This is a genomic window from Bacillus sp. LLTC93 (assembly GCF_002993125.1).
GTDB lineage: Bacteria > Bacillota > Bacilli > Bacillales > Bacillaceae > Bacillus > Bacillus zhangzhouensis.
Window position 1 is genome coordinate 286,891 of the sequence record NZ_PVME01000001.1, and the last position, 230,686, is coordinate 517,576.

Genomic DNA, 230,686 nt, shown 5'->3' on the forward strand with positions numbered 1-230,686 from the left:
ATTGATGAATTGTTCAGAGTAACAGATTGTATGATTACAAAACCAGGCGGTATTACATTAACAGAAGCAACAGCAATCGGTGTCCCAGTCATTCTTTACAAACCTGTCCCTGGACAAGAAAAAGAAAATGCTCTTTTCTTTGAAGATTATGGTGCTGCCATTGTCATCAACAGACATGAAGACATTTTAGAATCTGTGACCAACTTGCTGCAAGATGAAGAAAAATTAGAAGCAATGAAACAAAACATTAAAAAACTACACTTAAAACAATCTTCTCAAACCATTTTGGAAGATATCGTCGAACAATCAGATCTCATCACGAGTAAAAAAACGTATGCTCGTGCATTATCATAAAAAGGTGCCCGTCAATGACGGACACCTTTTTTCTTTTAGCCTTGATTCCCGTTTGTAGTATACACTTCTTCAAACGGCTGAACGACAACAAAGCCGCTTCCGCTAAACTTCATTTGAATGGACTCACCGCTTCCCCTGCCAATAAAGGTTTTGAAGGAAACATCTGTCACAAATTCAGTATTTAAATCCCCTGACCATGCGACCGTCGCATTTGGATCAGTATAAACAGAGTCACCTGGCTGAACGATTAATGTAAGCGGTTCGTAATGACTCGTGATTGCAATAAGACCGGGCCCTTCAAGTTTGACATTAAATAATCCGCCTGCAAGCATGCCGGAAACCTTTTTCATCAATTTGATATCCCAGCGGACTGATGGTTCAAATGCAAGCAGATCATTTCCATTAACGAAAATGGATTCACCTTGCGCCAAACGAAGAATCGAGATCTTTTTGCCTTGGTCTGCAACATATAATTTTCCATCACCTGTTGCTTTCATGAGTGAAGTGCCTTCTCCTGATAACATTTTCTTGAACATCTTTGAGACGCCATGTTCAAAAACACCCTCACGTTCAAACTTGATTTTTCCTCGATATGAGACCATGGAACCTGTTTTTGCCCAAATGGTATCGGTCAAATTAATTTCTAGAAGTCTTGGCGTTTCAAGCTCGAAGACACCTTCTCCTTTATCTTCTTGCTGGGTTTTTTGGACAAATTCTTCAATCGTATAACGATTCATGCTGCGCACCTCTTTCAGTATTTTTTTTATATACGGACAAGATGCACGTTAAGTTTCGGAACCACATCATATTTTATATATAAATAACAATTCACCAAAAAAATCAAACATTCTGCTCAAAATTTGGCTCAGCTCCTTGACGCTTTACTTTTGATGGTGTATAGTGGAACCATCATTTAACAACTTTCAAGGCGTTAGGTGATGAAAAATTTTTTTTAGTATGCCAAAAGGTATGCTACAGTACTAGGAGGAAAAAGCAATATGCAAAACGGTAAAGTAAAATGGTTCAATAATGAAAAAGGTTTCGGCTTCATTGAAGTTGAAGGCGGAGACGATGTATTCGTTCACTTCACAGCTATCGAAGGTGACGGCTACAAGTCTTTAGAAGAAGGACAAGAAGTTTCTTTTGAAATCGTTGAAGGTAATCGTGGACCTCAAGCTGCAAACGTAACAAAAATCTAATCAACTAATTGAATGATCAAACGACAAAATAAAGAGAGGCTTATGCCTCTCTTATTTGATTTTCAGCTGAATTTCAATCGCTAAAATATTTTGCTTCAGTCTTTGTTCAATTTCAGAGATATCTTTTTCGAGAAAAGGTCTTCCCTTCTTTGCTACATCTACTAGTTGCTCTAGATCGCTATACACCTCTTGAAATGTTCGATGTAATACCGTTTCTAAATCCTTATTATTCATACCGGCCTTCCCCTTTTCCTCTAATATCCGTCACTTAGTCAAAAAGTAATTCATCTAAAACTTTCTATAGTTATATCGGCTCATTTTTTGGATTATGTTCTTTTTTTACACATTCTATCCGTTTTTTTTCATGAGCGGATGTGGGATCAGGGAAAATCGGTGCGCCCTCTTACTTTTTGAGCAGTGCATTTCCGTATTCTTTTATTTTTTCACCTACTGTACATTGCTGAATACAAAAGGAATGGGCATATTTTTTGCCAAATTCTTTTCGAAAGTGCTTTTTAATAAAACAATCTGAACAATACGTGTCTTGAAGATCTGTCAATTCTTTTACTGCTATTTTTTTATCCACATTATTCAGCTCCGTCTGCATCTAATTTCAACTTACTTTCGATTGGGACGTCTGCAAGAATCTGCCTTGCAAGGTGATCCGCTTCAGCATTTTGTTTACGATCGATGACTTCATATGTTGGCGTGAGCTTCAGCTCTTTTAAAGCCGCTTCAATCCGGTCAAGCCATTTGTTATGTACATCATCATAACAAGGCCATTCTCCTTTTAACTGATTCATGACAACAAGCGAATCTCCTCTAATCGTGACAGAATTTCTGCTGGCACCCAGGTCTTTTAAAGCTTTTACTGCTTCAAATAAAGCGGCATATTCGGCTTCATTATTGGTGATCCCCTGGAAAGGCTGATTTTTTCTCAGTCGATAAGCGTCTTCTCCGAGGTTGTAATAGACGACAACTCCAAGTCCAGAGTCGCCTGTTTCTTTGCGAAAACTTGCATCAAAATAGACCTGAAGCTGATCAGGTTCTAGCTTTAGTTCTTCATTTAGCTTTTCAAGTTCTTTTATGGACCACACGGCCCCTTTTTCATCTTCAAATGATAGGAGTGACTGTGGTCCTTTTTTGTCGATATGCTTTGCTAAAAGCAAGGCCTCTTTTAGCTCCATCCAATCTTCTTGGAAAAAAGCAATAGACCCAATCGATTTCACTTTCATTGTATAGTGTGCTCTTAATTTCATTGATCACATCGCCTTCCCGTACTTTTAAGGTAAACGCTCGTTATGCTATAATCAAAAAGTTACATTTTACAATGAGAAAGGAAGTTCATGTCACTTGTTTAATGAAGGTATTTGGATCTTATTTGCGATCATTAATTTTATCATTGTTCTTCTATTTTATAAAGGATTTGGCAAGATGGGCCTTTTCGTCTGGATTGGCTTTGCGACAGTTGCCGCAAATTTACAAGTTGTCAAAACCGTTGAATTGTTTGGCTTAACTGCAACACTGGGAAATATTTTATATGGTAGTGTGTTCTTTGCAACGGACGTATTGAATGAAAAATATGGTCAAAATGAGGCCAGAAAAGCTGTCTGGATTGGTTTTGCCACCCTTTTAACATTGACTGTTGTCATGCAGGAGGCTTTGCTTTTCCATCCCGCTCCCTCTGATATCTCACAAACATCGTTAGAAACCATTTTTGGCTTTATGCCGAGGGTTGCACTTGGTAGTCTTGCTGCTTATATCATCAGTCAAATGTTAGATGTTTATGTATATTCGTTTATTCGTCGGATATTTCCTTCAGATCGTGCGCTCTGGGTGCGTAACGCTGGAAGTACGATGATTAGCCAACTACTTGATACACTCATTTTCACGACCATTGCCTTTCTTGGCACCTATCCATTTCATGTATGGATTGAAATCTTCATCACGACATATGTCATTAAATTTATCGTAGCCGCGATTGCGACACCGTACGCGTATGCAGCGAAAAAAATGGTTCCGCTTGATGAAAGGGGGAAATAAATTGCCAGCTGAAATTTACATTGATGGTGCTAGTGCAGGTAATCCAGGTCCCTCTGGCATCGGCATTTTCATTAAATATGATGGAAAGGCTGAATCTTTCTCTATTCCTCTTGGATCAATGAGCAATCACGAAGCAGAATTTTCCGCTCTTATCGAAGGGATGAAAATTTGCGTGGAAAAAGGATTGCGTACCGTTTCGTTTCGAACAGATTCACAGGTGGTTGATCGCGCGGCCAATGCAGGATTTGCTAAAAATCCAGCGTTTCAGCATTTTATGAAAGAGATCATCCAGCTTCAAAGTCAGTTTGATTTATTTTTTATTAAGTGGATTCCAAGCAAGGAAAATCAAGTAGCAGATCAGCTCGCTAGAAAAGCGATTCACCTTTCTAAAGGATGAATCGCTTTTTTTGGGTTATGCTAATGTGTGAGGTGATACTGATTGGATAAAGAAAACAAAGGTCGTGTCACAAACGGGACAACCCCTCAAGGTGATGCGCAAACAAAAGATAAACAGCCTCTATCTCAGCTAGAAAATCGGGCGAAAAAAGGCAACACAAAAAGATAAACCATAGAGATCAGCTTTAGCTGATCTCAGATTGTTGACAAAGGGCTAAAATGATCTTTATTTTAGCCCTTTTTCTTCTTTTCAGCGTGATTGAAAACCTTTGAAGTCTAGGAAGGACGAGCACTGGAGCGGAGCGAATTTGACATTCGTGAGCACCGGCGCGCAGGACTGACACCGAATGCGAGGGTTTGTCTACACGCTGAGATCAGCTTTAGCTGATCTCTATTTCACTTAAACGGTTCACCATTGGTTCAATTCCTTTGATTTGATGTAAACGCAGCATAGCCGCTGCCCGCTCTTGATTGATTTGCATTTTTGTCTCATCAATTGGACAGCTGAGTGGTACATCACATTTGATCTCTGCCAGTATACGTGAAAGCTTCAAATCTTCTAAACCTGCTAGCATTTTCTTTTGCTGCGCAGCCGTTAATTCATGGACATTTTCTAATAGCCGGTCAATCGTTTGATACGTTTGGATAAATTTCAACGCAGTTTTTTCTCCGATTCCTTTTACACCGGGATAATTATCACTTGAATCACCCATCAATGCTTTCATATCAATCAGCGCTTTTGGAGAGATCCCCATTTCCTCTTCAAATAAGGCTTTTGTATATTGCTTATAATTCCCGATTCCTTTTTGCATTAGGGCCACTGTCACTTGTTCATTCAAAATCTGCAGCAAATCTTTGTCTCCAGTTAAGACGGTTACACGCGCCTCTTTTTGATAGAGTGCAGCAAGCGTACCGATACAATCATCTGCTTCAAAGCCTTTTAAACCAACATTCACAATTCCTAGTTCTTCTGTAGCCTCTTTTGCCAAATCGAACTGCGGGATAAGCTCGACAGGCGGCGCTCCTCGATTCGCTTTATAATCTTGAAACAATTCATTTCGGTACGTTTGGCTTCCCATATCCCAGCAGCAAACAATATGAGTTGGCTCAAATGTCTGTACAGCCGTTAATAAATGCTTCAAATAACCATTAACTCCATTTGTCGGGACACCATTATCATTTATCATAAAATTGCGATGAACAGCCGTCGCATAAAACGACCTGAAAAGTAGTGCCATTCCATCTACAAGTAGTACGTGTTTGTTCATTTTTATAAACTCCCTTTTTCAAAACAATACTCCTATTCTATCACAGAACACCAAAATGGACATAAAAAAGGCGCCTTCTTCTTTTTGAAAAGAAGAGGCAACCCATTTACTTTTTACCATATTGCATTTTTTCTGTTTCTGCTTCTGCATAGGACGGCATGTCTTTTTGTTTAGGGATACGCTCTTCCTGCTGCTTTACATTTTGCTTTTTTTTCATGATCATTCCCCTTTCTCGGTTCATTTGTTAAGATGACCAAAAAAAGAGAAAGTTACTCCTTACTTCTGTTTACGTTCAACATACTCCCTTACCATATCATTCGTGACATGCTTACGCAGCGGAACAATTCCGCCTCGTGCAAGCTCATTCATCTTTGAGGTAATGGCATTGATTTCGTCTGTTGTAAATGGCTCGTTTTGCTCACACTTGGCGACAGCAGCCTCTATTGCAAGTTCTCTTTTCTGTTCAAGCTCGAAAAAGGACTGGATATGAGCATGCTGTTTTTGTGAATGTGCAGAAATGTCTTCGTGTACGCTCGTCATTGTGTATCAACTGCTTTCTTTTTTTATCTAGTCTACCATGAATCAAATGGTTTTCAACTGGTTCTTCCATTCATTTGTTTGTTCATATACTTGTTCAATAATGGCCTGCTCTTTGGCATCTGTCGTTAAGCTTGTGATAAATGTTTGTTTTTGTTCGCTCAGCTGCTGGAGCGCTTCTGTTTCATATCTTTCAGTAAAGGTCTTTACCATCTTTTCGTATCTGCTCAATAATTCCTCTTTTTCCTTATCCGCCCATTCAGTGGTTAATTGAAGAAGAATGTCTCGAATCGCTTCAATAAACGCAGACTTCCCATTTTGTTCGAAGAAGGCTTTCGCTGATTTTTGCTTTTTTAGGAGCGGCTCAAATTGGCTCAGTTCTGCTTCGACTTCAATTTGTTTTAGCTCAGCGTTTTTCTCTTCTGGCGGTGACAGTCTGAGAGAAAAGTAAGGATCTTCAGCACATGCAGCCTGCATGCCCTTCTCCCACTCCTCTTGGAAATACTGTTTGATAAACGATTCCATTCGGATATCGAGCGCCTTGAGCTCCTGTACAAATTCAAATTCATAATCCTTCAGCGCCTGTTCAAGCGCCTTTTTCAACTGCTGACCGAAGTTTCCTTGGGATAGTCCAGGATAAAAAGCTGTCTTTAACATATCATTCGCAAATAGTGATAGACGCTGAATAATGTGGTAAAGCTGTTCTTGCAAGTCCTTTTTCACGCTTTCTGTCACTAGCTTAGATCGTTTGACATGGCTCATTTTTTCAAGGATTGTTTCATAGGATGCTTCTATCTTTTTCTTTTCGGCTTGCTTCTCATCCTCTGACTGATGCAAGGTGGCATGCAGCTTGTCGACTGTTTCACATAGTGTAATAGCTTCAAAATGCAAAAGCTCGATGGCGTCTTTCGTTAATTCTTCCTCAATAAAATAGTCGAGTTGTTTTCTAAGCTGTTCATATTGGTTATAAGGTGTTGACCCTTTTCCTTCGATCTCTTGCTTACTGGACACATGATGAAGATTTGGGTTTCGGATGCCTTCTTTTGTGAGCTCTTTTCGCACATAGTCAAAGACGGTTTCAAGCTCTGCTTGATCCTTTGCCAAATCAGCTGCATTGATAATAAAGAACATTTTATCCATGCTAAATGAATCTTTTACAAGCCCGAGCTTACGTAAAAATGACCGATCGGCCTTAGAGAACGAATGCTGATAGTAAGTTAAATAAAGAAGGGCGTCTGCGTCCTTCATATATTGAAAGGCAATCTCTGTGTGACGCTTATTCATACTGCTGGCGCCTGGCGTATCAACAATCGTCAGCCCTTTATCTGTCAAAGGTGTACTTAAATACACCGTCACTTCCTTGACCACACAAGAAACAGCTTCTTCTGCCACATACGGCTTTAGTTCTTGGAGTGTGACATTTAATGGAGTTTGCTTGTCAATGTAATCATGAAACCGGGCATGCGCCTCTAGAAAATGTTCAACAATAACGCGGTGATCCTGTTCAAGCTGTCTTTTTTTCAGTACTCTTTCCAGTTTCGCCCTAAACGTATCTCCCTTTTCTTCTGAGATAGAAAATCCGAGAATCTGATCGAGCTCCTCTAGCATATCCTGCTCCGTTTTGAACACCACTTTCACACTTTCATGCGGGTGATCTTTCGTCGGCCGCGTTAGCTTATTGATCGTGGCAGTTGTTGGTGTAGGGGACGATGGTAACACCTTTCTACCAACAAGGGCATTTGCAAAGGAAGATTTCCCCGAACTAAAAGCCCCGAATAAGGCGAGTGTAAACTCTTTTGCCTGCAGCCGTTCTGTTCGTTTATCAAAGGACTTTCTTTGTGGTTGAAGAACGTCTAATGGCATTAAAATACGAGAAAGCTGTTCAAACTGATCAATCGACTGTGCGGTCGTTAAATGCTGAGACTGACGTATTTGATCACGATCTGTCTGCTCGTTTTTTTGCTCGCTCTCTTCAGCATGAAATGGCGCGTGATGCTGCTTCAGCTGGTCATGCTGCATCCATTGTTTTTTCGCATGAAACCAATCTTCTTGGATCAGCTCATCCGTTCCGTTTTGCCATATATCCCATACATGCTGGATGTCCCGTTCGATTTGTTCATTTTTTTCAATGCACTGCTCAAGCGTTTGAAGCTCTTGTTTCGCCAGTGCCCATTTTTCTTGCTGCTTCCCCTTTTCCTTTGTGAGCTGGTCTTTCAGGGTCTCAGCCATTTGTTCAATCAATGGGATCGCTTTCTGTTTTGCCTGTCTTTTCAGGGCTTCACCTGCATCTTTCGCATATTGAAGAACGTATTCATTAGAAAAAGTCGCACCAGGGTGAATGACTTTTTCCAGTAAAGATTCTTGGACAGGTGTTTCAAATGCCATCACTTGATCTAACAACTCTTCACCAAGCTGGTGCCGCTTGACAACCTTTTTGAAAAGTTCTGCAATATGCCAGTCCACTTCTGCTTTCATTCTCGTCTTTACATCTGCTACGAAATCGTTTGCCCGTCTTTCTTTTTCCTGCTCGGTTTTGTTTTTAGCGAAGAGCAACCCTACTTTAAAGCCAGGTGCTTTCGATTCGATATAGTCACTGGCGAGCTCCCTCATCTTAAATGGGGTTAGGTTCGCATTTTTTAAAATGTTCTCCACTTCAGAAGATACTTCGTCTTCTAACTGTTTTGCCCCATTTTCGGTGAACCGGTTTTTCGCTTCAAGTTCTTTGACTTCATTTCTTTTATCCTGAAGCTGCGTATCAAGATCCTCTTCCTGCAGCTCTTCTTTTAACGATTCGATATGTTCTTTGAGGACATGCTCTATTTTCTGCTCTGTATAGGCTCGGAGTGATGCTTTAGGTAATGTTTGTAATTCTTGTAATTTCTCAATTAAACGAAGCATTTCGTTTCTTGGGTGCGCCTCATCGGTCACAGATGTAAAATACAGATGATCTTCCTCTATGCCCTCTTTCAAGAGCATATCAACCACTTGTTTTTTGTAGTCTTCAAAAGCTGTCTCATGTTCATCATGCCGATCGACTTGATTCACAATGAAATAAAGATTTGGCACTTGGTCTTTAATGGAACGAATGAATCGAATGTTTTCTTCAGAATGAACATGGTTATAGTGAACGACATAAAAAAGAGCATCTGCTTGATGTAGAATAGACGCAGCCGATAAAAAGTGCGCATGATCCGTTGAATCAATTCCTGGCGTATCGATCAGTGCCACTTTTTCTTCAAGTCCACTATAATCACCGCTAATTTCGACCATTTCAATTTGTTCTCCATCCTTACAAAAACGCTGCACCGCTTCTTTATCATAAGAACCGCTCATTTTTGCAAAACGGCCATCAGAGGTGTGAAGCTGTACTTCACTTCTCCCTTTTCTCACAACGACTAAGTTTGCACTTGTTGGGATTGGGCTCGTTGGGAGGATTTGATCATGAAGCAAATGATTCACAAGTGACGACTTACCAGCAGAATAGTGGCCAGTAAATGCGATATACACTTCTTCTTCTGCTTCCTTTTTCATGATCGATGCAAGTTTGGCTGCGCGTTCATGGTCATCCCTTTTGAGAAGGCTTTGATATAAAGCGCCTGTAGTTTGAACGAGCGAATCTCGAGTAGACAAGTCTTTCATGACGATAAACCCCTTTGTTTTTAGAAAAGTCAGTTATGTATGTGATACCATTTTACACAATATAAAGAGATTTTTCTTCTGATCTGAGGAAATAAAAAAAATCTGCTGCCCGATCAGTCGTAATTGACTGCGATCAGGAAGCAGATTTTTTTGAAACACCTTTTAAAACAAAGCCAATTAATAGGCTGTATACACAGACCGTACCGAGTAAGAAAATCATTGTCATGTGATCACCGTCCATCCTTCATGATTGAGAATGCTTATCATTAATGAAAGTGTAGCACAATTGATAATGATTTTCAATATTAATTTAATAAATACTGATTCAGTGCCTTTTCTTCGGTTTGAATTCTCACCATCATCATCCATCCATTTAAACATGTAAACAAAATGGCAGTGATATACGCCTCAAACAATAACGGAATCAAGATAAGCTCAATCGCTACCACCACATAGTTAGGATGCTTTAACCAGCGATACGGTCCCTTTTTTACAATCATCGCATTTGGCACCACTAAAATCTTTGTATTCCAGTACGTCCCAAGGGAACATAATGCCCAGTATCGAACCACCTGTGTAGCCAACAGGAAAACGAGCAGCAAAAGAAAAAAACGGGACGGTTCCCGGTTTAACAGCCATGTCTCTCCAATGAGAAAGAGGAAAAAAGCAGCATGCATTCCGACCATATAAGGATAATGGTTCGCACCAAATTCGATGGCACCTATCGCTTTCACTTTCTTCTCATTTCTTTTGGCCACAAACATTTCAATCAGGCGCTGACAAATGAAGAAACCAATAACAAGCCAAAAGATCATGACGAGATCTCCTCCCATTTCATAAGTAATAATTCAGAGGAAAAACCCGGACCAAGCGCCCCACAAAGCCCCACATCACCCGGATCAGCTGTCTGATGTTCAAGAAAATGCTTGATGACATACAAAACTGTGGCAGAGGACATATTCCCGTGGTGTTTGAGCACTTCTTTTGAAGAAAAAAGCTGATCCTCTTGTAAAGAGAGACTTTCAAGATAAGCATCAATTACTTTTTTGCCTCCAGGGTGGGCAAGAAAAACAGATAGGTCATCTGTTGAAAACCCGAGCTGATGTAAAAATTGGTCCACCTGCTCTTTTAACCAGCCTGAAATAATGGACGGAATGTCACGTGAGAAAATGACCTGAAAGCCGTCACTCGTAAATTCCCAGCCCATCACATCCTCAGAATCTTTCATCGTTACTGACTGTGTACCAAGCACTTTAGGCACTGTTTTTAACTGCGTATAGTCAGATGCAGCTTTTTCTCCAGTTAACAGCACTGCCGCAGTCCCGTCCCCGAACAAAGAGGTGCCGATTAAATTGCTTTTTGATTGATCTTGCGGCTGAAAGGTTAAACTGCAAAGCTCACATGCGACAACAAGAACCTTCGCTTCTGGGTATGCCCTGATATATTCATAAGCTCTAGACAACCCTGCCGCTCCGCCCCCGCACCCTAGCCCCCAAATCGGTACTCGTTTCGTATAAGGCGAAAAAGGCAGAACGTTCATCAGCTTTGCATCAAGACTTGGTGTCGACAATCCAGTGCTTGAGATGAAAAACAAAGCATCAATCTCTTCATACGGAATAGGCTTTGTAAGGAAGGTTGTCTCATGAAGACAGTGAATGATCGCTTCTTTCGCATGTGCCAATGCCTTTTCCAAATAGATATTATTTTTCTCTTCAAAAGAGTGGTGCTTTTGATACCATTCAATAGGCTGCACAAACTGTCTGCTCTGCATTTCTCCATTATGAAAAGCCCTCAGCAACCGGTCAATATCTTTAAACGATCGTTTAAATTGAGACCTTGCAAATTCAGCAGCTGTTTGCTGATCTACATGATTCTTTGGTAGACTTGTTCCAACTGAAAGAATGTACGCCATCTGCTTCACCTCTTTTTTTGGTTAATATCCCCTATCAAAAATAGGATATACATGACAAATCGTCAAAATTCAGTCAAAATATTTTCCTTCGTCTAACTTTTTGTCTTGACGACAATTGATAAATATTGGATAATATAAATGAAAACATGATGTAGTTTTCCTCCTTCACAGGTTCGTTCCAAGCCAAGCGAACCTGCTTTTTTTATGCAAAAAAAAAACACCTCTAAATGAGAGGTGTTTACATAACAGATTGTTTAGGTTCTTCCACATGATCGTGCTCTGCTTCTTTTTTAAATGGAATCATGTGATAAATGATATGAAGTAAAATGGCGGTAAAGCTCCCAGCCACTATTCCGTTACTTGTCAATAATTTGATGGATTCAGGCAGATGATCAAACATTTGTGGCACGACGGTTACACCTAAGCCGATTCCAACTGAGCAAGCGACGATGAGCAAGTTTTCCTGTTTTCCAAAATCAACACGCGTAAGCATTTTAATACCATACGCAATGACCATGCCAAACATCGCGACCATTGCGCCGCCAAGAACCGATTTTGGGATAATCGTTGTAAATGCAGCGATTTTAGGAAAAAGTCCAAATAACATGAGCAATGCACCTGTCACAACAATGACCTGGTTTTTCTTGACACCTGTTAACTGGATCAACCCCACATTTTGCGAGTAGGCTGTGTATGGAAAGGCATTGAAGATACCCCCTAATAACACAGCAATCCCTTCTGCACGGTAGCCCTTTGCTAAATCCTTCTCCTTTAATGAGCGATTCGTTAAATCTCCTAGCGCGAAATAAACACCTGTTGATTCAACTAAAGACACAACGGCAACTAAAGTCATCGTCATGATTGGCGCAAATTCAAAGGTAGGCATGCCAAAATAAAAAGGTTCAATCATGCGGAAAACTTGTGCATTTGCTACTTCGGCCGTTTCCACTTTTCCTAATAGGGCAGCGACTACTGTCCCAAGTAGTATGCCAATTAAAATAGCGATAGCTTTCATAAATCCCTTTGTGAATCGATAGAGCAGAACAATAATAAACAGCACAAGGAAAGCGAGTCCTAAATTTTCAAAAGAACCATAATCTGCACTTCCTTCTCCGCCTGCCATATTGTTCATAGCTACTGGAATGAGGGTAATTCCAATAATCGTGACGACGGAGCCTGTTACAACAGGTGGAAAAAATTTCACAAGCTTCCCAAAGAAAAAGGAAAGAGCAATGACAATACAACCTGAGGCAATAATACTTCCATATATAGACGAAATCCCATATTTAGAGCCAATGGCAATCATGGGAGAAACTGCGGTAAATGTACAGCCTAGTACGACAGGTAAGCCAATACCAAAGAAGCGGTTTTTCCATACTTGGAGCAGTGTGGCAGCACCACACATGAAAATATCCGCCGAGATTAAGTAAGTGAGTTGTGCAGGCGAGAGCCCAAGCGCATCACCAACAATGAGGGGTACAAGAACCGCACCTGCATACATCGCCAGGACATGCTGAATTCCTAGAGAGAGCGTTTTGGCTTTTTTAGCGGCACTCATGATTGTACCTCGCGTACAAACGTGACTTTTCCTTCCTCAAGTGATGCAATACGTGCGAGTGACTCAACACGGTAGCCCATTTGTACAAGCTCTTTTCTTCCTGGCTGGAATGACTTCTCAATGACAATTCCAAATCCAGCTACTTTTGCCTTCGCCTGCTTTGCAATAGCGGCCAGTCCTTTAGCGGCTTCACCGTTCGCTAAAAAGTCATCGATGATGAGCACACAATCATTTTCACTAAGGTGCGTATTCGAGACAGCGATGGTACTTTCTACATTTTTCGTAAAAGAGTACACACTTGCTGTTAAGAGGTTCTCCGTTAATGTGAGTGATTGTCGTTTACGAGCAAAGACGACGGGCACATGAAGGGCAAGTCCAGCCATCACAGCAGGCGCGATGCCAGAAGATTCGATCGTAATGATTTTTGTAATGCCATCATGCTTAAATAATCTAGCAAACTCTTGACCGATCTCATGCATTAATACAGGATCAATTTGATGATTTAAAAAGGCATCTACCTTTAACACTTGATTCGACAGAACGATTCCTTCGTTCTCAATTTTTTGACGTAACAATTCCATCATTCTTCCCCCTAGCATATTGGCAAACATCCTATTTTTTGCATAAAAAAAGCATTGCTGTCCATGAGGAGCAAGCAATGCGAAAACGATCCACGGATCTTCAGCTCAAATAAGAACTGTTTCATTTTGCTCACTCATAGTCGGACGGTATCGGTGTCCGGTAGAAACTTGCGTGCCATCATCACGCGATTATATGAGTGTTATAGTGTTCAAATTATAACAAGATTTCAGACGCTTGGAAAGCACTTTTCTAGAAAAATACCGAACTTAAATAATAGATCAGATCAAAACGTTCGTTTTTAGAATATTCACGCATCAAAAAAGCACCCTTTTGACGAAAGGGTGCCTTTCATTTATGATAAATACAATTTCGTGTACTTATCCGTTAAGTAGTCGATTAAATATTGAACATTTAATTCTTCGCCAGTTGCATCTTGAATGATTTCAGATGGCTTTTTCCGTTTTCCATGTTTATGGACATGTTCAGTTAGCCATTCTTTTATCGGTGCAAAAGACCCATTTTGGATCAGTTCATCAAAATTCGGTAAATCTTTGATCATTTGCTGCTTTAATTGCGCCGCATACATGTAACCAAGGGCATATGAAGGGAAATAACCAAAGCTGCCATCTGACCAGTGGACATCCTGCAAAATACCAAGCGCATCGTTAGGCGGCGTAATGCCAAGATATGCTTTATATTTTTCATTCCAAAGCGCAGGTAGGTCTTCAACGGCGACTTCTTCATTGAAAATAGCTTTCTCAATTTCATACCGGATAATAATGTGAAGCGGATACGTGAGTTCATCTGCTTCAATTCGAATGTAAGTCGGCTTAGACTCATTGACTGCATGCACAAAGTCCTCTAAAGATACATCTTTAAATTGTTCAGGAGAAGCTTCTTGCAGCTTTTGATAATATGTTTTCCAGAAATCTTCATGTCTGCCGATAAAATTCTCAAAGAAGAGAGATTGTGATTCATGGATACCCATTGACGTGCCATCACATAATAGCGTTCCGCTCAGTGCCTCATCAATGTTTTGCTCGTAAATGGCATGACCGCATTCATGAATGGTACCAAAGATCGCCATCCGAAAATCGTGCTCATCATAGCGTGTCGTCACACGAACATCCCCTCTGCTTAATGTCACAGCAAACGGATGAACCGTTGTATCAAGACGCCCTGCATCAAAGTCATATCCTAACTCTTTTAAGAAAAAGAGGCTAAGCTCTTTTTGCTTGTCGATTGGGAAGCTTTTCGATAAAAATGAAGTATCCGGTTTATTTGGGGAGGCTTCAATTTTTTTCACGAGAGGAACGATGGCATCACGAAGCGCGCCAAATTTTTGATCGAGCTGTTCCACGGTCATATCTGGCTCGTAGTTATTGAGCAGCACATCATATGGCGTTTTTTTCACGCCCCAATACTGAATAAAACGCTTGTTAAAATCAATGAGCTGTTTTAAGTAAGGAGCAAAGAGGGAAAAATCTGATTTCTCTCTTGCTTCAACCCAGACATGCTCTGCTTTTGATTGTAGAATGGAGTATTCTTTAAAATCTTCTTTTGGAATTTTGCTGTTTTCATCATACTCTTTTTGTGATAATTCGAGCGCCTTCTGTGTATCTTTTGACAGCTCATCTCGCTTTTTATTTAATGCGTCAAGAAGGTCTCTCATCTCATCAGAAGTCTTCATATTAAAGATATCACTTGATAATTGACCGATGGTTTCAGCTCTGAAATCAGCGCTTTTTTTAGGAGCCTGCGTTCTAGAGTCCCAATAAAGTAAATGGAGCGCCTCTGTATAGTGGGCGATTTTTCCTAGTAATTGATAAAACGCTTTCTCTTTTGATTCAAGACTCATGCGTTCGTTCCCCCAATCAATAAAATATGTATGTACGTTTCAAGGCTACTTCAATGAATGTTCGTTTGTCAATGAAAAAGGAGGATACACCATTGGTATCCTCCTCTTTTCGTCGTTCGTCCCCTATAATGAAGTGATGACTGGCTTCACTGGCAGGACAGATTCAATTTTACTTTGAAGCTCTTTATCTTCCTTGCCATCAAAGTATATATGAATGCTTCCTGCATCTTGGCTTGTCCGAATCAGTCTGCCAATGCCTTGTCGTAATCGAAGCAACATATATGGAAGGTCCACTTCAGCATATGCATCCTTTGATTCATTCCGTTTCGCCTCAAATACTGGATCATGCGGCGGATAAGGAAGTCCCCAAATGACCACATTCGTTAAGGATTGACCTGGAATATCCAGCCCTTCCCACAGATGAACGGAGCATAACACTGATGTCTCATCTGCTTGGAACTTTTGAACAATGGTGCTGATTTCCTCGTCTCCTTCAAAATACACTTGGAAAGGCAGTGATTCATTTGATGCCTCAATCTGCTTTCTAAATAAATGGAGTTCATCAAATGAAGGGAATAGAATCAATGATCTGCCTCCATTGTCTTTCAGCTGAGTGATCACTTGCTGTCCTTTTGCCTCTGGCTCTAGGAGCGCCTGCTGAATTCCGTGGAAATAAATTTGCATTTGCTCATCGTAATCATACGGCGAAGCCACACTCATTGATAAGTAATCTTTTATACCAAGACTTTCAGCTAAATAATCAAATGATTGGTTTTCAGACAATGTCGCTGAAGAGAAAATATATGGTCTTTTTTGCGAGAATACTTTTTCGCCAAGCACCTCTGCGACCGTCTTCGGCATGACGACAAATGTCGTATCTAATTCCTGCTTTTCAAGCCAGCTAATGGCATTTTTTTGATAAAGCGACAGGGAATAGGCCATTTGTTCAATGTACTCTTCCACGACAGACAATTCGTATTGATCAATTGTATACATCTCGGATTCAAACACGAGCGCTTCTCCGATTTTTTCAAGTAAGTCACACAATTCACTTGCTGAACGCTTCACCTCATCCACGCGCCCAATTTCAAGTCGATGCGAGCCTTTGACTTCTTTGGCATTTGTTTTTAAAAGATAGAAGAACTCATCGTTTGTTGCTAGTGCATCTTCAACAAGTTCTGCAAATTCTTCGCGAATGTCGTTTTGCAAAAGACGCTCCAAAAATGTCTCCAGCGTTGATTGCTTCACTCGGTACGTCAAAGCTTTTTGTGCGGCAAACTCAAGAAGATGACCTTCATCAAATACAACTGAGCTATGTTCAGGGAGCAGAGGAAGCTGACCCTCACGTTTGCGGGATTCCTTTGTCCACACATGCTCCATGTAAAAGTCGTGTGAGCAGATGATCAAGTCTGCCGCTTTTCGGTAATGATCTCTTGATAAATTCAAGCCGCAGCGATGACGCATATCACACGTCAAGCAGTCCTGAAACGAATCATAGCCAATTCGTGACCATTCATCATTTGATAGTTCTGGATACTCTTTTCGATCTCCGTACGGATAAAAAGTTTGCATACCATGTGATTCATGAACAAATGAAGGAAGCGATTCATAAATATCGAGCCACTTCTCATCATCTTCACGCTGCATGGTTTTCTCGAGTTTTTTCAAGCATAAATATTGATCATGCGATTTACTTAATCTCGCATCTATTTGTATATCAAGGTGATTGGCAATTTTATAGATATCACCTTCTTGTTTGACCAACTGTTCAATTAACGTTTCGTCTGCACATGCAATAATCGCAGGTTTCCCAGTATATCTTGCATATGTGACGGCAAATAATAGATAGACGATTGTTTTGCCTGTGCCTACCCCAGCTTCGGCAAACATCACACTTTTTTCTTTAAAGGCTCTTTCTAACTGAAAAGCCATAAATATTTGTTCATCTCGAAGATCAAAGCCCTTTTCTGGCAAAATGTCATAAAACACATCACCAATCCAGTTGCCCAGTTCTTCGTAAAAATTGTGTTCTTTTGATAATGAAAAAGGCAAACGAGATGCTGTCACCTGCTTCAACCCCCAACTTTTGAATCATTCAGACATTCAATAGTAACATTTATGCTGGGGAATGACAATCTTTTTTATGAACGCAAGCGATGTTGATAGCTTTCCTTCATTAAAAAAGCATGCTCTGAACGTTCTATGTAGGCCTGAGCAAGGGCTAAATCTTGGATGGCTGCCGCAAGCTGAGCAGATTGTCCCGTTTCATGCCCTTCTATTTCTTGAGCAGTCGAAGCGAGTGCTTTTTGGATTAACTGAAATTGATCATAATGAATCATGGAGACACCTCTTTTTTTAAAATCAAGTTCAGTTTATTCCGTCCCGTGAAGCTTTATACCTTTCCGCAATAAAAAAGTCACACCTTCTTTAGGTGTGACCCAGCGTGAAGACAAACCCTCGCATTCGGTGTCAGTCCTGCGTGCCGGTGCTCATGAATGTCAAATTCACTCCGCTCCGGTACTCGTCCTTCCTAGACTTCAAGGGTTTTCATATCACGCTGAAAAGAAGATAAAGGGCTAAAATAAAGATCATTTTAGCCCTTTTTCAACAATCTGAGTCACACCTTCTTTAGGTGTGACCTTTTTTTATGATTCAGTTGTCTGCTTTCTAGGAGGACGTTTTCCCCAATATTGATAATAGTCTGTTTTAATAAATCCATTAAACAGTTTTCTCTTTTTCGTTGCTTTTCTTCCGAAGCACTCTTCGAACTTTTCATGTGACGTTAAGATATATATTGACCAAGTGTCTAGGCTCTTAAATGCTTCACCCATCCCTTGATACATTTTTTCAACAGCTGGCTTATCACTGAGTCGTTCTCCGTAGGGCGGATTTCCGACAATCACACCATACTCCTCTTTTGTTTGGAAGTCTTTTACTTGCATTTGTTTAAATTGAATCAGTTCACTTAGTCCAGCTTCTTCTGCATTCATTTTTGCAATGTCTATCATGCGATGATCAATATCGCTCGCAATAATGTGAAGCGGCTGATCATAGTTCGCTTTTTCTTCCACTTCAAGACGCGCTTTGTTCCATACGTCCTCACCGATCCATTCCCATGATTCAGACGCAAATTCCCGGTTAAATCCTGGGGCAATGTTTTGTCCTATCATAGCTGCTTCAATAGCAATTGTGCCTGATCCGCAAACAGGATCAGCAAACGGACGATCAGGTGTCCAGTTCGTTAATAACACGAGCGCGGCAGCAAGGGTTTCTTTAATAGGTGCCCCGCCTTGATCCACACGGTACCCCCGTTTATGAAGGCCGACACCAGATGTATCAAGGGTTAGCACTGCTTTATCTTTTAAAAGCGCAACCTCGATTTTATATTCAGGACCCGTCTCTTCAAGCCATTCGGACTGAATGTTGTAAGAAGATCTGAGCTTTTGCGCGATGGCCTTTTTGACGATGCGCTGACAATCCGGCACACTTGCAAGCTGTGATTTGACTGATTTACCGATGACAGGGAACGTACTATTTTTCGGCAAATAAGCGGCCCATTCAATCGCTTTTGTCTGTTCAAAAAGCTCATCAAATGTTTTTGCTGAAAATTCAGCAACTTGTACCTTTATCCGGTCTGCTGTACGCAGCCAAAGGTTTGCACGGCAAATCGCAAGGGCATCCCCTTGAAAAATGACTTTCCCGTTATCTACAGTGCACTCATAGCCAAGGTCTCTTACTTCTTTTGCAACAACCGCTTCAATCCCCATTGGAGCTGTCGCGATGAGTGTATAAGTTTTCATTTGTTTATCACCTGTTTTCTCGTCCTTTTATTTATTCAAGATAAAAGCTCTCCATATGTAGAAATAGGAGAGCTTTGTTTTCATCATGTTTAAAATAACGGATATAACGTTCTGTAAGCCATGTTTTGTTCCATCGTACTGCAAACGGCAAATGCCTCGTACTCAGGTGGTAATCATCTATCTACAGAATTCTCTGTCCTTCTCTCCGTTTGGTTCCTTTGAGAAAGTTCCCCTACCAAGTTTGGGTTTCTCGCTCGAGGGGTTTACCGCGTTCCACTCTCACCATTTCTAGTGAGACTTCGTCACTGTGGCACTTTCAAGGATACTTTGCCATATCCTATAAAAGGACGTAGGCATTTTTCCTGCCGTCAGCCTTTCCCAGGCTGCCCTGGCTTATTTTTTCGCCAGGCACGAACACTACGGGCATCTCAGCACCGTGCGAGCATGGACTTTCCTCTGCAATGCCTAAATGCATTACAGCGATTACCCGAACGTTAATCAACAAGCGTTATTATAAACGACAATGTCATCTGACACAAGCTTTTTCGGCATCACTCAATCATAAAGTTTGCTGCCAAAAACGTGTTTCTCAAGGTTAGATAGTCTTTTTAAAATATCAAAGTTCGTTGTATTGGACTGTGCAGGCTGTCTTTTCCCTTGTTCAACTGCTTCTTCAAGCTGTTTTGACAAGTGGAGGTTTTCTTGTTGAAGCTTTTCGATTTCTTGGTTGAATGTCTCATAGTCTTTAATGACCATATCTAAAAATTTATCGACTTCTTCTTGTTTATACCCTCTGACACCTGTTTTAAATTCTTTTTCTAAAATTTCTTTCGCAGAAAGCTTTACTTTATCAGCAAGCATCTTTTTCACCTCATATCGTGAATTCATAGTATATTTTTTCAGAAATACGTGACGTTGTCAAATTTTCTCTTGTTTTTAGTCAAAAAACGGATCTTCCGCCTCAACCTGTGCTCTTAGATCATCCATTGTGATGTACATAATTGGGTAATCGGTATAGGTTTCAGCTTCTCTGATCATATACTTTGGAGAGCCCTCATGCTCTGGATCATAAAGGGCGAGAAGACCATCTGTTTTTTCAATAAAAAAGCGGTTCTTTTGTTTAAATTGTGCCGGACTTTCATACGGTCTATGCGTGACACTTTCTACAAAATCTGCTTGTGCAAGAATCGCTTCATACAACTCTTTATTTTGTTCATTCCAGCGCTCTTCTTGTTCATAAAATGGCGTAATGACTGCAAGTTTTAAAGCTGGATACTCCTCTTGAAGCTCAAACACCACTTCGGCTGTCCAGATTTCAGCACCTAGCTGACCCGATATGAGAACCCATTCCAGCCCCTCTTCGATAAGAGCTGTCAGCCTTTTTTGAAGCTCCGCTTTTATGTATTGAAGTGCAGGCTCGTCTTGTTTGAATATCCCAAGTTCGAATGGCTTGTACCCTGTGACAGCAATAATTTTCATTTTTTCACCTGCTTTTAAAAAAAGGGACTTATAAAAGTCCCATTTCACGTTATCTGTTACAGCAAGGTCCACCGCAGTTAAAGTGTTGATGTGTTGCCGGGTCCACCTGAGAAAACGTATGCGGGAAGTAGTGAACATGTTGGAAGTTTTGATGGTGGACATTCGTCACATGCTGCGGATGGATGTGCGGCACAATTGTTGTTGACTCGCTGTGTGTACAGCAATGATTCGTCGGATGTACAATTGGCTGTGTAACATTCGGCTTGCAATGATGATGATGGTACATGTAGCATTCCCCTCTCCTTGATTTTCTTACATTAATAATGTATGAATGAAGAGGTGTACATGTACTAATGCATTAACCTATTTTAAAAGTTTGCAAGAAAAACATCTTTATAATTTGAAAACACAAAAGCGATCAAAATGACAACAAGAAAAAACAAGTAAAAAAGACCCTTATACATGCTCTACGCTCCTCATTCAATATCTAACGCTATTTTACAGGATTCGTGACTTTTCTACAATAAAAGTGCTAAACAATTTTTATTTTCGGCCGAGAGCCGAACGTTGTCATTTCTTGCGCTTTCCCGGGCAATAATGTTCATTGGCCAGCTTTTCTTAAGAGTCGCTTTTTTCGCTTTTCAAGTTCTTCCATGTCGCGTTCACTTAAAGACGAGAGAGATAATAATGATTGAGTGATCGAAAGAGCTGACCTCGCATTTTTTTGACGATGCTCTTCATACTTCGCAAGCTCTATGCCCGCTTTTAATGCTAAATGGACATCGTTTGATTCAAATAGATCTTTCCATATACGGACAGCTTCATCCCACTCGTTTAATCGTTTGTATTGTAAGGAGAGATCATAAGCCGCTTGATTCGCATGCTCAAACTCAGCTTCCGTTAATTCTCGCAAATGCTTCGTTGCCTCCTGTACATCACGATAAGCAAGATGCCATTTAGCAAGTGCGTATTTCTCATCGTTTTCCTTCACCGCATCCACAGATAATATTTTTTTGGATAGATGAATGTAGAGGCTGATTAAAGATAAGACGTCTAGCTCATTATGAGTCAAGATTCCTTCAATCAGCTTCGGATTTTGTTCCTTTAGAAAATGAAAATAGATCATCGGAGCCAAGAACCCCGGCGTGTCACCCTCTCGATGGACGTGCAGCTCTTCCTTTTCTACAACAGAAAGAGCCATCCGTTCATATTTGTGCTTCCACAATCGTCTAGATCCGTGCAGAAGATCAAAATGGCCAAATTCCGGAAGTGCAGGTACTTGATCGCGTAATAACGTATGTCTCGTTTTCACTTGCGGCCAATCGAATGATTTCCCATTATATGTAACGAGAGATTCTACGTCCACTTCATTAAGAAAGCTTTTGTACAGCGCTGCTTCATTTCCTGGATTGGTGAGCAGATGCTGTTTCACCACCACTTTGTCTGAAAAAACCCGCGCATGTCCTAGCAAAAAGATCATATTTCCCGTCCCGCCAGATAAGCCTGTTGTTTCTGTATCAAAGAAAAATAGCTCGTGCGGCTTGTAACCTTTTGCAGAAAGAGAATGCTGGATCTCACTTTCGTTCCAAGCATCGACGATCTTTGACAGTTCTGCAAACGAATACAGTCCATGCTGATCATTTAATTGATAAGTGACTTCTCGAATCAGACAGAAAGAGTCCTCAAAGAAGTAAGGAGCTGCACCCAATTGCTCCCACTCTTTTAAAAACGGGATATTTCCTGCTGTCACAGGTTGAGTTTGTCCTTCTTTTGTTCCATGCCGCTTTTCATTTGTCTGATTGTGCGAAAGGTGCTTTTTCATTCTGTTTAATTTCCCTTTTAAAGACATGAGTAGGTGTCTCCCTCCTTTCCTTTAAAATACCGACATCAACTCAACGATGCTGCTTTTTCCGTTGATCTCTTTCATTTCCATCCCAATACAGGATGGACAGCCATTATCACAGCGGCAGCGCTCAATCAGCTGAATGGCCGCACGGGCAATTTCATCGAAACGAGCTTGTACTTCCTTACTTAAGCCGATTCCACCAGGATAATGGTCATATAAAAATACAGTCGGCTTTCCGGTATGAGCTGCTTTAATTTGAGAAACGACATGAATATCTGAGCGGTCACACATCACAAAAGCAGGTACAATATGCTGAAGAACATTTGCGATGCCAAGCAGCAGCTGCTCAAGTGTTTTCTCTTCAAATCGACGTTCTGCTTCATGTAACTCAAACCAAGCGGCACTCGTATGAATTTCTTCTTCAGGTAAGTGAATCGGACCGGATCCTATATTTTCACCAGTCGATAACCGGATTTTTTTGAAAATCGTCGGCATTGCGTTTACGGTCACATCACCGTAGTGAACAGATACCGCTTCCTTTTCCGTTGTCTGATCAATTTCAAGCACCTTCAATTGGACAGCTAAATTAGCATCTGTATAGTATTCTACATCTACCTGTTTCACATAAGCCTTACGATGCTCGTAATCTAGCTTTTCCACTTGATACTGAACGCCTTCATGTAAATAAATCGCTTCATCATGAAGTAACGTCATCGCACTGAATCGATCCATCTCACCAATAATCCGAACATTTGCTACATCTGATTGATCGACAATGACGACATTTTCCTGACTTGCAGACCGCAGACTGATGCCATGCGCTGGGAACGATTGATCTGACCAATAATAGCGGTTCCCACTAAAATGAAGAACCCCTTCTTCATGTAAGTATTGCAAAATTTCTTCTACATCCATGTCACCAAACTGTTCATCCTCTCGAAACGGGAGCTCATAGGAAGCACATTTGAGATGATCGACTAAAATAATCAGGTTTTCAGGATTGATTCTGGCTGCTTCAGGCGGTCTGTTAAAGAAATATTCAGGGTGTCTGACGATATATTGGTCAAGGGGTGATGAGCTTGCCACCATGATAATGAGTGCTTCCTCGTGACGCCTCCCAGCACGTCCTGCCTGCTGCCACGTACTCGCTACACTACCAGGATACCCCGTCATGATACATACCTTTAGCTGGCCAATATCAACCCCTAATTCTAGTGCGTTCGTGCTGACGACGCCTAATATATCTCCTTCTCTTAACCCCTTTTCAATCACGCGCCGCTCTTTTGGCAAATAGCCCCCGCGATAACCACGAATCGATTTCGGCCCAATCTCTTTTTTCACTAGCTCTTGAATATGACTTAATATCACTTCCACTCTCACTCTGCTTCTAGCAAAGACAATCGTTTGGATTTTTTCTTTTAAAAATGTTTTAGCCAATTGATTGACAACAGTGGCCGCACTTTGTCTAATGTTTAATGGTTTATTGACGACTGGCGGGTTGTAAAACACAAAATTCTTTTTACCGCTAGGCGCTCCGTTTCGTTCAATGAGATACACCTTGCTCCCGGTCAGCTGCTCTGCAAGCTCCTTCGGATTCGCAATGGTCGCTGATGTACAAATAAAGATCGGATCACTTCCGTAAAATGCACAAATCCGCTTTAGTCTGCGAATCACATTGGCGACATGACTGCCAAACACACCTCGATATGTATGAAGCTCATCGATCACAATATACTTTAAGTTCTCAAACAAACTGACCCATTTCGTATGGTGAGGCAAAATGGCTGAATGCAACATATCTGGGTTTGTAATGACAATATGCCCTGCCTGTCTGACTCGCTGGCGAATCGCTGGGGAGGTGTCCCCGTCATATGTTTCACTATGAATCGGAATATCCATCTCGTGGATGATTTCGTTCAGCTCACTTTTTTGATCCTGCGCGAGCGCTTTTGTTGGGAATAAATAAAGAGAGCGATTGGTCTGGTCTTCTGCGATCGACTGAAGGACAGGCAGATTGTAGCAAAGCGTTTTACCTGACGCTGTCGGTGTGACAGTGACCACATGCTCACCATCCATCACACGTTCAAAGGCTTCCTTTTGATGAATGTAGAGTTCACTCACGCCTCTTTTCTCAAGCGCTTTTTTCAACCTGTCATTTACTCTTTCAGGAACTGGAGCGGTCTGTGCAGGCTTCGCTTCAATTTCATGCCAATGTTCTACCTGTTCGTCTTTTTTTAAATCTTCTATGAGTTCGTTCATTGTTTTCTTTTTCATATCGCATCACCTCTCATTTAGTGTACCGAATATTTGTTTGCATGACTAGGCGGCAATTTTTTGATGCGCCGCTCGTGAGCAGATATTTTGAAGTGTTGTAACAGTATCTATTACACTTCTATAGTGAAATGATTTTATTAAGGAAGAAGAGGATGAGATTGAAAAACGAATTTAAGCCTTTATTTGAACCATTTACATTCCCAGGAGGTGCCTCTATTGATGGCCGGTTGGTTGTTGCTCCAATGACACACTTCGGTTCTCACGAGGATGGCACCATCTCAAAGGCAGAAATTGATTTCATTACAGCTAGATCAAGTGAAATGGGCATGGTCATCACAGCATGTGCGAACGTTACTCCAGATGGAAAGGCCTTTGAAGGACAGCCTTCTATCGCAAGAGATGAAGATATACCTGGTCTGAAAAAACTAGCTTCTGCGATCCAGGCAAAAGGAACAAAAGCCATCATTCAAATTCATCACGGCGGCTCTCAGGCCCTTCCTCATTTAGTTCCAAACGGTGATGTGGTTGCGCCTAGCGATGTGTTCAAAGATGGAGAACAAATTGCACGTGCTTTAAAAGAAGAGGAAATTACTCATATCATTGACTCCTTTAAAGAAGCGGCAAGACGAGCAATTCAAGCAGGATTTGACGGCGTGGAAATCCACGGAGCAAACGGTTATTTATTACAGCAATTTTACTCTCCGCATAGCAATCAGCGTACAGATCAATGGGGAGGAAGTGAAGAAAAACGTCTAGCATTCCCTATCGCTGTTGTGGATGCAGTCAAAGAGGCGATCAAGGAATATGGAACAAAACCGTTTATCTTTGGATATCGACTATCTCCTGAAGAACCAGAAACACCTGGTTTAACAATGACAGAGACATTTGCGTTAGTTGATGTTCTCAAAACAAAAAACCTCGACTACTTGCATATCTCTTTAATGGAGATTGATTCTAAAGCAAGACGAGGCGCAGATTCTAATAAGACACGTATGGAGCTGCTAAAAGAACGCTGCGGCGATACCCTTCCGCTCATCGGTGTAGGCAGCGTCATTACAGCCGAAGATGCATTGAGTGCTTACAATCAAGGAATTCCGCTGATCGCTGTCGCACGAGAGCTGATCGTCGACCCTAATTGGGCAAAGAAGATTAAAGAAGGCCGAGAAAGAGAGATTGAAACCGTCATTAAACGCAGCCAAAAAGACAAGTACCTGATTCCAGAGGGATTGTGGTCTGTCATGGAAGCGAGTCAAGGCTGGGTTCCAATGGAGGATTAATTTCATCAAAAAAAACTACCCTATCATGTGAGGGTAGTTTTTTTGTGCTGCATGATTATTTCACTTTAACCGTAAAGAGCTTAGAGGTCTGCTTTTCCACAGCTCCATTTGGTTCTTTTTCAAGTTGTTCGATCAGATCACCATTCATGATCACAATGGGTGTCACTGTGCTTGCTGCTTTCTCTTCAATGAGTTCTAAGTCACACGTAATGAGAGGATCACCGATCTTCACTTTATCCCCTTCTTTAATGTGTGCTTCAAACCCTTCGCCATTTAACCCAACTGTTTCTAGTCCAATATGAATCAGGAGCTCAAGCCCTGAGAGTGTTCGAATTCCAATTGCATGTTTTGTATGGAAGAGCTGAATGATTTCACCCTCTACTGGTGACACAATGGTGCCACTTGTTGGTTTTACTGCTACGCCGTCTCCCATCATCTTTTGTGAAAAGACGGGATCTGGTACATCAGTCATATCCATTAACTCTCCATCAGCTGGAGAATAAATGACTTCTTCCTTTACATCATCTTCGTTTTTTCCGAAACCGAATAATTTTTTCAGCAATGTCAATTTGCTCCCTTCAAGCTTTGCTCCTAGATCTATTCAGCGTATGAAGTTTTACACTCATACACCTTGCTTCATTCAACACTATTTAATCATAATTTTTTCCGCTCATCAATTGATAACCGCCTGAGCCCTTTTTGCATAGGCTGTAGATGAGAGGTGATTTAAATGAAACAAGAAGGCGAAAAAAAACATGAATTGCTGGCAAATGAGGATATTCTGTATGAAGCAATTGAACAATTTTTTGCATCCTCCCCGTTTCACGAGATTTTAAATAGTGCGGAGGCACTTATGACCACATCCCATTCACTTGCATCGATTACAACCGATGTGACAGAAGATGATCAATTTGTGTATATTGAGATCCAATTTCCAGACCATTTTGTCGAAGGTGATATTGCACTAGAAGTGAAAGCCCAATATTTACACTTATCGGTACAGGAGAAAATGAAAACAGACACGACTTCCTCCTTTTCTAGCTTTACCAAAACCATTTTAATGCCTGCAAAAATAGATGAAACAAACATGAAGAGTGTGTGGAAAGATCAATCGCTTCACGTGACTGCACCAAAGCAAACAACCCAATAGATGCTTCTATTGGGTTTTGCTATGCTTTAAAAATGCTTGTAAATCCTTTCGCCAATGAGCCCACTTGATTCATTGTACTCATCATTTGCCCAGCTGTATCAAACATTTTGTTAAAGTCGTATTGTCCATTCGTCTTTTTGAACTGTGACAGCACACTTTTAAATTGAGATGATTGCTGTTTTTGCGGTCTTGGCAAAGGATAAGGATTCATAGGCTGCTGCATCTGCGGCTGATTGATTGCTTCTGGTTGCTGAAAAGGCTGGAAATTCTCTTGGTATCCATAAGGCGGTTGATAGGCAGCAGATGGCGCCTGGCTCATTCCAGCTTGATATGGAGGCATGAAATAATCTGGAGGCTGCGGAGGCTGCTGCATGTCTGGATACGGTAAAGGACCTTGCTGGAATTGATTGAATTCATATGGCTGCTGGTTTGAATAAGGGAACATATATCTCGCTCCTCTCGCTCTCAAAACATGTTGATGTCACTCATATATTATGATCAAAAACAGAAGGTGTGCCTAAAGCAGCCATAAGAAAAACGCAGGATATTTCATCAGCTGCGCTTTTTGATTTCTTCTATTAAAAGGTTCATTGTGTAAATCACCGACTCAACTAAATTTTTCACACGGGGTGCATGCTGTTTTCCGAAATAAGATTGCAGGACAACCTCTTTTCCATTTTCTTGTACGGCTTCAAGCTGTTCTTGATGTAAGTATCTAGGTTTGGCCTGATGAATAAATGAGATAGCAGCGGTGAGCCACGCTTCCATTTGCTTGTCAAATTTGACAACGGCCGGCTGAATATCTGTGTAAAAATCATATGTTGGGTATTCCTCTTCAGCCTTTCCCTTTTGGTACTGCTCATATGCTTCTTCGATCCATATTCTCAGCTCTTGTGTATGTTCAAGTAATGTTTGATTATCCAAAGTGTTCACCTCTATGAACCATCCTATCAAACGTTTACTGATTGCTCAAATATGAAAGCTATCCGGCGTGATATGCCGGTCTTACCGATAGTTTATACTCTGCTGCATGAATCTTACATTCACAATCCTTCACTTCTGATTCAAGCCGGTCAATGATTTGTTCTTGCTCCTCTTTAGCTGCGTATTTTGTTTGCTGGACAGCATGAGACAGCTCCGCTTCCACCGCATCAATTTTCCGCTCGATTTCCTCTAACAATTGCATAATGGATTCTTTTGATACAAATTCGCTCATCATCAGATTCCTCCTTTATCGTCTCTCGTTACATTCTCTTTTCTTTCACACCCTCCTTCACACATGACAAAACTAGAAGCAAATCGCCAATCTAAGTGTAGATGAGCGCTATTTCTTCATTTTCGACATGTGCTTGTCCTTCTTTGTATGATTGCGTCCGATTCTGTAAATTCTAAGGACAAAGGAGGTAGATTTCATGAAAAAGCAGCCAGCACCAAAAGAACAAAAGCCAAAAGGGAAAGAAAACAGTACAGATCAGCTTGATAAAAAGCTCGGCGGTCCTAATCGTCCATCCACGTAAAAAAGCAGGTACCCCCTGCTTTTTATTTATGCAGAAAATAGTGCTCTAATGAGAAAAGAAAACGAAGCTGCCTTTTTTTATGGAAATACCAGTCAGTCAGCTCGATTTGTTTTGGTAACGGCTCTGCATCGAATAAGGCTGGATTCAATTTCTTTTGAAACCAATCTTCCCGTTGATCGTCTAATGAATGTGTCATCACCGGATAAACCGTTCGTAGAAAAGGTGTTGACCTTCTAGCGATCCCTAAAAACGATTCAAAATCAAACCGGGATCCCGTATGCGGAACGGTATGCAAAAAATGATAAAAATCCGAAAATAAATCGGCTCGAAATAATAGTTTCGCTAGTTTTTTTCCTAATGTAATGCGCTCCTTTACATGGGAAAACTTTCGTATGGTTAATCCGTACAAATGCCCGTCCACCGTTGGAAAAATGACGGTTTGAAAATGTCCCCACTCGCTGAAAAGATATTGAATCGAGTGAAAAACATTCTTTTTCAGAAGAGGATTTTGTATAATAGGAGATTGTATAGTATATTGTTCATTTATAATGAGTGCATAAAGCAGACGCTCTGTGTCACGCTTTAGCCAAAAGTGTGCCCACTCAGCGCTCATAAAACGAGACACGCAAAAATATGGAAGCAGATGAAATAAAGGTTTGCTGCATCGCTTTGACCATTCATACAAGAGAAGCTGCGGGTAAGCATCTGAAAAGATCAGCCAATTCGCTCTTTCATATGCTGTAAAAAAAAGATGCCCCTGCTGATCAGTTAAACCTGGATGAAAAAGCTCGCCCTTTAAATCTGTCATGGACCATCCAGCATTTCTCGAGACAAAGGAAGCAAGCAGCGACCATTTCATTTCTGGATGGCGGTCATAAAAGCGCTTGTAAGCATTTGTCCTCGTCAGGTTGTCCTTATTTTTCGCTTTCGTTTCTCGTAAAATATGCTGAGTAATGATGTGCTCTTCTTGTGACAACATGGTGATCTCTCCAATACAAAATGCATTAAAAGGAGGCTGAAACTTGATGATTCGGTATCCAAACGGAAAATCGTATCAGCCCATTCAACAAATTGGGACAAAAAAAAGAATCAGCGGCGAATCCTCTTATAGTAACCGCGGGATGACACTTGAAGCTGACTTAAATGAAACCAACCAGTACTATTTGGTCAACGGGATCGCAGTCATTCATAAAAAGCCTACCCCAGTTCAAATTGTGAATGTGGACTATCCGAAAAGAAGCGCTGCTGTCATCAAAGAAGCCTACTTTAAACAATCATCCACAACAGACTATAACGGGGTGTACAAAGGGCGCTATATCGACTTTGAAGCAAAGGAAACCAAAAGCACAACCTCGTTTCCGCTCAAAAATTTCCACGAGCATCAAATCGAGCATATGAAACAGGTTGAAAAGCAAGGCGGTATTTGTTTTGTTATTATATCCGCATTTGGTTCCGTTTATTATTTGTCCGCTTCAGATCTCTTTTTCTTCTGGGAGCGCCAGAAACAAAATGGCCGTAAATCCATTAGCAAAGAGGAATTAATGGAAACTGGCCACTTAATGACACTTGGATATTCGCCAAGAATTGATTATATTAAAGTAGTGGAGACACTTCATTTTTCGGATGAAAGTGAGTAGCAATTCCGTTCGAAAAAGGTTTAACACGAAAGGTTGAGATGTGATGTCTGATCAATTTACAAGTCGTGAACAGCGACGTAAAGCAAGTCAAGAAAACAATAAGAAGCAAAAGAACAAAAAAGGCAAAAAGAAAGCAGGTCTATTTAAAAAAATATTTTTATCTTTACTCGTGATCGGTCTACTTTGCTTAGTTGCCGGAATCACAACTTTTGCCGTTTTTGCATCAAGCGCTCCTTCTATTGATGATAGTAAGCTCAAAACACCGTATTCTTCAAAGCTTTATGATAAAGACAAAAAAGTATTTGCAGAAGTCGGTGCGGAAAAAAGAACGTATGTCTCGATTAAAGATATACCCGATGTGGTAAAAGAAGCGTTTATTGCAACTGAAGATGCACGTTTTTATAAGCACCACGGGATTGATCCAATCCGTATTGGCGGTGCTCTTGTCGCAAACGTCGAAGATGGCTTTGGTGCTGAGGGTGGAAGTACGATTACACAGCAGGTTGTGAAAAACACCCTTCTGAACAATCAAAAGACGTTAAAACGTAAAGTACAGGAAGTATGGCTCTCAATTCAACTTGAGCAAAAATACTCTAAAGATGAAATTTTAGAAATGTATTTAAACCGTATTTTCTTCTCGCCTTATGCTTATGGTGTTGGGAAAGCGGCCGAACAATTTTTTGGTGTCACAGATTTAAATAAACTAACCGTTGCACAGGCTGCCACACTTGCAGGTATGCCGCAGAGTCCTTCTGCCTATAACCCTGTGAAAAATCCCGAGGCAGCGGAAAAACGCCGTAATATTGTTTTAAGCCTCATGAAAAAACAAGGCTATATTTCAGAAAAAGACTATGAAGTTGCAAAAGCAACCCCTGTCAGCAAGACCGTCGTTCCTGCTGATAAATATAAGAGCCAAAACTCTGGTAAGTATTCTGCCTACATTGAAGAAGTCATGGAAGAAGTACAGAAAAAAGCCAAAGTTGATGTATCAACAGATGGCCTAAAAATCTATACATCACTTGATCGAAAAGCACAGGATCACCTAGATGATATTATTAATGGAGATGAAGCCGGATTTACGAAAGGCATGCAGGCGGGAGTCACCCTACTTGATACGAAAAATGGTGAAATTCGCGCCATTGGCGGTGGACGTGATGTACCAGCTGGCGGATTTAACTATGCTACTGATGCAAAACGCCAGCCGGGGTCAACAATCAAACCAATCTTAGATTACGGTCCAGTCATTGAAAACAAAAAATGGTCCACATATCAGCAAATTGATGATGCACCGTATACGTACTCAAACGGTACACCGATTAACAACTTTGACAGAAGACATTTAGGGAAAATGTCGATGAGAAGTGCTTTGGCACAATCACGAAACATCCCTGCCCTAAAAGCATTCCAAGAAGCAGGCACAGATCATGCTGTTCAATTCGCCAATAATTTAGGCATGGACTTACCATCTGACATTCCAGAGTCTTACTCAATCGGTGGATTTGACGAAGGTGTCTCCTCCCTGAAGATGGCTGGTGCCTTTAGTGCATTTGGTAATAATGGATACTATAATGAACCGCATGCTGTCACGTCTGTTGAGTTTAATGACGGAACAAAACTTGACCTTACGCCAGATTCTAAAGCGGCAATGAGTGATTACACAGCATTTATGATCACTGATATGCTGAAAACAGCTGTACAATCTGGAACAGGTACACTTGCACAAGTACCGAATGTTCAAGTAGCTGGTAAAACAGGTACAACCAACTTTACACAAGATGATATTAATAAATACAATATCCCTTCTGGCGGTGCGAAAGATTCGTGGTTTGTCGGTTATACGCCGCAATACACAGCAGCTGTTTGGACCGGAATCGGTAACTCAAAAGATGCGGACGGCAAAATGTGGCTCACAAACTATGAGCAACGTGTTGCAAAAATTGTCTTCCAGCGATTAATTTCTCAAATTGATGATGGAAGCGGCTCATTTGAAAAACCTGACAGCGTCGTTGAAGCGACCATTGAAAAAGGATCAGATCCAGCTAAATTAGCCGGACCAAATACACCAAGTGACAAGAAGACTACAGAATACTTCGTGAAAGGAACTGTTCCAACAAAAGTTTCTGACACATTTGAGAAAAAAGAAGCCGATAAGCCATCTGACTTAAAAGCGGTGTATGATGAAGAGAAAAAATCCATCACACTGACTTGGGGTTATGATGACGACGCAGATGCCACATTCAATGTGAAGCAAGCGGTCGATGACGGCGGCTATAAAGAGATTCAAAACAGTTCTGCTAAAGAAGCCGTCATCTCTGGTGTGAATCCTGGCTCCACATATAAGTTCCAAGTGACAGCGACTGTAGAAGATGTCACAAGTAAAGCGGCTTCTACCTTCCTCACCATTAAGGATGACGAAGATGAGGAAGAAAAAGCGGATGATGAGAACAAAGAAGAAGAAGAGCCGCAGCAGCCTGATGATGAGCAGACAGATCAGACTGACGATAACAAAAATCAAAACCCAGGCACTGATGAGCAGAAGCCAGATGATAAAAAGGATCAAGATCAAGGTGGAAATACGGAAAACGGCAATGACAATTCCGATAATGGCTCAGACAGTACAAATGGGAATAGCAACTCACAGAGTAATACCAATAAAGATAAAAAGAAAGATGACGAGAAAACCAATTCTCAAAGCTCAAACGCCCAGTCAAATTCTACTTCTCGAAAAGAAGACGAATAACGAAAAAGCACTTGCCATATGAGGCAAGTGCTTTTTTTAACGATTTTGTCTTAACTTTTTGAGTGCTTCGTATTTTCCATACTGCTTTTTTAATTCTGTATATAGTTCGTCCAATTGAATAAAGCAGTGATATTGAGTCGGCTTCAGCAAGATGAACTCTAATCGTTCCGTCCAATTAATAGGAGCAACAGGAAATGTTTCTTGTTTAATGTCTTCCCATTCGAGCGTTTGAAGCCTCTCTCCTTTGATCCAGTAAAACATCGCAATCATACTGACGATTCCTTGTAGCATATCATCCTCTTCACAGCGGGATTTTCTTGTATGAAAACGAGGAAGCATTTTTTCTTTTAATTCATTCCACAGTTCGAACATCACAGGAACAAATTCTTCTGTTTTCTGCCACGGAAGCCCGCCTGTTAAAGCCTCTGAAGAGAGATCAAATGCGAGTGGATTGGCTCTGAGTATATCCATTCTTTCGCCTTTTATCTCTATCTTCTTCTCTTTTAACTTTTCGACATATGAGGTAAATACAGCTGAGCCGCTCATGCCAGCTTCACCAGTCCTTTTTTCAGCCTCTTCTGTCCTTCTCTACACATATCAAGAAGCGGACAGGAGTCGCACTGCGGCCGCTGCGCCTTGCAATGATACCTGCCAAAAAAGATCAGACGATGATGCGTCACAGACCAATCTTCTTTTGGTACCTTCTTCATTAACGTTTGCTCTACTTCAAGAACAGAATCCTTCCACCGGCAAATCCCAAGGCGCTTACTCACTCGTTCTACGTGTGTGTCTACAGCAATGGCCGGCACTCCAAAAGCGACAGATACGACGACATTTGCCGTTTTTCGGCCAACACCAGGAAGCTTTACAAGCTCATCTCGGTCCTTTGGCACTTCACCGTCATATTCTTCAATCAGCATTTTGCTCAATTTTTGAATGTTTTTCGCTTTATTCCGATAAAGGCCAATTGAGCGAATATCTTGCTGCAATTCTTCAATCGGAACACTTAAGTAGTCTTCTGGTGTTTTATATTTTTGAAATAAAGTTTTGGTCACTTTGTTCACAAGTACGTCTGTACATTGAGCCGAGAGTGCAACAGCGATCACAAGTTCAAACGGATTTGAATGAACAAGCTCACACTCAGCCTCTGGAAACATATCTCCAATAATATCTAAACACTCATTGATTTGTTTTTTTGATAACATGCCTTCTCCTTTATTGGTTATTGTTCCAGCCAATTATAAAAAGGAACTTGTCGTTTATAAGATGAAGTCTCTTCTTTTGAAGGTGGGGCTTTTTGCTGTGAACGGAAATGCTGGCTATGCTCTTTCGCTTCTTCCGCTGTTTTCAGCCCTTTCTTTTTCCACTCAAATAAGATTCGATCGATATAACGGAAATTTAATTTCCCTGATAAAACCGCTTCTCTTAATGCTAAACGAATCATCGCGGCATCATGATGGTCTTGATCCATCCAGATAGAGAGTGTTTCTCCTTCAAGAGGAGACAGTGGTCTGCCGAATTCATCTTCAAATAGTGCATATAAAGATTTTTCAGCCTGCACATAACTTTTTTGTGCTTCTTTCGCCTGTTTTGCTTCTAAAAAGTCATACAGCACGCCCCATAAAGGCTCTACTGAGTACCGGTCATGCTGAATACCTGACCTGTCTTCAAACGGCTGAATCGAAATAAACCCCTTTTGGATTAAATGCTGCACCATATAAGCACACTCTTCAGCAGAAATGGTCATGCCATGAGAAAGCTCTTCAAATGTTTGAAAGAAAACACCTTGTTCTTCATTCATTTTAATCTTTAGCATCACCATCATTTGTGGTTCATTCAGTCCTAACTGCTCATAATGAGCAATCAGCAAATTAGGCAAACTTGTTGAACCCATTTGCTGCATATTAATAAATTGCTGCCTATTCATCGGATACACCTCTTCACTTTAAGTATATCACGTTTTATTTCACGTGCCCCCCTAAAAAGACGTTTGAAAAAGCCTCCATATGTTGGAGGCTTTACGTCTTAAGGATATAAACGGTTTAATAATCTTGGGAATGGAATAGTTTCACGCACATGCGGCGCTCCGCTAATCCAAGCAACTGTTCGTTCAAGGCCAAGACCAAAACCTGAATGCGGTACAGAACCGTATTGTCTTAATTCTATATACCATTTGTAAGTTTCTTCATCTAACCCGTGTTCTTTTAATCTTGCTTCAAGCAGCTCTAGATCATGAACACGTTCAGAACCGCCGATAATCTCTCCGTAGCCTTCTGGTGCAATTAAGTCTGCACAAAGCACTACGTCATCACGATCTGGTGCTGGCTGCATATAAAACGGTTTTAATGAAGTTGGGTAATGAGTGATAAACACTGGTTTATCATAGCTTTCGGCGATCGCTGTTTCATGAGGCGCCCCGAAGTCATCTCCCCATTCAATATCATCAAATCCTTTATCCTGTAAGAATTTGATCGCTTCATCATACGTGATGCGCGGGAATGGTGCTTTGATATTTTCTAATTTAGCTGTATCACGGCCAAGTGTGTGCAGCTCCACTTTACAGTTTTCGAGTACACTTTGAACAACGTGAGACACATAATTTTCTTGATACTCAAGGTTTTCATTAAATTCAACAAAAGCCATCTCAGGCTCGATCATCCAAAACTCGATTAAATGACGTTTTGTTTTAGATTTTTCAGCTCTAAATGTAGGGCCAAAGGAGAATACTTTTCCGAGTGCCATCGCAGCAGCTTCCATGTAAAGCTGTCCACTTTGAGAAAGGTACGCATCTTCATCAAAATATTTAGTAGCAAACAGCTCAGTTGTTCCTTCAGGAGCACTTCCTGTTAAAATTGGCGGATCCACTTTCACGAAGCCTTCTTGATGGAAAAACTCATATGTAGCACGAATAATTTCGTTACGAATTTTCATAATGGCATGCTGTTTTTTTGAACGAAGCCATAAATGACGGTGATCCATTAAGAATTCTGTCCCATGCTCTTTTGGTGTAATTGGGTAATCAGTTGCTTCGTGAATCACTTCAATGGATTTCACTTGTAATTCAAAACCAAGTGGTGAACGCTCGTCTTTTGTCACTTGTCCTGTCACATATACAGATGTTTCTTGTGTGACTGATTTCGCAAGCTTAAAGACATTCTCTTCCACTTCTGCTTTTACAACGACTCCTTGAATAAAGCCTGTCCCGTCGCGCAGCTGCAAGAATGCAATTTTTCCGCTTGAACGTTTATTGGCAATCCATGCGCCGATTGTTACTTCTTCATCGACGTGTTTGAACACTTGATTAATTGTTGTTTTCAACATATTTCCCTCCAAAGCCAGAAAGAAACTCACCTTTGATAGGTGTGATTCTTTTTTCATACATTTTATTATAACCGTACTAAATCAGCATGGTCAACGTAAGACAGGAGAAACTACGGTGTTAAATTTTTTTCCACTCGTCCTGTCGTAAAATCGACATAGCTGAAGCTATATTGGTTGTTCTCATTTAAGTACGTCACTTCCCAAAGGAGTACGTCACCCTCTCTTGCTAATTTGACGTCCTTTACCTTAGAAACGGTGTTCTCCTTTTGAACGGCTTGTACTGCTTGGTTTGAGGTAATGCCTTCTTTTGCTTTTTTTGCGATCACTTTTTCTTTTTTGCTGGCAGGTACCCACACATAGGTCGTTTCATTTTGTTTGTTTTTTCCTTCAACAATGAATTGTTTTTCTTTTCCAACAAAGGTTTCCACTTGCTCGACCTGTACTATTTTTGCTTGTTCTTTTGCTCGTTCAATCGCTGCCTCATGACCTTGTTCTTTTTGACCCATGGCAATCTGATAAATCCACGAAAAGCTGATGATGCCAATGAGTAAAACGAGTGCCACAACGGACGAAATAATCCAGACTATTTTTTTCATGTCAAGCTTCCCCTATGTGCGATATATTGTAAATATCGCTTGATTTTGATCTTCTTGATCTAATGCTAACCCAAACATCAGATCTTCTCTTTTCAGCGTTCTGTTCAACAAATCAACGATTTTGTAAAGGTCTTCTGAATGCTTAATTTGAACAGTTGAAAGTACCTCTATTTTACTTTCCACTTCTAATTCCTCCTCGGTACGTAAATATTGTTAGTCATACTTTTCTGCGTGGGAACCGATACTATTTCTACAACGGAACACAAAAGCCGTTACGATAAATTAACTCCAAACCCACACCAGCTAAAGGCCGCTTATGATAGCGGCTTTTCGTTGTTTAGCTTCTCTATATACGCAGCAAGTGATTCCTTTGACATCTCATGGACAGGTGCATGAGGAAGTGATTCTAAAAAGAGTCTTCCGTATGAAGCGGTTTTCACTCGGCGGTCTAGAATCAGCAATGTACCTATGTCCTTTTCCGAGCGAAGCAAGCGTCCTGCGCCTTGCTTGAAGGTTAAGACAGCTTCTGGGAGAGCAACGGCTTTAAACGGATTCTTCCCTTGTTTTTTAGCTGCTTCGCATTTTGCTTCAATGAGCGGTGAATCCGGCGGCCGGAAAGGAAGACGTGCCATAATGACAGTCGTCAGCTCAGAGCCTGGAAAATCTACTCCTTCCCAAAAACTACCCGTACCAAGTAAAATGGCTTGCTTGGCTAATTTGAACATTTTCGTCAATTTCACTGGGCTTCCACCTGTCAGACCTTGAGCAAACAGGGCTGATTGCATGCCTCCTGTTTTCAGCTCTTCATACACTGCTTTTAACATTTCATGTGAATTAAATAAAACCAATATCTTCGCTTTATCCTGCTTTTCCATGATCTTAATATATCCTGCTGCTTGCTTCACATAGTCTCGTTCATCACGGTTGGTGATCGGCGGCATGTCGGCCGGCACAACGACCTTGAGCTGCTTTTCAAGTTCAAAAGGTGAATCGATTTGAACAAGGTGCGGGTAAAAATCTTGCAGGCCAAATCGCTCCAAGCAATAATCAAAGCGATGATTGACTGTGAGTGTCCCTGACGTGAGGACGACACTTTTTTTGTTCATAAAAAATCGATCAGCCAAAAGCTCCCCTGTATCTAGCGGCTGTGCATGCATAAAGACAGCATTTTTGGCACCCTTTGCATCAATCTCAATCCAAACCGTTTCATCATTTTTCGGTTCAAAAATAAACCGGTACAGCGTACTGCAAAATGTATGCATAAACGACATGACTTGATCGTATTCCTCTGCTTCAAAGGCAAAGTGTTCTGTCAGTTGATCACTTTTTTGAAGAAGCTCGTTTTTTTGCTGCTCATACAGCTTCTCACAAGCAATTAACAAGGAACAAAGCTTACTCGCAGTCTCTTTAATCCGTTTCCACTGAGCATGCTTTGAATGATGACGGACTCTATAAATGAGACGATTGATGTCTGCTTTTGGTTTTGTCCTTTTGACAAAAGAATGGACTGTGCTAAAAAATGCGTCACTTTCCATTTGAAGCTGATTGAGATACTCATCCATTTCGATAAAGGTATCCGTCGATAAACCTGCACCGTGAAATCTCTTTTTCAGTTTCTTTAACAGTCCGCCTTGTAAGGAGCCAAGCTGCGTTAATTTCGCATGAAGCTGGATATAAGACGCATTGTCCCCTAGTGTTTCATTGGCTGTTTTCTCAAATTGATGGGCTTCGTCAATCACATATACGTCTGCATGCTGAAAGATAGACGATGCTTCCGTTTGTGATAAGAGCAGGCGGTGATTCGTTAAAATTAGATCAGCTGTTTTTGCTCTTCTTTTGGCGCGTTCATAAAAACAATATTCTTTAAAGCGTCGCTTTTTCGATGTAAACGGCATGTGCACACAGGAAATTCGATCTTTTATATTTGCAGCACCTGACGGTAAATTCAGTTCAGATAAATCACCCGTCTCTGTTACTAGGAGCCACATTAATATTTGCGCTTTTGTTAAGACAACATCATAGTTATCATCTTCCTCATGGAGTACATGCTCAAACTTATCTAAACAAATATAATGTGCTCGCCCTTTGAATACGCAGGCAGCTGGCTCAAATGGGAGCAATTGATTTAAGAGCGGCACATCGCGCTGAAGCATTTGCTGCTGCAGTAGAATTGAATATGTACTGATAATGACAGGTTTTCCTGATTTCTTTGCTTCTAAAGCTGCTGGAATGAGGTAAGCCAGTGTTTTCCCTATTCCTGGTGCCGCTTCAATTAAAGCGTAGGCCCTTTCATGAAACACGTCTCTGACTTTATTCATCATCGTGAGCTGGCCTTCTCTTACTTCATAGCCTTCTAACGTTTGCGGAAGCTTTTCTTTTATCTCCTCAAACAGCTTCTCGTCGTCTTCGCCTACTGAATGTGTCGTATCATTTAAGCGATTGGTCACATCTTTTACAGCAAAAGAGCCGACTTCCACCAAAGAATCTTCCTGACTAGAATGACTCGTTTCAAGCTGCTTTATTAAAAGTCCAATATCACTTAAAAGATATGAGGATAATCTACGCAGCTGCTTTAACACATTTGGCGGTGTATGTTTCAATTGATGTAACAAGGTTAAAAATAACATGGCAGTAACTTCCGCATCACTATCCGCTCGGTGCGGGTGGTCATGTGGAAGCATGAGCTCTTCACTTAATTCAGTTAACTTGTAACCTTCAAGCTCAGGATAAAGAATTCTAGAAACCTCAACCGTATCAATCGCTAGCACATCCAGCTCATTTTTCCCGCATGCTTTTAGTTCATCATTTAAAAAGTTCAAGTCAAAATGAACATTGTGCGCAACAAAATAAGCGCCATGTATGAGGTCATACACCTCTTGAGCAATGTCCTCAAAAAACACCGCATCGTCAACCATGTGCTGCTGAATGCCTGTCAGCTGTTCAATAAATCCAGGGATCGTCTTTCCTGGGTTCACATATTTTGAATACCGTTCGACAATTTGTCCATTTTCAATGACCACCGCAGCAATTTGAATGATTTTATCACCCTTTTTTGGTGAATTCCCGGTGGTTTCAATATCAACGACAACAAACCTTTGATCGGTCATAAAATGGACACCTCAATTCCTCGTTCCACTCGAAGTGAAACACGCTCTGGGCATATAACTGAAACAGAACAGCTTCTTTTCATGAAACTGTCCTGTTTCCATGTAGCGTGCGTTATAAAATCGTTCTCGCAGGCTCTTGCCCAATCATTTGTTCAATTTGATTTTGCTTATTTAACACGACCACTTTAGGTGTATGTGTCTTTGCTTCTTCATCTGACAACATCCCATAAGCGATAATAATGACTTCATCCCCTGGCTGAACCAATCTCGCTGCCGCACCATTTAGACAGATGACACCGCTTTTTCTTTCACCAGGAATAATATATGTTTCAAGTCTAGCTCCATTGTGATTATTGACAATTTGCACTTTCTCATTTGCCATCATGCCTGCCGCATCAAGTAAATCTTCATCGATTGTAATACTGCCTACATAATGTAAGTTTGCTTCTGTCACAGTCGCTTTATGGAGTTTAGAGGTCATAAAGGTTCTATACATGTTTTTCACCGCTTTCAGGAACATGGAAAATCACATTATCAATCAGTCTTGCGCGTGAGAATTTCACTGCAATCGCAATAATGACCTTACCTGCTAGTTGTTCAAGTGGTTCGAGTTCGGGATATGAGTAGATCTCAATATAATCAATTTCTCCACTTGTTTGAAGAAGCTCCTCTTCAACCACCTGATACATACGATGTATATCACGTTCACCTTTTTCAACAGCTGCCTGTCCTTTTTTTAATGCTCGGTATAGAGCGGGTGCTTCTTGTCTTTCTGTTTCAGACAAATAGACATTCCTTGAGCTTTTTGCTAAACCGTCTTCTTCTCGAACCGTTGGAACAGACACAAGGTGAAGATCGAAGAAGAAATCCTTGATCATCGCATCTATCACAGCGACTTGCTGTGCATCCTTTAGACCAAAGTAAACATTTGTTGGTGAAACAAGATGAAATAGCTTTGTAAGTACAGTAACAACACCGTCAAAATGCCCTGGACGCTTCTTCCCGCATAAGACATCTGTCCGTTTTTGAACCGTCATCGTAATAGATGGTTCATCTTGATACATTTCATTCACATCAGGTGTAAATAAAATATCGACTCCTGCTTCCTCTGCAAGAAGCTGGTCTCTTTTCATATCCCTCGGATACGAGTCAAAGTCTTCGTTCGGTCCAAATTGCAAAGGATTGACAAAAATGCTCATCACCACGATGTCATTTTGATCTCTTGCCTCTTTCGCCAAAGTCAAATGCCCTTCATGAAGGAAGCCCATCGTTGGAACAAAGCCAATGGAATGCTGCTTTTTTTGATACTGCTTGGTTAGTTCTTTTAGTTCATGAGTATGGGTGACAACTTTCATTTTTTGATTCCCCCATATAAACCATCAAGGACTTCTTCTTTGATATGAAATGTGTGCGTGTCCTCTGGGAATGTACGTGCTTTTACTTCTTTTGTATATTGAATGAGCGCTTCTTCTAGTACAGCATCAATTTGCGCGTATTGTTTCACAAATTTAGGTGTTCTAGACACCCCGTATCCTACCACATCATGGTAAACGAGAACTTGTCCGTCTGCTTCAGCTCCTGCACCAATTCCAATGACAGGGATCTTCAGCATGTCGGTAATACGTTTTGTCAGTTCACCAGGTACACATTCTAGCACAAGTGCAATCGCACCTGCTTCCTCACATTTCAGACTATCTTCAATTAATTTTTTAGCACTCTCATGGTCTTTCCCCTGTACTTTATACCCACCAAGCACACCAACTGATTGAGGTGTGAGGCCTAAATGACTGACAATAGGAATTCCACCTCTTGTTAAAGCCTGAATGGATTCAAACACGCCATCTCCGCCTTCTAGCTTTAAGGCATCAGCACCGCTTTCTTGCATCATCCGTGCTGCATTTTTCATCGTTTCTTCTAATGAATAATGATAAGACATAAATGGCATATCGGTCACAATAAATGTGTCTTTTGCGCCCCTTTTGACTGCTTTTGTGTGATGGATCATATCATCCATCGTCACTTGTACTGTGGAATCAAGTCCAAGTACAACCATCCCAAGTGAATCACCAACTAAGATCATGTCGACTTCCGCTTTTTCCGCTTGCTTAGCAGCTGGATAGTCGTATGCTGTCAGCATCACAATAGGTTCGTTTTGTTCTTTCATTTTGAAAAAATCTAGCTTTGTCTTCATTTGTTCCTCCTCATTCTGGAGAGGAGATGGCTTGCCTCGCATCACATGTTCTTTTCTCTCATGCGCGGCGAATCATCCCTCTGTCCAAGTCCCTTAGGATCTAGGCAGAAATTGATTAAATTTTTCTTCCTAACAGGTACAGTTCTTTTACAGATACTGCCCACACGAAGTATATCAAAAATGGACCGGGTGTTCCACTTAAGTTGACTTGATCTCTATGTCTGCGGAATAGATTTTTTGGATACCGTCCGCCGTTTCCAGTAATAAGACACCTTCATCATTGATTCCAAGCGCCGTTCCATTATATTGCCCATTGACGGTGCGCGCGACAATACGTTTACCGATAGTCATCGTAAACGATTCCCATAATTGTTTGATCGGGGCAAATCCATGCTTCATATAATCCTCATACCTTTTTTCAAAGGTGGACATGATGTTTTGAATCAGTGCAGCTCGATCTACTTTTTCATTCAGTTCTATTCGCAAACTTGTGGCGTTATCCTTTAGTTCATCAGGGAAATCATCCGCCGTTTGGTTCACATTAATGCCTGGACCAATAATCACCGCATGAACCTGGTCAGCTTCTGCTTTTAATTCAGTTAGAATGCCAACAACTTTTTTTCCGTTTAACAGAATATCATTTGGCCATTTAATCGATGGACTGAGTCCTGTTTGAAGCGCGATTGCTTCTGTGATGGCTACAGATGCTAAAAGCGTCATTTGCGGCGCTTTGTAGAGCGGAATTTCAGGCCGGATGATCAGACTCATCCAAATGCCTGTCCCATTTGGTGAATGCCACGTTCTTTGAAGGCGCCCTTTTCCGTTTGTCTGATGATCACTGACAACAAGCGTGCCATGGGGCGCTCCTTCATTTACAAGATCATGGGCAATCAGCTGAGTTGAAGCGACTTCTTCTTGAAAGTAAATGTGCCTGCCAAATCCCTCTGTTTTCAAACCAAAAAGAATTTCGTCCTCGCTAATTTTGTCCGGTTTACGAAGCAGGCGGTATCCTTTTCTCCTAACGGCTTCTACCTCATAGCCTTCTTTTCGCAAATCCTCTATATGCTTCCATACAGCCGTTCGGGAGCAGCCAAGCTCATCACATATTTGCTGGCTCGAGACAAAATCTTGATCAGATGTTGTAAATAGTTCAATTAATCGTTTTCTAATTGCTGATCGCATGCTATGAGCCACTCCTCTATGGCTTCTTTTCGGTTTTCCAAACGGTTTTGCAGAACCGCTTTTTTCACGACATGAAGCTCTTCTGCAATCCATTTACCTGATGCCTTCTGCCGAAAAGCCATTAAATCTTTTCCTGAAACAGCAAGGTCTTGGAGCTTTTTAATAGGGAGCGCATCATATGAGTGCTTTGCCGCCTCCAGCTCATCAAAGAAAATGCGGCGCTCATGTTTTAACTGCGTGATTTTCAAACTAGATAAAAGCACGTGTTCACCAGCTTCAAACATCTTCTCCGCATCCCAGTCACAATCGACGTATTTGCTAATGGCAACCGACTCTTTCAAAAGCTTCGTTGACAGCTTCCATTCTTTTAAGAGGGACACAGCCTCCGTCTCATCTAGACCGAGCAAATGAATGAAAGCGCCCCATACCTCTTCTAGTCCGTCCAGTAAATAATACGGGAATGCTTGAAAGGATTCATTGAGCCTTCCCTCTTGGAGACCTGGCAATTCTTCATACAATTTGGTTGAAATGAGAACCTTTATGGCCTGCTTACAATAGCGTCCTTTTAAAAGTTTCTCCATTTCAATCTTTTTGCGCTCAACAGATATGTTGGCAAGCAGGTGTTTATCTTTTTTCATCGCAGCAGCCGTCTCAGCAGCGAGCTCAAAACCGAGCTGGCTTAAAAAACGGACGGCTCTCATCATGCGAAGCGCATCTTCTTCAAAGCGGCAAGCGGGATCTCCAACAGTTTGAATTCGTTTCCGCTCAATATCCTGTTTGCCCCCTACATGGTCAATGATCTCGCCATTTATATCCATGGCCATCGCATTGATTGTTAAATCTCTTCTTAAAAGATCTTCCTTTAATGATGTGATAAACTCCACTTCTTTAGGTCTGCGAAAATCTTCATATTCTGACTCAGTTCGAAACGTCGTGACCTCATAGCTGACCCCATCATGTAAAACTATAACTGTGCCATGCTCCTTGCCAACATCAACTGTTTTTTCAAATAAAGACTCCACTGTATCAGGCGTTGCATCTGTCGCAATATCGATATCCCCGATTTCTCGATCTAAAAGAACATCTCTCACCGCTCCACCAACAAAGTAAGCCTGATAACCATGTTCGTGCAGTGTATGTAAAATAGGGATCGCATGTGTGAATGGTTCATTCATCTTCATCATCACCTTCGATCAATTCTAGGTAAAGCTCTTCATATTCTCTCACAATTTTTTCAGAAGAGAAATTGGTCTGAACACTAGACTGGGCTGCCATTGACACTTGCTCATGGAGCGCTTTATCTTTAAGTAACGACACCGCATGATTTGCTGCCCCGTCTATATCACCGAGCGGGACAAGAAATCCTGTCTCTCCATGTGCAATGACCTCTGGAATTCCGCCAACATCTGTTGCAATACAAGGGACACCGCAGGCCATTGCTTCAAGAAGTACAAGCCCAAAGCTCTCCTTCTCAGAAAGGAGCAGCTTCAAATCACTAATTGAATAAAGCTCCTCTACCTTCTCTTGCTTTCCTAAAAACAACACACGGTCAGTTAGTTCCAGCTTTTTCACAAGATCGCATACGACCGACTTTTCAGGACCATCACCAATAAGCAGCAGCTTTGCATGCACCTGGTCAGAAATCTTTTTAAAGACATGAATCACATCATGCACCCGCTTTACCTTTCGGAAGTTCGATACATGGATGATGACCTTTTCGTCCTGCATGAGACCATAATGTTTCTTCAGCACTTCGTGATCTTCACGCAAATACACACGCTCATCGACGAAATTATGGATCGTATCGATTTTTTTATCCGGTTTAATCAGATCGTACGTCTGTGCAGCTAATGAATGCGACACAGCTGTTACGCGATCCGATGATTCGATGGCAAACCGAATCACTTCCTTTAATGATGGATCATAGCCTAAAACCGTAATATCCGTCCCGTGAAGCGTGGTAACGACTTTCACTGTGTGTCCCGTCATTTGCTTGGCTAAGAACGCACAGACGGCGTGAGGGACCGCATAATGCGCGTGAATAATATCGAGCTTCTCTCGTTTCGCGACTTCCGCCAATTTACTTGCTAGTGCAAGGTCATAAGGTGGATATTGAAAAACAGCATATTGATTGACATCCACCTCATGAAAATAAATATTCGGATACACTTTATTGAGTCTAAACGGAATGCTTGAGGTAATGAAATGAACATCGTGCCCTTTTTCAGCTAAACGTTTTCCAAGCTCTGTGGCAATAATGCCCGAACCGCCAACACTTGGATAACAAGTGATTCCGATCTTCAGTTTTTTCATAATTACCCCCCAAGTAAGTCATCATCCATCAAAAGTGGTTTCTTTGTCAAAAACCCTTCTGCATAAGCTTTATTGACTTCCCTTCCATACATAGACTCTCTCATTTTGACAAAATCAATATAACCATTCACAAGAGGTGTCTCCACTGAATTCGGCGTTTTGACAAATTGACTTTTATACGCATGTAAGCTATCGATTTTTTGTTGCATCTCACTAGAAATATCGATCACAAAATCTGGACGATGATGGCCGTTAATCATGTAATAATACATCTGGCTTATTTTATGCGCTGGCTGCTTGTATGAATCTTCAAATTTATGTATACCTGCAGAAAAAGCCGCCTCTTCTACAAGTGAACCCGCATGACCATGATCAGGATGTCGATCTTGGTGGTGCGGAGCAAAAATAAGTGTTGGTTTGTATGTGCGAATGACGCCCGCAATTTCCTTCATCGCTTCGTCATTCAAATGCAGCCCTCTATCTGGCAGCGTGAGCTGAATTCGAGTCGTCACACCTAAAATGGCGGCGGCTGCTTTTGCCTCTTCTTTCCGGCTCTCTACCGTTCCATTCGATGATAATTCAGCCTGGGTCAAGTCGCAAATTCCGACACGCGCCCCTTTTTTTACGTATTTTGCAATCGTTCCACCCATTCCGATTTCTACATCATCGCTATGGGCACCGAATGCAAGGATATCAAGTCGTTTCATTTCTTCCTCCGTTTTTTGCTACATCTCGAAATTCAAACGTGCCTTTATTTAAATTCCTGACTAAAATTTCAGCTGTGCCCATATTCGTGGCCAATGGAATGGCATACACATCGCAAAGCCGGATAAGTGCAGATACATCCGGTTCATGTGGCTGCGCGGTTAGCGGGTCTCTAAAAAAGAGCACAAGATCCATTGCATTATCAGCAATCAAGGCACCAATCTGCTGATCTCCTCCAAGTGGTCCTGATTGGAAACGATGAATGGGAAGCCCCGTCGCTTCTTTCACTCTCAAACCTGTTGTCCCTGTTGCATAAAGTGTATGATCTGCCAAAATATCACGGTACGCAATGGCGAACTGAATCATGTCACTTTTTTTCTTATCGTGAGCGATTAAAGCAATGTTCATCAGGAATCCACTCCTTATTAGTCGATAATATTTTCTAAGCCATAGACAAGTTGATCAATATGCATGACCTGTTCTACTGAAAGCTTTACACCAGACATAAATGACGCACGGTTATAAGAATCATGACGAATTGTGAGCGTCTGTCCGTCCATTCCAAACAGCACTTCTTGATGTGCAATCATGCCTGGCAGCCTTACGCTGTGCAGACGGATGCCATCATAATCTGCTCCTCGTGCGCCTTCGATTAATTCTTTTTCTTCAGGGTGTCCCTGCTTTTTGCTTTCTCTTACTTCTGCAATCATTTCAGCCGTTTTTAACCCAGTACCGCTCGGGGCATCTAATTTTTTATCATGATGAAGCTCAATGATTTCAACGTCAGGAAAGTAATTCGCTGCCATTTTAGCAAACTTCATCATTAAAACGGCACCGACAGCAAAGTTAGGTGCAATAATACAGCCTATGCCCTTTTCTTCTGTTAATTGCTGAAGCTCTTTCAAGTCAGCTTCTGAAAAACCAGTTGTGCCTACCACTGGACGCACGCCGTGTTCAAGAGCTTTTTTTGTATGTACTTTCCCAATTTCTGGTGTCGTCAGATCAATTAATACATCAGGTGCTGTCTCTGAAAGACACACATCAATATCTGTATAAATTGGCGCATCAGATGTCGTATGAATCACGTCAGATAATTTTTTTCCTTCGTGCGCGTGATCAAGTGCTGCCACTAGCTCAAAATGGCTTGTTTCTTCTGCTAGCTTGACAGCCTCTATCCCCATTCTTCCTCTTGCTCCAGCGATTACTACTTTGATGGTTTGGTTCGTCATCGTCTCTACTTCCCTTCTTTTTTCGTCCAGCGGTCTTTGTCTCTAGTATTGAATTTATGCATCACACGATCATGAGCTTCTTCAAGTGATATATTGAGTGAATTGGCCAGGCATGTTAAAACGAACAATACATCACCAATTTCTTCTTCCATGCTTTTTTCCGTTTCGGTTGTTTTTTTCGGCTTTTCTCCATAATAATGGTTAACCTCTCTTGCCAGCTCGCCTAATTCTTCAGTCAAACGGGCCATCATGGCAAGTGGGCTAAAATAGCCTTCTTTAAATTGTCCTATGTAATCATCTACTTCTTGCTGCACGTGACGCAGCGTTTTTTCATTCGTCATGAAGCTCATCCTCCTATCCGTCTCTTACATGTTAGCGAAATCATAAATATTTGACAAATGTTTAAAACTCAGTTTGCTTGTTTCTCTCCCATACCATATAATATTATCGCTGTCTAAGCAAAAAAAGGAGTGATCTCTTGCTAAAAGAAATTCGTCTTAAAAATATCGTCTTTATTTTAATAGGATCTGCGATTTTTTCTTTCGGTCTTGTTCATTTTAATATGCAGAACAACTTGGCAGAAGGCGGATTTACAGGTATTACACTGCTTTTATATTTTCTATTTCACATTGATCCATCCATTTCAAACCTTGTCTTAAACATTCCAATCTTTTTTATCGGCTGGAAAATGCTCGGCAGAACGATGTTTACTTATACAATTGTAGGAACCGTCAGTCTTTCTGTCTTCCTTGCCATCTTCCAGCGCTTTCAAATACATATGCCTCTCCAGCACGATTTAGCCTTAGCCGCACTCTTTGCAGGTGTCTTTATCGGAACAGGCCTCGGGATCATCTTTAAATTCGGCGGTACAACAGGCGGCGTGGACATTATCGCAAGACTGATCAACAAGCATTATCATGTGGCAATGGGCAGAACGATGTTTATCTTCGACGCATGCGTCATTACCATCTCTCTCACCTATTTAAATTACAAAGAAGCCATGTATACACTCGTAGCAGTATTTGTTGCTGCGAAAGTTATCGATTTCATGCAAGAAGGCGCTTACGCAGCCAAAGGGGCGATGATTATTTCTGAAAAGGATGACATCATTCAAAAGAAAATCACTGAAGAAATGGAACGCGGTGTGACCATTTTAAAAGGTGTCGGTTCCTATACGAAACAGGAACGCAATGTCCTTTATTGTGTCGTTCCAAAAAATGAGCTTGTCCACCTCAAAAGCGTCGTGACCTCAGTTGATCCTCATGCGTTTGTATCAGTGAGTGACGTGCATGACGTACTCGGTGAAGGCTTCACATTAGATGAACACAAAAAGCCGCTCAATCCCCATTAAAAAAAGAAGCCCAAAAATGGTGCTTCTTTTTTCATGATTTTGGATAATCAGCCTGCCGCTTTTGTTTCTTCTCTTTTTCAGCACGGTATTTCCGAAATCCAACATACGTTAAAGTGAGTAAAATCATACTGCCTGTTGTTAAAATGACCCATAACAGCGATGGATCGGCTTCATCTTGATCGACGTTAGCAAATACACTAGATAAATCCTCTTCCAGCTTTGTGAGACGCTCAAGCTTTGTCCCACTCGAAGCTTTTAAAAATTCACCTTGTTCGATCACTTCCATGTGCTGCTTAATCGTCTGAAGCTTTTCAGGCGAAATATCGATGGTTAAACTCGGATAAATCATATCGTATAAAGAAACGAGCTCATTCCAAGTTTCATAGAACGTTGTGGACTCTGGATCTTTCACTTCCTTTTTCAACGTAGGAAAAGACCCCATTATGGGCTTCTCCAGGGAACCCCAAAGAGGTTCAGAATCCGATTGAATCGCATCGATCAGCATTCTAAACTGAGAAGCATAACGAAGCTTTTCGCGCTCATTCAATTCTTCCTGCGGGAGCCCTTTAATGATATCTTGATAGCCAAGTGTAATTTGCCGAACCTGTGTATTTGTCAGAGTTCCACGCCAATTCTCAGCTTTAAATGTCTTTTCAACATACAATGCGACCTGTAATGCCTCATCATATTTAGCTTGTCTCGTTAATTGAAAGATTGAATCTGATAGTTCCGTTAATTCTTGCAGCGTTTTAGCGGCTGTTTCCTCACCTTTAGCTACAGCTGGATGTAATACGAGAAAAAATAATAGAATCATCGCGATTGGCTTTCGTTTCATGCAAGTCCCTCCTAGCCCTTCTCCATACAGCGTATGAAGAAAAGGACAAGGTTAGACCAACATTGTTAAGGGAGTTCTAGCTTGATCGATTTTTTCGATAGAACGAGATAATACGAAACAAGAAGAACAGCGATACTCAACCAAAACGTGACATAGCCGATCTCATTCGAATATGCAGAAAGCATTGAATACCGGGGCATCATACCAAACACATAATCAATCACATCATTATGTAAAATCCAAATGCCAGCTACAACTAAGTGGCGCATCTGAAAACGATAATACGGCGCATATAATACAGCCTGAACCGCCATCGCAAAGTGAGACCCAATTAGCATGTAGCCTTCCCACGGGAAATCATCAACCGAAACGAGAACAAAAATATTCATTCCGACAGCCCATAACCCATATTTAATCAAGGTCACAAGCGCGAGCGCTTCAAAATAAGGAGCGTGACGCTTCATCAGAAACGCAAGTAATACAAATAAAAAGAAAAAGCTTGCCGTTGGGCTATCTGGAACAAAAGCTAAAAAGATAGCCGGCGTCTCTACGAGCTGCGGAATATACCAATAATAGCCGTACACAGTGCCAAGAAAATTAACAATAAGCACCAGCACAAGCATGTAGCGCGTGGCTAACAAATATTGAATCCATCTCATATGTCTCTTCACTCACGATCTGTTAAAATCAGAAAAAAGCTGACAGCGCCAGCTTTTTTCTCTTTTGAGTATATCCTTGTACTTGCTTTTAAACAACTGAATTATTTAGATTTGACCTCAGATAAATATTTAGAGAGCTTTTCAAGTTCTTCATCGCTGCCTTTAAAGATGCCCTTAGGCATGTTACCTTTTCCTTCTACAGCAATTTTAGCAATTGCTTCAGGCGAAAGACCGTTATCAACAAGTGACGGTCCGGCTGCTCCGCCTTGCATATTATCCCCGTGACAGGATATACATGTCTGCTCTTGATAAATTTTATACTCTTCGGCTGAGGTGTCAATCTCCGCTTCTTTCTTAATTTCACCTTGTTTCGCAGCTGCTTCCCAATCGTGAGTAGCAACAGACTCCCAAGTTAAATAGGTTGCTGCACCAACTGCAAGGATCATCATCCCTACTGCAATCGGTCTTCTATACGGTCTGCGTTCAGGACCAGAATCAAGAAATGGTGCGAGCAAAAGTGCACCAAACGCAATTCCAGGCATAATCATCGCGCCAACTACAGTATAGCTTCCTGCAGCAAATTCATATTTTAATAACTGGTACAAAAATAAGAAATACCAGTCTGGCAGCGGAATATAGCCCGTATCTGTTGGATCAGCCATCCGCTCAAGCGGAGGTGCATGAACAACAGTTAGGACAAGAAATCCAATTAAAAAAACGGCACCTACAAGCCATTCCTTTAAAAGAAAGTTCGGCCAAAAGGCTTCTGTTTTCCCCGGATATTCGGAATAGTCTTTAGGTATGTTAGGTTTTCTTTCTGCCGGAATTCTAGAATCTCCGACAAACTTCATCCCTTTTCCCCTATGCAAAGTCATCCCCTCCTCATTGAACATTCATCAAACGCAAATTTTATAGCGGTCCAGAAATTCCTTGCTTACGAATCATAATAAAGTGGGCAGCCATCAGCCCGAATAATGCCGCTGGCAAGAAAAAGACATGGATCGCGAAAAATCTCGTCAGCGTTTGTGCTCCTACAATGTCAGGATGACCTGCAAGTAGCGTTTTGATCTCTTTTCCAATGAAAGGTGTTGCTTCTGCAATTTGAAGGCCAACCTTCGTCGCAAACAGCGCCTTCATATCCCATGGTAAAAGATAACCGGTAAAACCAAGTCCAAGCATCACAAAGAAAATGAGCACACCAACAATCCAATTTAGTTCTCTAGGCTTTTTATACGCCCCTTGGAAAAAGACCCTTAGCGTATGTAAAAACATCATGACAATCACTAGACTCGCACCCCAGTGGTGCATTCCTCTAACAATCTGACCAAATGCCACTTCATTTTGCAAATAATAGACAGATTCCCATGCATTTTTAATGTCCGGCACATAATACATCGTTAAAAACATGCCCGAAAGGACTTGGATGACTGTCACAAAAAACGTTAGACCGCCAAAACAATACACAAAAGCGGAGAAATGATGCGCTGGATTGACGTGCTCTGGCACTTCATGATCCGCAATATCTCTCCATATCGGTGTAATGTCTAGCCGCTCATCTACCCAATCGTAAATCTTGTTAAGCATCGTTACCCTTCCCCTTTCGGCACAGCTTTTCCAAGATAGAGGTATCCGTCCTTCACTTGCTGCTTATAATGGTCAAGCGGCGCAAGCGGTGGAGTTCCGGGTACGTTTGTACCATCCTTGTCGTACAGCCCATAGTGACACGGGCAGAAAAATTTGTTTGGATTTTTCGGATCACTGTTCCAGTTCACTGTACATCCTAAATGTTTACAGATTGGCGATAAAGCGACAATTTCATCCCCATCTTTGTACACCCATGCTGACCTAGATTCCTTTGACTCATACCACGCATCTACTTGATCAATTTTAAAGTCAAAGCGCTTCGGTTCCTTCGTCAGTTCATCAACACTGACAACTTGAACCATATCCTGATCCTCTGTTCCTTTTAGCACAGGGTCAAGCGCAAAGCGAACCATAGGCATGAGCATTCCAGCGGCCATAAATCCCCCCACGCCGGTCAACGTGTAATTCAAAAATTGACGCCTGGACACTCCATGTCTCTTCTCGCTCATTTTTTTCTCCCCCCCTCAGGTCGTCAGCTACTTTATAACTGAATTAGAAAAAATTTCATAAAACTAGGACACCCTCATAATATATCAATCTATTCACAAGGTCAACAACCTAAAAAGCTATGTACAATGCAAATGTAAGGGTTTTTATGAAGGGTTCCATTTTTGTAACAAAAAGTTCAAAATTTGTTCAACACTGTCTTGAATGAGTTTTTGCTTTAATTCGACCTTTAAGTGCTCTAGCGGAACCGGCTTCAAAAGAAATAGTGATTCACTGATTTCTGAATGCTCTTTCCAGTTGTGATCAGATGTGATGAACACGACATGCTGAAAATGCTCTTGTAAGGACTGTTTGACCGCAAGTATGTCTTCTTGTTTACGATCATTTACTTCTAAATATGTATGTGATGGAAAAAGAAACACACGCCCTTTCAGCTGTCTTTCAAGTTCCTCTGCCACAAGAATTGTAAACTCACCCAAAGACACAGTTTGTTTAATTTGATTCGCGTTAATTCCAACTAATGGAATGATAGCGGTATCAATGTAATCTTTAGATTGCAAAAAGCGATCCGCATCCTCCGCCTGAAACTTCATCTATTTCCCCTCTTTCATGACATAAGCCCTGCCTGTATAGGGCAAGGCTTATTGGTTCAGTTTATGATAATAGGCTTAATTCTTTTGCTAACTTATTAAATGTTTCTTGATCATGACGGTCAAGTGCTTCATCTATTTCTTTCATAAGTCGTTCTTTTTGGAAAGTAGCAATTGAGTGCTCTAGCACTTTCTCAGCTAGATCTTTATCTTTTTCATTTTCATAAAGGTCCTTTGGAATATGTGGGTTTGTTTCAAGAACCGCTGCATACTCCGGCGAACGATAAGCAGAACGGAAATTCAATTGAATAAACAAATCTTGCTGTTTATTCAAACGAATATCATGAAATGACTTTTCAGCATCTGTCGTCATAATGTTTTCTTTATAAAATCTAAAGGGAACTTCATCCACACAATGTGTTGACATTATGATTCCCCTTGGGCAAAATTCTGCTTGCTCTACAAAATGAACCTTTTCCATCAAAGAGTCGTGACTCATTAAATAATTTAATATCCAAACACACTCTCTACGCTTTAACTGATAATGGTTTAAGAACCACCGGATAAATTCCTTCTTTTCATTGACAGAAACAGGGGTCTGCATGTTATTCCCTCCTCTATCGTAAATTAAATTGCTATACATGAATTATTCAACAAACCAGTACTTCATTCCTGCAAACTATAAGGAAATTTCGTCTTCAATTCTTAAAATCGTTTCTTCAATTTCTTCATTCGTGCCATCTTTCTGAAGAACTTTACGTAATAACGGCAAGGCTTCTTTTTGTCTGCCTTCTTCTAAAAGGAACGAAGCATATTCATATAAAAAGTCACGTTCCTCATCAAAATCAGGCAGAGCAAGCTTGAAGTACTCGGCTGCTTCTTTGTATTCCTCTCGTCCGACAGAGGCAGATGCAGCATACCAATTCCATTTTGGATCATCTTCCCCAAAGCTTTTAACTTCTTTAATGACATCAAGGATTTCATCAAAAAGTTCTTCATTTAGATAGATCGCAAGCAATGTTTGAATCGCTTCAATATATCCTGGATCAAGGGCAAGTGCTTCTTGAAGCAACTTTTTCGCATCTTCCGAATCACCATTTTTCAAATCAATCTTTGCACCATATAAATATAATTCTTTGTTATACTCATCAACTTTAATACCCTCTTTTACTACCTCTAAAGCCTCGTGATATAGTCCTTCTTCCTCATAACTTTTCGCTAAAGGCATATAAAGTGATGAATAAGACGGATCGATATCTTTTAGTTCTGAAAGTTGCTGAATGGCTGTTTTCGTTCTGCCAGCTCTCATCGCTGTAAATCCATAGCCAAAGAGTGTATTCGGGTCTGCTTGATCTTTTACTGCCTTTTCGTACCATTCAAGCGCATCCTCAAATTCTCCAGCTGTGCTGAGCGATTCAGCGAGCCGCTGGTATACATTGACGCCGCCAACCTCATTTTGTTGATCTGCAACTTTGTAGAAATAGTCGGCTGCTTTCTTTGAAAGACCTTGAGAAAAATACAATTCACCTAATGCAAAATCAATAATAGCTTCGTTTGGAAGTAGTTCTTTCGCTTTTAAAAGCTTTTGTTCACTGACTTCAAATAGTCCCTGCATTTGATACAAATCTGCCATTAACAATAAACTCTCTGGATACGCATCGTCATCTTCAGGAATCGTTTCTAATACAGAAATCGCCTTCTCTTCTTCATCTGAGTCAATTAATAGCTCTGCATAAAAACACGTTAATCCGGTTTCCTCTGGATATATATCATGTAAATCACTGATGAGATTTCGCGCTTTGTCGATATCTCCCCAGTCATAATATAACTGAGCTGCCTGCGCTTTTTCTTCATCGTGCAAATGCTTTTCTGCTCGAGCAAGTGTTTGAAGTCCTTTTTCAGTCTCACCTGCCTCAACTAATTTTATGGCTTCTTGTAATGAACTATTCAAATCAAACCGTTCCTTTCTGTTTCCAAAAACCTAAACTGTTGTTACTTCATATCATAATCGACAGCTACACATCCAGCAAATATGTTGCTCTTTTAAAATGAACCCATTTTAGTGTTTTAAAGACTCTTTTTCAATTAATCCTTTACGAAACTGACGATTTGTAAACTGCTGGCACTCAAAAATCATTTTTTATCGGGCAAAATGATTTTTTTCAAGGTTTCACCTTGAGACAAGCTATGCTATATTTCTTTCAAATATGCAAAAGGAAAGAAAAAGCCTGAGGACATCCTCAGACTGTTTTCGTTAAGTATTCAATATGTTCAAAGAAATTCGGGTAAGATACACGCACGGCATCTGTATCTTCAATCTCGACTGCTTGTTCTGAGATACATGCGGCAATACCTAACATCATACCGATTCGGTGATCTCCGTAGCTTGAGACGACTGCGCCGCCTTTAAGCGTGGTTTTACCATGAATTTTCATTCCATCATCCGTTGCTTCAATATCGGCACCAAGTTTTTTGAGTTCAGAAACCACTGTATCAATTCGATTGGTTTCTTTTACTTTTAACTCAGCAGCATCTTTAATGATCGTCGTACCTTCCGCTTGGGTAGCAAGAAGCGCAATAATAGGAATTTCATCGATGAGTCTTGAGATCATATCACCAGAAATTTCAATTCCTTTTAATGAAGAGGTAGAAATCGTTAAATCACCATATGGTTCTCCGCCTTTGGCATCCACTTCATTGATCTCAAGATTCGCACCCATTTGTTTCAGCACATCAATAATACCCGTTCTTGTTTTATTTAGGCCGACATTTTTTAATACAATCCGGCTGTTAGGAACGATAGATCCAGCTACAAGGAAGAATGCAGCTGAAGAGATGTCCCCAGGGACAAATATATCTGTTGCTTTTAACGTTTGTCCACCTTCGATTGAAACACTTTGTGCATCTTCATGTAGTGATACACCAAACATTGAGAGCATTCTTTCTGTATGATCTCTTGATTTATGTGGTTCAGTTAACGTCGTCGTTCCCTCTGCTTGAAGTCCAGCTAAAAGGACAGCAGACTTAATTTGTGCACTTGCAACCGGAGACTTATAAGAGATGGCTTTTAAATTACCACCACGAATAGACAGTGGCGTATACTCGCCGTTTGCTCTGCCATCTATTTTGGCACCTAGTTGTTTAAGTGGATCAGTCACCCGTTTCATTGGTCTTTTGGCAATACTTTCGTCACCGATCAATGTACTGTGAAACTCACAACCAGCTAAGATCCCCATCATTAAACGAATGGTTGTACCAGAATTACCAACATCGAGGATGTCAGCCGGCTCCTTAAGCTCTTTCAGTCCCTTGCCATGGATGATAACATCTGTACCTTTTTGTTCGATTTCAACGCCCATCTTTCTAAAGCAATCAATCGTACTTAAACAATCGGCTCCAGGAAGAAAGTTTTTCACCACTGTTGTCCCATCAGCAATTGCACCAAACATCACTGATCTATGAGAAATGGATTTATCGCCTGGAATATGAATTTCTCCGTTCATAGGAGCATTTTTATGAATTTTCATGTTTGTCACCTCAGTCAGCATAAAATGTATCGTAATTCGCTCTATTTTTTATACAGATTTCTGCACGCTTGCGATCATCATCTGTTTGAAAACTAATGCGTAAAATCCCGTTAATGTCTTCTCGCGTTTCAATAATACGGATATTTGTAATACTAATATTCTCACTTGCTAGATGCCCTGTAATCTCCGATATGACCCCAGGGTGATCCGGAACATCCACATAAAGATCATAAAAAGCAGGAATCGCTCCTTTTTTCCTCAGAGGAAGACCATCACGATATTCCTTTGCATCTTGAAAATAAGAGAACAATCCCTCAGCGTCTTCTTGCTGAACAAAGGACTCAATGCGGTCGATCTCTTTTTTCCATTCATGGAACCGGTCTAAAATCTTGTTTTTATTGTGCAGAAGGATATCTCGCCACATTGCAGGATTACTTGAAGCAATTCGCGTAATATCACGAAAACCTCCAGCAGCAAACCGTTTCACAAGAGGAAATTGTTCTTCAAAATGATGCGCTTGATGCACAAGACTAGCTGCAACAATATGAGGAAAATGACTAATAACACTTGTCACAGCGTCATGTTCTTCTGGGGTCATCTCAATGAAATGAGCATTTGTCCCTTTTAGCAAATCCTTCAAACGATCAACAGCCTGACGATTCGTTTCCTTTGCTGGCGTTAAAATGTAGAATGCATTTTCAAATAAAAAGTCTTTCGCTGCAATAACACCTGATTTATGAGAGCCTGCCATTGGATGTCCACCAATAAATTGGTAGTGGCCAGGCAGCGTTTTTTCAGCAAAATTGACAACCTTTTGCTTTGTGCTACCAACATCAGTAATCATGAGCTCTCTTTCAATACCAGATGCTGCAATATCACTTAGCATTTTGACTGTTTGTTGGACTGGCGTTGCCAAAATAATGGTTGCTGATTCATGTAAACCTGCTATGAATGAATCGGCTGTTGCATCAATGATACCTAGCTTTGTTGCAGCAACCATTTGCTCCTCGGAAACATCGTAGCCTACAATTTTTTTATGAGGATACTCTTTTTTAATTGACAGTGCAATGGAACCACCAATTAAACCAAGTCCAGCGATTAATATTGTTTCGTTTGCATCGTTCATGTTCATCACCTGATTTTTCGCGAAAATTAAACAAGCCATTTCAAAAGCTTATATGTATATTGGGTTGGTACAATGAAAGCCATATCCTATAGCAGGATATGACTTCATTGTTATGCTACGCACGAATGCCTTGTAATAAATCGGCAAGTGTACTTAGAATTTCTTCATTTTGCTCCTTTGTTCCCACAGTAATACGTAAAGAAGTTGGGAAACCAAGTGCTTTACCAGAACGAACAATATAGCCTTTTTTCAATAGTGCTTGAAACAGTTCGTCTGCATCTCTTTTAAAATCAATGAGTACAAAGTTTGTTTGAGACGGATAGATAAATAGTCCAAAACGGTCAGCAAATTCTTGATATTGCATAAGACCTGCCTCATTTTTTTGCCTGCACGATTGAATAAAGTCTTGATCTTTTATGGCTGCACGTGCAGCTGCCTGAGCGATACGACTTGTATTAAATGGCTCCCTCGCTGGTTCAATGGCAGTAATCAGTTCTTCTGACGCAATCCCATAGCCTACTCGAAGCGCCGCAAGCCCATAGGCTTTAGAAAACGTACGAAGTACGATGATATTTTGATATGAGTTTAATAAAGATAAACTGTTCGGGAAATCTTCCGCCCGAACGTATTCAAAATACGCTTCATCTAGAACGACAAGCACGTGAGGTGGTACTTGATCTAAAAACGCCACAAGCTCGGCTTCTGATAAATGATTCCCAGTCGGGTTATTTGGATTACACACCCACAAGACCTTCGTTTTTTCATCAATCGAATCCAGCATCCCTTGGAGATCGTGAGCTCCTTCTTCTAAAAGAGGCACTTCTCGAATCTCTGCATGTTCAATCACTGCATTGTGACGGTATTGCGGAAAAGATGGAGACGGGATGACGGTATTTGTATGTTGGTCAAGGAATGCCCTAGCAATAATTTGCACAAGTTCATCTGAGCCATTCCCGAATATTAATTGTTTTTCACTTACTTGAAGAAACTCAGCCAGCTCCGTTCTTAAACTTGCGCTGTATCCATCTGGATAAATCGCTAAATGTTCGAGCTCAGCTTGTATCGCCTCTCTTGCATGTGTGGAACATCCAAAAGGGTTTTCATTTGAAGCCAATTTCACAATTTTGTCTAATTGATATTCTTTTTTGACCTCTTCAATTGGTTTCCCAGGTTGATACGGTTTTAGTTGTTTTAATTGATCTTTGATTTGCAAAATGTTTCACCTCATTTGAATGAATAGAGGGGACTAAATGTTTTTGCATATGTTTCAAATTCTCTTAAAGCATCTTGACGTGTATCACTTGCTAATAATTGTTCTTGAAGCTCTTCAATTTTTTTCACAAGTGCACTGCCTACAACGACACCGTCACTCATTTTATTCATTGAGTCTACCTGCTCTCTTGTTGAAATGCCAAAACCTACCGCAACCGGTATGTGACTCAGCTGTTTCACTTGTTGAATAAAATCAGTAATTGATGCGTCAAAGGATTGCCGGACACCTGTTACACCAAGAGATGAAACACAGTACACAAAACCTTCTGCCTGCTCTACAATTTTTTCTAATCGTTCCTTGCTTGTTGGTGCAACGAGCGAAATATATGAAATGTCATGTGTCTGACAGTTCTCTTGCAGCTCGCTGCTCTCTTCAAACGGCAAGTCGGGTGTTAAGAGTCCCGAAATATGATTTTTGCGCAGTAAAGCGAAAAAGTATTCTGTGTCTAATTGTAACACAGGATTATAATACGTAAATAGAATTACGGGAATTTTTACACCGTTTTTTTTCATCTTCCCTGCTAATTCTATCGCTTTTACGATATTCATGCCATGATTTAGAGCTCTTTTGGAGGCTCTTTGAATGACAGGACCGTCCGCTAGCGGATCGGAATAAGGAACACCTAGTTCAATCGCATGCGCACCAGCTGCTTGAAGAGTGATGGCTAAATCAATAGTGATCTCTTCTGACGGATCTCCTGCCGTAATAAATGGAATGAATAATTTTTCATCTTGCTCTAATTGAAATGTGATCATTTTGTTTTGCCCTCACTTTCAAGCACATTCATTAATGTATGCACATCCTTATCTCCTCTTCCTGATAGGCAGACAAGGACAATTTCGTCTTCACTCATATTCCGGCTCATCTCAAACGCTTTGGCTAAGGCATGTGCTGATTCAATCGCTGGCAGAATTCCTTCTTTTTCTGTCAGCAGCTTTAGCGCATCTAATGCTTCTTGATCTGTGGCACTGACATATTGAACCCGGCCACTTGCATGCAAATATGCGTGCTCTGGTCCGATCCCAGGATAGTCTAATCCAGCGGAAATCGAATACGGCTCAATAATTTGGCCAAATTCGTCTTGGATCAGATATGTCAAAGATCCATGAATCACACCTTTTGTTCCTTTTGTGATGGTCGCTGCATGAAGGGGGGTGTCTATTCCTTTCCCTGCTGCTTCTACACCAATGATATCTACCTCTTCATCTAAGAACGCTCGGTACATTCCAATGGCATTACTCCCGCCGCCAACGCAGGCAATGACTTTATGAGGAAGCTGACCTTCTTTTTCAAGTATTTGCGTCTTTGCCTCATCACCGATCATCCGCTGGAATTCACTGACGATTTGAGGATACGGATGAGGTCCAACGACTGATCCAATCATGTAAAAATGATCGCTGCAGTGCTGGACCCAATAGCGGATGGCTTCGTTGGTTGCATCTTTTAATGTGCCGTTCCCGCTTGTGACAGGTATGACCTCAGCACCGAGCAATTTCATTCGGAATACATTGAGTGATTGTCTCTCCACGTCTTCTTTTCCCATAAATACGATGCAGGATAATCCAAATTTTGCGGCCACCGTTGCAGCAGCTACTCCGTGCTGACCTGCTCCTGTTTCGGCGATAATGTTTGATTTCCCCATTTTTTTCGCTAGCAGCGCCTGGCCAAGTGCATTGTTAATTTTGTGAGCGCCTGTGTGGTTTAAATCTTCTCTTTTTAAATAGATTTTTGCGCCGCCGAGGTATGCTGATAATTGGTCAGCGTATGTGAGCGCAGTCGGTCTGCCTGAATAGTTTCGCAGAAGCGATATATATTCCTTTTGAAAAGCAGGGTCTTCTTTTAATTCACGAAATGCTTTTTCGATTTCTTCTAGTGGCTGCATGAGCGTTTCAGGGACAAATTTCCCTCCGAATTCTCCATATCTGCCAATCTCATTTGGATATGCGTACATCGTTTAACATCCTTTCTTCGAGCGCTTTGATCTTTGCATTGCTTTTCTTCCCGTTTTCTTCTATTCCGCTTGAAAGATCGATAGCTTCTGGACCATAGGCAAGCAGTTCTGTAATCGTTACTGGCGTCACTCCGCCTGCAATGACGCAATTTTTGCTCAGATTTTTTGCATGCTGAACATATGAAGGTACCGCCTCCCATGCAAAAGCTGTTCCAGAACCGCCTCTTATCCCTTTTACTTTCGCATCAATGAGAAAGCCATCGACAAAGGGCGCAAATGCCGTCATTTTTTCGAGCGTTCCGGTTAAATTGGGCTCGTGGTGAAATACTTTCCATACGATAGCCCCTGTTTGCTCTTTTATTTCTTTTGCGTGTTCTCGTGTTTCATCTCCATGAAGCTGGACGATATCTAACGGAATGTGCTTTGTGATGTCGCACACTTTTTGTATCTTTTCATTCACAAATACACCGGCGATATCTTTCTCGCACTTCGTTTGTGCTAGCCATTGCTTCACTTGATCTGGATGGACCTGTCTTTTACTTGGAGCAAAGATAAATCCGATCGCATCCGCTTGAGATTGCGCGATGCAAGCGACGTCTTCTTGCGTGACAGCCCCGCAATATTTTACATAAGGCTTCGTCATGTTCACTCTCCAAACAACGCTTTAACGGCTTCTTCCTGTGATTGCTCTCTCATTAATGATTCGCCAACAAGAACAGCGCTTGCTCCATGGTTCTTCACAAAGGTCAGATCGTCAAATGTCTGAATGCCGCTTTCACTCACGAGTAAGACATCCTTTGGAACAAGTGGTGCAATCTCTTTTGTTTGCTCGACTGTTGTTGTAAATGTATTTAGATTCCGGTTGTTCACTCCAATGATCTCAGGGGTAAAAATGTTTAAGATGTTTGCCAGTGTATCTGCTGCATGAACTTCAACGAGGACATCAAGCCCTTTTTCTTTTGCTTCAGCATACAGCTCATACAGCTTCTTCGGCTCAAGCACTTCTCCAATTAATAAGATGGCATCAGCCCCTATGCGTTTTGATTCTTCTACTTGTATGGAATCAATGATGAAATCTTTTCTTAAAATAGGACATGCGACATGTTCTTTAATGAGGGACAGGTACTCGTTTTTCCCTTGGAAAAACGGTTCATCCGTTAAGACAGATAAGCAATCTGCGTTTGATTTTTCGTATGCTTTTGCTGTTTGTAAAGGATCAAAATTTGGTTGAATGATTCCTTTGGAAGGAGACGCTTTTTTTACCTCAGCAATAAGTCCAATCGAGCGATGAGGGTTTATAAGTGCTTCTTTAAATGACCGCCTTTCATAGTGTCCATCAGCAGGTAATTGCAAGGTTTGGATATGTTCTTTTTTACGCGTGATAATTTGATTAAGCATAGATCTCTTCCTCTTTCTTTTTTTGTTTTAAACGGGCCAATTGTTCTTTGGCTGCGCCGCTTTTAATTGTTTCTAATGCTTTTAATGTTCCTGCCATCAGGCTTTCTGACTTTCCTGCCACATATAAAGCAGCTCCAGCATTGAGAGCTGTAATATGAAGCGGGGCTCCTCCTATCTGATGATTCAATATATTCTGAATCAATTTGGCACTCTCTTCTGGTGAATTGACCTGAATGTCTGACAAGTGCCCTTTTTCCAGCCCAAAATCTTCTGGGTTTAGCGTATATTCTGTTATGACATCTTTTTTGAGTTCAATCACATATGAATTTGCTGTAATCGTTAATTCATCCAGCCCATCTTCCCCGCAAACAAACAGGACATGTTCTGGCTTTATAGGCGCTAGGGCTTTCGCCATTAATTTTGCCTTTTCCTTTGAATACACACCGATGATTTGCTTTTTGGCTTGCATTGGATGGCAAAGCGGACCTAATAGATTAAATACCGTCCGAAATCCGAGCTGCTTGCGGACTGCTGCTACTTGTTTCATAGATGAATGATAGAGCGGTGCAAATAAAAAGCCCATGTTTTTCTGCTGTATTTGTTGTCTTGTTTCTTCTGGTGTGGACTGAATTTGGATCCCAAGACATTCTAGCACGTCGGCACTCCCGCTTTTAGAAGAGACCGACCGATTTCCATGTTTGGCGATTTTGGCACCAGCAGCGGATGCTACAATGGCGGCAGCAGTTGATATATTAAATGTCGATAGCCCATCGCCTCCTGTACCGCACGTATCAACGACATCAAGCGACCCTTCCATTGGAGCTGCATTTTGTCTTATTGCTTTCACAAAGCCTGTCATCTCTTCGGAGGTTTCCCCTCTAAGCGCTAAAATGGATAGACTTGCAGCGACTTCAGCATCTGTTAAAGAGCCGCTCATCATATCATGCATCAGCATGTTCGCTTCATTTTCTGATAGAAGTCCACCATTAACAAGAGCTGATAGTCGTTGATTCATCTTGCACACTCTCCTTTTCTGAGAAAATATGTTCAGCAAGCTGAATGGCTTTCAGAAGTGCCCCGGCCTTGTTACACGTCTCTTCCCATTCGTTTTCAGGAATAGAGTCAGCGACAATGCCAGCGCCTGCTTGTATAGAAGCGATCTGATTTTTCACGCTCATGGTGCGAATGGTAATACAGGAGTCGATATTGCCGTCAAAGCCAATATAAGCAATACAGCCACCATACGTTTCTCTTGGCTCTGGCTCCATTTCATTTAATAATTGCATCGCCCTAATTTTCGGTGCACCTGTTAATGTGCCTGCTGGAAAAGCGGACATGAGCGCATCGACTGGATGCGTATCTTGCTTCAGCTTTCCTGTCACAATGGAGATGATGTGCATGACATGTGAAAAGTTCACTACTTTTGTAAAAGTTGGGACGGATACACTGCCGTATTCTGCCACACGGCCTACATCATTTCTGGCAAGGTCTACTAACATATAATGCTCTGCTTTTTCTTTTTCATCATCTAGCAGCTCTCTCGCTAGTGCAGCATCCTCTTCTTTTGATGTTCCTCGTTTTCTTGTGCCTGCGATCGGATGAATTTCTAAGTGCCCATTCTTGGCATGAATTAATCGTTCTGGCGAGCTTCCGACTAAATCTCGATCCTTTAATTTCATAAAATACATATAGGGAGATGGATTCACTATCCGAAGTACGCGGTACAATTCAAATGAACTCACTGACACAGGGATATCAAAGCGCTGCGAGAGTACCCCTTGGAAAATATCACCCGCTCTAATGTACTCCTTGATTTTTTCTACGTCCTTTAAAAATTGCGTTTTTTCATAGGTTGACGTCACTTGTTCAAAGGACGGTGTTTCGTTCATATTCCCTGATAAAATCAGTTCTTTCATATCAATCTTCATGTGAAGCTTGTGAATCATATGTTCAAGCCGCTGTTGATTTTCTTTGTAAGCTCTTATTTTTTCGTCTTCTGTTTCATTTCCGGTCAGCTGGGTGTATTGAATAAAATGAACATGATTCGTTTCATGGTCAAAAGCAATCATCGTTTGACAGACAAATAATGTGCAATGATCTGTCGATGATGCGTTCCTATGCGGTCTAACAGAAGGTTCAATGCTTGGGATGAGATCATAACTTAAGTACCCAACGGCACCGCCTGTAAACGGGATATCAACATCTGGTGTCTTGATTTGATATTGCTCTTTCATCCAGTCTAGTAAATCTTTCAGCTCTTGCTTTTGCATCACTTCCTGCCCAGCAGCATCACGTGCAATATATTGGTCTTGGTCGTCATGCAAGGTTAAGAAAGGGTGTAATCCGATGAAGGAATATCTCGACCAGCTAGAAGATTCGTCTTTGCTTTCTAGCAGATACACAATATCCTGTTTAAGTTTCTCAACAATTTGAATTGGTGAGAGTGTATCGACTGTAATGGTTTCAACAATCGGGATCGTTTTATGGGACTCACTGTCCCTTAAAAATTGGGTAAGGTTTGATTGGGATTTCATAAGCACACTCCTTAAATGGGATTAAGGAGAATGAGGGGACATCTAGAGGGTTTGTGTGAGTATACGAAATAAGCCTAAAAGAGGTTTGCTCTTTTAGGCAGTATGATTAAATAGAAGTATCGTATCTCTGCTCAACTCTACTCATCTCAACTACCCTAGTCTCATTCTCATCTTCTCTAAGCTTGCAATGCCGTTTACACCTGTGTGTAAACTTCGGCTGTTCATATCGTATTATAATTCCTTGTTTTTTGTCAACTGTAAATCAGGACGAAGCGCAATAGCTTCTTCCATGTACACATGCTGTATGTCTTCCTGCTTTGTATCTGTCTGGACGGTCATTAACACCCGAATGCACTGCTTTAGACCGCCATCAATGTCCAGCTCCTGCATACAAGTGACAGGCACATATGTCCAGCCTTCAAACTGACGAAGTGCTTTTGCCGGAAAAACGGAGTGAATATCTTGTGTAGCTGAAATCAAGATCTGCACGACACGTTCTGGATCTACTTGGTTTTTTGAAATGATGGCTTCTAGTAGCTGTTTCGTTTTGTTTAACACTTCTTTTTCTGTATCTTCTGTCACAGTTGTAGCCCCACGTATCCCGCGAAACATCATAGACACCCCTCCTCCCGTTTCCATTCTTCGAGCCAATGATACAGCTCATCTTTTGTGAAAGAATGCAAGGTAACGTCTCCAACCTGTTTTAATAAAACAAATTGAACACTGCCGCCTCTTGCCTTTTTATCACCGATCATACGATCAACAAATGTTTTTGTTGAAATATCTTGCGTGACTTGAACCGGGAATCCCAGTTCTTTCATCCACTCCTTTAGTTCCTCACGATGAAGGCGGAGTCCTAATTGCTTTTCGCTCACATATAAAGCAAACTGCATGCCAATCGCAATCGCATCTCCGTGAGTGATGGCTCCATATCCATACTCCGCTTCAATGGCATGCCCAAGTGTATGGCCTAAATTCAAATATGCACGCACACCTTGTTCTTTTTCGTCTTCTTGCACAATCGATGCTTTGACTTGAATCCCTTGATACAGCATATGTGCCAGCTCGCCCTTTGATAAATCCGTCAACGAACGAATGGACATAAGTTCTGATAAAAAGTTTTCACTTGAAATCAGCGCGTGTTTGATGACCTCAGCGAAGCCCGATCTCAGCTCAATTTGAGAAAGTGTCTCAAGCATACTAGTATCATAGATCACAGCTTTCGGCTGATGAAACGCACCTATTAAATTTTTACCAAGCGGATGATTGATCCCTGTTTTCCCGCCGACTGCACTGTCATGTGCCAGTAATGTGGTCGGAACTTGAATAAAATCAATGCCTCTCATATAAGTAGCAGCAGCAAAGCCAGCCAAGTCGCCAATCACTCCTCCTCCTAGCGCAATGATGCAGGAGGAACGATCGAGCTGAAATTGAATGGCTTTCGTATGAATATGCTCATACTGTGCAAAAGATTTCGATTGTTCTCCGTTTGGCACAACGACTTTTTGTACAGACCACTTCTGTTCAAGTAATCGCACCATTTCATCACCGTAAATGGCATCAACGGCTGAATCTGTGACGATCATGAGCTTCGTAAAGGAATGCCCAGTGGAAGTAATCAAGTCTACGATATTGCGTTTAATCCCATCACCGATATATACAGGATAAGTAGCTGAAGACGTCTTCACTTCCAGTGTTTTCATTAAAACTCCCTCTGAAGCTGGTGCATTTTTTCAACATTTTCTTTAATGCGATCTATTTGGTCAAGACCAAACTGTTCAACGACTGCATTGGCAATTTCCCATGCCACGACTGCTTCTGCAACAACACTTGCGGCAGGAACAGCACAGCTATCAGAACGCTCAATACTTGCAGAGAAAGGTTCTTTCGTTTCAATATCAACGCTTTGAAGCGGCTTATAAAGGGTTGGGATTGGCTTCATGACCCCTCTAACGACAATCGGCATGCCAGTTGACATTCCGCCTTCAAGACCACCTAAGCGATTTGTTTTTCTCGTATAGCCTTTTTCTTCATCCCAGATGATTTCATCATGGACCTCACTGCCATTTTTAGAAGCCGCCTCGAAGCCAATACCGAATTCAACCCCTTTAAAAGCGTTGATGCTAAGAACAGCGCCCGCGAGCTTGCTGTCCAGTTTACGGTCATAATGAACATAGCTGCCGACTCCAACTGGCATACCTTCAACAATCACTTCGACAATGCCGCCAATCGAATCACCATTTTTCTTAGCTTCATCGATGGCATCCATCATTTTTTGACCTGCTTCACTGTCATAACAGCGAACTGGTGATTCTTCTGTTACTTTTTGCAAATCTTCAATAGACTCATATGCAGTGTCAGCTGCTTTCACTCCGCCAATTTCAAGGACGTGACCAGCTACCTTGATCCCTAGGTGAGCTAGGATTTGTTTGGCTACTGCTCCTGCTGCCACGCGAACTGTTGTCTCACGGGCTGATGAACGCTCTAATACGTTTCTCATATCACGGTGACCATATTTAATCGCACCATTTAAATCCGCATGCCCTGGTCTTGGACGAGAGATTTGACGCTTCATTTCACTCTCTTCTTCTTCAGTGATCGGCTCTGCCCCCATCACCTTTGTCCAGTGCTTCCAGTCATTATTTTCAACAACAAGTGTAATAGGAGAACCTAATGTTTTCCCGTGGCGAACACCGCTTAACACTTTTGCTTGATCTTTTTCGATTTGCATTCTTCTTCCGCGGCCATGACCCTTCTGTCTTCTAGCCAGTTCATAATTGATGTCATCCTGCTCTATGTAAAGTCCCGCTGGAACTCCTTCAATAATTGTGGTCAGTTGTGGACCATGTGATTCACCTGCTGTTAAGTACCTCATGACTCAATCTCCCTTCATCGCATTAACGCTTTTAAGTAAAACTATGATAACACACTTACTACTAAAAAGTCAGCTAGATACCCTTCTTTTGATAAAAGAAAGTATCAGCAGATGTCAATCCAAACTTTTCTGGGTGAAAAATTTGTTCTGTGGAACCAACAAATAACACGCCTTTTTGCTTTAAACTGTTGCTCATTTTCAAGTAAATTTCTTCTTTCGCCTCTTCTGTAAAATAAATAAGTACATTTCGACAGACGATGAGATCAAGCTGTTTTTCATAAGGATCTGCTAAAAGGTTATGCTTCTTAAATTGAATGTGCTTTCGAATCTCATCTTTCACAGTGTAAAATGAAGAATCTTCTTTTGTGAAATATTTTTGTTTGATCTGATCTGGCACCTCTTGCAGAGAGCGTTCATGATATCTCCCTTTTTGTGCTGATTGTAGGACTTTATCATCAATATCAGTTGCAATAATTTGGAAGTCCTTCACAAGAGGATGACTTGAAAGCAGCATCGAAAGGGTATACGGTTCTTCTCCTGTCGAGCATGCTGCACTCCATATCTTTAAGTTTCCACTGTTTTTTAAAAGCAGCGGAAGAATTTTTTGCTCAAGTACTTCCCAGCGCTGATAGTTTCGGTAAAATTCTGACACATTAATGGTCATTCTGTCCATTGTTTCATCTAACAGCACTCTATCCTTTTCAAGAGCAGCTGCGAATGCTTCAAAATCTTTATATCCTTTTTTATCATAAAGTGATGTTAATCTTCGTTTCATTTGTGCTTCTTTATAGAGATTTAGATCAACCCCGGTTAGTTTTTTCCATTTTCCAACAAATAATTGATATTGATCCATCAATGTCCTCTCCTGTCTCATCTATCTTTGTCCTAGTATAGCTGTTTTTATCAAAAATTTGTATCATCTCATGCGAATTTTCGTATAGAAATATCAATATAAAAAAGCCAAAGTGCTCAATTGATGAACACTTTGGCTTGAAGCTTAATAAATCCAGCTTGAGATGGTTTGATCCCAGTTTGTGAGTTCTTCTTGTTTAAAGAATAAGTTGATTTCTCTTTCAGCACTTTCTGGTGAGTCTGAGCCGTGGATAATGTTTTTCCCAACAGTTAATCCATAATCTCCTCTTATTGTACCAGGAAGTGCTTCTTTCGGATTTGTTTTTCCGATTATCTGCCTTGTCACATCTACCACCTGTTCACCTTGCCATACCATAGCAAATACAGGTCCTGACGTAATAAAGTCAACCAATTCCCCGAAAAATGGTTTTTCTTTATGTTCTCCGTAATGTGTTTCTGCTACTTCTTTCGGAATACTCATTAGTTTTGCACCAACAAGCTGAAGTCCCTTTTTTTCGAATCTTGACACAATTTCACCGATTAATTGTCTTTCAACACCATCAGGTTTGACCATAAGAAATGTTTTGTCCATATACGTTTCCACCCCGTCGTTATGTATGTATAGGCTTACATTGTTACAAAGTGATCGTATCATTTTTCTTTACAATAATCAATTTTTGACAAAAAATTTCACAAAAAAACCAATCAACTAAAAGTTGATTAGAATTTTCGTTTCCCAATATATTTTGCAATGGAGGCTAATGACGTTTTTGCTCGTCCGCGTGGAAGCTTGTCAAGCTGTTCAAATGCTTTCTTCAAATACATTTCACTCACTCGAATGGAACGGTCGATCGCATCTGTTTGTTTGAGGCTTTCAATCACAGGCTTCAGCTGCTTTTCGGTCGTTTCGCTATTAATCAGCTTCAATTGTCCTTCTAATGTCGGATTCTTCAGTGCATATAAGACTGGAAGTGTGACATTCCCTTGTAAAAGGTCTCCACCAACAGGCTTACCTAGCTCTTCTTCAGTTGATGTGAAGTCAAGGACATCATCAATGATCTGGTAAGACATGCCGACATAGTATCCAAACCAGTAAAGGGCTTTATGTGTTTTTTCATCTGTGCCTGCTGCAATGGCTCCTAATTGACAGCTGCCTGCAATGAGTAAGGCCGTTTTTCGCTTGATTCTTCTTAAATATGTACGAAGGTTTTGATCCATGTTGTATTTGTCTTTTACTTGCTCTATTTCACCGAGACAGAGCTCGACAACCATTTTTGACAAGATTTCATGTGCCATTGGATGATTGATCTTTGTCATGTACTCAAGCGATCTTGCAAACAAGTAATCCCCTGTGTACATGGCAATTCTATTGTCCCATTTTGCCTTAATCGTTGGCTTGCCTCTTCTCAGCTCTGCATCATCAATGACATCATCATGAACAAGCGATGCCATATGAATTAATTCTAAGGCAACCGCAACATATTTAATTTTATTAATGTCATAGTCACCAAACATGCCTGAAAGGAGAACAAAAACGGGGCGGATTCTTTTTCCGCCCGCTTGCAGCAAATGAAGACCTGCTTCACTTAATAATGCATAATCAGAGCGAACTGTTTGTTCAAGCTCTTTTTCAATTATATCGATATCATGATTTAAAAAAGAGATCATTGCTTTTAGTTTCATTATCTTCACCCAAATATCGTTTATTCAAAGCTTCTTTCCGATATGTGTTGCTGCTACACCGCCTGTAAATGGATGATACGAGACATCAGACAAACCTGCCTCTTCGAAAAGAGCCGCCAGCTCTTTCATGCCAGGGAACGTTTTGGCTGATTCTTGAAGCCATGAATACTCCTGATAGCTTTTGGCAAACAGCTTACCAAAAAGCGGCATAATGTATTTGAAATAGACATAATAACCTTGTTTAAAACCAATCATCTCAGGCTGTGATGTCTCAAGGCAGACAACCATTCCACCAGGCTTCACCACTCTTGTCATTTCCTTTAACACCGTTAAGTAATCAGGGACATTTCGAAGACCAAAACCAATTGTGACATAATCAAATTTGTTGTCCTCAAAAGGAAGCTCCATTGCATTGCCGTGGAGCAATTCAATTTGATTGTAGCCCCCTGTCTTCACCTTCGTTTCTCCAACACTCAGCATATTTTTACTAAAATCAAGGCCTTTTACCTCGCCATTTTCTCCGGCAGCGTCTGCAAGCGCAATCGTCCAATCGGCTGTTCCACAGCATACATCTAATGCTTTGGCTCCTTTTTGAACATTCATGAGCTTCATTGTTTTATCGCGCCATTTTTTATGCTGTTTAAAACTGATGACAGAGTTCATTTGATCATAATTTTTATAAATTTTTTCAAATACACCGTGTACTCGCTGTTCTTTTGATTGCTGCATGACTTACCCTTCTTCCACTTTCTGATGGTACGCAGGCTCATTTTTCATATGATCCAGGCGATTTAATAGCTCTTTTTGAACGACCGGAGATGAAACAAGATGTTTCTTGATCGACATTTTGGCTTGCTCATAGCCTTCATTCTCAAAGTTGTCAAAACATGTATAGGCGTCCGTATAGCTATCGTTCAAAAAAAGTTTTAAATGTTTGTCATCTTCTGCTTGTTTCATAAAACGCTTATAAACAAGGAAACGATTTGCAATCTCATTCCAATGCGTTAATTGAAAATGCTCAGAAATCCTTTGGAATAGCGCAGACTCCACTGTAGCTACACTTTTGTAAAAGTGTGCTGCATCTTGAATGGATCGATCATACAGTCTAATTTTATGTTCATTAATCTCTTTAATGGCCGTAGCGAGCGTGCGGATCATGTAAATGTCTTTCATGTCAGAGAGAAGAGAATAATAGAGACCGCTGAAATAGTCTCCTGCTAGGATGGTCAGCTGACGATTTTTGAATTCGTCTTGTTTGATGGCTGCAGCAGTTGTGACTTCGTCATGGGTATCAAGGGCAATTTGCACAAGCATCGCCGTTAGAATATAATTTTCTTTTTTCTCTGCATCAATTTGAGCTTCATCAAACATAGCATGAAAAAGAAGGAGCTTATCTTCATCGATGAGTGGCGCACGCAAATGCTTCGCCAAATAAGGATGAGAAAGCTTTTTATTTAATTTTATATTTAGATTAGATAAAATTCCGTAGATGTCTTGCAAAGATATCACCCTTGTCCCAAAAATTACAGTTTCATATGTAGCCCTGCAAATTGTATAGAGATTTATTATACCATATGAGCTCTCACTTTTATGCTATCAAGTGCATACTCGTGCTTTATTTCTTTGCTTCGCTTTGAATTTCACCGAAGCTTGTTTGAATGACAGCATCGCCTCTTACTTTGATAGCTGACGTATGCTCAGTAAATTGTGCGATAATGACTTCACCTTTATCGAGTTTTTCGGAATGGTGAAATCTTGTATCAGAGCCTCTAGTTAAGCCGATTACGTTTACGCCATTATCAATGGCTTTAATCACCACAAAATCAGATGCTTTTTTTTCACTCAATCTGTTCACCTTCCATCTATTGATTAGTCGTTTTTAATAAAGGAAAGCACTTCTGCTCTTGCTGCCGCATCATTTGCAAATGTGCCGCGCACTGCTGATGTGACCGTTTTGGCACCAGGCTTTTTCACTCCACGCATCGTCATACACATATGTTCTGCTTCAACGACAATCATCACACCATGCGGATTGAGTGTTTCCACCATACTATCTGCAATAGTTGATGTAATGCGCTCCTGAAGCTGTGGGCGCTTTGCAACGGCCTCTACAGCTCTTGCAAGCTTGCTAAGTCCCGTTACTTTTCCGCCGCGCGGAATATAAGCGACATGGGCTTTTCCATAGAAAGGTACAAGGTGGTGTTCACACATTGAATGGAAAGCAATATCTTTTACAAGAACGAGTTCTTCGTGATCTTCACCAAAAATGGTTTTAAAATGTTCTTTTGGATCTTCATTTAATCCCGAGAACACTTCTTCATACATTTTTGCTACTCGTTTTGGGGTATCAAGAAGCCCTTCACGATCCGGATCTTCTCCGATTGCTTTTAATATATCGCGTACAGCGTGTTCGATTAGTTCTTTATTTATTTCACTCATGTATTATATCCTCCAAAGGCGATTACATTTCAATCAGATTCTAGCACACTTCAGATCCTAAAAGCAAAGGAGAGCGTTCTAAACGAACCTTTTGATTCAAAAGGAAAAGCCCCTTATCGAAGGGGCTTTTCTAGACCAGTGTGAAACTGTATATGTATAACTCCTTTAATAGGATCATTACACATAACGATTATTTACCTGCCACCGCGTCTTTAAGTGCTTTACCTGGTTTGAAAGCAGGTACTTTGCTTGCAGGGATTTCGATCTCTGCACCAGTTTGTGGGTTACGTCCTTTACGAGCTGAACGCTCACGTACTTCAAAGTTACCAAAACCGATAAGTTGGATTTTGTCACCATTTTTAAGTGCATCTAAAATTGTATCAAAAACAGAGTCAACTGCTTTTGTCGCGTCTTTTTTAGATAACTCGCTTGCTTCAGCAACCGCGTTAATAAGTTCTGTCTTGTTCATGCCTTTCACCTCCTCCCAAAAATATGCATTCAGTAGATTGTTATCATTTCTTCACAATTCATCTTCTTTCTATACACTTTTTTTGAAAAAAAGAGCGTCTAGAAAGCGTCATACATGGCTTTTCATTAGAAAACTTCTCTTTGAAGGAATGTTTGTCCAACAAAGTGAAGATTTTCTGTAAGTAGAGTAACACATATGAAATACCATATCAAGCATTTTAAAGGGAAGAATCCTTATTCGTCAAGGATTAAGGGCACTTTTGCGAACGAATATTCCTAATTTTAGTTGAATCTGACTAATCTTTATACAATTGTCTTTTTATGACTCATAATATAGCACGCAAAAAAAGACCTCTATCAATGAGAGGTCTCACATGTTATAGAATAATCGCGATCAGACCGCCTGATCCTTCGTTGATGATTCTTTCTAGCGTTTCCTTTAGCTTATATCTTGCATTTTCTGGCATCAGAGACAGCTTTGCTTGAATGCCTTCTCTAACAAGGGAGCTGAGTGAGCGTCCAAATATATCTGAATTCCAAATCGAAAGCGGATCATCTTCGAAGTCTTGCATTAAGTAGCGGACAAGCTCTTCACTTTGTTTTTCGGTTCCGATAATCGGTGCAAATTCGCTCTCTACATCCACCTTAATCATGTGAATAGATGGAGCAACTGCTTTTAATCTCACGCCAAATCTTGATCCTTGCCTAATGATTTCCGGCTCATCTAAGCTCATATCTGACAAAGCTGGCGCCGCAATCCCATAGCCAGTTTGCTTCACCATTTTTAATGCGTCTGACACTTGATCATATTCTGTCTTTGCATGCGCAAAATCTTGCATGAGCTCTAGAAGATGGTCTTTGCCCCTAATTTCCACACCAACCACTTCTTTTAAAATATGATCATATAGATCATCTGGCGCATACAGATCAATTTCTGCGATGCCCTGGCCCATTTCAATACCCGCTAAGCCCGCTCTTTCAATAAAGTCAAATTCACTGAATTGACCAACGACGCGGTCGACATCTCTTAATCTTTTAATATCCTTTACGGTTTCCTTCACTGAATCCTGATAACTCTCTCTTAGCCAATGATCTTCTTTTAGCACCATGACCCAGCTTGGCAGGTTCACATTCACCTCAAGCACTGGGAATTCATATAATGCTTCACGAAGAACACTGAGTACGTCTTGCTCTCTCATACTTTCCACGCTCATGGCGAGTACTGGAATATCATACTTTTGGCTGAGTTCCTGCCGCAGCGCTTCTGTTTCAGGATGATATGGTCTCACGGAGTTGATCACCATAATAAACGGCTTTCCAACTTCTTTGAGTTCATCAATCACACGTTCTTCAGATTCAATATAGTCATGTCTTGGAATTTCACCAATTGACCCGTCTGTTGTAATGACAACACCGATAGTTGAATGCTCTTGAATGACCTTGCGTGTACCAATTTCCGCTGCTTCATGAAACGGGATTGGTTCCTCATACCACGGCGTGTTGATCATTCTCGGCCCATTTTCATCTTCATATCCGCGTGCACCAGGGACTGTGTACCCTACACAATCTACAAGTCTGATGTTGACATCAAGACCGTCACTCACGTGAATAGATGCCGCTTGATTTGGCACAAATTTTGGCTCTGTGGTCATAATGGTTTTTCCTGCTGCGCTTTGCGGCAATTCATCCTGTGCTCTTGCACGGTCTGCCTCATTATTGATATTCGGGAGCACCACGAGCTCCATAAACTTTTTAATAAACGTAGATTTCCCTGTACGAACAGCTCCAACGACTCCTAAATATATATCGCCTCCTGTTCGTTCAGCGATATCCTTGAAAATATCGACTTTTTCCAAGTGATCCCCTCCCGGACTTGCTATCCTCGTTTTCAAATAAAATACTCTATACTTCAATCAAACTGTGCTTGAAAGGTGTCTGGACAATATATGTGTATGACGTTGTCCTATTTGAATATGACACCTTTTTTGTTTTGAGAGTATGTTTAGCCATAAAAAAACCTTTCTCCTCATTTATATGCAGAGGAGAAAGGTTCATTCTTGTTTATGACGTCTTTTTTTCTAAAAAGGCAGGCTCACCTTTTTTGTTGATTGTATATGGGACAGAAAATGCCGGTACAAACGGGGTTTCCTGCCAATATACATCTTGAATGTTTTTACCTGGCTTCAGCTTTTGTTTCGTGTTTTTCAAAATATGAGCAAAATCGCTGCGATAGTCCACATAGATTTCGCCATTTGATGAAATCAGTAATGGGAGGGAATTCCCCGTAACAGGGCTCATGACCGTAGGTGGCGCTTTTAATCCTAGTTTTTTTTCATTTAACGTATATAAATCTTTGGACACAACTTTGCCGTAGGGCGGATATGTATGTTCATCTTGATATATTTTGATTCTAAGTCGTAATTCACTGATGGTTTGCGTCATTTTGACATCAAGCAGTTTCACAGTTGGGTTTTTTTCGACGTCTGTGAGGACATAAATATATTCGCCTCCGCCTTCAAAGGATGTAGACGGTACATCGTGTAAATACCTTGGTGACAAGCGTTTAAAGTCGATGACGTACTTCTGATAAACTGGCGTGTCTGCTTCTTTTGTTTCAATTGGCAAAAGACCATTTGTCGCTTTTTGAAACTTCTCGATCGCTGTCTGCACACTTTGCAGCTGCTCCTCGTATGGCACCCGGTTTTCCGCTTTGCGATTCTCTGGATAAAGACATCCTGTAAGTAAAATAAGTGCTAACAACGTGACACTGACTTTTGCTTTGATCATCACATTCTTCCTTTTTCTTTATTCATTGACCGGCCCGCTAAATACAACTAAAAAGACAATGATACCTGATATGAGCATCAAGCTGTATGCGACGGTTGAGGCTGTTATTTTAAGAAATCGGCTTTTCAGCTTAAACCTGCTGAAATAGATGGTTACTACGGCTAAAAACATGAGCCCCATTGAACCAAGCGCAAACCACATCTTGATTAAAGCAAAACTCATCGTGCCTGTCCCCCTTCAAAACGAACAAATTGTAAGCGTTTATATTTCATTCTAAACCAAAAATAAGGTAAATATCAATCATTTTTCCAATCATTCGGGAAAAAGCACACAAAAAAACTGAAGCAAAGAGGGGGACTCTGCTTCAGTCATTACGTCGACTATTTTTCCTCATTCTGTAGAGGCAAAGCTCTATTCAAACTTCATTGCTATGTTATGCAAGTCTTCCCCTTCTTGCATCCTCTACATGCCTAAGTTCAGTCTTTCAATTATTTTGTTTGGTTTTCGAACATGTTCACAAGGTCTTCCATCTCATGTGTTTTCACACGTGCCATCAGTGATTCTACAGCATCGTCTACCTTTTTCCCTTCAAACAGAACATGGTAAAGCGCTTCTGTAATGGGCATGCTGACCTTGTATTCTTTGGAGAGTTGGTATGCGCCTTTCGTTGTGCGGACGCCTTCGACAACCATCCCCATTTTTTCAAGTACTTCTTCAAGCTTATATCCTTTACCGAGTAAATTCCCGCAGCGCCAGTTACGCGAATGAACACTTGTACATGTGACGATCAAATCTCCAACGCCTGTTAAACCGGCAAATGTAAGAGGATTCCCTCCCATTTTTGTACCAAGACGTGCGATTTCAGCCAGTCCTCTTGTGATGAGTGCCGCTTTCGCATTGTCACCATATCCAAGTCCGTCTGTGATCCCTGCCGCAAGGGCAATGATATTTTTCAGTGCTCCGCCAATTTCAACACCAATGACATCAGGGTTTGTGTACACTCTAAAGTTGTTGTTCATGAACAAATCTTGAACAAATTGAGCCGCTTCAATATTTTCTGATGAGACAGTGACTGTTGTCGGATGACGCAAGCCTACTTCTTCTGCATGACTCGGTCCTGATAGGACAACCACAGCTTCTCTTTGCGCAGCTGGGACTTCCTGTTCAATCATTTGAGAAATTCTGAGAAGTGTATCTGGTTCAATTCCCTTGCTGACATGAACAAATGGCACTTTCGATGAGATCAACTCATTTGCCTGCTTCAATACCTCACGAATGGCCTTTGTTGGCACAGCGACAATAATCGCATCTGTCCCCTCTAAAGCCTGCTTCATATCTGTTGTCGCCTGAATAGACGCTGGCAGTGCGACATTTGGCAAGTAATCATGATTTTCATGTTTCTCATTGATTTGATCAATCAACTCTTGTCTATGTCCCCACATGTGTACATCATGATGATTATCAGCTAATACAAGCGCAAGAGCTGTTCCCCAGCTGCCTGCTCCAAGTACTGAAATTTTCTTCATCCTGCTCACCCTTTTTATTTTCTCGCTCTCGCAAATATTTTAATCGGTGTTCCTTCAAAACCAAATGCATCTCGAATCCGGTTTTCTAAGAACCGCTCATAAGAAAAGTGCATAAGCTCTGGATCGTTTACAAACACAACAAAGGATGGAGGCTTGATGGCCACCTGTGTTGCATAGTAAATTTTCAGGCGCTGTCCATTATGGGTCGGCGTTGGATTCATCGCAACGGCATCCATGATAATATCGTTCAAAATATTGGTTTGAACGCGCATCGCATGATTCTCACTAGCTGTAATGATCGACGGCATTAAGGTATGAATTCTCTTTTTCGTGAGAGCCGACATGAATAAGACAGGTGCATAATCAAGGAATTGAAAATGCTCGCGAATGTTTTGCTCAAATTCCTTCATTGTGCGCTCATCTTTTTCAACAGCATCCCATTTGTTCACAATGATGACAACGGCTTTACCGGCTTCATGTGCGTAGCCTGCAATACGTTTATCCTGCTCAATAATGCCCTCTTCACCATCAAGAACAACACCAACCACATCAGAACGATCAATGGCTTTTAATGCACGTAGCACGCTGTATTTCTCTGTCGTTTCATACACTTTGCCTTTTTTTCTCATACCTGCTGTATCGACAATGACAAAGTCACGCTGATTGTACGTAAACATCGTATCGACAGCATCTCTTGTCGTACCAGCGATATTGCTCACAATCACGCGTTCTTCCCCGAGCATAGCATTCACCAAAGAAGATTTTCCTACATTCGGGCGGCCAATTAAGCAGAACTGTACAACCTCTTCATCATACTGTGTATCTGGCAAGTTTTTAAAATGCTCTGCGACTGCATCAAGCAGATCACCGAGGCCTAATCCGTGCGTTCCAGAAATCGGATATGGCTCGCCAAATCCAAGTGCATAAAAGTCATAAACGTCGCTTCTCATTTCAGGGTTGTCCAGTTTATTGACAGCAAGTACGACTGGTTTTTTCGTGCGATATAAAATTTTTGCGACTTCTTCATCCGCAGATGTCACACCATCTCGGCCATTCACCATAAAGATGATGACATCCGCTTCATCCATTGCGATTTCTGCCTGATGGCGAATTTGCGCCAAGAACGGCTCATCTCCAATATCTATTCCACCAGTATCTATTAAATTAAAGTCATAATTTAACCATTCAGCAGAGCTATAGATTCGATCTCTTGTTACACCAGGTGTGTCTTCTACAATCGATATTCTTTCGCCTGCGATTCGATTAAAAATTGTAGATTTTCCAACGTTGGGCCTTCCAACAATGGCTACGACAGGTTTACCCATAGTACCCTTCCTTTCAATCCAGCCGCGATTCAATATGTTCATCATCATGTTTCAACCGGGATTTAAAATTTTCATTCAGTTTTTTATGAAATAAACCCTTCAAACATGAAGGGTTCAACTTATATATTATATCAATTTTTAATCAGACCACAATGAATAACTTAAAAATGTTTGACAATCAAGTAAAGATCTTCACCAATTCCGTGTGCAATCCCATCTAAAATGGCCTCTAAATTCATGGCATACATGTCGAGTTCTTCTTTGTTTTCACAGAAAAAAACTGCTGTTCCTCCAATGACTCGCTCTTTATTTGTTGTGGCCACAGCCAATATGAATTGCTCAATTGTGTTCGCCATTTCTCATTACCTCGCTTTCTTTTTAATGAAATCTGTCGGCATTCTAATGGCATTTTCTAGAATTGGCACCTCTTCTAATACACGAACAGCCAAATCTTCACGTTTCCATTGCGGTAAAATAAACACGCCAAGTGTGCCGTTATTCAGATCACGTTTTGCGAGCGGACAAAGCGACGGTTCACCGGAATCACGATACACGCCAAGCACATTGGATAAATCAAATAAAATCGCTTGCCGCTGTCCAAGGTTTGCAATCGTTGTGGCCGAGTTAAAATTCTTCGGAGTCAAGATGAAGCCCATTCCATGCTCTAAAATCAGTTTTTGTTTTTCAGGAAGCCCGATATTCATAATGTAAATATCATTCACGTAAAGTCCTGCCCCGTCAAAGCGAAGTTCACCTTTTTGAATATTGACGATATCCTTTAATTGGCTGCCAGACATCAATAGCTTTGCCATGAAAAAGCAAACAATACCGACCACTGTTCCAACAACGAGTGAGAAGAATATACAGGCCGTGGTTGTAATAAGTGCAGTGAGAATGGCAATATAATTTCGGCTTTCAAAGGCAATGGCAATGCCTTCAATATATGTACTGCCTCTTGAGACAAGCTCATACGAATCCAATTGGGTTAACGTATTTCTTTCCATATTTCGCACATCACGAAATTGCGTGGCTGCTAGCGTTAGAAAGGTAATCGCAGTAAATTCCTCCTGAATCAGTGCAGGCATAATGATTGCACCAAGCCCTGACGCAATAAAACCAAGTGCAATGTGAATCACTTGTCCATGAATATACGTCGGGTATTGCCGATAATCTGTTCTTAGCATATAAAGCCTGGCCGCCATCCCAAAGATGACACCAATAATCACAGGAAACGTGTAATCCGTCATGTTGATTTTGCAGCCCCTTTCACTGGTTTTCTGGAAGAACGGGCGCTCAAGAGCTTTTCAAGCTGATCTACACCTAATAGGAAGATGGCGCCTTGAACAACAAGGGAAAGAAACGAGAGATCTCCTATGACAATCGATGCAGTGAGACGATGAATCGTCAGCGCATAAAGAGCTTCGCCGAGACACACAGACATCATCCATAAGGTTATTCGTTCCGTTAACTGGTGTCCATATGTCAAACACATCAGGATCAGCAAGGCAAATATAGCCCAATCCACCTTTATTATCGTGAACCAAACCGGGTCATATAATGCAAAAATCATAAAAAAGGCATACGCGCTAACCATTGAACATAATTGCATGATTCTCATAATTCGATAAGCCGGCCGGAATATGACGAAGGCCATACAAGCATATAAAAAGGTCATCAAAAATCCTGCATTGATGCTGAAGTCTAAAATGGATATCATGAAATGACTGAAGATCATATGAACAAGTACACACACTCCCAGCACATTGCGCAACGTGCTTTTTTCCATGATAAACGTCACCATAATCCAAACGAACCATATTGACCAATAATAGTACAGTGCCTCCAAGCCTCATCACCTCAATTACATTATGGGAAAATCTCCAGTTTTTAAACGTGCGGGAGCGTTACGGGCTTTGTATGAAATGAACAAGAGGTGACACCCTAATGATTGAGGAGGGATGTATAATGGGTAAGGATAGACAGGAAAAACGCCTAAAGGCGTCAAGAAGAGTTGAATCTGATCGTGATCAATCAATTCATCATAAAGGGGCAACAGCATTAGAAGGTCCTGAAAACGCTCGAAAAAGAAATCAATAAAAAAAGGCATGTGATCATCACATGCCTCTCTTACTGGTTCTTAGACTATAGTATGTGGTATCTACGCCTCTTTCTTTGAGCCAATGACTCGTTTCACCTGTAATCACAACCTGAGTTTGCCTCAGTTCTTCAATGGTCTTCACGCCAAGCACTGTCATCATCATCTTCACATCTTCCTGAAGATCGATGATATCAGAGACGAGGCCACTTTCCCCTCCACTAGTGAGTGATTTTAAGAAAAAGCCAGCTAACCCAGCAGCGGACGCACCAAGAGCGATTGATTTTGTCACATCTAGTGCATCTTGAATTCCTCCAGAGGCTAAAACCGTTTGATCCTGAAAGGCTGTATGTACTTCAGCAAGACTCGCTGCAGTTGGAATCCCCCATTGATCAAAATAACGAAGTGCTTTTTGGCGTCGAAGATTTTCGATCTTAGAAAAGTTTGTTCCGCCAAATCCTCCTACATCAACGGCCGCAACTCCGGCATCAAATAACTTCTTTGCCGTTTCCTTGCTCATGCCAAATCCGACTTCTTTTACGACAACAGGCACGCCAACTGATTCAGCGATGACTGCGATTCGCTCAATTGCACCTCTAAAATCACGATCCCCTTCAGGCATCACGATCTCTTGAATGACATTTAAGTGAATCTGGAGCATATTTGCCTCCAGCATGTCGACAGCTTCCCGTGCTTGCTTGATTGTCGCTTCACTGCCTAAATTCGCAAAAACAAGTCCATCCGGATTGACCTTACGAACGACTTCATACGTTCGTCTTTCTTCTTCATCTTTTAGTGCAGCCATTTGTGAACCGACTGCTACTGGAATATTGGTTTCCTTCGCTGCGATCGATAAAGAGCGATTGATCTCATAGGTCGACTCTCCACCCCCACCAGTCATTGCATTGATAAAAATTGGCGAACCGAAAGTCAGTCCGCCAATTGTCGTATGTGTATCAATTTGTGATGTCGCAAGATCTGGTAAACTGGCGTGAACGAAGGAAACATCCTCTAAACCTGTTGCTGCATGCTGGCCAGTCGACAAAGCATGCTCAATATGTTGTTTCTTTCTTTCTGCTCGCGTCAATTTTGATCACCAAATTATTTTAGTTTATTGAGTTTATCACCGATCAGGTCACCAAGCTGGAATCCGCTTGTGTTTTCTTCTTTCGCCTGATATTGACGATAATTCTCTTCTATTTGTTTTTCGGGATTATCTTCTAAATCACGGATGCTTAGTGAAATGCGCTCTTCATCTTCATTCACATCAAGCACTTTCACTTTCACAGTCTGCCCTTCTTCAAGGACTTCTTGAGGGGTACCGATATGTTTATGAGAGATTTGGGAAATATGCACAAGTCCTTCTACACCTGGTAGAATTTCAACAAATGCACCAAAGCTCACAAGGCGTTGAACGGTTCCTTCAAGCACATCACCTTGTTTGACCTTTTCACCAATTTGACTCCAAGGTCCTGGTAATGTTTCTTTAATAGATAGTGAGATACGTTCGTTATCACGATCAACAGCAAGTACTTTGACCTTGACTTCCTGTCCTTCTTCAACAACGTCAGACGGTTTTTCAACATGTGCATGGGATAGTTGAGAAATGTGAACTAATCCATCAATGCCGCCAATGTCAACAAAAGCACCAAAGTCAGTCAGGCGCTGTACTTTTCCATCAATCACACTACCTACTTCAAGCTTTTGTAGGAAGTCTTGCTTTTTATCTAATTGCTCTTGCTCAACCACTGCACGATGTGAGAGAATCACACGATTTTTTTCGCGATCAAGTTCTACCACGACAAGTGAGAGCGTTTTTCCTTTGTAGTCCGTGAAGTCTTCTACATAGTGTGCTTCAACAAGAGATGCAGGAATAAATCCTCGCACACCAATGTCTACGACAAGACCACCTTTAACAACGTCTTTTACTTCAGCTTCAAATACTTCTTTTGTTTCAAACTTTTTCTCTAGGTCTTCCCAAGCGTGGTCTGCATCAACAGCACGTTTCGATAAAATCAAAGCATCGTCTTCGACTTTTGTTACTTTAAGCTCTAACTCGTCGCCATCTTTCACGACATCTGATGCTTTTTCAACGTGAAGACTTGATAATTCACTGATTGGGATAATCCCAGGTTGTTTCACATTGACGATATCTACATTTACATGCTTGTCCTCAACTTTTGAAACAATCCCTTTCACTACATCTCCAACCTCTGGTACCTGAACATCGATTTGATTCATTTCCTCTGTCATTTCGATAACCTCCTTGGTCCAAACCTACACAGCTTAGTTAAAACGACTGGGTGAATATGTGTCTTAAGCATGATGATTGCCAGCCGAATATGTATTATAGAAACATTCAAATCAACAGAATTGCTTGAATGATCAATAAAAATAGTATTAGTATAAACTTCTAATAAAAGACCTTGTTTGTCAAGAGATAAACCTCTAACTTATAAAAGTTTTCTAAAATTTCTTACTGTTTTTCCACGCGCTCTGCTGCATCTAAAATTTTACCTGCCACCTCTTGAATGGAAAGGGAAGTTGTGTCAATTTCAATCGCGTCATCAGCCTTCTTCAGCGGTGATACCTCCCGCTCAGAATCAAGCTTGTCACGTCTTGCAATCTCTTCGATCAGCTGATCGTAATTGACATCGTAACCTTTTTTCTGATTCTCTTCAAAACGGCGTTTCGCTCTTTCCTCTACTGAAGCAAGCAAGAAAATCTTCACTTCCGCATCTGGAAGAACGTGAGTGCCAATGTCTCTTCCGTCCATGACGACACCGCCTCGTTTGCCAAGCTCTTGCTGCCGGCGAACCATTTCTTCTCGAACAGCTCTGTGTTTTGCGACAACAGATACTTGGTTGCTCACGCGGTCTGTTCGAATATCCTCTGTCACATCGGTGTTGTCTAGATGTACTTTTTGACCTTCGTCCGTTGACACAAGTTCAATCACTGTCTTTTTCAGCAATGCATCAAGTGCCTGTTCGTCTTCAAGGTCTACACCATGATTGAGTGCCGCAAGTGTAATTGCGCGGTACATCGCACCTGTATCGATATAAATATATGATTTTTTCGCTGCGACAATTTTTGCCACAGTGCTTTTTCCTGCTGCAGCAGGACCGTCAATTGCGATAGATAATTTCTTTTTCATAATACCTCTCCTTGATTGAATCTCCCTTATGAATTGTAACACGATCACCGGTCAAACGGGGGAATTTTCTATCAATCCTTCTGCTTAAACGTCTCAATCCAATCTTCAATACTCATGTTATTCACACCCTCGTATTGCACGACTTTTGACAAGAACAGCTCGCCTTTCGTCAAATGAAGTGTGATCTGAACGGCTAATAACAGAACAAGCTGAATCAGCACCGCTTTAAATAACCATCTTTCCATTGTCTTCATACAAAAAGCCTCCATGCTAGATTCTTTTACCTCTAGTATGGAAGCTTTTTACATCCTTTATTCTTATGCTTTTTTCACACGTGTTAAAAGCTGCTGCTGGAAGCAGTATTTCATGATGTGCTGCTGGTGGTCATTCGTGATCTCAGAAAACTCCATGATCGCTCTTGTTTTGCCAGTCTGTTCATCTTGATATACTCGATTCATCTCTGCAACCGCTTTAATTTTTACGGGTTCTTTAAGTGGCAGTTCAAACTCTGTGTTCACTTCTCCGTATTCTTTGAGCGAGACACCTTCTGGAACAGCAATTGCTACACCGCCTGCACTCATATTGACGATAAAAGTGTCAAAGGCATCTTCATCCGTTTGTGTGATGGTCGCTTTCACCATCGTATCCACTCGAAGGTATTCTCTGCGCTGAAGCCGAATCATCTCTTCTTTTGGTGGGATTGAAATAACAATCATCGGAATATCTTCTTTTCTTTTTCCGATGACCTCGCTTGTACATTTGTATGGAATTTGATTTTCATCGAAAAAGAACACGGTGATTTCTGTTTGTTGGTTTAAGTAGATGGTGCGTCCCGTTTCTTTATCAGCTGGATAATTAATGCAAATATCATCGTTATTATTTTCCAAAACTTTCGATTTTGCTGTTTTCACTTCTTTGTTCTCATTGACATACTCAATTGTGATTGCATCCCCTATTTGTAACATTCCTCATCACTCTTTTCATCTGTGAAATCATATCCTCTCCTATATTAAACCATGTATAAAACAAAAGGAAAAGACTTATTAGCCTTTTCCTCGCTTCCTTTTCTATAGGTCTTTATATATAGGTTCTGCATTTTTTAGTTTATCTATTCTTTCTTCTTTTCCAGTATCTGCATTGATGAACATCCGGTACGTATCATTTTTAATTGTTCCAAGAAACTCATAGCAGAGGACTTCCTCTGACATATCATTTTGTACAATAGCTAAATGAGTTTCTTCAATCTTTACGTGCTTATTCAATGTTTTCTCTGCTTCTTTTTGCGAGATTTTAGGTGCCTTGATGTCACGTTTTTTATGATTCAATAAGTAGTCTTTCGCTGAGAACCCAACGACCTCTCCGTCATCTAAAGCGACTTTCATGCGAATACTATCTGGATAAAGCAGTACATTTTTTTGAAGGGGCACATAGGTAAATACGCCGATATTATCAAATTGCGCACTTTCATCTAAATGAAACGACTTCGTATCAAATCCATGCTTTTTTAAGAAACTTAACGCTTTTTCAGATGCTTCATTTAAACTGATTTTCTGTTTTTTGACGTCCCGATTTTGAAGAAGGTAGACTGGATGTCCTCCTTTTTCAGTCAAATCTAAATAAAAATTCGCTTTGCTATCTGGATCTGACATCGATAAGCTGTACACATCTCGATTTGTTTTACTTCCGCTTTTTCTCACCTTAAAATCTTGATTATGGTCAGGTGCGAATTGCTGTGCAATGCGGATCGCTTCTTTTTTTGAAATCTTTTGGCCTTTTAAATGACTGTAGCCTCGTGCTTCTGATTCTGATGACACATTTGTAGGACCGAGATCGACATCAGCAAATGCATCTGCATTTTTCTCGACTGTTTTCAAACCGTCAATAATGGTGTTATCGTTCTTTTTATCGCCGTCCGCCAGCGCCATTTCAACATCCATCCATTTTAAATTTTTGTTGAGTACGAGATGCTGCACTTGTCTAAGCTCGTTTTGGATATCTGCCGCTTGATCATATAAAGCAGTAATGGTTTTATGCGTATCTTTGTTTAATGGTTCATCTGATAAAGATTTAACTGATGATTTGTAACTAAAGTCTCCGACATTCGCTAGAAATTCTTCCGTTTTGTTAAAGGGCATCAATGTGAGCGGAAGCTGACTAACATTGTTATGCGCCTCTGATGACATTCTCCATACATCTGCAAGTGCTGGTGAGATCGATGTTTGGCTGTTCATCGCAAGTGTTGCTCCAAGTTGGTCGTGCAGCTGATCGACTTGATACGTTAAATCGTGAAAGGCCCTTTGGTAGTTGTTCTCTGCATGAAGCAGCACCGCATCTTTTTCTTGATGCTCTTTATAGCCCCAGTAACCTGTTGAGATGACAGCAATTCCTAAAATAGCAATCAATATTCCTCTGATCATTTATATACACCTCTTTTTATTCACAGAAAATATGTTTCCCGATTCGTTTAATTTGTGGTCTTCCCCAAATCCATGGACTTGTTGCTGTATCAGGATTAAAGTAATAGACGGCGCTTTCAGATGGATCCCATCCATTAATTGCATCAAACACTGCCTTTTTTGCGGTTTCATTTGGTGCCATATAAAATTGTCCATCTGCTACAGCTGTAAACGCGAGTGGTTCAAAAATGACGCCCGCGATCGTATTTGGAAATGTTGGGTTGTTCAAACGGTTTAAGATGACAGCAGCGATGGCCACCTGTCCTTCATACGGCTCACCTCTTGCTTCACTATAAACTGCTTGTGACAAGAGCTGAATGTCATTGCTAGAGAAACCACCTGGCATGTTGGCAGCCGTTTGTTTCGGCGTTTGATTTGCTTGCTGATTGCCTGACTGTTTTCCAGACTGCCCAGCTGACCCGCTTCCTCCGCTTTGACTTTTTTGATTCTGTTTTGCACCTTGCGCGGTCTTTTTTTGTGAGCTTTTTTGCCCAGGAGCCTTTGTTTGTTGGTCAAGAGGCTTCCCGCCATAATGGGTAAACTCGTTCCCTTTTTGCAGTTGCTGTTGCACAAACTCTTTATAGTATTTCGTCTTTTGAATTAATAGGCTTTTGGTTGTTGCACCTACAAGTCCATCGACATTCTTTACACCAAATTTGCTTTGAAAGTTGCGAACGGCCCAGTACGTTCCCCAGCCGTACACACCATCAATTTTGCCATTGTAAAAACCATTGTATTGGAGCCTTGCTTGTAGCTCGACTACATCTTCACCCGTTGCTCCTCTTTGAATGACTTGATTCGTGAAGGCTTCACTTTTTTCAGCTGTCATCAGTGAAGACGCGAGTAGAACGATTGAGAAGATAAGGACGAATTGTTTCATGAAACGAGCTTTGTCCATATTTGATCCTCCTGTACTTTTGATGTTTGAATATATGTTTCTTCCGATCCCTATTTTTATACATTCATCACAGGAGGGAATTGGATGGAAAAGACAAAAAAACGCCCTATAAACCTACAGGACGTTTTCTAAATTAAATTTGCACCATTTTCAACGCACGGGCTTTTTTTGCTTTTCGCAGACCAAACCACCATAAAAAAATCATGAACGGCAGCATAATATATCCCCAATTTTTCATCCCAAGAAGAATAAAATCATATAAGCCGTGAAATAGCACAGGGAGTGTTAAAGAAAGGATCAGCCATTTGCGCTGCTCTTTTTTATCAGAGAAACGAGCTTTGCCGATATAAAATCCCATCACAACACCAAATAAAGCGTGACTTGATACGGGTAATAAGGCGCGTGTAAACGCATATTCTACCCCATGACCAACTAAGTAAAGAATATTTTCAAGTGTCGCAAAACCGAGAGAGACACTTATTCCATACACAATCCCATCATAGTGTTCATCAAACTGGGCATGCGCATAGACGCTGACCATTAAAATAAACCATTTTAATGATTCCTCTAAAAAGCCTGACGTCACAAATGAAATCAAGATAGGGTTTGTTGCGATATTTTCCTCTTGAAGGACATATTGAATAAACATGGTTGGAAACACAAGTATGACACCTAGCATAAAAGATCTGATGACCATGTGAACCGGCTCATTGTCGTACTGATCTTTCAAATAAAAATAACTTAAAAGTGCGATGCCGGGAGCTAAACCTGCTGAAATGATTGCGATCATAATCAGACCTCTTTCCCTACATTATCCTTCATTATCGTACCATGATTTACCCCTTTTTTATATGACTCGAGCCCATTTTTCTTAAAATATCTTTCTATATAATCCCATTTATATAAAAAAGAACTGAATCCTTATGAAGGATCCAGTTCTTTTTTAGCCGTTGATTCTTTTGTTGATTTCTTCTGCAATCAATCCTCCATGAAATCTTCCATTTTCAATGAAAATTTCATTGGCATTGTTTCCTGCTGCAATGACTCCTGCAATGAAAATACCTTCTACGTTTGTTTCCATCGTCTGTTCATCAAAGGCTGGGCGACCTGATTCTTGATCAATCATTACACCCATTTTTTCTAAGAACGAATGATCAGGATGATAGCCTGTCATCGCAAACACATAATCACTTTTCACTCGATCCGTTTGGTCTTGCTGGTTTGTAAAGATCACCTCTTCTTCTGTGATCTCTTTCACCTGCGCCCCGAACTCCATTCGAATGGTTCCATTACGGACAAGGGCTTCAAACTCTGGTAAAATCCAAGGTTTGATGCTGGACGAATATTCAGTTCCTCTATATAACACAGTGACTCTGCTTCCGCATTTGACTAGTTCTAACGCGGCATCTACACTGGAGTTCTTCCCACCGATGACCGTCACATCTTTATCAAAGTACGGGTGACCTTCTTTAAAATAATGATACACATGGGGTAGATCTTCCCCTTTGACATTCATATAGTTTGGATGATCATAGTAGCCAGTGGCAATCACGACATAGTCACATGAATAGTCATCTTTTGATGTGCTGACGGTAAAACGCCCATCTTTTTTCGTCACAGCGTTTACTTTTTCAAAGGCATGCACACGTAGGCTTTTTCTTCTGACCACCTCTCGGTAATAGGAAAGTGCCTGAATCCGAACTGGCTTCCGGTTTTCAGTAATAAAAGCGACATCACCGATCTCAAGCTTTTCACTTGTACTGAAAAAGGTTTGATGTGTTGGGTAATGATAAATACTGTTGACCACATTCCCCTTTTCAATCACAAGTGCATCGATACCGATTTGCTTGAATGCGATGGCAGCTGATAATCCACATGGGCCGCCTCCTATTATGATCGCTTTTTCTTGTTTCATTTGTTCCACTCCTGTCATTTCACTGCAATAACAATTGCTGGGCTGTTTGATTCCTTGTGCCATTACATAAAAAAATCTCCTATATAAGGATAGGAGATTTTTGGGCGCGATGCAAATAAGCCGCTTAAATCCAGCCTCTGAATCGAGAAGCCTCAGCCATTTTACGTACGCCGACCATATATGCAGCAAGACGCATATCGATGCGGCGGTTTTGCGCCATTTCATAAATATTATTAAATGATTTCACCATCATATTTTCTAAACGAGTTTCCACTTCTTCTTCTGTCCAGTAGAACCCTTGGTTATTCTGAACCCATTCAAAGTAAGAAACAGTGACACCACCCGCACTCGCAAGTACGTCTGGTACAAGTAGTACACCACGATCTGAAAGAATTTTTGTTCCTTCAAGTGTCGTCGGACCGTTTGCTGCTTCTACGACAATTTTGGCTTTAATGTTTGCCGCATTATCTTCTGTAATTTGATTTTCAATGGCTGCAGGTACTAAAATATCACAATCCAGCTCCAGCAGCTCTTTGTTTGTAATTGTATCGTTAAATAATTTAGTGACGGTTCCAAAGCTGTCACGTCGGTCAAGCAAGTAGTCAATGTCTAGACCATCTTCATCGTATAATCCGCCGTAAGCGTCTGAAATCCCAACGATTTTTGCTCCAGCATCATACATGAATTTAGCCAAGTAACTTCCAGCATTTCCGAATCCCTGTACGACAACACGAGCCCCATTGATGTCAATTCCTTTTTTCTTCGCCGCTTCTTTGATGCAGATCGTCACACCTTTTGCTGTTGCAGTGTCACGTCCGTGTGAACCTCCAAGAACAATCGGTTTTCCTGTAATAAATCCTGGCGAGTTGAACTCATCCATTCTAGAATATTCATCCATCATCCAAGCCATAATTTGAGAGTTTGTAAACACATCTGGTGCTGGAACATCTTTTGTTGGTCCCACGATTTGACTGATTGCGCGAACATAGCCGCGGCTTAGTTTTTCAAGCTCTCTGAATGACATTTCTCTTGGATCACAGATAATACCGCCTTTTCCTCCGCCATAAGGAAGATCCACAATACCACATTTTAAACTCATCCAAATTGAAAGCGCTTTTACTTCTTTTTCAGTGACGTTCGGGTGGAATCGAATTCCGCCTTTTGTCGGACCGACAGCATCATTGTGCTGCGCGCGGTAACCAGTGAAAATTTTCACCGATCCATCATCCATACGTACTGGAATTTTGACCGTTAATAGACGAATTGGTTCCTTCAGCAATTCATACACTTCTTGCGGATATCCCAATTTGTCAAGCGCTTTATGTATGACGGTTTGAGTTGACTTTAAAACATCTAGCTTATCTTCTGCGTTATGAGCGGCGTTTTGATCGGCTGCCATTAAAATAAACCCCCTAGAAATCTTTCATGATCTACTGCTCCCTTTCAAGCAATAGTATACACCTTCGTACTGGTAAAGCAAAGGTAAAAAACGTTTTTTATCAAAATAAAATATCAGCGTTTATAAATATAAAAAAGGATATAAAAAAATACTGTTGTTTCATCACAACAGTATTAAATATAATAGAAAAAAGTGATTAAAAATACATCTGAATCGTTTTCACTGCATCATCTTGCATAATCACTTTTCCATACTCTTGTAGCCGGTGAATGGTTAATGTCGTAGGAGAACCAAACTCCGCTAAGATGGAAATGACAGTATCAGCAGACAGTTCTTCAACATCATCTAGGCTGAGAAAATATTGACCTTCATAATGGTAAACTGTACCCCCTAAAAGTCCAATACGACTTAAACTATGGGACAGTTGAATCACATCTTCAAACGAGGCAAATTGATAGAGCACATGCTTGCTCTCGTCGAGCTTGACTTGCATCTCAATGTAATCTTCATCAAACTCATCATCAGCATCATCTTCCTGCTGACTCTTTGTCACAATGACGACCATCCCCTGCGCCTGAAGAGAAAACACTTCAACAGCAATCGGTCCATTCGCTTCAAAACCGAGCTCCTGATTCGCTTCGTTCATCATGTCTTTAAACAGCTGATGAACTTTGAACGAATCTTTCCAAAGGTCTTCTTTCGTAAGACCTCGGTCTGTCAGGTCATCTAGTGTGAGAAAAATTTTGATTTTATTATAATTCAGACGCTCCAGTCGCATAACGTTGTTCCCTCCTGCCTCTTCTAACACACATCATACTGTAGTATATGAGATGATGAGTCATAGGTTCTTAATTTTGTATTCAGTTTACACTGTGTCAAGACGGAAGACAAGCATGAAGCCATGCTTACGGTGACTTTTATGGAAAATATTGAGGGTGCATCAAGTTAACGAGTTTTTAGAGGCATTAAATAGATCAGATGGGTTTCTGGTTCTGCCCCAAGACGCATTGGAATCTTTGTTGTTCCATAGCCATTACTAATTAGAAAGAAAGCGCCTTTGATTTGGCCTGTTCTCCCTTTTTCATACGGGCCAAATTTCCCGATACGGATCTGTCCTCCGTGCGTATGACCGCTCAGGACAAGATCGATTCCCTCTTCCTCACTCATCATGTGATGCACATCTGGATTATGTGATAAGAGAATATTCACTTCATCTTTGACAAACTCAGGTCGTATCGCTTCATAATCTGCTTTTTCGAGCCGAATATCATCAATTCCTCCAATTTTAATGGGTTGGTCATCAAAATCCCACACAGCCGTTTCATTTTGCAATGTGGTGACACCATATGCATGAAGGATCTCTTTAAACTTTTGCTGATGCAGCTCATGATCATTATTTCCCCAAACAAAATAAACCGGCGCAATTCTTGATAAACGTTTCACATTTTCTTCAATCCTGGCATAGGGCACACCTTTTTCTGCTAAGTCCCCGCCTATCATAATCACATCTGGCTTTTCCTGCCTTACTTCTGCTAATAATGTGTCACTAATGAGGCGGCGGTGCGTATCAGAAATAAAGAAAATGACTGCGGGTCTATCTGATTGAAGTGCTTCTATTGTAAAGTAATGCTTTTTGATGTTGTTTTGTTTTGCCGTTTTCACCATTTTTGCCGTTACACACACACCTGTTGTAACAGCCGCAATGGCGGCAGTAAATCCGATGGCATATTTCATCATAAATGGCTCCCTTATATATCTGTTTTTCATAAGACGATTGAATGAAAAAAGACGTTTCAACTGTTAAACGTCTTTTTTCTCATTTATTTACTTTCATAATAGAGGTTAATGTCATATTGTTTCTGCATGTAGTGAAAAACCGCCTCACGTTCTTTCCACTGATTTGCTTGAGGCCATAAATCAGTGCTTTTTTGTATAATTTCACATCTGAGCTTATGATATTCATCCTCAGCCTTTTCTTCTTTTTTCTTATAATAATACGATGCGTAAAAAGCAAACACTTCTGCCATGATCCAAAACAGAAACACCTCATGACCAAGCAATGTTGCAATCATAACTTCAGGCTGCAGCGAGCCTCCCGTTTTGGCTGTTATGACAAAATAAAACAAAAGAATGGCTAGAGATAGTAGGGCTGTCCACTGCCATCTTTTGCTTTGCTTTGCAAAACCCTCGTATTTCCGCTTTCTTTTGATCAATGTTTCAATCATTTTCTGTGTCGGCTGATCCATATAGCGGCTGATTGCGTGCAATGTCATCACATACACCCTGTCCCTTTTTTCTACATATGTATGTGCTTTTCACTTGATTCATGTCAGGTAATTAGTTTTCTAATGGGATATTCAGCACTTGTCCGCTGTACACACTATTTCCTTTTAAATGATTATACGCTTTGATCTTCTCTTCACCCGAACGATTTTGGTAATATTTCATGGAGATTCGATACAGGTTTTCCTCTGGTCCAACGGTATGCTGTACGACACGAACTGGTTTCTCTTCCTGCTTCTTTTTCTCTTCAGCTTCTTTTCGTTTTTTCTCTTCCTGCTGTTTTTGCAAAGCTAGTTGCTGCTGTTCACGCTTTTTTGCAGCTGCTGCCTTTTCACGCTCTGCCTTCTCTTTAGCAGCTTGCTCTTTTTTCTTTTGTTTAGCCTTTTCTTTTGATCGCTGCTTTTCTTTTTCTGCCTCTTTCTTTTTCTTCTCTTCAGCAGACGCATCAGCTTTATCAGCGCTTGAGTCATTTTTCGTTTCGACAAGTGCTGACGGGACTGGGTCTGTGTCAGCACTAGATGTTTTATCGATATATACACCTTGATTGTTGTTATGGTTGATTTCCTGTGATGTGTAGTAGATCAAAAGGAAGAAAACACCGATGACAATAATAGGAAAGATAATAGCCAATGTCGTAAACAATGGATTGCGCACCTTTTTCGTGCGTTGCTTTTTATATTCATGAAAATCTTCTCGTGTAGGAAAGTGAGAGTCATCTGAAGGATTCACTTCTTCTTCCAGTTTTTCCTCTACATCGTCATGGATGTTTGTCAGTTGCTCCTTTTTTCTCTTCATCCTCGACATTTCTTCCATGTTCATCCCTCCCCCTATATTTCAAACGAATTTGACATGCAAAGACTAAGTCAATCACAAAATGGGTCATGACAGGGACAAATAAATTCCCAGTCCACTCATATAAAAGTCCTAAAAAAATACTAATAGAAACCACAAGAATAAACAAGAGTATTTTTGATAAGTAGCGAAAGTGAAGAAGCGCAAACACAATGCTGGCGATCTCGAGTCCAAATTGCTGTTGAACGATCCCGCGGAATAAAATTTCCTCTGAAAAGGCAATGAGCAGTGTTAACCAAACAATATGCGGGATGCTACGGTTTTTGAACATTTTTTCATTCAAGCCGCCATCATCATACATATGAGCGGGAAACACCTTCATGACAATTGCATCCACAACAATCACAAGCAAAGCGCCGCCAATTCCATAAGTCAGTATCCGCATATCATGGATCTGCCAAAGTGCAGTAAAATCAGTCCAATGATCGAACATAAAAATACCTAGTAAAAAAGAAACGATAAGCATGAGCACCTGCGTGAAATACAGCTGTTCTACTACTTGTCGATCGGTTAATTTTTCAATAATTCGGCGATGTTGTTCAATCAATGCTGCGCCTCTTTTGTTAGATGAAACATACGCTCCAGCACGATCTTCCAGTGTTTCATTTCATTCAGCTCCAATTGTTGATCTTTTTTTTCATAATCAGATAGGTCAAGTCCGCAAGAAGAGCAGCAGTTTGCAGAAGAAGAGTCCTCCGATTGATCTAGCTGTTCGTAAAAGTATGATAACAGAGATTGTCTAAAGCAGGCTTCATCAGTGATTCGCTCTTTAAATTGCCACACTTTTCTTAGCTTTTCTGTTTGCCTGTCCTGCAGTTTTTCTTTCAGATTTTTGATGAGCACGCGAGGCTGTTCGGATTGATACATGATGTAATAATGCGTGAGCATCCTCGCACGCGTCTCCTGAAGCCCTGCTTCCATCAATCGATCACGTAATTTCTTTTCGTCATTTGTCTGCATTTGTGTTAATTGGGCTAAGAAAAAATCAATTTCTGGATCATCAAAACCTTCTGATTGAATCAAATGACTTTGAATATCCGCATCCTCTTCTGTATATAAAAGAACGCTCACACTGTTTTCCCCGTCTCGTCCCGCTCTTCCAATCTCCTGCATAAAGGCTTCAATTGATTGCGGCGGACTCATATGAATCACAAATCGTATATCTGCTTTATCAATTCCCATTCCAAAAGCACTTGTACAGCAAATGAGATCAATTTGCCCGCTGATAAATTGCTGCTGAATGAGCATGCGGTCTCCTGCATCCATTCCGCCGTGATAAAATTCTACACGTTGATGGGTTTTTTGTTTGATGAAGAGTGAAATATCTTCTGTCATTTGCCGGGTCGGGCAATAAATCAGGCCAGGCCCTTGAAGGGTTTCCACAAGCTCAAGCGCCCGTTTCTCTTTCGCTTCTTTTGTTTCATGCACTTCTTTGACTAATGCAATGTTAGACCGGTTCACGGAATGAATATGAAAAGCTGGATGCTGCAGGCGCAAAGTTTGCACTGTATCCTTTAGCGTTTGTTTTGTCGCTGTTGCCGTCAGTGCTAAGGCCGGGGGATGACCTAACGCTTCTCTCCATTCACCCAGCTTGGAGTATTCAGGACGAAAATCATGTCCCCACTCTGATATACAATGGGCTTCATCGACGACAAAAAGACCAATATGCATCGACTTGAGCTGCTCTAACAGCATCTCTGACATTAATGCCTCAGGCGCGACAAATAAAAATTTATATGATGGCAAATGCCGAATGATATGTCGTCTCTCCTGAAAAGACAGTGTGCTGTTAAGCGCCGCCACTCGTTTTTCCCCGCGCATTTTCATTCGTTCTACTTGATCCTCCATGAGCGATAAAAGCGGCGAAATAATGAGAACTAGCCCTTCTGTCATATAGCCAGGAATTTGATAGCAAAGTGACTTCCCTCCGCCAGTAGGCAGCATAGCAACCGTATCTTTTTGATTCAGTACACTTTGAATAATGTCCTCTTGACCCGCTTTAAATGAGTCGTAACCAAAGTATCGCATGAGCGTCTGATGAAGCTTATCCATTCGCTTTCACCATCCTTGTCAGTGCCAATCGTATTTGAAAATAAGTAAATGGATGCTCGAGTTTTTCTTTAATCAGCTTCATTTTGTTTGTTTGAAGCTGGCTGGCTACATCATGGATCGCCTGCTGCTCTAATGTGGTCACATACGGTTCTATGGAGAAGCTCGGCTCATGTATGGATAGCTCCACAATATGATCCTCGATCGTTGCCTTTTTTAATGAACGAATGTGGGCAATTTGATCAATGCTAAACCCTTTTTGTACAAGCTCAAGCGTTTTGTGGGTAGAAGTTGTTAACACGCGTTTGAATTCAAGGTCACCTACGACCAGCTGCATGATCGGCGCCTCACCTTTTTGTGAAGAATGAATAAAATAATGGAGCACATTCCAAAAAAGCAGGTACACATACCACACATCTTCTTTCATCCACTCAGCCATTTGCTGATACGTACGCCCGATTCTTTCATTTGAGGTCAATGAATAAACAAAGATCAGTGCTTCTCGATCACTTAAACGAGCAAGGAGCTTTTCAAGTTCATGATGCAGATCTTCAGAAAGCTTTTTCTTATGCTGATGCTGTTTCAAGAAAGATTTCGTCCAGCTTTGAACCGATACATCTCTTTGAATCGGCACATATTGCTGTGACCCTGCCGCATAGTGTGAAAGCACTTGTACAAGTAAAGACAGTCTCATCCATAGCATCTTTGCTTTATCATGATATTGAGCACCATGAAAATAAGCGGGCAGCGGTTTTTCAGAAAAATACTGTTTTAGCATACGCTGTCCTGCATCTGTGACGCTGAATGTATCCCCTGTTTTTCTGATGTAATCCTTTTCTTCGAGCTTTCGAACAGAGCGATTCAGCTGATCCCGCGTAAAACCTGGATAACAGCCAAAATAGCTAGAAAGCTGAAACAAACTTGCATCCTGTATCGTTTGTGATGATTTTTTTCCTTTAAAAAGATGGTAGACAGCGCTAATGGAGCGTTCGCCGTTCAATTTATGTACGCTGTCCATTAGCATGACATCCAAGTAATGAATCGTCATTCATCAAAGCACCTGTCTTCCTGACAAAATTCGAATATTTTCTCCCTTTATTTTAACAGATTTCATAGAAGAAGAAATGTTTAAACTCAATTTATGGGGGAAAGTTATGAATAAACCCTTATGTGATAAGTATTCTCAATCACTTTACAGTTGAAATGTGAATTTAAAATCATTACAATAAGGTTTGAGGAAATTGGTTTTTTATCGGTGAAACTAAAAAGGTTAAACCATTTGTTCCATCGAACAATCTGGGAGGTATTTTTTTAACATGGCAAAATATACAATTGTAGACAAAGACACATGTATTGCTTGCGGCGCATGCGGTGCAGCTGCTCCAGACATTTATGATTATGATGATGAAGGCATTGCATTTGTTACGCTTGATGACAACCAAGGGACTGTAGAAGTTCCAGAAGTACTTGAAGAAGATATGCTTGATGCATTTGAAGGATGTCCAACTGACTCAATCAAAGTTGCGGACGAATCTTTCGAGGGTGACCCACTTAAGCATGAATAGTATAAAAGCCCCTTATGTAGGGGCTTTCAGATTGTTGACAAAGGGCTAAAATGATCTTTATTTTAGCCCTTTGTCTTCTTTTCAGCGTGATATGAAAACCCTTGAAGTCTAGGAAGGCCGAGTACTGGAGCGGAGCGAATTTGATATTCGTGAGCACCAGCACGCAGAACTGACACCGAATGCGAGGGTTTGTCTTCACGCTGAAAGCCCCTTATGCAGGGGCTTTTTTTATATTAACTATTTTGCAGTCGGCGTTTATTTTCAAACCATGGACGCATTTTGACAAAAATGAAGCTAAACACGATGGTAATGATGATTCCTTTTATAAAGTTAAAAGGTAAGATCCCTGCTGTAATGGTTGTCTTCAGTGCATGATCTGACAGTTCAGGCGCATTTAAAAACCATGTATACGCGGGGAGGAACAAGAAATAATTTAAAATGCTCATCATCACAGTCATAAGCAACGTTCCCATGATCATAGACCATGCCATCCCTCTTGCTGATTTAATTTTTTTGAACATAAAGGCTACCGGCAAGATGAATAGTGTGCCTGCGATAAAATTGGCGACTTGCCCAACAGGAACGCCAGACATACTGCCTTGGATGAGGTAATGCAGTACATTTTTTAATGCCTCAACAGCAATTCCTGCACCCGGTCCATAAATTAAAATCGCAATAATCGCTGGAATGTCACTGAAATCAATTTTTAAATAAGCTGGAAGCCCTGGAAAAGGGAAATCCAATAAAATTAAAACAAACGAAATACTACTGAGCATACTTGTTACTACTAAACGTTTTACTCTACTTTGATTCAACATTCTCTCTCCTTTTCGATCAAATCTTTCGAAAAGAGGATTGTTCAATTTTCAGCCATAAAAAAACCGCTCTTGAAAACAGGAGCGGGGAATTTAGGCTAGACAAATAAACGTGTAAACAACAAAGTTTTCAACGTTTATGAACCTCCATCTTCTCCCATCCAGACTATACTGTCGGCTTCGGAATCACACCGAATCCTGCCAAAAAAGGCTCGCGGGCTTAGAGACTATGCTCATCACCGCCGGTAGGGAATTGCACCCTGCCCCGAAGATTGATCATTATTCAATTCGACATCATTATATATGATATATGAGCATTTGTACAGATAAAAATCCTGAGCAATTTCATCAGTTTTAAAAAATCGTAAAAAACGCAAAAATTATAATGACAAATGCGCAAAAATTGGTTATCTTTTGTTTAAAGGTGTCCATTCTTTATAAAGACACTAAGGAATGTTCGTGTTTTCTTTTTCGCTTTACTGCTTTAATTTGATTGACACAGTGAAAAGGAATATGGTAAATTATCAGATATTTATGACGTTTATTTTAGGAGGAAATCTTACGATGTTTCGAGTATTAGTCTCAGATAAGATGAGCAATGATGGTCTTTTACCACTTTTAGAATCAGATTTTGTTGAAATTGTCCAAAAAAATGTAACAGAAGCAGAAGATGAATTACACACGTTTGATGCCTTACTTGTCAGAAGTGCAACAAAAGTCACAAAAGAACTTTATGAAAAAATGACTTCATTAAAAATTGTCGGCCGTGCTGGTGTGGGCGTAGACAACATTGATATTGATGAAGCGACAAAGCATGGCGTCATTGTCATCAATGCACCGAACGGTAATACGATCTCAACAGCAGAGCATACGTTTGCAATGATCTCATCTCTCATGCGTCATATTCCGCAAGCCAATATTTCTGTTAAATCAAAAGAATGGAACAGAGGCGCATATGTCGGTGCTGAGCTTTACGGAAAATCTCTTGGAATTGTTGGTTTAGGTAGAATCGGAAGCGAAATCGCTCAGCGTGCAAGAGCTTTTGGCATGACTGTCAACGTATTTGACCCATTCCTCACAAAAGAACGTGCAGAGAAAATCGGTGTCAATGCCAAATCACTTGATGAAGTACTCGAAGTATCAGATATTATTACTGTACATACCCCATTAACAAAAGAAACAAGAGGACTTCTCAATAAAGAAACGATTGCAAAAACGAAAAAAGGCGTTCGCCTAATTAACTGTGCACGCGGAGGGATTATTGACGAAGGTGACCTTCTTGAAGCACTTGAAAGTGGCCATGTCGCAGGAGCTGCACTCGATGTATTCGAGGTAGAACCGCCTACCGATAATCCGCTTGTAGATCATCCACACGTCATTGCAACTCCGCATCTTGGTGCATCTACAAAAGAAGCACAATTAAATGTAGCGGCTCAAGTATCTGAAGAGGTGCTTCAATTTGCAAAAGGACTTCCTGTCATGTCATCTATCAATCTACCAGCGATGACAAAAGACGAGTTCAAAAAGATTCAGCCTTATCATCAATTTGCCGGAAAACTTGGACGTCTTGTCTCTCAATCCATGAGAGAACCAGTAAAAGAAGTGAGCATTTCTTACGAAGGCTCTATCTCAAAACTCGAAACATCCTTTATTACAAAAAGTCTACTGTCAGGCTTTTTAAAAGAGCGCGTCGACTCGACTGTGAATGAAGTAAATGCTGGGATGGTAGCGAAAGAACGCGGCATTAGCTTTAGTGAAAAAATTTCTTCCAGCGAATCTGGTTACGAGAACAGTATTTCAATTGAAGTCAAAGGTGATCTTTCAACCTTTACTTTAAAAGCAACCTACATCCCGCATCTAGGAGAACGCGTTGTCTCTATTAATGGATTTAATATTGATTTTTATCCAGATGGACATCTTGTCTACATTCAGCACACGGATGCACCTGGTGTGATTGGTCAAGTCGGACAGATTTTAGGCGACCATGATGTCAACATTGCGACAATGCAGGTAGGACGTAAAGAAAAAGGCGGCGAAGCCATCATGATGCTTTCCTTCGATAAACATCTTGAGGATGAAATTGTCCAAAAATTAACTGAAGTACGAGATATTCTTTCTGTACGTCTGATCGACCTATAAAAACAGTGGTAAACCTCATGCAAAAGCATGAGGTTTATTTTGTTGATATCATTAAACGGTCACCCGTTCGTATGAGATGCGTTGTCAAAGCATTGATCTTTTTCAATTGATTCACGGTCATCTGGTGTTCTTTTGCAATCGACCAGAGGGTATCCCCTTGCTGAATGACATATGTATGTTTTTCATGTCCGTTTACATGAAGGGCTGGCTCTTGGAAACGGTCCATTGCAATGATTGTGAGCGGGTCGACCGCATCCTCTTTGCTCACTGACCAGTTGCCGCGGTGCACCTCAAAATGCAAGTGAGTACCTCTAGAGGCCCCTGTGTTGCCTATAATGCCGATCGGCTGTCCTGCTTGTACATGGTCTCCATTTGTAACATAGCGCTCGTGTAAATGGGCATAGACGGTTTCATATCCATTTGGGTGCCGAATAAACACGACTTCTCCATATGTAGCAGATACATAAGAACGAGTAACCACCCCTTCGCTTGCAGCAAAAATGGATTCTCCTTCTGGCGCAGCAATGTCTAATCCCTTATGCGAACCACCTCTTGTCCCAAACAAATCGGTGACTTCCCCTTTCACTGGTTCCACCCATTCGGTTGTTTTCTGTGCATGTGCAAATGGTGATAAAATAAAGAGCAAAACACAGCTGACGCATATGAAACAATACCTTTTCATCAGTGACTCCCCTTCTTTGAGGTTCTTTTCATGACAGCTTAGTATATAGCAAGGATGCCTTTTTCTATACATCAAAAAAGAACGCAATATGTTGCGTCCTTTAACGATCTTTTATGACAACTGGATTTGGCAGAGCCGGCACCTCTATTGGTTCTTTTAATTCATAGGGTCCTACTTGATCTATCCCTGCATTTTGAATCGTGACATCTGTAAAACCAAAATCTTTCGCTGTGAGCAGCAAACCTTCAATAAGTAGAATATGATCAATTGAGTCCGTTAATTGTGCTGATGCTCCAAACGAGATGGTCACATGTTTTCCTTTTGATGTCACTGCTTTAATCGGTTCTTCTTTAATTAATGGATCAAGTCCTGCATCGCTCGCCCGTTTCATGGCCTCAACCGCTTCTTCATAAGATGAATAATGAGTTTTTGAGGGCACCAAAAATGTCCCGCTCTTATTCTCTAATACGTAATAAGCATGCTTTGTTTGTTTATCAATTGAAATCGTTCCAATGCTTCCATTTGTCCCTAATTGAAGATGAGAGCCTTTGACTGACTTGACTTGCACTTGGTTATATTGGCTCCATTTCAGTGTTTCTTTTACCATGTCTTTAAACCGGTTGGCTTCTTTTAATGTATCAAGAGACAAATCACTTTTTAGCTGAAAGACCAGCGTATCCCCTTTTTCACTAATATCCACCATATCAATATAAGATTGAAGAGGTTTTGTCATATCAGCCAGCTGCACCTGTTCATATGTGCTCAGCATTGCCTGCACATGATCGTGCTCATTCTCTTTTTCAATACTAATCGGGACAACTTGAGAAGTCGATTCATCTATGTATGCAATCGTCATATACTTTTGCTGGTCAGCATTCGAAACAACATGTGAGGGCTCATTTGTATGTTTTACCGCCTCTAATGTTGCATTCACCTGTCCTTTGTCAGCACTCGATTCCATCTTTACTCGCTTCATATCGTGAGCAGCCGGCTGAAATAAATGAGGAGAAATCAAAAACGCCATAAATAAAACCACAACGGTAGCCACCGCTGGACCGATCCATTTGACATTTTTCTTTTTCTTCCCGCTTGCCATCAGCATCTGCTGATAAATCTGCTTAGATGAACGGTTGTCCTCCACCTTTGGAAGCTGACTTAGTAACACCTTGATTCGTTCTTCGCTCCAATCGGACCTGTTCGTTTTCATTCACTAGCTCCTCCTTCAAAAGCTCCATATGTTTTCGGAGCACTTTCAGGCCTCGGTGCTGAGTTGTTTTGACTTTGCTTTCCGAGAACTTTAACGCCTTTGCCGTCTCCATGATTGAGTATCCTTGGATAAACCGTAAAATGATGACAGCTCTTTGATCAATGGTGCAATGATCAAGTGCGGCATAGATTTCTTTTACATTTTCAGCCTGTACAGCCAGTTCATCTGGGAGTAAATCTGGATCTTTCACATCCTGCTTATCCCAATCAAACGTGCCGAGCACCCGTTGTCTAATGGTTTGCTGTTTGCGAAACCAGTCAATCGCCACATGCCTTGCAATTGAAAACAGCCATGTTTTCTCGCTGCTTCTTCCTTCAAAAGTTTTATATGAGTGAAGTACCCGAATGTAAACCTCCTGAACGAGATCCTCTGCCTGATTTTTATCTTTTACCATATAAAATAAAAACTGGTACAAATCTTGGTGGTACGAATCATATATTTTTTGAAAGGTTTCATGCATAGGAAACCCCTCCGTTCACTTATTTTTGTCGAGTGACTCTTACAAAACGTTACATTACAACTTTATGACAAATATATTACAAGTTCAACAATTTGGAAAGGGCTTTTTGTTTAACTTCTCCTTAAAAATATGAAAATAGAAAAAACACTTCGTTTTCTTTCGAAAAGAAGTGTTTCTCATGTAACAAGATTCTTCGTCAAGATTAGACGAGTTCCTGCTTTTTTCTCGGAATATAGAAAGTAAAGTGTGTACCTGTACCGGCTTTGCTATGTGCATGAATCGAGCCTTGGTGTGCCTCTACAATGTTCTTCACAATCGCAAGGCCAAGCCCAGTACCAGAACGACCTCTCGTTCTTGCTTTATCCGCTTTATAGAACCGTTCGAAAATAAATGGCAGATCCTCTTCTGGGATTCCGCTGCCCGAATCTTTTACATCCATCTTCAGCCCGTTCTCCACCGATTGAACTGAGAAATGAACCTCTCCGCCCTCTGGTGTATGACGTATGGCGTTATCAATGAGGTTGGTAAAAACCTGCTCAATCTTATCTGGATCGAATACAAAATGTGGCTCCTCCACTTGAATCTCATACGTAAGGTTGATTTGTTTTTCTTTCGCAATACCAAGAAACTTACGATAGATTTTCTCAGTCAGCTCTTCTGTATCTGTTGATTCAAGATTAAGCGTGATATGACCAGCTTCCATCCGCGCTAGATCCAGAAGGTCATTCACAAGACGCCCCATTCGAAGTGATTCGTCATAGATAATTTGCGCAATTTCTTTCTTTTCCTCTTCTGATCCAGCAATGTCATCTACAATGGCCTCACTATATCCTTGCAGCATAGCGATTGGTGTGCGAAGTTCATGACTAACATTGGCAATAAAGTCTTTTCTCAGCTTATCAAGTCTTCGTTCCTCTGTCATATCGCGAAGTACCGCGACTGCTCCCCTGACATCCTGCTGATTATACAGCGGAGACATGAGAAGAACCCAAGTACGTCCTTGCAGCGATACTTCGATCATCTGCTCTTTTTCCGTGCTGACGGCTGTATGAAACAGTTCTCGCGCTTCTGGCGGCAGTTCATCTCCATCTTTGATCTTCATATTTTGCTCGTAATACCATGCCTGCAAGAATCGTTCTGCAGGAGGATTGGTCATAAGGATCGTTCCATCAATATTGATGGTGATGACGCCATCAGCCATACTGCTTAGAATGTTGGACAAATGTTCTTTTTCTTGATTTAAGGCTGTAATATGAAATTTAAGCTGCTTCCCCATTTGATTAAAGGCGATGGCCAGTTCTCCAATTTCGTCTTGCGTTAAAATAGGGATTTTTGTATCGAATTTCCCTTTCGCCAAATCCTGTGCTCCTTCTCTCATCTTTCTCAGAGGATAGGTGACACGTGTAGATAAGAAGAAAGCAAAAATTGTGGTAAGAATGATCGCAATTCCGGCAGCTAAGAAGATATAACGCGTTGTATGTTTGGTTGTTTGTTCTACAGCGAGGAGAGACTGAGAAAGAAAGACCATGCCTTTTTTTCCGTTTGCCTCAAAAGGAACACCTACTACAATTCGTTCATCCTTCTGGTTGCCTGTATCAGGTTCTGCACGTTTACTGATTTTCTTTCGGTCTTTGAGTGATTCGTTCAAATCTTTGTCCGCTTCAATTTGTTCCTTTGTTATCGCAGGAAGCTTTCCGTCTTTTTCAGACGAATACCATTCTAGTCCATCTTCTTGAATAATCGCAATACTCGTCAATTTGTCAGCAAGTTCTGATGTAATCGACCTTGCGAGTGATTGATCCTCATGACTTTCTAAAATAACCGCTACTTTGTTTGCCATTTGTGTTAAATCAGACTTTGCTTCTTCCACGTGATAATTCTCAATGAATTCTAAAAGAAGCACGGTTAAAATGGATAAAACAATGAGGACGAGGAAGAGAATGGTCAACCATAGCTTTCCTACGACACTTTTCCAAAGCTTCATTCAGCGCCGACCTCAAATTTGTACCCAACACCCCATACAGTTACGATTTTTTTCGCAGCTTCTGGTGACACTTTATTCAGTTTTTCTCGAAGTCTTTTCACGTGAGTATCTACTGTTCTCAGGTCACCAAAGAATTCATATTGCCACACTTCTTTTAAAAGCTTCTCCCTGTCATAGACCTTATCTGGTGTTTTCGCAAGGAAGTATAAAAGCTCATATTCCTTCGGCGTCAGACTTACTTCTTTGCCATCAGCTGTCACTCTATGTGCATCATGGTCAATAGATAGATGAGAAAACACAAGCACATCCTTTGTTGTGGTCCCAGTATTGAGATATGACGTTTGAGAAGACCTTCTGAGCAATGCCTTCACGCGTAAAACAACTTCACGCGGGCTGAAAGGTTTTACGATGTAATCATCAGTTCCTGCCTCAAACCCTTGGACACGGTTCGCTTCCTCACCTTTTGCCGTCAGCATAATGATTGGCGTGGCTTTTTTATCTCGAATTTGATTACACACTTCAATCCCATCTGTGCCAGGCATCATTAAATCAAGCAAAATGAGGTCATAATCGGTTTGAAGCCCTTTTTGAATCGCCTCGTCCCCATTTTCCGCTTCATCAATTTCATAATTTTCACGTTCTAAATACATTTTTAAAAGGCGGCGAATTCTTGCCTCATCATCTACGACTAATATTTTCGTTTGAGTTGTGTGTTCCATTAGACAATCCTCCTGCTTTCTCCGTTGTTACATTCATTTTAACAAAAAGCCGAATTGAATCATAAAGGTTGGCCTTTTTCTTGTGATTATGCGTAAGAATGCAGTCCCGCAATCACAAGATTGACAAAGATGAGATTAAACATAATTATGGCAAACCCGATTACGGCAAGCCAAGCGGACTTTTCGCCATGCCAGCCTCGCGATAACCGAAGATGGAGATAGGCTGCATAAAAGAGAAACGTAATCAATGCCCATACTTCCTTCGGGTCCCAGCCCCAAAATCTTGTCCATGCAATTTGCGCCCAGATCATCGCAAAGATCAGTCCACCTAACGCAAATACAGGAAAACCAATAGATACAGCTCTGTACCCAATTTCATCGACTAAATCGAGATTCACCTGTCTCACGAGCGGTTGAAGCAGCGCACTTAGTCGTTTGCGAATGATCAATCTAAGGAGCCCGTAAATGATCAGCCCGACGCCAAATGACCATAACACTGTATTGACCTTTCTGCCTGAAAAAACAGGTGGTAAATCAACGAAAGGCTCCAATCGATCTTGCGTCACAAGCTCCCCTTTATGAGGCCCGACTAAGGCTGGCAGCTCATAAACCATGACACTTTCTTCTTTATTTTTATCTATCCAATTAAACTTCGCTTCATATCCTGTCATTCTAAAGACTGATGTGACAGCGATAAATGAAAGTGTCACCACAATCATGAACATGACAAGCTCTAAACCAAACGTCTTTTTCCCTGGCTTTGTTTGATCGACATGCTTTAAAAGGAAGATGACACCTGCCACAAAACTGATCGCTAAAATGGCTTGACCGAGCGCTGCTGTTGTCACGTGAATATATAGCCAATTACTTTGAAGTGAAGGAATCAGCGGTGAAATATCCGATGGAAACATGCTTGCATAGGCAATGATCAACAAGGCTATTGGAAGTGTGAATAACCCAAGTACAGACACTTGATACACAAAATATAAAATGATAAATGCAAGCACCAGCATCATACCAAAAGCCGTTGTGAACTCAAATAAATTACTGACTGGTGCATGACCAGACGCCATCCATCTTGAAATAAAATAACCAAATTGGCTCAAAAAACCGATGATGGTGAGCGTAATGCCGATGAGCGCCGACTTATTTCTGCGCGGTCCATCCTCTTTCTTTTTTCCTTTAATGGCACCGCCAAAAAAAGGAACTGCCGCTAAATAAAATAGAAAAGCTGCAAATAACAGATTTTCACTGACTGCCGCCATCTAATCCTTCCCCCTTGCTTTTGCTGATACTCGTTGTATCAGGCAGTTCTTTTTGATCAACTGGCTGTTTGATGCCGCTGCTACTCAGTAACACATTGAGATCGGACTTTAAGCCAAACCAGTTTTTGTTTGTGTGTCCTGCCACAAATACTTTTCCGTCCTTTGCCGACAGCCAGATTCTTCTATGCTGCCAGTACATCCCCTGCACGACACCAATCATGAAGATGATCCCGCCAACGATTAGTATCCCAAGTGTTAAGTCTTTTCTAACAGTCAATCCTGTTACGTTTTTCGTTTCAACGCGATCAAACTTCATCTTATATATATTGTTATCAGAACCCTCTACTGTCTCTTGAATAGCCACAAAGCTTTTTTCACCTTTAGGTTTTTCAGGAGAGATCATTTCAAACACGAAAGCAGGATTATTCGGATTCCTTGTTTTCGTACTTGGCGTTCCATCTTCATCAAAATAAAAATCAGGCAAATAGCTCATCACCTTGACTTTGTAACCGCTACCAAGATCATATTCTGATTTAGGCTCCAGCAGATTAATCTTCACTGTTCCGAAAGATTTTTCTGTATCTTTTCGAATCAACTGAAAGACCATTTGATCGAGTTCATTTTGTTTAAAATCCACTTGATATAATGAGAAATGATCAAACTTAAGCGGTTCGTTCACTTTGATATCGTGTTCTGTTACCTGCTTCAGCTTTGGTTTTTCACCAAAAACAACTTCCCCTTCACGTTTGTATAAGATGGCATCGGTTTTATAACTTTTCACCACTTGACCGTCGCCAGCCTTTTCAATGGCATTTTCAAACACTTCTTTTTCATTTCCAGATTCATAGCGATCAATTGAAAACGCATTATTTTTCAAGAAGTATTGTCCATCCGTGCCTGGGATCGGTGCTGTTTCGCCTTCTCTCACCCATAGCGTTTCATCGACATACATGCCCGGGACAAACCGGAGCATCGATCCAAGGAGAAAAATAATTAATCCGATGTGATTGACGTAAGGTCCCCAGCGTGAAAAGCGGCCTTTTTCAGCTAAAATATGTCCATCTTCTTCTCGCACGCGGTAACGCTTTTGTTTCATCGCTCTAACGATGCCTTCATATGTATGCTGATCTAATGTTTTGTCTGTTTCGCTGAACAGACGCTGCCTTCTCATAAAGCTTTCTTTTTTGACAACACCTTGATTTTTGAGTGCCCGATAAAGAGGAATGACCCGGTCGAGACTACAAATCACCAGGGAAATTCCGATAGATGCGACAAGGGCTAAAAACCACCAAGAACTATAAAGATCATGGAATCCAAGTATGTAATATAGCTTGCCAAACGATCCATATTGCTCCTCATAATAAGTGGAAGCTGATGCACCTGGCGGAATAAACCGCTCCTGCGGAAAAATAGTTCCTAGCGAAGAAGCTAATAGTGTGATGACAATGAGCCACACACCCACTTTTACGGAAGAAAAAAAGTTCCATACTTTATCAACAATCGTTTTGTTGTATGTTTGCGAGCGTCTCGCACTGCCGTCATATCTCATATCTAGCAGCTTTGAAGAGTTTTTCTCTTTTGTCGCAATGGGATTTCCGCATGATTCACATAGAACAGTACCGATTGGATTAATATGTCCACACTCGCACTTTACCTCTTTCATTCTATGACCCCTTTGGTTTAATCAAATTCATATATTCATAGACATTACGTTCTGTCATGGTTCCCTTTATGACTTTGATTACCTTGCCTTCAGGATTAATTAAAAATGTGGTTGGCAGTGGCGTAATATCATATGCCTCTGTGACTTGACGGTCTTTGTCCAAAGCAACCGGAAAATTCACGCCATAGGCATCCATAAAATTCTTAACGGCAATATTTGATTCCCCAACATTCACTGCAACAATTTCCACACCGCGATCCTTGAACACTTGATATTGATTCGCCATATAAGGAAATTCTTGTTTACATGGACCGCACCATGTACCCCAAAAATTCAGAAAGATGCCTTTGCCTTTTAAGTCCTTTAACTCAATCCGCTCCCCATCTACAGATTGAAGGACAAAGTTAGGTGCAATAGATCCTTCTTTGACTCGATCCTGTTTGGCAAATACTGAGTTATACATGGTATAACATAATGCAGCAAGCATCACGAGGAGAATGCCCGTCCGTATGAAAAACCGTCTTTTCTTCATCTGAAGTACCCCTTCCCCATAGACATTCAGGTAAATTATAGCATTCTCCTTCTTTTGATGCTTCTTCATTTTTTGAAGTTTATGTGAAAATTAGTTAGCACTTTTCCCGTGATCAGCAATCGCTCTAAGGCGCTTTACTTCATGCGGAGTTAATTCTCTGCGCTCTCCCGGTCTCATCCCTTCTATATGAAGGAATGCATATTGCTCCCTTTTTAGCTTTAAAACGTCATGACCAATCGCTTCAAACATGCGGCGCACTTGTCTGTTTCTACCTTCATGAATGGTTAATTGGACAATAGATGTTTGCTTTCGTTTATCAATAGAAAGCATTTTGGCACGAGCACGTGCTGTCTTTTTATGATCTAACATGATCCCTTTTTCCAGCTTTCTGAGCAATTCCTTTGAAGGGATGCCTTTTAGCTTTGCTGCATACGTTTTATCAATTTCATATTTCGGGTGCATGAGCGTATGGGCAAATTCGCCATCATTTGTAATCAAAATCAAACCGCTCGTATCATAATCTAACCGGCCGATTGGATAAAGGCGCTGCGGGATATCATCAAAGAAGTCTGTAACGACTTTACGGCCTTTATCATCCTCGGCAGCTGAAATGACGCCGCGCGGTTTATAAAGCATAAAGTAAACCGGTTCTTCTCTTTCTAGCTTTAATCCGTTGACTTCAATTTTATCTGAAGAGCCCACCTTCACTCCAAGCTCTGTCACTGTTTGACCATTAACGGTAACTCGTCCTTCTTTAATTAATTCTTCAGCCTTCCGCCTAGAAGCGACGCCGGCATGTGCAATTACTTTCTGTAAACGTTCCATTTGTCTTTCACCTCATGTACTATCTTACTTGCTTGACTAGAAACAAACAAGCATTCGCGGAAAAATAAGCGATTCGTCTGTCTAATTTCAGCTAAAAAACTGTTTTCAATCCATTAAATACAAAAAAGCGCCTGATTAGGCGCCGCTAAATAACAAACTGACGATAATAACAGATGCAATGATGCCAATAAGGTCCGCTAACAGACCTACTTTCAGCGCATCCCCCATTTTTTTAATACCGACTGCTCCAAAGTAGACCGTTAAAATGTAAAGAGTGGTGTCTGTTGATCCTTGCATGACGGCTGCAAGCTGCCCAATAAAAGAATCTGGACCATATGTCGCAATCAAATCTGATGTCATGCCGAGTGCAGCTGTTCCTGATATCGGACGAATAAACGCAAGCGGCACCACCTCTGTAGGAAAGCCAATCGCTGTAAATACGGGTTTTAATAAACCCATAACAAAATCAAGCGCACCTGACGCACGAAATATCGTGATGGCCACAAGCATGCCAACTAAATATGGAATGATTGAAAAGGCAATTTGAATGCCCTCTTTCCCGCCTTCCACAAATGTTTCATAGGTCGGTACTTTTTTGATGGTTCCAGCAATCAAAATGCCTGCGATGATCAGTGGAATCAAAGCAAGTGACAGCCAGTTAATAAATGCCACAAGATCACCCCCGCCTGCTTCTGCGATAGTGGAAATAGCGATCAATGATAATCGCACCGATTCCTGAAATAAGTGTCGCCAAAATGGTTGGTCCAACAATGTCTGTTGGCTGATCTGCGCCATAGGTCATTCTAATGGCAATGACGGTTGTTGGCACAAGTGTAATAGAGGATGTGTTGACAGCTAAAAATGTAATCATGGAACGGCTCGCCTCATTCTTCCCGCCGTTTAATGATTTCATCTGCTCCATTGCCTTAATCCCAAGCGGTGTGGCGGCATTTCCGAGGCCAAAGAAATTCGCCATGAGATTGGACAGGATATACCCCATTGCCGGATGATTAGGGGGGATATCCGGGAATAGCTTTGAAATGAATGGGCGGCACATTTTACTAAAGAAGTTTAACAGCCCCGCTTCTTCTGCTATCTTCATCAGTCCCAGCCAGAAAACAAGGACACTGATCAGCCCAATTGAAATGGTGACTGCTTCTTTTGAGCCCTTAAATACAGCTTCGTTTACTTCCTCCATCGTTCCGTTGAACATCGCATAGACAAGACCGATGACAGTGAGGAATACCCAAATTAGATTGACCATGAAGATCCGCCTATAGATGTCTGAAAGACAGACTTAAACATTTCTTGGAAGCTTTTTTGAGGCATTTGATTTCGTTTATTTTCATAAAAAATCGGCACTTGCTCGATCACCTGGCCATCTAATAAGAACGTCATTTTCCCTACGACATCCGGGATGGCTTCGGCGTTTTTTTTCCATTTCTTTTCGGGAGTGAGCATTTCCGTTTCAATCTCCACTAGTTTTTTCTCATCTTCATTTAAAAAATAGTCCACATCACGCTTAATAAACGCTTTTTTTTCATAAAAGGTCCCTTTTAACGATGCAAGTCTTCCTTTTTCAGCAAGCACATACGTTTTATAGTGATCAAATGCATACTCAAACATAGAGATATGATCTTTCCAGTCATCCGGCGCATTAATAGTCACAGCAATTAACGCAGCATCCCCTTTTGCAGCTGTGGAAACGAGGGTGCGTTTTGCAAGCTTCGTATATCCCGTTTTCCCTCCAGTCGAATATTGATATAAACCGGTGAGCAGCTTGTTTTTATTTTTCCAATAGCCTTCCATTGTCTTCGCTTTAAAGAAAGTCGTGCCGGCAATTTTTTGATATTGTTTATGCTCCATGGCGTATTTAGTTAAGATCGCCATGTCATAGGCTGATGAGTAATGGTTTTTATGATCATCGAGCCCATGTGGATTTTGAAAATTCGTATTCTCCATTCCTAGTTCAGACGCCTTTTGGTTCATCATAAAAATAAAGCCTTCTAAGCTGCCGCCAACATGTTCTGCAATGGCTACAGCTGCATCATTTCCAGAACGCAGCATAAGCCCGTACGTCAGGTCTTCTAAGCTCACCTTCTGCCCTTCCTTTAAATAAATCGATGAGCCCTCAGCTTGAATCGCCCGTTTTGATATTTTGACGGTGTCTTTCATTTTTCCTGATTCAATGGCTAATACAGCCGTCATAATTTTTGTAATACTGGCGATTCTCCTTTTTTCATGCTCGTCCTTTCCAAATAGGACTCTGCCTGACTGTCCATCTATTAAAATGGCGCTTCTTGCACTCACCGATAACGATATGTCTGCTTGCGCAGGTGAGGAAAAAGGCAGTAAGAGTGTAAATAGAAGAAGGACTGCTGTTCCAATTTTTAAATAGGGCATGTTCATTCACGTCCTTGTCCGTTTTGTACAAGTGTATGCGTGGCTGAAAAAGTTATGATGCCTCGTCCATAAAAAAAGCGTCTCTAGAATGTAGAGACGCTTCTTAATTCTTACTTATACCATTTTCATTTGCTGATGAGATGTCGTATATTCTAGCTCTTCTCTCATTGTTAAAAAGTCTTTTTCTAATGAAGAAAATAATCGCTTTACATCAGCCGATACTTCATGGCGGAAAACAATGCTGTTTTTCCCTGTATAGGCAGAACGGCTATCTTCATACCATGTATCCTTTTTGGGCGTAAAAAATTCTTCGATACATTGATGATAAATACGGTGAAGCGTCTGCTGTGCCGCTTGCTGCGGGAATGTCTGCTGCTGGCCAATTTTTTTGCAAACTGCCGCTGCATCCTCGCTATACACTGCAAGCTTCCGTAATGTACTCAATATGTCACAATAATAGGCTTCCGCTTCGGGGTTTAATCGTTTCAAGCTTGATAAGGTAGCTTCGTTCAGAAAACCATTCACTTCAGTTGCAACCTTTGTTAAAAAGACGCCTGTTTGATCAACTTGAGCCTTTACATTCATATGTGCCATTTGTTTCGTGTTTACCTTCCCCTCATGGCTTTGTCACCATTTTATCTTTCATCAAAAGATTTTAGACCTAAAATCTTTTTTATATTTTATCATACATTTTTCCTTATTTTGAACTATTTTATCTCTTCAAATGTTTGATTGAAGTTTTCAAAAAATAGATCAGCCTCTTCTTGCACACCATCTGCTTCAACATTCTCTGGAAGCGGTGGTAATTCATCTAGGGCTTTTAAGCCAAATTGCTCTAAAAAGGTAGGCGTTGTACCATAAAGAATCGCACGTCCCGGACCATCGGCACGTCCAACTTCACAGAGTAACGCTTTGGCTACTAAGCTGTGAAGCACCCGCTCTGATTTGACTCCCCTGATCTCCTCAACCTCACTTCGCGTGATCGGCTGTTTATAAGAGACAATTGCAAGCACCTCCAGCGCTGCCTGTGACAAGCCTTTGGAAGGTGTCTCTACTAATTTTTTTAAATACATGCTGTACTCTTTTTTAGTCAGCAGCATATATGAATCTGCATATTCGATGAGCTCAATCCCTCGTTCTTGTTTTTGATATTCTTCCTTTACGGCAGACACAATATCGAGTAATGCCGCCTCATCTACTTCAAGAACTGACATGAGCTGTTTTCTTGTTAAGCCTTCGTCACCTGCTGCATACAGCAACGCTTCTAAGATGGCTTTCCAATTCACGATATCAAGCGTCATGAATCGTTTCACTCCCTATTATATAAATGTCTTCAAAGTTCCCTTCCTGCTCTAACATGATGTGATGACTTTTCATCAATTCAAGAACAGCAAGAAACGTCACGACAAGGTGTTCCTTTTGATCATGTTGAAATAGAGTCATAAAATTGGTCCGCTTTTTTGTTTTTCTTAAATGGTTCATAATCTCATTCATTTTGTCTTCAATCGGAATTTCTTGTCTTGTAATTTTTGATGGAGCTGGTTTCGTTATTTTTTTTCGGTTCAATACCTTTTGAAACGCACCTAACATATCATACACCGTTACATGTAAGTTTGTGTCCTTCGTTTCCGCTTCTTTTGCGAATTCACTTAAATCACTCGGAGGTTTTGTAAAGGCATTCTGTCTTTCTTCCTCGCGCTCCTTTAGTTCTTGGGCTGCATTTTTGTACTTGCGGTACTCAATCAATTTGCCAATCAGCTCTTCGCGAGGATCCTCTTCCTCTTCGAGCAGGTCTTCATCAAATAGCTCTTCCTCTTGTTTCGGAAGAAGCATTCTGCTTTTAATACTCAGGAGAGTTGCAGCCATCACCAAATATTCACTCGCAACGTCGAGCTCAAGCTCCCTCATCGTGTGGACATATAATAAATACTGCTCCGTAATTTTAGCGACGGGAATATCATAAATATCAATTTCCAAACGGTTGATTAAATGTAAAAGCAAGTCCAAAGGACCCTCAAACGAATCTATTTTCACCTGATATTCCAGCATTCTTTTCTCACCATTTCTACTGTCTTCTAAGTACCGTTTCACCGGCTAACCTTTAGTATAAGACAGGATAAAGCTCTCGTCCAATATAATTTCGACCATGTTGCCCTAGGCAAAACAAGAAAAACAATGGAATCGCCCATACCAATGAGGGCACTTATACATAGAATACCATTGTAATCAGAACTGATGAAAAAGGAGGCCGTATCATTATGGGAGATGGCTATAACTTCGGCGGAGGATTCGCGCTTATTGTCGTGCTTTTCATCTTGCTAATCATCGTTGGCGCGGCTTGGGTTTATTAAAGAAACAGAGCGTCCTTTCACTAAGGGGCGCTCTTTCTTCTTTTCTTTTCGGTGTGTTAGACTGATAGTGGAAAAGGAGATGACCGCTGTGTATCCTGAAGCGTACGTGGCTTTTTTACACGAATTTCATACGACAAGAGATTATTTTGAGTGTCATGAAATTCTTGAAGATTATTGGAAGGAAGATCCCCCGGAGCAGCGTAAAGAATATTGGGTTGGTCTGATTCAGCTTGCTGTTGCTTTGTATCATCAAAGACGGGGAAATGGAAAAGGAGCAAAACGGCTCATTTCAAACAGCCTTCACTTGTTAGAAATCAATCGATCCGTATTATCGAAGCTAGGTCTTGATGATGAGGCGTTTATTTTGCTTCTTAGGACACTGAAAAACAAAATGGATGAAGACAGTCCCTACGAGAGTGTGATGCTTCCAATCAAAGATCAAGCACTTCTTTCATTATGCAGAGAAATGGCTCAAAAAGAAGGATTGACCTTTGGACAGGAAAGTAACTTATCCCACACGTTTCTAATCGAAAAACATAGACTGCGTGACCGGACAGATGTATTGCTTGAACGGGAGAAACAGATCGAACGTAAAAAAAGCAGAGGACTGTAGCCTCTGCTTTTACATGTGTGTGATATTTAATTTGTTTCACTGTGACACTTATGAAAGAAGCCTTGCGTTAATTCATTTGGAATGAGTGTTTTGGTTTTGAATACCTCTTCCACGGCTAAAACCATTTCCTTGCCGATTCCTTGATCACGATGGGATGGATTGACACTAATATGCTCGATTTGCACTTGGTCGTCTGTTTTCAGCACACCAATGGCACCTACGATATCCTCGCCATCTTTCCAAAGGAACAGCTGCCGATCTTCATCCATTTCATATGACTTCATCGTCTGCTGAAGCTGTTTGACGTCTTTCTCACCCGGCATAAAGGACAGGAGTCCCATGGCAATTTTTTCAAAAGACCTCTTGTAACGAATTAACATATATACCCCTCAATATTAAAATTGTCCTATTTTCCAGCAAATATCTTATGAATTATTTGCTCATCACACATTATAAACATTTTCATGCCGTTTTTAAACTCTTTTTCATTAAATTAACGAAACGTTCGGTTTAGGTTGGCCATTTCAATAGCAGCTGCAGCCGATTCGCTGCCTTTATTTCCAGCTTTTGTACCCGCTCTTTCAATAGCTTGTTCAATGGATTCTGTTGTCAGTACACCAAAGATAATCGGTACCCCTGTTGAGATGGCGCTTTGAGCAATTCCTTTGGCCGCTTCGTTACATACATAATCATAGTGAGTTGTTGCGCCTCGGATCACTGTTCCAAGTGTAATGACCGCATCGTATTTTTTTGTTTCGGCTAGTTTTTTTGCCATATATGGAATTTCAAAAGCACCCGGTACCCACACAACATCGATATCGTCACCGTTTGCTCCGTGTCTAAGCAATGTATCTTCTGCTCCATCTAGCAGTTTACTTGTAATAAAATCATTAAATCTTGCCACTACGATGGCAAATTTTAATCCTTCTGCTACTACATGCCCTTGTATTGTATTCATATGTTCATCATCCTTTTTTGTGATTTTTATTTTGTTTCGATCGTTGTTGTTTGATTATTGTTTAAATGTATCTGCAATGCTTCTATTGTAAGCATCTTTAAATCATGTTCCTTTTGAATTTCCTTCAGTTCAGGGACGCGTGCCATTGATCCATCTACATTCATAATTTCACATATGACACCCGCTGGCTCTGAACCCGCCAGCTTAGCAAGATCAACTGCCGCCTCTGTATGACCCGGTCTTTCTAGTACTCCGCCCTCTTTTGCAATGAGCGGAAATACATGACCTGGGCGGGCAAAGTCTTCTCGTTTTGCGTCTTTATTTAACATGGCCAACATGGTGGTTGAGCGCTCAAAAGCACTAATACCGGTCGTCGTTGACGTATGGTCGATGCTCACTGTGAATGCTGTATGATGTGCATCCGTATTTTGCTCTACCATTGGATGCAGGTCCAGGTGTTTGGCAATCGACGCATGGACTGGCGTGCAAATGAGACCTCTTCCATGTAAAGCCATGAAGTTAATGACTTCCGGCGTTGCATGCTCAGCGAGTGCCACAAAGTCTCCTTCATTTTCTCTGTCTTCATCATCTACTACGATAATGATTTCTCCTTGTTTGAGGGCATTTACTGCCTCCTCAACTGAATGATACATACAATCGCCTCCTAGAATCCGTGCTCTTTTAAAAATGATGGGGTCAATCGGGATGGCTGCTTTCCGTTTGGCTCTTTTGTTAAAAAGCGATAAATATATTTACCGATCATGTCACACTCTATATTCACTATATCCCCCATAGATTTAGTCGGGAAAATAGTTCCTTCAAGCGTATGAGGAATAATAGAAACTGTGACGTGTGCATCACGCAAATCGAAAATGGTCAAGCTGACACCATCGATCGCAATTGATCCCTTTTTGGTGAGCATGTCTGTGAGGGTCTTGTCCATCTCTAAATCATAGTAAATGGCATTACTCTTCTTTTCTATTCGGGTAATGATAGCCGTCCCATCGACGTGACCTGATACAAAATGGCCACCAAATCGGCCATTCGAGGACATAGCTCGCTCTAAATTGACTGGACTGCCTGATGTAAGGTGGTCCAGCGATGTGGCTTTAACCGTCTCAGGCATCACATCTGCCGTGAACTGTTCTTTTGTAAAGCTTGTGACTGTGAGACATACGCCATTGATTGCGATACTGTCTCCAAGATGAACATCTTCTAACACACGGCTGCACTTTATGACAATTTCCATGGCATCTGCTGACTTTTTGCTTAATGACTGAACTGAGCCAACTTCTTCAATAATTCCCGTAAACATGTGATCCTCCCTTTCTCTTTCATTTGTATTTCTCACTTTATCAAAAAGCGATGTTAGGGACATGTGATCGATTGAACACCTTCGTCGCTTTTTATGGTCCATACAAGGTAAATGAGGGATCACCTAATAAATACTGCATGCCGTCTACTACATGTACATACAGAAAGCCCCGGAAAAAATTCCGGGGCTTTGGTTTTTTTGCATTAGAAATAAAACTATGATCAACAAACATTTTTCGTTCATAGCTTTCTTTATCCTTCTCCCATCCAGACTTTCACTGTCGGCTTCAGCTTTTCACTGAATCAACCGTTAATAAATTAACGGGTCACGGGCTGTAAAGCATTTGCTTTATTACCGTCGGTCGGGATTTTCACCCTGCCCCGAAGGATACAATCGATATTCAGCTGTCCTTAGGGGTTATTATAGCGATCCTTTTTGACAAATGCAACAATCAAGATTTCTTTACTTATTTCATAAAAAAAGCCTCCTTATAGGAAAGGAGACATGTTAATTAACGACTTTTACTACTTTTATAAGACCATCTATTCTTTTTTCATTACTAAAGTAGGCTTTAATACGATCGCCTTTCTTCAAGTCAGCGACATCATCTTCAAATTTCTTTCCATTAAAAATGATTTTTGTTCCGTTTTTCGCTTGACCGTAATATTCATCTCCATCAATTTTCGTAATGGTATATTCATAGATTGTGTAATCTTTATCATTATTCGTTAAGCTTTCGCCGATGGCTGTTGGCACATCTTCAATTTTCATGCCATTCATGTATAAATAACCTGCGCCTAAACAAAGCAGTAAAACAAATAAGACCGCAATTTTTAATTTAATTTTCCCCATATTTAGAACCTCCATCATCTGCACTTCGCCTATTTGTATGTTTTATTCCTTATCATGATGAAATAAAACCAAAAGAGCTGTTTTTCAATTAATGGTTACTTATATAACGATTCAGATGGACCTTTGGTTTCCACCTTTTCATCATTACATATGATACGAATATGCGTTCTTTATTAAGGGGGTCTCTTTTCTCTTTATCAGATAGTAAAACACATACCATAAGGATTACATTCTTTTTTCGAGTGCGAATAGGTCTTCCTCTAACAATTGTGATCGCTGAACAGCGATGTTGCGACTGTCACGAACTCCTTGATTATAATAGTAGCTTCCGAGATTTTTTGTGATAAATTCTAGTATATTGATCGCAGCTAATTCACCAATCTCTTCTTCTCGTTCTTCGGCAAAGTAACGCTGAATGTCAATCATCATTTGATTTTTTTCTTCTTTTGTTAATGGTTTCATTGTATCTCCTGCTTTCTTTCAGCATGACCACACGCTTTCATGATTTGCAGATGTCACTCGTGTTTCATCTGTGTGGTTGACAACCACTAGTGCGAATGTTTGTTCTCTTATCATATCACAAAAACGGTTTCTATGCATGGTTAGCCAAAAAGAAAAAGCGTATTTTGTAGAAAAATTGATCAAAATACGCTTTTAAAATAATGAATGACCCCTTCTTTTATGAAAAAGGTTGAAACTTGGTGCATAAAAATGAAAATATAGCTGTAGTCGATTTGATAGATTGAGTTCTCTCCTCCCTATTTTCACGGAGGCTGACATAATTGATAAAACTGGAATTCCGATCAATTTATTTTAATATTGATAATATCATCGCTACAGAATGATCTACAAATGAACGCTCTGGACGAGATTTTATGAATACGGTAAGTCCGATTAATGAAACGACTAGTGTCTGTGCTAAAGCTTTAGCATTCAGGTTGCTCTCGAGCTCACCTGAGCGAATACCTTGGACAATTTTTTCTTGAAAAATGACCGAAAGATACATCTGATGCTCTCTTGTCAGAATTTCAAATTTCTCTTCGTGAGGGGCGAGTTCCACTATGGTATTAATGCAAAAACATCCCTTGCTTGGACTATCTCTATATTCCTCTTCCACTAAATCTTCAAAAAATGTGCGGAATGCTTCTTTTACAGATAGATTATTTTGAAGTTTTGTTCGAATATGGGAAGCATGCAGCTTTGTATATTTGCGTAATGCAGCCTCAAACAATTCCTTTTTGTCTCCAAAAGCTGAGTATAAGCTTGGTCGTTGTATCCCCATTTTGGCAGTTAAATCGCTTAATGTAGTAGCCTTGTACCCCTTCTCCCAAAAAAGTAGCATTGCATCATCCAACGCTTTTTCCTCATCAAATTCACGTTGTCGAACCATCATAAATTCCTCTTTTCAAAAATTTCTTCACTTAATTATCTTGTTCTTTATTCTTATATGATGAGCAAGTTCTCATTCATTTTTCAGTTCCTTCATTATCCGATACTTGATTCAAATTCATATCGTTTCTTTTTTCTTATCAATTTCGAAAATTTGAGTCAGGAATATCTCAACTTTTCATTACCAATCAGTATATTATGATTCTATTTAATTCAAGTTATATTGTCAAATTGTGTTCTCTTTTCAAAAGAAATAGTCAAACATCTGAATTATCTACTTGACTCCAAAACATTTTGTTGGTTATCCTTATCAGGAATCATTTTATACCGATTGGTATATTATACTCAAAAGTACAAAAAGGGGATATAAGTCATGGTAAAGGTTAAAGAAAAAACAACTATTACAATTGAGGATCATGATATGAACACGGATCACGTACAAATAAAATCAGAATCAACCATGACTCGCTATATGGCACTATTGTTCGCAACGGCCTGTGGGATGGCTGTTGCAAACATATACTATGCACAACCATTACTAGACTCACTGGCGACAGAGTTCGGTATCACCCATTCATCCATCGGCATTGTCATCACTATTACTCAGCTTTGTTACGCGCTAGGGTTGCTACTGCTAGTACCACTAGGTGATCTATTGAATCGACGTCAGCTAATCATCGGACAGATGCTTTTATCCGTGTTGTCTCTAATGTTGGTCGGCATCTCTCCCAGCGCCACTGTGCTGTTCATCGGATTAGCTGCGGTCGGACTGCTTGCTGTGGTGACTCAGGTGATCGTAGCGTTCGTATCGACTTTGGCTGCCCCAGCCGAGCGTGGCCGTATCGTTGGCTTGGTACAAAGTGGAATCGTGATCGGTATTCTTCTTGCACGAACATTCGCTGGTGTACTAACCGATCTCGCCGGCTGGCGGTCAGTTTATCTAGTTTCTGCCGTCATGATGCTCATCATGACTGGCGTGTTGTTCCGAGTACTTCCGCGTGATGAAAGCGAAAGAGAGTCATTATCCTATGCGCAGCTACTTCGTTCAATGTTCACATTATTCATACAAGAACGAATCCTACGCATCCGCGGAATTTTGGCTCTTCTGATTTTCATCGTGTTTGGTACATTATGGACTTCGCTGGTGCTACCTCTCAGTGCTCCCCCATACTCTCTTTCACATACCGTTATTGGAGCGTTTGGTCTTGCTGGAGTTGCTGGAGCATTAGGTGCTTCTCGTGCTGGGAGCCTAGCTGATCGAGGTTTAGGGCAGTTCACAACCTGCATAGCCCTAGTTATATTGCTAGTCTCATGGTTTTTAATCGGTTTTACAGAACATTCACTCATCGCATTAGTCATTGGCATTATCTTTCTTGACCTATCTGTGCAAGCAGTACATGTGACCAATCAGAGTATGATTTTCACAGTGCGTCCTGAGGCGAGAAGCCGACTTACTGCTGCTTACATGATTTTTTATTCCATCGGCAGTGCCATAGGTTCAATTATTTCAACCAACATATACACAAACTATGGATGGAGCGGGGTATGCCTATTTGGTGCCTCTGTCAGCGCCTTAGCCCTTTTGTATTGGATCATTACCTACCGTCTAATGGAACAAATAACAGAAGAATGAGATACAATGAAAAAAACACCGCGATTAAGCGGTGTTTTGGATTAAGCATCTACAACTTCGACTTTTTCCATGCCTTGGCCTTGCTCCATATCAAGAACAGCCTCGATACCAGAAGTTACTTTACCGAACACTGTGTGCACGCCATTTAAATGCGGCTGCGGGTCATGTACGATAAAGAATTGGCTGCCGCCTGTGTCTTTACCAGCATGCGCCATTGATAATGAACCTCTTTCATGTTGATGAGGATTTCCTTCTGTTTCACATTTAATTGTGTAACCAGGACCTCCAGTTCCATTACCATTTGGGTCGCCACCCTGACTTACGAAGCCCGGGATCACGCGGTGGAATTTTAGTCCATCGTAGAAGCCTTCATTCGCTAACTTTTCAAAGTTTGCTACTGTACCTGGAGCAGCCTCTGGGTAAAGTTCAAACTCAATTTTCTTTCCATTCGTTAGTTGTATGTATCCTTTTTTCGCCATTTTTCACATTCTCCTTTCAGGTTAAACAACGCTCATTATAGCACATTTTCTGTGATGTTAAACATCCCCTGCTTTTGATTGTTATTTACCTCTTTTCTCATCATTGATAAAATAGAAGAGCCTGATACTTTTCTCCTATGAAAACGATCCATATTGTTTGTAATATCTTTATTTATTGGAAGACCAAAACATCTTCAAAGAAAATTGAAACGTCAGGCTGATTTGTTACGTCTATATGATGGAGTACGCTTCATCACATGTACTCAAAAGATGAGTTTCTCTTGAAAGAGGAACGCTCTCGACTTGAAGGAGGTCAACATGTTTAAAAAAACGATGCTTGGTATGATGGCAGCGCTCCTTTTACTGATTGGTGCGCCAAAAGTCAGCTTAGCGGATGCAGCTGTCGGCGATGTCATCGTCACACTCGGGCAAGACTTAACACCGGCTGATCGCCAGAAGGTGCTTGACGAGTTGAATCCACCTGAAAATGCGACAAAAATTGAAGTAACCAATAAAGAAGAGCACGAATATTTAGGAAAGTATATTCCTCGTTCTGATATCGGGACTAGAGCATTATCATCTTCATCCATCACAATTGAAAAATCAGGTACTGGTCTGACTGTGGATACACATAACATTAAGACGATTACAGATGAGATGTATTTAAATGCTTTAATGACAGCAGGTGTCAAAGATGCGAAGGTTGTCGTGACTGCCCCGTTTGAAGTATCTGGTACAGCAGCGCTGACGGGTTTATTAAAAGCCTATGAAGTGTCAAGCGACAAAGCCATTCCAGAAGATGTGAAGCAGGTCGCAAACGAAGAGCTTGTGACAACATCTAAACTGGGCGACTCTATCGGAAAAGACAATGCTTCTGCTCTTATTGCAAAAATCAAAGATGACATTGCGAAAAACGGTGTCCCTAAAACCACAAAAGAAGTGGAAGAAAAAGTGGATCAAGCCGCTTCCGATTTGAACTTAAATCTGACGCAAGAGCAAAAGGATCAGCTAGTCTCCCTCTTTGATAAAATGAAAAACATCAATATCGATTGGAACCAAGTAGGGTCTCAAATCGATAAAGCAAAAGACAAGATTACGAAATTCATAGAATCAGATGAAGGTAAAAACCTTTTACAAAAGATTTGGGATTTCTTTGTGTCCATTTGGAACGCGATCGTGTCTGTATTCACTGGTGGAAAATAAATATCATAAAAAAAAGCTGCCTGATGATCAGGCAGCTTTTTTTAAGTAGATGACTTCACTTTTGATTGATAGGGTAAATCCAGTTTGACAATGTCCTCATATGTTTCACGCTCAACTACAAGCTGCGCTTCCCCATCTTCTACAAACACAACAGCCGGGCGCGGGATACGGTTATAGTTGTTTGACATACTGTAGCCGTATGCTCCTGTACAAAAGACAGCTAATAAATCTCCTTGTGATAACTCTGGCAGGTCGATATCCCAAATAAGCATATCTCCGCTTTCACAGCATTTCCCTGCAATGGAAACCGTTTGATCATGCGTTTGACTCATTTTGTTGGCACTCGCTGCTTCATATTTCGCTTGATATAAAGCTGGGCGAATGTTGTCACTCATTCCGCCGTCTATGGCTACATAATCACGAATTCCAGGTACATGTTTTGATGAGCCGATCGTATAAAGAGTCGTCCCTGCATCTCCAACAAGAGAGCGGCCTGGCTCAATCCAAATTTCCGGCATATCGAATTCATAGCGGGATACGTTCGCTTTGACAGCTTGGATAATTTTTTCAACGTATTCTGTCGGAGGAAGTGGTTCATCCTCAGCTGTATAACGGATTCCAAAGCCGCCGCCTAAGTTTAACACTGTGGAGATAAAGCCAAATGATTCTCTCCATTCATCCAGCTTCATAAAGATTTTATCTGCTGCAAGGACAAAACCAGCCGTATCAAAGATTTGTGAGCCGATATGACAATGGACACCTAAAAGCTCGATCACTTCTGACCCAAGCACTTGTTTCACCGCTTCGTCTGCTTGTCCATTATGAAGATCAAAGCCGAATTTTGAATCCTCTTGACCTGTCGTAATGTAATCATGAGTATGCGCTTCGACACCTGGCGTGATACGGAGCAGCACTTTCACCTTTTTTGACAGCTCTTGCCCAAGCTGTTCAATGAGTTTCATTTCATGGAAATTATCAACCACAATACAGCCGATCCCATGCTCTAATGCCATCTTTAATTCTTCTCTGCTTTTGTTGTTGCCATGGAAATGAATTTTATCTACTGGAAATCCGGCGCAAATGGCTGTGTGCAGCTCCCCGCCCGATACGACATCAAGAGATAATCCTTCTTCTTTGGCAAGCTGAAACATCGCGATAGAAGAAAATGCTTTACTCGCATATGCCACCTGCGCTGTTAGCTCTTCTTCTATAAACGCTTTTTGAAAGCTTTTTGCGCGCTCCCGTATTAAAGCCACATCATATACATAAAGTGGTGTCCCATACGTTTCAGCTAAAGAAACGGCATCAACACCACCAATTTCTAAATGACCGAGTTCATTTTGTCTGCAAGTGCCGTGTAAATACAATGTCATTCCCTCTTTCTCCGCCTCGGCTGAAAAAAGACAGCTGCGTGAGCTGCCTTTTGCCGTTTCTCAAAGTTAAAAATACAATATCACAATCTTCAGCCACTTTCAATGAACGTTAAGAATTTGGCGGAATTTTTGATCTGTTTTGAGGGTGAACAATGCTTGGCCTTACTTTTGAGCCAGGAACAGACGTCCGAATGAGCACTTGCCATAACGCTTTACCATTAAAAGGAATGAATGGCCACATATAAGGCGTCTGCAATGAACGAATGGATGTTAAATAAATGAGTAACAAGGTAAAACCAATGATGAGTCCATTCAGCTTAAAGATCGCCACTAGTGCTAATATGATCAGTCGTACGATCTTATTGGCGACACTCAGTTCATAGCTCGGCGTTGTGAATGTGCCGATGGCTGCTAGTGAGACGTATAAGATGACCTCCGGTGTAAATAAACCGACATCGATGGCAATTTGTCCAATTAACACGGCGGCAATCAACCCCATGGCGGTCGACAGTGCTGTCGGCGTATGAATCGCTGCCATTCTTAAAAACTCCACCCCAAAATCAGCAAGGAATACTTGGAGAATAACAGGGATATGTGAAGGCTTGTTAAACCCAATATAGTTTAAATTGTCAGGCAGGAGATTTGGTTCTAGGATAAACAGAAACCAAATTGGCAATAAAAAGGTAGAACATAATATACCTAAAAAGCGTACCCATCTTAAAAACGTGCCAACTGCTGGTGCCTGTCGGTATTCTTCTGCATGCTGAACGTGGTGAAATATAGTGGTTGGTGTAATGATGACACTAGGGGATGTATCTGTAATGATGATGACATGCCCCTCTAAAATATGGTTAGCGGCTACATCTGGCCGCTCGGTGTATCGCACAAGCGGAAAGGGATTATACCCTTGCTTAATAATGAATTCTTCAATCGTTTTATCAGACATCGTCAGCCCATCGACTTTGATCCCTGATACTTCTTTTTCAATAATATCCACAAGATCTGGGTCCGCAATGTCTTCAATGTAGCAAACACATACATCTGCTTTTGAACGTTCGCCTACTTTGAGCATTTTGTATCGCAGCTTTTCATCTCGCACTCTTCTTCGGATGAGTGCTGTATTCACAATAATGTTTTCAACAAACCCATCTCTTGCTCCTCTGACAACCTTTTCTGTATCCGGCTCCTCTGGCATTCTGCCAGGATAGCTCCTGACGTCAATGATAAATGCGTAGTTTTCACCCTCTACAACGACTGCTACAAGTCCCGACAGCACTTGATCTACTGCTTCATCCAGCGTTTCAACTTTTGAGACTTGCTGATTGACAAGGCGGTTCTCGACCACACGTGCGAGATCATCTGATTCAGGTTCGTTGTCATTGATTTCAATCAGTTCTTTTAATAAATAGATGACATACTGCGTATCACACAATCCGTTTACATAGTAAAGTTGGATTTCCTGATCATGTATATAGATTTTCCGAACGCCAAGGTCAAAGCTGAGACCCATCCCAACATTATCCTTGAAGTAATCTTCATTTTTCTTCGGGTCTCGGTACACGTTTACCTTGTCTTTCTTCATGGAAACCACTCCTTTCTAATATTAACTCAACTGCTTTCATCGTGATTGGAGATCCTTTGCTCAGGTCATCTTTCCGTCCCATCTTCCCAATATCTCCAATCCCAACAACAAACGGAAGTTGAAGTGAGTCGAGACAATACACCGTATCCCCGCTCATTTTATGAGGTTCCATTTCTGGAAGTCCGTGTTTGTCAACACCGTATTCTGTCAGTTCACCTTCCCGGTCAATGGAGACATGCACCTTTGTCCATTCGGCTTGATGTGTCTTGGATGCAACTGCAATGGCTCCAAGCACTTCAATTTCAGGGTGACGCGCCACATGCTTCATCGCTGTCTCCCCTGTCCCTTCACCTGTTAGACCAGAATCATCAAACATGACAAACACTGGATCATACGGCGTTTTTAAAATCATCTGGACAAGTTCAGGTCCTGTCCTTTTGCTCGGATTCCCTTTTGAGCTAGAAATACATCGTCCGCCGACGTTTTTGGCGACAAGCTCAATGGTTTTGGCAGCATATATATCTCCGTCTGTCACTAAAATGACTTTACGTCTTTGCCCCATATTAGGTTATCCTTTCGGTTTAAAGATAAGTGCGATAATAAATGAGAATAAAATCGCAGCTGATATTCCAGCAGAGGTTAATTCAAAAATACCGATGCCGATGCCGATGAATCCGTGTACATCTGCCTGGTGCATTGCCCCATGAAGCAAGCTATGACCAAAGCTAACGATAGGCACGGTAGCACCCGCACCTGCAAATTCAATAAATTTATCATAAATTCCGAACCCGTCTAATATGGTTCCTGCCACAACAAAGATGGTCATGACATGTGCAGGCGTGAGTTTGAGTACGTCCAATAAAAGCTGGCCGATGACACAAATAAGTCCGCCTGCAACAAAAGCGATCAGATAATCCATTAGCTTTCTCCTCCTGCGCGCTCAAATACGACACCGTGCGCAATGGTTGGTATGGTCTCTTTTTGCTGGACCATCATCGGGCTGAGAAGTGCCCCGGTTGCGACAACCAGTACTCTTTGCAAATTCCCTGCTTTCATTTCTTGAAAGATGTGACTGAATGTCACAACAGCTGAACACGCACAGCCGCTGCCTCCAGCGAACACGTTTTGATCGGGTGTATAGATGATTAAACCACAATCATCGTGCTTTCGGCCGAGCTGAATGCCATCTTCTTTAAGCAGATCCTTTAAGATCGGTGAGCCAATGCCAGATAGATCCCCTGTTAAAATCAGATCGTAATCGTCAACCGTTCTCCCTAGGTCTTCTAAGTGCTGCTTGATGGTATCTGCTGCTGCCGGCGCCATTGCTGATCCCATGTCAAATGGATCTGTAATTCCAAGATCCATGACTCGTCCAACGGTTGCGCTTGTAATTTGAATTTTGGAGGGCTCTTGGCTGATAATAACAGCCCCGCTCCCAGTCACTGTACTTGTCGCTGTATCTGGTTTTTGTCCGCCGTATTCTGTCGGATTACGAAATTGGCGTTCTGCTGTTGCATTATGACTGCTTGTCGCAGCAATGGCTCTATTTGCAAAACCACCATCTATTAATGCTGAAGCAATAGCGACTGATTCCATTGATGTGGAGCATGCTCCAAATAAGCAAAGGAACGGGATTTTGAGTTCTCTTGCCACATAGTTTGCTGTGACGTTTTGATTCAGCAAGTCTCCTGCCAGCAAAAGATCAATATCGCTTTTTTGCAAATTTGCTTTTGATAAAGCGATTGATATCGCATCATCCATGAGCTGCCTTTCAGCCATTTCCCAGTTCTTTTGATCACAATGCATTTCGTCGTATGTTTTATCAATGAGATGACCGATTGGACCTTCTTTTTCTTTCGGTCCTGCAGCTGTTCCTTCTGCATTGACATAAAGCTTGTGCTCAAATACCCAAGATTGTTTACCTGTTAGTTTCACGTTTCATTCCTCCTACGAAAACACCTTTTCCAAGATGTATCGAATGATCCCTACGACATATGCCGAGACGACACCAAAAACAATGACGTTCCCAGCGAGCTTAAACATATTCGTGGCAACACCTAAAACAAGCCCTTCACTTTTATGCTCAAGGGCAGCACTTGTCATGCTGTTTGCAAAACCTGTCACCGGAACAGCCGATCCCGCTCCAGCAAACTGGCCAATTTTATCGTAAATACCGATACCAGTTAAAATAGAAGAAATTAAAATGAGGGTCGCCACTGTCGGATTCCCTGCCGTCTTTTCATTAAAATCAAAAAAGTGAATATAGAAGTTTTGCAATCCCTCGCCTATAGCACAGATCAAGCCGCCAACAAGAAAAGCCTTGATGCAGTTGAGTACATAAGGAGGTTTGGGCTGATACGTTTTCACCTTAGATGGATAGTTCTCTTTTAAACTCGACACGTGTTGTTCCCTCCAAATTTTTAAATATAAATAAGCCAATGAAATAGTGAACCAAATACCTTTCCTAAGACGATGGCCATGAGCAGCAAAACAATTTTCCCGTCCATTCCAATTCTTTTCGTTAAAATGGGAAGTACATTTAATACCTCAGTCAATGCGGCTGCAAGCATACCGACGAAGATGCCGGATAAAAGACCGATCGGAAGCGTCAGCCATTTGGATAAATGCAAGTGCATTTGACTCAAGGTGGCCCAGCCGCCAACGACCGCCCCACTGATGACAGCCGCCTCGTACCCTTGTATGAAGCGCTGCGTTTTGGTTAATTGCATTAATCGAGGGATGATGCCAAGCACTGTTAGAAATGCCACAAATCCTGCTCCTACTGTTAAACCGCCGCCAAGTCCAACGAGCACGACAAAAAGCCATTTACCGATCATGGATATCTTTCAATGTTTCTTTATTTTCTTTAAGTGCGACATAATGATCGAGATCGAGCTGGTATTTAAACATTTCCACTTCGAGTGGACTTGGTTCTTCATTTAAACGCTTTTTAAATACATGATTGAAAAATAAAATCATGCCCAAACCGAGTCCAAAGCTATATGGAATTTGTAATAAATAAGGATGCTCAACCGTTTTTCCTGTGATCATTTCATATAGGCGAATATGAACAAGCCGCATACTGACATCCTCGTGGAAGTTCATGATGGCAAGAGCCGCTCCGACAAATAATAGAAGCCAGACAAACACAAATAATACGGGTGAGAGCTGGCGTTTGCCTGTATCAATTTCAACAATGGCCTCAGAGCCTCCGACGGTTTGAATGTCGATGTCTGGCCACGTTTTTTTGATCGTTTTGACCACATGCATGATATCTAGAACGACGATGTGACGATCCTTTTTGCTGACATGATACACCGGCATTTTGCTAAGCTTTTGCACAGCAAACTCATCACCAGTGATTTGGGCGATATCCTCTAAATAAATGAGCTGATCAATACCGGTCTTGATCCGATGGCGCAGCCGAATAAAGATTTGTCCGTCCATCCAAGTCACTTCCTATACGATGGGTTAAAAATAGTATGTGGTGAAAAATGGTTCTCATACTGAAAGAACTTGATTTACCGGTAATTACCACACAAAAAAAGCCAGCCGAATTGGCTAGCTGTCTTTTTGATCCATTTGCATTTGAATTTGTTTTAAAATTTTCTTTTCAAGTCGTGAGACTTGTACTTGTGAAATACCCAGCCTCTCTGCTACCTCAGATTGTGTTTGGTCTTTATAATACCTTAAGTACACAATCAGTTTCTCTCGCTCTTCTAATTCCTTGATCGCTTCTTTCAGTGCGATTTTATCAAACCATCTTTCTTCTGAATGATCGGCAATTTGATCCAGCAGTGTAATAGGGTCTCCGTCATTTTCATACACGGTTTCATGAATCGATGACGGTGAGCGGACCGCTTCTTGGGCAAGCACGACATCCTCTGGTGTGATGTCAAGATATTCAGCAATTTCCTGTACGGTCGGCATTCTTCCATGAGACTTAGACAATTCATCTCTTGACCGCCGAATTTTATTTCCAAGTTCCTTTAATGATCGGCTGACTTTAACCGTTCCATCATCTCGGATGAAGCGCTGAATTTCACCAATGATCATGGGAACAGCATAGGTCGAAAACTTTACATCATAGGACAAATCAAATTTATCAACGGATTTTAGCAATCCAATGCAGCCAATTTGAAACAGATCATCTGGTTCATATCCTCTATTTAAAAAGCGCTGAACAACGGACCAAACAAGACGCATGTTTTTTTCTACGAGGAGGTCTCTTGCTTGCTGATCTCCGTCTTGGCTTTTTTTGATGAGCTCTTTGACTTCATCATTTGACAGCTGTGCTTTTTTTGCTTGCTTTTTTACCTCCACATCCATATGAGCAGCTCCTTAATTACAAAGCGCTTTGCTTTTTGATAGATGCTTTGTTAAACGGATCGTCGTGCCCATTTCTGGTGATGAGTCCACCATGACATCATCCATAAAATTCTCCATGATGGTAAAACCCATTCCAGAGCGCTCTAAGTCTGGTTTTGTTGTGAAAAGCGGCTGTCTTGCTTCCTGAAGATCTGTAATTCCCATGCCTTCGTCACGGATGGTGAGGTAAACAACATGGTCATCTAGTGTGACATGAATATGCACCTTGCCATCTGGATTTCCATCATAGCCGTGGATAATGGAATTTGTCACGGCCTCTGATACAACGGTTTTGATTTCTGTTAATTCATCTAATGTCGGATCAAGCTGTGCGATGAACGCCGCAACTGTTACCCTTGCGAAGGATTCATTTTGACTCAATGCAGAGAAGGTCAGGTTCATTTCATTCCTCATGATGCCACCCCCAATGTTTGCAAAGCTGTTTGCTCTGAAGGCTCCATACGGATAATTTTAAATAAGCCAGACATATCAAATAAACGGTTCACCGCTGGCGAAATCGCGCAGACGACCATTTCTCCGCCAAGCTGCTTGATTTCTTTATATCTCCCTAAAATCACCCCGAGTCCTGAGCTGTCCATAAACGATAAATCAGCCAAATTCAGCACGATGTGGCGAATGTCCTCTGTTTCTAAATAATTCGTCACCTTTTGTCTCAATGTTTCTGCCGAGTGATGATCGAGCTCTCCTGTTAACCGAATGCAAAGTACGCTCTCTTTTACTTGAAAATCAATACCAAGGCTCATCTTTTTCTTCCTCCTTGCTCTAATTTCGGATAAAGAATGTTTCTCTTTTAAACAAAGTAAATCCTTCACCATGACAAAACTAGTGATCATTCGTCACATTTAGATGTTCTTTTCTTCCTGTTCATAGCAAAAAGACTGCCAATTGCAGCAGTCTTTTTGATTTTATTTCCATTTTACAAATTCGGCCATAGCCCGTTTGAAGAAAGTCCAAAGCCCTGCTTTTTCCATTCCTTCTTTTGCTTCTACAGGGCTTTCATGCAGTACTTGACCGTCTTTTTTCAAGACAATGGTGCCAAGCTCCGTTCCTTTTGAAAATGGGGCCGTGACATCATGAGACAATTTGATTTCTTTTTTTAAGTGATCCACATTTTCGCCTTTTTTCGTTAAAAGAGAGATCGGTTCAGAAGTGACAAGCTGAATTTTTTTCTTTTTCCCTTTGCTCACTTTGATCTCTGCCACATCTTGTCCTCGTTTGTAAAGCGGATGGGTTGTATATTGACTAAATGCATAGTCTAACATTTTGACCACTTGGGCGTTTCTGTCCTTCGGTGTACTTGCGCCAAATACGACAGCAATGACGCGCATGTTGCCTTTTTTAGCGGATGCGGTTAAACAGTATTTTGCCTCGCCTGTAAAACCTGTTTTCAATCCATCGACGCCTGGATAAAATTTAATCAGACGATTCGTGTTCACAAGCCAGAATTTTTTATCCGTGTTTTGACGGAGATAATCTTCGTACACACCTGTAAATTTGGTGATTTGTTCATATTTCAACAGCTCTTTCGCCATTTTTGCCATATCATGAGCTGTGCTGTAATGATCTTTATCAGGAAGTCCCGTTGGGTTTTGAAAGACTGTTGAGGTGAGACCGAGTTCTTTTGCCTTTTTGTTCATCTGCTCAACGAACTGTTCTTCAGATCCAGCAATATGCTCTGCCATGGCAACAGACGCATCATTTCCTGATGCAATTGCAATGCCTTTCAGCATTTCTTTCACAGTCATTTCTTCTCCAGGTTCAAGGAAAATTTGTGAGCCTCCCATTGATGCCGCATAGTCGCTCGTTCTGACCTTGTCTGTCATTTTCAGCTTTCCTTGGTCCATTGCTTCCATGATGAGAAGCATGGTCATGATTTTGGTCATACTTGCAGGCGCAAGCTTTTCATCGCTATTTTTGTTGTAAAGCACCTTCCCCGTATCACGTTCAATTAAGATGGCTGATTTGGCTTCATGTGCCAATTCTGATGTTTGTTTTTCTCCTGGTTTTTCTATCTTTTCTTTTGCTATCGCTGATGGCGAAACCATTGAGATAAGGATCATTAAAATAAACAATGCACATATATGACGTTTCAAGTGGCAGACCTCCATTATCGTAATCCTTTCTATTTTTTCCTCATACAGGCTGTTTTATTCAGAGATCGTTTGTTTGAACATAAAAAAGTCTTCTGTTTGATGAACAGAAGACTTTTGGAAACATATTATGAGAGTTGTTCCACAACATCTTTTACTAAATCAAGGAAACTTGCTTTCACTTTTTCCGTCACTTCAATGACTTCATCATGAGAAAGCGGCTGATCTAAAATACCTGATGCGGCATTGGAAATACATGAAATACCAAGCACTTTCATTCCTGCATGTCGCGCAACAATAACTTCTGGCACAGTTGACATCCCCACTGCATCTGCTCCAAGTGTTCTAAGGAAACGAACTTCAGCTGGTGTTTCATATGAAGGACCCGTCATCCCGGCATATACTCCCTGCTGTACAGAGATGCCTAAGTGTTGAGCCGTTTTTTCTGCAAGTGCCAGCAAATCTTTATCGTATGGTGCTGACATGTCTGGGAAACGAACGCCTTGACTGTCATTTGGTCCTATTAATGGATTGGTCCCCATCATATTGATATGATCCGTAATCAGCATCAGATCACCTGGATTAAAGGACGTATTCACGCCGCCGGCTGCATTTGTCACAATACATGTCTCAATGCCAATTTCTTTCATCACACGGACAGGAAACGTCACTTGCTTCATATCATATCCTTCATAGAAATGAAAACGTCCTTGCATGGCACATACGACGGTGCCTTTCAGCGTCCCGATGACGAGCTGTCCTGCATGTCCCTCTACTGTTGAGACAGGGAATCCAGGGATATCTTCATATCTCAATTTGATTGGATTTTCAATCTCATCTGCTAAAATGCCGAGCCCTGAACCTAAGATCAATCCAACTGTTGGTACGTATGTCGATGCTTGTTTAATGTATGCCGCCGCTTCTGAAAACTGTGCTCCCACGAGATTTCCCCCTATTTGAGTTTAGATAAAAAGCTTGTACCGTATTTTGGCATCGCTGTCTTGAAATTATCTGCTACCGTTGCCCCAAGATCCGCAAAGGTTTTTGCTGTTGGCAGTTCATTTGCTTCCTGATGCTTTTTACTGTAAGCAATAAGCGGAACGTATTCTCTTGTATGGTCTGTTCCGTGATGAACTGGGTCATTTCCATGATCTGCTGTGATCACAAGGAGATCATCCTCTTTTAACAGGTCAAACACTTCAGAAAGACGTGCGTCATATTCCTCTAGTGCTTTTCCGTAGCCCTCTGGATCTCTTCTGTGCCCATAAAGAGCATCAAAATCAACTAAGTTTAAAAAGCTGAGTCCTGTAAAGTCTGTTTTAAGTGTCTCGACCAGCTTGTCCATTCCATCCATATTTGATTTCGTTCTGAGAGAAGATGTGATTCCTTCACCGTCATAAATATCAGAGATTTTTCCAATGGAAATGACATCAAGTCCATCATCTTTCAGCTCATTCATGACGGTACGGTCAAATGGTTTTAAAGCATAGTCATGGCGGTTTGGCGTTCTGACAAATGCACCAGGCTCCCCGACAAACGGACGAGCGATAATGCGTCCTACCATATATTTTTCATCTAACGTTAGTTCTCGTGCAATTTCACAAATGCGGTAAAGCTCTTCTAATGGTACAACCTCTTCGTGCGCAGCAATTTGCAAAACAGAATCCGCAGATGTATAAACGATTAAATCGCCTGTTTTCATGTGCTCTTCGCCAAGCTCATCCAGAATTTCTGTCCCAGACGCTGGTTTATTCCCAATGATGCCCCGCCCTGTTTTTTCTTTTAGTTCATTTAATAGTTCATCTGGGAATCCGTCTGGAAAGACTTTAAACGGTGTGTCTATGTAAAGACCCATGATTTCCCAGTGTCCTGTCATTGTGTCTTTACCATTTGATGCTTCTTGCATTTTCCCATAATACGCAAGCGGTTTTTCGTCCGCTGGAATTCCTTTGATTTCTTTAATATGACTCAGCCCAAGCTTCGCCATATTCGGCATATGAAGCCCGTTCATTTTTTCGGCAATATGTCCAAGTGTATCTGCACCTACATCATTAAAATCAGCAGCATCTGGTGCTTCACCAATCCCTACTGAATCCATCACAATGAGGAAAATGCGTTTATACTGATAATCAGGCATTAAAAAGCGCCTCCTTCAATATTCTTGTCCTTTGACCTTTCAAATATGAAGAGGTCAGACATCTCAAGTATAAACCGTTTACAAGTCAATTGACAACCATAAACGGTACAAACATCAAAAAGCATGGTACACGTTCACCGTGCCATGCTTTACTTATGCCCTTGGATGGAATTTGTGATACACATCTTTCAGTCTTGTTTTCGTCACATGTGTATAAATTTGTGTTGTTGATATATCCGCATGCCCAAGCATCTCCTGTACGGCTCTTAGATCAGCACCGTTTTCAAGCAGATGTGTAGCAAATGAATGTCTGAGTGTATGAGGCGTCAATTCCTTTTGAATGCCTGCTTCAATGGCTCGTTTTTTTAAGTTCTTCCAGAAGCCTTGCCGCGACATTTTTTTCCCGTGATGATTGAGGAATAAGGCATCGGCTGGCTGTTTTTTTAGCAGCTTGCTTCTTCCTTTTTCTATATATTCTTCAATCGCACTTGCAGCGGCTTCGCCAATTGGCACAATTCGCTCTTTTCTCCCTTTTCCAAAGCAGCGGATAAAGCCCATTGTAAGATGAACATCTGCAAGGGTCAGATCCAGCATTTCACTGACACGAATGCCTGTTGCGTATAAAAGCTCCAGCATGGCTTTGTCCCGATAGTCAAATGGTGTGTGCTGCTTTGGTGTATCGAGCAGCTTTTCGACTTCACCGAGCGATAGAACTTTTGGTAATTTCCGCTCTGTTTTTTGCGTTTCAATGTTCCATGACGGATCATCTGTTGTCACTTTTTCCCGTAGCAGAAATTGGTGAAAGGAGCGGATCGATGATAGATGCCGTACGGATGTTTTGCTCGATTTCCCTTCCTCTTTTAGCTGCTTTAAATAATGAATGATATGAAGACGCGTGACATCTTTAATATCGGCTAGCTGCTCGTGTGTCATTAAAAAAGACAAGTAGTTCTTTAAATCTCTTTTATAAGAGACAATGGTATTTTCAGAGAGTCCTCTCTCTACTGTCATAAAATGAATAAAGTCGGATAATTGATCGTTCAATGGTTTCTACTCCCCGTTTTGATAAAAATAAATCAATCGGTCTTGCCAGTTGTCTTGATTCGGCTGATCCATTTCCATCACTTTAATCGCTGCACCCTCTGGTTTATCATAACGATGGTAGCTTTCATATTCTGAATTTATCCATATCATAGCATAATAGAACAGGACGGTAAAACCAGTGAACAAGATAAATACTTTCATCACTTCACCTGTTGTTTTGAGCCATTTTCGCATGATCTTCATGTCCTTTCTCATCTTCTCATTACTTCAGCATATGCCAGATGGGACAAGGAATATACAGCGAAAATACAAAAAACCTCTTCATATGAAATGAAAAGGTTCCAATTCGGATTATTGGCCGGATTCATCATCATGACACCGGTGGCAAATACCATGGAATGTCAATCTATGATCCTTAATTTTAAATTTCCAGTCGCGTTCAATAATCTCTTCAACATCTTCTAATAAATCATCTTCTATCTCATCGACTGTCCCGCATTCCATGCAGACAAGATGGTGATGGAAGTGGGCGGCTCCTTCTTTGCGAAGATCATATCGCGAAACGCCGTCTCCAAAGTTAATTTTATCAACAACTTTCAGTTCAGTTAGCAATTCTAACGTCCGATAAACAGTAGCAAGACCAATTTCAGGAGACTTCTCTTTTACGAGGAGGTATACATCTTCTGCACTTAAATGGTCTTCTTCATTCTCAAGCAGTACTCTGACTGTTGCTTCACGCTGTGGCGTGAGCTTATAGCTGGAAGAATGAAGCTGTTTCTTAATTCGATCAATACGATTTTCCATTGACTTTCCCTCCTACGCCACATTACTTGATCATTATATCAAATGATGTGCAGAGAGCCAACTATAATCATTTTAAATTGATAAATAAATTGATTATTATTTAATAATGATTATAAGATTTTTCAAAAAAGGACACCCGCTAGCTTTTTCATCAGCATGAATGATAAGTACGATTCAAAAAAGGATGAGAGTGCAGCAAGCGCTAATATCATCAGCAGGACAGATGCATACCGTCCAAACCAATGGACTGGTGCTTGGCTGATCGTTTTTTTCATAAAAAGCTGTCCAATGAGGCGGATGGAAAAGGCAATCGCACATGTTCCGATGACTAAATATGCTGGAATGAGCAAAATATTTTGCGGAAGAACTGATACGAAAGAAAGAAAGAATCCACTGAGCCCCATTTGATTCACTAGAAAACCAACAGTAAAGCCAACGACAATCCCTTTTAAAAAGATCATGAGAAAGATGAGCGGCAGACCAATGATGGAAATTCCTAGTATCCACATAAGGCCTAAATATTTCATATGATGCAGGAAGCTTTGCAGAAACATTTCTTTTGATTCTGCTGCTTTCTCATTCGTCAACTGACCAAAAAATTGATTTAAATAATAGAATAAATCCTCTTTCTGACTGATTGTCATGCTGTTGACGATAATAGCCCCAAAGATGACCCCCATTAAAAAGAGTACCGAGACAAACAAATAAATCGATAGATGATCTTTTACGTGCTGAAGAAGATGTTCCTTCCATGACTTTTTCCGCATGCGTCTTCCTCCCAAATTGTAAAGGTTACTAGATTCTATGAGAGAGAATACGAAACATGACAGTTTTATCGAAAGAAAAAAGAGAAAGCAGTGTACAGGCTGCTTCCTCTTTTTCATTTATCGTGCCGCTTTTTGAACGTTCACAAGCCCGGCACCATAATAAAAAGGATCTCCAAGCTTTGTTGCTGTTTTTGAAAGTCTTTCGCGCACTTCTTCGTTTGTCAGATTCGGATGTTTTGATAGAATCACAGCCGCAGCACCCGCTACATGAGGTGATGCCATTGACGTCCCGCTTTTGTAGCCATATTCGTTATGAGGAATGGTGCTTAGTGTTGAAACGCCTGGTGCTGATACTTCTACCTCTTCGCCAACAGAGGAATCAAAGGCTCTTTGCTTTCTTTGGTCAACAGATGCGACAGCCATCACCGAGCTGTATTTGGCCGGGTAGTCAATCGTATTGAGTGAGCCATAACTCCCAGCATTCCCAGCAGAAGCCACAATGAGAATTCCTTTGTCATATGCTCGATCTACCGCTTCTTTCAGCGCCTCAGATTCACTTGCTCCTCCCATACTAATATTGATGACATCCATGTCATTCTCGATCGCCCATTCAATGCCTTTAATGATCCAGCTATAGTAGCCGTCACCATTTTGATCTGCCACCTTGACAGCGTAGATAGAAGCTTTTGGCGCGACACCAATGACGCCCACCTTATTATCTAATGCAGCGATCGTGCCTGCCACATGAGTTCCGTGTTCATGCGGGTCGACGAGCGGCTCGGACTCTGTTGGAACAAAGCTGACTCCGCCGGTTACGTGTAAATCTTCATGTTTGCCATCAATGCCGCTATCAAGAACAGCTACTTTGACATTCTGTCCGGCATATCCTCGTTTATGTACCTTTTGTGCTTTGATGCTTTTGATGCCATATGGGACGGTTTGACCACTTGTTTTTGCTTTTTGGTCCTCCTCAATAAAGGTGACTTCTTTTGCTTGATTCAGTTTCTCTTTCGATGCTTCATTCAACGAAACTTTCATCATATCTATTTGGTCTATGGATTCTTTCACATGTCCACCAGCTTCTTCTACAAGCTGTTTTTGTGTTTTGTCTTGAACGGAAGAAGAAAAGCCGATCATATACTCTTTTTTTGCTTGCTCCTTTGCAGATATATCTGACGCACCGAACGTGATCGATGCCAGCAGCATACTTGTCATACAAAGCCCTGCTCCAAATGACTTGACGTTCACGATACTCACTCTCCCTTTCATTGCTTTTTGTCATTTAACTACATTTTTAGACAAAAAGAAACGACCGTTTGTCCTATTTTTTAAAATTTTTCCATTTTTTTGATCTACTTGTCACAAAAAAGCAAAATAAAAATGCTTATGATCCACTTGATAGCGATCATAAGCATTCCTTCCTTTATGTTTCTTCATCATATGCTGCATGGCTTCTTGTTTTGTTTTTGTCTTTCTTTCATGTGTGCTAAAATGCGGCACGCATCCTCTTGACCGTTCTGGATTTCGGCTGTGTTGCCTTTGAATATGTTCTCGTCTTTTCTTTGCTTTGCTTTTTCCCATTTGGCAAAACCCCTTTCGTTGTCGCTATGATACACGATGTCACATGAAAAAGATAGACGTATACACGCCTATCTTTCTGTTTTCACCATATCAAGATGCGGGATCCCATCTTCATCATAACAATCTGAGACGGCTTTGAAACCAAACGAGTCGTAAAACGATTTCAGGTAGGCTTGCGCCTGAATTTTGACACTTGTTTCACCTAATTCACTAAGCTTTTCCAATGCCTTACTAAGCAGTATTTTCCCATAGCCTTTTTTCCGTCCTGCCTGCGTCACAAGGACACGGCCGATGGATGCCTCATGGTATATGATCCCGCTTTGGAAAATTCGGCAATAAGCTACAATGGTGCCATTCTCTTTTGCAATGATATGAAGAGCCTCTTGGTCTCGATGATCGATTTCAGGATAAGGGCATGTTTGTTCTACGACAAACACGTTGACTCTTTCCATTAAAATAAGGTAAAGGTCCTCTTTGGACAGTTGTTCAAATGTTTGACATGTCCATTTAAGTTGACTCATGATTGATATCCACCTTGCCATAGACTCCGCCTCCACCAGCGATCAGTCCGACTTCACCTTTTCTTGCTTTGATGATGTAATTGGCTGTTTTTTCTGGCAGGACTGCTTTTAGTTCTTGTTCTGTTGCCTGATGAAGTATATTCATTTCTGTATGAAAAACAGCTTTTAGCTTGTCTAACGTTTTGGCTCCAACTCCCGGAATAAATTGAAGAGGGAGCTGATGAACATAAGGAGGTCTCGTCCCTTTGTCACTTTCTTGGTCAGCAAGCTCCTTTAAACGCTCACTCACCCCTTTTGTCATCCGGTTATGTCCACATGCGTGGCATTTTGCTTGGTCTGGGTTATTAGGTCTTACCCCGCATTTCTCGCAGGTTGTGTGATAATACTTTCCAAGCCGCGGCGCGAGTCCATAATTTCCTGTGATGTTTCTACCATCTTTTCCTTGAAGGGCTAGTTTGAATTCGGCAAAAGAGGCATGATCCATTTCGATTTTTGTATATTCTCGCGCAATTTTCCCTAAAGAATGAGCATCTGAATTTGTTAAAAAAGGATACCGGTTCAGCTCACTTAGCTGGGAGGCCATTGACGTATCGCAGCTAAGGCCAAGCTCAACAGCATCAATGAGTTCTGGATCGAATACTTCTGTTAAAGAAGTGTTTACCCCTTTACCGTATAAACTTTTGTGCGGCGTGAAAATATGGGCAGGAATAAATAACCCTCCAAGTTCCTTAACCTTGTGCTGAAGTGTTTTCCCATCAACATATAGGCGCTGTGAACTCAAGTGCACATTTTTCATATGAAGTGAGAGCCATGCGGAGAACTCAGACATTTTGTGTAATGTGGGCATAAACGCAAGCACGTGAATTGGACCCTTTGAATGGTCGTCATTGATTTCTAATTCACTGCCTAAAAGTAAAACTGTCTGTCCAAATGATAGACCTCCATCATTCAGTTCAGTGTACTTTCCTTCCTCTACACCCTCTATTAACTCTTCTAGGACTTCTGGAGATTGTGCATCAATGACACCAATCATCCCCATCCCTTTACTTTTTGACGCTTCTATTAAAATTTGGTCAATTGTGAGCGACCTTGCACCTGTAATTTTGACAGCCCTACCTGTTCTCGTTCTGCCTATATGAATATGGATGTCGACAAAAAACTCCCTCATTTTGTAGACTCAAGTACCTCTTGCAGTTGTAAATACTGGATGGCATAGGCTGTTTTTGCATCATAAATATGCTGTTTTTCAATGAGGTGCAGTGCTTCTTCTAATGAAACTTCCATCACTTCTACAAATTCATCTTCATCCAGCTCTCTTTTTTCTTCAAGCGGAACCAACTGATCTGCAAGATAGATGTGGACAAGTTCATCTGCAAACCCAGGCGATGTATAAAAAGCAGTCAGCTTTTTAAGCTGCTGAGTTGTGTACCCTGTTTCTTCTTCTAATTCTCTCAGTGCTGTATGTGCCGGCTCTTCCCCTTGTTCTAATTTTCCAGCCGGAATTTCAACGATCGCCCTCTCTAGTGCTTTACGGTATTGTTTGACCAAAATGATTTTATTTTCGTCCGTACGCGCTATGACTGCTACTGCACCTGGGTGCTTGATGATTTCTCGTTTGCCCTGTTTTCCGTTTGGCAATTCTACATCTTCAAGAACCAAATCAATGATTTTTCCGTTGTATAATTCTTTAGATGATAATGTTTTTTCTTCAAAGTCCTTCAATTTTGTCAGCTCCTCGTTCTACTTTCACTTTTTACTTCATTCATTTTAACATAGATGATTTAGGAGAAGCGAAGAGCGAACGCTCGCTTCAATGCGCCATTTGCAATCACCTAGCTTGAATTCCAAATTTTTTTCACTTAATGTGAAAGGATAGGAGTGTGATGAAATTGAAAAAAAGACGAATTGGTACCTCTGATCTCTTGGTGAGCGAGGCTGCACTAGGATGTATGTCCCTTGGGACTGAAAAAGAAAAAGCGCTCTCTTTATTAGATGAAGCCATTGATCTTGGGATTAACTATTTGGATACAGCTGATTTATATGATTTTGGGACAAATGAGGAAATTGTCGGGGAAGCCATTAAGAACAGAAGGCAAGATTTGATTTTGGCCACAAAAGGCGGGAACCGCTTTGAAAAAGGCAAACCGGGCTGGGACTGGGACCCTTCAAAGTCGTACATAAAAGAGGCAGTAAAACAGAGCCTCAAGCGGCTTCAGACAGATTATATTGATTTATATCAATTGCATGGCGGCACGATCGATGACCCAATTGATGAGACCATTGAAGCTTTTGAAGAATTAGTGGAAGAAGGCGTCATTCGATATTACGGCATATCTTCTATTCGTCCTAATGTCATTAAAGAATATGCCAAAAAATCGAACATTGTCAGTGTGATGATGCAATATAGTTTACTCGACCGCCGTCCAGAAGAATGGTTTTCTCTTCTTGAGGAACAGGGCATTAGTGTCGTTGCAAGAGGGCCTTTAGCAAAAGGGCTTTTAACTGAAAAACCACTCTTTCAAGCAAGTGCAACCATTCAACATAACGGCTATCTTCAATACTCATTTGAGGAGCTTCAACAGGTCATTCCTTCTTTAAAGAAAGTCGCTTATGACCTATCGCTCACCGAGCTGTCCATTCAGTATTTGCTTAAGCATTCTGCTGTCAGCTCCGTTGTTTTTGGCGCAAGCTCGGTTGAACAGTTAAAAGAAAATATCGCAGCGGCAAATGCACGTTCTTTAAGTGATCAAGAAGTAAAAGCATTGACATATTTCACAAAACAGTCTGTGTATGAGACGCATCGTTTGAATAGAACGTAAAAAAGAGATCACGTCATGTGATCTCTCAGATTGTAGAGAAACTCATGTTTTTCTACAATTTTTTTATTTTAGCTTATGTATGATGATTGAACTTTTTCATGTTCTGACATGCAGCTGTGAGAAGAAGCTGCTCACTTATGTTTTTCCCTCAACCGGCGGCAGAGAAGCCCATGCTACAGAGTTTCGCTCTATTTTTTCTTTTTTATATAGCTGTTTTCCAGAGACAGATAGACGATTTTGTCTGATCTTTTCTTTATGATGTTCTTCCCAGACATGTCTTGCTTTTTAATGTTTTTTCGATCAATTGATCTAGTAATACAAATTTGGCTTCGTGTTGAGAAGACTTTCTAGTGTGGAACATGAGGAAAACACCTTCCTTTAATAGGATTTTCTCTATGATAAAATGAGGAGATGTAAATTTTAAGGAAAAAAATAAAGCTGTCGAGATTTTCTCGACAGCCTGAGGGGCTAAAAGACCCCGTTTTCTTATCTACTTGCACTTTCATAATATGCATAATTTCCAGCTTTGCCTTTGAGGTGAAATGTAGTACCAAAACGGTCGAAACTATTTGCAAAAACGCCATTATCTGAATGCATACATAATCGATTACTTGCGCCTTTAAAAGGAGTTATAGAACAATCTACAATTGTAGTAACCTTCGTACGCAAATCCGCATCCGTTGAATCATTAGTAGCAAGAGCTTGTCCAGAAACAGGTAAAAGCAATCCTAAAGATAAAGCAACTCCAGTAATTGTTCTTCTCAATTTCATGTGAATCATCTCCATTACCAAATTTTGTAATACAACTTAATTATAAGAGGAATGACTCTCTATTAAAAGGGTCTTTAATCCTATATTTGTAATAAAAAGGAATTTAAATAAATCAATACTCCCCGTTTAACTTACTCATTCCATCATTTATAAAATAGGTTATGGGATTAGTTTAATTTGAACGTAAAATCATATTTTCACGAATCTGAAATGAAGTGATATACGAAGGCATCAGAAGTGTTTTCTCTCAAAGCACATATGTTTCTAACAAGCTAACTTGGTGTTGATCAACCTCCATTATGATGACATGAAAAAAAGGAGCATCATAGCTCCCTTTTTTAGCTTTTATACTTTCTCCAATCTAAATGACTTTCATCTAGCAGCTCTGAGAAGCTTTTGTTTTTTTCTTTTTCTTTCTGCTGCCGAAGGAGGTCCTGTCGTTTTTGTTCTTCTCTTTTTTCTGTCTCGACGGCAAGGTTCTTCTTCATTTGAAGGAGCTGCTGTTTCATATCATCATTTATGCCGTCCTTTAGCTTGGCTTGATCTTGATTGGTCTTTTCCACTTTGCCTCTCTCCTTTTGCCTTAGTGTATCATCCGTTTTATTTGCGGAGCAAGAGTCACGCCAATCTCCCAACATGTGGTATGATCATCGTAGGAAAAACTTCGGAAAGGAAGAATCGGATTAATGAAGAAATGGATCGCTATACTTGCCTTTATATTATTCCCACTCGTTGCAGTCGGCATTTTTTTCACCAATAAAATGATGTATATTCGTAAATTAACGGATGAAGAGCTAATCAAACGAGAATCAGATGAAGGTCATTATCATCACGAGGAATTTAAACAGCTCAAAAAAGAGAAAGTTTGTATTCCCTCATCCTTTGGTTATGATCTTCATGGCTATTTTGTACCGTTTCCACATACAACTCGCACCATCGTGCTTTGCCACGGCGTCACAGTCAGTCTGATTAATTCAGTTAAGTATATGAAATTATTCCAAAAGCTCGGGTGGAATGTGATGCTTTATGATCATAGAAGACACGGAATGAGTGGCGGGAAAACCACTAGTTATGGATACTATGAAAAAGAAGATTTAGCGCAGGTGGTGAAGTGGCTTAGAAAAAGGTTCGGAGAAAGTGCCATCATTGGTGTGCACGGAGAGTCGATGGGTGCAGTCACTACCTTGTTATATGCTGCAAAACCTGAAGCAACCGCCAATTTTTACATTGCCGATTGTCCCTTTGCTTCTTTTGAGGATCAGCTGGTGTATCGGTTAAAAACGGATTTTCGCCTTTCAGGTCATTGGATTCTTCCACTGAGTGATCGAGTGTTAAAATGGCGGGACGGATATCGCATCCGGCAAGTTTCCCCGCTTGATGTGATCGATCAGGTGAAAGAGCCTGTTCTCTTTATCCATAGCCTTCATGACGACTATATCCCTTGTGAGCAAAGTCAGCAGTTATATGCACGAAAAAAAAGTGATAAACAGTTATTTATAGCGCCACATGGGACGCATGCGATGTCTTTTAGCGAGAATAAGGAAGCATATGAACAAGAGGTCCAAGCATTTCTTCAAAGATTTGAACTCAATCAAGATGAAAGAGGAGAATGAACAGCAGTTCGTCTCCTCTTTTTTAGCTAACTTATACGATAGTCACCACTGTTGTATGGTGTCTGCCCGCCAGCTCCATATGGCTCTCTTCCGATTGCTGCTGACTCATGACCGATAATCCTGCAGTTGCTGCCAATAAAAGAACTATCAAACTCATTTTCATATAAATGACCCCCATTTTGAATTTTTGATATAGCTTGAATTTTCCTTTCGTAAAACCGGGTAGATACTTCAAATAGTCCGAGCTCATTATAATAATGAGCCGCATCAAGTGCCAATTCCTCAATATCTGGGTATAAGCGCTTGTCCTCGAGCAGGTCTAATGTATCGTCTATGATCTTTATTTCTGCATCAACGTATAGTGCTTTTAGAAACTGAAATTTGCAGATGTAAATTTCATCTTCTAATTCACAGGCTTTCATAATACCTTTTTGATAGAGGGATAACGACTCTTCTATCTTTTTTTGTTTAAACAGGATTTGTGTCAGCATAAATAGTGGGTCTAGAGAGCGATTTAGATGGGTTAAATTCTCCTTTTCAAACACTTCAAGAGAGTCTTTCAGATAACGACTTGCTGCCGGAAGGTCGTTCATTTGGTAATAACAATTACCTAAGTTGAAAAGGGCCGAACCTATGACTCGAGGGTTTCCAATTGAGCGTGCTCGCTTTAGAGCATTTTTAAAGTAGGGTAATGCATGTTCATAGCTTTTCAAATCATCATAGTTTGCACCGATGACAAATTCACAGTGGATGATTCTCAGCGTGTACGTTCTGTAGGCAGAATACGTATCTAACGCTTGCAAGGCATAGTGCATCGAAAAGTGGGTTTGTTTCATGTGGTAGTATATTTCTGCTAATTTAAAGTAAAATTCTGCTCTTTCTATATCATCTGATATGAGATTGAGCTTTTTTTCTGCTGAACGGTAATAAGCAATGGCGCTCAAATGGTTTCTCTGCTCAAATTCAAACATTCCTGTGAAAAAATGAACATAGTATTCAAGCATATCCGTTAATTTCGTTTGCGAATGTTCAATCGTTTCTAGAAGATTCTTAATTTCTTCATCATTCGAAGCTTTCTTTGCCGGTTCAAAATATTCAAGCATCACCTTATGGCGAAAATCCATCAGCTGGTAAAACAATAACAAGTTTTGATCCTGCTCCATCTCAAGGATTTCCTGCTCGATCTCGGCCTTCAGCTTCTCTGCTTTCATGACATGAAATCCGCAAATCTGCCTATACCATTCGTTTATTTTGATTCCAACCTGAGGCGATGACAACTTGAGCTTCAATTCACTTTAGCACCTCCCTCCTCATATACGATACATGTTGTATTCTATCACATTTCCTCGAATGGAAGAAATATGAAATGTCATTTTTCGCAAAGTTTTCGGTATCCCGCAATAAACGCTTCCTTTGCCTATTTTTCGGCATTTACAGCCACCATTTTTTCATTTCCGTTTTTCTCATTTTGTCGATTCTTTTGTTAAAAACTGCTTTTTGCCGTTTAAAAAGAGCTTTATTTAGATTAGACAGCCCTGTTGTTTGATGAGATGATGATGGCAGAAAAAAAAGCCCCTTCAGCAAAGGGCTTTTTATAAGACATCTGTTACTTGTTCCATATTCTCTTTGATCCAATTGACAGCTAATTCGAGCGTTGGAAATTCTTCCGTTTCAAATGTGACTTCGTCTTGAAGAAGCCAGACGTCCTTTTTCACTGAATCCATTCCACCTATTGACCAGTGCAAAAGGCTATAGGGATGATTGTTATTTAAAAACGACACCCATGTTTTATTTTGTGCCGTGTTTTGTATCACGCTAAGCTTCTGATCCACTACGTTTCCACCTTACTTTACAAGTATGCCCATTCTTGGACTGAGTATTTGCTGAGGACTTTTCAGCATCAATGTATTGGCTTTTTCATTAAAATCGATGGTCATTTCCTCATCAAAGAATACCTTCTGTGCAATGTGTATATATAGTTTTAAATGTTGGCTATTATTCAGTTGTTCCCATTCACCTGTTCTTTCACTTGTTAACCAAAGCATTGGTACGCCACTCACTGCACAGCCACAACCTTCTGAATCGTAGCGAAGCAGTAATTCCTTAGTTTCGTTTCCTGTTTGCTGTTTTTCTATATATGTTTTAGCCAGTTCTGTGATGTGAATATACATGGCGAACATCCTTTTTAAATTGATGCTTATATTGTAACACATAAAACACCATAAAACATGACACACGACTAAATCCGAAAGTCATATTCTTTGAAATACACGCTCTTCTCACTAGGATTATATCTATCCATTGGCTCTTTTTGCTTCTTGTTTTTTAGAATTATACTTATGACGCTACCAATTTTAAAGGAATAAACAGGAGGTTTTAGATCGTGAAAAAAAGATTATCTCTCTGCTTCATCGGGGCACTGATATTGATGTTGAGTTTCGCTGTGCCAAACATGAAAGCGGCATCTGTCCTTGATGAAGTACGAGAAAGCTATGCGACTTATACGGGATCTGGTTACTCAGGGGGCGCCGCATTATTAGATCCTATTCCATCTGACATGAAAATTACGGCTTTAAATCCCCATGACTATAACTATAAAGGGATAAATGCGGCACTTGCAGGGGCTTACCTTGAGGTAAAGGGTCCAAAAGGAAAAACCGTTGTGTATGTAACCGATAAATATCCAGAAGGAGCAAAAGGAGCTCTTGATCTTTCGCATAATGCCTTTGCCAAAATCGGTCATATGGCAGACGGAAAAATCCCAATTAGTTGGAAAATTGTAAAAGCACCGATTAGCGGAAATGTAGCTTACAGAATAAAAGAAGGTAGCAGTGAGTGGTGGGCTGCGATTCAAGTGCGCAATCATAAATATCCGATTATGAAAATGGAATATTACAAAGATGGACAATGGGTGAACATGGAAAAGACAGACTACAACCATTTCCTTGGATTTAATATGGGATCTAAATCTCTTCCTGTTCGAATCACAGATATCCGCGGGGTCATAGTAAAGGATAAATTACCCGCTCTTCCATCTACTGCTGCTTCACAGGCCTATATTGTAAAAGGCAATGTTCAGCTTCCTAATTAACGAGGAAAAGAGGTAGCTTATTTAAGAGCTTCCTCTCTTCCTTCTCTATCCCAGCGATATGCCTCGTTTTCTATTTCTTTTATGATTTCATTCTTTCCTGCCATATAGCTTTGTATATCTTCCGGATACTGATTTGCTAATTGTTCCTTGACAGACGCATACGCTACAACTCGTTCTGGATGGGCCCTTAAGTAATCTCGAAACAATAAATGTCTTTTCACATCAGGATGATTTCTCTCATAAACATGGACATGATGGGTACGATTCAAGCCACCCTTTTGAAAAAAACGTCTCCCTTTTATGCCATTTTCACCTAGCGCTTGATATCCGAGATGTTCAAAGCTCTCTCTTTTTCTATCGATCTCTTTTATATGACTTACTTCTATTAAGATATCAATAATTGGTTTGGCAACAAGTCCTTCAACTGACGTACTACCAATATGATGTCCTTCTATCCAGCTATTTTGAATAATTTGCTTGAGTCGCTGCTTTTCTTGATGGAATTCTTCATGCCACTCTTTTTTGAATTCGACAACCTCAACCTTTCGCCTCGGTGTCCATTTCATTTTTGATAAGGTGAGCTCTTTTGCAACATGAATCACATTTGTTTCAAAAAATCCTAGCTTTTCGTATAGCTTTTTTGCAGGGGTGTTTTTTTGCCCTGTGGTCAGTTCTATAGGGACATTTTTCTCCATAATTGTAGACATAAGTCTTGTTCCAATACCCTGCTTTAGCGCTTTTGGATGCACAGCCAATCGACTAATGATCAAATAATCTTTCTGCTCTTCATAAGAGGCAACACCTAGTAAGATTCCCTTTTGCTCAAAACCAATAAATTGCTCTTTTGCTTTCATTACATCTTGAATGGTCTCTTTTAATGGCGGAAGATCGGCATAGCCAATTTGTTCAGCTTCTTGCTGGTATGCAGCTAGTTGAATATGTAAGATCTGCTTTGCTACCTCTCCTATTGTTTGATCTAAATTGACAATCATTGCATTGCCTCTAACTTTTTCACAAATAAAACACGATCTTCATTTATTCCATCATAGTCTGAAAACACAGAGATTCCTTCTACAGTTTTATCCCCTTTTTCAATTTGAAAGCCCAATTTTGCATGATAGGCAATCGATACTTTATTTACAGGTGCTGTTACCGCTTTAACGGTTGTTCTTCCTTCCTGTTTTACCACATCATAAAAGGCTTGATACCGGATTTTTCCTATCTTTAATTTCCGATGATCTGGATATACACCTACAAAATGAATGTAGGCTTCATCTGAATGAGATTGTGATAGAAAACCGACTAAAAAGCCGATCAGTTCTCCTTTTTCAACGACGACAAAACTTGTTTGCTGAAAATGTTCAAAAAATAGCTTTGGCAATTTTGCACACAAATCTCTGCCTCCCCACCAGCTTTGAATGACGGATGTGACGGCGTAAAAATCTGATGGCTTCACTTGACGTATCATTACAGCCTCGCCCCTTTTCAATTTCGGCTTTAATCGGTCTCTTTTTTCACAAAAAAGCTGTTGTTTCAATAGTCTACCTGTCCGATTAACTGTTTGTAAAGATCATATGTCAGCCTTTTTTCATTTGAACTTTGTTGGTTCTTCGTGCTTCATCCGCCATCTTCTTTTAAATCTTCACACTTATTTCATAAAGTTCACTTTTTGTGCGAAAGTTTTATTCTTTTGTTATGTTAAGATGGTTCATATAGGAAATGTAACAAATGTTTATTGGAGATGATGATATTGGTTTGGATTGTTACTTCGCTTGTTGTGTTTAGTCTGTTAAAGTTGCTTGTCACTTCGCTTCCTTCAGGTGTTGTTGAACGTCTTTTTAGTCGTTATGCGGTGCATGCAAAAGTAACAAGTGATCAAACAAATTTGACTTTTCAAGGTCGTCCGCTCGATGATCAGCAAAAATCGAAAATCATTCAACATTTTAATGATGCGATCTTTATTGAACGCTATTATATTTATCCTGGTGATGAAGAGCGTTTTCTTCATCCGAAGGAAGGGCCAGCTCCGCTTACAATGCAAACAAAGCTTGGCAAGCAGGATGTTACCCTTTATCTGTTTCATTACGATGACCACGTGGATGTGGTGCGGCAGTTTACACATAAGCCAAAGAAAAAGCTGACGGCTTATCGTTTGCGTTCTGAACCGCTCCAAACATCCCACAACATGGCACACGCTTAAAAATACGCTCATTTTTCATTAGATTAGACGAAGTGGAAGACACTTCGTCTTTTTTGTATGGATCTACACTCTTTTCTTTGAATGATTTACCAGTATCAATTTCGCCTTCTGACGGTTACAATAGGAACATATGTTCTAAGAGGTGAAAGCAATGAATGAACGAGCGATTCTGCTTGTGGATATGCAGTCATTTTATGCATCAGTAGAAAAAGTGGAGGCTCCTCATTTGGAGGATGTGCCGCTCATTGTCTCAGGAGATCCAGAGCGGCGAAGCGGGGTCGTCCTTGCAGCCTGCCCTCTCGCTAAAAAACGAGGCGTGCAAAATGCATCAAGATTATGGGAGGCACAGGAAAAATGTCCCGAAGCAGTGGTCGTACGTCCACGTATGCAACGCTATCTTGATATCTCTGTCATGATTACAGAACTGCTTGAACAATACACAGACCTTGTCGAACCTTATTCAATTGATGAGCAGTTTCTTGATATTACAGGCAGTCTGACACTACTCGGCTCTCCGCGGGAGATCGCTCAAAATATACAAACAACGATTATGAACCAGACTGGCATTTACGCCCGTGTTGGCATCGGTCCTAATAAAGTACTCGCTAAAATGGCCTGTGACCATTTCGCTAAAAAAAACACATCTGGCATCTATGAACTTAGTGCAGACCGGGCTGCTGCTGATTTATGGCCGCTTCCGATCGGGAAATTATTTGGCGTCGGCAAACGAATGGAGCATCATTTAAAACGAATGGGCATCAGTACCATTGGGACGCTTGCTACTTATCCATTAGATCGGCTACAAAAACGCTGGGGAATCAATGGGGAGCTTTTGCAGCGAACAGCTTTAGGGCTCGATCCCTCACCGGTCACCGTTCACACACATGATCAGCAAAAAGCCGTTGGGCATCATATGACCCTTCCCCATGATTATGCATCTTTTGAGGACATCAAAGTTGCCCTTCTTGAATTGAGTGAAGAAGTGGCAAGGCGTGCACGTTTTAAGCATTATCTTGGGCAAACGGTGTCTGTCGGCGTGAGAGGCGCTGACTTTTCACATCCGACAGGATTTCATAGACAAATCAAGCTTCATTCACCCACACAGTACGGCACGGATATTGCAAAGGCAGCCATTCAGCTATGCCAGAAGCACTGGGATGGTCAGCCCATTCGCAGTGTGGGCATTACTCTCTCACAGCTGCAGTCTGACAGCCAATATCAGCTGACTTTATTTGATCACCATGTTAAGAAAGACAAACTCAGCAAAGTATTCGATGCGATTCATATGAAGTATGGTCCTGCCGCATTACTGCACGCTTCGTCACTCACAAGCGCAGGGCAGGCATATCACCGCGCCGAAAAAATTGGCGGACATTACAAATAACGGAGGCAAATAACCATGAATCCCAATAAATTAACACCTGGATACAACATCATGTGGGAATCAAGCCGAATGATGCTGCCAGAGCACCGGGAGCAGCTTCTTGCTCAAAAACGGAAGAAAAAAGAATATACACCTCCCCCGCTGAGCACCGATCAGCTAGAGGAAATGAATTTTTTGATCACACAGTCGATTACCGAGGATCGCGCCATTTGCATGACGTATGTCTCTTCAGGTGTGAAAGAGCAGTTTTGGGGCTGGGTCAAAGCCATTCATTATGAAACGCAGCGCATGAAAATCGTCAATGATGAAGATGTTTTAAACCTGTCCTTGCAGCAAATTGTCGCCATTGATCTCGATTGATTGTCGTCAAATGACAGTGTGAATCAGCGGAAAGCCATCCGCTTCCTTTTGTTGAAAAATCAATACCCATCAAGGCCTCAAATACATCGTCAACAAAAAACATGCTCTCCGAATTCGCGACCGGTTCAAACTTCTCTGCCATATGGCGGATCTCTCCTCCATCAAATTGTGTATTTAATTTGCACAATTTTTCATGTATGATTGGAACATCTTACAAACTCAGGGGAGAAACAGCATGAAAAATAACTTACGTACTTTACATCCACTTAGTTGGACGATCATCATCGGTACGATATTTGGCCGAATGGCGACGTCCATGAGCATTCCCTTTTTAGCTGTTTATTTGACACAAGTCAAAGGCGCCTCAGCCTCTTCAGCTGGATTAATCATTGCCGTTAGCTCTCTTATTGGGATCGTTGCGAGTTTTTACGGTGGTTATGTTTCTGACCGAATCGGCAGAAAAAAGGTGATGCTTCTATCCATCTTCGGTTGGACACTTGTCTTTGTTGGCTTTGCGTTTGCAGATGCCATTTGGGTCTTCTTTATGATGAATGCTTTAAACGGGCTGTGCCGGGCACTGTTTGAACCAACATCTAAGGCGCTCTTATCAGATGTTACCCCGTCAAGCATTCGGTTGTTTGTTTTTAATTTACGGTATACGGCCATTAACATTGGTGTGATCTTCGGACCGCTGCTTGGCTTATATCTCGGGTCATCGAAAACAACCTTTCCATTTCTCGTCGCTGCCTTGATTTATTTTTTATACGGATTAACACTGGCATGGCAATTTCAGAAACATCCAGTTGCTGCACCAGAAAACACCAAACAAATCAGCGTCAAAAAAGCCCTTTCCATTATCCAAAAAGATACGGTCTTTAGCATTATCCTTATTGGCGTTACGTTATGTTCGTTCGGCTATTCACATCTTAGCTCTACGCTGCCTCAATATTTATCGGCATCCCCTATGATTGAGGATGGACCCAAACTGTTTGGGTATCTTTTATCTTTAAACGCAGTGGTGGTCATTGTCGTGCAATACCCGCTGATTATGATCGCTAAGCGATACTCGACCATTTTGTCGTTAACTACTGGGAATGTTCTTCTTGCAGGCAGTTTGTTTGCCATTGCTTTTTCACAAAGTCTTGGCATGCTGGCTTTCATCATTGTCGTGTTTACGATTGGTGAAGTGCTGCTGTTTGCGATGATGGATCTTTTTGTAGACAATATTGCAAAGCCTGAAGTGAAGGGATCATACTTTGGCGCGATGGGATTTTCTCAGCTCGGCAGTGTCGTCGGACCCTTTGTCGGTGGCGTGTGTATTGACTATTTTGGCGCAGCCCATCCCCTTTCTATTTTTTCAGTGCTGTCTATCGTCACGATTGCAGGTGTACCGTTCTTACTCATTGGATACTACCGCCTGAAAAAACGATCGGCGGCAGCCGTGGCTGTTAAAGTAAGTGGAGGTCATTAAAAAAAACCGCTCTTGATTTGAGCGGTTTTTCTTTATACCCGGCGGATGGCGATCTCTTCCACCTTATGCTGATCGCCTTTTTTCAAAATGAGATCAGCTCGATATTTTGTCGGTAAAATATTTTGATATAAATTAGGGCGATTCACTGTATTCCAAATCGTGCTTGCCATCTGATCCGCCTCTTCATCCGTCAAATCTTTGTATTGATGAAAGAAGGATTCAGGGTCTTGGAAGGCTGTTTCTCGAAGCAAACGGAACCGTTCTTTATACCATGATTGAATTTGCGTTTCAGCGGCGTCTACATAAATCGAAAAATCAAAGAAATCTGATACAAACACACGCGGTTCATCCTTCAGATCATCCAGCGCTGGTGATTGCAGCACATTGATCCCTTCGATGATAACAATATCTGCATCCTCCACTGTTTCATACACCCCATCAAGCCGGTCATAGGTAAGATGCGAATACACCGGGGCATGCACAGTTTGTTTACCTGATTTCAATTCATTTAAAAAAGAAAGAAGGGCTTTGACATCATAGCTTTCCGGGAAGCCTTTCTTTTCCATCAGCCCTCGATCTTTTAACTCTTTTTGAGGATACAAAAAGCCATCCGTTGTCACAAGACTTACCTTCAGCCCATCTCCAAGCCTTGATAAAAGAGTTTCAATAATACGCGCAGTCGTGCTTTTCCCAACAGCCACACTTCCTGCGATCCCAATTAAAAAGGGGATTTTGGCATGATGCGGGTAGTTTAAAAAAGCATTTACATGCTGATTTTTTTGCTTTTCAGCAAAGACATGTAATGTCAGAAAACGAATGAGTGGTATGTAAATATCTCGAACTTCTTCAAGCGACAAATAGTCGTTTAACCCTTGAAGCGCTCTTGCTTCCTCTTCTGAAACAGATACCGGCATATATTCCCCAAGAGCTGCCCAGGCCTCTCTCGTATGGCGTGTATATAGTGTATTAAAATCTAGTCGTTCGTCGCTCAAAGTCTTTCCCACCAATCTTCACTAAACTCGTAACCAAAAAGACGATAATCCGATTGTAGCCTAAAATGAAGGCGCTGTCTTTATTTTTCAACTAAAGTTTGCTTCTTTTGCGAAAAAAAAGCATTAAAAAAAGGAAAATGAGGGTAAATAAAAGTATTCAGTTTGATAGATAGAAGGGAGCACACCAAATGAAATATGTGATGATTGGCGGAGATGCAGCAGGAATGAGCTGCGCTATGCAAATATATAGAGAGGATCCAGACGCACACATTGTTGCTTTTGAAAAAGGAGAGATTTTCTCATATGGGCAGTGCGGACTCCCCTACTTGATCGGCGGTCTCATTAATCATCACAGAAAGCTCATCGCACGCAGCGCTGAAACCTTTCGCGACAAATATGGAATTGATGCCAGATGCTTACACGAAGTGACCTCTATTGATCCAGAGCAAAAAACGGTGTCAGGGGTTCACACCAAAACAAAAGAACCATTTACAGAAACGTATGACCGTCTGTTAATTGCGACAGGAGCCAGCCCCGTTACACTGGATTTAGATAGCCAGCCATTAAAAGGCGTACACGTATTAAAAACAATCCCGCATGCGCTGTCCATTTTAGACCATTTAAAAAAAGACGTCACACATGTCACCATCATCGGCGGAGGATATATCGGCTTAGAAATGGCAGAAAATATAAAAGCGCTAGGAAAAGACGTTCATATCATTCAACGAGGGGAAACACTTGGTCCAGGCTTTGACCCCGATATGGCAAGATATCTTAAAGAAGAAGCGGACGATCAAGGTATTCATGTGGTGCTTGGAGAAACCGTACAGACATTAGAGGGCCAGACACATGTAACAGCTGTTCACACAGACAAACAAACCATTGAAACGGATATGGTCATCATCGCCATCGGTGTCACTCCGCAAACAGCCTTTTTAGACAGCACAGGGATCAAGCGGCTTCAAAATGGGGCAATTGCGGTGAATGAATACATGCAGACCAATGTAAAAGACATCTATGCTGCCGGGGATTGCGCAGCGACCTATCACCGCATAAAAAAAGCACTGGATTATATTCCACTTGGCACGACAGCGAATAAACAAGGGAGAATCGCAGGCTTTCATATGACGGGGACAAACCGGGCGTTTCAAGGCGTGACCGGAACAGCGGTGATGAAATTTATGGACGTGACAGCGGGACGAACGGGTTTATCAGAAAAAGAAGCAGAAGAAGCGGACATCCCATTCTCCACCATCACCATTGACAGTACTGATCACGCTGGGTATTACCCAGATGCGCACAAAATGAAAGTAAAACTGATTTACAGAAGCGATGACCACACCTTGCTTGGTGCCCAAATCATCGGTAGAGACGGTGTAGATAAACGAATCGATGTCATGGCAGCTGCCCTTTACCAAGAGCTGACCATGACAGACCTTGAAGATTTAGATATTAGCTATGCACCGCCTTTTAACAGTGTATGGGACCCGCTTCAGCAAGCTGCAAGGCGTGTATAGAAAGACTATAAATGACGTCTTATCCAACAGAAAAAGAAACCAGGCGATGGCCGGTTTCTTTTTTGTGTTATTTTTTCATCATCGCTTTACGTGCTGCCTTTTCAAATAAAAACGGGAATAATTGATACAGTTTACTCCCAGCGTTCATCCAGCCGGGCAGATTGATCTCTCTTTTTTTCGTCATCATGGCAGATACGACCTTCCCTGCCACCTTATCAGCACTAAGCATCATAAAATCAACGTTCTTCACATATTCACCGCTGCGATCTGCGATGGTAAAAAAATCTGTGGCAATCGGTCCTGGGTTCACCGTCGTGACGTGAATCCCGCAGTCTGCCAGCTCCATTCTGAGGCTGTTTGAGAATCCGAGGACGGCATGCTTTGATGCTGAATAAATCGCAGATTTGGGAGTGGCAATTTTCCCTGCCTGAGACGCGATGTTGATAATATGTCCCTGCCCTCTTTGTTTCATTTCTGGGATGACCTTTTTCGTGCAGGCAATTAAGCCAAACACATTCACCTCAAACATCGATACCATTTCCTCAATGGACGCATCTTCTACAAGATCGAATACACCAAATCCGGCATTGTTGACCAAAATATCGACAGCTCCCACTTCTTGATACGCTCGATCAATGTCCTCAAGCTGGCTGACATCAAGCTGAGCGATGTGACACACACCACCAGCGCTCATGATCTTTTCTTTCACACCAGCAAGCTTTTCAATTCGTCTTGCTGAAATGATGATTTCTGCACCTTCTGTTGCTGCCAAATAAGCCATTTTTTCACCAAGGCCGCCAGATGCACCTGTAATCCATATTCTCTTTCCTGTTAATCGCCCCATGCGTTTCACTCCTTAGTTTGCTCGGTAATAGAGGATGCCGTCTTTTTGCACTTCTTCAATTTGTCCAGCCGCTAAGAGTACATCCAGCTGCCCTACCGTCTCAGACATCGTTAAAAATAATGCTTCTTCATACAGCACTGGAAATAGCGTGCGGCAAAGATGAAAAGCGGTCATTTCTTTTCGTTTGAGCAGCTGACAAATCGTATTTGCCCGCCTCTCTTGTTTCTTAAATCTTTCTTCGATCAATTCATGATGAGACGTAATCAGCTGACCGTGTCCCGGATAGATGGTCTTGATTGGCAAACACAATAATCGATTGAGTGATGCTTTATATTGAAGTAGCGATTTTTGACGTTCCTCGCCTTCATTCGGCGCTTCCATTAATGGGTTGGAGGAAATGGTCGTCAGCAAAAGGTCGCCACCAATGAAATTCCCCGTTGTTTCATCTAAAAATGAAAGATGAGACTGAGCATGTCCAGGGGTCTCCATTACCGAGAAGTGTTCATGCCCCTTCAAACGATCGCCCTCTTTTATGACGTCATCTACATGTGCAGTACAAGAATATGTATAAGATTGCTTCACGATTTTTCCACACTCATCTTGACGAAGCGGCACACCTAACTGCTGAAAAAAACGATCCATAAAGTCTATTTGGCGCTGCTTAAATACTGAATCCTGACTAATATAGGGCTCATTTAACTGGTGTCCAATCACACGGACATGAGGTTTCATCAAATTTAAAAGGCCGACATGATCTGCATGATGATGGGTCAAAACCACTTGATCAATATCGTCTATCGATAAATGATGTTCCTTTAATTGCGCGACAAAGGCATGCTCCGCCTCCTGTGTCATCGGCCCGCAATCCACTAAGGTCACGGCCTCTCCTTTTAATACATATGCATGCACATCCCCAACGGCAAACGGTGTAGGGATGGATAATTGAATGATGTCTTCTTTCACTTTTATACGTCATCTCCTGCTTTTTGACTCATGAATGAGCACAACTCAATCTTCTTTATTCATTGTATCTTGCAAAGGGCAGACTGTCATGCGGTTTGGATGGTCAATTTTTTTATCTGACCCTATTGACACAAACTTGTCCATCGTTGCATAATGAACAACAAATATAAGATGCGCGATGACAAGGATTAGTAAGCAAAATAATGATGTAAGAGAGTGAGGTCCGCTGGCTGTAAGACTTCACCATCCTCTTATTTGCTGAACCTGCCCTTTGAGCTGTTAGGCAAACCTAAACGTTTCCCGCGTTAAGGGACTAGAGCTGAGTATGCATGTTTGCATGCTAATTGAGGGTGGTACCGCGAAAAACCTTTCGTCCTTTTCTGGCGAGAGGTTTTTTTATTTTCTACAAGGAGGAGCAGCTTATGAGTAAAATTGGATTTATCGGCGCAGGCTCGATGGCGGAGTCTATGATTAAAGGTTTATTAAAAAGTGGCATCATGTCCAATGAAGATATCATTGTCACAAATAAATCAAACGAAAAACGATTAGACGAATTGAAGGTGCGTTATGGAATCAAAACGGATTTCTCTCGTTCCTTTATTTATGAAGAAGCGGATATTTTGGTATTTGCTTTAAAACCGAAAGATGCGGAAAGCGGGATTTCTGAGGTACGCCCTTACTTAAATGGACAGCTGATCATTTCTATTTTAGCGGGTATTTCCATTGAAACGATTCAACACTATGCTGGCGGGAAAACTGCGGTGGTTCGCGCGATGCCAAATACATCAGCGGCGATTCAGCAATCAGCAACAGGCATTGCCGTAAGTGATGAGGTCACTGAGGAGCAAAAGAAAAAGGCGGTTGAGTTGTTTGAAACGATTGGTCATGTGACGGTATTAGACGAATCACAGCTGAATGCTGTCACAGCAATCGCAGGCAGCGGCCCTGCCTTCATTTATCATTTGATTGAAGGAATGGAGCGAGGCGCTTCTGAACTTGGGATGGACCAAGCAACAGCAAAATTGCTCATTTGCCAAATGATTGCAGGCGCTGCCAATATGCTTCAGGATAGCGGAAAAGAACCTGCTGAACTGCGCAAAGAAATCACAAGCGAAGGCGGAACAACAGAAGCCGGACTGAACACACTTGCTTCCTATCAATTTGAAGAAGCGGTTGTCGATTGTGTAAAAACAGCGACAAAACGCGCAGCAGAATTAAACGACATGTTTTCAGCGGGCACGTATAAGTGATATGAAAAAGCACCTGTTTCGATGACAGGTGCTTTTTCACATATGCCCATCTATTTTTTCTCGCTAGTGACTGGATTTGAACTGTGTGATTCACACTTTGGTTCTTTCTGTTCTTTTTGAGAGAAGGCTTGTTCTAATAGAGAATCACGTGCTTGATAAAAATTCACATCAATTAACAATTCTTGATGCTTCATTTATTAACACCTCCTCATGTAGATGATTCACTCATTGACATGATGGCTTTGATTTGAGCCAGATGATGATTTTCATGTAAAGCGATGGTTTCAGCTAATATTTGAACTGTCATCACGCCTTCTTCCGGATGCAAACCTGATTGATCCCATATATCCTTTTCTAATAACTGAAGCGTTTTGCTTCTTCTCTCTTTCAAGCGATTGATCATCGAATTGATCTCCTGAGCATTATACAATTCATAAGCTCTTTCCTTCACATAAATTTCAGGATCATACGATTGAAAAGGCGTGTGATCACTTGATATCGCCTGCTCTATTCGCTCTGACCAGACTTCTTCTGTATCAAACAAATGTCCGGCGATTTGTTTGATCGACCACTTGCCCTCTCCTATAGATTGATCTAACGTGTGCTCATCACATGTCTGCATGAGCTCCTCAAGCTCACGAATACTCGTCTGGAGCGATGTGATGATTTCTGTTTTTGTTAATTTTCCAGTTTCCATTGCGTAATCAAAGTCTCCTTTACAGTGAATGCATTTCTATTTTGGATTTATCTTGATGATCCCCTTTCAGTAACAGTAAGCTATTCAACAAGCCAGCTACTATCACAAGGCCTGCCATCCCTAGAGCGATGACATGTATAGGAATCCAATCTCCTATAAAAGCCATGATGATAAACCCACTAATATAAAATATGCGCGATAATGCAAGACCTACCGAAAAAACCCTGGCTCTTAAATGACTGCTTGCATAGGTCATGATGTTTGTAGAGTACAAAACTTCGACGGGGCTATATAATAGATTGGCTAATAAAACAACAAACAAAAACCCAATAAAAGACGTTTGTTGATAGGAGAGTGCATGTAATATCGCCAACAATATTATTGCTAACGTTGACCACCTTTTATAAAACTGAAAGGAGAATTTCACTTTTTTAAAGTACGCTGCGAGTGTAATCCCACCAATAATTTGTCCTAGTCCACTTATTGTATGGCCAAGTCCCAAGCCAAAATTCCCTTCTCTTGCTATTTCCAAAATGTACAGACTAAACAGAACATAAACGATGCTTAAAGCAAATTCCCTTGACATCAATATCCATATGGCACTTTGAATTTTGGGTGACCCCTTGATTTCTTTAATGCCCTCTTTAAAGCTTTGAACATACGACACATACTCTTTTTTTTCAGACGCTTCTTTCGCTTTGATAGGAATTAGCAGCATGGCTGATAATAAAAATGTCATCGCATCTACTAAATAAATTGTAGAAATGGACCAGATTTCTGTCACCAATCCACCTAACCCTGTCGCAATGAGCATAGAGGCGCTAAAAGATGTGGCCAGTATACTATTCCCCTTAGAAAGCTGCTCCTTGTCTATGATTTCAGGTATCATAGATGAACGAGCAGGCAGATATATACCCGAGAAAGCACCATTTAACGCTAATAACAAATAGAGAATAAACGGTGTAACATTCATTGTGACAACTAAAACAAATCCCAGTCCAATCATGAAACGTGCCACATCTGCGAATATCACAACTTTTTTGTAAGAAAACTTATCAATAATTGGACTCAAAAGCATAGATGTTAAAATGAGAGGGAGCATTGAACAAATAAATAGAATACTTAGGTGGGTCGCTCTGCCAGTGAGTTCATAGATTAAACCGATCGTCGCAATCGTTCTAAACCAATCTCCAAAGGCAGATAAGTTTTGTCCAATAAAGAAACAAACAAAGTTTTGATCTTTGAAAAGAGATGCCGTTTCTTCCTTTAAAACCATTAGAGGAGCACCTCAGTCGTCTCATACCACCCTAGCTCTTTTTGCATAAACTCCACGGCTTGATCATAATTTTCTTTTTCCTTTTCTGGTATAAGGTCAACTAAAATCGCAGGATACCATGGCTTCGCTTCTTCCTTGATAACAAAATATTGCTCCGCCTCCTCAACTACTCCTTTCATCATGAGGAATTGTAGTTTACGATAGATTTCCTCACGCTGTGGCATTTGATTGAGGTGCGTTTTTTCTATTTTCATTGTTTTAGGGAAAAAGATGAGTCTTCTATCAAAAGCATGATACTCTCTAGATTTAACGATAGGTAATTCTTGATTCGTTAGGCTTTCAATGTATCTTTGAGTATTTCTTTCATTTGCCCATATCATGCCTTGCATGTAGGAGATCGCTCCTGTCCCCAATCCAATATATTGATCTTCGTAACCACCGTAAATCACTTCGCCATATTGAAAACGTTTATTCTGATGCTCCGGAGCCATAAACGTATAGACATAATTTTGATGCCAGCCATTCGTTTTTAAGTGACGATACATTGCGTCACTAAACTCAAACTTTTCTTTAGGATTTGGTGGCATAGGCACCTTCCCTTTATTGATTTTTGATAACCATCCCTTTGAACAAGCAATGTATTCTAATGGATAAGTATCAATACTTGTGCTCCCTAATGCCATCACACCATTTATGTCCTCTATCATCTCTTCTATCGTTTGGCCAGGCAACTGATATAGCAAATCAATATTATAAGACTGAAAATGACGCTTCATTAAGTCAACAGTCTGAGAGATTTGATCAAAACTAGCCGTTAAATTGAACATTTTCCGATAATGTTCGTTTAATGTTTGGACACCAAAACTTCCTCTATTTGCTCCGCCTTCAGCCATGGCAGCCACTCTTTCCGTTGTAGCTGTTTTTGCTTCACATTCAAAAGTCCATTCATAATCAGGAGATAGTGTGAAATTTTCTTTTATTGCAGTCGAAAGTCGATAGATTAGTTCAGGGGGCATAATGGAAGGAGTCCCTCCACCAACGAACACCACATCAAAAGTCATTTTTTGGATATTAGGGGATTGTGATAAAATACGCATCTCATTGATTAAAGCATCAATATACTTTCCGATAATGGGCTCATATTTCGTAGATTTAATAAAAGGACAAAACGAACAGATGGTGTCACAGAAAGGGATATGTAAATATAAAGCATTTTTCCCTTTTTGAAATGTTCGTTCTTTTTGAATAAATTCTGTCACACGAGATTGTGCTCCTTCTTGGCTAGCTTGGCCAAAAAACGGATAAAGAAAATTCCATAAAGGCGGATGCTCTTCATAATAACTTTTCATTTTTGACAATTCTCTCACCCAACTCTCGTCTATTTTTATTCCTCATACAAATTCACAGAGAAGCTGAATACTTCGCTTCTCTGTGATGCACTCTGTTCAGTAAGTATTCATTCAACTCATTAAATCGCGATCCATTCGTTACGTTTCATTTTAATCACCTCCTTACAATTAGGATAATTGTAACTAAATTACATAATTGATTATAATAGACTTTTCTGAATATTTCAATCATTTTCACTATTTTTTGTAAGGACTATTGTTTCAAACATCAACTTCCGTATATGACTTTTGGTAGAATGAAGAAAATATATACTGAACATTCACAACCAAAAGCCCTATCATCAAGATAGGGCTCTTCATCACATATGCTTAATTTTTTTCTAATAAAGCATGAATCGTTGATTCTAGTAACGACGGCAATATGCCGAAAGAGAACGGGACATGCAGCCGTTCTGTCCATTTGTGCGGGTCCTTTCCTAATGGACCAACATTGATGACCGGAACGTAAAGAGCCTCATTTTCTCCTTGTGGTAATGAATAGCCTTTTTGGTAAAGAGGCATGTTGGTCGTGTAATCACCTACGTTCTGTTTTTCGAGCTGTAAGTAGCTTAGATCAGACAATCCGGGGAAATATTTCACTTCTTCTACTTCAAGTCCATAGGCCTCTTTTGCCTCCCTTTGAATCTTCTTTAAGGTCGTCTGGATATGCGGATCATCCGTTGAAGACACAGAAGGGTAAAATGGCGGACTATAAAACAGAACAATCAGCGGTCCCTCTTCCTTACAAAGCGTCGTCAGCTCTGATACGATTTTTGTTGAAAAGTCGCGATCTCCAAGCTCACCTCGGTTCGCGAATGCATAGTTGACAATTCGCTCGACCTCCTGCGCACCTGATCGTTCAGCCGCTTTTTGATACAGCTCTTGATACGTGAGAACCGTGATGCTCGTGTCAATCGGGGTAAAATGTTTAAAGCGCTGAAATTCAGCTGTTTTCTGTCTAAGATTGGCCTCGATTTGGACTGCTGCTTGTTTCGCAGTGTCGTAGAGAAGCCCGTGCAGCTTTTCACTTGAGCGTTTCATCATGAGCACGTTAAATAAAGAAACAGCCGTGTGAGGCGTTTGAACGGAATAGGCTTCTTTCAAGTCCTTCTGCATCAAATTGGTCGGAGGCGGCGTCACTTCACCATCTACTTCCTCACAATACTCACTATTCAGCTCTAACAACCGGTTTAGTTCAGACACCATAAAATTTGCATTTAAGCCTGAGAATGGCTCTCCTACATGCGTTTCAATCCCTTTGCAAAAAAATCCGGCAAGCACCTTCCCTATACTGCCTGTATAGATATATTGGTGCGTATCACCTGGATACTTTTCAAACATCGGCTCACTGTTTAAACACGCGGCATAGTCAAGCCCATATTGCTCCTTGAGCTCCTTAAGTTTCGGGACAGCCTCTAGCATTCCCTGTGAATTCACCTCTTCATCTGGGACTGTGACGAGCAGGACATTTCCTTCAAATCTCTCCGTCATCGCTCTTTCCAGCATAGAGAGCTGGACGGCGAGACCTGCTTTCATATCCATGGCACCTCTTCCAAACAGCCAGTCGTCTGAAGCTAAGTCCTCTCTTGCCCTCTTTGGAAGAAGCGCACTTTTTTGAGAAAAGGATGCCATCAACTCTTCGGGCTTACACGCCATATTTTGAAATTCTCCGTAATCCTCTGTATCGACTACATCAAAGTGACTGAGAAGCAAAACGGTGCGAGACAGCGTGCTTCGCTTCACTAGAGCCGTTAAATAATACCGACCATCTTTCATCGGGTGCAAAGCCAAATGATCAGGGTTCTGCTCAAAATAAGGCCGCTCCCTCAGCAAGTAAAATAAATATTCCGCTAACGCTACTTCTCCTGTTGTACCAGATATGCTTTCATACTGCATAAGAGCTGTGAGCAGCTCTTTTAGTTCACTCTCTGTTTGCCATTTCATCCGTTCTCCCCCTTTGTTGTCTCTTTCCCTTCATTATACAAAAACGTGTAGGAAAGCTATATTCTTTGAGCACCTTTTATGACGAAAGTTTGAATGGCTGTTATAATCGGCTATACAATTTAATGAGGAGGCGAAGGTATTTGGAAACAAAACTCTTTTCACCTTGGACATTAAAAGGTGTTACGCTCAAAAATCGAATCGTGATGTCCCCGATGTGTATGTATTCATCCTATGACCGTGATGGGAAATTACAGCCTTTCCACTTTGCACATTATATTTCCCGCGCGCAAGGTCAGGCTGGGCTGATCATGATTGAGGCAAGCGCTGTTTCCCCTGAGGGAAGAATTAGTGATCATGACCTCGGTATTTGGAGTGATGAGCACATTGAAGGATTTGCCTCATTAAACGAACAAATCAAAGCATACGGAACAAAAACAGCCATCCAGCTCGCCCATGCAGGACGTAAGGCTGAGCTAGACGGTGACATCCTTGCACCATCCAGCATTCCGTTTGATGAACGGTCTAAAACACCTGTAGAGATGTCTGTCCATCAAATCAAAGACACCATTCAGGCGTTTCAAGATGCGGCTGTCCGGGCAAAAAAAGCTGGCTTTGACATCATTGAGATTCATGGTGCTCATGGCTATTTAATTAACGAATTTCTTTCACCACTTGCGAATCAACGAACAGATGAGTATGGCGGTTCACCAGAAAACCGTTATCGTTTCTTACGAGAAGTCGTTGATGCAGTCAATGACGTATGGGACGGACCTTTATTTGTCCGTGTATCCGCTTCTGATTACACAACAAAAGGACTTGATATTGCTGATTATATCGGCATTGCCACATGGCTGAAAGAGCAAGGGGTCGACTTAATTGATGTCAGCTCAGGTGCTGTCGTGCAGGCCAAAATCAACATATTCCCCGGCTACCAAGTGACGTTCGCAGAGAAAATAAAAGAAGGTGCCGGCATTCAAACAGGAGCTGTCGGTTTGATCACATCTGGTGTACAGGCAGAAGAAATTTTACAAAATCATCGTGCTGACTTGATCTTTATCGGCAGAGAATTTTTACGGGATCCGTATTTCCCAAAAACAGCTGCTAAAGAGCTTCGTACATCCATTGAAGCACCGCATCAATACGATCGCGCTTGGTAAATTATCTAGGAAAAAGGTGTCTATTTTTTGAAATAGGCATCTTTTTTGTTTTTAAGAGAAACATATTTGCCTTTTGTGCCGTCTTTTAGCTAAAGAACCACTTAGAGGAGATGGAAGAATGAACTCGGCAATGATTGAAAGAACTTATCATATAGATGGACATCACTTTTCTACAAAGCATCGTCAAGGTAAAAGACAAGCCACCATTATCTTTGAAGCAGGCTACGGTATTTCTGGAGACACATGGGCGAATATCGCCCGTGATATTGACCCGGAGCTTGGGGTTTTCTTATACGACCGTTTAGGAAATGGAAACAGTAGTCATAGCGATGAAGGAAGAACCCTGCATGACCTTGCAGATGATTTAGATATGCTGCTGAAGCAAGCTAATATTCAGCCGCCCTTTCTCATTGTGGCTCACTCATTCGGTTCGCTTGTCAGCCGGTTATGGGCAAGCCGCAGAAGAGAAGATGTCATCGGCATGGTGCTGTTAGACCCAGCAAGTGAGGAGCAAGAGCAGGTCATTCTGCCACTTTTATCAAAGGAAGAACGTGCTTCCTATATGGCGCAATTCACAGCAGAATGTACGCATGAGGACTTTCAGCAAATGCTGAACACGATCAAAGAGGAGCAAACGCATTATGGGATGATGCCACTCCTTGTCATTTCCTCAGGTAAGAGCAGATTGTTTCATCCAGCGCATGAAGCTTGGCTTAGACTTCATAAACGAATGCTGACTTTATCCTCACAAAGTGGATGGATTCAGGCGCAGAACAGCTCGCACTATATTCATCATGATGAACCACATATTGTGCAGCTTGCAATCTATGATGTATGGTGTGCAGCCAAACAACCCGTTTCCTATTATCAAACAGCCAATTAAAAACAAAAACTCCTTGACCAGTCATGAGTCAAGGAGTTTCTTTTCTTTATGCCGTTGGGGCAGATTGACTTTTTTCAGAAAGCAGCTTTTCAATGCTGACAAGCTGAACACATAACGTAAAGATATCAATCGCTTGCTCTAGTTCTTCAAGTGTTGGGAACGTTGGCGCAATGCGAATGTTACGATCAAGCGGGTCTTTTCCATATGGATATGTCGCCCCTGCACCTGTCAGTGTGACACCTGCTTCTTTTGCTTTTTGCACAACAGCTTTTGCGCAATGATCAAGTGTATTTAAACTAATGAAATATCCGCCATTTGGCTTGTGCCATTCAGCGATGCCTTTTCCACCAAGCTTTTCGTCAAGGATAGAAAGAACGAGGTCAAACTTTGGCTTAATGATCGCTGCATGCTTTTTCATATGTTCCTTCAAGCCTTCTGGATTCTCGAAGAAACGAAGGTGTCTTAATTGATTGATTTTATCTGGTCCGATCGTTTGTACCGATAATTGCTTTTGAGTGAAGCTCACATTGTCTTGACTAGACGCCATCAGTGCAACACCTGAGCCTGGGAATGTAATTTTAGAAGTAGACGCAAACATAAACACACGGTTTGGGTGTCCTGCTTCCTCTACTGCTTGAAAAATATCTTTTAACGTATCAGGTGTATCTGTTAGATGGTGGACTGCATATGCATCATCCCAAAAGATACGGAAGTCGTCTGCTTTTGTTTTCATAGAAGCAAGACGGTCAACGACCTCATCTGAATACGTTATGCCGTCTGGGTTGCTATATTTCGGTACACACCAAATGCCCTTAATGGCTTCATCTTCTGCGACCAATTTTTCTACCTGATCCATGTCAGGTCCATCAGCCTTCATATCTACCGTGATCATCTCTATGTTAAATAGCTCACAAATGGCAAAATGACGGTCATACCCTGGGCTCGGTGCAAGGAATTTTACCTTTGGCAGCTCTCCCCAAGGTGTTTTGCTGTCATATACGCCGTGAGTCATGGCACGGGCAATCGTATCATGCATCATATTGAGGCTGGAATTACCGCCAATAATGATTTGTTCTGGCTTCAGATTGAGCACATCTGCAAAAAATTTCTTCGTTTCAGGAAGGCCTGTCAAGCCGCCATAGTTTCGCACATCTGTGCCATCCTCAGCTGTCATCGCATCCTTTGATGTCACAACATCGAGCATGCCCATAGACAAATCGAGCTGTTTTGGCGATGGTTTACCTCTAGACATGTCTAAGTGTAAGTTTTTACTTTTGTACGTTTCATACTCATTTTGTAGTGCCAAATAAAGGTCATTCAATTCTGCTTCACTTAACGCTGTAAAACCGCTCATCTTTGATTGTGCCTCCCGTATTCTTCATAGTTTGATACGTCATTTGTTTTTTCTTCACCATTTTACCACTACCTGAAAAAGAGCGTCATCATAAATATCAAAAAAATCACACAACTATTTTTAACGATTCATCCAATTTTTACAGGGTGCGGTCAACAGTAAAAGAAGAGAAATCATGTGCAGCTTCTGTCAGCGGGAATATATCTCGGGCTTCTTTCAACAGTTGTTTCAGTGCCTCTTCTCCTTGATACCGTGCACTAATATGGGTCAAAATTAGTCTTTTTGCGCCTGCCTCCTGCGCTGTTTTCGCTGCCTGTTCTGTCGTGCTGTGATAATAATTGTAGGCTAATTCTGCATCTTCTTTACCGAATGTTGCTTCATGGACTAACACATTCGCATTCTTGGCAAGCCTTCTTATATTCTCGCACAAACGAGTATCTCCTGAAAATGCAACAATCCTCCCTTTTTTAGGGGGTTCCAAATAATCGGTTCCGTCAATGATTCTGCCATCTTCGAGTGTAACGGTTTCCCCGTTTTTTAACTTCTGATACAAAGGTCCAGGTTTTACCCCGATTTCTTTTAGGTCTTCGGCTTTTAATGCACCAGGTACATCTTTTTCTACAACCCGATAACCGTAAGCGGGGATACCGTGAGACACCCGTCTTGCTTCTACTTGAAAGGTATCATCCTCAAAAACGACACCTTCATCTATTTCTATGATATGCAGCGGATAGGTCAAATGCGTTTGTGTAGCTGAAAGTGCCGCGTTCACAAAGGCTTTGATGCCCTTTGGACCATAGATCGTCAATTCATCCTCTCCGCCTTGAAAGGACCTGCTGCCGAGCAGCCCTGGGAGACCATATACATGATCACCGTGCATATGCGTAATAAATATTTTCTCAATCTTTCTCGGTTTAATCGTTGTATGTAATATTTGATGCTGCGTCGCTTCTCCGCAATCAAAAAGCCACACTGCTTTTCTCTCCTCTAAGAGCTTTAGCGCTGTGCAAGTGACGTTTCTTGTTTTTGCAGGAATGCCTGCACCTGTTCCTAAAAAGAGCAGTTCCATTACTTTTTCCTCCTACAGCCGGTATACAATATCTTCATTCATATAGAATACATGAAGACAAGGTAAATGTGAATTCAGCGGAATTTTTGAAAAAAGTCAAACTAGAGCAGAAAAAGTCGAATCAAATGTTTGCTTTACGAACAATGAACCTTTAAAATAAAGAAAATGTACATACATTCTCGGTTTTTACTACAATGCTACGAATAAAGTGAGGTACTTTTCGTGAATACAGAAACTAACAATCCAAAAGCAGTCATTGTCATTTTTGGCGCAACAGGAGATCTTGCCAAACGCAAGCTCTACCCTTCTATACATAGACTTTATCATAGCGGAAAACTTGGGGATCAATTCGCCGTTGTAGGTGTTGGGCGCCGCCCATGGTCTCATGAGGACCTCAGAGCTGTGGTAAAAGAATCTGTCTCTTCTGATGATGCAGAAGCGAAAACAGAGGAATTCATTTCTCATTTCTATTATCATGATTTTGACGTATCAAGCCCTGCTTCCTACCAGGCACTTAACACTCTTCTTTCCGGTCTTGAAGATACGTACAGTATCCCAAATAACCGTATGTTCTATTTAGCCATGGCACCGGAATTCTTTGGAACGATTGCAAAGTTCTTAAAGAGTGAGGGCGTATCAGAAACAACCGGCTGGTCACGTCTTGTCATCGAAAAACCATTTGGACATGACCTGCCAAGTGCCAAAACGTTAAATGAAGAAATTCGTGGTGCATTTACAGAAGATCAAATTTATCGTATTGACCACTATCTCGGTAAACAAATGGTTCAAAACATTGAGGTCATTCGTTTTGCGAATGCGATCTTCGAACCACTTTGGACAAACCGCTATATTTCAAACATCCAAATTACATCTAGTGAATCTTTAGGTGTAGAAGACCGGGCTCGATATTACGAAAGTTCTGGTGCACTAAGAGACATGGTTCAAAACCATATGCTTCAGATGGTCGCACTTTTAGCAATGGAGCCTCCAATTAAGCTGAATACAGAGGAAATCCGAAGCGAAAAACGGAAAGCATTGCGTGCTCTTCGCCCTTTCTCTAAAGATGAGGTCGATCAATTCTTTGTCCGCGGTCAGTATGATGCTGGTACGATTAATGGCAACATGGTTCCTTCCTATCTTGAAGAGCAAAATGTTGACCCGAACTCTAATACGGAAACATTCGTTGCAGGGAAGCTGCTGATCGATAACTTTAGATGGGCTGGCGTGCCATTTTACATTCGTACAGGAAAACGTTTAGAAAAAAAATCCACTCAAATCGTGGTTCAATTTAAAGATATTCCAATGAACCTGTACTATGGAAACGGGAATTCCATGCATCCAAACTTACTCGTTATTCACATTCAGCCAGATGAAGGCATTACCCTTCACCTGAACGCTCGTAAGCTCGATGGCGGAACGTATGCGAAACCAATTAAGCTCGACTACCAAACGAACTATAATGACATCATGAATACACCAGAAGCATACGAAAAGCTAATTCATGACTGCTTATTGGGCGATGCAACAAACTTCGCTCACTGGGATGAAGTGGCACTTTCTTGGAACTTTGTTGATCCAATTTCTGAGAAATGGGCAGAAAACAAAACCTTAAAACCAAATTATCCTGCTGGTTCTATGGGACCGAAAGAAGCAGATCAGCTTCTAGAGAAAGACGGATACCATTGGTGGAATATATAAAATCGATACGAAAAAAGAGCAGTCTCCATAGGGGTTCTGCTCTTTTTTTATCGTCCTGTTTTCGTAATTTCAACAGTTGAAAAGTCAAACTTATCATAGCGATGATGGCTAAAGGAGTATTCAAACGGCCGGCCTGTGTTTAAATAAGCAACCTGTTCGACTTCAAGCACCGGATCACTTGGATCACAGCCTAAATACTGCTGATCAAGCTGGTCTGATTTTGCCGCTCTAATTTTCTTGTGCGCTCCTGCCACTTTCAAATGAAGTTTCTTTGATATGTAGTCATAGATAGAACCCAGCAGAACCTCTTCATCTATTCCTTTAATCACATTTACAGGCATAAAGGTTTTTTCTAATACATATGGTTCTTCATCCACAAGGCGGAGCCGGATAATGTCATAAACGGGTGTGCTTGAGTCAATCGATAGGTGGGCTGCCACCTCTTCACTTGGGAAATGCACATCAAAGCGAATGATTTGGCTCGTCACGTTTTTATCTGCCATGACTTTCGTGAATCCTTTATTTTCATGGCCTGAGACGTTGATGGCACCTTGATTTAGCACTGCCTTCACAATAAATGTGCCGTGACCTCTTTTTCTAAAGAGCAGACCTTCTGCAACGAGAAGATCGAGCGCACGCTTCATCGTCATTCTGCTACATTGAAATTCAGCGGCAAGCGAGTTTTCATCTGGAATGGGTTGATCTTCTGGATAATATGCTGTTCCTATTCGTTTTCTGATTTCTTCTGAAATGAGTTCGTACTTTTTCATCTCACACCACCAACTGACTTGTTTTTTCATATCATATTATAGCGCTTTCTTATAGAAGAAAATATGGCGTTTTTTAGCCTTCCTCTCATTCTACACTAAGCCTAGTGAGCTTAAAAGCTTCCAGCGATTTTTGTTTGATTCTCTGCACCGTGACATAAGAAAAATACTTGCTCTTTTTAAGGAAAGAGCAAGTATTTTGATTAAAAACCGTTATTCTCTGAAACAGATTGAAACCAGTATCCGCTTTTTTTAATGGTTCGTTTCCCGTCTTCTTGAAGATCAACTGAGACAAATCCATAACGATTCTTATACGCATTCGACCATGACCAGTTATCCATAAACGTCCACAGGTGATAGCCTTTCACATTGCTCCCTTCTTGAATGGCTTGATGCACCCATTTGAGATGCTCAGAAATAAAGTCAATGCGGTAATCGTCATGAATCATTCCTTCCTCATCCTTAAACCGCTCTTCTCCTTCGACACCCATTCCATTTTCAGAAATAAAGCATTCAATATTATCATAGTCTGTTTGGACTTTTTTCAATATATCGTAAATGCCTTTTTCATAGATTTCCCAGCCTCGATACACATTCATTTTTCTTCCTGGCATCTCAAAAGAATCAAAGTAATGGTCTGGCATAAATGGTGCATGAGGATGCGGCATATGCTCCTTTGCCTTCACTCTTCTTGGCTGATAATAGTTGATACCGAGAAGATCAATCGTATTCTCTTGAATGAGCGCAAGATCCCCTTCCTCCATACTTGGCATAAACCCTTCTTTCTTTAACACTTCTACTAGTTTTTCAGGGAAGTGTCCTTTGACCGCAGGGTCTAGGAAGGATCGGTTAAAGAAAGCATCAGCCATCTCAGCTGCTTCTACATCCTGAGGATTCTGGCTTCGCGGATACGAAGGGGTGAGATTCAGGATGATGCCGATTTTCCCGTCCTGCTGCATCTCTTTGTAAGCCGCAATTGCCTTAGCGTTTGATAAAATTTCATGAAAACCTACTTGCACTGCCTTTTGGAAATCGACTTCATTTGGATAATGAAAGCTATACATATATCCGCCCTCTACAGGAACAATCGGTTCGTTATGGGTAAACCATTTTTTCACCCGGTCGCCAAATAACTGAAAGCACAATGTCGCATAGCTGACATAATCGTCTACCACCTGCCTGTTCACCCATCCGCCCTTCTCCTGCAGCGCCATTGGCATATCAAAATGGTACAGGTTCACAAACGGTTCGATATCATGTGCAATTAGTTCATTGATCACATCATTGTAAAAAGACACTGCTTCCTCATTGACTGCGCCTTTTCCTTCAGGTAAAAGGCGTGACCATGAAATCGATAGCCGAAACGAATTATGCCCTATTTCTTTCATAAGACGGATATCCTCTTTATATTTTCGATAAAATTGAGATGTCACGCTAGGCCCTATGCCATTAAAAAAACGTGTCGGCTCTTTTTCGAACCAATGATCCCAAATGTTCGGTCCCTTTCCATCTCCAGGGCTACTACCTTCTGTTTGTGTGGCAGAAGCAGAAGATCCCCACCAGAAACCTTCTGGGAATGTATATGATTGCCTGTTAGTTTCCATCGACATGTATTGAGTCTCCTTCGCCTTTGATGTTTGTTTGTTTCGTTTTTTCTGTTGTTGTTATTTTTTCATTTTTCACATTCATACGGTCAATAAATGTCAGGAACGGGAACCAAATGACAAACACAATCATTAAATTAAAGAGCTGAAGCAGACCGCCTGCTAATGAATTTGTTGCCATGATTCCGCTAATAAAGATCGGCACCGTCCATGGGATATTCACGCCTGTCGGCGGCGGTACAATACCTGCGGCCATCGCAAAATAAGAAATACATGTAATGACCATTGGCGCCAAAATCCACGGAATCAGAATAAGCGGATTCATCACAATTGGTAAACCGAAGATAATCGGTTCATTGACGTTAAATAATCCTGGTCCTAAGCCGAGCTTTGCCACTTGTTTTAATTGCTTACTTTTTAGGAAAATTAAAATCGTAAACACAACAGCCAGCGTCATACCGGTTCCGCCCATTCCAACCGTATATACTTCGATAAACTGTTTGCTGATGATGTTAGGAACCTCACCTGTTTTTGTATAGCTTTCAAGGTTTTGAATGGACAAAGTATTCCAAATCGGGTCCATGACAGAGTTAATAATAATTTGGCCGTGCAATCCAAAGAACCAAAGAATTTGTATAAAGAAAACGGCGATCAGCGTTGGAATGATACCGCTCCCAAGACCAACAAGCGGGGCCTGAACTGCATGATAAATCAGGTCATGCATATTTGTATGAAAAACTTGTGTAATGATGATATTGATCAGCAAAAAGGCTGTTAATGTAAGGGTAGCCGGAATCAGTGCAGCAAAAGACTTTGAAACAGCTGGCGGAACCCCTTGAGGCATATTGATGACGAATTTCTTTTGTACAAAATAACGATAAATCTCAGCTGATAAAAAGCCTGTAATCATGCCCAGGAACATTCCCTTTGCCCCTAGACGATCGACTGGGATGACACCGGCAATGGATGCTGCCCCCTCTTGTTCAAGCAAAAATGGCGTCAGCAATAAGAAAGAAGCGAGAGCGATAACGCCGCCAAATACAGCTTCCACTTCATAGCTTTTCGATAAATAGTAGCCAATCCCAAATACAACAAACACGGTCATAATGCTGATGGTCGCACTTGGCGCGATATTCAGAGCAGACTGAAATCCTTCCAGTGCCGATTGACTCATGATTTTATCTAAAAATGGCAAATTCATTAACACAACCATAATGGACCCAAAGATGGTGAGCGGGAATGCAAGCATAAAGGCATCCCGTAATACACCTAAATAGCGATTGTTATTCAATCTCCCAGCAATCGGAACCAAAATGGCACTTATTTTATCAAACATTGGTTTCCCCCCTTGTTTACACCCTTTATTGTTTTAACGATTGGAATATCGGTAAGAGCTCTCCCACAAGCTCCTTGATGGTAATGGTCGACATTAAGTGATCTTCGGCGTGCATGAGCAGCAAGGAGAATTGAGTGGTTTCCCCGCTTGCCTCTTGCTGCACAAGTTGAAAATGGATTTCATGTGCATTCCGTAAATCTTCTTCAGCTTCTTTCATTAGGTCAAACGCTTCTTCTTCCTGACCTTCTCGAAATTGTTTAAGAGATTGAAGCAATTTGCTTCGTGCATTGCCGCTGTGTAAGATCAATTGAAAACTGACTTGTTCCTCGGTGAGTCCTTCGAGCGTTTTCTTTTCCATCCTTTAAGATTCCCCCATCAATGCAACCGCTTGTTCATACGCTTTTTGTCCATCTGCAAGCCCATAGGCCTGCATATCAATGACCTCTACCTCAATCCCGTATTTTTTTGCTTCTTTTTGAAGGTCGCCTTTTAAAAAGCTCATTTGCGGTCCAATTAATACAACATCCGCATTTGCCATTTCTTTTCTCGCTTGATCTTGCCCAACTGCCCAAATCTCTACTTCGTCCCCAATAGAATCGGCATGGGCTTTCATCTTCGTGACTAGTAAACTCGTAGACATCCCTGAACTGCATGCTAATAAAATACGTTTCATTTCTCTCACCCCATTGTTGTAATAAAAGCGCTTCCATTTAATATTATATATTTTTATTTTTAAATGTCTAGACATTTAGTTTTATTTGTCTGTATTTTATTTTAAAAATGACCGTATCAATACTCACAACAAGCTTTCAGAACAAAAGAGATCTCATCCAGATATGAACGAGACCCCTTTTCTTTTAAAAAATACTCTCCGAATGAACCATAAAGTAGCTTTTTCTTCAGAAGACAGTCTTTGAGAACTTTGTTAAAATAAGTGCTAATGACTTAGCTCATTCAAAAACCCAATTTTTCATCCCATAAATCATGAGAAGTAACTGCCCAGAGATGGAAACAGATTCTATTCCCACTCAATTTGATGGATAGGTAAACGTCTTTTGCTGCTACTTTTCGAATCTATTCATATCTTTGCAATCAAAGGGAGTCGATATCATGGCAGTCACTCATTTGTGTGAAGCCTGTAAAAGAAACGAGATTCATGTTGTAAAAATTTCTGATGAACCAGCTCAGCCTTATCGATTATGCAATGATTGTCACAGGCGGCTCTTAACCTATTCTTTACGGCCATTTGAATGGTATCACTTAGCGGTAATTCACTCTCCAAAGAAATTCTTATTGCACGATGATTTTTATGAAGAAGACGGAGAGGCTTGCCAGCCAGAAGAAGATGTATTGGTCACAGCAGAAGAGAAAATACCCACATTACAAGCGGTTCAACATGATTTGGAGTCTTTATTAGATTTCTCAATCACAAGATGGTTTCTTCAATACGATGTCATCAATGCCCTGAAAAAACACGATACACAAAAAATTTTGATGTCTGTAAAAGCTAGATTTTATGGAACGGAAAATCATGAAGTCAAATCAAGAATGCTGGAGATCACAGCTGATGTTTTAGGTACTGCAGCTTCGGATTGGGTAAGAGAGCTTTGGGAGAATGATGCCGATGAATTTTTTCATCCGCTTTCTTGGGCAGCAGCCAGTAGTTTACCAGCCGAGGAAGGAATGAGACGTATTTTTGATCAATTGAAATGTGTAAGTGAAAAGGAATTGCCAATGAAAGCTCTCTCCAGCCTATATCGTTTCCGTTCACATCGCATACTTAATTGGATGGAGTTTCATTGCTCCTCTTTTAACGACAATTGGGGCAGGTTGGCATCAGCATGCTTTCCAACATGGCTCAGAATGAAATCTTGGCTAAACAAAGGAAGACCTTTCAGTTTAATTGCACTCGATACAATGGCGAACTGTCTAGCAGTTAAAAACGATCCATTTATCGAGGAGTTATCACCTAAAATACTTCGTACAGATATCAATGAAATAGAACCCATTTTATATGATTATCTTCAAAAAGATGGCGTTCCTCGTGTCAAAACGAAAGTAGGCATCATCATGAAGAACAAAGAAGCCATATTTGAATCAGGCGAATAAATGGATAAAAGCGTGTGCAATGTTTATGCTCACGCTTTTCACTCGTCTTCATATGACACATATTAGGTCATAATTTGTGTTGTGTTGTCCTCTTGGCCCAGCCCGTGTTCATCACGATTATCCTTTTCCTGCTTGGAATCCCGGGTACTTGGTCATACCGCCGTCTACATATAACGTCAACCCTGTCACATAGCTCGCCTCTTTTGATGCAAGCCAGACAGCACATGCTGCCACTTCTTCAGGCTTTCCGATATAGCCAATTGGTATCAGCTCAATGACGCCCTTTTTCAATGCTGGATCATCAAATTTTTCGGCATTGATCGGGGTATCAATTGCACCTGGTGCAATACTGTTTACGCGAATTTTTTTAGGGGCATATTCTAGTGCCAGCGTTTCTGTCAAAAGCTTGGCGCCTCCTTTACTTGCTGCATAATGGACAAAATGAGGCCACGGAATTTGTTGATGGACCGACGACATATTAATAATCGACCCTTCTATCCCATGTTCTGTCATATACTTTAATGCATCACGGCAGCCTAAAAACATACCTGTTAAATTGGTAGACATCACTTTATTCCAGTTATCTAACGTCATTTCAGTTGAAGGAACTTCATTTTCAATTCCAGCATTGTTGATCATGACATCAAGACTGCCGTATGTATCAACAGCTTGATCAATCATCGCTCGCATATCCTCTTCTTTTGATACATCCCCTTGAATTTTGACAGCCTGTCCGCCATTTTTCTGAATGTCGGCAATGGTGTCATCTGGATTTTCTTTATCAGAGAAGTAGTTGATGACCACGTTTGCTTTTTCCTGTCCAAAACGGCGTGCCATCGCCTGACCTATCCCTGTACCTGCTCCTGTAATGAGGACTGTTTTTCCTTCTAAATCTGGATACATTCGTTTAACCTCCTATTTTGTAAAGCCTAATAGCACGCCGCCTGCAATGATCATCAAGCAGCCTGCAATCACAAAGCTTGTTTTGGATGCTTTCTCTTTTAATAAGTAAATTCCGCCCAATGTTGAGATGACAATTCCTGTCTGTGACATCGAAAAGCTCACGGCTACGCCAATTAGCGGAATGGCTAAAAGAAGCCCTAGATTTCCTGTCGACCAAACAAGCCCTGCAATGATATTTCTGAACGTATATTTGCTAAACGGATCTTGCTTTAGACTAATCGCCAAGGATGAAAGCAGCATGCCGACGGATTGCGGGACGAGGGCAGACCATCCATCAATATGAAACCATCTTAAAATGACGACATATCCGACGTAGCCAACGGTTGAGATGAGCAAAATAATGATTCCCTTTTTAAAATTGCCGCCTTCGTTCCCGCCATTCTTTTTTTGACCAAGTGATGTCATCACAACACCTGCAATAATGAGTAAGATGGCACAAGAACCAATGAAGATGACTGTCATGGTTTGCCATTCTTTAAAGACGATAACGCCAAATAAAGTCGTGCTCACAAGCTGCATACCCGTTGATAAAGGGACAGCCTTTGATACTCCTAGAAAGGCAACACTCGAAAGCTGATTCATTTGCCCGATACTCCAGAAGATGCCTGAAATGACTGAAACCGCAAAAATGAGCGGTGTGAGCTCTGGCATCTTGATCAAATAGGCACCGATTGAAAACAAAAAGGCGCCAAGGGTAATGCCAAGCGTTTGCTGATAGGCATTACCGCCAAGTTTGACACTAATGAGTACAATACTTCCCCAAAATATCGCTGGGAGAAGTGCATATAAAATGCCCACTTCTATCCCTACTTTCTGTTCTTTTTTACATAGCATCCCTCTTTTTCAGATTTTTAGCCGAATAGATATAAACACAAAAAAACCTTACCAAAGGTAAGGTTTTCTGCCGTTTTATACTTATTTCATCCATTCAGTATGGAATACGCCTTCTTTATCTGTGCGCTCATACGTATGTGCACCGAAGTAGTCACGCTGAGCTTGGATTAAATTCGCTGGAAGCACAGCTGTGCGATAGCTATCAAAGTAAGCAAGTGCACTTGAGAATGAAGGAACAGGAACTCCTTGTTCTACTGCAAGTGAAATGACTTTACGAAGTGATGATTGATAGCTTTCCACGATGTTCTTGAAGTAAGGATCAAGCAATAGGTTTTTCAGTTCAGGGTTACGGTCATATGCTTCTTTGATTTGCTGCAGGAAGGCTGCACGAATGATACATCCACCGCGGAAGATCATCGCAATTTCACCGTATTTTAAATCCCAGTTATATTCTTCAGATGCTGCTTTCATTTGCGCAAAACCTTGTGCATAAGAGCAGATCTTACTCATGAAGAGAGCTTTTCTAACAGCTTCGATTAATGCTTGTTTATCTTCAGCTGATTGAGTTGGCTCAGGCCCTTGAATTAATTGACTTGCTTCCACACGCTCATCTTTCATCGCAGAAATAAAACGCGCGAAAACAGATTCCGTGATGATTGGAAGCGGGACACCTAGATCAAGTGAGCTTTGGCTTGTCCATTTTCCAGTTCCTTTTTGTCCAGCTTTATCTAAAATGACATCCACAAGCGGCTGATTTGTTTCTTCATCCACTTTTGTGAAAATGTCAGCTGTAATTTCGATTAAGTAGCTGTCAAGCTCGCCTTTATTCCATTCGGAAAATACTTCATGAAGCTCCTCTGCTGATAATCCAGCGACATGCTTCAAAATAAAGTATGACTCAGAGATCAATTGCATGTCTCCGTACTCAATGCCGTTATGGACCATTTTGACATAATGTCCTGCTCCATCTGGACCGATATACGTTGTACAAGGCTCTCCATCTACTTTTGCAGAGATCGCTTCTAAAATTGGTTTCACTAGCTCATGCGCTTCTTTTTGACCGCCAGGCATGATAGATGGACCTTTTAGTGCGCCTTCTTCACCACCGGAAACACCCGTTCCAATGAAGTGAATACCACTTTCCGCAAGCTCTTGATTACGTCTTTGTGTATCCTTGTAATATGTATTTCCACCATCAATTAAAATGTCACCTTTCTCTAGGTGAGGAAGTAATGATTGAATGGTTGCATCAGTTGCTGCACCAGCTTTTACCATTAAAAGAATTTTACGCGGTGTTTCAAGCGACTGAACAAATTCTTCGATGCTGTATGTACCTACAACGTTCTTCCCTTTTGATTCTTGAAGAAATTCTTCTGTTTTGCTGCTAGATCTGTTATAAACGGACACGGAGAAACCGCGGCTTTCAATATTAAGGGCAAGGTTTTTCCCCATAACGGCTAGTCCAACCACACCGATTTGTTGTTTTGACATAATTCTGACGTCCCTTCTAACACACTATATTGATTACTGCTGAAATGATGTACCCTTTGAAATTACCACAACATCACCTCTTTTATCAAGTTTTCAGGCTAGTCATTTCCTTTTTCGTCTTGAAAAAAGTCTTTATTAAAACTTGTACCGCTTGTTTTGCTCTCTTTTTCTTTAATGGTCATTCCTCTTTGAACCAATGGCTTTCCATACTTTTCTTTGAGATCGTCTAAAATGGACTGGAGCGGCTCTTCTTTTGCATCTTCTGTATAAGAAAATAAATCAAGCTGCTTGACGGCTGCTTTTCGTTCTACAAGATCTGTCCCTGTAACACCTAAGAGTCTTACCGGCTGGTCATTCCAATGCTTAAGGAATAACTGCCTTGCCGCTTCAAATAAATCTTCCTTTCGATCGGTTGGATTCGTGAGCATGACGCTTCGCGTGATATTTTTCCAGCTAGCATACCGAATCATGAGGAGCAGCCGATTCGCCATCACTTCTTTTCTCCTTAACCTTGCGCTCACGGATTGTGACAGTTTATCAATTAAAGTGACGAGCTCGTCTGTATCGTCAGAATCATGAGGAAGGGTTGAAGAATTGCCGACGGATTTAAATTCGTATATCCTTTCTGGATCAACAATACCATCATGCTCACCATTCGCCTTTTGCTTTAATCTCGGTCCATTGATGCCTAGCAATTCTTTTAACGCATACTCATTTGCTTTGGCTAAATCTTCAATGGTATGAATTCCGATCGTTTTCAATTTATCTGCCGTTTTTTGCCCAACACCGTGCATGTCACCTGCTGGCAGCGGCCAGAGCATTTGCGGGACATCTCTTTTACGCAAAATGGTGATACCCATTGGCTTTTTCCAATTAGACGCCATTTTGGCTAAAAATTTATTCGGTGCAATGCCGATACTTGAAGGAAGCATGAGCTCTTCTACTAGCCTCGTTTGAATATCATGAGCGGTTTTCACTGCATGTTCGGCATATGGTGTATGCGTTAAATCAATATAGCCTTCATCAATCGATACCGGTTCAACTAAATCGCTATATTCTCTTAGTATCGTAAACATTTCTTGTGAGGAGCTGCGATACCGGTCAAAGTTTGGCGTACGGACAATCAGTCCAGGACAAAGCCGCTTCGCTTCCCACAATGGCATCGGCGGCTTCACACCTAATGCCCTTGCCTCGTAGCTGCACGTCACAACAATCCCTTTACGCTCTTTCGCATTTCCACTAATGGCTAAAGGTTTCCCTCTCAGAGAAGGGTCATACGCCATTTCTACATTGGCATAAAAAGCATTCATGTCTATATGAAAAATAATATTTGACATTGGCATCACCCCATTCTCTTGTCTACCTATATTTTTAATCGGTTCAGAATGAATCAATCTTTGTAGATTACCTTTTATGCTCAATTATACATTGATTTGATTCACCTTTCCTCAAAAAAACCTTCTCTTAAGAAAGAGAAGGCTCCACATTCATTTAATTAAACTTTTTCTTCAAGTATACCATTTTGATATTGAATATCCTCATATGTTAACACTTCATTTTTACTCTGGTAGAGATGTTTAACAACCGGCGTGGGCTGTTGATTAAAATTCATACTCAAACTTTGATTAGAGTAGTGTCCAGCCGGATCAATATAATATTTAAAATCAATCACTTTTTCTACATCAATTTCAGCGTAAGCAATCCCCTCTGTTTCAGCTGGAACCATATCACTGATCGGTTCTCCATCTGGACCGTAAATGCACGTATGCCCACTCTTAAATGTTTCAAAGTAATCTCTTTGCTCCTGTGTTAAACAAATCATCTCTTTCATTTCCTCAGTATATATAGACGAAGTCATCAGCACAAATGTTTGTGTCGCGATGGCATAATATCGACTTGAAATTTCATCATCAAAATAACCTGGCCAGGATGCAACATGTACCTGCTCATTTTGGGCATTCATCGCCATAAGGTCTAACGGCACTTGATGCTCCCAACACATCAACCCACCAAGATTTCCAATCTCCGTTTGAAAAACCGGCATCATACTTCCGCTTCCATCACCCCAGATTAGTCTTTCAGCTACAGAAGCTCTCATTTTTCGATGTTTTCCTATTAAATCCCCATTTGGATTAAACCAAAGTTGAGCTAAATAGAGAGAGCCACCATCTTTTTCACTGCATGATATACAAACGTACGTTTCATTTCTTTTCGCTGCCTCACTTATTTTTTGAATGGCTAAGCTGGGGATTTCCACTGCATTTTTATACAATTCATGATAGAACTTTCTTGTATATTCTGGATGACCAATAAAAGCAAACCAAGGATAACCAGGCAAAAATGCCTCTGGGAATGCCACAAGCTTTGCGCCATTTGAAGCTGCCTCGTCAATCAATTCACATGATTTTTCAACTGTTGCCTCCAAATTTAAATAGACGGGTGCTGCTTGTACCGCAGCTGCTCGAAATTTAGGGTAAATACTTGTCATATTTCAAAACCTCCATTTCTTTATTCCACTTAATTATAAGATAGGAATTATGAAGTTTGGATGACAATTACCATTAAAGTAATAATAAGGATTTTATTCAATGGAGGAAACACGTGGTTCTGTTAGACATTTAACAATGTGTATAGTACACTGTGAGTAATGAAATGGATGTGATAATCATGATTATTGATACATTCAATGAAGTCTTTTTCCTTGTTGAATTCTTTACGATTATTCTTCCAGCGCTGACGGCCATCGGCATTGCATTTTTATTAAAAGATTGCCGAATGAACGAGCACCTTGGTGGTCATCGTTTGGAAGAGTTGAACGCATCGTGCTTGAATCGAACAGACTTTCTGTTTATCATATATGATCGCATTACAACTTGGATTAGTAAAGTCATTCGAATGAAAAGATCATCAAATGATGATGAAGACCATTCGCTTCCTCTCTCTTATTAGATTTTTATTATTGAGGAGGAAACGAATTGAAACGTTTATTGACTGTTTGCACTACTTTATTTTTGATGATGATGGCGTCACCTGCATTTGCGGCAAGTGCGCAAACGAATACGAGCTCTGATGGGTTTTTCCATCATTATTTTGTCCAGCCTTTTTCTGAGTTGATCATTTGGCTTGCGAACTTCTTTCATGATGATTATGGGTTATCCATTATGTTCGTGACGTTGATTGTCCGCCTGCTCATTTTCCCGCTTTTTGCGAATCAATTTAAGAAACAAAAAGTCATGCAGGAGAAAATGGCACTGATTAAACCTCAAATTGACCAAATACAAAGCAAATTGAAGAAAACGAAAGAACCTGAGAAACAAAAAGAACTACAAATGGAAATGATGAAAGTTTACAAAGAGAACAACGTAAACCCGCTGGCGATGGGCTGTCTGCCTATGCTGATTCAAATTCCAATTGTTCTTGGCTTTTACTCGGCTATCCGCTCAACACCAGAGATCGCAACACATTCGTTCTTATGGTTTAACTTAGGACAAACCGATCTATTGGTAGCAATCTTTGCAGGCGCTATGTATTTCTTGCAATTTTATGTCACGCAAAGATATGCGAAGCAATCAGGCACCCAAACAGAGGCTGCGCTGAAGCAAGCCAAAGTGATGGGCATGATTTTCCCAATTATGATGCTGTTTATTTCAATCAATGCACCCGCTGCCCTTCCTTTATACTGGATGACAAGCGGATTATTACTCACGATTCAAACAATTATTTTAAATGTGATGTACCAAAAATCAAAAACGAAAGCTGCGGCAAACGATCAAATCAACCCAGCTGCTGAATAAAAATGAGCCCCTTATCTGATGATAAGGGGCTTTCTTTATGCCAATTCTTCTTTCAATCTTTCTGGCAATTGATCGAGGTCCTCAATTTTTCCAAGGAACTTACTAGGGTCCACTTGTAAAATCATCTTGTTCTCTCTCTCCACGACGCCGAAGAAATATTCAGATGCTTTTGTGTTCATATGAAATGGCTTGATCTCGCTTAGCTCGATATCAATGATATCTTTCGCATCTGAGACAAGACAGCCAATCATTTGATCGTTTAATTCAAATAGTAAAATCTTGGACTGTTCGTTCACATCAAGGGGCTTTCCGTGAAGCATCACACCTGTGTCACTGACTGGAATGACCTCTCCTCTTAATGACATGAGTCCTTTAATTTCTTTTGGGAGGTTCGATACTTCTTGTAAATAAGGAACCTTCTCAATCGAACGAATATGCTCTACACTGATGCCAAAATCCTCTTGCCCCACCTGGAAAATAATAATCTTTTGCGTGCTCACAGAGTCTCCTGCCTTTACGATGGATTTGTCGTTTCTTCGATAATGGCGAGAACCATTTCAGCTGTTTTGACTAATTCTTCAATCGGCATTTTCTCATTTTTCGTATGAATATCTTCATATCCAACAGCTAGGTTGACGGTTGGGACGCCGTTCCCGGCAATGACGTTTGCATCACTGCCTCCGCCGCTCGTCTGTAGTTCTGAAGGACGGCCAATTTTCGCAGCCGCTTTTTTCGCCACTTCTACGACTTGATCGCCGTGAGAGAATTTGAAGCCTGGATACATGATGTCAATTTGTACATCGGCACTTCCGCCCATTTCTTTAGCGGTTTTTTCAAAGGCTTCTTTCATCTTCGCTACTTGTGCTTCCATTTTTGCAGGTTCTAAAGAGCGTGCTTCAGCAAGAATATCGACTTGATCGCAGACAATATTCGTTTGCGTTCCGCCTTCAAAACGGCCGATATTCGCCGTTGTTTCTTCATCAATACGGCCAAGCGGCATGCTGGCAATCGCTTTTGATGCAATGGTAATCGCAGACACGCCTTTTTCAGGTGCCACACCTGCGTGAGCTGTTTTTCCATAAATGGTTGCGCGTACTTTCGCCTGTGTTGGCGCAGCCACGATAATCGTACCGACCTTGCCATCTGAATCAAGGGCATAGCCATATTTTGCTGTCATCAGTTTCGGATCTAACGCTTTTGCTCCAACCAGTCCTGATTCCTCACCTGCCGTGATGACAAATTCAATCGTACCATGCGGCAAATTCTTCTCTTTCAGCACGCGGATGGCTTCAAACATAGCAGCAAGCCCTGTTTTATCGTCAGCTCCAAGAATGGTTGTTCCATCCGTCTTGATATAGCCGTTTTCAATGACTGGTTTTACACCATTCCCTGGAACAACTGTGTCCATATGAGAAGTGAAATAGATCGTATCCGCCTCTTGATTTCCTTCAAGTGTGCAAATGAGGTTCCCTGCACCGTGGCCAGTTGTCGCCTTTGAATCGTCTTCAACCACTTTAAGACCAAGCTGCGTAAATTTTTCTTTTAATACTTCAACAATCTTTTCTTCGTGTTTTGTTTCCGAATCAATCTGAACAAGTTCTAAAAATTCGTCTAGTAAGCGTTTCTCATTGATCATGATGGTGCTCCTCCTCTTATAGCGGCATGTTGCCATGCTTTTTTAACGGTCTATCTTCTACTTTACTGCGAAGCAGATCAAATGAGCGAATCAATCGCTCTCTCGTTTCAGTTGGCGTTAAAATATCGTCTACCAGCCCTAACTGAGCCGCTTTCAATACACTCGGTTCCTTGTCAAACTCCTGCGAAGCAGATTGAACAATTTCGTCTGCAAACGTTTTTCCCATGACATCGATTTCTGCCTCCGGCCATGCATAAACAAAGTCAGCCCCTAAGCCCTTACTATTCATGGCGACATATGCACCGCCAAACGCCTTTCTTAAAATCACGGTTATTTTTGGAACTGTCGCTTCTGCGTACGCATATAGAAGCTTCGCGCCGTGCCGGATAATTCCCGCATGCTCAGCTTTCTCCCCTGGTAAAAACCCAGGAACATCCACAAGGGTTAAGATGGGAATATGAAACGCATCGCAAAACCGGATAAACCTGGCCGCTTTATCAGCAGCGTCAAGATCAAGGCTTCCTGCCAGCACCTTTGGCTGATTGGCTACAAGACCAATCGAAGACCCTTGTAATCTGGCAAAACCTGTGACGATATTTTTCGAGAAACAAGGCTGCGTTTCAAAGAATGAGCCGTGATCGGTTATCGCTGTCACCACTTGTTTGACATCATAGGTGCGTGATGGATCCCTTGGCAAGATGTCGCCTGGATCAATGGCATCATGCTTACGTGCCTCTCTATGAATGACAGCCTGTTGTTTCGTTGGTATGTACGTTAAAAGAGTTCGAACCGCTTTTAACACGTCCCTCTCATCTTTCCCAGTATAGTGCACATTCCCGCTTGTCTGATGCTGAACACTTGCACCGCCAAGCCGGTCAGGACAGACCGTTTCTCCTGTTGCCTTCTCTATGACTTTCGGACCAGTTAAAAACATATGGGCTGTTTGCTCCGTCATGAATACAAAATCAGTCAATGCAGGCGAATAAACTGCACCTCCAGCACATGAGCCTAAAATAACGGATATTTGCGGGATTTGACCAGAGTACAACACGTTACGTTTAAAAATCTGACCGTATCCTTCTAATGATACCACACCCTCTTGAATTCTCGCACCACCTGAGTCTTTTAGACCGATGATGGGCATCTGATTTTTAGCCGCCAGATCCATTAAAGAGGCAATTTTTTTGGCATGCATTTCGCCTAATGATCCCCCATATACCGTCGCATCTTGTGCATAAACACATACGGGTCTTTCATGAATCAGCCCAGTTCCAATAATGACGCCGTCACCTACATGCTCTGATCTGTGACCTTTTGCAAACGGCTGTATTTCCATCAAGCTATCCTGATCAAGAAGTTCATGCAGCCGCTGACGAACAGTCAGCTTTCCTTTGTTTCGTTGGGCCGCTGCTCGTTTTTCACCACCGCCCTTTAAAGCCTTCTCTCGCCATTCAGACAAGTCATTGAACGATTCATTCATCGCCATATTTCTCTCCTTTCAAGGGCTCACACAATTCAAATAACACACCCGCTGTTTCTTTTGGTGAAATAAACGCGATACGTTTTCCGCTGGCACCCATTTGTGCTGTTTTTTGAAGGAGCTGTACGTCTAAGTGATCAAGATGGATAAGATCAGCCTGAATGTCATCTGACTTTAATGCAATATGATGAAGACCCTCTCCTCTTTTTGTTAGGAAGGTATGTAATTTGCTATGATCTGCCATCGGTTCAATCAATTCAATGTGCAGGTCACCAAGTGAAGCGAAGGACGCCTTAATCTCTTGTTCAGGAATTTCTTGTATGTCTGAAAATTGCCAGTTAAACAGTTGATGAAGCGTATGACTTGTTTCTTTAATAGAAAAGACAGCAATGGCGATATGATCGATTTGGTTCATCCGTTCACTTCCTTTGTTGATCACTTGTCGCGTACTAAAAAACCAGCTAGAATAAAGAAAGGTGCGCTCGTCGCAAAAATCTTCCGTAATAGGGGTGCGATATGTCTCAGAAATTCATGAAATTTATGGTATTGCTCATGATTAGCTTGCTGTTAATTTCTTCACTATTAGCAGGAGCAGCAACCTTTTTATAAGGTTTCTATAACAGCAGACAAGCAGGTGATTCGTTCGATCAACGAATGGCCTGTTTGTCTTTTGCTAGCTTTTCAAATGAATCGCTTGATTTGGTAATCCACACTTTTGTTCCAATTGGAAGCTGATCAAACAGTTGTTCTACATCTTGATTATGAAGTCTCACACAGCCTGCCGTGATAAATTTCCCTATCGATGTTTCGTCACTTGTTCCATGAATCCCATAGATTCTTCCATCTGTCCCTCGTGCATCAAATCCAATCCATCTTCGGCCAAGAGGGTTATTCTTCGCACCGCCTTCAATATTCTTTCTTCTGTAATAAGGATCTTTCGCTTTAATCATAATGGTAAATTCACCTTCTGGCGTTAACTCAACTGTTTTCCCTGTAGAAGCAGGATATACGTTTTGGATTTTCCCTTGATCAATATAAGCAAGTTCGTTCGTTTGTTTATTAATAATGACAAATGGGTCTCCGGGAAGCGGGTTCTGTCCGAGCGGCCAAATAGGCGAAAGGGACATGGTCAGCACGGTATAAAATAAAAGACGCATAGGCTCCTCCTTTTTTCATTAGATTGACCAATGAAGGAGGAACTCATGCGTCTCTATTCTTTCATCCCTTTAAAATAGCTTTTCAACACTAAATATTGTTCCATTTCCCCGAGGAAATGAAAGAGTGCGGCTCTTGCCTCAAATTCTTCTCGTGTTTGCGGAAGCGGGAGAGCTTCGAACTCTTCTTTCATATCAATCAGACGTCTTAAAAACTTATGCGCCGTGTTACCTGGGTGAATATGTTCGCGCAAGTCTCTGATGTATTCTGCAATGATTTGCCCATGCTCTGTTGTAATAGAAATAGACGTAATTTTCGGAAGCACGCGCTCAATGATTTCAAATTGCTTTTGTCTCATGTTGAAATAATGATAATACAGATTTTCATGTCTTAGCACATGGTTTTCAACATCACGATATGCGAGAGCTTTCGCTTCTTTGATCAATTGGTGTGTCTCTGGTATTTCTTTGCCTGTCCAGTCTTGTTTCCCTGTCATTAAGTATTGCTCAATTTCTTCAAAGATTTTTGCAAAATTGGCTTCAATTTGTTCACTGTACCGTTTGAGCTTTTTATCGACACTTGGCATATACAGGTTCATAATGAGCGCTACCCCAACACCAATTGTGATCAGCAGCAGCTCATTCCAGATGAGATGAAGAGTAATCCCCCCAGACATGTACAAATGAAGAATGATGACAGAGCTTGTGACAATCCCTTCTTTGATTCGGAGCAAAACGGTTGTCGGAATAAAGACGAGCAGCATTAGTCCAATAACGAAAGGATGATAACCAATCAGATCGAAAAATAAATAAGAAAACAAGATGGCGAGACTGCATGCTGCAAACCGAGCCCCTGATGCTAAGAGTGACCTTTTTTTCGTCACCTGAATGCACAGGATTGTAATAATCCCGGCAGCTGAATAATTTTGCAAGCCAAGCATTTGTGCAATATAGATGGCTATAGCTGTTCCTAATGCTGTTTTCAGCGTTCGGTAGCCGATTTTAAACATGATGTAATTCACTCTTTTCTGTCTTGTTTCCATTCACTTTTGTGAAATGATGAACTTTTTTTACTTTCCCCATTATAATCAAAAAAAGAAGAAGATGTTAAGTCTCCTTCTTTTTTTCTTTATAATATTTTTTGTAAAAAGTCTTGCGCACGCTGTGAAGACGGCGATTCAAAAAATTGAACAGGATTCGCATCTTCTACAATTTTCCCGTCATCCATAAAGATCACACGGTCAGCCACTTCTTTTGCAAAGCCCATTTCATGTGTGACGATCACGAGCGTCATCCCCGATTGAGCCAGCTCTTTCATGACCTCTAATACTTCCTTCACCATTTCAGGATCAAGTGCAGAAGTTGGTTCGTCAAACAGCATAATGTCTGGTGTCATTGCAAGCGCACGTGCAATCGCCACACGCTGCTTTTGACCACCGGACAAACGGTTCGGGAAATCATCTTTTTTCTCTAAAAGCCCTACCTTTTTTAACAGGTCTTCGGCTTGTTTGATGCTGTCTTCTTTCGATTGATTCTTCACATTCATTGGCGCATACGTAATATTTTCTAGCACGGTTTTATGCGGGAACAGGTGGAAATGCTGAAACACCATTCCAATGTTCTCACGTACTTTTAGTGCATTGGTTTTTGGATTTGTGATTTCCGTATCCTTAATCGTAATGACACCGGAAGTCGGCTTTTCAAGTAAGTTGATGCAGCGAAGAAACGTCGATTTTCCTGAACCAGATGGTCCAATGACCGCGACAACTTCCCCTTCTTTAATGGTAGTGTCGATTCCTTTTAGTACTTCATTTTTGCCAAAAGATTTTGTGAGCTTCTCTATTTTAATCATTAGATTTTAACTTCCTTTCCACCGATTTGCCGACAAAGGTGAGAACAAGCACGATGACATAATAGATGAGACCCGCAAAAATAAGCGGTTCGAGATAATTATACGTAACGGCACCTGCTTGGTAGGCTCGTCTCATCACATCGCCCAGTCCAATGACTGTAACAATCGCTGATTCTTTTGTCAGTGTAATCGTTTCGTTCACAAGTGCAGGTGAAATATTTTTGAATGCTTGTGGAAGCAATAAGTCCTTCATCATTTTAGCATAAGGGATGCCTAAAGCAACGGCCGCTTCTTTTTGACCTTTATCAATGGCATTAATACCAGCACGAATAATTTCAGATACGTATGCCGCCGAGTTGAGTGAAAATGCCGCTACAGCAGCCCAGTATTGGTCGATTTGAAAGCCGAGAAGCTGAGGCAGACCAAAATAGATAATTAGAAGCTGAAGCACAAGCGGTGTGCCTCGGAAGATTGACGTATAAAAATCTGCAAGCCAAATGAGCGGCTTAAACACACTAATTTTACAGAGCGTTAATAAAATCCCTAAGATAAAACCAAGGAAAAGTGACACCACTACAATAGAAAGCGTGACCTTAAGACCTTCTAAAATAAAGGGCATCTGAGGTATTACATCTTTAAAATCCATCATTATATTCTCCTTTTTTTGCCTTCATACGAAATCAAAGAATAAACAGGAAAAAAGTTCAACACGTGTTGAACTTTTCAGCGCTTACTACTTGATTTTCATGAATGACGCTGATCCTTTTCCTGCATTATTTTTCATCAGCAAACCATTTTTTAATCAATTGATCAAGTTCGCCATTATCCTTCATTTCTTTTAAAGATTTATTGAATTTCGCTGTTAAGTCGCTATTTTTTTTGAATGCAATGGCTGAACCTTCGTTTGAGCTATTCAATCCAAATGCTTGGAATTCTTTTTCCTTTTCTAAGTAACCAGCAGCCACTTTATCTTCAATAATCGCTGCATCAAAGCGGCCGGCTTTGATCTCTTGAATGATATCAGAGATTTTATTACGATCTTCAACTGTTAGGTTATATTTCTTTTGCAAACCGTTTGCTTCATCCTGTTGAATAGAACCTAATTGAACGCCAACTGTTTTGTCTTTTAAATCTTTCTCTGCTTTGATTCCGCTAGATTTCTTTGATACAACCAAGTTTTCAGCATTGTAATAGACATCAGAGAAATCAACTTGTTTTTTACGTTTTTCTGTAGGTGTCATTCCTGCAAGGACAATATCAGCTTTGTTTGTTTTAAGTGCTGATACAAGGCTTGCAAAGTCCATATCTTGAATTTCTATCTTGTAGCCGTTCTTTTTCGCTAGTGCTGTTGCAAGATCTACATCGAAACCGACAACTTTATCGCCATCTTTTGATTCAAATGGCGGATAATCTGCTGATGTCGCCATAATGAGTGTTTTGTCATCTCCTGATGCGTTTGAATTATTAGAAGAAGTTCCGCATGCTGCTAGGGCAGCTGCAAGACCAGCCGTCATAAGTAATAATAACCACTTTTTCATATGATGATGCCTCCCAGTATTTAAAATCATGTGTAAATTTGAATATTTATTCACTATAATGTATTTTAAACACTTTCTTTTTAAGATGCAATAGTATTTTGCTAAAATTATTTCGATACAATTGTCTTATAAAACAAAAAACAGACCGGCCAAAAGACCGGGCTGCTTCATATTTATTCATTCAAAAGGTACATTTTATATTTCTTCGCAATGCACATCGAAAGCGGCTTGAAGTTTTGACACAACTTCCATTGGTTCGTGTCCCTCAATTTCATGACGCTCTACCATTTTGATGATCTTACCATCTTTTAGTAGTGCAAATGATGGTGAAGACGGCGGGAAGCCTTCAAAGTATTCACGTGCTCTTGCCGTTGCCTCTTTGTCCTGTCCAGCAAACACTGTTAGCAATTGATCTGGACGCTTATCGTAATGAACAGAATAACCAGCAGCTGGTCTTGCAATACCGCCAGCGCAACCGCACACTGAATTCACCATAACAAGTGCCGTGCCTTTTTTAGTCAGTGCTTCGTCTACTTCTTCAGCTGTTGTCAGTTCATTGTAGCCTGCCTGCTTGATCTCTTCTCTCGCTTGTTTCACAATATCATTCATAAATAAATTAAAATCAATATTCATATCCGTTCACTCCTTCTACGTACCAACACCATTTTAACTCCATCATATCAAGGAAAACGCCTGCGGGCAAATGTGTTGTCTTTTCCCTCTTCACTTTTTTCAAACATCGTTTATGAGCTGTCAAATTGGGGAAAAGTGATGATAAAGAGATGAAAGGGAGAACTGCGTGATGGCACAATTCAAAAAAGCGATGCTAATTTATAATGGAAATGCTGGACAAAAAAACATGGAAAAAACACTAGGTCAAACAGTGCCTCTTCTTTCTCTACATATCGATGAACTCATCCTTAAACCAACAAAGCAGCCAAATGATGCCTATCATTTCTGCCGTGCGATAGATGAGACAGTTGAATTGCTCATTATATTAGGTGGAGATGGTACCGTGCATGAATGCATGAACGGAATTGGCGGTTTAGCAAAAAGGCCGGCTGTAGCGATATTACCTGGCGGGACATGCAATGACTTTTCTAGAACGCTTGGCATTCCTCAACAAATGCAAAAAGCTGCTCAAATGATTGTAGACGGCGCCCGAAAAAAGGTCGACTTAATCAAAGCAGAAGATCGATACCTTTTAAATTTCTGGGGGATCGGGCTCATTGCAGACACCTCCAATAATATTAATGACAAGGAAAAAGCCGTACTCGGCAAAATCAGCTACTTCACAAGCGCCATTAGAACCCTGCAGCAAACAGATCCTTTTCACGTACGCATTGAAACCGAAGAGGAAAACTGGGAAGAGGAAGCTGTGATCGTACTTGTGATGAACGGACAATTTATCGGTACAAATAAAATTGATTTGCCAAATGCAGCAATTGATGATGGAAAAGCCGAAATTTTAATTTGTAGAAATACTAGTTTCTCTGCTTTAAAAGAGATATTTTCAATGAACCGGGAAGAGCTAGAGGATTTTACCGGTGATCTGTCTCTCATCCAATCGTCCCGTGTTCATATCCACACAAAAGAGGAAATGGATGCAGATACAGACGGTGAAGTATACATGACAGCCCCCTCTTCCCTCGAAGTATTAAAGCAACATGTGACCTTTATTGTTCCAGCACAATAAAGAAAGCGCCCGAGATCATTTAGATTCGGGCGTTTTTTTAATATAGCGTCTGTATAAATATTCAAGTGCATACCCAAGCAGAGTGCCTAAAAGAAGTGAAATGCCTAAAAAGCTATTTGCTGCTCCTTTAAATCCACCTATAAATAGCAAGCAGTACGCAATTTGAATGATTGAAACGATGGATATGATGAGTAGTAATCTTTTAGGTTGATTGCGTGATTTCGAAATATACCGAAGAAAAGCGAACGCAATCGCTGTGATAAACATGAGGCCAATCGTTAGAAAAGCAAAAAAATCTAGTCCGGACATATCATCGCTCCTTTCTCATTGATATGGAAATCCCCCTCTCATGATCGGGAGGGGGAAATTAAAGTGGCTTAATAAACAGATGTCTGCTCGTCGATGCCTTCAAGGATTTGTTTAATTCTTTGAAGGAATCTGCCGCACACAAGACCATCTAGTACTCTGTGATCCAATGAGAGACAAAGGTTCACCATGTCTCTTGCCGCAATCATTCCACCCACAATCATTGGACGCTTCACGATCGATTCTACTTGTAAAATGGCCGCTTGCGGGTAATTAATGATCCCCATTGATTGTATTGAACCAAATGACCCCGTATTATTTACGGTGAAGGTGCCGCCTTCCATGTCACTTTGCTTCAGCGTTCCTTGTCTTACCTTGGAAGCAAGCTCATGAATTTCTTTGGCGATACCCTTAATGGTCTTTTCATCAGCATCCTTAATCACTGGAACAAAAAGAGCGTCATCTGTAGCGACAGCAATCGAAACATTGATTGCTTTCTTTTGAACAATTTTATCTCCAGCCCACATGCTGTTCATTTCAGGGAATTCCTTTAATGCTTGAGCCACTGCTTTGACAAAGAATGCAAAGAACGTCAAATTAAAGCCTTCTTTTGCTTTAAATTGATCCTTTAGCTGATTTCTTCTTGTCACAAGGTTTGTCACATCGACTTCCATCATCGTCCATGCATGTGGAATTTCATGTTTGCTTCTCAGCATATTTGCTGCAATCGCCTGCCGGATCGGCGTGACTGGCAGCTCGACATCACCAGGCATTGAAGAGATGGAAGGCGCATCTTTCGCTTTTGATGACGGCGCACGATTCGTTTGAACCTCACCTTCACTTACAGGTGCTGCCTTCTCTTTTATGCCTCCACCCTCGATGAGCTGAAGCAAATCTTTTCTTGTGATTCGGCCGCCTGCTCCTGTTCCTTGAACAGCCGCTAAATCAATCCCATGCTCATCTGCTAAACGAAGGACTGCTGGAGAGTATCGTTTCTTTTGACTTTGATCCGCTTTTGCTTGATCAGGAGCGGATGCTTCGTTTTGTTCAGGTGCCGCTTCTTCTTCTTTTGCACTCTGCTGCGTGCTGCCTTCTACTTCAATTTCACAAAAAACTTCTCCTACTTGAAGTGTATCGCCTTCCTCAGCCGATAGCTTTGTAATCGTTCCTGTAAAGGATGACGGGACCTCTGCGTTCACTTTATCTGTCATCACTTCCGCAATAGGATCGTATTTATTCACTTGATCGCCAGGTGAAACGAGCCATTTGCTAATGGTTCCTTCTGTTACACTTTCACCTAGCTGAGGCATTTTCATTTGTTCAATTGCCACTTGAAACCCTCCTCTTTCTTAAAACGCCGCTAGCTCTCTCATTTCAGCTTCTACCTTATCCGGATTGACCATGAAGAATTTTTCCATTGTCGGGGCATAAGGCATTGGCGGGATATCAGGTCCTGCTAGACGTTTAATAGGTGCATCTAAATCAAATAAGCAATGCTCCGAAATGATCGCCGCAACCTCACTCATAATGCTTCCCTCTTTTGTATCTTCCGTTAAAAGAAGAACTTTTCCCGTTTTTGATGCCGCTTCAATAATCGCTTCCTGATCAAGCGGGTATACTGTTCGCAAATCGAGAATATGAGCGGAAATTCCGTCTTTTGCAAGGCGGTCTGCTGCTTGCAGCGCAAAATGAACACATAGGCCATATGTAATGACCGTGATATCATCGCCTTCACGTTTCACATCTGCTTTTCCAATAGGAAGTGTATAATCCTCTTCAGGCACTTCTCCTTTAATAAGACGGTATGCACGTTTGTGTTCAAAGAACAATACAGGATCTGGATCACGCACTGCGGCCTTTAAAAGACCTTTTACATCATAAGGTGTAGAAGGCATCACAATCTTTAAGCCAGGTTGATTGGCAAAAATCGCTTCGACCGATTGTGAATGATAAAGTGCTCCATGAACACCGCCGCCATAAGGTGCGCGGATGACCATTGGACAGCTCCAATCATTATTTGAACGGTATCTAATTTTTGCAGCCTCTGAAATGATTTGGTTGATAGCAGGCATAATGAAATCCGCAAATTGCATCTCTGCAATCGGGCGCATTCCATACATCGCTGCCCCAATACCCACACCAGCAATAGCTGATTCTGCAAGTGGTGTATCCATCACGCGCTCTTCTCCAAATTGCTCGTAAAGACCCGCTGTCGCTTTAAATACGCCGCCTTTTTTCCCGACATCCTCTCCGAGCACAAACACTTTCGGATCTCGTTCCATTTCTTCTTTCATCGCCAGTGTAATGGCGTCTATATATGACATAACAGGCATTTTTCTTCCCCCTTACTCCGCATACACGTAACGAAGTGCGCTTTCTGCTTCAGCATAAGCTGCGTTTTCCGCTTCATCAGTGGCTTCGTTTACGATTTGCATGATTTCTTTTGTCATCTCTTCTTTCATTTCAGAAGTCATGACGTTACCTTCGATTAAGTACGTTTCATATTGGATGAGCGGGTCTTTCTTTCTCGCTTCGAGCACTTCTTCTTTTTCTCGATAACTTGAATCATCGTCATCACTAGAATGCGCAGTTAAACGGTAAGAAATAGCTTCAATCAATGTTGGGCCTTCGCCTCTCGCCGCACGATCTCTCGCTTCTTTGACAGCTGCATATACTTCAAGCGGATCATTACCATCTACGGTAATGCCAGGCATTCCGTACCCAATTGCACGATCTGAAATGCGTTCACATGCCACTTGTTTGTCGTATGGAACGGAAATGGCGTACTTATTGTTTTCACACATGAGAATAACAGGCAGCTTATGCACAGCAGCAAAGTTGGCTCCTTCGTGGAAATCACCTTGGTTTGAAGAGCCTTCACCGAACGTGACAAAGCTGACAAAGTTTTTCTTCTCTAAACGTCCAGCAAGTGCGATTCCCACCGCATGAGGAACCTGTGTTGTGACAGGCGATGATCCGGTCACAATTCGGTTTGATTTTTGTCCAAAATGACCCGGCATCTGTCTTCCGCCTGAGTTTGGATCGTCTTTTTTTGCGAAACCAGACATCATTAAATCTTTCGCTGTCATCCCAAATGCCAGCACAATCCCCATATCGCGATAGTAAGGTAATACATAATCTTCTTCTCTATTAAGCGCAAAGGCTGCTCCGACTTGCTGCGCTTCCTGCCCTTGGCAAGAAATCACGAATGGAATTTTCCCAGAACGGTTTAATAGCCACATCCGTTCATCGATTTTTCTTGCTAGTAGCATTGTTTTATATATGTCAATTGCTTGTTCATCTGATAATCCTAATTCCTGATGACGCATGTTACTCATCATGTTTCCCTCCTTGATTAAAAATGGATCGCCTTACCGTCAACAGCAAGTGCTGCCTCGCCAATCGCCTCTGACAAGGTTGGGTGCGGGTGAATCGTTTGCCCCACTTCCCACGGCGTTGCATCAAGTACTTTGGCTAATCCAGCTTCAGATATCATATCTGTTACATGAGGACCAATCATATGAATCCCTAAGATATCATCTGTTTTTTGATCAGCAATGATTTTGACAAATCCATCAGACTCGCCAAATACAAGCGCTTTTCCAATCGCCATGAAAGGGAATTTCCCAATCTTGACTTCATAGCCTTGCTCTTTTGCCGCCTGTTCAGTGAGTCCAACACTAGCGGTTTCTGGGTGAGAGTAAACACATTTAGACACGAGCGTTTCATCGAGCGGCTTTGGTTCTTTTCCAGCCATATGTTCCACAGCAATCATGCCTTCGTGTGAAGCCACATGTGCCAGCTGAAGTCCGCCAATGACATCTCCTATCGCGTAAATATGCGATTCTTTCGTTTGATAATGTTCATTCACGACAATGCCTTGCTTTTCTGTTTGGATCTCCGTATTTTCGAGCCCTATGCCTTCAATATTTGGTACTCGGCCGACTGAAAGAAGGAGTTTTTCCGCTTCAAACGACTGAATGTCTCCGTCCTTTTCCGCTTGAATCTTGACGAAATTCTCTTGCTTTTCTACCGTATCTGGCAATACCTTCGCATTTGTAACAAAGGTGATGCCTTTTTTTGATAAAAGCTTTTCCATTTCTTTAGAAATGTCTTGATCTTCTGTTGGCAAAATGCGATCCGCAAACTCGATCACAGTGACTTTCACGCCAAAATCATTCAGCATGGATGCCCATTCAATTCCGATCACCCCGCCACCGACAATCAGCATCGACTGAGGCAGCTCTTGCAGTTCAAGCGCATCATCTGATGTGAGGATGTGCATTCCATCTGCTTCAAGTCCAGGCAACACGCGCGGTCTTGAACCCGTCGCAATGATGACCTGCTTTGGAATCAGCATTTCATTTTCATCCCCATTCGCCATTTCTACTGAGATGGTTCCTGGCATTGGCGAAAAGATAGATGGGCCAAGTATACGACCAAGCCCTTCGTATACATCAATTTTTCCTTGTTTCATTAAGTGTTTGACGCCGCCTGCTAGTTTTTCTACAATCTCTGCTTTTCTTTTTTGTACATTTGCAAATTGTAAGGCGATACCACTTGTCTCAATCCCAAAATCGGCCGCACGTTTGACCGTTTGATATACTTCTGCACTTCTGAGCAGCGCTTTAGATGGAATGCAGCCTTTATGAAGACATGTTCCTCCAAGCTGTGATTTTTCTACAACTGCTGTTTTCAATCCAAGCTGTGAGGCACGGATGGCCGCTACATAGCCGCCTGTGCCTCCACCAAGAATGACGAGGTCATATTCAGTTGCCATGACTTGTCACTCCTTTCTTCGTCCTTTGATCATTTGGGTATTCTTTCGGTGACTCTTCTTCTTTTAAAATACGAAGCGCGCCTTCTGCTAAGGATTGCAATTCGTTTTCACCTGGATACACAACGACATCTGAAATCCAGTCAATGTACCCTCTAATACTTGATGTAATTTGTTTGCTGTATGCAAGTCCGCCTGTTAATACAATGACGTCAACTGCTCCTTTTAACACAGCACTAGCTGCACCGATTTCCTTGGCAATTTGATAGCACATCGCTTCATAAATGAGCGCTGCACGCTCATCTCCCGCTTCGATGATGCGCTCTACTTTGACAGCATCTGTCGTGCCGAGATAACCAGCAAGACCACCTTCACCTATAATGCGCTTGAGCATTTCCTCTTGTGTGTATTCACCAGAAAAGCAAAGGTTGACGAGGTCACCTGTTGGAAGTGTACCTGCCCGCTCTGGACTAAAAGGGCCCTCGCCATGAAGTCCATTATTGACATCAATGACCTTTCCTTTTTCATGTACACCAATTGTGATACCGCCGCCCATATGCGTAATAATCATGTTCAAATCTTCATAACGCTTTCCAAAAGAAGCGGCTGTTTTTCTTGCGACCGCTTTTTGATTTAAGGCATGAAAAATGCTTTTTCGCTCAATCGTTGGCAGCCCTGAAATGCGAGCAATCGGCTTTAGTTCATCCACTACAACTGGATCGACAATAAAAGCTGGGATATTTAGGCCGAGTGCAATTTCTCGTGCAATGATACCACCTAGGTTGGACGCATGCTGTCCGGCATACCCTGCTTTTAGGTCCTCAACCATTTGCTCATTTACTTCATAAGTGCCTCCTTCAATTGGGCGAAGAAGACCGCCGCGGGCACAAACTGCATCAAATTTCGAGATATTCATCCCCTGTTCATGCAGTGTTTTCAGAATTGTTTCTTTGCGAAATGAAAATTGATCAATGATATGAGGAAACTGCTTTAATTCCTCATCTGTATGTCTTAGTGTTGTTTCAAAGATGGATCGTTCATTATGAAACACACCGATTTTTGTTGAAGTAGAGCCAGGATTAATCGTGAGAATACGCCATTCTTTTGTCAGCAAAAACAAAACCTCCGTTTCAACTCATTCTTCAAAATTAGCGACGACTTAAAATATGTTGACCATTTTGTAAGAATTGACTTCTTGATTTGCGCATTCTTTCAATTCGCTCTTCAGCCAATCGGTCTGCCGCTTTATAGGTTGGAATGGCATCACGGTTTGAAATTTCAATGACACGCTCAATATTTTGGTAAATGCCTTCGACTTTTTTCATTGCACGATCGGCATTATAACCGTAAAGCTCATCAGCAACGTTAATGACACCGCCTGCATTGATGACATAATCAGGTGCATATACAATGCCCATTTCATGAATAAGATCCCCATGATGCGTTTCTCTTAGCTGGTTATTCGCCGCACCTGCAATGACTTTTGCCTTTAGTTTAGGAATCGTCATATCGTTAATGGTTGCACCAAGTGCACACGGCGCATAAATATCACATTCTTGATCATAAATATCGTCAGGGTCTACAGCTTTTGCACCGAAGTCTTCTACCGCTCGCTGAACAGAATCTTTGTTGATATCTGTAACAATCAGCTGTGCGCCTTCTTCGTGTAGGTGTTTACACAGATTGTAGGCCACATTCCCAACACCTTGGACAGCAATCGTTTTTCCTTCTAATGAATCCGTCCCGAAAGCAGCTTTTGCAGCTGCTTTCATCCCTTTGTATACACCGTAAGCTGTAACAGGAGATGGGTTCCCGGAAGAACCAAATGCAGGAGAGATGCCTGTAACAAAGTCTGTTTCTTCATGGATAAGATCCATATCTTCTACAGTTGTACCGACATCTTCAGCTGTGATATAGCGGCCATTCAGCCCTTGAATGTAACGTCCAAAAGCACGGAACATTTCTTCATTCTTGTCTTTTCTCGGATCACCGATGATGACCGTTTTCCCGCCGCCAAGGTTAAGCCCTGCTGCCGCATTTTTATAAGTCATCCCTCTTGCTAGACGCAAAGCATCTTCGATGGCTGCTTCTTCGTTTTCATACGTCCACATTCTCGTTCCGCCTAGTGCTGGCCCAAGTGTTGTATCATGAATGGCAATAATGGCTTTTAAGCCAGATTGCTCATCCTGACAAAATACAAGCTGTTCATAATCGTATCGTTCCATATATTTAAAAAGTTCCATTGTCTATTCCTCCTAATACTTCCGCTTAATTTGATGTACAGATGGCAAGTGCAATTGAATAGAGTTTACTTTCGGCTGAATCAGACCGGCTTGTTAAAGCTATTGGCGCCTTCGCTCCTGCCACCACAGCCCCTACCTTTGCATGTGCAAAGTAAATGAGCGATTTATATAAGATGTTGCCTGCTTCAATTGTTGGCACAAGCAAAATATCTGCATGGCCAGCTACATCACTCGTAATATTTTTATGAGAAGCCGCCGTTTGAGAAATGGCATTATCTAAAGCAAGTGGCCCATCAACGAGGCAGCCAGAAATTTGACCTCTTCGATTCATTTGGGCAAGACTTGCAGCAGCCAGCGTCGAATCCATTGCTGGGTTCACTACCTCTACCGCAGATAAGACTGCAACCTTTGGCATGTCGTTTCCGACAGCATGTGCTACTTGAACGGAATTGATCGTAATTTCTTTCAGCATATTTAAATCCGGCGCGATGTTCATCGCAGAATCTGTTACATAGATAAAACGGTCGAAGCCTGGCACTTCGAAGGCCGCGACATGTGATAGGACACTCGCTGTTCGAAGTCCGTATTCTTTATTCAGTACCGCTTTTAAAAGGACGGCTGTCGGGACATTCCCCTTCATCAAAATATCTGCATGCTTCTCACTTACTGCCTGTACGGCAATTTTGGCAGATTCTTCGGGTGAATCAGAATGAATAATATCTATCCAGTCTTCATTGATCTCATGCTGTTTGACTCGCTCCTTCAGGTTGCGTTTGTCCCCAACTAGCAGGAAACGTGCGACCTTTCGTTCAATTGCCATATTGATGGCATGAAGCACTTCTTCATCCTCTGCATGAGCCACAGCCGCTGTTTTATTCTGCAACTGTGAGGCTTTGATAATCAGATCGTCTAGCTTCATACATGCCCACCTTTCCTTGTGCTCGGTTCATCTTTTCTTTATGCAAGTTCCGTGCCAACTTGAAACGCGAGGAAAATGGACCATTTCCCGATCAATCCGTGCATTTTTTTGCAGGCAACATGCATGTTATTGCATGCTATCTTTTGCAAGTTGATATTTATCCATTTTATAGTAAAGGTTCCGAATGCTGATCCCTAACGTTTTCGCTGTTTTGGTACGATTGAATTGATGCTTTTCAAGGGTTTGTTTGATTAGCTGCGCTTCAAATGCTTCAACGGCATCCGAAAGCGTCTCCCCCTCAAATTGGCTTACAGCAAGTTCCTGCTGCTCTTTTTCTTCATGTTCTTCTGACTCCATGAACGCAATATGCCCTTCATCAATCCATTCTTCTTGCGGATTCAAAAAGATCATGGCTCGTCCAAGCACATTTTCAAGCTCTCTCACGTTGCCAGGCCAGCTGTATGAGCGAAGTCTATTGAGTGCATTTTCTGTTAAACCACTCACATTCCGTCCATAGTCTAAATTGATCTTCTGGATGAGACGTTTGCTTAATGAGTCAATATCTTCAAGACGCTGCCTAAGCGGCGGGATGGAGATCGGGTATCTGTTCATCCGATAATATAAATCCTCTCTGAACTTCCCTTCCGCCATCGCTTTTTCAATATTGACGTTTGTTGCCGTGATCACACGGACATCCACCGGTATGGCTTTTGTTCCGCCTACTCTCACAATTTCTTTCTCCTGCATGACGCGAAGTAATTTCGCTTGTGTACTTGGGGTCATTTCACCAATCTCGTCTAAAAAGATGCTGCCGTGATTCGCTTCTTCAAACAGCCCTTTTTTCCCGCCGCGCCTTGCACCAGAAAACGCTCCTTCCTCGTAACCAAAAAGCTCTGACTCTAAAAGGGTCTCCGATAAGGCCGCACAGTTAACCCGTACGAAGCGATTATATTTCCGGTCACTTTCATTGTGAATGGCGTGTGCAAACAGCTCTTTCCCAGTACCTGATTCTCCTCGGAGTAAAATGGTAGCCGGTGTTTTTGCACCTAGCTTTGCCTGCTCAAGTGCCACAAGCATTTGCTCACTTTCTCCAATAATGTCTTCAAACGTGTACTTTGCCTCAAGGGTTCGGATGAGCTGTCTTGCTTTATTCAATTCATTCGTGAGTGATTGGATTTCTGATACGTCATGAATGACGCCAACACTGCCTTTTAGAATGCCATCAACGATGACTGGCGCTACGTTGACGATCACATCCTTTTTATTTGGCCCGACTTTCATTCTGACGCCTCGAACCGGTCTTCTTGTTTCAAGAACCTTCAAGTGCATGCTTTCACCTTCAGAAATATCTGCACCAGCTGGTTTACCCACAACCTCTTTGTCCGTTAAACCGGTCATTTTCGTATAAGCACGGTTAATTAAGATCCCTTTTCCTTGCTCATCTACAACCGATATGGCTTCATCTGATGATTGAATGATAGCCTCAAGCATTGTTCGCACTTCTTTGAGGTTCGTGACTTCCTCCGCAAGCTCCACAGCATCTGTAATATCTTTAAAGATAGACAAAGCGCCGAGCATTCTCCCTGCGTCATCAATAATTGGCAAGCGCGTTGTGACAATTTGTATTTGCTGATTCAGAAATTGTTTTTGATTAAATTCTGGCTCTCTCGATCTTAAAATGTAAGGAAGTTTCGTGTTTGGAATCACTTCTCGTATGTGACGGCCAATCGCATCTTTTTGCGATCGTCCAACCATTTTGGCAGCCGATCGATTAAATAGGACCACTTCTTCATCCATATTAATAAAAATCATGCCATCGTTCGTTGCATTAAAAATGCGGTCATGTTTATAGGTTTGTTCCTTTAACATTTGAATAAGCTGCTGTTTTTCTGACATTAATTCTGATATGACGTACGCCATTGAACTTGGAACAATGACAGCATGCTCTGGTTTTTTTTCAATCAGTTCCTTTAACACAGCAGAACGGCCTGTTGTTTCAATGATGATATCAATGTCATCTTTTATGTATTCTTTCCAATCCGTTGTCGTATCAATTCCATTCTTTTTCGCTTCTACCATCCCCGGTGCCTCAAGATCAAGGTCGGCGATCGCAACGATTTGAATCATATTTGTTTTCAGCAATGTTTCAAGCAATGCTGATCCACCCTGTCCCGCACCGACAATCAAGACTCTCTGCATCCCGTTACCCCTTTATATGAAAAAATTTGCACACCATAATTTTCCGTTGCAAAAAATTGCACAACTCTTATATTACCACGTTTTCCTTTCTTGACAAAATATTTTTTGAATTAGACAATGGAAGTAAATGACGATTAAGGGGACATTTGATGGGGAGAATACTTGCATTAGTCATTATTTTAATACCTGGCGCCTTTGCAGCACTTGGAATTAAGCTGCTTCGTGACACTGTTTTTGGCATCATCATTGCACCATTTCCATTTTTATGGCTGCAAGGAATTGCAGGGTTGTTATTTTTAGGGGGAGGTCTTTATGTTGTAGCTGGGTTTATTTTATATAGAGACCGTAAACGCAATAAGGTGACTGCTCGCTTTAGGCAAAGATAAGCATGAAAAAAGACCTGCTGATGATTGCAGGTCTTTATTTCATTTCTTCTCTTATTTTCACGGCTCGATCAGGAAAATCAGTGAAAATACCATCAACACCTAAGGAGAACATTTTTTGCATCTGCTTCTCACTGTTTACTGTAAACGGCCTAATCACTTGATGAGCCGCACGGAGTGCTGATACGACCTCTTTTGTTACCCCAGCACCCTTTATATTTGGATGGTATCCACTTGCAGGGATTGTTTTTAAGTACATCTCTGGCTGATGAATCACATCCATTGTAAGTACCGCAAGTTCAATTTGCGGCATCAGCTTGTGAAAAAGAGCTAAACTGCCGTGATGAAAGGATGAGACAAGTACACGATCCTCAATTTGAAAATGTTCAATTTGCTCTTTTACTTTCTCTTCGATACCTGGATATCGATAAATGGAGTTTTTCAGTTCAATATTGATGATGAATGATGATTGCTGCGCAACTAGTTCCAATACTTCTTCTAAAAGGGGAATGGACACAGCACCTGTTTCTTCATAGAAAGAATGACTCGCATCTCCTGCTTTTAACTCTTCATATGTATGGTCTTTCACTAAGCCTTTCATATTCGTCGTTCGGTTCAGCTTCTCATCGTGAATGACAGCCAGTTTGCCGTCTTTGGTCAGCTGAACATCAAGCTCAATACCGTCAGCTCCAGAATGGAGTGCATGCTCAAAGGCTATCATGGTGTTTTCAGGATAGATTCCTTTAAAGCCTCTGTGTGCAAAAATTTTCGTCATATGTCACCTCTAAATATGATGCTTATCTTCATTATGACGGGTTTTTTTCAGTTTTTCCAGTTTGGGCACATAAAAAAACCTCTTCTTTTAAGTGCGAAGAGGTTGAAAGATAAATTCGATCACGTAATCGCTCTGATGGCTTGCTCTGTCATCTCTGCGTCGAGAGCAAAAAGGGAAGAAACAACTGCGACTGCTGTAACGACTGTTACACCTAACAACAACTTTTTCATAAGATAACCTCCACTTTCTTTTGAAGTATTTGTGCATCGAATTTCTTTTCAAGAAAACGAATGGCATTTTGATAGTCATTTCGTTCCTTGAAGTATTTCGATATTTGTTCAGACAAATCCTCAAGCTCTACATATAATCTATTTTTTTCTATGTAGTCTAATTTTTCAGAGAATACGTCTGCTGCTCCACTATTTTCGCACATCAAATCTAAAATTTCAAATTTTACTATATATTCATTATTTTGGATATCGCAGCTATACTGAATTCCCTCTTTGATATATTCTTTCGCCTCTTGATCTCCTAGATGAACTAAGGCATTGGCCAGAACATATAAAGATTGGATGTAATAATGACTATTGTCGCGGTGAATTTGAATGCCCATTCCTTTTTTGGCATATTGTGCGCTTTTTTCATAATCAGGCTTTGCATAATAAAGGACTGCTAAATTGTGATAGCATTTCCCAATCAGCACTTCATTGTTCATACGTTTACTTTTTTCAAGTGCCTCTTGATATTTATCCTCTGCTTCATCAAATTGGAACAAATCAATACAATTGCTGGCATGTAAAATTAAGCTGTCAATCGCTTGAGCTGTATATTCTTCATGCGCTTTGAACGTATCGATGGCTTTTTTAATATGATTAATGGAAATGAAATTTTGTTTCAATTCGTAATAGATAGAAGCAACCTTATGGTGAAAAGTTCCCACTTCCAAATCTTCATTCACGCGTTTTAGGCGCTGTTCTGCAATTTTGTAAAAACTAATGGCTTCATCATACTTCTTTACATATGCGGCGTATTGGCCTTTGTAAAAGTAAAAATAAAAATTAATAATGTCATCTGCTTTCTCATCCAGCGTTCCGACAGTTTTCATAATTTGATTGGCTTTTTCAATATTTCCAAGTAACATTTCATGCCTGCCGTCAACAAGCTGATAATAAAGGAGAACTTCGCGGTCTTCATCTGTATTTTTTAGCAAATTCTGAATTTTCTCTTTATAGATAGCAGATTTTTCTAGGTCATTCTGAGAAATGACCCTCGTCCACTTGCTAATTTCGTTCGCTACCTCAGCAGAGTGGATTTTCAGCTTTCCCATAACCTCACCCTCTTCTTTTCATTATTATAGCATAGTAAAAGAATGTGAAAATTATTAAATTCGACAATGGGAATATTCAGTTCAAATGGCACAATCTCTAAGAAGCCAGTGACTTTAAAACGCCAACCAATCAGGTCAATAGAAATAGAACTTTCGATCTCATTTGCTTTATTTACCAATTACATAAGACCTTTTCCTCTCATCCTTTTTCTTACGAATGAGCGTTTTCTTCTTCTACATCGATTGATTGGCGTAGCTGATTACCACTAATTTATGTCTTATCGAATTCTTTCATGCTTTATTTTTCATTTTATTCTGAAAATAAAGTAACCCATTTGTCTAATTTAAACATTAAGATGATTTTATCAACACAACCATATTTTGACAATCTTTTTTAAAAATAAAAAAACGCCTCAATGAAGAAACGTTTTTTCATCTAAAATGAACTAGCTAGCTCTATGCTCTAAACGCAGACGGTCAGCCACCATGGCAATAAATTCTGAATTGGTCGGTTTGGCTTTTGACATGCTGACTGTGTAACCAAAGAGTGATGAAATGGAATCGATGTTTCCTCTGCTCCAGGCGACTTCAATGGCATGACGAATTGCTCGTTCCACCCTGCTGGCAGTCGTGTTAAATTTCTTCGCAATGTCTGGATATAATACTTTTGTGATGCTTCCGAGAAGCTCAATATCATTGTACACCATAGAAATCGCTTCTCTTAAGTATAAATATCCTTTAATATGAGCTGGCACTCCAATTTCATGAATAATTGTCGTAATGCTCGCATCTAAGTTTTTACGTTTCGGTTCAGGTTTGTTACGAAGAACACTGTTTTGGATAGATGAAGATCGATGGGTAACTTGTGTGCCGTTTCCACTGACTTGACGAATATGACCTACTAGGTTTTCCATATCAAATGGCTTTAAAATGAAATAGGATGCGCCCAAATCGACTGCTTTTTTCGTGACATCTTCTTGTCCGAATGCCGTTAGCATAATCACACTTGGCTGTTTGGTCATATCAGAGTTTTCACGGAGTCGTTCCAGTACAGCAAGACCATCTAAATGAGGCATAATAATATCTAAGAGGAGAACGTCGGGCTCTTTATCTTTAAATAATGTCAGACATTCCTGACCATTATACGCCACGCCAAGTACTTCCATATCTTCCTGTCCCTCAATATACTCTGTCAAAAGGCCAACAAGCTCTCGGTTATCATCAGCTACACACACTTTAATTTTCTCCACGTTCTTTCCTCCCCAATGTCGATTCCTTTAGTCTTTTGCATTTCTCTTCTGAGTGTTCAATTCGACAAAACCATGCTATCCCCTTTAAAAAACTTTAATTTTCCGAATAATAGAGCATTATCTAGCTTTTTCTACGTTTTTCTTAACGAATCGACGATTATTGCAATTTGACAACATACTATTTTCCATTTTGTCGAAAAATCTCTTTTTCCTTATTTTATAACATGATGGCAGAGAAAGAAAGGGGAGAAAAAAACTGCCGGAAGATTCACGGCAGTTTCATGATCAGCTTGCTTTTTTGTTTTTTTGATACAGATCGATTCCTGCTTCTGACAGCATCCATTCAATGTGTACGCCATATCCGCTTGTCGGGTCATTAACGAATACGTGTGTGACCGCTCCAATGACTTTGCCATTTTGGATGATGGGGCTTCCGCTCATTCCTTGAACAATTCCACCCGTTTTGCTTAATAATCGTTCATCTGTTATCTTTAGCACCATCCCTTTTGTGGCTGGGAATTTCTGCGGTGTTGTGCTGACGATTTTAATATCAAACTTCTCCACTTTATCATGGTCCACAACGGTTAATATCTCTGCTGGACCTTCTTTTACTTCATTTGATAAAGCGACTGGAAGAGGTTTGTCCGCTACATGATTTTCGAGCTTTTCGGTTAATGTACCAAATATACCGAATGGACTGTTGCGCGAGATATCACCTATCGTTTTTCGCTCGGAAGAAAATCTCGCCAGTTTTTCTCCAGGATTGCCTCCTGTGCCTTTTTCGATCGATGTTACGGTTGATCTGACAATTTCACCATTGTCGACAACGATTGGTTTTTTTGTATCCATGTCAGAAATCACATGCCCAAGGGCACCATATTTTTTAGAAGATGGTTCAAAGAAGGTCATCGTTCCGATTCCTGCTGCGGAATCACGAATGTAAAGACCAATTCGATAGGTGCCTTCACTTGCATCTTTTGCGGGTGTTAATGTTGTTTGAAAGGTTTTATGATCTCTCTTTATGAGTAAATGAAGTGTTTCACCCGTTTTTCCTGCTTTCTGGATAAATGGGGTGAGGTCATTCATTTTCTCCATCTTTTGACCATTTATTTCAATGATCATATCCCCTGATTGAATGCCTGCGGCTTCACCTGGTGATTTTTTGCCGTCTGCCGTTGTGATTTGATGAAAACCTACAACGAGAACTCCGACAGAGTGGAGCTTGACGCCAATGGATTGTCCTCCAGGAATGACTTTTAATTCAGGGAGAACATCGACTTTTGTTTTCTTAATAGGAAATCCTTTAAAATCATAAACAATTTCGGCTTTCCCCGCCTTTTGTCCAGTTACTTCAAGCTGATTCTTTTTCTCTGAAAGACTAAAGGCTGGTGAAGAAGTATTGGCTGACGCTTCAATCGATGTCTCAATTGAGTGCTTCTCTTTTTCAAATACAGCAACGTTTGTTGGAATGCTGATATATTCCTTCACTATGCTCATAAACCCTGTACTTATTAAAGAAACAAGGAGAATAACACCAATGGCTTTTCTCATCTTTTCGGGCATTCATTTTTCACTCTCCTCGCTCCTTACCCACACCAGAACACTAATGTTTTGGCTACATCTATACTTTTGCCTTCTTCGCGAGGATTTATAACTGCCACATGTAGAAAATGATTGGATAAATTGATAAAAGAAAAAGACGATTTCATGCGTATATACAGCGAATTTTAGACAACATAAAAAAGGCAGCTGGTCATTCAGCTACCTTGTCATTTTGACATCATTTGCTTGGTGCAATAATTCTTTTGCATGCTGTTTTGTCAGCTCAGTGACTTCCACACCTGCAATCATCCGGCCAATTTCACTCACTTTTTCTGCATGACTTAATGGCTTGACACTCGTTAGTGTTCTGCCGGCTTTAGAGCGTTTAGAAATGAAGAGATGTGTGTCAGCCATTGCAGCTACTTGGGGCAGATGTGTGATGCAAAGCACTTGTGATCCTGCCGCTACTTTATAAATTTTTTCGGCAATGGCCTGTGCGACCCTGCCACTGACGCCTGTATCAACCTCATCGAAAATAATGGATGTGACTTCTTGTTTGGCTGAGAAAATACTCTTCACTGCCAGCATGACACGTGAAATTTCTCCACCGGAGGCTACTTTTGATAAAGATTTCATCGGTTCGCCCGGATTTGTAGAAATGACAAATTGCGCTTGGTCTATTCCATTTTTCCCGAGCTGGACAGGTTTTCCGTCTAAAAGGGGGCAGTTCGTGCTGCCAAAGGGCGCATATCGAATGGCAAAAGCCGTATCAAAGGATGACTTCTCCATATACAAATCCTTTAACTCTGCTTGGATTTGCTTCGCTAGCTTTTTAGCCCATTTTTTGCGAAGCTCTGACACGTTGAGTGCTTCCAGCAGTGCATCGCGGCTCATCGCATCCAGTTTGTTTTTGAGCGTTTGCAGGTGACTGTCTCGATTTTGGATTTGATCTATTTCTTCTTCAATCTTAGCCGCATACTCCAAGATTTCTTCAACCGTTGCGCCATACTTTCGCTTTAACTGCTTCATTTCATTCAGCCTAGACTCAATAAAATCAAGACGCGCCGGGTCGAATTCTAGCTGATCCAGCATGCTGCGCATTTGGAAGGTAGAATCCTCCAATAAGTAATAGGAGTTCGAGACTTGCTCAGAAAGCTTTTTCAGATCATCATTGATCTCAGAAACCTGCTCTAGCTCGCTTGAAGCCATTCCAACCCAATCAAGCCCTCCTTGCTCATTGCGTAGGGCGTTATACGCGTTTTGAAGTGAGGAATAGATTTTTTCGTAGTTGCTGATTTGATGACGTTCTTCCTGAAGCTTCTCATCTTCTCCCGGTTCTAATTGAGCCGCTTCAATTTCTTCCAACTGAAATTGCAGTAAGTCTAAACGGTGCACCATTTCCTGCTCATTTTCAGACAGCTGTTTTAGCTTTTGAGCGGTCTTGGTATATTGATCATACGCTTCATGGTACTGTGATAAAGCAGGCGCAATTTCTTCTGCCCCAAATTGATCAAGCAAATGCAAATGGTTTTCATCCTCCATCAACAGCTGATTATCGTGCTGTCCATGTATATCGAGCAAAAGCCGTCCTACTTCTCTCAGAAGAGAAATCGTGACAAGCTTGCCATTAATGCGGCAGATGCTTTTCCCGCTTTGATTAATATCACGACGAAGAATCATCATTTCATCCGATGCCTCAATTCCCTGCTCTTCGCATAGGGCAAATACAGGATGATCTGCCGGCACAAGAAAAAGCCCTTCCAGCTCTGCTTTTTTTTCACCGTAACGAACAAATTCAGATGATCCTCTTCCCCCTACAAGAAGTGAGACAGCGTCAATCATGATTGATTTTCCGGCACCTGTTTCCCCTGTTAGAACCGTGAGTCCTTTTTCAAATGAAACCGTTAACTCTTCAATGATTGCAAAGTTTTTAATGGTTAGTTCTGCTAACACTCATTTGACACCTCTTTTTGTAAACCTGATCTCTTTATAGAAGCTCTAAAATTTTGGCCGAAACTGTATCCGTATCATCTGGTGTGCGGCAAATGATTAAAATGGTATCATCCCCGCAAATCGTTCCCATAATTTCTTCCCAATCTAAATTATCCATTAAAGCACCAATCGCCTGAGCATTACCCGGCATTGTTTTGAGAACAATTAAATGACTGGCAGCATCCATTTTAATAAATGCATCCATTAGGGATCGCTTCAGCTTTGACAGCGGGTTAAACCGCTGATCCGCAGGAAGACTGTATTTATATGTTCCATTGTTCGTCGGTACTTTCACTAAATGTAATTCTTTAATATCTCTAGAAACGGTCGCTTGTGTGATGTTATATCCATCGGCTTTCAAAATATCGACCAATTCATCCTGTGTTTCGATTTCTTGGCTTGCAATGATTTCTCTAATCTTAATATGCCTTTGACCTTTATTCATTTTGACCCCCCTAGGCGTTTGATTCTCAGTTTGTCTTTACGTTCTATGTTATATGATGCACACTTCAAAAAACAAGCATTACGTGAGAAACTGTCGATTCTCGTCTTTTGACCATGTAAAAAGGAATAATAGCGAGCTATTATTCCTTTTGTTTGAATGATATCATGTGTCAGCCGGCTCAGGACTGTTTTTCTTTTCTTTCAATACGGAATGGGCTTCCTTGACCACTTTCTCAAGTTCAGAAGCTGGAAGTGCCGCATTCTCCTCTTGATCAGGATGAAGCATCAAATGAAGAAGGAATTCAATATTCCCATCTCCACCTGTGATTGGTGAAAATGAAACATCCTTTACGTCATAGCCTTCTTTTGCAGCAAATTGATTCATTTCTTCTAGCACACCGAGGTGGACAGATGGATCACGCACAATGCCTTTTTTTCCGACAAGCTCTCTACCTGCTTCAAATTGGGGCTTGACGAGCGCGATACAGTCACCGCCTGGGACAAGAATATGTTTTAAAGCCGGAAGAATGAGTTTGAGTGAAATAAAAGATACATCAATCGACGCAACCTCTGGCAATCCTTCAGTAAAATCAGCTGGGACGGAATGGCGGAAATTGGTGCGTTCCATCACGATCACGCGGTCATCCTGCCTTAATTTCCATGCAAGCTGATTGTAGCCAACATCAACAGCGTATGATTTGACCGCTCCATTTTGAAGTGCACAATCTGTGAATCCACCTGTTGATGAGCCGATATCAATCAGCAATTTCCCTTCAACTGTTAAGTCAAATTCTTTTAGCGCTTTTTCAAGTTTTAAGCCGCCGCGGCTCACATATTTCAAAGGATTCCCCTTCACAGTGAGCGGTGTATCACGAGCGATTTTCTCTCCTGGTTTATCCAAACGGTTCTCATTTGAGTAAACGATCCCTGCCATAATGGCACGCTTTGCTTTCTCTCTCGTTTCCATTAGTCCTTGTTCGACTAATAAAACGTCAAGTCGTTCTTTCTTTGATGTCATGATCCAATTCCTTTTCTTGGTGCTGCGGGAAGCAGGGCACGTAAAGTTTCAGCCACCTGCGCATTCGTCAGACCAATTTCTTCAAGTAGGGCATCAACACTTCCATGCTCAATAAATTCATCTGGAATGCCCATCCGTTCTACCTTTATATGTGACGCTTTCTTGTCGTGTATATATTCTAATACGCTGCTTCCAAATCCACCTTGGAGCACAGCTTCTTCAATCGTCAAAATCGGAATGTCTTCAGACAGTATTTCACTTAGCATCTCTTCGTCAAGGGGCTTAATGAAACGAGCATTGACGACACGAATCGATTTCCCTTCTTTTTGCAGTTCCTCTGCTGCTTGCAGCGCCATTTTAATGGTCGTACCGAATGTTAAAATCACGGCATCCTTCCCTGGACGAAGAACTTCCCATGACCCAATCGGAATGGTTTTCAGCTGTTCATCCATTTTGACGCCAAGTCCATTTCCGCGCGGGAAGCGCATCGCAATAGGACCGTCATCATACTGAATGGCTGTATTGACCATGTGCTGTCCTTCATTTTCATCCTTTGGCATCATAAGAACCATATTCGGCATATGGCGCATGAAGGCAATATCAAACACACCTTGATGCGTTTCTCCATCTGCACCGACAAGACCCGCACGGTCAATTCCGATAAACACATTGAGGTTCTGACGGCAAATGTCATGCAGCACTTGATCATAGGCTCTTTGAAGGAACGTTGAGTAAATGGCTAAGAATGGCTTCATATCCTGCGTTGCAAGTCCAGCCGCCATTGTGGCTGCGTGCTGCTCTGCAATCCCTACATCAAACATTCGCTCTGGAAATTCCTTTGCAAACCCTTCAAGCTTTGAGCCAACAGGCATCGCAGGCGTAATCGCGACAATTCGCTCATCTTCCCGCGCGAGCTTTCTGACGGTTTCACTGACTAGACCGCTCCATGACGGGGCTGCTGCTGTCGGTTTCACAAAATCACCTGTATCGATTTTGTATGGACCTGTGCCGTGCCAAGTCCCGATTTTATCAGCTTCTGCCGGCTTATAGCCTTTTCCTTTTTTCGTGATGACATGCAGGAGGACAGGACCTTTCGTTTTCTTTGCATATTCAAGATTCTCAAAAAGATCTTCATAGGAATGTCCATCTACAGGACCTAAGTAGGTGAAGCCCATTTCCTCAAAGAACATGCCCGACACAAGTAAATATTTCAAGCTGTCTTTAATACGTTCTGCTGTTGCAGCAAGTTTTCCACCTACGGCTGGAATGCGCTTGAATAAGTATTCGAGCTCGTCCTTTACCCATTGGTATTTACCAGCTGTGCGCAGTCTGCCAAGCATTGTGTGAATGGCACCGACGTTTGGTGCAATACTCATTTCATTGTCGTTTAATATGACAATCATATCTTTCTTTTCATCTCCGATATGATTCAGCGCTTCTAACGCCATACCGCCGGTTAACGCACCATCTCCGATAATCGGAAGAATATATTCATCTGTTCCTTTGATATCCCGCGCTGCCGCCATACCCATCGCGCCAGATAATGAGGTTGAACTGTGACCCGTCTCCCATACATCATGTTCACTTTCATTTCGTTTAGGAAAACCGCAAAGTCCTTTATATTGACGAAGTGTATCAAACTCCGCTCCTCTCCCAGTTAACAGCTTGTGAACGTAAGACTGATGTCCAACATCCCAAAGGAATTTGTCTTTCGGGCTGTCAAATACTTTATGAAGTGCAACAGTGAGTTCAACGACACCTAGGTTCGGACCGATGTGCCCGCCAGAGTTAGCTAAGGACTCAATTAAAAACATGCGAATGTCAGCACTAAGCTCCTCTAATTCTGCATTTGACATTCCTTTTAGAAACGTTGGATTTTTTATAGATAAAAGATCCAATCAGGATCAACTCGCTTTCAACAAAATTTCTACATACATATATAATGCCTTATTCCTATGAAAACCAATTGAGGAATAAGCGTTGTCTCATCATAATAAACTGTTTACAGTTTACCACAATTGCTCGAGGACCCTCAAATCTAGGCTGTTTTTAATGATCTCTTGAGGCAATCAGATCACATAAATCATGCAATAATTGCTGCTCTAACTCCAGATTTGAGACAATTTTTTTTGCACGTGTGATGTGTTCATTTAGTTTTTCTTTTGCGCCTGAAAGAGTTAATAAAGAAGGATATGTCGACTTTTCATTTGCTGTATCGGAGCCGACCCGTTTTCCTATCTTTTCTTCGCTTCCTTCGAGATCTAAAATATCATCACGGATTTGAAAAGCAATACCGATATGATAGCTGAATTCTCTCAAGTTTTCGATATCGTCATCAGATGCACCTGCCAGCATCGCACCTGCTGCTACGCTGAAGGTCAGAAGCTTTCCTGTTTTCCGGGCGTGAATGGATTCTAATTCAGCAAGAGGTATTTGTTGTTTTTGCTCTGCTTCCATATCATCAAATTGACCGCCAACCATTCCAAGCGCACCTGCTGATTTTACAAGTTCATCTATGATTCTGAGCTTTTGATCAGCGGATACATTGTCAGATAGTTGCGATGTAATCAGGCGGAAGCTTTCGGTTAAAAGCGCGTCGCCTGCAAGAACCGCTGTTGCTTCTCCATATACTTTATGGTTGGTCGGCTTTCCTCTGCGAAGATCGTCATCATCCATGCATGGAAGGTCGTCATGAATCAATGAATACGTATGAATCATTTCCACTGCACAGCCAACAGGTATGCCGTCTTTTTCACTTTTTCCATAGGCATTTAAAAGAGCAAGGACGAGAACAGGGCGAAGCCTTTTTCCGCCTGCTTCTAAAGAATAAAGCATAGAGGATTTCAAGTCTTCTGGGATATGCAATTCCTGAACATATGTAAATAAATAATCTTCGATTGCCTGTTTTCGTGTTGTCAAAAAATCATTTAAATTACTTGTCACCAGCATCTGCCTCCTTCACTGAAAAAGGAGCCAGTTCACCATCCTCTTTTAAAATGAAATCCATTTGCTTTTCAACATGCTGTAACTTTTCATGACAAAGCTTTGAAAGTGTCATACCTTCTTGGAAATAATGGATGGCTTGCTCAAGCGGTACATCTCCCTCTTCGAGCTTCCCAACAATCTCTTCAAGACCTTTCATGGCCTCTTCAAATGTCATTTGTTCTTCTTTTTGTTTATTTGATTCTGTCATGATGATTGTCCCTCCTTCTCAATAACCTCACAAATAAGACGCCCATCCTTCATTGTAATGGTCAGCTGATCCTTCGTATTTACTTGGTTCACACTTTTAATCAGTTCATCTTCTTTATAGGCTAAACTGTAGCCTCTTTCCATCACTTGAAGCGGATTTAATGCATTTAGTTTACCAAGAACAGATTGGAACTGCGAATGAATTGATTTCATTTGCACATTCATACTGCGGATGAGTTGATCTGTTTCATTGGCGTGACGTTTTTTCGCCTGAAGCAGCTGCTCTTTTGGATGAAGCGGCTTTAATCTGTATGTCTGGCGGTCAAGCTGACTGCGTTTTTGTTCAATTTGTCTCGTCAGCTGTTTTTGAAAACGATCAAATACCATATCGAATTGCTGCTCTTTTTGCTCTTGTAATCGCTTTGGAAAACGGAAGGCATAAGAGGATTGAAGCGCCACAAGACGGTCCTTCGCTTGGGAAGTTCGATTCTTCACGGCTCGTGTTAACCGAATGTCGATCGATTTGATTCGTTCCATTAAATCGGCTGTGCTTGGAACAGCTAGCTCGGCTGCTCCTGTTGGTGTGGGTGCTCTCATGTCTGCAGTAAAATCACTGATCGTAAAATCCGTTTCGTGCCCAACTGCAGAAATGATTGGAATGTCTGATGCGAAGATCGCTCTTGCGACTGCCTCTTCATTAAAGGCCCAAAGTTCTTCAATCGAACCTCCTCCTCTTCCGACAATCAAGACATCGCAGATTTGCTTTTCATTTGCTTCTTTGATCCGTTCAACGATTGAACGGGTGGCATTTTCACCTTGGACTAACGCCGGAAGCACGATGATTTTGGCCTGCTGATAGCGCCTGTTGATGGTTGTAATGACATCTCGAACAGCCGCTCCTGTTGGGGATGTAATCACACCAACGACTTCTGGATATTCAGGAATTGTTTTTTTATAACGCGCATCAAATAAGCCTTCACTTGCTAGCTTTTTCTTCAGCTCTTCATAAGCGAGATGAAGAGCACCAACACCATCAGGCTGCATTTCCTTTGCATATAATTGATAGTTGCCGCTTGGTTCATATACTTGAATCCCGCCGCGTACAAACACTTTCATCCCGCTCTTTGGTGAAAAAGGCAGCTTGGAAGCGGAGCGCTGGAACATGACAGCTTGCATGCGTGCGTTTTCATCTTTCAAGGTGAAGTAAACATGACCTCTTGAATGAATCTTCACATTGGATAACTCACCTTTGATCCAAATATCTTCTAAGTGCGGGTCCACATCAAATTTTCTTTTTATGTATTTTGTAAGGGCTGTGACCGTCACAAAGGCTTTTTCACTCATGACGTATTCCTCCTCTTCAAAAACGCACATTCATCCACCAGCAGCATGCAGGTGGATGAATGGATAAAGCTTATGCTAATGTACGTTTTGCTGATTTAACCGTATTATGTGCAAGCATCGTAATCGTCATTGGACCGACTCCGCCAGGGACTGGTGTGATATAAGAAGCTTTTTCTTTTGCCTCTTCAAAATCAACATCGCCTACAAGCTTTCCAGTATCTAAACGATTGACTCCTACATCGATGACAATAGCGCCTTCTTTAATTTGGTCAGCTTTAATAAAGTTTGCTCGACCGACGGCAACAACTAAAATGTCCGCTTTTAACGTATGTTCTGAAATATTCGCTGTTCTTGAATGACAGTATGTGACGGTTGCATGTTCGTTTAACAGCAATTGTCCAACTGGTTTGCCGACAATATTGCTTCGTCCAACAACAACCACTTCTTTACCAGAAAGATTAACTCCTGTTTTGTTCAGCAATTCAACAATACCTGCTGGTGTACAAGGAAGGAATGTATCTTCTCCTAGTAGCATTTTCCCGATATTTAACGGATGAAAACCATCTACATCTTTCTCTGGTGAAATACGTTCAATGACGGCTTTTTCAGAAATGTGTTTTGGCAGTGGAAGCTGAACAAGAATCCCGTGGAATTGATCATTCGTATTGTACTGATCAATCAGCTGAAGCAATTCCTCTTCTGTTAAAGAAGCATCTAAATGATCAAGTTGAAAATGCATGCCCATTGCTTCTGCTGCTTTTTTCTTCCCGCGTACGTAAGAAAGTGACGCCGGATCATCACCGATTAGAATAACGGCAAGACCAGGTGTGACTCCTTTTTGTTTTAGCTCTTCTACTTCTTTTGCTAATTGTTCACGCTTTTCTTTTGCTGTTTCTTTTCCATCGATGATTGTTGCTGTCATGTCGAATCCTCCTATTGCTGCTTTAGGTCGTTTTTAATGCTTGAAAGTACACCATTTACAAATTTCGGCGCTTTATCATCACCGAATAATTTGGCCAGTTCAATGGCTTCATTCATTGACACACTAACCGGGATGTCATCTTGATACACCATCTCGTACACAGATAGCCTTAAAATGGCTCTGTCTACGTTCGCAATACGATCGAGTTTCCAATTCACAAGATGCTGTGAAATCATTTCATCGAGCTTGTCCTTTTGTTCAAGCACACCGAAAACCAGCTCCTCGAAAAAAGGATCTGATTCTTGTTCATCCAGCGCATGTGTAATGGCCTCTTTCGGATCAATATTGCTGACATCAATTTGAAATAATGTTTGTAGCGCCTTTTCTCTTGCAGTTCTTCTTTTCATTATTTACTCCTTTAACCACTTTATCCGCTTGTCGTTAAGCCATACAGAGATCATAACATATTTTGACCGTGGTCGCACCAAGATCCATGCGGGCTGTGGCGAAAAACGAATAAATCAACACGTGACGTAATCAATATTCGGAACTTACCCAAAAATGGGCTTTAAAAAACCAAAGAGGCGATGCCTCCTTGGTTTCAATTGAACCCTTTTTTACACTTCTTGATCTACTTCAGCCTCAGGTGCTTTTGTATCAAATTGAATGCCAACGACATGAATGTTGATTTCATTAATCGTTAAGGCAGTCATGTTCAAAAGGGTTTGACGGATATTTTCTTGAACAGCAGTGGATACCTTTGGAATGGATAGGCCAAATTCAACCACACAATATACATCAATTGTGATGCCTTCATCAGAGACATCTACTTTTACACCTTTACGGTGATTTTTCTTACCAAAGCGTTCTGCTACATCAGCAGCGAAATTCCCACGCATTTCGGCAATTCCTTCGACCTCTGAAGCGGCGATCCCCGCAATGACTTCAATCACTTCTGGCGCAATTTGCACTTTTCCCAATTGATCTTCATCAAGGTTCATTTCAAGCAAATTGTTTTCTGACACGATCATTCACCTCCGAAAGCTGTTATTATTTCATGATTTGATATGTTTCTAAAAACTTCGTATTAAAATTACCACTCACAAATGTTTCATGCTCGAGCAATCTAAGATGGAACGGAATCGTTGTGTAGACTCCTTCAATGACGAATTCTTGAAGCGCACGTTTCATTTTCGCAATCGCTTCTTCTCTCGTCTTACCATACGTAATTACTTTTGCAATCATGCTATCGTAATATGGCGGAATCACATAGCCCGGATATGCGGCAGAGTCAACACGTACGCCAAGACCGCCTGGCGGAAGATACATTTTAATTTCACCAGCTGAAGGCATGAAGTTTTTCTCTGGGTTCTCTGCATTAATACGGCATTCAATCGCCCAGCCTGCATATACGACATCCTCCTGAGTAAGAGAAAGCTTCTCACCTGATGCTACCATGATTTGTTCTTTGATCAAATCAACACCTGTGACCATTTCCGTTACAGGGTGCTCTACTTGAATGCGAGTATTCATTTCCATGAAGTAGAACTTCTCTTCATTATAATCATAAATGAACTCAACCGTTCCAGCGCCTGTGTATTCAACCGCTTCTGCTGCTTTCACGGCTGCTTCACCCATTTGCTCACGTATGTCTGCATTAAGTGCTGGTGATGGTGTTTCTTCAAGAAGCTTTTGCATTCTTCTTTGAATCGAACAGTCACGCTCACCTAGGTGAATGGTATTCCCATGCTGATCTGCAAGCACTTGAATTTCCACGTGTCTAAAGTCTTCGATGAACTTCTCCAAATAGACGCCAGGGTTACCAAAGTTTTGTGCGGCTTCTTGCTGCGTGATTTTGACACCATTAATGAGCTCTTCTTCTGTTCGAGCTACGCGGATACCTTTACCACCGCCGCCTGCAGTTGCTTTAATAATAACAGGATACCCAATACTTGCTGCTGTTGAAACGGCATCATCAAGATCTTTTACAATCCCTTGAGAACCTGGGACAATCGGAACTCCTGCGTGCTTCATTGTTTCTCTTGCGACATCTTTCGTCCCCATTTTGGAAATCGCTGACGCAGTTGGTCCAACAAAGATGACATTACATTCCTCACAAAGCTCGGCGAAGTCTGCATTTTCAGCAAGGAAGCCGTATCCTGGATGGATGGCATCTGTACCTGTTAGTTTTGCTACACTGACAATGTTTGTGACATTTAAATAACTATCTTTAGAAGCAGTCGGTCCGATGCAATATGCTTCATCAGCCATTTGAACATGCAGCGCATCGCGATCCGCTTCAGAAAATACCGCAACTGTTTCAATTCCTAGCTCTTTACAAGCGCGGATGATTCTAACTGCGATTTCTCCTCTGTTTGCAATTAATAGCTTTTTAATCATGATCGTACTCCTTACTCTGCTTTCACTAGAAAGAGGGGTTGTCCGAATTCTACGAGCTGACCGTTTTCAGCTAATACTTCGACGATTTCGCCTTTTACTTCTGCTTCAATTTCATTAAACAGTTTCATCGCTTCAACGATACATACAACTGAGTTTTCCTTCACCTTAGAACCTGTTGTCACGTATGGGTCTGCTTCTGGTGAGGATGAAGCATAAAATGTGCCAACCATTGGGGATGTGATTTTATGCAGATTTTCAGACGCAGTTGCCTCTTGTGCAGGGGCTTCGGTCTGAGCTGGAGCTTGTGCTTTAGGAGCTTGTTGAGCTGGAGCTGCTTGGACAGGAGCCACTGGTGCTTGTACCGCAACTTGCTGAACGACTTCTTTATTTTTCTTCAGTTTGATTTTTGCACCTTCGTTTTCGTACGTAAATTCATCAATTGTAGATTCGTCAATTAATTTAATCAGTTCATGAATTTCTTCGATTTTTAACATGGATTTGCACCCCTATGTATGGATTTATCTTTTTTTATAGGCTAGTACTAAAAGTACATACTATAACCATCTTACAGGAGGATTTCGTTGAATTCAACTACTATTGTGATCAGACACCTTGCGAAGGCACCTTGAAAAGGGCGTCAAACCGCATCAAAAAACGCCCTTTTCGGCAAAAGGACGTTTGTTCATTTTTTTATTGATTGGATGGCTCAAACGTGACAGCTACGTTATCAAGCCCTCTGATTTCTTTTGTGACCATATCAATAATATCTGCCGCTTGGGACTTTGATTTTTTATCAGAACGAACGGTGATGCTCACTTTATCTCCTTCAGCACTCACTAGAGCATCTTTGTATCCTTTCGTCTTAATCAATGTCTCAAGCTGACGCTCTGTTCCTTCTGCTTCACTAAGTGCTGTCATTTGATCATAGGCTTCACTTTTTTCTTGTGCTGTTGCATCGTCACTTGACACGATTTCGTTGAATTCTTCACGCTGCTTGCTTCGTTTATCTTCAAGCTCTAGTCTGTATGTTGTAAAAAGCTCATCATCTGTTTGCTCTGAAACAACCTTACCTTCTTCACCACTTGCTTCAACATCCTCTTGTTTGGCGTTTGTTTCTTTGTCAGTGGACTTGTCACCTGAGCCTTTTTCCGTTCCTTTGTCAGTCCCTTTTTCTGTTTCGGTCTTTTTCTCTTCAGTTCCTTTTGATTTCATATCTTCTACTGTCACTGCATTCTCACCTTGTGGCGACATGATATAGTACACACTCAATACGACAACTAAACTTAGCATCGTTAATAGCCAAACCGTTTGTTTTTTTAACATCATTCCGAATCCTCCTTGATTTTTTTAGGGGCAACAGCTACTCTATGGCTCGGTACATCAAGCACTCGTGTAACAGCTTCAATGATGGTTTTCTTTATTTGAACGTTGTCTACTCCTTGAGCAACAACGAGAACACCTCGAATTTCTGGTTTTTTCGTTTGGACAACAACAGGTGTTTCTTCATTGCCGTTTTTAATAATGACGATCTCTTCTTCCTTTGTTTGATCCGTGACACTTCGCACGCCGCCTTCTTTATCTGTTTCCTCGGTCGTTGTGCTTTTATTGGATTTGTTTTTTTCAAACACTTTTAAAGAAGTCGCGTCTACATTCACTACAATGGATACATCCTCAACACCAATGATCGTCTCTAAAATTTCTTTCAACTGATTTTCGTATTCTTGCTCAACGTCCTCAATCGAGTCCTTTGGTTTCCCCGAGGATGCCGGTTTGAATACCTCCTGCTCTTCAGAGGTTGTTTTTTTAGAAGCAGGAACAGCAGCCTGTTGTTTGTTTGATGAGGGTGACAGGATCTGACTGACTAACATGAAAGACACGCCGATAATGAATACAAGTAGCAAGTAATGGTGTTTTGTTAATTTGGGCTTCCCTTCACCTTTTTCAGGTGGTTGGAACAATGATTTCAGCTTTTGTTTCCAGTCCTTGTTATTCATCATCTGCTTCGTCACCTCCCTCAATGTTCAGTGCAATGTGTTCAGGACTCGTATTCCATATGTCAGCAAGCGTCTTTTTTATCCTTGCGGCCTCTTTTGATGACGATCCAGCGCTTTCCTCCTTTTGCCTGGAGAGATCAATGTCCACCTTTGCCACCGTTTCTACAGCATCACCTGCGAGCGGGGAAAGGACTGCTTTGATGCGAAATTGATCTGCCTCCATATTCTGATCAAGGTGCTCCTCATCTGCCAACACTTCTACGTGTTTCATTTCATAGCTCTCCTTCTCCAGTGGCTCCTTTGCGCTTTTTTCTAGTTGGACAGCCATTTGCTTTAAAATATATGCACGCTGTGAGGCTTGTATTTCTTTTTTTTCTAAATTCATCTGATTTTTTATTTCTTCTGACTGTGCTTCTTCCTTCCCTTTCATTAATTCTGAGAAAATTTGGTCAGGATCCGCTCGAAATAAGGCAAAAATGGGATTGAGCATGACGACGATTAACAGTAAGCTGACGACCATCTTGGCATACTTTTGCATGCTTGAATTGGGCAGCAAAAGATCAATCACAATCGCAAATAAGATAAAGAGAATAATACTTGTGATCCATTCTGTAAGAAAACTCAAAAGATGTCCCCTCCTTACTTCATCATCATGGTCAGATTACCAGCAGTAATGATGACGGTAATGCTTAAAAAGAACATGAGCGACACAACAGCTAGTGCGGCAAATATATAAAGAACACTTTTTGAAATGACATCAAGACAGCTAATAATCGGTCCGCCCCCTAGAGGCTGAAGAATGGCAGCGGCAAGCTTATATATAAGGGCAAGCGACAGAACCTTAATCGCCGGAAAGGCTGCAATGGAAATCAAAATGGCGACTCCTACAAGCCCGACCGTATTTTTGAGCAAAACAGAGGCGCTGATGACTGTATCCGTCGCATCTGTAAACATCCTGCCAAGCACAGGGATGAAATTTCCGGTGATAAATTTGGCTGTACGAAGTGCGATTCCATCACTGATGGCAGCAGATGCACCTTGCACAGAAATGACGCCGAGAAAAACGGTTAAAAAAACGGCTAGTCCGCCAATCGCTACATTTCTTAACAGCTGGGCAAGCTGGGTGACCTTGTATTGTTCGGTCAGCGTACTGACGATGCTCAATATCGCTGATAAAAAGATAAGCGGAAGAACGACATACTGAATAAAAACGCCACTTGTGTTCATCAAAAACAAAATAACAGGATGAAAGAATCCGGCCGAGACAAGCCCGCCTGATGAAGCAATGAGTGCTAATAAAAGAGGAATAAGAGCAAGAATAAAACTGGTCATCGTTTGAATGGCTTCTGTTGCATAGGAAATCGCTACATGAAAGCTGTTTAGTGCAATAATAATGAGTACCATATAAACGAGAGCGTATGCGACTTTACTGACGGTGCTTTGCTCAAAAGCATTTTGCAAAAGCTGCAAAAGCGAACAAAAGATGGTGAGTAAAATCAGTGTTCCAAGGAGCTTTCCATTTGCAATGACCTCATGAAAAAGATAATGAACAAATGCCTTCAGCCACGTTTGTGGAGACAGTTCTTTGTCGCCATCAATCATTTCCTTCACTGTGCCTTTTTGGCTTTCTGGCAGAAAGCCGCCATATTCGTACAATATGGATTCCCAAAAGTCACTGATGGAATGAAGCTCTAATGCATCAGCCTGTCCATTCGCTACTTCTTCTGCTACTGGTTCTTCACTTGATAAAGGCACATTTTCTTCTGCACCTGCATGCGGAGCGATCAGCCAAAAGAAAAGTATAAGTCCTATAACAGCTGTCACCCGTTTCATTGTCATCACCTCTTTTCAATTAAGTCATAGACGGGATCATGCCTAAGATGGTCTCAATGATGACTGTTAAAATCGGGACTGCCATGACTAAGATGAGGATCTTACCGCCAAGCTCTATTTTCGATGCAATGGCGCCTTGTCCAGCATCCTTCGTGAGCTGGGCGCCGAATTCCGCAATATAGGCAATGCCAATAATCTTTAAAATGGTTTCAACATACTTCATGTTGACGCCGGCACTTGCCGCAATTTTTTCAATCATCGAGATAATGGCATAAATTTGATCAATTAAATAAAGAAAAATCACACACCCTGTAAACACAACAAGCATAAAGGCAAAGGTTGGCTTTTGTTCTTTGACGATTAATGCTAAGAAAGTAGCGATTAAACCAAGTCCAACAATTTGTATGATTTCGATTTGTAAGCCCTCCCCTATCCTTGAAATAGAAATACGGCTTTAATCTTTTTAAACAAATCATCTACAATGGTTGCCACCATAAACAAAATGTAGATAAACCCAAGTAGCGTCACCCACTGAGCGTACTCCTTTTTCCCCATTTGATCTAAAATCGTATGGAGAAAGGCCACGACAATGCCTACTCCCGCAATTTGAAAAATGACGTTCACATCAACGCCCATGCTCTCGACTCCCTTCCTCTCACATCAATAAAAGAATCAGTAGTAATCCGCTTAAAAATCCGAGGCTTCTGACCATTTTTTCATTTTTCGCTTGGGCGATTTCAGCTTCCTTCTCCTCTGATTCCAAATGGCCTAAAGCTAGCTTGATATGTTTTTGCTGAGCAGTGACATCATGCTGACCAAGTGTTTCTCCAAAGTGCTTAAGCGCCTCGTATTCGCCTTTTTTCAAAACGGTCTTTTTCCAAACATCCTCCAGACTTTCATTCCATGCATGTCGTGCAGAAAAAGTCCCGATTTTGAGCTTTTCTGCAAATTGTTCAAATAACCGATTCACTGGGGGGCCTACTTGCGACGCAATTTGCTCTGCAGCCCGCGCTAGAGGTGTTTGACCATACATGATTTCAGCTTCAAGAGACTGGAGAGCAAACCGGAGCTGCCGAATTTGCTTAGGCCGATCGCTGTATCGTTTGGCAAACTCGAACCCTCCCCATGTCGTGGCCGCGACAATGAAAATAGCACCAATGAGCTTTAACATACGTCCACTCCCCGCCTCCACTTCATCTCTTGTCCATCTTGGTCATACATCCGTCCGATCGTGCCGGGACCATTTTTTCTATTTAATTCCACATATCGTTCAAACACACGAAGCTGCCATAACGGCTTAAATGATGGCCTTTTATATAGATCTTCAAGTGAATTTCCATGAGCTGAGACGATAATGGTGACTCCGGCATGAATCGCTTCTAAAAGCGCCTGTACATCCTCACTTTTTCCTATTTCATCTACAATGATGACCTCTGGACTCATGGACCGAATCATCATCATTAAGCCCTCAGCCTTAGGACACGCATCAAGCACATCAATCCGGTGCCCAAAATGATGCTGCGGCACCCCTCTTATACACCCGGCAATTTCAGAGCGTTCATCAATAATTCCTGTTTTTCTAGGAGAAATTGTTTTTGTGCCTGTACTAGCAAGACGCGCTACGTCACGCAGCAATGTTGTTTTCCCTGTTTGCGGAGGACCGATAATAAGCGTATTGCACCAATTTTGTTCATATAAATAAGGAAGAAAGGGAAGTGCAATCCCGATTTTTTCTTTTGCGATGCGAATATTAAATGAAGATATATCTCTTAATCCTTTGACGAATCCATTTTCAACGATCACCTTTCCTGCAAGACCGACCCTGTGTCCGCCAGATATGGTGATATAGCCTTGTTTTAATTCTTCCTCAAGTGTGTACATGCTGTAATTGCTTAACCTGCCTAATAGCTGAGACGCATCTTCTCCTGTTGTGTGATAGGAAAGAAAGCGCGGTTTTCCGGCTTGCATCAATTCAATCGGACGATCCGTGCGAATGCGGATTTCTTCTATTTGCGCCCATTCTGTCTCATTTAGAAGCCTGAGTTCTTGTCCAATCGAGTGCGGGAGAATATCCAACAAACTCCGCAACGAATTCCCCTCCTTTTTTTCTTCTCTAAAATGTATGATGCGAGTCGTTAATTATGCCAAGCCGTTTCACTTATAGATCCCAACAAGAATAAACACGACACCAATGAAAATAAACACGAGCTTTGCATAGGATAACTGCCCTGCCATTTGATAGATTCCAATCGTCATGGTGATAATAAAAATGAGCGGCCCGATGATCGCCAATATACTATTGATCACAACCGCTTTGCGTACATCATTTGTAATCAAAATGAGGATGGCTGCTGTTAGTTCAATGGTTGCAGATAAGAACCTCATGCCTGCCATCGCAGCCACTGATGGGTGTATGCCTGGGAAAAGAAATTGTTTCATGTAGAACCTCCAGCTTTTTTTACACTATATGCTTGACTAGCCGGAAGTAGTCTTGTTTTTCAGACGTAGGAGAGATGGATGAGAGAATAGAGTGAAGGCGTTCTTATCGAGAGTCATATTTTTTCAATAAAAAAAGACTGTAAACACGAGGTTTACAGTCTTTCTTCGTTCATTACGCTCTTGAAACGTATGAACCATCAGATGTATTAATCACTAGTTTATCTCCTTGGTTCACAAAGAAAGGAACGTTGACGATTAAACCAGTTTCAGTTTTCGCAGGTTTTGATCCGCCTGATGTTGTGTCACCTTTAATACCAGGCTCTGTTTCTACTACTTCTAGTTCTACCGTGTTTGGAAGTTCAACTCCAAGTGTTTCAGCACCATACATCACGATTTGAACTGACATATTTTCAAGCAAGTATTTTAGCTCATCTTTAATTTGTGTTTCACTTAGTTCAAGCTGCTCGTATGAACTTGTATCCATGAATACATGCTGGTCACCATTTGCATACAAGTATTGCATTGTTTTTGTTTCAATTTGAGCTTTCGCTACTTTTTCACCTGCACGGAATGTTTTTTCTTGAATAGCACCAGTACGAAGGTTACGCAGTTTAGAACGAACAAACGCTGCGCCTTTCCCTGGTTTTACGTGTTGGAAATCCACGACACGCCAAATACCGCCGTCCACTTCAATTGTCAGGCCTGTACGAAAATCGTTTACTGAAATCATTTTGTCATCCTCCTACATTTCACCATCATAATATGATAAGTTCTTTCGGTGAGTGGGTCAATCGTTTATTGCCATCAGCTGTTAGGACTATATCATCCTCAATTCTCACGCCGCCGACATCTGGCAAGTAAATTCCTGGCTCAACTGTTACAACCATTCCCTCTTCTAACACGACCTCTGAGCGTGAGGAAAGACCAGGCGCTTCATGTACTTCCATACCAAGCCCGTGTCCAGTCGAATGCCCGAAGTATTGACCGTAGCCATATTTTTCAATGATGTCTCGTGTGATGCGATCAGCTTCTTTTCCTGTTAAGCCTGGCTTGATTCTATCCACACCAGCGTTTTCTGCTTCTAATACGATATGATAAATTTCCTTTAGCTTGTCGCTTGGCGTTCCGACAGCAATCGTTCTTGTCATATCAGAACAATAGCCTTTATAGTAGGCTCCGAAATCAAGTGTAACCAAATCACCAGATTCAATTACCTTTTCACTCGCTCTCCCGTGTGGCAGGCTTGAACGAACACCTGAGGCGACAATCATATCGAATGAAGATCCTTCAGCACCTTCTTTTCTCATGAAAAATTCAAGCTCGTTCATGACGGCAATTTCTGTCAGGCCCGGCTTGATATAATTGAGAATATGATCGAAGGCGTGATCTGCAATCTTCGCAGCTTCCTCTAATATCTTAATCTCTTCACTAGACTTAATCAAGCGCAACTTTTCAACTGATTCTGAGACAGGAACAAGCTCGATACCGCCTGCTTTTTCAGCATACTGTTGATAAGTGGCAAATGTCATATGGTTTTGTTCAAACCCAAGACGTTTTACCCCAAACTCCCTTGCCGTTTGGGCAGCTGTTTCCACAATGTTTCCTTTATGTTCAATGATGTCATAGCCTTTCACTTGATCCTTGGCTTGTTCTGTGTAGCGAAAATCCGTAATAAAGGCCGCTCGATCCTTTGAAACGACTGCAAGGCCGGCTGATCCAGTAAAGCTGGTCATGTACTGCAAATTAAAGCTGCTCGTAATCACAAGACCATCAATCTCTAATTCGGTTAAAAGTTTTCTTAGTTTTTCAAGCTTCAAGATGCCGTTCCCCCTTCACTGACTAAATAACGAATCGCCAATTTATACCCTTCTAAACCAAGACCAACGATTTGCCCTTGGCATACTGGAGCAAGTACAGAATGATGGCGGAATTCCTCTCTCTTATGAACATTTGAGATATGTACTTCGATGACAGGTAAAGAAATACTTGCAATGGCATCTCTCAGCGCGTAACTATAGTGGGTAAAAGCACCGGGGTTAAACACGACGCCATCGTACTGATCCTCTGCTTCGTGGAGCGCATCGATCAGATCCCCTTCGTGATTTGATTGAAAGAACGTTAGTTGGATATTTGCTCTTTCTGCGAACTGAAACAAATCTGTTTCTAAATCCGTCAGCGTTTTACTTCCATAAACAGCAGGCTCTCTCTTGCCGAGCCTATTTAAGTTGGGTCCATTCAGCATAAGAAAATGAGGCATTTGACCACTCCTTCATCCTAATTCAATCTATTTCGATATCTGTTTCTTTTTCCTTAGAAACCTTTCGTTTCCAAAAATATTTTATCATATGAATGGGCGATTTACACTTTATTCTGTCTTTTTCCCGAGTGCCCTTGCTAGCTTCTGACTCGTTAATTCATTGTATTCAAACGAAATACTGTATCCAATAAACATGCCATATAAAATATATAGGCAAAATGTCGTCACAATGGTGCTTTGCTGTAAATCTTGTACTTGCTTCACATCTGGGAAAATAGGATTAAATACATAAAAAACAAGCAACCATAATAGTCCCCCATAAATGAGACCCACCCAAAAACCTTTGACCCGTTTTAAAAGCCCATAATAAATAAAGGCCGCTCCAATAGATAAAAGCCCTAAAAGCACAATACTAATAAAAGTGCCAAGTCCTCCCTTTTTCCATTCTCCGAGCACAAAAGGCTGAAGCAGCATATTCGGACTCACCTCTGAAAAATGAAACATATGGGTCAGAAATCCGATAAAGCTCCAAAAAACACCGCCAACAAAGCCCGTAGCAGCTGCTCTTGCCACGAGCGATGACGTTTGCACTGACTGATTTTTTTCTTCTTGCTTTTTCTTTTCATCACGTTTCATATGAACACCTCCAGCAAGTAGTATGTCCAATATGTCATGAAAAAAAAGGATTTCCATGCGTGAGTGTAAAATTTTTATAACAGGGTATACTGGCTAAAAAGAGGTAGATAGAATTCTAGTAGATAATCGACCTGTGAGCTAGTGATTTCCCCTCATTTCCTGTACAATGAAGGTATAAGGAAATGCATGTAAATTACAGGAAACAGGCAGGTTGATGAAATATGTCCAATCAAACAAAACCTCCAGCATATGGAGGGCAGGCAGTTGTCGAAGGTGTCATGTTCGGAGGTAAAAAGAACTATGTGACAGCGATTCGGCGTAAGGATCAGTCCATTGAGTTTTTGAAGCTTCCCCGGACCTCCAATAAACGAACCGCCTTTCTCAAGAAAATCCCATTTGTCAGGGGTGTTGCTGCACTTGTTGAAGCAAGCGCAAACGGCAGTAAGCACTTAAACTTCTCCAGTGAGCGCTATGACTTAGATCCTTCTGAAGATCATTCTCTTGAAAAAGAACAAAAAGGCTCGAAGTTATCGATGATCTTTGGCATTGCTGTGATCGGAGTTCTCTCTCTTCTCTTTAGTAAATTTGTCTTTACCCTAGTACCTGTCTTTTTAGCTGAGCTTGTGCGGCCTATTTTCTCAGGGAATTTCGCACAAATCGCAGTTGAAACATTCTTTAAATTGATCCTGTTATTAGGCTATATTTACTTTATTTCCATGACCCCTTTAATTAAAAGGGTATTTCAATATCATGGCGCAGAACATAAAGTCATAAACTGCTATGAACAGAATCTTGACATCACAGTGGAAAATGTCCAAAGCCAGTCCCGGCTGCATTATCGATGCGGCAGCAGCTTTATTTTATTCACTGTCATTGTCGGAATGTTCGTCTATTTACTCGTACCGACAGATCCTTTATGGGTAAGAGTTCTGAACCGCTTGGCGCTCATTCCTGTTGTTCTGGGCATTTCATTTGAAGTCTTGCAGCTCACGAACAAACTCCGTGACGTGCCTGTGCTAAAAGTGCTTGGCTATCCTGGTCTTTGGCTGCAATTGCTCACAACAAAAGAACCCTCTGACGATCAAGTCGAGGTAGCCATTGCAAGTTTTAAAGAACTTCTTCGTTTAGAGGAAGCGTCTGAGAAACAAGCGTCAGATTCTGCTCATCAAGTGATCTAGCTTATAAATCCGGTAAATTCCTTCGGAGGTGGACAGTTATGAATCGCCGAGTACATCCTGCTTTTACCATTATTTTCGCTTTAGGTGTTTTGGGATTTGTGTATTTACTCACAACGAACCCAGGCAGACTCTTTACGATGCTGCTATCAGTTGTGATCATTGGAGCGGTTGTGTTTTTCCTATTTAGATGGCTGATGAATCGAAGAACTGGAACAGAAGGCAATCTTTATCGTAAAGCAGTCAAACAATCAAAACGTCGCTACCAGCAGCAGCCTAAACCAAAAACGAAAAGCCAGATGAAAAATCGGGTCACTCATTTGCGAAGCGTGCCGACTGACCACAAGTCTAAGCCCGTCCTTCTCAAAAAGAAAAGCCAAACACAATTGACTGTGATTGAAGGCAAGAAAAACAAAAAGAAGAACCGCGCCTTATTTTAAAAAGTCCAGCTTTTTAAAAATTGCTCGGCCTTCTGTCTACCTAGATCGACGAGCGCCCTTTTCTTTTCTGTCATGAGATGAAAATCAGTGGCAATGACATGTTCTACAGGAATAAAAATAATATGACGTTCGTGTTTTGTGGCGATATGTCTTTCGTCATGCGCACCACGCATCGTTTCAAAAAGAGCGCCAAACAGTTCAAACGCATTGCGGATGGAGTGTTGAGGGCGTTCTTTTTCATTTGGGGTTAACGTGACGCCAACGAACGGTCTTTTTTTCTCTTCAGCAAATAACCAAATCGGGAAGTTACTGAGGACTCCGCCATCAACAATGGTACAAATGCCTTTTGAAGACTTTAGTTTGACTGGCTCGAAAAAATACGG

At 41.2% G+C, this 230,686-nt stretch carries 257 protein-coding genes, 1 other RNA gene, 1 pseudogene, 3 riboswitches and 1 other annotated feature (2 of these 263 running past the window's edge); of the genes and pseudogenes, 38 read left to right on the plus strand and 221 right to left on the minus strand.

Features of this window, described 5'->3' with window-relative positions; translation table 11 throughout:
* Positions 1-354: the 3' end of a diglucosyl diacylglycerol synthase gene (locus tag C6W18_RS01475; protein WP_105925540.1), read on the plus strand. The gene continues 798 nt to the left of window position 1, outside the view; 354 of the gene's 1,152 nt are visible here — the last part of the coding sequence; its start codon lies off the left edge, out of view; it ends in the stop codon at positions 352-354.
* Between the two features lie 35 nt (positions 355-389).
* Here the strand turns inward: C6W18_RS01475 and C6W18_RS01480 are convergent, their stop codons facing one another.
* On the minus strand, positions 390-1,091 hold the full coding sequence (locus tag C6W18_RS01480) for an AIM24 family protein (RefSeq protein ID WP_034319081.1): 702 nt from the start codon (positions 1,089-1,091) through the stop codon (positions 390-392).
* Between the two features lie 261 nt (positions 1,092-1,352).
* Here C6W18_RS01480 and cspD point away from each other — a divergent pair, with 261 nt between their 5' ends.
* On the plus strand, positions 1,353-1,553 hold the full coding sequence (gene cspD / locus C6W18_RS01485; protein WP_003215784.1) for a cold-shock protein CspD: 201 nt from the start codon (positions 1,353-1,355) through the stop codon (positions 1,551-1,553).
* A gap of 51 nt (positions 1,554-1,604) precedes the next feature.
* Here the strand turns inward: cspD and C6W18_RS01490 are convergent, their stop codons facing one another.
* The 3 genes from C6W18_RS01490 to C6W18_RS01500 form a co-directional block, all read right to left on the minus strand.
* Complete coding sequence (locus C6W18_RS01490; protein WP_034319078.1) at positions 1,605-1,787, minus strand: hypothetical protein; 183 nt, start codon at positions 1,785-1,787, stop codon at positions 1,605-1,607.
* 169 nt (positions 1,788-1,956) lie between these two features.
* Positions 1,957-2,139, minus strand: coding sequence for a zinc-finger domain-containing protein (locus C6W18_RS01495; protein WP_105925542.1), 183 nt, complete (start codon positions 2,137-2,139; stop codon positions 1,957-1,959).
* 1 nt (position 2,140) lies between these two features.
* The gene (locus C6W18_RS01500; RefSeq protein WP_105925544.1) at positions 2,141-2,812 is read right to left on the minus strand and encodes a ribonuclease H family protein; all 672 of its coding nucleotides are present in this window, start codon (positions 2,810-2,812) and stop codon (positions 2,141-2,143) included.
* Positions 2,813-2,906: 94 nt separating this feature from the next.
* Between C6W18_RS01500 and C6W18_RS01505 the strand changes: the two genes are divergently transcribed.
* Genes C6W18_RS01505 through C6W18_RS01515 form a run of 3 tightly spaced genes read left to right on the plus strand, consistent with a single transcriptional unit; the run spans position 2,907 to position 4,161 of the window.
* Positions 2,907-3,596 (plus strand): queuosine precursor transporter, encoded by a 690-nt coding sequence (locus C6W18_RS01505; RefSeq protein WP_034319072.1) that lies wholly within the window; start codon positions 2,907-2,909, stop codon positions 3,594-3,596.
* A gap of 1 nt (position 3,597) precedes the next feature.
* Positions 3,598-3,993 (plus strand): reverse transcriptase-like protein, encoded by a 396-nt coding sequence (locus C6W18_RS01510; RefSeq protein WP_105925546.1) that lies wholly within the window; start codon positions 3,598-3,600, stop codon positions 3,991-3,993.
* Between the two features lie 42 nt (positions 3,994-4,035).
* Positions 4,036-4,161: a hypothetical protein gene (locus C6W18_RS01515; protein ID WP_034319066.1), complete on the plus strand. Its 126-nt coding sequence runs from the start codon at positions 4,036-4,038 to the stop codon at positions 4,159-4,161.
* Between the two features lie 211 nt (positions 4,162-4,372).
* On the opposite strand, the gene C6W18_RS01520 is transcribed toward C6W18_RS01515, so the two are convergent.
* From C6W18_RS01520 to C6W18_RS01605, 18 genes are all read right to left on the minus strand, one after another.
* Positions 4,373-5,260: a 5'-3' exonuclease gene (locus C6W18_RS01520; RefSeq protein ID WP_034319064.1), complete on the minus strand. Its 888-nt coding sequence runs from the start codon at positions 5,258-5,260 to the stop codon at positions 4,373-4,375.
* 276 nt (positions 5,261-5,536) lie between these two features.
* The gene (locus tag C6W18_RS01525; protein WP_105925548.1) at positions 5,537-5,800 is read right to left on the minus strand and encodes a YpbS family protein; all 264 of its coding nucleotides are present in this window, start codon (positions 5,798-5,800) and stop codon (positions 5,537-5,539) included.
* A gap of 42 nt (positions 5,801-5,842) precedes the next feature.
* Entirely contained in the window at positions 5,843-9,436 is a 3,594-nt protein-coding gene (gene dynA, locus C6W18_RS01530; protein ID WP_105925550.1) for a dynamin GTPase, read from the minus strand.
* A gap of 133 nt (positions 9,437-9,569) precedes the next feature.
* On the minus strand, positions 9,570-9,677 hold the full coding sequence (gene fbpC, locus C6W18_RS01535; protein WP_306172627.1) for a Fur-regulated basic protein FbpC: 108 nt from the start codon (positions 9,675-9,677) through the stop codon (positions 9,570-9,572).
* 64 nt (positions 9,678-9,741) lie between these two features.
* Positions 9,742-10,251 carry an isoprenylcysteine carboxyl methyltransferase family protein gene (locus C6W18_RS01540; protein ID WP_034319055.1) on the minus strand — a complete coding sequence of 170 codons (510 nt, stop codon included), beginning with the start codon at positions 10,249-10,251 and terminating at the stop codon, positions 9,742-9,744.
* Positions 10,248-11,348: a type III polyketide synthase gene (locus C6W18_RS01545; RefSeq protein WP_105925552.1), complete on the minus strand. Its 1,101-nt coding sequence runs from the start codon at positions 11,346-11,348 to the stop codon at positions 10,248-10,250. The genes C6W18_RS01540 and C6W18_RS01545 overlap by 4 nt, the downstream gene beginning before the upstream one ends.
* A 238-nt stretch (positions 11,349-11,586) precedes the next feature.
* Positions 11,587-12,906 carry a xanthine permease PbuX gene (gene pbuX / locus C6W18_RS01550; protein WP_105925554.1) on the minus strand — a complete coding sequence of 440 codons (1,320 nt, stop codon included), beginning with the start codon at positions 12,904-12,906 and terminating at the stop codon, positions 11,587-11,589.
* A complete protein-coding gene (gene xpt, locus C6W18_RS01555) occupies positions 12,903-13,487 on the minus strand; it encodes a xanthine phosphoribosyltransferase (RefSeq protein ID WP_105925555.1) in 585 nt (194 codons plus the stop codon). The genes pbuX and xpt overlap by 4 nt, the downstream gene beginning before the upstream one ends.
* Positions 13,488-13,604: 117 nt before the next feature.
* Positions 13,605-13,704, minus strand: a riboswitch (purine riboswitch).
* Positions 13,705-13,840: 136 nt separating this feature from the next.
* Positions 13,841-15,346 carry a carboxypeptidase M32 gene (locus C6W18_RS01560; protein ID WP_105925557.1) on the minus strand — a complete coding sequence of 502 codons (1,506 nt, stop codon included), beginning with the start codon at positions 15,344-15,346 and terminating at the stop codon, positions 13,841-13,843.
* 123 nt (positions 15,347-15,469) lie between these two features.
* Positions 15,470-17,413 (minus strand): ATP-dependent DNA helicase, encoded by a 1,944-nt coding sequence (locus C6W18_RS01565; RefSeq protein ID WP_105925559.1) that lies wholly within the window; start codon positions 17,411-17,413, stop codon positions 15,470-15,472.
* A 74-nt stretch (positions 17,414-17,487) separates the two neighbouring features.
* Entirely contained in the window at positions 17,488-17,685 is a 198-nt protein-coding gene (locus C6W18_RS01570; RefSeq protein ID WP_105925561.1) for a hypothetical protein, read from the minus strand.
* Between the two features lie 306 nt (positions 17,686-17,991).
* Positions 17,992-19,146, minus strand: a complete 1,155-nt coding sequence (locus C6W18_RS01575; protein WP_034319037.1) for a THUMP domain-containing class I SAM-dependent RNA methyltransferase — start codon at positions 19,144-19,146, stop codon at positions 17,992-17,994.
* 109 nt (positions 19,147-19,255) lie between these two features.
* Positions 19,256-19,641: RNase P RNA component class B (gene rnpB / locus C6W18_RS01580), an RNA gene on the minus strand.
* Positions 19,642-19,701: 60 nt separating this feature from the next.
* Positions 19,702-20,007 carry a cell division regulator GpsB gene (gpsB, locus tag C6W18_RS01585; RefSeq protein WP_012010336.1) on the minus strand — a complete coding sequence of 102 codons (306 nt, stop codon included), beginning with the start codon at positions 20,005-20,007 and terminating at the stop codon, positions 19,702-19,704.
* 75 nt (positions 20,008-20,082) lie between these two features.
* Positions 20,083-20,625: an SLOG family protein gene (locus C6W18_RS01590; protein WP_317614999.1), complete on the minus strand. Its 543-nt coding sequence runs from the start codon at positions 20,623-20,625 to the stop codon at positions 20,083-20,085.
* A 49-nt stretch (positions 20,626-20,674) separates the two neighbouring features.
* Positions 20,675-20,911: a spore coat protein CotD gene (gene cotD / locus C6W18_RS01595; protein WP_008356833.1), complete on the minus strand. Its 237-nt coding sequence runs from the start codon at positions 20,909-20,911 to the stop codon at positions 20,675-20,677.
* Between the two features lie 315 nt (positions 20,912-21,226).
* Entirely contained in the window at positions 21,227-22,474 is a 1,248-nt protein-coding gene (locus tag C6W18_RS01600) for a ribonuclease H-like domain-containing protein (protein WP_105925564.1), read from the minus strand.
* Between the two features lie 24 nt (positions 22,475-22,498).
* Positions 22,499-24,745 carry a DEAD/DEAH box helicase gene (locus C6W18_RS01605; RefSeq protein ID WP_105925566.1) on the minus strand — a complete coding sequence of 749 codons (2,247 nt, stop codon included), beginning with the start codon at positions 24,743-24,745 and terminating at the stop codon, positions 22,499-22,501.
* Between the two features lie 158 nt (positions 24,746-24,903).
* Between C6W18_RS01605 and C6W18_RS01610 the strand changes: the two genes are divergently transcribed.
* Positions 24,904-26,022 carry an NADH-dependent flavin oxidoreductase gene (locus C6W18_RS01610; protein ID WP_223251635.1) on the plus strand — a complete coding sequence of 373 codons (1,119 nt, stop codon included), beginning with the start codon at positions 24,904-24,906 and terminating at the stop codon, positions 26,020-26,022.
* A gap of 55 nt (positions 26,023-26,077) precedes the next feature.
* Here the strand turns inward: C6W18_RS01610 and C6W18_RS01615 are convergent, their stop codons facing one another.
* Complete coding sequence (locus C6W18_RS01615) at positions 26,078-26,584, minus strand: PTS sugar transporter subunit IIA (protein ID WP_105925570.1); 507 nt, start codon at positions 26,582-26,584, stop codon at positions 26,078-26,080.
* Between the two features lie 168 nt (positions 26,585-26,752).
* On the opposite strand from C6W18_RS01615, the gene C6W18_RS01620 reads away from it, so the two are divergent.
* Positions 26,753-27,172, plus strand: coding sequence for an Hsp20/alpha crystallin family protein (locus C6W18_RS01620; protein WP_105925572.1), 420 nt, complete (start codon positions 26,753-26,755; stop codon positions 27,170-27,172).
* Positions 27,173-27,191: 19 nt separating this feature from the next.
* Here C6W18_RS01620 and C6W18_RS01625 read toward each other — a convergent pair whose 3' ends face one another.
* The 3 genes from C6W18_RS01625 to C6W18_RS01635 all read right to left on the minus strand — a co-directional run bounded on the left by C6W18_RS01625 (position 27,192) and on the right by C6W18_RS01635 (position 28,388).
* Complete coding sequence (locus C6W18_RS01625; RefSeq protein ID WP_105925574.1) at positions 27,192-27,617, minus strand: YppG family protein; 426 nt, start codon at positions 27,615-27,617, stop codon at positions 27,192-27,194.
* A 107-nt stretch (positions 27,618-27,724) separates the two neighbouring features.
* On the minus strand, positions 27,725-28,105 hold the full coding sequence (locus C6W18_RS01630) for a YppE family protein (protein WP_223251606.1): 381 nt from the start codon (positions 28,103-28,105) through the stop codon (positions 27,725-27,727).
* 49 nt (positions 28,106-28,154) lie between these two features.
* Entirely contained in the window at positions 28,155-28,388 is a 234-nt protein-coding gene (locus C6W18_RS01635) for a DUF5446 family protein (RefSeq protein ID WP_223251607.1), read from the minus strand.
* Between the two features lie 196 nt (positions 28,389-28,584).
* Here C6W18_RS01635 and sspM point away from each other — a divergent pair, with 196 nt between their 5' ends.
* Positions 28,585-28,689 (plus strand): acid-soluble spore protein SspM, encoded by a 105-nt coding sequence (sspM, locus tag C6W18_RS01640; RefSeq protein ID WP_012010346.1) that lies wholly within the window; start codon positions 28,585-28,587, stop codon positions 28,687-28,689.
* A 22-nt stretch (positions 28,690-28,711) separates the two neighbouring features.
* On the opposite strand, the gene C6W18_RS01645 is transcribed toward sspM, so the two are convergent.
* A complete protein-coding gene (locus tag C6W18_RS01645) occupies positions 28,712-29,668 on the minus strand; it encodes a DUF2515 domain-containing protein (protein ID WP_034319001.1) in 957 nt (318 codons plus the stop codon).
* Between the two features lie 46 nt (positions 29,669-29,714).
* Here C6W18_RS01645 and recU point away from each other — a divergent pair, with 46 nt between their 5' ends.
* Both recU and C6W18_RS01655 read left to right on the plus strand, forming a co-directional pair.
* On the plus strand, positions 29,715-30,326 hold the full coding sequence (gene recU, locus C6W18_RS01650) for a Holliday junction resolvase RecU (RefSeq protein WP_105925581.1): 612 nt from the start codon (positions 29,715-29,717) through the stop codon (positions 30,324-30,326).
* 43 nt (positions 30,327-30,369) lie between these two features.
* Complete coding sequence (locus tag C6W18_RS01655; RefSeq protein WP_105925583.1) at positions 30,370-33,066, plus strand: PBP1A family penicillin-binding protein; 2,697 nt, start codon at positions 30,370-30,372, stop codon at positions 33,064-33,066.
* 36 nt (positions 33,067-33,102) lie between these two features.
* On the opposite strand, the gene C6W18_RS01660 is transcribed toward C6W18_RS01655, so the two are convergent.
* The 17 genes from C6W18_RS01660 to C6W18_RS01740 form a co-directional block, all read right to left on the minus strand.
* Positions 33,103-33,612: a YpoC family protein gene (locus tag C6W18_RS01660; protein WP_105925585.1), complete on the minus strand. Its 510-nt coding sequence runs from the start codon at positions 33,610-33,612 to the stop codon at positions 33,103-33,105.
* The gene (gene nth, locus C6W18_RS01665; protein ID WP_105925587.1) at positions 33,609-34,271 is read right to left on the minus strand and encodes an endonuclease III; all 663 of its coding nucleotides are present in this window, start codon (positions 34,269-34,271) and stop codon (positions 33,609-33,611) included. Before nth ends, C6W18_RS01660 begins: the two co-directional genes overlap by 4 nt.
* Before the next feature lie 17 nt (positions 34,272-34,288).
* On the minus strand, positions 34,289-34,993 hold the full coding sequence (locus C6W18_RS01670; protein WP_105925589.1) for a DnaD domain-containing protein: 705 nt from the start codon (positions 34,991-34,993) through the stop codon (positions 34,289-34,291).
* Between the two features lie 98 nt (positions 34,994-35,091).
* Positions 35,092-36,384, minus strand: a complete 1,293-nt coding sequence (asnS, locus tag C6W18_RS01675) for an asparagine--tRNA ligase (protein ID WP_105926363.1) — start codon at positions 36,382-36,384, stop codon at positions 35,092-35,094.
* 113 nt (positions 36,385-36,497) lie between these two features.
* The gene (gene tseB / locus C6W18_RS01680) at positions 36,498-36,983 is read right to left on the minus strand and encodes a cell wall elongation/penicillin-binding protein regulator TseB (RefSeq protein WP_034318981.1); all 486 of its coding nucleotides are present in this window, start codon (positions 36,981-36,983) and stop codon (positions 36,498-36,500) included.
* Positions 36,984-36,995: 12 nt separating this feature from the next.
* Positions 36,996-37,166 (minus strand): YpmA family protein, encoded by a 171-nt coding sequence (locus C6W18_RS01685; RefSeq protein ID WP_008344594.1) that lies wholly within the window; start codon positions 37,164-37,166, stop codon positions 36,996-36,998.
* A gap of 131 nt (positions 37,167-37,297) precedes the next feature.
* Positions 37,298-40,090 (minus strand): ATP-dependent DNA helicase DinG, encoded by a 2,793-nt coding sequence (gene dinG, locus C6W18_RS01690; RefSeq protein ID WP_105925591.1) that lies wholly within the window; start codon positions 40,088-40,090, stop codon positions 37,298-37,300.
* Positions 40,091-40,202: 112 nt separating this feature from the next.
* Positions 40,203-40,586, minus strand: a complete 384-nt coding sequence (gene panD / locus C6W18_RS01695; protein WP_034318975.1) for an aspartate 1-decarboxylase — start codon at positions 40,584-40,586, stop codon at positions 40,203-40,205.
* Positions 40,579-41,445 carry a pantoate--beta-alanine ligase gene (gene panC, locus C6W18_RS01700; protein ID WP_105925593.1) on the minus strand — a complete coding sequence of 289 codons (867 nt, stop codon included), beginning with the start codon at positions 41,443-41,445 and terminating at the stop codon, positions 40,579-40,581. Before panC ends, panD begins: the two co-directional genes overlap by 8 nt.
* Positions 41,442-42,281 carry a 3-methyl-2-oxobutanoate hydroxymethyltransferase gene (gene panB, locus C6W18_RS01705; protein WP_034318970.1) on the minus strand — a complete coding sequence of 280 codons (840 nt, stop codon included), beginning with the start codon at positions 42,279-42,281 and terminating at the stop codon, positions 41,442-41,444. Before panB ends, panC begins: the two co-directional genes overlap by 4 nt.
* Positions 42,282-42,479: 198 nt before the next feature.
* Positions 42,480-43,463 (minus strand): biotin--[acetyl-CoA-carboxylase] ligase, encoded by a 984-nt coding sequence (locus C6W18_RS01710; protein ID WP_105925595.1) that lies wholly within the window; start codon positions 43,461-43,463, stop codon positions 42,480-42,482.
* The gene (locus C6W18_RS01715; RefSeq protein ID WP_105925597.1) at positions 43,436-44,638 is read right to left on the minus strand and encodes a CCA tRNA nucleotidyltransferase; all 1,203 of its coding nucleotides are present in this window, start codon (positions 44,636-44,638) and stop codon (positions 43,436-43,438) included. The genes C6W18_RS01710 and C6W18_RS01715 overlap by 28 nt, the downstream gene beginning before the upstream one ends.
* Positions 44,631-45,776, minus strand: a complete 1,146-nt coding sequence (bshA, locus tag C6W18_RS01720) for an N-acetyl-alpha-D-glucosaminyl L-malate synthase BshA (protein WP_034318961.1) — start codon at positions 45,774-45,776, stop codon at positions 44,631-44,633. The genes C6W18_RS01715 and bshA overlap by 8 nt, the downstream gene beginning before the upstream one ends.
* Before the next feature lie 2 nt (positions 45,777-45,778).
* Positions 45,779-46,483: a bacillithiol biosynthesis deacetylase BshB1 gene (bshB1, locus tag C6W18_RS01725; RefSeq protein ID WP_034318958.1), complete on the minus strand. Its 705-nt coding sequence runs from the start codon at positions 46,481-46,483 to the stop codon at positions 45,779-45,781.
* The gene (mgsA, locus tag C6W18_RS01730; RefSeq protein ID WP_105925599.1) at positions 46,470-46,889 is read right to left on the minus strand and encodes a methylglyoxal synthase; all 420 of its coding nucleotides are present in this window, start codon (positions 46,887-46,889) and stop codon (positions 46,470-46,472) included. The genes bshB1 and mgsA overlap by 14 nt, the downstream gene beginning before the upstream one ends.
* 17 nt (positions 46,890-46,906) lie before the next feature.
* Positions 46,907-47,710: a 4-hydroxy-tetrahydrodipicolinate reductase gene (dapB, locus tag C6W18_RS01735; RefSeq protein ID WP_034318954.1), complete on the minus strand. Its 804-nt coding sequence runs from the start codon at positions 47,708-47,710 to the stop codon at positions 46,907-46,909.
* 5 nt (positions 47,711-47,715) lie between these two features.
* Positions 47,716-48,051, minus strand: a complete 336-nt coding sequence (locus C6W18_RS01740) for a nucleotide pyrophosphohydrolase (RefSeq protein WP_008344575.1) — start codon at positions 48,049-48,051, stop codon at positions 47,716-47,718.
* Positions 48,052-48,188: 137 nt separating this feature from the next.
* Between C6W18_RS01740 and C6W18_RS01745 the strand changes: the two genes are divergently transcribed.
* On the plus strand, positions 48,189-49,061 hold the full coding sequence (locus C6W18_RS01745; protein ID WP_034318953.1) for a YitT family protein: 873 nt from the start codon (positions 48,189-48,191) through the stop codon (positions 49,059-49,061).
* A gap of 31 nt (positions 49,062-49,092) precedes the next feature.
* Here C6W18_RS01745 and ypjB read toward each other — a convergent pair whose 3' ends face one another.
* From ypjB to C6W18_RS01930, 36 genes are all read right to left on the minus strand, one after another.
* Complete coding sequence (gene ypjB, locus C6W18_RS01750) at positions 49,093-49,896, minus strand: sporulation protein YpjB (RefSeq protein ID WP_034318951.1); 804 nt, start codon at positions 49,894-49,896, stop codon at positions 49,093-49,095.
* A gap of 65 nt (positions 49,897-49,961) precedes the next feature.
* Positions 49,962-50,555, minus strand: a complete 594-nt coding sequence (lhaT, locus tag C6W18_RS01755; RefSeq protein WP_105925601.1) for a lipoprotein heptaprenylglyceryl N-acetyltransferase LhaT — start codon at positions 50,553-50,555, stop codon at positions 49,962-49,964.
* Between the two features lie 101 nt (positions 50,556-50,656).
* Complete coding sequence (locus C6W18_RS01760) at positions 50,657-51,424, minus strand: menaquinol-cytochrome c reductase cytochrome b/c subunit (protein WP_105925603.1); 768 nt, start codon at positions 51,422-51,424, stop codon at positions 50,657-50,659.
* A 40-nt stretch (positions 51,425-51,464) separates the two neighbouring features.
* Positions 51,465-52,139 (minus strand): menaquinol-cytochrome c reductase cytochrome b subunit, encoded by a 675-nt coding sequence (gene qcrB, locus C6W18_RS01765; protein ID WP_003215804.1) that lies wholly within the window; start codon positions 52,137-52,139, stop codon positions 51,465-51,467.
* A gap of 2 nt (positions 52,140-52,141) precedes the next feature.
* Positions 52,142-52,648, minus strand: coding sequence for a ubiquinol-cytochrome c reductase iron-sulfur subunit (locus C6W18_RS01770; RefSeq protein WP_034318946.1), 507 nt, complete (start codon positions 52,646-52,648; stop codon positions 52,142-52,144).
* 144 nt (positions 52,649-52,792) lie between these two features.
* Positions 52,793-53,239, minus strand: coding sequence for a YpiF family protein (locus tag C6W18_RS01775; protein ID WP_105925605.1), 447 nt, complete (start codon positions 53,237-53,239; stop codon positions 52,793-52,795).
* 61 nt (positions 53,240-53,300) lie between these two features.
* Positions 53,301-53,840, minus strand: coding sequence for a ReoY family proteolytic degradation factor (locus C6W18_RS01780; protein ID WP_008344562.1), 540 nt, complete (start codon positions 53,838-53,840; stop codon positions 53,301-53,303).
* Between the two features lie 75 nt (positions 53,841-53,915).
* Positions 53,916-55,187, minus strand: coding sequence for a tetratricopeptide repeat protein (locus C6W18_RS01785; protein WP_034318942.1), 1,272 nt, complete (start codon positions 55,185-55,187; stop codon positions 53,916-53,918).
* 289 nt (positions 55,188-55,476) lie between these two features.
* Positions 55,477-56,763, minus strand: coding sequence for a 3-phosphoshikimate 1-carboxyvinyltransferase (gene aroA, locus C6W18_RS01790; RefSeq protein WP_105925607.1), 1,287 nt, complete (start codon positions 56,761-56,763; stop codon positions 55,477-55,479).
* A gap of 10 nt (positions 56,764-56,773) precedes the next feature.
* A complete protein-coding gene (locus C6W18_RS01795; RefSeq protein ID WP_105925609.1) occupies positions 56,774-57,889 on the minus strand; it encodes a prephenate dehydrogenase in 1,116 nt (371 codons plus the stop codon).
* Positions 57,890-58,004: 115 nt separating this feature from the next.
* Positions 58,005-59,102, minus strand: a complete 1,098-nt coding sequence (hisC, locus tag C6W18_RS01800) for a histidinol-phosphate transaminase (protein ID WP_034318935.1) — start codon at positions 59,100-59,102, stop codon at positions 58,005-58,007.
* An 11-nt stretch (positions 59,103-59,113) separates the two neighbouring features.
* Complete coding sequence (gene trpA / locus C6W18_RS01805; RefSeq protein WP_105925611.1) at positions 59,114-59,917, minus strand: tryptophan synthase subunit alpha; 804 nt, start codon at positions 59,915-59,917, stop codon at positions 59,114-59,116.
* A complete protein-coding gene (gene trpB / locus C6W18_RS01810) occupies positions 59,914-61,113 on the minus strand; it encodes a tryptophan synthase subunit beta (RefSeq protein ID WP_105925613.1) in 1,200 nt (399 codons plus the stop codon). Before trpB ends, trpA begins: the two co-directional genes overlap by 4 nt.
* Positions 61,094-61,756: a phosphoribosylanthranilate isomerase gene (locus C6W18_RS01815; RefSeq protein ID WP_189318016.1), complete on the minus strand. Its 663-nt coding sequence runs from the start codon at positions 61,754-61,756 to the stop codon at positions 61,094-61,096. The genes trpB and C6W18_RS01815 overlap by 20 nt, the downstream gene beginning before the upstream one ends.
* A 2-nt stretch (positions 61,757-61,758) precedes the next feature.
* Positions 61,759-62,511, minus strand: a complete 753-nt coding sequence (trpC, locus tag C6W18_RS01820) for an indole-3-glycerol phosphate synthase TrpC (protein ID WP_105925617.1) — start codon at positions 62,509-62,511, stop codon at positions 61,759-61,761.
* Positions 62,504-63,526 carry an anthranilate phosphoribosyltransferase gene (gene trpD / locus C6W18_RS01825; protein ID WP_105925619.1) on the minus strand — a complete coding sequence of 341 codons (1,023 nt, stop codon included), beginning with the start codon at positions 63,524-63,526 and terminating at the stop codon, positions 62,504-62,506. Before trpD ends, trpC begins: the two co-directional genes overlap by 8 nt.
* Positions 63,498-65,045 carry an anthranilate synthase component I gene (gene trpE / locus C6W18_RS01830; RefSeq protein WP_034318918.1) on the minus strand — a complete coding sequence of 516 codons (1,548 nt, stop codon included), beginning with the start codon at positions 65,043-65,045 and terminating at the stop codon, positions 63,498-63,500. Before trpE ends, trpD begins: the two co-directional genes overlap by 29 nt.
* A 231-nt stretch (positions 65,046-65,276) precedes the next feature.
* Positions 65,277-65,660, minus strand: a complete 384-nt coding sequence (aroH, locus tag C6W18_RS01835) for a chorismate mutase (protein ID WP_105925621.1) — start codon at positions 65,658-65,660, stop codon at positions 65,277-65,279.
* Positions 65,657-66,748, minus strand: a complete 1,092-nt coding sequence (gene aroB / locus C6W18_RS01840; protein WP_105925623.1) for a 3-dehydroquinate synthase — start codon at positions 66,746-66,748, stop codon at positions 65,657-65,659. The genes aroH and aroB overlap by 4 nt, the downstream gene beginning before the upstream one ends.
* The gene (aroC, locus tag C6W18_RS01845; RefSeq protein WP_105925625.1) at positions 66,748-67,920 is read right to left on the minus strand and encodes a chorismate synthase; all 1,173 of its coding nucleotides are present in this window, start codon (positions 67,918-67,920) and stop codon (positions 66,748-66,750) included. The genes aroB and aroC overlap by 1 nt, the downstream gene beginning before the upstream one ends.
* 73 nt (positions 67,921-67,993) lie before the next feature.
* The gene (locus tag C6W18_RS01850; RefSeq protein WP_034318907.1) at positions 67,994-68,773 is read right to left on the minus strand and encodes a CheR family methyltransferase; all 780 of its coding nucleotides are present in this window, start codon (positions 68,771-68,773) and stop codon (positions 67,994-67,996) included.
* A 144-nt stretch (positions 68,774-68,917) separates the two neighbouring features.
* Positions 68,918-69,364, minus strand: a complete 447-nt coding sequence (gene ndk, locus C6W18_RS01855) for a nucleoside-diphosphate kinase (RefSeq protein ID WP_003216015.1) — start codon at positions 69,362-69,364, stop codon at positions 68,918-68,920.
* 128 nt (positions 69,365-69,492) lie between these two features.
* On the minus strand, positions 69,493-70,455 hold the full coding sequence (gene hepT / locus C6W18_RS01860; RefSeq protein WP_034318902.1) for a heptaprenyl diphosphate synthase component II: 963 nt from the start codon (positions 70,453-70,455) through the stop codon (positions 69,493-69,495).
* Positions 70,456-70,479: 24 nt separating this feature from the next.
* Positions 70,480-71,184 carry a demethylmenaquinone methyltransferase gene (locus tag C6W18_RS01865; RefSeq protein ID WP_034318900.1) on the minus strand — a complete coding sequence of 235 codons (705 nt, stop codon included), beginning with the start codon at positions 71,182-71,184 and terminating at the stop codon, positions 70,480-70,482.
* Between the two features lie 3 nt (positions 71,185-71,187).
* A complete protein-coding gene (locus tag C6W18_RS01870; RefSeq protein WP_105925627.1) occupies positions 71,188-71,955 on the minus strand; it encodes a heptaprenyl diphosphate synthase component 1 in 768 nt (255 codons plus the stop codon).
* 115 nt (positions 71,956-72,070) lie between these two features.
* On the minus strand, positions 72,071-72,301 hold the full coding sequence (gene mtrB / locus C6W18_RS01875; RefSeq protein ID WP_034318894.1) for a trp RNA-binding attenuation protein MtrB: 231 nt from the start codon (positions 72,299-72,301) through the stop codon (positions 72,071-72,073).
* A gap of 23 nt (positions 72,302-72,324) precedes the next feature.
* Positions 72,325-72,894: a GTP cyclohydrolase I FolE gene (gene folE / locus C6W18_RS01880; RefSeq protein WP_003215789.1), complete on the minus strand. Its 570-nt coding sequence runs from the start codon at positions 72,892-72,894 to the stop codon at positions 72,325-72,327.
* A gap of 190 nt (positions 72,895-73,084) precedes the next feature.
* The gene (hbs, locus tag C6W18_RS01885) at positions 73,085-73,363 is read right to left on the minus strand and encodes a non-specific DNA-binding protein Hbs (protein ID WP_003215863.1); all 279 of its coding nucleotides are present in this window, start codon (positions 73,361-73,363) and stop codon (positions 73,085-73,087) included.
* 376 nt (positions 73,364-73,739) lie between these two features.
* Positions 73,740-75,218: a stage IV sporulation protein A gene (spoIVA, locus tag C6W18_RS01895; protein ID WP_008344534.1), complete on the minus strand. Its 1,479-nt coding sequence runs from the start codon at positions 75,216-75,218 to the stop codon at positions 73,740-73,742.
* A gap of 205 nt (positions 75,219-75,423) precedes the next feature.
* Complete coding sequence (locus tag C6W18_RS01900) at positions 75,424-76,149, minus strand: hypothetical protein (protein ID WP_105925629.1); 726 nt, start codon at positions 76,147-76,149, stop codon at positions 75,424-75,426.
* A gap of 18 nt (positions 76,150-76,167) precedes the next feature.
* Positions 76,168-76,371: a DUF2768 domain-containing protein gene (locus C6W18_RS01905; RefSeq protein WP_034318888.1), complete on the minus strand. Its 204-nt coding sequence runs from the start codon at positions 76,369-76,371 to the stop codon at positions 76,168-76,170.
* 266 nt (positions 76,372-76,637) lie between these two features.
* Positions 76,638-77,675, minus strand: a complete 1,038-nt coding sequence (locus C6W18_RS01910) for an NAD(P)H-dependent glycerol-3-phosphate dehydrogenase (RefSeq protein ID WP_105925631.1) — start codon at positions 77,673-77,675, stop codon at positions 76,638-76,640.
* A 14-nt stretch (positions 77,676-77,689) separates the two neighbouring features.
* Positions 77,690-79,000, minus strand: coding sequence for a ribosome biogenesis GTPase Der (gene der / locus C6W18_RS01915; RefSeq protein ID WP_034318883.1), 1,311 nt, complete (start codon positions 78,998-79,000; stop codon positions 77,690-77,692).
* Positions 79,001-79,161: 161 nt separating this feature from the next.
* Positions 79,162-79,356: a capping complex subunit for YIEGIA gene (locus tag C6W18_RS01920; protein ID WP_008344527.1), complete on the minus strand. Its 195-nt coding sequence runs from the start codon at positions 79,354-79,356 to the stop codon at positions 79,162-79,164.
* 6 nt (positions 79,357-79,362) lie between these two features.
* Positions 79,363-80,247 carry a YIEGIA family protein gene (locus tag C6W18_RS01925; protein ID WP_034318880.1) on the minus strand — a complete coding sequence of 295 codons (885 nt, stop codon included), beginning with the start codon at positions 80,245-80,247 and terminating at the stop codon, positions 79,363-79,365.
* A complete protein-coding gene (locus tag C6W18_RS01930) occupies positions 80,244-80,846 on the minus strand; it encodes a YphA family membrane protein (RefSeq protein ID WP_223251608.1) in 603 nt (200 codons plus the stop codon). The genes C6W18_RS01925 and C6W18_RS01930 overlap by 4 nt, the downstream gene beginning before the upstream one ends.
* 119 nt (positions 80,847-80,965) lie before the next feature.
* On the opposite strand from C6W18_RS01930, the gene C6W18_RS01935 reads away from it, so the two are divergent.
* Complete coding sequence (locus tag C6W18_RS01935; protein ID WP_078061648.1) at positions 80,966-81,097, plus strand: YpzI family protein; 132 nt, start codon at positions 80,966-80,968, stop codon at positions 81,095-81,097.
* Positions 81,098-81,114: 17 nt separating this feature from the next.
* Here C6W18_RS01935 and fni read toward each other — a convergent pair whose 3' ends face one another.
* The 17 genes from fni to C6W18_RS02020 all read right to left on the minus strand — a co-directional run bounded on the left by fni (position 81,115) and on the right by C6W18_RS02020 (position 97,149).
* Positions 81,115-82,182: a type 2 isopentenyl-diphosphate Delta-isomerase gene (gene fni / locus C6W18_RS01940; protein WP_105925635.1), complete on the minus strand. Its 1,068-nt coding sequence runs from the start codon at positions 82,180-82,182 to the stop codon at positions 81,115-81,117.
* 14 nt (positions 82,183-82,196) lie between these two features.
* A complete protein-coding gene (gene rpsA, locus C6W18_RS01945; RefSeq protein WP_034318873.1) occupies positions 82,197-83,348 on the minus strand; it encodes a 30S ribosomal protein S1 in 1,152 nt (383 codons plus the stop codon).
* A 223-nt stretch (positions 83,349-83,571) separates the two neighbouring features.
* Positions 83,572-84,249 (minus strand): (d)CMP kinase, encoded by a 678-nt coding sequence (cmk, locus tag C6W18_RS01950; RefSeq protein ID WP_105925637.1) that lies wholly within the window; start codon positions 84,247-84,249, stop codon positions 83,572-83,574.
* Positions 84,250-84,320: 71 nt separating this feature from the next.
* Positions 84,321-84,503 (minus strand): DUF5359 family protein, encoded by a 183-nt coding sequence (locus C6W18_RS01955; protein ID WP_003215744.1) that lies wholly within the window; start codon positions 84,501-84,503, stop codon positions 84,321-84,323.
* A gap of 63 nt (positions 84,504-84,566) precedes the next feature.
* Positions 84,567-85,214, minus strand: a complete 648-nt coding sequence (locus C6W18_RS01960) for a flagellar brake protein (RefSeq protein ID WP_034318867.1) — start codon at positions 85,212-85,214, stop codon at positions 84,567-84,569.
* Positions 85,215-85,316: 102 nt separating this feature from the next.
* Complete coding sequence (ypeB, locus tag C6W18_RS01965; protein ID WP_105925639.1) at positions 85,317-86,666, minus strand: germination protein YpeB; 1,350 nt, start codon at positions 86,664-86,666, stop codon at positions 85,317-85,319.
* Positions 86,667-86,682: 16 nt separating this feature from the next.
* Entirely contained in the window at positions 86,683-87,534 is an 852-nt protein-coding gene (sleB, locus tag C6W18_RS01970; RefSeq protein ID WP_373465688.1) for a spore cortex-lytic enzyme, read from the minus strand.
* Positions 87,535-87,736: 202 nt separating this feature from the next.
* A complete protein-coding gene (prsW, locus tag C6W18_RS01975; protein ID WP_105925643.1) occupies positions 87,737-88,393 on the minus strand; it encodes a glutamic-type intramembrane protease PrsW in 657 nt (218 codons plus the stop codon).
* Positions 88,394-88,546: 153 nt separating this feature from the next.
* The gene (locus C6W18_RS01980) at positions 88,547-89,518 is read right to left on the minus strand and encodes a YpdA family putative bacillithiol disulfide reductase (protein ID WP_034318854.1); all 972 of its coding nucleotides are present in this window, start codon (positions 89,516-89,518) and stop codon (positions 88,547-88,549) included.
* Between the two features lie 124 nt (positions 89,519-89,642).
* Positions 89,643-90,917, minus strand: coding sequence for a Glu/Leu/Phe/Val family dehydrogenase (locus C6W18_RS01985; protein ID WP_034318851.1), 1,275 nt, complete (start codon positions 90,915-90,917; stop codon positions 89,643-89,645).
* A gap of 196 nt (positions 90,918-91,113) precedes the next feature.
* Positions 91,114-91,695: a genetic competence negative regulator gene (locus C6W18_RS01990; protein ID WP_105925645.1), complete on the minus strand. Its 582-nt coding sequence runs from the start codon at positions 91,693-91,695 to the stop codon at positions 91,114-91,116.
* 167 nt (positions 91,696-91,862) lie between these two features.
* The gene (locus C6W18_RS01995) at positions 91,863-92,651 is read right to left on the minus strand and encodes a metallophosphoesterase (RefSeq protein WP_034319374.1); all 789 of its coding nucleotides are present in this window, start codon (positions 92,649-92,651) and stop codon (positions 91,863-91,865) included.
* Between the two features lie 86 nt (positions 92,652-92,737).
* On the minus strand, positions 92,738-93,190 hold the full coding sequence (locus tag C6W18_RS02000) for a DUF2663 family protein (RefSeq protein WP_105925647.1): 453 nt from the start codon (positions 93,188-93,190) through the stop codon (positions 92,738-92,740).
* 64 nt (positions 93,191-93,254) lie between these two features.
* Entirely contained in the window at positions 93,255-94,013 is a 759-nt protein-coding gene (locus C6W18_RS02005; RefSeq protein ID WP_105925649.1) for a LysM peptidoglycan-binding domain-containing protein, read from the minus strand.
* Positions 93,958-94,599, minus strand: a complete 642-nt coding sequence (locus tag C6W18_RS02010; protein ID WP_105925651.1) for a CPBP family intramembrane glutamic endopeptidase — start codon at positions 94,597-94,599, stop codon at positions 93,958-93,960. Before C6W18_RS02010 ends, C6W18_RS02005 begins: the two co-directional genes overlap by 56 nt.
* On the minus strand, positions 94,596-96,104 hold the full coding sequence (locus C6W18_RS02015) for a RecQ family ATP-dependent DNA helicase (protein WP_105925653.1): 1,509 nt from the start codon (positions 96,102-96,104) through the stop codon (positions 94,596-94,598). Before C6W18_RS02015 ends, C6W18_RS02010 begins: the two co-directional genes overlap by 4 nt.
* The gene (locus tag C6W18_RS02020) at positions 96,097-97,149 is read right to left on the minus strand and encodes a YpbB family protein (RefSeq protein ID WP_034318836.1); all 1,053 of its coding nucleotides are present in this window, start codon (positions 97,147-97,149) and stop codon (positions 96,097-96,099) included. The genes C6W18_RS02015 and C6W18_RS02020 overlap by 8 nt, the downstream gene beginning before the upstream one ends.
* A gap of 268 nt (positions 97,150-97,417) precedes the next feature.
* On the opposite strand from C6W18_RS02020, the gene C6W18_RS02025 reads away from it, so the two are divergent.
* Complete coding sequence (locus C6W18_RS02025; protein ID WP_003215700.1) at positions 97,418-97,666, plus strand: ferredoxin; 249 nt, start codon at positions 97,418-97,420, stop codon at positions 97,664-97,666.
* A gap of 233 nt (positions 97,667-97,899) precedes the next feature.
* On the opposite strand, the gene fmnP is transcribed toward C6W18_RS02025, so the two are convergent.
* Positions 97,900-98,484 (minus strand): riboflavin transporter FmnP, encoded by a 585-nt coding sequence (gene fmnP / locus C6W18_RS02030; RefSeq protein WP_034318833.1) that lies wholly within the window; start codon positions 98,482-98,484, stop codon positions 97,900-97,902.
* A 142-nt stretch (positions 98,485-98,626) separates the two neighbouring features.
* Positions 98,627-98,758, minus strand: a riboswitch (FMN riboswitch).
* Between the two features lie 287 nt (positions 98,759-99,045).
* Between fmnP and serA the strand changes: the two genes are divergently transcribed.
* The gene (serA, locus tag C6W18_RS02035; RefSeq protein ID WP_034318829.1) at positions 99,046-100,620 is read left to right on the plus strand and encodes a phosphoglycerate dehydrogenase; all 1,575 of its coding nucleotides are present in this window, start codon (positions 99,046-99,048) and stop codon (positions 100,618-100,620) included.
* A gap of 34 nt (positions 100,621-100,654) precedes the next feature.
* Here the strand turns inward: serA and C6W18_RS02040 are convergent, their stop codons facing one another.
* From C6W18_RS02040 to C6W18_RS02110, 15 genes are all read right to left on the minus strand, one after another.
* Complete coding sequence (locus C6W18_RS02040) at positions 100,655-101,302, minus strand: M23 family metallopeptidase (RefSeq protein ID WP_105925655.1); 648 nt, start codon at positions 101,300-101,302, stop codon at positions 100,655-100,657.
* A gap of 100 nt (positions 101,303-101,402) precedes the next feature.
* Positions 101,403-102,509, minus strand: a complete 1,107-nt coding sequence (locus C6W18_RS02045) for a sigma X negative regulator (protein ID WP_105925657.1) — start codon at positions 102,507-102,509, stop codon at positions 101,403-101,405.
* On the minus strand, positions 102,421-103,029 hold the full coding sequence (sigX, locus tag C6W18_RS02050) for an RNA polymerase sigma factor SigX (RefSeq protein WP_105925659.1): 609 nt from the start codon (positions 103,027-103,029) through the stop codon (positions 102,421-102,423). Before sigX ends, C6W18_RS02045 begins: the two co-directional genes overlap by 89 nt.
* A gap of 202 nt (positions 103,030-103,231) precedes the next feature.
* Entirely contained in the window at positions 103,232-105,013 is a 1,782-nt protein-coding gene (locus C6W18_RS02055) for an ATP-binding protein (protein WP_105925661.1), read from the minus strand.
* The gene (locus C6W18_RS02060) at positions 105,010-105,732 is read right to left on the minus strand and encodes a response regulator transcription factor (protein ID WP_003215596.1); all 723 of its coding nucleotides are present in this window, start codon (positions 105,730-105,732) and stop codon (positions 105,010-105,012) included. Before C6W18_RS02060 ends, C6W18_RS02055 begins: the two co-directional genes overlap by 4 nt.
* Positions 105,733-105,818: 86 nt before the next feature.
* Entirely contained in the window at positions 105,819-106,997 is a 1,179-nt protein-coding gene (gene ccsB / locus C6W18_RS02065; RefSeq protein WP_105925663.1) for a c-type cytochrome biogenesis protein CcsB, read from the minus strand.
* Positions 106,981-108,660: a cytochrome c biogenesis protein ResB gene (resB, locus tag C6W18_RS02070; protein WP_105925665.1), complete on the minus strand. Its 1,680-nt coding sequence runs from the start codon at positions 108,658-108,660 to the stop codon at positions 106,981-106,983. The genes ccsB and resB overlap by 17 nt, the downstream gene beginning before the upstream one ends.
* A 1-nt stretch (position 108,661) precedes the next feature.
* Positions 108,662-109,192 (minus strand): thiol-disulfide oxidoreductase ResA, encoded by a 531-nt coding sequence (gene resA, locus C6W18_RS02075; protein WP_105925667.1) that lies wholly within the window; start codon positions 109,190-109,192, stop codon positions 108,662-108,664.
* A gap of 90 nt (positions 109,193-109,282) precedes the next feature.
* Positions 109,283-110,017, minus strand: a complete 735-nt coding sequence (gene rluB / locus C6W18_RS02080; protein WP_034318807.1) for a 23S rRNA pseudouridine(2605) synthase RluB — start codon at positions 110,015-110,017, stop codon at positions 109,283-109,285.
* A 135-nt stretch (positions 110,018-110,152) separates the two neighbouring features.
* Positions 110,153-110,689, minus strand: coding sequence for a spore maturation protein (locus tag C6W18_RS02085; protein ID WP_105925669.1), 537 nt, complete (start codon positions 110,687-110,689; stop codon positions 110,153-110,155).
* Positions 110,690-110,693: 4 nt separating this feature from the next.
* Complete coding sequence (locus tag C6W18_RS02090) at positions 110,694-111,281, minus strand: nucleoside recognition domain-containing protein (RefSeq protein ID WP_034318801.1); 588 nt, start codon at positions 111,279-111,281, stop codon at positions 110,694-110,696.
* On the minus strand, positions 111,269-112,420 hold the full coding sequence (locus C6W18_RS02095) for a D-alanyl-D-alanine carboxypeptidase family protein (protein ID WP_105925670.1): 1,152 nt from the start codon (positions 112,418-112,420) through the stop codon (positions 111,269-111,271). The genes C6W18_RS02090 and C6W18_RS02095 overlap by 13 nt, the downstream gene beginning before the upstream one ends.
* 114 nt (positions 112,421-112,534) lie before the next feature.
* The gene (locus C6W18_RS02100) at positions 112,535-113,014 is read right to left on the minus strand and encodes a YpuI family protein (protein WP_105925672.1); all 480 of its coding nucleotides are present in this window, start codon (positions 113,012-113,014) and stop codon (positions 112,535-112,537) included.
* Between the two features lie 113 nt (positions 113,015-113,127).
* Positions 113,128-113,721 carry an SMC-Scp complex subunit ScpB gene (gene scpB, locus C6W18_RS02105; protein WP_034318793.1) on the minus strand — a complete coding sequence of 198 codons (594 nt, stop codon included), beginning with the start codon at positions 113,719-113,721 and terminating at the stop codon, positions 113,128-113,130.
* Positions 113,711-114,469: a segregation/condensation protein A gene (locus C6W18_RS02110; protein WP_105925674.1), complete on the minus strand. Its 759-nt coding sequence runs from the start codon at positions 114,467-114,469 to the stop codon at positions 113,711-113,713. The genes scpB and C6W18_RS02110 overlap by 11 nt, the downstream gene beginning before the upstream one ends.
* A gap of 209 nt (positions 114,470-114,678) precedes the next feature.
* Between C6W18_RS02110 and C6W18_RS02115 the strand changes: the two genes are divergently transcribed.
* Together C6W18_RS02115 and C6W18_RS02120 are read left to right on the plus strand one after the other, a co-directional pair.
* Positions 114,679-114,771 carry a YjcZ family sporulation protein gene (locus tag C6W18_RS02115; RefSeq protein WP_012010430.1) on the plus strand — a complete coding sequence of 31 codons (93 nt, stop codon included), beginning with the start codon at positions 114,679-114,681 and terminating at the stop codon, positions 114,769-114,771.
* A gap of 88 nt (positions 114,772-114,859) precedes the next feature.
* Positions 114,860-115,384 carry a DUF309 domain-containing protein gene (locus C6W18_RS02120; RefSeq protein WP_105925676.1) on the plus strand — a complete coding sequence of 175 codons (525 nt, stop codon included), beginning with the start codon at positions 114,860-114,862 and terminating at the stop codon, positions 115,382-115,384.
* A 26-nt stretch (positions 115,385-115,410) separates the two neighbouring features.
* Here C6W18_RS02120 and C6W18_RS02125 read toward each other — a convergent pair whose 3' ends face one another.
* The 7 genes from C6W18_RS02125 to C6W18_RS02155 all read right to left on the minus strand — a co-directional run bounded on the left by C6W18_RS02125 (position 115,411) and on the right by C6W18_RS02155 (position 119,899).
* Complete coding sequence (locus C6W18_RS02125) at positions 115,411-115,764, minus strand: GNAT family N-acetyltransferase (protein ID WP_034318785.1); 354 nt, start codon at positions 115,762-115,764, stop codon at positions 115,411-115,413.
* A gap of 113 nt (positions 115,765-115,877) precedes the next feature.
* Complete coding sequence (gene ribH / locus C6W18_RS02130; RefSeq protein ID WP_034318783.1) at positions 115,878-116,342, minus strand: 6,7-dimethyl-8-ribityllumazine synthase; 465 nt, start codon at positions 116,340-116,342, stop codon at positions 115,878-115,880.
* 26 nt (positions 116,343-116,368) lie between these two features.
* The gene (gene ribB, locus C6W18_RS02135) at positions 116,369-116,995 is read right to left on the minus strand and encodes a 3,4-dihydroxy-2-butanone-4-phosphate synthase (RefSeq protein WP_078061646.1); all 627 of its coding nucleotides are present in this window, start codon (positions 116,993-116,995) and stop codon (positions 116,369-116,371) included.
* A gap of 11 nt (positions 116,996-117,006) precedes the next feature.
* Positions 117,007-117,657, minus strand: a complete 651-nt coding sequence (gene ribE / locus C6W18_RS02140; RefSeq protein WP_034318780.1) for a riboflavin synthase — start codon at positions 117,655-117,657, stop codon at positions 117,007-117,009.
* Positions 117,658-117,907: 250 nt separating this feature from the next.
* Positions 117,908-118,049, minus strand: a riboswitch (FMN riboswitch).
* 115 nt (positions 118,050-118,164) lie between these two features.
* A complete protein-coding gene (locus tag C6W18_RS02145) occupies positions 118,165-118,509 on the minus strand; it encodes a hypothetical protein (RefSeq protein ID WP_034318777.1) in 345 nt (114 codons plus the stop codon).
* Positions 118,510-118,734: 225 nt separating this feature from the next.
* Positions 118,735-118,971, minus strand: a complete 237-nt coding sequence (locus tag C6W18_RS02150) for a DUF2164 domain-containing protein (protein WP_034318772.1) — start codon at positions 118,969-118,971, stop codon at positions 118,735-118,737.
* Positions 118,972-119,317: 346 nt separating this feature from the next.
* Positions 119,318-119,899 carry a TetR/AcrR family transcriptional regulator gene (locus C6W18_RS02155; protein ID WP_105925678.1) on the minus strand — a complete coding sequence of 194 codons (582 nt, stop codon included), beginning with the start codon at positions 119,897-119,899 and terminating at the stop codon, positions 119,318-119,320.
* A 420-nt stretch (positions 119,900-120,319) separates the two neighbouring features.
* Here C6W18_RS02155 and C6W18_RS02160 point away from each other — a divergent pair, with 420 nt between their 5' ends.
* Complete coding sequence (locus tag C6W18_RS02160) at positions 120,320-121,531, plus strand: MFS transporter (RefSeq protein ID WP_223251636.1); 1,212 nt, start codon at positions 120,320-120,322, stop codon at positions 121,529-121,531.
* 41 nt (positions 121,532-121,572) lie between these two features.
* Here C6W18_RS02160 and C6W18_RS02165 read toward each other — a convergent pair whose 3' ends face one another.
* Complete coding sequence (locus C6W18_RS02165; RefSeq protein ID WP_008359679.1) at positions 121,573-122,010, minus strand: peptidylprolyl isomerase; 438 nt, start codon at positions 122,008-122,010, stop codon at positions 121,573-121,575.
* A 318-nt stretch (positions 122,011-122,328) separates the two neighbouring features.
* On the opposite strand from C6W18_RS02165, the gene C6W18_RS02170 reads away from it, so the two are divergent.
* A complete protein-coding gene (locus C6W18_RS02170) occupies positions 122,329-123,213 on the plus strand; it encodes a DUF1002 domain-containing protein (RefSeq protein WP_105925683.1) in 885 nt (294 codons plus the stop codon).
* Between the two features lie 41 nt (positions 123,214-123,254).
* Here C6W18_RS02170 and lysA read toward each other — a convergent pair whose 3' ends face one another.
* The 23 genes from lysA to C6W18_RS02285 form a co-directional block, all read right to left on the minus strand.
* Positions 123,255-124,580, minus strand: coding sequence for a diaminopimelate decarboxylase (gene lysA / locus C6W18_RS02175; protein WP_105925685.1), 1,326 nt, complete (start codon positions 124,578-124,580; stop codon positions 123,255-123,257).
* A 115-nt stretch (positions 124,581-124,695) separates the two neighbouring features.
* Positions 124,696-126,168: a spore germination protein gene (locus C6W18_RS02180; protein ID WP_373465685.1), complete on the minus strand. Its 1,473-nt coding sequence runs from the start codon at positions 126,166-126,168 to the stop codon at positions 124,696-124,698.
* Positions 126,122-126,730, minus strand: a complete 609-nt coding sequence (gene spoVAEA / locus C6W18_RS02185; RefSeq protein ID WP_105925689.1) for a stage V sporulation protein SpoVABEA — start codon at positions 126,728-126,730, stop codon at positions 126,122-126,124. The genes C6W18_RS02180 and spoVAEA overlap by 47 nt, the downstream gene beginning before the upstream one ends.
* Positions 126,731-126,736: 6 nt before the next feature.
* A complete protein-coding gene (gene spoVAE / locus C6W18_RS02190; RefSeq protein ID WP_034319923.1) occupies positions 126,737-127,087 on the minus strand; it encodes a stage V sporulation protein AE in 351 nt (116 codons plus the stop codon).
* Positions 127,087-128,103 (minus strand): stage V sporulation protein AD, encoded by a 1,017-nt coding sequence (gene spoVAD, locus C6W18_RS02195; protein ID WP_105925691.1) that lies wholly within the window; start codon positions 128,101-128,103, stop codon positions 127,087-127,089. Before spoVAD ends, spoVAE begins: the two co-directional genes overlap by 1 nt.
* Before the next feature lie 12 nt (positions 128,104-128,115).
* Positions 128,116-128,568: a stage V sporulation protein AC gene (gene spoVAC, locus C6W18_RS02200; RefSeq protein WP_105925693.1), complete on the minus strand. Its 453-nt coding sequence runs from the start codon at positions 128,566-128,568 to the stop codon at positions 128,116-128,118.
* Between the two features lie 20 nt (positions 128,569-128,588).
* Positions 128,589-129,005, minus strand: coding sequence for a stage V sporulation protein AB (locus C6W18_RS02205; protein ID WP_034319914.1), 417 nt, complete (start codon positions 129,003-129,005; stop codon positions 128,589-128,591).
* A complete protein-coding gene (locus tag C6W18_RS02210) occupies positions 128,995-129,615 on the minus strand; it encodes a stage V sporulation protein AA (protein WP_034319911.1) in 621 nt (206 codons plus the stop codon). Before C6W18_RS02210 ends, C6W18_RS02205 begins: the two co-directional genes overlap by 11 nt.
* A gap of 114 nt (positions 129,616-129,729) precedes the next feature.
* Positions 129,730-130,497, minus strand: coding sequence for an RNA polymerase sporulation sigma factor SigF (gene sigF, locus C6W18_RS02215; protein WP_034319909.1), 768 nt, complete (start codon positions 130,495-130,497; stop codon positions 129,730-129,732).
* 12 nt (positions 130,498-130,509) lie between these two features.
* Positions 130,510-130,950: an anti-sigma F factor gene (gene spoIIAB, locus C6W18_RS02220; RefSeq protein WP_034319906.1), complete on the minus strand. Its 441-nt coding sequence runs from the start codon at positions 130,948-130,950 to the stop codon at positions 130,510-130,512.
* Positions 130,947-131,300, minus strand: coding sequence for an anti-sigma F factor antagonist (spoIIAA, locus tag C6W18_RS02225; protein ID WP_024422866.1), 354 nt, complete (start codon positions 131,298-131,300; stop codon positions 130,947-130,949). The genes spoIIAB and spoIIAA overlap by 4 nt, the downstream gene beginning before the upstream one ends.
* Before the next feature lie 162 nt (positions 131,301-131,462).
* Complete coding sequence (locus C6W18_RS02230; protein ID WP_411266067.1) at positions 131,463-132,617, minus strand: D-alanyl-D-alanine carboxypeptidase family protein; 1,155 nt, start codon at positions 132,615-132,617, stop codon at positions 131,463-131,465.
* 158 nt (positions 132,618-132,775) lie between these two features.
* Positions 132,776-133,588 carry a purine-nucleoside phosphorylase gene (locus C6W18_RS02235; RefSeq protein WP_105925697.1) on the minus strand — a complete coding sequence of 271 codons (813 nt, stop codon included), beginning with the start codon at positions 133,586-133,588 and terminating at the stop codon, positions 132,776-132,778.
* 11 nt (positions 133,589-133,599) lie between these two features.
* Complete coding sequence (deoB, locus tag C6W18_RS02240) at positions 133,600-134,784, minus strand: phosphopentomutase (RefSeq protein ID WP_105925699.1); 1,185 nt, start codon at positions 134,782-134,784, stop codon at positions 133,600-133,602.
* Positions 134,785-134,937: 153 nt separating this feature from the next.
* Positions 134,938-135,828, minus strand: a complete 891-nt coding sequence (gene xerD, locus C6W18_RS02245) for a site-specific tyrosine recombinase XerD (protein WP_034319895.1) — start codon at positions 135,826-135,828, stop codon at positions 134,938-134,940.
* Positions 135,829-135,834: 6 nt separating this feature from the next.
* A complete protein-coding gene (locus C6W18_RS02250; protein WP_003215798.1) occupies positions 135,835-136,062 on the minus strand; it encodes a YqzK family protein in 228 nt (75 codons plus the stop codon).
* 117 nt (positions 136,063-136,179) lie between these two features.
* On the minus strand, positions 136,180-136,632 hold the full coding sequence (gene fur / locus C6W18_RS02255) for a ferric iron uptake transcriptional regulator (RefSeq protein ID WP_034319892.1): 453 nt from the start codon (positions 136,630-136,632) through the stop codon (positions 136,180-136,182).
* 122 nt (positions 136,633-136,754) lie between these two features.
* Positions 136,755-137,399 (minus strand): stage II sporulation protein M, encoded by a 645-nt coding sequence (gene spoIIM / locus C6W18_RS02260; protein ID WP_105925701.1) that lies wholly within the window; start codon positions 137,397-137,399, stop codon positions 136,755-136,757.
* 117 nt (positions 137,400-137,516) lie between these two features.
* On the minus strand, positions 137,517-138,647 hold the full coding sequence (locus tag C6W18_RS02265; RefSeq protein ID WP_078061664.1) for a S8 family peptidase: 1,131 nt from the start codon (positions 138,645-138,647) through the stop codon (positions 137,517-137,519).
* 111 nt (positions 138,648-138,758) lie between these two features.
* Positions 138,759-138,980 (minus strand): hypothetical protein, encoded by a 222-nt coding sequence (locus C6W18_RS02270; protein WP_105925703.1) that lies wholly within the window; start codon positions 138,978-138,980, stop codon positions 138,759-138,761.
* 68 nt (positions 138,981-139,048) lie between these two features.
* A complete protein-coding gene (locus C6W18_RS02275; protein WP_105925705.1) occupies positions 139,049-139,501 on the minus strand; it encodes a GNAT family N-acetyltransferase in 453 nt (150 codons plus the stop codon).
* Positions 139,488-140,669, minus strand: coding sequence for a TIGR00375 family protein (locus C6W18_RS02280; RefSeq protein WP_105925707.1), 1,182 nt, complete (start codon positions 140,667-140,669; stop codon positions 139,488-139,490). Before C6W18_RS02280 ends, C6W18_RS02275 begins: the two co-directional genes overlap by 14 nt.
* Complete coding sequence (locus C6W18_RS02285; protein WP_105925709.1) at positions 140,666-141,223, minus strand: NUDIX hydrolase; 558 nt, start codon at positions 141,221-141,223, stop codon at positions 140,666-140,668. The genes C6W18_RS02280 and C6W18_RS02285 overlap by 4 nt, the downstream gene beginning before the upstream one ends.
* A 167-nt stretch (positions 141,224-141,390) precedes the next feature.
* Between C6W18_RS02285 and C6W18_RS02290 the strand changes: the two genes are divergently transcribed.
* Positions 141,391-142,320, plus strand: a complete 930-nt coding sequence (locus tag C6W18_RS02290) for an aldo/keto reductase (RefSeq protein ID WP_105925711.1) — start codon at positions 141,391-141,393, stop codon at positions 142,318-142,320.
* A 73-nt stretch (positions 142,321-142,393) separates the two neighbouring features.
* On the opposite strand, the pseudogene C6W18_RS02295 reads toward C6W18_RS02290, so the two are convergent.
* The 3 genes and pseudogenes from C6W18_RS02295 to C6W18_RS02305 form a co-directional block, all read right to left on the minus strand.
* Positions 142,394-142,599, minus strand: a pseudogene (locus C6W18_RS02295) (IS5/IS1182 family transposase); the annotation flags it as partial.
* A 207-nt stretch (positions 142,600-142,806) separates the two neighbouring features.
* Entirely contained in the window at positions 142,807-143,091 is a 285-nt protein-coding gene (locus C6W18_RS02300) for an LCI fold-containing protein (RefSeq protein ID WP_105925713.1), read from the minus strand.
* Positions 143,092-143,429: 338 nt separating this feature from the next.
* Positions 143,430-143,654, minus strand: a complete 225-nt coding sequence (locus C6W18_RS02305) for a YqkE family protein (RefSeq protein WP_105925715.1) — start codon at positions 143,652-143,654, stop codon at positions 143,430-143,432.
* A gap of 123 nt (positions 143,655-143,777) precedes the next feature.
* Here C6W18_RS02305 and C6W18_RS02310 point away from each other — a divergent pair, with 123 nt between their 5' ends.
* Positions 143,778-144,704, plus strand: coding sequence for an alpha/beta hydrolase (locus C6W18_RS02310; RefSeq protein WP_105925717.1), 927 nt, complete (start codon positions 143,778-143,780; stop codon positions 144,702-144,704).
* 26 nt (positions 144,705-144,730) lie between these two features.
* On the opposite strand, the gene C6W18_RS02315 is transcribed toward C6W18_RS02310, so the two are convergent.
* The 3 genes from C6W18_RS02315 to C6W18_RS02325 all read right to left on the minus strand — a co-directional run bounded on the left by C6W18_RS02315 (position 144,731) and on the right by C6W18_RS02325 (position 146,875).
* Entirely contained in the window at positions 144,731-145,993 is a 1,263-nt protein-coding gene (locus tag C6W18_RS02315; protein ID WP_105925719.1) for a response regulator aspartate phosphatase, read from the minus strand.
* A gap of 303 nt (positions 145,994-146,296) precedes the next feature.
* On the minus strand, positions 146,297-146,536 hold the full coding sequence (locus tag C6W18_RS02320; RefSeq protein WP_105925721.1) for a DUF2552 family protein: 240 nt from the start codon (positions 146,534-146,536) through the stop codon (positions 146,297-146,299).
* 12 nt (positions 146,537-146,548) lie between these two features.
* Positions 146,549-146,875: an iron-sulfur cluster biosynthesis family protein gene (locus C6W18_RS02325; protein ID WP_034319861.1), complete on the minus strand. Its 327-nt coding sequence runs from the start codon at positions 146,873-146,875 to the stop codon at positions 146,549-146,551.
* Between the two features lie 212 nt (positions 146,876-147,087).
* On the opposite strand from C6W18_RS02325, the gene C6W18_RS02330 reads away from it, so the two are divergent.
* A complete protein-coding gene (locus C6W18_RS02330; protein ID WP_034319859.1) occupies positions 147,088-147,795 on the plus strand; it encodes an expansin EXLX1 family cellulose-binding protein in 708 nt (235 codons plus the stop codon).
* 17 nt (positions 147,796-147,812) lie between these two features.
* Here the strand turns inward: C6W18_RS02330 and C6W18_RS02335 are convergent, their stop codons facing one another.
* Complete coding sequence (locus tag C6W18_RS02335) at positions 147,813-148,787, minus strand: bifunctional GNAT family N-acetyltransferase/GrpB family protein (RefSeq protein ID WP_105925723.1); 975 nt, start codon at positions 148,785-148,787, stop codon at positions 147,813-147,815.
* Positions 148,784-149,263: a GNAT family N-acetyltransferase gene (locus C6W18_RS02340; RefSeq protein ID WP_105926365.1), complete on the minus strand. Its 480-nt coding sequence runs from the start codon at positions 149,261-149,263 to the stop codon at positions 148,784-148,786. Before C6W18_RS02340 ends, C6W18_RS02335 begins: the two co-directional genes overlap by 4 nt.
* A gap of 282 nt (positions 149,264-149,545) precedes the next feature.
* Here C6W18_RS02340 and C6W18_RS02345 point away from each other — a divergent pair, with 282 nt between their 5' ends.
* From C6W18_RS02345 to C6W18_RS02360, 4 genes are all read left to right on the plus strand, one after another.
* Positions 149,546-149,995, plus strand: coding sequence for a YfmQ family protein (locus tag C6W18_RS02345; protein WP_105925725.1), 450 nt, complete (start codon positions 149,546-149,548; stop codon positions 149,993-149,995).
* A gap of 151 nt (positions 149,996-150,146) precedes the next feature.
* Positions 150,147-151,379 (plus strand): DNA polymerase IV, encoded by a 1,233-nt coding sequence (locus C6W18_RS02350; protein WP_034319848.1) that lies wholly within the window; start codon positions 150,147-150,149, stop codon positions 151,377-151,379.
* Positions 151,380-151,394: 15 nt separating this feature from the next.
* Entirely contained in the window at positions 151,395-151,739 is a 345-nt protein-coding gene (locus tag C6W18_RS02355) for a YolD-like family protein (RefSeq protein ID WP_034319846.1), read from the plus strand.
* 235 nt (positions 151,740-151,974) lie between these two features.
* Complete coding sequence (locus C6W18_RS02360) at positions 151,975-153,210, plus strand: MDR family MFS transporter (protein ID WP_034319844.1); 1,236 nt, start codon at positions 151,975-151,977, stop codon at positions 153,208-153,210.
* Between the two features lie 32 nt (positions 153,211-153,242).
* On the opposite strand, the gene coaA is transcribed toward C6W18_RS02360, so the two are convergent.
* On the minus strand, positions 153,243-154,202 hold the full coding sequence (coaA, locus tag C6W18_RS02365) for a type I pantothenate kinase (RefSeq protein WP_034319842.1): 960 nt from the start codon (positions 154,200-154,202) through the stop codon (positions 153,243-153,245).
* 188 nt (positions 154,203-154,390) lie between these two features.
* Here coaA and C6W18_RS02370 point away from each other — a divergent pair, with 188 nt between their 5' ends.
* A complete protein-coding gene (locus C6W18_RS02370) occupies positions 154,391-155,719 on the plus strand; it encodes a CoA-disulfide reductase (protein WP_105925727.1) in 1,329 nt (442 codons plus the stop codon).
* A gap of 67 nt (positions 155,720-155,786) precedes the next feature.
* Here C6W18_RS02370 and C6W18_RS02375 read toward each other — a convergent pair whose 3' ends face one another.
* Both C6W18_RS02375 and C6W18_RS02380 read right to left on the minus strand, forming a co-directional pair.
* The gene (locus C6W18_RS02375; protein ID WP_034319836.1) at positions 155,787-156,563 is read right to left on the minus strand and encodes an SDR family NAD(P)-dependent oxidoreductase; all 777 of its coding nucleotides are present in this window, start codon (positions 156,561-156,563) and stop codon (positions 155,787-155,789) included.
* Positions 156,564-156,575: 12 nt separating this feature from the next.
* Positions 156,576-157,526 carry an MBL fold metallo-hydrolase gene (locus tag C6W18_RS02380; protein ID WP_105925729.1) on the minus strand — a complete coding sequence of 317 codons (951 nt, stop codon included), beginning with the start codon at positions 157,524-157,526 and terminating at the stop codon, positions 156,576-156,578.
* A 169-nt stretch (positions 157,527-157,695) separates the two neighbouring features.
* Positions 157,696-157,907, plus strand: a binding site (T-box leader).
* Positions 157,908-157,948: 41 nt separating this feature from the next.
* Here C6W18_RS02380 and proC point away from each other — a divergent pair.
* Positions 157,949-158,776 carry a pyrroline-5-carboxylate reductase gene (gene proC, locus C6W18_RS02385; protein ID WP_105925731.1) on the plus strand — a complete coding sequence of 276 codons (828 nt, stop codon included), beginning with the start codon at positions 157,949-157,951 and terminating at the stop codon, positions 158,774-158,776.
* Positions 158,777-158,826: 50 nt separating this feature from the next.
* On the opposite strand, the gene C6W18_RS19910 is transcribed toward proC, so the two are convergent.
* The 5 genes from C6W18_RS19910 to C6W18_RS02405 form a co-directional block, all read right to left on the minus strand.
* On the minus strand, positions 158,827-158,970 hold the full coding sequence (locus C6W18_RS19910; protein WP_160171269.1) for a hypothetical protein: 144 nt from the start codon (positions 158,968-158,970) through the stop codon (positions 158,827-158,829).
* Positions 158,971-158,984: 14 nt separating this feature from the next.
* Complete coding sequence (locus tag C6W18_RS02390) at positions 158,985-159,473, minus strand: DinB family protein (RefSeq protein WP_105925733.1); 489 nt, start codon at positions 159,471-159,473, stop codon at positions 158,985-158,987.
* A 19-nt stretch (positions 159,474-159,492) separates the two neighbouring features.
* Complete coding sequence (locus C6W18_RS02395) at positions 159,493-160,749, minus strand: MFS transporter (RefSeq protein ID WP_105925736.1); 1,257 nt, start codon at positions 160,747-160,749, stop codon at positions 159,493-159,495.
* Positions 160,749-162,098: a coproporphyrinogen-III oxidase family protein gene (locus C6W18_RS02400; protein ID WP_105925738.1), complete on the minus strand. Its 1,350-nt coding sequence runs from the start codon at positions 162,096-162,098 to the stop codon at positions 160,749-160,751. Before C6W18_RS02400 ends, C6W18_RS02395 begins: the two co-directional genes overlap by 1 nt.
* Before the next feature lie 369 nt (positions 162,099-162,467).
* Complete coding sequence (locus C6W18_RS02405; protein ID WP_105925740.1) at positions 162,468-164,081, minus strand: M20/M25/M40 family metallo-hydrolase; 1,614 nt, start codon at positions 164,079-164,081, stop codon at positions 162,468-162,470.
* 140 nt (positions 164,082-164,221) lie between these two features.
* Here C6W18_RS02405 and namA point away from each other — a divergent pair, with 140 nt between their 5' ends.
* Positions 164,222-165,238, plus strand: coding sequence for an NADPH dehydrogenase NamA (gene namA, locus C6W18_RS02410; RefSeq protein WP_105925742.1), 1,017 nt, complete (start codon positions 164,222-164,224; stop codon positions 165,236-165,238).
* 118 nt (positions 165,239-165,356) lie between these two features.
* On the plus strand, positions 165,357-166,121 hold the full coding sequence (locus C6W18_RS02415) for an alpha/beta fold hydrolase (RefSeq protein WP_105925744.1): 765 nt from the start codon (positions 165,357-165,359) through the stop codon (positions 166,119-166,121).
* A gap of 46 nt (positions 166,122-166,167) precedes the next feature.
* Here the strand turns inward: C6W18_RS02415 and C6W18_RS02420 are convergent, their stop codons facing one another.
* The gene (locus tag C6W18_RS02420) at positions 166,168-167,475 is read right to left on the minus strand and encodes an aspartate aminotransferase type Ic (RefSeq protein WP_034319817.1); all 1,308 of its coding nucleotides are present in this window, start codon (positions 167,473-167,475) and stop codon (positions 166,168-166,170) included.
* 139 nt (positions 167,476-167,614) lie between these two features.
* The gene (rnz, locus tag C6W18_RS02425) at positions 167,615-168,544 is read right to left on the minus strand and encodes a ribonuclease Z (protein WP_105925746.1); all 930 of its coding nucleotides are present in this window, start codon (positions 168,542-168,544) and stop codon (positions 167,615-167,617) included.
* A gap of 222 nt (positions 168,545-168,766) precedes the next feature.
* On the opposite strand from rnz, the gene zwf reads away from it, so the two are divergent.
* Positions 168,767-170,242 (plus strand): glucose-6-phosphate dehydrogenase, encoded by a 1,476-nt coding sequence (gene zwf, locus C6W18_RS02430; protein ID WP_105925749.1) that lies wholly within the window; start codon positions 168,767-168,769, stop codon positions 170,240-170,242.
* 47 nt (positions 170,243-170,289) lie between these two features.
* On the opposite strand, the gene C6W18_RS02435 is transcribed toward zwf, so the two are convergent.
* From C6W18_RS02435 to C6W18_RS02455, 5 genes are all read right to left on the minus strand, one after another.
* Positions 170,290-171,012 carry a GntR family transcriptional regulator gene (locus tag C6W18_RS02435; RefSeq protein ID WP_034319810.1) on the minus strand — a complete coding sequence of 241 codons (723 nt, stop codon included), beginning with the start codon at positions 171,010-171,012 and terminating at the stop codon, positions 170,290-170,292.
* A 200-nt stretch (positions 171,013-171,212) separates the two neighbouring features.
* On the minus strand, positions 171,213-172,619 hold the full coding sequence (locus C6W18_RS02440; protein WP_105925751.1) for a glycoside hydrolase family 1 protein: 1,407 nt from the start codon (positions 172,617-172,619) through the stop codon (positions 171,213-171,215).
* A complete protein-coding gene (celB, locus tag C6W18_RS02445; protein WP_034319803.1) occupies positions 172,603-173,949 on the minus strand; it encodes a PTS cellobiose transporter subunit IIC in 1,347 nt (448 codons plus the stop codon). Before celB ends, C6W18_RS02440 begins: the two co-directional genes overlap by 17 nt.
* Positions 173,950-173,974: 25 nt before the next feature.
* Positions 173,975-174,307, minus strand: a complete 333-nt coding sequence (locus C6W18_RS02450) for a PTS sugar transporter subunit IIA (protein WP_034319800.1) — start codon at positions 174,305-174,307, stop codon at positions 173,975-173,977.
* 3 nt (positions 174,308-174,310) lie between these two features.
* Positions 174,311-174,622, minus strand: coding sequence for a PTS sugar transporter subunit IIB (locus C6W18_RS02455; RefSeq protein WP_034319797.1), 312 nt, complete (start codon positions 174,620-174,622; stop codon positions 174,311-174,313).
* A gap of 437 nt (positions 174,623-175,059) precedes the next feature.
* Here C6W18_RS02455 and C6W18_RS02460 point away from each other — a divergent pair, with 437 nt between their 5' ends.
* A complete protein-coding gene (locus C6W18_RS02460) occupies positions 175,060-176,058 on the plus strand; it encodes a hypothetical protein (protein WP_105925753.1) in 999 nt (332 codons plus the stop codon).
* Between the two features lie 117 nt (positions 176,059-176,175).
* Here C6W18_RS02460 and C6W18_RS02465 read toward each other — a convergent pair whose 3' ends face one another.
* The 5 genes from C6W18_RS02465 to C6W18_RS02485 form a co-directional block, all read right to left on the minus strand.
* Complete coding sequence (locus C6W18_RS02465; protein WP_105925755.1) at positions 176,176-176,961, minus strand: glucose 1-dehydrogenase; 786 nt, start codon at positions 176,959-176,961, stop codon at positions 176,176-176,178.
* A gap of 12 nt (positions 176,962-176,973) precedes the next feature.
* A complete protein-coding gene (locus tag C6W18_RS02470; RefSeq protein ID WP_189318031.1) occupies positions 176,974-177,819 on the minus strand; it encodes a GRP family sugar transporter in 846 nt (281 codons plus the stop codon).
* Positions 177,820-177,936: 117 nt separating this feature from the next.
* Positions 177,937-179,346 carry an NADP-dependent phosphogluconate dehydrogenase gene (gene gndA, locus C6W18_RS02475; protein ID WP_034319791.1) on the minus strand — a complete coding sequence of 470 codons (1,410 nt, stop codon included), beginning with the start codon at positions 179,344-179,346 and terminating at the stop codon, positions 177,937-177,939.
* Positions 179,347-179,444: 98 nt separating this feature from the next.
* On the minus strand, positions 179,445-180,689 hold the full coding sequence (locus C6W18_RS02480) for a DNA polymerase IV (protein ID WP_105925759.1): 1,245 nt from the start codon (positions 180,687-180,689) through the stop codon (positions 179,445-179,447).
* A 152-nt stretch (positions 180,690-180,841) separates the two neighbouring features.
* A complete protein-coding gene (locus tag C6W18_RS02485; RefSeq protein WP_105925761.1) occupies positions 180,842-181,834 on the minus strand; it encodes a carbon-nitrogen hydrolase family protein in 993 nt (330 codons plus the stop codon).
* 179 nt (positions 181,835-182,013) lie between these two features.
* Here C6W18_RS02485 and C6W18_RS02490 point away from each other — a divergent pair, with 179 nt between their 5' ends.
* Both C6W18_RS02490 and C6W18_RS02495 read left to right on the plus strand, forming a co-directional pair.
* Positions 182,014-182,295, plus strand: a complete 282-nt coding sequence (locus C6W18_RS02490; RefSeq protein WP_008358810.1) for a hypothetical protein — start codon at positions 182,014-182,016, stop codon at positions 182,293-182,295.
* Positions 182,296-182,321: 26 nt separating this feature from the next.
* Positions 182,322-183,140: a membrane protein insertase YidC gene (locus C6W18_RS02495; protein WP_034319784.1), complete on the plus strand. Its 819-nt coding sequence runs from the start codon at positions 182,322-182,324 to the stop codon at positions 183,138-183,140.
* 35 nt (positions 183,141-183,175) lie between these two features.
* Here C6W18_RS02495 and C6W18_RS02500 read toward each other — a convergent pair whose 3' ends face one another.
* Genes C6W18_RS02500 through mce form a run of 4 tightly spaced genes read right to left on the minus strand, consistent with a single transcriptional unit; the run spans position 183,176 to position 186,671 of the window.
* Entirely contained in the window at positions 183,176-183,640 is a 465-nt protein-coding gene (locus C6W18_RS02500) for a chemotaxis protein CheW (protein ID WP_034319781.1), read from the minus strand.
* A gap of 14 nt (positions 183,641-183,654) precedes the next feature.
* Positions 183,655-184,776 (minus strand): tripeptidase T, encoded by a 1,122-nt coding sequence (locus C6W18_RS02505; RefSeq protein WP_105925763.1) that lies wholly within the window; start codon positions 184,774-184,776, stop codon positions 183,655-183,657.
* 16 nt (positions 184,777-184,792) lie between these two features.
* Entirely contained in the window at positions 184,793-186,262 is a 1,470-nt protein-coding gene (locus C6W18_RS02510; protein ID WP_189318017.1) for an acyl-CoA carboxylase subunit beta, read from the minus strand.
* Positions 186,249-186,671, minus strand: coding sequence for a methylmalonyl-CoA epimerase (gene mce, locus C6W18_RS02515; protein ID WP_105925765.1), 423 nt, complete (start codon positions 186,669-186,671; stop codon positions 186,249-186,251). The genes C6W18_RS02510 and mce overlap by 14 nt, the downstream gene beginning before the upstream one ends.
* 101 nt (positions 186,672-186,772) lie before the next feature.
* Here mce and prli42 point away from each other — a divergent pair, with 101 nt between their 5' ends.
* Entirely contained in the window at positions 186,773-186,865 is a 93-nt protein-coding gene (prli42, locus tag C6W18_RS19880) for a stressosome-associated protein Prli42 (RefSeq protein WP_149865350.1), read from the plus strand.
* Between the two features lie 38 nt (positions 186,866-186,903).
* Here prli42 and C6W18_RS02520 read toward each other — a convergent pair whose 3' ends face one another.
* The 6 genes from C6W18_RS02520 to C6W18_RS02545 all read right to left on the minus strand — a co-directional run bounded on the left by C6W18_RS02520 (position 186,904) and on the right by C6W18_RS02545 (position 191,433).
* Positions 186,904-187,413 carry a L,D-transpeptidase gene (locus tag C6W18_RS02520; protein ID WP_034319771.1) on the minus strand — a complete coding sequence of 170 codons (510 nt, stop codon included), beginning with the start codon at positions 187,411-187,413 and terminating at the stop codon, positions 186,904-186,906.
* A gap of 53 nt (positions 187,414-187,466) precedes the next feature.
* Positions 187,467-188,420 carry an aromatic acid exporter family protein gene (locus C6W18_RS02525; protein ID WP_105925767.1) on the minus strand — a complete coding sequence of 318 codons (954 nt, stop codon included), beginning with the start codon at positions 188,418-188,420 and terminating at the stop codon, positions 187,467-187,469.
* A 119-nt stretch (positions 188,421-188,539) separates the two neighbouring features.
* Positions 188,540-189,262: an arginine ABC transporter ATP-binding protein ArtM gene (gene artM, locus C6W18_RS02530; protein WP_034280282.1), complete on the minus strand. Its 723-nt coding sequence runs from the start codon at positions 189,260-189,262 to the stop codon at positions 188,540-188,542.
* The gene (artQ, locus tag C6W18_RS02535; protein ID WP_008358556.1) at positions 189,255-189,908 is read right to left on the minus strand and encodes an arginine ABC transporter permease ArtQ; all 654 of its coding nucleotides are present in this window, start codon (positions 189,906-189,908) and stop codon (positions 189,255-189,257) included. The genes artM and artQ overlap by 8 nt, the downstream gene beginning before the upstream one ends.
* A 127-nt stretch (positions 189,909-190,035) precedes the next feature.
* Positions 190,036-190,800 (minus strand): transporter substrate-binding domain-containing protein, encoded by a 765-nt coding sequence (locus C6W18_RS02540; protein WP_105925769.1) that lies wholly within the window; start codon positions 190,798-190,800, stop codon positions 190,036-190,038.
* 195 nt (positions 190,801-190,995) lie between these two features.
* Complete coding sequence (locus C6W18_RS02545) at positions 190,996-191,433, minus strand: BrxA/BrxB family bacilliredoxin (protein ID WP_105925772.1); 438 nt, start codon at positions 191,431-191,433, stop codon at positions 190,996-190,998.
* Positions 191,434-191,602: 169 nt separating this feature from the next.
* Here C6W18_RS02545 and C6W18_RS02550 point away from each other — a divergent pair, with 169 nt between their 5' ends.
* Positions 191,603-192,496 carry a YegS/Rv2252/BmrU family lipid kinase gene (locus C6W18_RS02550; protein WP_105925774.1) on the plus strand — a complete coding sequence of 298 codons (894 nt, stop codon included), beginning with the start codon at positions 191,603-191,605 and terminating at the stop codon, positions 192,494-192,496.
* A gap of 15 nt (positions 192,497-192,511) precedes the next feature.
* On the opposite strand, the gene C6W18_RS02555 is transcribed toward C6W18_RS02550, so the two are convergent.
* The 9 genes from C6W18_RS02555 to C6W18_RS02595 form a co-directional block, all read right to left on the minus strand.
* Positions 192,512-192,805 carry a YesK family protein gene (locus C6W18_RS02555; RefSeq protein ID WP_034319752.1) on the minus strand — a complete coding sequence of 98 codons (294 nt, stop codon included), beginning with the start codon at positions 192,803-192,805 and terminating at the stop codon, positions 192,512-192,514.
* A 68-nt stretch (positions 192,806-192,873) separates the two neighbouring features.
* Positions 192,874-194,133, minus strand: coding sequence for a dihydrolipoamide acetyltransferase family protein (locus tag C6W18_RS02560; protein WP_105925776.1), 1,260 nt, complete (start codon positions 194,131-194,133; stop codon positions 192,874-192,876).
* Positions 194,134-194,151: 18 nt separating this feature from the next.
* A complete protein-coding gene (locus C6W18_RS02565) occupies positions 194,152-195,135 on the minus strand; it encodes an alpha-ketoacid dehydrogenase subunit beta (protein WP_034319747.1) in 984 nt (327 codons plus the stop codon).
* A gap of 12 nt (positions 195,136-195,147) precedes the next feature.
* Positions 195,148-196,140, minus strand: a complete 993-nt coding sequence (locus tag C6W18_RS02570) for a thiamine pyrophosphate-dependent dehydrogenase E1 component subunit alpha (protein ID WP_034319744.1) — start codon at positions 196,138-196,140, stop codon at positions 195,148-195,150.
* A gap of 17 nt (positions 196,141-196,157) precedes the next feature.
* Entirely contained in the window at positions 196,158-197,582 is a 1,425-nt protein-coding gene (lpdA, locus tag C6W18_RS02575) for a dihydrolipoyl dehydrogenase (RefSeq protein ID WP_105925778.1), read from the minus strand.
* A complete protein-coding gene (gene buk, locus C6W18_RS02580; protein ID WP_034319740.1) occupies positions 197,572-198,693 on the minus strand; it encodes a butyrate kinase in 1,122 nt (373 codons plus the stop codon). The genes lpdA and buk overlap by 11 nt, the downstream gene beginning before the upstream one ends.
* Before the next feature lie 34 nt (positions 198,694-198,727).
* Entirely contained in the window at positions 198,728-199,822 is a 1,095-nt protein-coding gene (gene bcd, locus C6W18_RS02585) for a branched-chain amino acid dehydrogenase (protein WP_034319737.1), read from the minus strand.
* A gap of 25 nt (positions 199,823-199,847) precedes the next feature.
* Entirely contained in the window at positions 199,848-200,741 is an 894-nt protein-coding gene (yqiS, locus tag C6W18_RS02590; RefSeq protein WP_034319734.1) for a phosphate butyryltransferase, read from the minus strand.
* A gap of 126 nt (positions 200,742-200,867) precedes the next feature.
* Positions 200,868-202,940: a sigma-54 interaction domain-containing protein gene (locus C6W18_RS02595; protein WP_034319731.1), complete on the minus strand. Its 2,073-nt coding sequence runs from the start codon at positions 202,938-202,940 to the stop codon at positions 200,868-200,870.
* 149 nt (positions 202,941-203,089) lie between these two features.
* Between C6W18_RS02595 and C6W18_RS02600 the strand changes: the two genes are divergently transcribed.
* Entirely contained in the window at positions 203,090-203,326 is a 237-nt protein-coding gene (locus C6W18_RS02600; protein ID WP_105925782.1) for a DUF2627 domain-containing protein, read from the plus strand.
* Positions 203,327-203,360: 34 nt separating this feature from the next.
* On the opposite strand, the gene C6W18_RS02605 is transcribed toward C6W18_RS02600, so the two are convergent.
* The 29 genes from C6W18_RS02605 to C6W18_RS02750 all read right to left on the minus strand — a co-directional run bounded on the left by C6W18_RS02605 (position 203,361) and on the right by C6W18_RS02750 (position 228,688).
* A complete protein-coding gene (locus C6W18_RS02605; RefSeq protein WP_105925784.1) occupies positions 203,361-204,098 on the minus strand; it encodes a glycerophosphodiester phosphodiesterase in 738 nt (245 codons plus the stop codon).
* A gap of 226 nt (positions 204,099-204,324) precedes the next feature.
* Complete coding sequence (locus C6W18_RS02610) at positions 204,325-205,425, minus strand: response regulator aspartate phosphatase (protein ID WP_034319723.1); 1,101 nt, start codon at positions 205,423-205,425, stop codon at positions 204,325-204,327.
* A 446-nt stretch (positions 205,426-205,871) separates the two neighbouring features.
* Positions 205,872-206,675, minus strand: a complete 804-nt coding sequence (gene spo0A / locus C6W18_RS02620; protein ID WP_034319717.1) for a sporulation transcription factor Spo0A — start codon at positions 206,673-206,675, stop codon at positions 205,872-205,874.
* Positions 206,676-206,960: 285 nt separating this feature from the next.
* Positions 206,961-208,238, minus strand: a complete 1,278-nt coding sequence (gene spoIVB, locus C6W18_RS02625; protein ID WP_034319714.1) for a SpoIVB peptidase — start codon at positions 208,236-208,238, stop codon at positions 206,961-206,963.
* Between the two features lie 198 nt (positions 208,239-208,436).
* Positions 208,437-210,170 carry a DNA repair protein RecN gene (recN, locus tag C6W18_RS02630; RefSeq protein WP_105925786.1) on the minus strand — a complete coding sequence of 578 codons (1,734 nt, stop codon included), beginning with the start codon at positions 210,168-210,170 and terminating at the stop codon, positions 208,437-208,439.
* A 34-nt stretch (positions 210,171-210,204) separates the two neighbouring features.
* Entirely contained in the window at positions 210,205-210,654 is a 450-nt protein-coding gene (gene ahrC / locus C6W18_RS02635) for a transcriptional regulator AhrC/ArgR (protein WP_105925788.1), read from the minus strand.
* A gap of 162 nt (positions 210,655-210,816) precedes the next feature.
* Entirely contained in the window at positions 210,817-211,671 is an 855-nt protein-coding gene (locus tag C6W18_RS02640; protein ID WP_034319707.1) for a TlyA family RNA methyltransferase, read from the minus strand.
* Entirely contained in the window at positions 211,668-213,569 is a 1,902-nt protein-coding gene (gene dxs / locus C6W18_RS02645) for a 1-deoxy-D-xylulose-5-phosphate synthase (RefSeq protein ID WP_105925790.1), read from the minus strand. Before dxs ends, C6W18_RS02640 begins: the two co-directional genes overlap by 4 nt.
* 151 nt (positions 213,570-213,720) lie before the next feature.
* Positions 213,721-214,620, minus strand: coding sequence for a polyprenyl synthetase family protein (locus C6W18_RS02650; RefSeq protein WP_373465686.1), 900 nt, complete (start codon positions 214,618-214,620; stop codon positions 213,721-213,723).
* On the minus strand, positions 214,604-214,864 hold the full coding sequence (locus tag C6W18_RS02655) for an exodeoxyribonuclease VII small subunit (protein WP_003215880.1): 261 nt from the start codon (positions 214,862-214,864) through the stop codon (positions 214,604-214,606). Before C6W18_RS02655 ends, C6W18_RS02650 begins: the two co-directional genes overlap by 17 nt.
* The gene (gene xseA / locus C6W18_RS02660; protein WP_105925792.1) at positions 214,861-216,207 is read right to left on the minus strand and encodes an exodeoxyribonuclease VII large subunit; all 1,347 of its coding nucleotides are present in this window, start codon (positions 216,205-216,207) and stop codon (positions 214,861-214,863) included. Before xseA ends, C6W18_RS02655 begins: the two co-directional genes overlap by 4 nt.
* A 70-nt stretch (positions 216,208-216,277) precedes the next feature.
* A complete protein-coding gene (folD, locus tag C6W18_RS02665; RefSeq protein WP_034319697.1) occupies positions 216,278-217,129 on the minus strand; it encodes a bifunctional methylenetetrahydrofolate dehydrogenase/methenyltetrahydrofolate cyclohydrolase FolD in 852 nt (283 codons plus the stop codon).
* A gap of 11 nt (positions 217,130-217,140) precedes the next feature.
* On the minus strand, positions 217,141-217,536 hold the full coding sequence (gene nusB, locus C6W18_RS02670; RefSeq protein ID WP_034319695.1) for a transcription antitermination factor NusB: 396 nt from the start codon (positions 217,534-217,536) through the stop codon (positions 217,141-217,143).
* A 210-nt stretch (positions 217,537-217,746) separates the two neighbouring features.
* Positions 217,747-218,154 carry an Asp23/Gls24 family envelope stress response protein gene (locus C6W18_RS02675; protein ID WP_034319693.1) on the minus strand — a complete coding sequence of 136 codons (408 nt, stop codon included), beginning with the start codon at positions 218,152-218,154 and terminating at the stop codon, positions 217,747-217,749.
* A 25-nt stretch (positions 218,155-218,179) separates the two neighbouring features.
* Complete coding sequence (gene accC / locus C6W18_RS02680; RefSeq protein ID WP_034319689.1) at positions 218,180-219,529, minus strand: acetyl-CoA carboxylase biotin carboxylase subunit; 1,350 nt, start codon at positions 219,527-219,529, stop codon at positions 218,180-218,182.
* Positions 219,530-219,540: 11 nt separating this feature from the next.
* Positions 219,541-220,023 (minus strand): acetyl-CoA carboxylase biotin carboxyl carrier protein, encoded by a 483-nt coding sequence (accB, locus tag C6W18_RS02685; RefSeq protein ID WP_034319686.1) that lies wholly within the window; start codon positions 220,021-220,023, stop codon positions 219,541-219,543.
* 196 nt (positions 220,024-220,219) lie between these two features.
* Positions 220,220-220,852, minus strand: coding sequence for a SpoIIIAH-like family protein (locus C6W18_RS02690; RefSeq protein ID WP_189318032.1), 633 nt, complete (start codon positions 220,850-220,852; stop codon positions 220,220-220,222).
* Positions 220,852-221,523 (minus strand): stage III sporulation protein AG, encoded by a 672-nt coding sequence (gene spoIIIAG / locus C6W18_RS02695; protein WP_105926369.1) that lies wholly within the window; start codon positions 221,521-221,523, stop codon positions 220,852-220,854. The genes C6W18_RS02690 and spoIIIAG overlap by 1 nt, the downstream gene beginning before the upstream one ends.
* Entirely contained in the window at positions 221,516-222,148 is a 633-nt protein-coding gene (gene spoIIIAF / locus C6W18_RS02700) for a stage III sporulation protein AF (protein WP_105925796.1), read from the minus strand. The genes spoIIIAG and spoIIIAF overlap by 8 nt, the downstream gene beginning before the upstream one ends.
* Positions 222,149-222,162: 14 nt before the next feature.
* Positions 222,163-223,356 (minus strand): stage III sporulation protein AE, encoded by a 1,194-nt coding sequence (gene spoIIIAE, locus C6W18_RS02705; RefSeq protein WP_105925798.1) that lies wholly within the window; start codon positions 223,354-223,356, stop codon positions 222,163-222,165.
* Between the two features lie 19 nt (positions 223,357-223,375).
* Complete coding sequence (gene spoIIIAD / locus C6W18_RS02710) at positions 223,376-223,789, minus strand: stage III sporulation protein AD (RefSeq protein WP_087978339.1); 414 nt, start codon at positions 223,787-223,789, stop codon at positions 223,376-223,378.
* Positions 223,786-223,992, minus strand: coding sequence for a stage III sporulation protein AC (gene spoIIIAC / locus C6W18_RS02715; protein WP_003153142.1), 207 nt, complete (start codon positions 223,990-223,992; stop codon positions 223,786-223,788). The genes spoIIIAD and spoIIIAC overlap by 4 nt, the downstream gene beginning before the upstream one ends.
* A 19-nt stretch (positions 223,993-224,011) precedes the next feature.
* Entirely contained in the window at positions 224,012-224,527 is a 516-nt protein-coding gene (spoIIIAB, locus tag C6W18_RS02720) for a stage III sporulation protein SpoIIIAB (protein WP_105925800.1), read from the minus strand.
* Positions 224,521-225,444: a stage III sporulation protein AA gene (gene spoIIIAA / locus C6W18_RS02725; protein WP_034319671.1), complete on the minus strand. Its 924-nt coding sequence runs from the start codon at positions 225,442-225,444 to the stop codon at positions 224,521-224,523. Before spoIIIAA ends, spoIIIAB begins: the two co-directional genes overlap by 7 nt.
* Before the next feature lie 66 nt (positions 225,445-225,510).
* Positions 225,511-225,795 carry a YqhV family protein gene (locus tag C6W18_RS02730; RefSeq protein WP_034319668.1) on the minus strand — a complete coding sequence of 95 codons (285 nt, stop codon included), beginning with the start codon at positions 225,793-225,795 and terminating at the stop codon, positions 225,511-225,513.
* Positions 225,796-225,967: 172 nt separating this feature from the next.
* Positions 225,968-226,525 carry an elongation factor P gene (gene efp / locus C6W18_RS02735; RefSeq protein WP_012010541.1) on the minus strand — a complete coding sequence of 186 codons (558 nt, stop codon included), beginning with the start codon at positions 226,523-226,525 and terminating at the stop codon, positions 225,968-225,970.
* Between the two features lie 25 nt (positions 226,526-226,550).
* Positions 226,551-227,612 carry a M24 family metallopeptidase gene (locus tag C6W18_RS02740; RefSeq protein ID WP_105925802.1) on the minus strand — a complete coding sequence of 354 codons (1,062 nt, stop codon included), beginning with the start codon at positions 227,610-227,612 and terminating at the stop codon, positions 226,551-226,553.
* Entirely contained in the window at positions 227,609-228,052 is a 444-nt protein-coding gene (gene aroQ / locus C6W18_RS02745; protein ID WP_105925804.1) for a type II 3-dehydroquinate dehydratase, read from the minus strand. Before aroQ ends, C6W18_RS02740 begins: the two co-directional genes overlap by 4 nt.
* A 108-nt stretch (positions 228,053-228,160) precedes the next feature.
* Entirely contained in the window at positions 228,161-228,688 is a 528-nt protein-coding gene (locus tag C6W18_RS02750) for a YqhR family membrane protein (protein ID WP_034319656.1), read from the minus strand.
* A 221-nt stretch (positions 228,689-228,909) separates the two neighbouring features.
* Here C6W18_RS02750 and C6W18_RS02755 point away from each other — a divergent pair, with 221 nt between their 5' ends.
* Entirely contained in the window at positions 228,910-229,866 is a 957-nt protein-coding gene (locus C6W18_RS02755; protein WP_105925806.1) for a DUF1385 domain-containing protein, read from the plus strand.
* Between the two features lie 38 nt (positions 229,867-229,904).
* On the plus strand, positions 229,905-230,303 hold the full coding sequence (locus C6W18_RS02760) for an SA1362 family protein (RefSeq protein ID WP_034319651.1): 399 nt from the start codon (positions 229,905-229,907) through the stop codon (positions 230,301-230,303).
* On the opposite strand, the gene C6W18_RS02765 is transcribed toward C6W18_RS02760, so the two are convergent.
* Positions 230,300-230,686, minus strand: the 3' portion of a protein-coding gene (locus tag C6W18_RS02765) for a patatin-like phospholipase family protein (protein ID WP_105925808.1). It continues 489 nt past the right edge of the window; 387 of the gene's 876 nt are visible here — the last part of the coding sequence; its start codon lies off the right edge, out of view; the stop codon is at positions 230,300-230,302. The two genes, C6W18_RS02760 and C6W18_RS02765, sit on opposite strands and share 4 nt — an antisense overlap.

Bases quoted from the DNA above. Each gene is read 5' to 3' on its own strand.
- C6W18_RS02610 (WP_034319723.1), bottom strand. From the start codon at position 205,425: ATGGGAAAGCTGAAAATCCACTCTGCTGAGGTAGCGAACGAAATTAGC.
- C6W18_RS02160 (WP_223251636.1), top strand. From the start codon at position 120,320: ATGAACACGGATCACGTACAAATAAAATCAGAATCAACCATGACTCGC.
- rpsA (WP_034318873.1), bottom strand. From the start codon at position 83,348: ATGACAGAGGAAATGAATCAAATCGATGTTCAGGTACCAGAGGTTGGA.
- tseB (WP_034318981.1), bottom strand. From the start codon at position 36,983: ATGAAAAAAATAGTCTGGATTATTTCGTCCGTTGTGGCACTCGTTTTA.
- C6W18_RS01500 (WP_105925544.1), bottom strand. From the start codon at position 2,812: ATGAAATTAAGAGCACACTATACAATGAAAGTGAAATCGATTGGGTCT.
- C6W18_RS01815 (WP_189318016.1), bottom strand. From the start codon at position 61,756: ATGACGAAGCCTTATGTAAAATATTGCGGGGCTGTCACGCAAGAAGAC.
- mce (WP_105925765.1), bottom strand. From the start codon at position 186,671: ATGAACCAAATCGATCATATCGCCATTGCTGTCTTTTCTATTAAAGAA.
- C6W18_RS02540 (WP_105925769.1), bottom strand. From the start codon at position 190,800: ATGAAAAAGTGGTTATTATTACTTATGACGGCTGGTCTTGCAGCTGCC.
- C6W18_RS02640 (WP_034319707.1), bottom strand. From the start codon at position 211,671: ATGACATCAAAGAAAGAACGACTTGACGTTTTATTAGTCGAACAAGGA.
- C6W18_RS19910 (WP_160171269.1), bottom strand. From the start codon at position 158,970: ATGAAGCATCAAGAATTGTTAATTGATGTGAATTTTTATCAAGCACGT.
- C6W18_RS02435 (WP_034319810.1), bottom strand. From the start codon at position 171,012: ATGAAAAAGTACGAACTCATTTCAGAAGAAATCAGAAAACGAATAGGA.
- C6W18_RS02100 (WP_105925672.1), bottom strand. From the start codon at position 113,014: ATGGCACATATGAATGTAAAGGCTCAAGTTGATCAAACAGGCGTCTTT.
- C6W18_RS01560 (WP_105925557.1), bottom strand. From the start codon at position 15,346: ATGAGTCTTGAATCAAAAGAGAAAGCGTTTTATCAATTACTAGGAAAA.
- trpD (WP_105925619.1), bottom strand. From the start codon at position 63,526: ATGAATCAACGACTATCAGCTCTTGTTAATGGTGGACTTCTATCAGAA.
- C6W18_RS01925 (WP_034318880.1), bottom strand. From the start codon at position 80,247: ATGACGGATTACACGTTTCCTGTGATTATTGGTGTCATCTTTGGGATG.
- C6W18_RS01770 (WP_034318946.1), bottom strand. From the start codon at position 52,648: ATGAGCGAGAAGAGACATGGAGTGTCCAGGCGTCAATTTTTGAATTAC.
- C6W18_RS01955 (WP_003215744.1), bottom strand. From the start codon at position 84,503: ATGAAGACAATGGAAAGATGGTTATTTAAAGCGGTGCTGATTCAGCTT.
- trpC (WP_105925617.1), bottom strand. From the start codon at position 62,511: ATGCTTAATCAAATTATCACGCGTAAAAAAGAACATATCCAAACCTTG.
- ypjB (WP_034318951.1), bottom strand. From the start codon at position 49,896: ATGAAACGAAAGCCAATCGCGATGATTCTATTATTTTTTCTCGTATTA.
- recU (WP_105925581.1), top strand. From the start codon at position 29,715: ATGATTCGGTATCCAAACGGAAAATCGTATCAGCCCATTCAACAAATT.
- spoIIAA (WP_024422866.1), bottom strand. From the start codon at position 131,300: ATGAGCCTTGGTATTGATTTTCAAGTAAAAGAGAGCGTACTTTGCATT.
- C6W18_RS01990 (WP_105925645.1), bottom strand. From the start codon at position 91,695: ATGCGACTGGAGCGTCTGAATTATAATAAAATCAAAATTTTTCTCACA.
- C6W18_RS02170 (WP_105925683.1), top strand. From the start codon at position 122,329: ATGTTTAAAAAAACGATGCTTGGTATGATGGCAGCGCTCCTTTTACTG.
- C6W18_RS02390 (WP_105925733.1), bottom strand. From the start codon at position 159,473: ATGGAAACTGGAAAATTAACAAAAACAGAAATCATCACATCGCTCCAG.
- C6W18_RS01570 (WP_105925561.1), bottom strand. From the start codon at position 17,685: ATGATTCATTATGATCAATTTCAGTTAATCCAAAAAGCACTCGCTTCG.
- resB (WP_105925665.1), bottom strand. From the start codon at position 108,660: ATGAAAGAGGTAAAGTGCGAGTGTGGACATATTAATCCAATCGGTACT.
- lpdA (WP_105925778.1), bottom strand. From the start codon at position 197,582: ATGGCAACTGAATATGACCTCGTCATTCTTGGTGGAGGCACAGGCGGC.
- C6W18_RS02250 (WP_003215798.1), bottom strand. From the start codon at position 136,062: ATGCGAAAATGGCTCAAAACAACAGGTGAAGTGATGAAAGTATTTATC.
- resA (WP_105925667.1), bottom strand. From the start codon at position 109,192: ATGAAGAAAAGACGGTTTTTCATACGGACGGGCATTCTCCTCGTGATG.
- C6W18_RS01775 (WP_105925605.1), bottom strand. From the start codon at position 53,239: ATGAAGTTTCAGGCGGAGGATGCGGATCGCTTTTTGCAATCTAAAGAT.
- C6W18_RS01920 (WP_008344527.1), bottom strand. From the start codon at position 79,356: ATGGCGAACACAATTGAGCAATTCATATTGGCTGTGGCCACAACAAAT.
- yqiS (WP_034319734.1), bottom strand. From the start codon at position 200,741: ATGAAGCTAGACGATCTGATTATCAAAGCCTCACAGTTGCAGAATAAA.
- C6W18_RS02180 (WP_373465685.1), bottom strand. From the start codon at position 126,168: ATGAAGAAAGACAAGGTAAACGTGTACCGAGACCCGAAGAAAAATGAA.
- spoIIM (WP_105925701.1), bottom strand. From the start codon at position 137,399: ATGCGGAAAAAGTCATGGAAGGAACATCTTCTTCAGCACGTAAAAGAT.
- ribE (WP_034318780.1), bottom strand. From the start codon at position 117,657: ATGTTTACGGGAATTATTGAAGAAGTTGGCTCAGTTCAGTCATTAAGC.
- artM (WP_034280282.1), bottom strand. From the start codon at position 189,262: ATGATTAAAATAGAGAAGCTCACAAAATCTTTTGGCAAAAATGAAGTA.
- C6W18_RS02395 (WP_105925736.1), bottom strand. From the start codon at position 160,749: ATGGTTTTAAAGGAAGAAACGGCATCTCTTTTCAAAGATCAAAACTTT.
- pbuX (WP_105925554.1), bottom strand. From the start codon at position 12,906: ATGAGTGCCGCTAAAAAAGCCAAAACGCTCTCTCTAGGAATTCAGCAT.
- folD (WP_034319697.1), bottom strand. From the start codon at position 217,129: ATGACAGCAACAATCATCGATGGAAAAGAAACAGCAAAAGAAAAGCGT.
- rluB (WP_034318807.1), bottom strand. From the start codon at position 110,017: ATGGAACGTTTACAGAAAGTAATTGCACATGCCGGCGTCGCTTCTAGG.
- dinG (WP_105925591.1), bottom strand. From the start codon at position 40,090: ATGACCGATCAAAGGTTTGTTGTCGTTGATATTGAAACCACCGGGAAT.
- C6W18_RS02155 (WP_105925678.1), bottom strand. From the start codon at position 119,899: ATGGTTCGACAACGTGAATTTGATGAGGAAAAAGCGTTGGATGATGCA.
- ribB (WP_078061646.1), bottom strand. From the start codon at position 116,995: ATGTATCATTCAGTTGAGGAGGCAGTAAATGCCCTCAAACAAGGAGAA.
- C6W18_RS02165 (WP_008359679.1), bottom strand. From the start codon at position 122,010: ATGGCGAAAAAAGGATACATACAACTAACGAATGGAAAGAAAATTGAG.
- C6W18_RS01600 (WP_105925564.1), bottom strand. From the start codon at position 22,474: ATGTCTTTAAAAGGGAAATTAAACAGAATGAAAAAGCACCTTTCGCAC.
- C6W18_RS02760 (WP_034319651.1), top strand. From the start codon at position 229,905: ATGAATCGCCGAGTACATCCTGCTTTTACCATTATTTTCGCTTTAGGT.
- C6W18_RS01910 (WP_105925631.1), bottom strand. From the start codon at position 77,675: ATGAAGAAAATTTCAGTACTTGGAGCAGGCAGCTGGGGAACAGCTCTT.
- ahrC (WP_105925788.1), bottom strand. From the start codon at position 210,654: ATGAATAAAGGTCAAAGGCATATTAAGATTAGAGAAATCATTGCAAGC.
- accC (WP_034319689.1), bottom strand. From the start codon at position 219,529: ATGATTAAAAAGCTATTAATTGCAAACAGAGGAGAAATCGCAGTTAGA.
- C6W18_RS02335 (WP_105925723.1), bottom strand. From the start codon at position 148,787: ATGATTGTCAATTTAGATCAAACAATAGGAGAGGTAGCAAAGCAGATC.
- C6W18_RS02450 (WP_034319800.1), bottom strand. From the start codon at position 174,307: ATGGAAAAGAAAACGCTCGAAGGACTCACCGAGGAACAAGTCAGTTTT.
- C6W18_RS01935 (WP_078061648.1), top strand. From the start codon at position 80,966: ATGGGTAAGGATAGACAGGAAAAACGCCTAAAGGCGTCAAGAAGAGTT.
- C6W18_RS01715 (WP_105925597.1), bottom strand. From the start codon at position 44,638: ATGAATGAACCATTCACACATGCGATCCCTATTTTACATACACTGCAC.
- C6W18_RS02690 (WP_189318032.1), bottom strand. From the start codon at position 220,852: ATGTTAAAAAAACAAACGGTTTGGCTATTAACGATGCTAAGTTTAGTT.
- C6W18_RS02440 (WP_105925751.1), bottom strand. From the start codon at position 172,619: ATGTCGATGGAAACTAACAGGCAATCATATACATTCCCAGAAGGTTTC.
- C6W18_RS02730 (WP_034319668.1), bottom strand. From the start codon at position 225,795: ATGAAACAATTTCTTTTCCCAGGCATACACCCATCAGTGGCTGCGATG.
- spoIVB (WP_034319714.1), bottom strand. From the start codon at position 208,238: ATGCCCGAAAAGATGAGAAAAGCCATTGGTGTTATTCTCCTTGTTTCT.
- C6W18_RS02095 (WP_105925670.1), bottom strand. From the start codon at position 112,420: ATGCCCTATTTAAAAATTGGAACAGCAGTCCTTCTTCTATTTACACTC.
- panC (WP_105925593.1), bottom strand. From the start codon at position 41,445: ATGAAAGTTGTCACCCATACTCATGAACTAAAAGAACTAACCAAGCAG.
- C6W18_RS02055 (WP_105925661.1), bottom strand. From the start codon at position 105,013: ATGAAGCTTTGGAAAAGTGTCGTAGGAAAGCTATGGTTGACCATTCTC.
- C6W18_RS01605 (WP_105925566.1), bottom strand. From the start codon at position 24,745: ATGAAAAAGAAAACAATGAACGAACTCATAGAAGATTTAAAAAAAGAC.
- C6W18_RS02090 (WP_034318801.1), bottom strand. From the start codon at position 111,281: ATGGTCAATCTAATTTGGGTATTCCTCACTGTCATCGGTCTTGTCTAT.
- C6W18_RS02310 (WP_105925717.1), top strand. From the start codon at position 143,778: ATGAAGAAATGGATCGCTATACTTGCCTTTATATTATTCCCACTCGTT.
- C6W18_RS01900 (WP_105925629.1), bottom strand. From the start codon at position 76,149: ATGATCAAAGCAAAAGTCAGTGTCACGTTGTTAGCACTTATTTTACTT.
- C6W18_RS02455 (WP_034319797.1), bottom strand. From the start codon at position 174,622: ATGAAACGTATTTTATTAGCATGCAGTTCAGGGATGTCTACGAGTTTA.
- C6W18_RS02490 (WP_008358810.1), top strand. From the start codon at position 182,014: ATGATTATTGATACATTCAATGAAGTCTTTTTCCTTGTTGAATTCTTT.
- spoIIIAC (WP_003153142.1), bottom strand. From the start codon at position 223,992: ATGGGCGTTGATGTGAACGTCATTTTTCAAATTGCGGGAGTAGGCATT.
- xseA (WP_105925792.1), bottom strand. From the start codon at position 216,207: ATGAGTGAAAAAGCCTTTGTGACGGTCACAGCCCTTACAAAATACATA.
- C6W18_RS01620 (WP_105925572.1), top strand. From the start codon at position 26,753: ATGAAACAAGAAGGCGAAAAAAAACATGAATTGCTGGCAAATGAGGAT.
- C6W18_RS02420 (WP_034319817.1), bottom strand. From the start codon at position 167,475: ATGAGCGGTTTTACAGCGTTAAGTGAAGCAGAATTGAATGACCTTTAT.
- celB (WP_034319803.1), bottom strand. From the start codon at position 173,949: ATGTTTGATAAAATAAGTGCCATTTTGGTTCCGATTGCTGGGAGATTG.
- C6W18_RS01710 (WP_105925595.1), bottom strand. From the start codon at position 43,463: ATGCGATCAGCAATTAGAAAACGATTAATTGAACTATTTACAACATCT.
- C6W18_RS02350 (WP_034319848.1), top strand. From the start codon at position 150,147: ATGAATGAACGAGCGATTCTGCTTGTGGATATGCAGTCATTTTATGCA.
- ribH (WP_034318783.1), bottom strand. From the start codon at position 116,342: ATGAATACAATACAAGGGCATGTAGTAGCAGAAGGATTAAAATTTGCC.
- spoVAE (WP_034319923.1), bottom strand. From the start codon at position 127,087: ATGGATTATCTGATCGCTTTTGTTGCAGGCGGACTTATTTGTGTCATC.
- C6W18_RS02600 (WP_105925782.1), top strand. From the start codon at position 203,090: ATGGGGAGAATACTTGCATTAGTCATTATTTTAATACCTGGCGCCTTT.
- C6W18_RS02480 (WP_105925759.1), bottom strand. From the start codon at position 180,689: ATGCCAATGTCAAATATTATTTTTCATATAGACATGAATGCTTTTTAT.
- bcd (WP_034319737.1), bottom strand. From the start codon at position 199,822: ATGGAACTTTTTAAATATATGGAACGATACGATTATGAACAGCTTGTA.
- C6W18_RS02280 (WP_105925707.1), bottom strand. From the start codon at position 140,669: ATGAGGGAGTTTTTTGTCGACATCCATATTCATATAGGCAGAACGAGA.
- aroB (WP_105925623.1), bottom strand. From the start codon at position 66,748: ATGAAAACACTGGAAGTGAAGACGTCTTCAGCTACTTATCCTGTATAT.
- fur (WP_034319892.1), bottom strand. From the start codon at position 136,632: ATGGAAAATCGTATTGATCGAATTAAGAAACAGCTTCATTCTTCCAGC.
- spoIIIAG (WP_105926369.1), bottom strand. From the start codon at position 221,523: ATGAATAACAAGGACTGGAAACAAAAGCTGAAATCATTGTTCCAACCA.
- C6W18_RS02145 (WP_034318777.1), bottom strand. From the start codon at position 118,509: ATGGGGAAAATTAAATTAAAAATTGCGGTCTTATTTGTTTTACTGCTT.
- C6W18_RS02210 (WP_034319911.1), bottom strand. From the start codon at position 129,615: ATGGACGGACAAATCTTTATTCGGCTGCGCCATCGGATCAAGACCGGT.
- C6W18_RS02465 (WP_105925755.1), bottom strand. From the start codon at position 176,961: ATGTATCCAGATTTAGAAGGAAAAACAGTCCTCATTACAGGAGCAGGT.
- scpB (WP_034318793.1), bottom strand. From the start codon at position 113,721: ATGACGCTTGATATCGTGAATTGGAAAGCCATCTTAGAAGCGTTGCTG.
- C6W18_RS02020 (WP_034318836.1), bottom strand. From the start codon at position 97,149: ATGACGATTCATTACTTGGATGTCATGCTAATGGACAGCGTACATAAA.
- nth (WP_105925587.1), bottom strand. From the start codon at position 34,271: ATGTTATCAAAAAAACAAATCAATGAGTGTTTAGATATTATTGGAGAT.
- trpE (WP_034318918.1), bottom strand. From the start codon at position 65,045: ATGAAATCCCAATCAAACCTTACCCAATTTTTAAGGGACAGTGAGTCC.
- C6W18_RS01540 (WP_034319055.1), bottom strand. From the start codon at position 10,251: ATGATCTTTTGGCTTGTTATTGGTTTCTTCATTTGTCAGCGCCTGATT.
- deoB (WP_105925699.1), bottom strand. From the start codon at position 134,784: ATGCCTGATTATCAGTATAAACGCATTTTCCTCATTGTGATGGATTCA.
- rnz (WP_105925746.1), bottom strand. From the start codon at position 168,544: ATGGAACTGCTCTTTTTAGGAACAGGTGCAGGCATTCCTGCAAAAACA.
- C6W18_RS02205 (WP_034319914.1), bottom strand. From the start codon at position 129,005: ATGATCGGTAAATGGCTTTTTGTCGTGCTCGTTGGACTTGGCGGCGGT.
- C6W18_RS01850 (WP_034318907.1), bottom strand. From the start codon at position 68,773: ATGGATCAATATCAATTATTTGTTGGAAAATGGAAAAAACTAACCGGG.
- C6W18_RS01575 (WP_034319037.1), bottom strand. From the start codon at position 19,146: ATGAAAACTTATACACTCATCGCGACAGCTCCAATGGGGATTGAAGCG.
- C6W18_RS01525 (WP_105925548.1), bottom strand. From the start codon at position 5,800: ATGACGAGCGTACACGAAGACATTTCTGCACATTCACAAAAACAGCAT.
- C6W18_RS02550 (WP_105925774.1), top strand. From the start codon at position 191,603: ATGGCACAATTCAAAAAAGCGATGCTAATTTATAATGGAAATGCTGGA.
- prsW (WP_105925643.1), bottom strand. From the start codon at position 88,393: ATGATCGCAATCATTTCAGCAGGTTTAGCTCCCGGCATCGCACTTTTA.
- C6W18_RS02375 (WP_034319836.1), bottom strand. From the start codon at position 156,563: ATGGGGCGATTAACAGGAAAGAGAATATGGATTACAGGTGCATCTGGC.
- proC (WP_105925731.1), top strand. From the start codon at position 157,949: ATGAGTAAAATTGGATTTATCGGCGCAGGCTCGATGGCGGAGTCTATG.
- C6W18_RS02750 (WP_034319656.1), bottom strand. From the start codon at position 228,688: ATGAAACGTGATGAAAAGAAAAAGCAAGAAGAAAAAAATCAGTCAGTG.
- cspD (WP_003215784.1), top strand. From the start codon at position 1,353: ATGCAAAACGGTAAAGTAAAATGGTTCAATAATGAAAAAGGTTTCGGC.
- nusB (WP_034319695.1), bottom strand. From the start codon at position 217,536: ATGAAAAGAAGAACTGCAAGAGAAAAGGCGCTACAAACATTATTTCAA.
- C6W18_RS02370 (WP_105925727.1), top strand. From the start codon at position 154,391: ATGAAATATGTGATGATTGGCGGAGATGCAGCAGGAATGAGCTGCGCT.
- C6W18_RS01625 (WP_105925574.1), bottom strand. From the start codon at position 27,617: ATGTTCCCTTATTCAAACCAGCAGCCATATGAATTCAATCAATTCCAG.
- C6W18_RS01660 (WP_105925585.1), bottom strand. From the start codon at position 33,612: ATGAGCGGCTCAGCTGTATTTACCTCATATGTCGAAAAGTTAAAAGAG.
- C6W18_RS02655 (WP_003215880.1), bottom strand. From the start codon at position 214,864: ATGACAGAATCAAATAAACAAAAAGAAGAACAAATGACATTTGAAGAG.
- C6W18_RS02755 (WP_105925806.1), top strand. From the start codon at position 228,910: ATGTCCAATCAAACAAAACCTCCAGCATATGGAGGGCAGGCAGTTGTC.
- C6W18_RS01985 (WP_034318851.1), bottom strand. From the start codon at position 90,917: ATGGCAGCCGATCAAAACGCCGCTCATAACGCAGAAGATAAGCTAGAT.
- C6W18_RS01490 (WP_034319078.1), bottom strand. From the start codon at position 1,787: ATGAATAATAAGGATTTAGAAACGGTATTACATCGAACATTTCAAGAG.
- ccsB (WP_105925663.1), bottom strand. From the start codon at position 106,997: ATGGCGGCAGTCAGTGAAAATCTGTTATTTGCAGCTTTTCTATTTTAT.
- C6W18_RS01865 (WP_034318900.1), bottom strand. From the start codon at position 71,184: ATGCAGCAATCAAAAGAACAGCGAGTACACGGTGTATTTGAAAAAATT.
- C6W18_RS02270 (WP_105925703.1), bottom strand. From the start codon at position 138,980: ATGGGAAAAAGCAAAGCAAAGAAAAGACGAGAACATATTCAAAGGCAA.
- C6W18_RS02565 (WP_034319747.1), bottom strand. From the start codon at position 195,135: ATGCCTGTTATGTCATATATAGACGCCATTACACTGGCGATGAAAGAA.
- prli42 (WP_149865350.1), top strand. From the start codon at position 186,773: ATGTCTCAGAAATTCATGAAATTTATGGTATTGCTCATGATTAGCTTG.
- aroH (WP_105925621.1), bottom strand. From the start codon at position 65,660: ATGATGTTTCGCGGGATACGTGGGGCTACAACTGTGACAGAAGATACA.
- sigF (WP_034319909.1), bottom strand. From the start codon at position 130,497: ATGGATGTGGAGGTAAAAAAGCAAGCAAAAAAAGCACAGCTGTCAAAT.
- C6W18_RS02115 (WP_012010430.1), top strand. From the start codon at position 114,679: ATGGGAGATGGCTATAACTTCGGCGGAGGATTCGCGCTTATTGTCGTG.
- artQ (WP_008358556.1), bottom strand. From the start codon at position 189,908: ATGGATTTTAAAGATGTAATACCTCAGATGCCCTTTATTTTAGAAGGT.
- accB (WP_034319686.1), bottom strand. From the start codon at position 220,023: ATGTTAAAAATCGAAGAAATTCATGAACTGATTAAATTAATTGACGAA.
- C6W18_RS02015 (WP_105925653.1), bottom strand. From the start codon at position 96,104: ATGGATAAGCTTCATCAGACGCTCATGCGATACTTTGGTTACGACTCA.
- C6W18_RS02230 (WP_411266067.1), bottom strand. From the start codon at position 132,617: ATGATCCTTATCTCAATGGTTTCGCCATCAGCGATAGCAAAAGAAAAG.
- hbs (WP_003215863.1), bottom strand. From the start codon at position 73,363: ATGAACAAGACAGAACTTATTAACGCGGTTGCTGAAGCAAGCGAGTTA.
- C6W18_RS01980 (WP_034318854.1), bottom strand. From the start codon at position 89,518: ATGAAACAAGAAAAAGCGATCATAATAGGAGGCGGCCCATGTGGATTA.
- C6W18_RS02005 (WP_105925649.1), bottom strand. From the start codon at position 94,013: ATGGAAGAAATGTCGAGGATGAAGAGAAAAAAGGAGCAACTGACAAAC.
- C6W18_RS02545 (WP_105925772.1), bottom strand. From the start codon at position 191,433: ATGAATATTGATTTTAATTTATTTATGAATGATATTGTGAAACAAGCG.
- C6W18_RS01480 (WP_034319081.1), bottom strand. From the start codon at position 1,091: ATGAATCGTTATACGATTGAAGAATTTGTCCAAAAAACCCAGCAAGAA.
- C6W18_RS02300 (WP_105925713.1), bottom strand. From the start codon at position 143,091: ATGAAATTGAGAAGAACAATTACTGGAGTTGCTTTATCTTTAGGATTG.
- C6W18_RS02060 (WP_003215596.1), bottom strand. From the start codon at position 105,732: ATGGAACACACAACTCAAACGAAAATATTAGTCGTAGATGATGAGGCA.
- spoVAEA (WP_105925689.1), bottom strand. From the start codon at position 126,730: ATGGGGCAAAGACGTAAAGTCATTTTAGTGACAGACGGAGATATATAT.
- hepT (WP_034318902.1), bottom strand. From the start codon at position 70,455: ATGAAACTAAAAGCAATGATCTCTTTTTTAAATCATGATATCGATATA.
- sigX (WP_105925659.1), bottom strand. From the start codon at position 103,029: ATGCATGAAACCTTTCAAAAAATATATGATTCGTACCACCAAGATTTG.
- C6W18_RS02525 (WP_105925767.1), bottom strand. From the start codon at position 188,420: ATGTTTAAAATCGGCTACCGAACGCTGAAAACAGCATTAGGAACAGCT.
- folE (WP_003215789.1), bottom strand. From the start codon at position 72,894: ATGAGTGAAATAAATAAAGAACTAATCGAACACGCTGTACGCGATATA.
- C6W18_RS02400 (WP_105925738.1), bottom strand. From the start codon at position 162,098: ATGAAAAGTTATTATGAAGAGCATCCGCCTTTATGGAATTTTCTTTAT.
- spoIIIAB (WP_105925800.1), bottom strand. From the start codon at position 224,527: ATGTTAAAGCTCATTGGTGCTATTTTCATTGTCGCGGCCACGACATGG.
- C6W18_RS01545 (WP_105925552.1), bottom strand. From the start codon at position 11,348: ATGGCGTACATTCTTTCAGTTGGAACAAGTCTACCAAAGAATCATGTA.
- C6W18_RS02555 (WP_034319752.1), bottom strand. From the start codon at position 192,805: ATGTCCGGACTAGATTTTTTTGCTTTTCTAACGATTGGCCTCATGTTT.
- ypeB (WP_105925639.1), bottom strand. From the start codon at position 86,666: ATGATCAGAGGAATATTGATTGCTATTTTAGGAATTGCTGTCATCTCA.
- spoIIIAE (WP_105925798.1), bottom strand. From the start codon at position 223,356: ATGAAACGGGTGACAGCTGTTATAGGACTTATACTTTTCTTTTGGCTG.
- C6W18_RS02045 (WP_105925657.1), bottom strand. From the start codon at position 102,509: ATGAAAACGAACAGGTCCGATTGGAGCGAAGAACGAATCAAGGTGTTA.
- C6W18_RS01795 (WP_105925609.1), bottom strand. From the start codon at position 57,889: ATGAACGATGCAAACGAAACAATATTAATCGCTGGACTTGGTTTAATT.
- C6W18_RS02595 (WP_034319731.1), bottom strand. From the start codon at position 202,940: ATGCAGAGAGTCTTGATTGTCGGTGCGGGACAGGGTGGATCAGCATTG.
- qcrB (WP_003215804.1), bottom strand. From the start codon at position 52,139: ATGCTTAACAAGATTTACGATTGGGTAGATGAGCGGCTAGACATTACA.
- C6W18_RS02355 (WP_034319846.1), top strand. From the start codon at position 151,395: ATGAATCCCAATAAATTAACACCTGGATACAACATCATGTGGGAATCA.
- C6W18_RS02110 (WP_105925674.1), bottom strand. From the start codon at position 114,469: ATGCTGGAATATCAGGTGAAAATAGATTCGTTTGAGGGTCCTTTGGAC.
- xpt (WP_105925555.1), bottom strand. From the start codon at position 13,487: ATGGAATTGTTACGTCAAAAAATTGAGAACGAAGGAATCGTTCTGTCG.
- C6W18_RS01740 (WP_008344575.1), bottom strand. From the start codon at position 48,051: ATGACGAATGAAAAAACGCTGCGTCACGTGCAGCAAGAAGTAGATGAT.
- fmnP (WP_034318833.1), bottom strand. From the start codon at position 98,484: ATGTTGAATCAAAGTAGAGTAAAACGTTTAGTAGTAACAAGTATGCTC.
- C6W18_RS02405 (WP_105925740.1), bottom strand. From the start codon at position 164,081: ATGAAATGGCAAACAGAGAGTGAACTAAAAGAGCTGCTCACAGCTCTT.
- serA (WP_034318829.1), top strand. From the start codon at position 99,046: ATGTTTCGAGTATTAGTCTCAGATAAGATGAGCAATGATGGTCTTTTA.
- cmk (WP_105925637.1), bottom strand. From the start codon at position 84,249: ATGAAAAAGAAATTATCTATCGCAATTGACGGTCCTGCTGCAGCAGGA.
- C6W18_RS01645 (WP_034319001.1), bottom strand. From the start codon at position 29,668: ATGTTGTCACAAGAAGAGCACATCATTACTCAGCATATTTTACGAGAA.
- C6W18_RS02460 (WP_105925753.1), top strand. From the start codon at position 175,060: ATGGCAGTCACTCATTTGTGTGAAGCCTGTAAAAGAAACGAGATTCAT.
- bshB1 (WP_034318958.1), bottom strand. From the start codon at position 46,483: ATGAAACGACTTGATATCCTTGCATTCGGTGCCCATAGCGATGATGTA.
- dynA (WP_105925550.1), bottom strand. From the start codon at position 9,436: ATGAAAGACTTGTCTACTCGAGATTCGCTCGTTCAAACTACAGGCGCT.
- C6W18_RS02125 (WP_034318785.1), bottom strand. From the start codon at position 115,764: ATGTTAATTCGTTACAAGAGGTCTTTTGAAAAAATTGCCATGGGACTC.
- gpsB (WP_012010336.1), bottom strand. From the start codon at position 20,007: ATGCTTGCTGATAAAGTAAAGCTTTCTGCGAAAGAAATTTTAGAAAAA.
- mgsA (WP_105925599.1), bottom strand. From the start codon at position 46,889: ATGAACATTGCTTTAATCGCTCACGATAAGAAAAAAAGTGACATGATT.
- C6W18_RS01655 (WP_105925583.1), top strand. From the start codon at position 30,370: ATGTCTGATCAATTTACAAGTCGTGAACAGCGACGTAAAGCAAGTCAA.
- sleB (WP_373465688.1), bottom strand. From the start codon at position 87,534: ATGACAGCTGAAAAAAGTGAAGCCTTCACGAATCAAGTCATTCAAAGA.
- C6W18_RS01995 (WP_034319374.1), bottom strand. From the start codon at position 92,651: ATGAAATATGCCATCGGATTTACTGCCGCCATTGCGGCTGTTACAACA.
- C6W18_RS02605 (WP_105925784.1), bottom strand. From the start codon at position 204,098: ATGACGAAAATTTTTGCACACAGAGGCTTTAAAGGAATCTATCCTGAA.
- C6W18_RS02650 (WP_373465686.1), bottom strand. From the start codon at position 214,620: ATGCTGGTGACAAGTAATTTAAATGATTTTTTGACAACACGAAAACAG.
- C6W18_RS02150 (WP_034318772.1), bottom strand. From the start codon at position 118,971: ATGAAACCATTAACAAAAGAAGAAAAAAATCAAATGATGATTGACATT.
- efp (WP_012010541.1), bottom strand. From the start codon at position 226,525: ATGATTTCAGTAAACGATTTTCGTACAGGCCTGACAATTGAAGTGGAC.
- C6W18_RS02360 (WP_034319844.1), top strand. From the start codon at position 151,975: ATGAAAAATAACTTACGTACTTTACATCCACTTAGTTGGACGATCATC.
- C6W18_RS02415 (WP_105925744.1), top strand. From the start codon at position 165,357: ATGAACTCGGCAATGATTGAAAGAACTTATCATATAGATGGACATCAC.
- C6W18_RS02275 (WP_105925705.1), bottom strand. From the start codon at position 139,501: ATGAGTCAACTTAAATGGACATGTCAAACATTTGAACAACTGTCCAAA.
- C6W18_RS02520 (WP_034319771.1), bottom strand. From the start codon at position 187,413: ATGCGTCTTTTATTTTATACCGTGCTGACCATGTCCCTTTCGCCTATT.
- C6W18_RS02485 (WP_105925761.1), bottom strand. From the start codon at position 181,834: ATGACAAGTATTTACCCTAAATTTCGAGCAGCTGCGGTACAAGCAGCA.
- dapB (WP_034318954.1), bottom strand. From the start codon at position 47,710: ATGACGAACCAAACCATCAAAGTAGTAATCGCTGGAGCAAGAGGAAGA.
- spoIIAB (WP_034319906.1), bottom strand. From the start codon at position 130,950: ATGAGGAATGAAATGAACCTGACCTTCTCTGCATTGAGTCAAAATGAA.
- trpB (WP_105925613.1), bottom strand. From the start codon at position 61,113: ATGTACGCATATCCAAATGAGATTGGCAGATATGGAGAATTCGGAGGG.
- C6W18_RS01635 (WP_223251607.1), bottom strand. From the start codon at position 28,388: ATGAGCGAATTTGTATCAAAAGAATCCATTATGCAATTGTTAGAGGAA.
- C6W18_RS02000 (WP_105925647.1), bottom strand. From the start codon at position 93,190: ATGACATTGCACGCAATCAGCCGCTATATGGATCAGCCGACACAGAAA.
- C6W18_RS01670 (WP_105925589.1), bottom strand. From the start codon at position 34,993: ATGAATAGGCAGCAATTTATTAATATGCAGCAAATGGGTTCAACAAGT.
- trpA (WP_105925611.1), bottom strand. From the start codon at position 59,917: ATGATCACATTTCAATTAGAGCAAGATGAAAAATTATTCATTCCATTT.
- panD (WP_034318975.1), bottom strand. From the start codon at position 40,586: ATGTATAGAACCTTTATGACCTCTAAACTCCATAAAGCGACTGTGACA.
- cotD (WP_008356833.1), bottom strand. From the start codon at position 20,911: ATGTACCATCATCATCATTGCAAGCCGAATGTTACACAGCCAATTGTA.
- bshA (WP_034318961.1), bottom strand. From the start codon at position 45,776: ATGAAAAAACTGAAGATCGGAATCACTTGTTATCCAAGTGTTGGCGGT.
- fbpC (WP_306172627.1), bottom strand. From the start codon at position 9,677: ATGGACGGTGATCACATGACAATGATTTTCTTACTCGGTACGGTCTGT.
- C6W18_RS02505 (WP_105925763.1), bottom strand. From the start codon at position 184,776: ATGATCAATGAGAAACGCTTACTAGACGAATTTTTAGAACTTGTTCAG.
- aroA (WP_105925607.1), bottom strand. From the start codon at position 56,763: ATGAAAATTCATAAAAATGCTCCTATGAACGGAGAAATTCATATTCCA.
- panB (WP_034318970.1), bottom strand. From the start codon at position 42,281: ATGAAGACAAAGCTAGATTTTTTCAAAATGAAAGAACAAAACGAACCT.
- C6W18_RS02040 (WP_105925655.1), bottom strand. From the start codon at position 101,302: ATGAAAAGGTATTGTTTCATATGCGTCAGCTGTGTTTTGCTCTTTATT.
- aroC (WP_105925625.1), bottom strand. From the start codon at position 67,920: ATGAGGTACTTAACAGCAGGTGAATCACATGGTCCACAACTGACCACA.
- C6W18_RS01590 (WP_317614999.1), bottom strand. From the start codon at position 20,625: ATGAAAATTATTGCTGTCACAGGGTACAAGCCATTCGAACTTGGGATA.
- C6W18_RS01520 (WP_034319064.1), bottom strand. From the start codon at position 5,260: ATGAACAAACACGTACTACTTGTAGATGGAATGGCACTACTTTTCAGG.
- gndA (WP_034319791.1), bottom strand. From the start codon at position 179,346: ATGTCAAAACAACAAATCGGTGTGGTTGGACTAGCCGTTATGGGGAAA.
- C6W18_RS02340 (WP_105926365.1), bottom strand. From the start codon at position 149,263: ATGATACGTCAAGTGAAGCCATCAGATTTTTACGCCGTCACATCCGTC.
- lhaT (WP_105925601.1), bottom strand. From the start codon at position 50,555: ATGAGATGGATTCAATATTTGTTAGCCACGCGCTACATGCTTGTGCTG.
- C6W18_RS01780 (WP_008344562.1), bottom strand. From the start codon at position 53,840: ATGCAGACCCCTGTTTCTGTCAATGAAAAGAAGGAATTTATCCGGTGG.
- C6W18_RS02325 (WP_034319861.1), bottom strand. From the start codon at position 146,875: ATGTATATTCACATCACAGAACTGGCTAAAACATATATAGAAAAACAG.
- C6W18_RS02570 (WP_034319744.1), bottom strand. From the start codon at position 196,140: ATGAGTAACATGCGTCATCAGGAATTAGGATTATCAGATGAACAAGCA.
- der (WP_034318883.1), bottom strand. From the start codon at position 79,000: ATGGGTAAACCTGTCGTAGCCATTGTTGGAAGGCCCAACGTTGGAAAA.
- sspM (WP_012010346.1), top strand. From the start codon at position 28,585: ATGAAAAAGCAGCCAGCACCAAAAGAACAAAAGCCAAAAGGGAAAGAA.
- ndk (WP_003216015.1), bottom strand. From the start codon at position 69,364: ATGGACAAAACATTTCTTATGGTCAAACCTGATGGTGTTGAAAGACAA.
- C6W18_RS02510 (WP_189318017.1), bottom strand. From the start codon at position 186,262: ATGGCGATGAATGAATCGTTCAATGACTTGTCTGAATGGCGAGAGAAG.
- C6W18_RS02025 (WP_003215700.1), top strand. From the start codon at position 97,418: ATGGCAAAATATACAATTGTAGACAAAGACACATGTATTGCTTGCGGC.
- C6W18_RS01905 (WP_034318888.1), bottom strand. From the start codon at position 76,371: ATGAGTTTTGCTTTAATCAAGATGTGGTTTGCGCTTGGTTCAATGGGG.
- aroQ (WP_105925804.1), bottom strand. From the start codon at position 228,052: ATGCCTCATTTTCTTATGCTGAATGGACCCAACTTAAATAGGCTCGGC.
- C6W18_RS01960 (WP_034318867.1), bottom strand. From the start codon at position 85,214: ATGTTACAAATAGGGGATGCAATCACAATTGAGTATGTCAATGAGAAC.